The following is a 225,462-nucleotide window of genomic DNA, read 5'->3' as shown; positions in this document are numbered from 1 at the left end:
CCGTGACGCGGCGGGGGACGGCAGACTGATCGTGTGGTGACGACGTTGGCCATCGACTGTGGGGGCGGTGGGATCAAGGCCTCGGTCCTTGACGAGGCGGGCACGATGCGGGCCCGGCCGTTGCGGGTGCCGACGCCGTACCCCCTGCCGACCTCGCTCTTCGTGAAGACCCTCATCGACCTTGCCGCCCGGTTGCCGACGGCCGACCGGGTCACGGTGGGCATGCCGGGCATGATCAGGCACGGGGTGGTGGTGGCGACCCCGCACTACGTGACCCGGTCGGGCCCGCGGACGAAGGTCGACCCCGAGTTGGTCACCGACTGGAGCGGGTTCGACGCGCAGGCGGCGCTGGCCGAGGCGTTCGGCACGCCGGTGCTGGTGCTCAACGATGCCGAGGTGCACGGTGCGGGTGTGGTCGCCGGGGCCGGGCTGGAGCTGGTGATCACGCTCGGCACCGGCCTGGGCTGCGCGCTCTTCGACGGCGGGCAGCTCGCACCGCACCTGGAATTCTCCCAGGCACCCGTGCGTTGGGGGATGAGTTACGACACGTACATCGGTGAGCACGAGCGGCGCCGGTTGGGCGACGCGTTCTGGTCGAGGCGGGTCCGCACGGTGGTCGACGGGCTGCGGCCGGTCTTCCTCTGGGACCGGCTCTACCTCGGCGGGGGCAACTCCCGGCTGGTCCGGCCCGAGCAGCTGACCCGGATGGGTGACGACGTGGTCGTGGTGCCGAACACCGCCGGCATCCTCGGTGGTGTGCGGGCGTGGTCGCTGAGGCGGCCCTGAGAGAGGTGGAGGTGGCAAATGGATCTCCTGGAGGAATACCGCCGGGCGAACCTGTTCTTCGAAGCCGGCGACCCGAGCGGCGCGGCGCGGTTGCTCGAGCCGATCGTGGCGGTCGAGCCTGACAACGCGTCCGTCCGCCAGTTGCTGGCCCGCGCCTACTTCCAGTCGGCCCAACTCGGCCGCGCGGAGGAGCAGTTGCGGGCGCTCGTCGACAAGGACCCGAGCGACCACTACGCGCACCACGTGCTGGGCCGCACCCTCGAACGGCAGGGTCGCGACTCGGAGGCGCTGACCCACCTGCGGATCGCGGTGGCGATGCACGCCGACCACCGTGACTACGCGCAGGCGCTCCAGCGGGTCGAATCCAAGGTCAAGCCCCGGTGAAGCTCAAGCTCGACCTGCACGAGATCTACAACCGCGGGCACGACATCGATCGGGCGCTCCGCGGGATCATCGACGAGGCCGTGGCCAAGAAGGCCACCCTCGTCGAGATCATCCCCGGCAAGGGTTCGGGCGCGCTGAAGAAGAAGGTGCTGCGCTTCCTCGACCAGAAGGACGTCAAGCAGCTCTACCACCGGGTGGAGAAGGACTCGAAGAACTTCGGCCGGGTCTTCGTACACTTCAGGCATAAATAAGGTGAATTAGACAATTCCCCACATTTCATCCGCCAATCGGGCACGATCGCACCTGGGTGCGTCTCATGTCTGATTCGGGGGAGCGGGATGAGAGGACGATCGCTGGGTGCGGCCTTGGCCGCGGCGGCAATTGGTGGCGGGCTGGGTGTCGCCGTGCCGACGGTGGCCAGTGCCGAGATGTACGTCGACGTGCTGCCGACCAGCGTGCCCGCGACGGCCGCGGAGGTCGGCAAGCACGCCTGCGAGGCCAGGCTGGGCGGTGGCCCCTACCCGGATCGGGATGTGTGGCTCTTCCAACTGCCCGGCGACCGCGTCCGCACCGGTGACATCGTCGCCCTGAGCGCCACCTTCACGACGCCCGACGGGCAGGAGGTGTCGCGGAAGGCGCCGGGTGACGGCGCTGGGATCGCGGACACCCGGGCCTGGCTGGTGGTCGACAAGGGCGGCCGGCTGACGGCCGCGACAGCGGCCATCACGGGTACGGTCCGCAACCTCGCGATCGCACAGACCTGCCCCGCGGAGTCGTCGCCGCAGGCCAGCCCGACCGAACCGGCGGTGTTCGGCGAGGCCGTCGTCGCGCCGATGCTCGATCCGGTGGCGGGGCGGGCGACCCCGACGCCTACTCCCACTCCGACGCCGACCGTGACGCCGACTGCGCGGCCCACGCCGACGCCGACCGCTACTCCTACGCTCGGGCTCGCTGATCTGCCGCACGGATCGGTCGACCTGACCGAGCCCGACGCGGACCCTGTCCCGGCGCCGGCTCCGGTGGTGCCGCCGGCCGTGACCGACCCCGGCCAGGTCGACACCACCGGCTACTACTCCGACGGCGCCGGCGTGCCCGGCATCGTGCCCGACACGGCGTTCAGCGACGGCGGCGTCTACCCCAACGGCGGTGTCGTCCCCGGCAGCGAGTTCGGCGGATACGTCGACAACGGCGGGGTCATCGACAACGGCGGCATCCCGGCCGACCCGGGCGCCGTGCTCGGCGGCGACCCCGGTACGTCGTTCGGCGGCAACGGCTCGTTCTCCGGCGGCAGCGGATCGTTCTCCGACGGCGGCGGGTCGTTCAGCGACGGCGGCGGCTCGGTCGGCTCCTTCGGGGGTGACCAGGGCGGCGCGATGGGCGATGCCGGCGACCTCGTCAACGAGCCGACCGGCGACACCCCGTCGGGCAACCCGATCGCCGCGGCGACCGCGTCGACGACCGGCATCAACGTGAGCGGCGCCGGCTCGGCCACCTCGGCCGAGGTCGACAACCAGCCCAGCGACGTGGACGGTGGCAACCCGGCCACGACGCCGGCCGCGACCGGCAGCGCCGCACCCGCGGCGGTCACCCTGCGCTCCGACGACAACCGCCTGGTCGGCAACGCGAACGTCCTGCGCCTGGCCGGTGTCCTGCTCGTCTTCGTGCTCGCGGGGGTCGGCATGGCCTTGATCCGCCGGCGGCGCCGCGGCCGCCCGAGGTTGATCGGCCGCCACCGGGCCGCCTGACCTCCTTGCTCTGCACCCCTGTAGGCACCATCCGAACGCTCGGGTGGTGCCTACAAGGGTGCAGAGCAAAGTCTCAAAGCGTGTAGCTCTTCGCCACCAGGACCAGCTCCGAGCTGTGGCTGCCCATCACGCCGACGCCGGCCGGCCGGGGCTTGAAGCCGGGCAGACCTTCCAGCCCGTCGCTGCCGTCTTCGACGCGGAAGCGGACCGGGCCCGCGCCGGTCGGGCGGAGGGTCAGCGAGACCTCGAACCCGCCCGCCGGTGGCGCGTGGAAGATGAGGCCGAACGACCACGGCCCGGTGCGGTCGACCGGCACCTCGAAGCCGTCGACGCTTGCCTTGTCCACTGTGGCCGTCGCGCCGTCGACGTGCAGGGCCGCCAGGCGCACCTGGCGCTGTGGTGCGAGCTTCAAGCGCAGCGTGCGTACGCCGCCCGCCGTCGAGTCGGACACCACGGTCAGCGCGGCCGGCGGCAGCGTGGCCGCCTGCGCCGGCCCGGTCCGGATCGTCGAGTCGCCGATCTCCGGGAACTGCGCGCCCAGGTTCTCCTTGGATTTCAGATAGCCGGCCGTCCACGCTTGCGGCGATGACTCGTAGCTGACCCAGCGCGCCTGGCCGTTGTCGGCGTCGAGCGCGTACATCAAGTGGGTCGGGATCGGGTGTGTCGGGTCGAAGCGGTCGACCGCGAACGCCGAGCCGGCCAGGGCCAGCGTCGCCACCAGGGCCAGCACCGGCACGCCGAGCCCGATCCGCCTGTCCCGCCGGGCCACCGTGCCGCGTTGCCCGCCGGCCGGTGGCAGCAGCAGGTCGATGATCGGCAGCGCGGCCAGGCCGAGCAGGGTCGCGAACAGCGCGCCGACCCCGCCCATCGCCATGCCGAGCGCCGGGAAGAGCAGCACCACCGTGGGCACCAGGATGACCACGCCGACCGCGGCGCCGACCGTGAGCGGCACGGCCGTCCAGGTGCCGCGCAGCCGCAGCGCCACGATGCCGCCGATCGCGCTGGCCAACGCCGGCAGCGCGGCCAGGTAGGAGCCGCCGGGCGTGGCCGCCGCGAGCACCAGGCCGAGCACGGCCAGCCAGCCCAGGCCACCGACCGCCAGCGCGGCCGGGCCGATCCGGCGGCGGAGCAGGGCATACCAGGTGAGCAGGACGGTCGCGGCGAGCAGGATGACGGTGAGTCGCCACAGCAGGGGCCGGTAGGGGTCGAGCAGCGACGCGTACCCGGGGCGAATCGCGGTGACCAGGATCCAGAGGAGCTGTGCGGCCAGCGGTGCCGCGACGATCGGCACGAGGCCGAGGCCGAAGCCGCTCGCTACCTTGCCCCAGCTCGCCCGCCCCGAGCGGACCGTCAGCACCGCCAGCGCGATGACCGCGAGCAGCGCGAGGCCGGCCAGCGGCCAGGTGAGCCAGCCCGGATAGGTGACCAGCGTGCCGGGCACGGGGAAGTAGGTGGCGTCGCCGCTGGCCCGCAGGTCGGCCAAGTCGGTCGCGCCGAACGCCCGGACCAGGCCGAGCGCGTTCTCGCCGTGCTGCTGGAGGGTGCGCCGGTCGACGGAGGCCGGGGTGTCGAGCGGGGTGTGGTAGACCGCACCGCCGTCGATGTAGGCCGAGTTGAGGCCGACGAAGTTGTTGCCGAGGAACGCGGTGAAGTCGGTGTCGTTGGGGAGCAGCCGGTAGACCTCGACGGCGAACGAGGTGCCCACCGGGTGCGGCGCCGCGCTGCGGAAGAGGGAGACCAGCTTCGCGTTGTCGCGCGAGGTCTCGAACATGATGACCGGGCCGGTGCTGCCGCGCGCCTCGAGGTTGAGCGCGACGCCGCCGTCCTTGGCCAGCGGATGTGCCGACGCGAACGCGAGCGCGCCGCAGAGGCAGGCCTCCTCGGCGTCGGTCAGCACGAACACCACGTTGTTGCGCGGCTTGGCGCCCTGTGCCAGGGCGCGGGCCACCTCGAGCACCGACGACGTGCCCGCTCCGTCGTCGTTGCCGCCGGGCCCGACCTGGACCGAGTCGTAGTGTGCGACGAGGAACACGGTGCCGGTCGGGTCGGTGCCGGGCAGTTCCGCGACCACGTTGCGGACGTGTGCGACGGCTGCGGCCCCGGAACTGCCGCTCAAGTCGCCGGCCTCGCCCCCGACGGTGTCCTGCACCGAGGTCTTCAGTCCGAAACCCGACAGCGTAGTAACCAGGTAGTCACGCACCGTGTCGTTGGCCGCGCTTCCGGCCACGTGCGTGCGCGCTCCGACGGTCGCGATGTGGTCGGCGGCCCGGCCGGCGCTGAACTCGGTGGCCGGCGCGGATGCCGGCTTCGGGGCGGGTGGGCGGATGTCGAGCAACGAGATCGCGCCGATGGCGCCCAGGACCACGAGGGCCACGAGAGCCGTCCAGGCCCGGCGTCCGGGGCGGGCGAATGCCCGCTCGGCCGGGGCCTGAACCGGTGCGGTCGGCTCCTTGACTTCAGCGGACACCACGCCTCCTTCGCGCAAAGTGAGAACACCTTAGAACCAGGGCGTGAACGACGGGCGGGTCCGCCTGGCACGGTGGGTGCACGGTGCCATACGGTTGCCTACCGCGGGGTCAGTTGAGTGGGGGCAAGCTTCCATACGAGAGGCTGGTGACGTGAGCGAGCAGCGGTTGGCGGCGGTCGCGGTGCCGCCCCAGGGGGGCCGCCAGCGGTCCGCCGGGCAGCGCCTGCGCGTGCTGCTCATCGAAGACGACGACGCCGACGCCTTCCTGGTGAGCGAGTTGCTCGACGAGGCCGAGGCGGCGGTCGACCTGGTCAACGCGAAGAGCCTGGCCGAAGCGCGCCCGCTGATGGCCAGCGCCGACTGCGTGCTGCTCGACCTGGGCCTGCCCGACGCGCAGGGGCTCGACGGGCTCCGGCAGGTGCTGGCGCTGTCGGGCGGCGCCGCGGTCTGCGTGCTCACCGGCCGCCAAGACGAGCACCTCGGTGTCGTCGCGGTCGCCGAGGGCGCCCAGGACTACCTGGTCAAGGGACAGGTCGACGGGGTCCTGCTGACCCGCGCCCTGCGCTACGCCGTCGAGCGCAAGCGCGCCGACGAAGATTCCCTGCGGCTCCGCGAGGTCGAGTTGCGCCAGGCCGAGTCGGCCCGGCTGGAGCGTGGCCTGCTGCCCCGCCCGCTGATGGAGACCGAACGGATCCGGGTGCACCCGTTCTACCGCCCGGGCCGGCACGCGGCGCTGATCGGCGGCGACTTCTACGACGTGGTGCAGAGCACGCCCGACCGGGTCGACCTGATCGTCGGCGACGTCTGCGGCCACGGCGCCGACGAGGCCGCGCTCGGCGTGATGCTCCGGGTCGCCTGGCGCGCGCTGGTGCTGGCCGGGGTGCCCGACGACGCGGTGCTGCCCGCCCTGGAGCAGGTGTTGATCAGCGAGCGCCGGCTGCGCGAGACGTTCACCACCGTCGCCACGGCCCGGATCGACCTGGCGGCCAACCGCGCGACCGTGCGGCTCGCCGGCCATCCGTCCCCGTTGCTGCTGCGCGGCGGTCGGGTCGCACCCGTGCCCGCGCCCAACGGGCTCCTGCTCGGGGTGGCACCGCGCCCACCCCAGGCCTACGACCTCGAGTTCGACAGCGACGACTGGTCGCTGCTGATGTATACCGACGGCCTGATCGAGGGTCGGGTCGGCGGCGGCGACGAGCGGCTCGACGTGACCGGGCTGGTCGACCTGGTCGCCGCGGCCAAGGGAGTCGCGCTCGCCGACCTGCCCGGCTGGCTGGTCGGGCGGGCCGAAGACGCCAACGGCGGCGCGCTCGCCGATGATGTCGCAATGTTGCTGGTCAGCGCCGGGGGTGGCCGATGAGAACGTGGACCTTGCGCCGTCGGGTGGGTGTCCTCACCGCCGTGGTCGGCGTGCTGCTGGTGCTGATCGCGGTCGTCGCCGCCGCGGTCGCCGCGCAGAACCGCAACCATCTCGACACGCTGCTCGACAAGACCGGTCCGTTGCGCACCAGCACCGCCGCGCTGCAAACGGCGCTCGTCAACCAGGAAACCGGCATCCGGGGGTACGCGGTCAGCGGCGACCGGTCCGACCTCGGCCCCTACACCGCCGGCCTCGCCAACGAGCGCGAGCTGATCGCCGTGATGCGCCCGCTGCTCACCGATCATCCCGACATCGCGCACCAACTCGACCGGGTCGAGCAGCAGGCGGCCGCGTGGCGCTCCAGCGTCGCCGAGCCGGTCGTCGCCGCGCCCGACGTGACCACCGCCCGCACCTTCGTCACCGATGCGGCCCGCACGCGCTTCGACGAGATTCGGGCCTCCGTCGACGAGTTGCAGCAGCAGATGCTGAAACTGCGCGACGACGCCGCCGCCAAGGCTCGCAACACCGGCAACACGCTGGTCTTCCTGCTGATCGTCGCGGCTGCGGTGATCATCGTCGCCGGCGTCGCGCTGCTCCTGTCGCTCAACCGGGTGGTGATCGGCCCGGTGACCGATCTCGCCGACCAGGTGCGCGACGTGCGCGCGGGCGACTACTCGCGGAAGATCACCGGCACCGGTCCGCCGGAGCTGAGCCGGCTCGCCGCCGACATCGACTCGATGCGCCAGCAGATCGCCGACGACCTGGCGGAGGTCGGTGCCGCGCGGGAGCGGATCGAGTGGGTCAACGGCCAGCTACAGCGGCAGGCCGAGGAGCTGATCCGGTCCAACCGTGACCTGGAGCAGTTCGCCTACGTCGCGTCGCACGACCTCCAGGAGCCGCTGCGCAAGGTGGCCAGCTTCTGCCAGCTCCTCCAGCGCCGCTACGCCGGGCAGCTCGACGAGCGGGCCGACCAATACATCGCGTTCGCCGTCGACGGCGCGCAGCGGATGCAGCGGTTGATCAACGACCTGCTGGCGTTCTCCCGGATCGGCCGGGCCACCGCCGGCTTCACCGAGGTCGACCTCGACAAGGTGATGACCGTCGTGGGCAGCCAGACCGAGAGCGCCCGGGATTACGCCGGTGGCGAGTTGGTCTGGCACGACCTGCCGACCGTGCTCGGCGAAGACGCGCTGCTGACCAACCTGCTCACCAACCTGGTCAGCAACTCGTTCAAGTTCCGCCGGCCGGGCGTGCCGCCCCGGGTCGAGGTCTCCGCGCGCCGGATCGGCGACGAATGGGAGATCAGTTGCGCCGACAACGGCATCGGCGTGGAGCCCGAGTTCGCCGACAAGATCTTCGTGATCTTCCAGCGCTTGCACTCCAAGGACGCCTATCCCGGCACCGGGATCGGGCTGGCCATCGCCAAGAAGATCGTCGAATACCACGGCGGCCGGATCTGGGTCGACGCCGAGGTCGCCGAGGGCACCGTCATCCGGTTCACCCTCCCGGTGCTGGCCGTGGATCCCTCCGACGACGACGCGCCTGCGGAGCAGCCACCCGCGCAGGCCGAACCCACTCACGACTCGACCGACATGAAGGCTCAACTGGCATGAGAGAGGCGTTGGCATGACCGCACCAGCCGACGGCAAGAGCCCTATCGAGGTGCTCCTCGTCGAAGACGACCCGGGCGACGTGCTCATGACGCAGGAGGCGTTCGAGGAGCACAAGCTGCGCAACCGGCTGACGGTCGTCTCCGACGGCGCGGAGGCGCTGGCCTACCTGCGCCGCGAGGGGCGCTACGCGGACGCCGTGGCGCCCGACCTGATCCTGCTCGACCTCAACCTGCCCCGCCGCGACGGCCGCGAGGTGCTGGAGGAGATCAAGAAAGATCAGGAACTCTGCCAGATCCCGGTCGTGGTGCTGACCACCTCGGCCGCCGACGAAGACATCCTGCGCAGCTATCAACTCCACGCCAACGCCTATGTCACCAAGCCCGTTGACTTCGAGCAATTCATCTCGGTCGTACGCCAGATCGACGAGTTCTTCGTCAGCGTCGTCAAGCTCCCACCGCGAAACTAAGCTCCAAAGGACAGTGTGATCAACGCTCAGCTCAGCGGCCAGGTCGGCGCGCTCGTGCGGCACACCGCCGCGACCGTCGTCCTCCCGTCATATCAGCACCTGCAAGCCTCCGAGATCAGCGAGAAGGGCCCGGGCGAGGTGGTCACCGTCGCCGACCGCCGGTCCGAGGAGGTGCTCACCGCCGGCCTGCTCGACCTGCTACCCGGGTCCGTCGTGGTCGGCGAGGAAGCGGTTTCCGCCGATCCGGCGGTGCTCCGCCAGTTGGCCGGCGACGCGCCCGCGTGGATCGTCGACCCGATCGACGGCACCGCCAACTACGCCTCCGGCCGTTCACCGTTCTGCGTGATGGTCGCGCTGCTGGAGGCCGGCCGCCCGGTCGGCGCCTGGATCTACGACCCGATCGACGACCTGATGGGCCACGCTCTCGACGGCGGTGGCGCGTTCCTCAACGACGTGCGGGTCGAGCCGGCCACGCCGCTGCCGGTGGAGCAGATCCGGGGCATCGCGCCGGCCACCTACTACCCCGCCGATCTGCGGGCGAAGGTGACAAACGGGAAGAGCCGGTTGGGTGAGGTGACTGGTGGCCAGCACTGCGCCGGGCGCGAATACCTCGACCTGATCTCCCGCCGGCAGCAGTTCACGATGTTCTGGCGGACGTGGCCCTGGGACCACGCGCCGGGCGCGCTGTTGGTGCGCGAAGCGGGTGGTGTCGTCCGCCGGCTCGACGGCGCCGACTACGCGATCTCCCCGGACCCGGGCGAGGGATTGCTGGCCGCCGCCGACGAGCAGACCTGGCAGGCCGTGGCCGGTGCGTTGATCCCCTGATCGGCGCCGGCCGATTTTCGGGGAGCGCCGGACCGCTCCTGATCGGGTACTCTGTCCGGCGGCCAGCGGGGGATCGATTGTGACGGAAGGGAATCGCAGTGCCTCGGACGGTGACGCGGCGCCGGTGGGTATCCCTGCTCGCCCTGCTGCTCGCGACCGTGGTCGTCGGGGTCGGTGCGCCACAGACGGGCGCGATCGCCGCGCCCAACCCCGCGCCCAAGGAAAACGACGAGAAGAAACTGCGTGACAACCTCGAGGCCGCGGCCAAGGGGCAGATCGAGGCGCAGCGCAAGCTCGACGACGCCAAGCGGCGGGCCTTCCGGCTCAACAAAGAGGTGGCCGCGCTCGACACCCAGGTCGACGTGATGCGCACCCAGGTCGGCGCGATGGCCCTCGAGTCCTACCGCACGGGCCGGCTCACCCCGCTGTCCGCCCTGCTCAACAGCGCCTCGCCAGATGACTTCCTGCGCCGCGCCGGCAGCCTCGAGATGATGGCGCAGCGCGACGCGGGCGCGCTGCGCGGCTACCAGGAGGCGCACGAGGCCGCGCAGCAGGCCAAGGCCCAACTCGACGCCGAAGTGCAGGAGCAGAAGAAGCAGGTCGCGACGCTGGCCCAGCGCAAGGCCGACGCCGAGCGCGCGCTGCGCAGTGTCGGCGGCGGCACCACCAGCGCCGGCTACATCAACCCCAACTCACCGGCGGCCCAGCCGGCCAAGCGCAACTCCGACGGCTCCTGGCCGAGCGAGTCGTGCTCGGTCGACGACCCGACGCCGGCGAGCGGCTGCATCACTCCGCGCACCCTGCACGCGTTGCGCGAGGCGCAGGCCGACGGGTTCAAGCGCTACGTCTCCTGCCACCGCTCCGGCGGCGGCGGCGAGCACCCCAAGGGCCGGGCCTGCGACTTCTCGGCGGCGGCCGGCGGCTTCCAGAACAAGAGCGCGACCGGCGGCGACAAGACCTACGGCGACAACCTGGCCGCCTACTTCATCAAGAACGCCGACGCGCTCGGCGTGCTCTACGTCATCTGGTATCGAAGGATCTGGATGCCGGGCACGGGTTGGAAGTCCTACAACGGCGGCAGCGATCCGGCCGCCAACCACACCAACCACGTGCACCTATCCATGCTGTAACGGGCCGTCCCCGTACCCTGACAAAATGGATCAGAGCACCGCGGCCGCGGTCGAGACGTCTGAGCGCCGCCCGCTTCCCGGCGGGCTGGCCGCCTTCCTCGTGTTCTTCGCCAGCGGCGCGGTCCTCGTGCTGGAGACCGTCGCGTTGCGACTCGTCGGCCCCTACCTCGGCGTCACGCTCCAGGTGACCAGCTCGGTGATCGGGATAGCGCTGGCCGCGATCGCCTACGGCGCCTGGACCGGCGGCCGGCTCGCCGACAAGCACAACCCGCGCACGCTGCTGCCCGGGGCGCTGGTGCTGGCCGGCATCGCGACCGCGGTGACGCTGCCGGTGGTCCGCTACGCCGGCGAGGCACTGCGCGGCAACGCGGTCAGCGGCATCCTGCTGCTCACCGCGCTGGCGATCTTCATCCCCGCGTTCCTGCTCTCCGCCGTCACGCCGCTGGTGGTCAAGCTCCAGCTCAGCGACCTGCGCAACACCGGCCAGGTGGTCGGCAAGCTGTCCAGCGTGGGCACCCTCGGCGCGGTCACGGCCACGCTGGTCACCGGCTTCATCCTGGTCGCGGCGCTGCCCACGTCGGTCATCCTGATCGGGCTCGCCGTCGCCCTCGGCATCGCGGGCCTGGCCATCGGCGTCTACCTGCGCCGCACCGACAAGCTGCCGCTGGCCGGCACCAGCCGGGCCGGCGCGGTGCTCGCGGTCATCGGCCTGGCCGGCGCCGGGCTCTCCGCGGCCGCGCCGACGCCGTGCGACATCGAGACCGCCTACCACTGCGCCGCGGTCGTGCCGGACCCGGCGCGCGAGGGCGGCCGGACGCTGTTCCTCAACTCGGCCCGGCACTCCTTCGTCGACCTCGACGACCCGACCTATCTGGAGTTCGCCTACACGCGCTGGCTCGGTGCGGTCGCCGGCGCCGTCAAGCCGCCCGGCCAGCGGATCGACGCCGTGCACCTCGGCGGCGGCGGCTTCACGATGCCGCGCTATCTCACCGCGACCCGACCCGGAACCAGCAACGAGGTGTACGAGCTGGACGGCGCGCTGGTCAAGCTCGACGAACGCGAGCTCGGGGTGCGCCAGGGCGCCGACCTGACGACGAAGGTCGGCGACGCCCGGATGCTGCTCGCGAAGCGCGCGTCGGCCAGCACCGACCTGGTGATCGGCGACGCGTTCGGCCATCTCGTGGTGCCCTGGCACCTGGCCACCCGGGAGATGGCCGCCGACATCCGCCGGGTCGTCCGGCCGGACGGCATCTACGCGCAGAACGTCATCGACTATCCACCGCTGCGCTTCATCAAGGCCGAGGTCGCCACCGTCGCCGCCGAGTTCCCGCACGTCGCGCTGATCGCGCCGGCCCGGTCGCTGGCCGGCGAGCAGGGCTCCAACTTCGTCATCGTGGCGTCACCCGCGCCGCTGCCAATGGACCAGCTCGCGACCGGGATCAGCGCCGACGACGACGGCGGTCACGCCACGATCGTCACCGGCGCCGAACTGGCCGCGTTCGTCGGCGACGCCGAGCCGCTCACCGACGAATACGCCCCGGTCGACCAGCTCCTCGCCAACGGCGGCTGAGCCGGCTCACCGTCGCGGCTCGGCCAGGAACTCCACGGCGTGGTCGAGCTGGTCGGTGCTGTCGGTCAACCACAGGGCGTCGGTGCCGGCGGTGAGCCGCAGCCGGGCGTCGGGCAGGTGCTCCGCGAGATAGCGGGCATGCCCGACGTCGACGTTGACACAGTTGCGGCGGTGCAGCACGAGCGTCGGCGCGGTGACCGCGGCGAGCCGGTGGCGCAGGTCGGTGCGGGTGGCGACGGTGCGGATGGCGGTGGCCACCGTCGGCCCGGCGGCCCGCTGGCCGATGCGGTTCCACCAGCTGCGGAACGCCTCGTCGCCGGCGACGCTGGGTGCGGCCTGCGCGACGGTGTCGATGCGGCGCGCGGGATCGCCGGGCGCGACCGAGTCGCGGATGAGCCCCTCGGTCGTGGCCGGGTCCAGGCCGTAGGGGTAGTCCGCCGTGCGTAGGTAGGTCGGATAGCACTGGGTGAGGACGAGTGAGCGCACCCGCTGCGGATAGCGGGCGGCGAACTCCAGGGCGATCAGCCCGGTGTCGAAGTTGGCGAACAGGTCGGCCCGGTCGACGGCCAGCGCGTCCAGCACCTGCCGCAGATCGGCGACCCACTGGTCCAGCGGGGAGCGCCGCTCGTCGAGCGGGTCGGACAGCCCGATGCCGCGCCGGTCGAAGCAGCTGACGGCGGCGTGCCGTGCGAGGTGGGCGAGGGCGCTCCGGGCGTGCTGCTCGTCGAGCAGGCCGTCGATGGTGAGCATCGCGGGGTTCAGCACGACCAGGTCACGACCCGAAGAGGACAGCCGGGTGTACGCGGTCGCGCCGTCATCCCCCGTGGCATAGGCGATGGTGACCGCCGCCGCGGCGGTCGGGGCGGGCGGCGCCGGCGGCGCGGGTGGCGCTTGTGGCGCGAAGACCTCGGCCTGGGCGTCGCGCAGCGCGCTCGTGGGGTCGAGCCCGACCTCGACAAGTGCCGCCCGCGCGGCCGCCGCGGCCCGCAGCGCCTCGTTCTGGCGGCCGGCCCGGTGCAGCGCTCGGACGTAATGCACCCACAGTGGCTCGTCGAGCGGGTCTTCGGCGGTGAGCCGCTCCAGCTCGCTGATCGCCTGGGCCGGGTCGTGGCCGTCGACCAGGCAGGCCAGGTGTTCCTGCACCAGGAGCCGGCGTTCCCGGCGCCAGCCCTGTGCCAGCGCGGCGGCGGCGGTCGTGTCCGGCAGCTCCGGGTCGCCCCGCCACCGGGCGCGGGCCTCGGCGAGCACGGCGGCGGCACTGTCGGGGCGCCCGTCGGCCCGCAGCCGGCGGGCCCGGGCGCGGGCGTCGGCCACGAGACCGAGGTCGGTCTCCGCGAGATCGATCGCCAGCCGGTAGCCGTCGCGGCCGACGCGTTCGATGCCGGGGTCGGCGCCCGCCGCCCGCAGCGCGGCCCGGATCCGCGACAGGTGCGCGCGCAGCGTCTTGACGGCCGACGGTGGCGGGTCGTCCCACAGCAGCCGGGCGAGCTCGTCGAGAGTGGGCGCGGCCGGGGCAAACACGGTCAGCACGCTCAGCGCTTCGCGCGCCTTGCGCTCCAGGCGCACGGGGGGCGAAGCGTTGACGGTGGCCGTACCGAGCACCTGCACGATCACCGCCTCAGGGTAGGACCGCATCCGGACCACATCCACGACACATCCGTCCCAGGCCGGTCATTGCCTAACTTCGGCCACATGACAACGATCGAGATCCCGGCGCTGCGGACGTTCCGCCCGGGCGATCCCGGCTACGACGACCACCGGCTCGGCTGGAACCGCACCATCGACCTGCGGCCGGCGGTCGTGGCCGTCGCCGAACGGCCGTCCGACGTGCGGGCGGCCGTGCTGGCCGCCCGCACCCGCGACCTGCCCCTGGCCGTGCAGGCGACCGGCCACGGCACCGTGGCCGGCGCCGACGGCGCGCTGCTGCTCAAGACCTCGGCGATGGCCGACATCGAGATCGACCCGACCCGCGGTGTCGCCCGCGTCGGCCCCGGCGCGATCTGGACCGACGTCAACCGGGCCGCCGGGCGGTTTGGCCTAGCCGGGCTCGCCGGCCGGTGCGGGACGGTCGGGGTGACCGGCTACACGCTCGGCGGCGGCCAGTCCTGGCTGTCCCGGACGTTCGGCTTCGCCGCCGACAGCATGGTCAGCGCCGAGGTGGTCACCGCCGACGGCACCATGCTGACCGCCAGCGCGCGCGAGCATCCCGACCTGTTCTGGGCGCTGCGCGGGGGCGGCGGGAACTTCGGCGTCGTCACGTCGCTCGAGTTCGGGCTCTACCCGGCCGGCCGCGTCTACGCGGGCATGTCGTTCTACCCGCTGGAACGCGCTCGGGCCGTGCTCGACGCCTACCGGCAGTGGGCACCCGACGAGCCCTGGCAAATGAACACGGCCGTGCTGCTCCTGCGCCTGCCGCCGGCCCCGGTCGTGCCGGAGCATCTTCGCGGCCGGCGGGTGCTGGCCATCCGGGCGTTCCACCACGGCGACGACGGCCGGCCGGCGCTCGGGCCCCTGCTGGCCGCGGCGGGCCCGCCCCTGGTGGACGCGTTCGCGCCGCGCACCTTCGCCGACGCCGCCATCGCGACGAACGGCCCCGACGCGCCGCCGATGGCCAACCGGCAGGAGTTCGAGATGTTCCACGACCTGCCCGGCGACGCGCTCGACGCGATTGTCGAGGCCGGAGCGGACGACTCGCCACTGGCCTTTGTGGAGGTGCGGCACTGGGGCGGTGCGATGGCCCACCCGGCACCGGGCGCCGGCCCGGCCGGACACCGCGACGTGCCGTTCTCCGTGATGGCCGTCGGCCCGTACCCGAATGCGGATCGCTCGGTTGTCGACGCCCATCTCGACCGGCTGCGCGACCGGCTCGCGCCGCACGCGACGGGCGGAACGTTCCTCACCCTGCTGACCGATCCCACCCGCACCCGCAGCGCCTTCACCGACGCCAACTGGACCCGGCTCCGCGCGCTCAAGCGCGTCTGGGACCCGGACAACGTCTTCCACCTCAACCACAACATCCCGCCAGCGGACAGCAACGGAAAGGCATTGCGATGACCACCATTCTCGTCACCGGAGCGACCGGCAACGTCGGCGCGCACGTGGTTCGTGAGCTGCGTGCCCGCGCGGCGACCGTCCGGGCCCTGGTCCGCGACCCACGGGCGGCCGCGGCCAGACTGGGCGACGTCGACCTGGTCGTCGGCGACCTCGGAGACCCGGCCTCGCTGCGGCGGGCGTTGGCCGGCGTCGACCGGGTCTATCTGAGCGCCGCCGACGGGCCGCGCAAGGTGGCCCTCGAAACCGCGATGATCGACGCCGCCGCCGAAGCCGGCGTCGACCAAATCGTCAAGCTGTCGGCCATGCACGCCGATCCCGCGTCGCGGCTGCCCGCGTTCCGCTGGCACGGCGAAGTCGAGGCGCACCTGGAGCGCTCGGGCGTGCCCGCCGTGGTGCTGCGGCCGGCCTTCTTCATGACCAACCTGCTGATGGTGGCCGAAGGGGTGGCCCACGCGGGCACCCTCTACGCGCCGACCGCCGGACGCCCGGTCGCGATGGTCGACATCGCCGACGTCGCCGCCGTCGCGGCCGTGACGCTGACCACCGACGGGCACGCGAAGCGGACCTACGAGCTCACCGGGCCCGCCGCGGTGACGTTCTCCGAGGTGGCCGTCGCGCTCGCCGCGGCCACCGGCCGCTGGGTCGACTACATCGACCTGACCGAGGAGGCCGCCCGGCCCCGCTTCGAAGGCGCCGGCCTCCCCGACTGGCTCGCCGAGCACCTCGCCGGGGTCTTCGGCCTCATCCGCGACGGCGGGTTCGCACGGGTCACCGGCGACGTGGCGGCGATCACCGGTCACCCGGCGCGCGGCATCGGCGAGTTCGCCCGCGCCAACGCCGCGGCCTTCACACCGGCTGACCGATAGTGACCTTCTAGGTTCGATCCGCGGAGCAGCGGGCAACAGTTGGGTCATGGATGGGGTGGGTGGCCGCTATCGGCTGGTCGAGCGGCTCGGCGCGGGCGGGATGTCCGTGGTCTGGCGCGGCTACGACGAGGTGCTCGGCCGCCAGGTCGCGGTCAAGGTGCTCGCGTCGTCGCTCGCCGCCGACCCCGCCTTCCGCCAGCGGATCCGCACCGAGGCTCAGGCCGCCGCGCGGCTGAGCCACCCACACATCACCAACGTGTACGACTACGGCGAGTCCAGCGGTGTGCCCTATGTGGTGATGGAGTTGGTCGACGGCGTGCCGCTGGCCGCCGTCACGACGCCGATGCCGTGGCCCGACGCCGTCGCGATCTGCATCGAGATCGCCTCAGCGCTGGCCGCCGCTCACTCGCGCGGGGTCGTGCACCGCGACGTGACGCCCAGCAACGTGATGCTGACCGCGGTCGGCGCCAAGGTGCTCGACTTCGGCATCTCGGCCGTCATCGGCGAGCAGGAGGTCGGCCCGGACGGCTCGCTGCTCGGCACCCCGGCCTACATCGCGCCGGAGCGGCTCGACGGCGGTCAGGTCTCGGCGGCCGCCGACGTCTACGGCCTCGGTCTGCTGCTCTACCGCTGCCTTGCCGGCCGGCTGCCGTGGCCGGCCACGTCCCGCACGGAGTTGCTCCGGTCGCATCTGCACGCCGAGCCGGCCCCGCTGCCCGAGATCGAGGACCTGCCGCCCGCGGTGGCCGCGCTCTGCCTGAGCTGCCTGGCCAAGGCGCCCGACGAGCGGCCGACCAGCGCCGAGGTGGTCGAAGCGCTCGCCGCCGCGGGTGGTCACGTGCCGCGGCCGGTATCGCCGGCACCGGGTGCGGCCATGGTCACCGGCGGCACGACGATCCTGCCCCGCACGGAGGACCCCACCGCCGAGGCGGCCCGGGGGTTCGTGCCGGCCGCCGGCATCACGCCCGGAGCCCGGCCGTCGGTGCGCCAACTGCTGGCCGGCCGGCGCCGGCTGGTGCTGTCCGCCGCGGCGGCCGTGGTCGTGCTCGGCGCCGGCGGCATGCTGCTCGCCGCGACCCGCGAGGGCGCACCGAGCGCGGCCGCCGTCGAGACAGTCGCCGCACCCGCCACCCTCGGCCCCGAGCGGCCGGCATGCGAGGTCCGCTACGCGCTGCGGCGCGACTCGGGGCGGGCCTTCGACGCCGACGTGACGGTCGTCAACGCCGGCAAGACGCCGGTGACCGACTGGTCGCTGGCGTTCACCTTCCCGGGCGATCAGAAGCTGACCCGGGCCGCGTCGGCCAAGGTCGAGCAGAAGGGCAGCACGGTGGTGCTGCGCCCGACCGGCGGGTCGGCGGCCGTGCCGGCCGGTGGCTCGAAGGGGATGCGGCTGACCGGCAGCTACGCGCGGTCCAACGCCTTCCCGGTCGAGTTCCGGTTGGACGGTGCCTTCTGCACCCCGAAGCTGTCGACGGCGACCACCGCGACCACCGCGCCCACCAAGACCACGACGACGGTCCGGCAACAGGCCCAGCCACCACAACCGCCGGCCAAGCCGAAGAAGGACTCGAGCGGCAAGGGCCCCGGGCCCAAGAACGACAAACCGAAGAAGCCCGGCAAGGGTTAGGTCGTCGCCGCGAACTTCTGCACCTTGGCGGCGGGACCGGAGACGATCAGCGTGGCGTTCTCCGGGATGACGGTGTCGGGGTTCGCGAACGCGAACGGCTTGCCCGGCTCCTTCACCCCGACGACCGTGACGCCGTGTTTGGTGCGCAGGTGCAGGTCGGCCAGCGTCTGGCCGACCTTCGCGCTCGGCACGCGGGTCTTGGCGATCGCGAAGTCGTCGTCGAACTCGATGAAGTCGATCATGCGGCTGGTGATCAGGTGGGCGACCCGGTCGCCCATCGCCGACTCCGGGTAGATCACCTTCGTCGCGCCGACCGAGGACAGGATCTTGCCGTGCTTCGCCGAGATCGCCTTGGCCCAGATGTGCGGCACGCCGATCTCGACCAGCGCCAGCACGGTCAGCACGCTCTGCTCCATGTGGGTGCCGATGCCGACCACCGCGTGGGTGAAGTCGGCGACGCCCAGTTGGCGCAGGGCTTCCTCGTCGGTCGCGTCGGCCTCGGCCACATGGGTGAGCCGCTCCGACCACTCCTGCACCAGCTTGGGGTCACTGTCGATGCCGAGCACCTCGTGGCCGAGCTTCTGTAGGGTACCGGCGACCGCGCCGCCGAAGCGGCCGAGCCCGATCACCACGACGTTGTCGTCGTCTCCGATGTCAGCCAACGATGGGTCGCTCCTCCGCGTATCGGTAGAGCCGGCGCTGGGTGTTGAGGGCGATCGCCGACCCTACCGCGATTGTGCCCACCCGGCCGATGAACATCAGCACGACCAGGATGATCTGCCCGGAATTGGGCAGGGTCGGGGTGATCCCGGTGCTCAGCCCGACCGTGGCGAACGCCGAGGTCACCTCGAAGAGCGCCGCGTCGAAGGCGACGCCGTCGGTCGCCTCCAGCAGCCCGAACGTGCCGGCCGCGACCAGCCCCACGCCGAGCAGCGCGACGGTGATCGCCTGGCGCTGGGTGCTCTCCGCTATCCGCCGCTTGCCGATCACCACGTCGGGCTCGCCCCGCAGTTCGGCCAGGATCACGAAGGCGAGCAGGAAGAACGTGGTCAGCTTGATGCCGCCGGCGGTGCTGGCGCTGCCGCCGCCGATGAACATCAAGCCGGTCGACACCGCGAGCGTCTCGCTGTGGAAGGCACCCACGTCGACCGTGTTGAACCCGCCGGAGCGGGTCATCGCGTCCTGGAAGAAGGCGGCCAGCACCTTCTCGCCGACGCCGAGCGGGCCGAGCGTTCCGGGGTTGTTCCACTCCAGGCCGAGGATCGTGAGGAAGCCGAAGACCAGCAGCACGATGCCGCCGAAGACGGTCAGCCGGGTGTGCGTCGACCACTTCGACGGCTTGCCGATCTCGCGGAACAACTCGAACAGCACCGGGTAGCCGATGCCGCCGGCGATCACCCCGATGGTCAGCGGCACGCAGATCCACGCGTCGTCGACGAACCCGACCAGCGAGTTGCTGAACAGCGCGAAGCCGGCGTTGTTGAACGCCTGCACCGCGTGGAACACGCCGTACCAGGCGGCCTTGCCGAGCGGGAAGTCGTACCCCAGCCAGAACCGGCCGCCGACGATCACCGCGATGACGATCTCGAAGGCCGCCTGGGTCAGCGCGATCCGCCCCAACACCCAGCGCACGTCGCCGAGTTTCAGCGACGAGTCCTCGGCCTGGGCCATCAGCCGGCTGCGCAGCCCCAGCCGCTGTGAGACCAGCAGCGCGAGCAGCGTCGCCAGCGCCATGATGCCGAAACCGCCGATCTGGGTGAGCACGGTCAGCAGCACCTGGCCGAAGCCGGTCCAGTAGGTCGCCGTGTCGACCACCGACAGGCCGGTCACGCAGACCGCGGAGGTGGCCGTGAACAGGGCGGTGACGAACGGCGTGCCGCCCGGCTCGACGCGGGCCCCGGGCAGCATCATCAGCAGCGTCCCGACCACGACGGCGCCGAGAAACGCCAACGGCACAAGCCGGGCGGGGTGTTGCAGGGTGCGGCGCATCAGGCATTTCTTACCACGTTCACCGCCGTGTCAAGCCCCGGTCGCCCGAGATCGATTGACTGCGGCCCATGCGACGACGTACTGCTCTATCCCTCACCCTGGCCGGCGCCGGCATCGCGGCGACCGGCATCGCGCCCGCCGCCGCAGTGGCCAGCCAGCGCCAGGACCACGACGAGCCGCTGGTCATCGGCCACCGCGGCGCCAGCGGCTACCGGCCCGAACACACGCTCGAGTCCTACCGGCTGGCCATCCGGCTGGGCGCCGACTTCATCGAGCCCGACCTGGTGTCCACCAAGGACGGCAAGCTGGTGGCCCGGCACGAGAACGAGATCTCGGGCACCACCAACGTCGCCGACCACCCGGAGTTCGCGGCGCGCAAGACCACCAAGACCATCGACGGGATCGCCGTCACCGGCTGGTTCACCGAAGACTTCACCCTGGCCGAGCTCAAGACGCTGCGGGCAAAGGAGCGGCTGCCGCAGGTGCGGGTGGCCAACACCGCCTTCGACGGCCAGTTGCCGATCCCGACCCTCCAGGAGGTCATCGACCTGGCCCGGGCCGAGAGCAAGCGGCTCGGCCGGACGATCGGCATCTACCCGGAGACCAAGCACCCGACCTACTTCCAGTCGATCGGGCTCGCGCTGGAGGAGCCGCTGGTGCGCGTCCTGCGTGCCAACGACCTGACCCGGAAGAGCTCGCCGGTGATCGTCCAGTCGTTCGAGACGGCCAACCTGCGCAAGCTGGCCCGGATGACCGACGTGCGGCTGGCCCAGTTGATCGACGCCGCCGGCCGGCCCTACGACTTCGTCGTCGCCGGCGACCCGCGCACCTACCAGGACCTGGTCTCGCCGGCCAACCTGCGGTGGATCTCGGGCTACGCCGACGGCATCGGCGCCAACAAGAACCTGCTGGTGCCCCGGGACGCCACCGGCAAGCTGCTCGCGCCGACCGCGGTGATCCGCGACGCGCACCGCTACGGGCTGATCGTGCACGCCTGGACGTTCCGGGCGGAGAACCAGTTCCTCGCGGTCGACCATCGGATCGGCACCGACCCCAACGCGCGCGGCGACATCACGTCCGAGTACGAACTCTTCTTCTCGCTCGGCCTCGACGGCGTGTTCGCCGACCAGCCGGACACTGCCGTGGCCGCCCGCGCCGCGCTGCCCGCATCGACGCACCGCTAAGCGTCCCGCACATCTCATCGGCGTATATATAGGCGCACGCCACATGGTAGGGGTCACACTGTGACCCCTACCGTGTGTCGCCATGACGGTAAAGGCGATGCGGCGGGCGTTCGTCACCGCCGCGACAGTGATAGCGGTGGCGGTATCCGCCACGGGCTGCGGCAGCCCGCAGGAAACGGCAACCGGGGGTGGCGGCGCCAGCACGGCCCCGGTCAAGGTCGGCATCGTCCACTCCCAGACAGGGGCGCTGGCCTCCTACGGCAAGCAATACATCGACGGATTCAAGGCCGGGCTCGCGTACGCCACCAACGGCACCAACAAGGTGGGCGACCGGGCGATCGAGGTGACCGAGGTCGACGACGCCGGTGATCCGGCCAAGGCGGTCGCCGCGGTCAAGGACCTGATCGGCAAGGGCACGAAGATCATTGCCGGCTCGACAGCCTCCGGCGTCGCGCTGCAGGTCGCGCCCCTGGCCGCGCAGAACAAGGTGCTGTTCATCTCCGGCCCGGCCGCGACCGACGCGATCACCGGGGTCAACAAATACACGTTCCGCTCCGGACGGCAGTCCTACCAGGACGTGATGACGGCCAAGTCGTTCATCGGCGACGCGGCCGGCAAGAAGGTCGTGGTCTTCGGGCAGGACAGCGCGTTCGGCAAGAGCAACGAGGCCGCGGTCAAGGCGGTCATCGGGGGTGCCGGCGCGACCGTGACCAGCGTGCTCGCCCCGGCCAGCGCGACCGAGTTCACCCCGTTCGCCAGCCAGCTCAAGGCGGCGAAGCCGGACCTGCTGTTCGTGGCCTGGGCGGGCACCACCGCCCCGGCGATGTGGCAGACCCTCGACCAGCAGGGCATCCTGGCCAGCACCACGGTGGTCACCGGCCTCGACATCCGGGCCTCCTGGCCGACCTTCGGCGCGGCCGGGGCGAAGATCTCGTTCCTGTCGCACTACTTCGACGGCGCCAGCGACAACCCGGCCGCGCAGGCGGCCCGCAGCGCGGTCGGCGGCACGCTCGACCTGTTCAACCCCGATGGCTTCACGGCGGCACAGATGATCGTCCGTGCGGTCCAGGAGGGTGGCGACGACGTCGACAAGATGGTCAGCGCGCTCGAGGGCTACAGCTTCGACGGCGTCAAGGGCAAGCTGACTATCCGGGCCGAGGACCACGCCCTGCTCCAGCCGATGTATCAGGCCACCCTCACCGGCACCACGGCCAAGCTCGAGAAGGCGCTCACCCCCGAGGAGGTCGCCCCACCGGCGGCCGCGATGAAGGGCTGAGCGAGTTGGCCGTGCTCCGCACACAGGGGCTGACCTGGCGGGTGGGCGAGGTAGCGATCGTCGACGGTGTCGACATCGCCCTCGCCCCCGGCGAGTTCCTCGGCGTCATCGGGCCCAACGGCGCCGGCAAGACCTCGCTGTTCAACCTGGTCAGCGGGCTGCGTAAGCCGACCGCGGGCACGGTCTGGCTGGGCGATGACGACGTCACCGCCCTACCGCCCCACCGCCGCGCGCGGCGCGGTCTCGGGCGGACCTTCCAGTCGTCGTCGGTCTTCGGTTCGCTTCCGGTACGCGAGAACGTCCGGCTGGCCGTCCAGGCCCACCGTGGCGGCTCGATGGCCCTGTGGCGGCGGGCCGCGTCGTTCAAGGACGTTGCTTCGGCGGCCGACGGGGTGCTGGAGACCGTCGGCCTTGGCCACCGGGGCGACGTGTTGGCCGGCACCTTGGCGCACGGCGAGAAGCGCAAGCTGGAGATCGCCCTGCTGCTCGCCGGCGAGCCGACCGTGCTGCTGCTCGACGAGCCGATGGCCGGTGTCAGCGCCGAAGACGTGCCCGAGTTGGTCGCGGTCATCCGCGGCCTGACCCGGGGTGCCGACGCCACTGGCCGGTCGGTCCTCATGGTGGAGCACCACATGGACGTGATCCTGGAGCTGGCCGACCGCATCGCCGTGATGCACCACGGCGCGCTGCTCGCCTGCGACACCCCCGAGGCCGTGATGGCACACCGGGGCGTGCAGGAGGCCTACCTGGGTGAGGGGCTATGACCGAGCCGATCCTGCGCGTCGATGACCTCAGCGTCCGCATCGCCGGGCTGCACATCCTCCAGGGTGTCTCGTTCACCGTCGCGCCTTCGGGGGTGACCGCGCTGGTCGGCCGCAACGGCGTCGGCAAGACCACGACGTTGCGGGCGCTGGTCGGCCTGACACCACGCGGTGGTGAGGTCACCGGTTCGGCCCGGATCGGCGCCGTCGACGCGCTGCACACCCCGACGCACCGGCTGGTCCGCGGCGGGCTCGGCTACGTGCCCGAGGACCGCTGCGTGTTCGCCGGGCTCACCGTCGCGGAGAACCTGCGGCTGGCCGAACGCAAGGGCGCGGCACCGGCGTACGACCGCGTCTATGCGCTTTTTCCCGAGCTGTCGAAACGCGCCAAGCAGCGGGCCGGCACGCTCTCCGGCGGGCAGCAGCAGATGCTGGCGATCGGTCGGGTGCTGCTCGCGGACAACCGCCTCCTGCTGGTCGACGAGCCGACGAAGGGTCTGGCCCCGAAGGTGGTGACGGAGGTGGCGGAGGCGCTCGAAGCGGTCGCCGAGCACGTGCCGGTGTTGTTGGTGGAGCAGAACCTCGCCGTTGTACGCCGGTTGGCGCGGGACGCGGTCGTCCTGGCCGCCGGTCGCGTCGCCTGGACCGGCGCGGCCGACCGGTTGCTCGGCGAGCCGGACCTGACCCGTGCGCTGCTCGGCGTCGGCTCGGCGGGGGTGCCGGCCTGATGTCGACGTTCATCCTGTTGACGCTGACCGGGCTCGGCCTGGCCGCGCTCTACTTCCTGGTCGCCTCCGGGCTGTCGCTGGTCTTCGGCCTGGCCGACGTGCTCAACTTCGCGCACGGGCTGTTCCTGTCGGTCGGCGCGTACGCGACCTGGTGGGCCGCCGACCACCTGCCGGGTGCCGGCCCGACGGGCTTCGGCTTCGTGCTGGCCGCCGCGTTCGGCGTGGTCTGCGGCGCGGTCGTCGCGGCGCTGGTCGAACTCGTGCTGATCCGGCCGCTCTACAGCCGGACGATCGAGCAGGTGCTGGTCACGGTCGGCCTGTCGCTGGCCGGGGTGGCGCTGCTCCAGGCAACCTGGGGCGCCGACCCGCGGCCGTTCCCGCGCCCTGAGTGGACCCGCCGGGTGACCGCGATCGGCGACGCGCACATCCCGAACGCGTCGCTGCTGCTGGTGTTGGCGGCGGCCGCCGTACTCGCGTTGCTCCTGCTCTTCCTCCGGTTCACCCGGGTCGGCCTGGTGATCCGGGCGGGCGTGGAGAACCGCGAGATGGTGACCGCGCTGGGCATCGACGTGCGCAAGGCGTTCACGCTGGTTTTCGCGATCGGCGGCGCGGCGGCGGCGCTGGCCGGTGCGCTGGGCGGGGTCTACTTCGGATCCGTCTCACCGGCGCAGGGCGGCTCTCTGCTGATCTTCGCGTTCATCGTCGTCGTGATCGGCGGGATGGGCTCGGTGGTCGGCTCCGCGTACGCCGCGGTCGCGGTCGGTCTTCTCCAGCAGTTCGTCAACTACTACGGCACCGCCGGGCTCGGCGACATCTGCGTGGTCGCGCTGCTGGCGATCGTGCTGCTGGTCCGGCCGCAAGGCATCGCCGGAAGGGCGGTCACGGCATGACCCAGGCTGTCCCGGTGAGCGCCGAGGCGCCGCCCGCGGCGACGCCGCCGGAACTCGCGCCTGCTCGGCGGTTGCGTTGGCTTCTGGGCCTCGGACCGCTGCTCGCGCTGGTGGTGGCCGCCGTGCTGCCCTACTTCAGGCTGCCCCTGCCCGGCATCCTCGACGGCGTCTTCAACTCGCCCGGCAACCTCCAGTTGCTGGCCACCTGCCTGGTCTTCGGTGGCCTGGCCGCGAGCTACGACCTGCTCTTCGGCCGCACGGGCCTACTCTCGTTCGGGCACGCGCTCTATTTCGCGGCCGGCATCTACGGCACCGACGTGCTGGTCACCCGCGCCGGCTTGCCGCTGTGGCAGGCGGCGGTGTTCGCCCTGGTCGGCAGCACGACTCTGGCCGCTCTGCTCGGCGCGATCGCGCTGCGCACGGCCGGCATCGCGTTCGCGATGGTGACGCTGGCGTTCGCCCAGGTCGGCGCGATCCTGGTGGCCCGCGACTTCGGCGGCCTGACCGGCGGCGAGGAAGGCCTCCCAATCGGCGGCGCGGGCCTGCCCGACTTCTTGGTCGGCGTGGCCAACACGGTCAACCTCTACTGGCTGGCCCTGGCGTACGTCGCGGTGGTCGTCTTCGTGGTGGCCCGGGTGGCGGGTTCGCCGACGGGCCGGGTGCTCGCGGGCCTGCGCGACGACGAGCGCCGGGTGGGCGTACTGGGGCTGGACCCCTACCGCTACAAGCTGGTGGCGTTCACCCTCGCGGGTGGGCTGGCCGCTTTGGGCGGCATCGTCTACGTGCTGGTCGTCGGCGGCGCGTCGCCACACGTGACCAGCTCGGAGCTGACCCTGTCGCTGCTGGTGATGGTCGTGCTCGGCGGCCCCGGCACGCGCTGGGGCCCAGTCATCGGCGGCATCTTGTACATGTATCTGGACAACCGCCTGACCAACCTGGCCACCGACCTACCGGGCCCACTCTCCCAACCACTGTTCGTACTGGGCGCCATCTTCATCCTTGCGGTGTATTTCTTCCCGGGCGGCCTGGCCAGCCTGGCCACCCGCGTCGGCCCAATCCGCGCGGCCTTCACCCGACGGCAACCCCGAACGCGCAGCTGAGGCGGCGCCCGGTCAGGGGTGACCAGCAGGTCTGTGGTCTCCCGCACGCCTCAACAGGTCACCTCGGTGCGTGGCATGGGTCGCGTGGGCGGGTGGGCCGCGTGGGCGTGGGCGCCGTGGGCAGAGCATCCACAGTAGACGCCTAGCCAGCGGCAAAGAGCACCGTCGGGACGGCGCCGACCACGGCCGGCGTGCGATGCGTGCTGCCAGACGACATGCGACCGGCCATTCACGAGAGAGGAAAGGGTCGACAGCGTAGTCAAGGTCAACCGCCCAAGAAGGCCTGCGGCCGACTTGGCAGCGAGTCGGCGGGTCGGCGAGTTGGCGCCGAGGTGTGAGCGTGCCGAGTCTGGCCGCCCGAGTCGGTGATCGTTTGCGGCTGGCCGGCACCGGCAGGTCAGGTTTGCGTGATCGTCTGCAGCCCATCGACACCTGGTGCGGCGCGTCGTGCCGATCTGACACACATGATCATGCCGCAAGGCCAGAATCGTGCAGATCCGCCGCAAACGATCAAGACATTTCGTTGTCTAATCCGCGCCCGGCGCTGCCGCGCCTGCTGATCCAGCAGATCTAGGTAAATAGATGTAGCTATAGCTACATCTATTTACCCAGATCTCGCGCGGATTGGGTCGCTACGGCGTGTCGACGTAGCCACGCCGGCGAGCCCGCGACGCCGGGGCAGGGCGGAGCCGCTTGGGCCGGGCGGCCGCTTGGGTCTGGCGCTTGCGGTTGCTGGTGACGTTTGTGCCGGGCGACCGCTTGGGTGGGTAGTGCCGCTTCGGGCTAGCGGAGCCGCTTGCTGGACGACTGCTTGGGGTGGGTAATGCCGCTCCCGCTCGCGGAGCCGCTTGCCGGGCCGCCGCTTGGGGTGGGTAATGCCGCTCCCGCTGGCGGAGCCGCTTGCCGGGCGACTGCTTGGGGTGGGTAATGCCGCCTCGGGCTGGCGGAGCCCGCTTGGGCCGAGCGGCCCTTTGTGCGGGCCGCTTCGGTCGGGCGGCGGCCCCCCGCCGGCCGAAAGGGGCGTAGCCCCGGAACCCAACCGCGGACCTGGCAAGCGGAGCGGAGGCGGAGCGGTCCCCGGCGGGAGCGACGGTCGTGCCCCAGGCGGACCCGGGAGCCGATTCGAATTTGATCTTAAATCGGCCCGTCTCGCCGATGTTGGCGCCGGTCCTGGCGAGCGGAGCGGTCTCCGGCGGGAGCGACGGTCGTGCCCCACGCGGGCCCGGGATCCGATCTGGATTTTGATCTTAAATGTCTTAAAAAGGGTGAAAACGGCTCACAACCGGCATTCGTCCTCACGGGGGCGAAAGATGTCATTAGGCTCGGTTCCGGAATACCCGCCTGTTACGGGGGAAGGACGGGGGGCCCAGATGACAACTCGAATACCCGGAAACGCGGTTAGGAACGAGCAGCGAAAACGGTTGCCTACGCCGCGACCGGCGGCTACCGGGCCCGACCTCGTCGCCTATCGGGACGCGGTGGAGAACCTGCTCATCGAACTCGCCGGGCACAGCGACCCGGGCGACACGGTGAAAGCCGAGACCATCCTGATCGAAAGGCTCGTGGAGCCTAACTTCACCGCCGTGCTCTCGGTGACGCCCCGCGGGCTCACCGGAACGGTGGAATGGCTGCTCAAAGAGGTCCGCAACTACAAGCCCAGCACCCGCAGCTCCGCGATCGACCTGGCGGCCCAGGTGCGGATCTTCCTGCTCGCGCAGGTCGAGGCGATGTGGTGGGGGCAGACCACGCCGTTCGCCACCACGACCGACGTGCTCACGTCGCCGGATCTGGTCGACATCGAGAAGCTGCGGCGGGCCGGCCTGCTGCCGTTCCGCTACCGGCGGCAGCCCAAGACGTTCGCCACCCGGGCGGTGCGGGCGGTGGCCCGGCGGGTCGCGCCGGATCGCTGGCCGCGGACGGCGGGGCTGCGGTTCACCTACAGCCGGCCGGAGACGATCGCGCTGCTCGGGCAGGTCGCGGCCGACTTCCAGAAGCAGGCGCCTTATGGGACGCCGGCGCTCTGGGTGACCAGCATGACCCGCAGCGTGCGGCACCAGCAGCACCTGCGTGATCTCGGGTACGCCGCGATGTCGCCCAGCGCGCACTGTGTCGGCTGGGCGGTCGACGTGGAGATGGCCTGGTTCGAGCGGTTCTCCGCGCGTGCCGCGTTGGAGAAGGTGCTGCTCGACCGGCAGGCCGCCGGCGATGTCAACGTGATCGACGAGGGGCAGGCCTGGCACGTCTGCGTCAGCCCGGTCGCGGTCGCCGAACTGCGGCGCGAGTTCGCCACCCACTACGAAACCGGGAGAAGGTGACCCGAGACTTTGTGCGGTATCGCGCTCATCGTCGGCAACGATGCCGACCCCGCGCTCTTCCGGCGGATGCTCGAATCCCTGACGCCGCGCGGCGACATTCAGGAAGAGCTGCCGGATGATCTGCGAACGATCGGTGGGGGGCCGGCGACGGGGTTGCTCGCCGGCACCCAGCGGCTGCGGATCGTCGACCGCGACCGGGCGGTGCAGCCCTGGGTCTCGCCCGACGAGGCCTGGGTGCTCTGTTACAACGGCGAGGTCTTCAACTATCGCGAGCTGCGGGCCGAGCTGATCGCCGCCGGGCGGGAGTTGCGCAGCGAGAGCGACACCGAGGTCGTGCTCGAAGCGTTCCTCGAGTGGGGCGAGGCGGCGGTCGGCAAGCTGCGCGGCGAGTTCGCGTTCGCGATCGTCGAGCGGGCCACGGGGCGGGTCTTCATCGCCCGTGACCCGCTCGGCGTGAAGCCGCTCTACTGGTCGCGGCGCGGCGGGCGGATCCACATCGCGTCGGAAGTGAAGGCGTTGGTGCCGGTCGGTGCGCGGATCACCGAGGTGCCGCCCGGCCACCACGGCTGGGCGACGCCGGTCACCGGGCCGCGCCTGACGCCTTACGTCGACCTGCTTCGGCTCGGCGAAGACCAGGTGCCGATCGAGGACCCGGACGAGGCGGCGAAGCTGGTCCGCGCCGCGTTGCAGGACAGCATCCGGGTACGCGTCGACACCGACCTCACCGTCGGCGTGGTGCTCTCCGGTGGGCTGGACAGCTCGCTGACGCTGCTCCAGGTGCGCGAGATGCACCCGGACTGCGTCGCCTTCACCGTCGGCGCGCCGGGCAGCCCGGACCTCGACTACGCCAAGCGGCTCTGCCGCGACCTCGGTGTGCATCACGAGGTGGTCGAGCTCCGGCCGCGCGACGTGCGGATGGGTGAGATCCGGGAAGCGATCCGGATGGGCGAGCTTTCCGAGTACGGCGACATCATCAACGCCGTCGTCTCGGTGCCGCTGTTCCGCCGGGTGCACGAGACCGGCGTCAAGGTGGTGCTCACCGGCGACGGCTCCGACGAGCTGTTCGGCGGCTACCCGATGTATCACGAGGTCGGCCCGGCAGCGGCCCGCCGCCTCTTCTTACACAAGATCCGCAACCTCTGTCGTACGGAGTTGCAGCGCGTCGACCGCACCAGCATGGGACAGGGTGTCGAGGCCCGGGTGCCGTTCCTCGACCTGGCCCTCGTGGAACTCGCAATGCGGATGCCGTTGTCGCTGAAGATGCGCAGCGGCAAGGAGAAGTGGATCGTGCGGGAGGCGTTCGCCGACATCCTGCCCGACTACATCCGGCAACGGCCGAAGAACCCGATGTCCTACTCGTCGGGCCTGCACGAGCGGGCGCGGCTCTACAAGGCCCGTTACGCCCGGGTGCACCATTCCTTCGGGTACGGCCTGCTCGAACCGATCCGGCGAGACTTCGACCACGTCCTGATGAAATGCAACAACGATCTGGATGCCGCGATCCGCGAGTCGGCCGTGCGGCAGGACTACACGTTGATGGAGCATGCCCGCGACTTCGCGGGGGCGCTGCGCTGGTTCACCGGCGCGCGAGCGCCGTATTGATCTGAGCGGCCGCTCCCTCACCCCTGGTAGAACTGTGCGGGTGAGGGAGCGGGCTGAAGAGATCCTGCGCCGGCTCGCGGGCCACCACGCGAGGCTGCGCGAAGACCAATGGCGGGCGATTTCGGCCCTGGTCGAGGAGAAACGCCGGGTGCTGTGCGTCCAGCGCACCGGTTGGGGAAAGTCCGCCGTCTATTTTGTCGCGACCGCGCTGCTGCGCGCGCAGGGCTCGACCGGGCCCACCGTGATCGTCTCGCCGCTGCTCGCCCTCATGCGCAACCAGGTCGAGGCGGCCGAGCGGGCCGGCATCAAGGCCCGCACGATCAACTCGGCCAACCTCGACGACTGGGACGCGATCCACGCCGACATCGCCGCCGGCGACGTAGACGTGCTGCTGATCAGCCCGGAGCGGCTCAACAACCCCGACTTCCGCGACAACGTGCTGCCCAAGCTGGCGTCCACCACCGGGCTGCTGGTCGTCGACGAGGCGCACTGCGTCTCCGACTGGGGCCACGACTTCCGGCCCGACTACCGCCGGCTGCGCACCTTCCTCGCCGAGTTGCCGCCCGGCACCCCGGTGCTGGCGACCACCGCGACCGCCAACCAGCGGGTCACCGACGACGTGGCCGAGCAGTTGGGCGACGCGCTGGTGCTGCGCGGCACGCTGGAGCGCGACTCGCTGCGGCTCGGCGTGCTGTCGCTGGAGTCGCCCGCGGCCCGGCTCGCCTGGCTGGGCGAGCACCTCGACACGCTGCCCGGCTCCGGGATCGTCTACACGCTGACCGTCGCGGCCGCGACCGAGACCGCCGAGTTCCTCCGCCAGCGCGGCTATTCGGTGGCCAGCTATTCGGGCCAGGCCGACGACGCCGCGCGCCAGCAGGCCGAGCAGGACCTGCTCGACAACAAGCTCAAGGCGCTGGTCGCCACGTCGGCGCTGGGCATGGGCTTCGACAAGCCCGACCTCGGCTTCGTCGTGCACCTCGGCGCGCCACCCTCGCCGATCGCCTACTACCAGCAGGTCGGTCGGGCCGGCCGGGCCGTGAAGAACGCCGAGGTGCTGCTGCTGCCGGGGCGGGAAGACGCGGCGATCTGGCGCTACTTCGCCTCGCTGGCGTTCCCGCCCGAGCAGCAGGTGCGCGAGGTGCTGCACGCGCTCGACGCCGCCGGGCGTCCACTGTCGACGCAGGCTTTGGAGCCGATGGTCGACCTGCGCCGCACCCGCCTCGAGATGATGCTCAAGGTGCTCGACGTCGACGGCGCGGTCCGCCGGGTGCGCGGCGGCTGGGTGGCCACCGGCGAGCCGTGGGTCTACGACACCGCGCGGTTGCGTCGGGTCGCCGCGGCGCGGGAAAAAGAGCAGGACAGCATGCGGGAGTACGTCGCGACGACCGGCTGCCGGATGGAGTTCCTGCGCCGCAGCCTCGACGACCCCGGTGCCGAGCCGTGCGGGCGCTGTGACGGCTGCGCCGGCGCGTTCGTCACCGCCGAGGTGTCGGCGCCGGCGCTGGCCGCGGCCAACGCGTTCCTCGGCCGGGCCGGGGTCGACATCGCACCGAAGAAGCTCTGGCCGACGGGGCTCGACGAGGTGCGCGGCAAGATCTCGGCCGACGACCAGGCAGCGCCGGGCCGAGCCGTCGGGCGCCTCTCCGACCTCGGCTGGGGCGGCCGGCTGCGCGAGTTGGTCGGCACCGACGCACCCGACGGGCCGGTGCCCGACGACATCACCGGCGCCGTGGTCGAGGTGCTCAAGGACTGGTCGCGCGGTTCCGACCCGTGGGCGCAGCGCCCGGTCGCAGTGGTCGGCATCGCGTCCCGGCGCCGGCCCGCGCTGGTCGGCTCGCTGGCCGCCCGGATCGCCGAGATCGGCCGGCTGCGGATGCTCGGGCTGGTCGAGCCGGGGCCGCAGGCGCCGCCTTCCGGTGGTGGCGCCCGCGGCAACAGCGCGCAACGGGTCCGCGCCCTGCACGACGCGTTCGAGATCGGGCCGGAGCTGGCCGCGGCACTGTCCGCCGTGGACGGTCCGGTGCTGCTGGTCGACGACCTGGTCGACTCCGGCTGGACGATGACGCTGGTCAGTCGCGCGCTGCGTGCCGCCGGTGCGCCGGCCGTGCTCCCGTTCGCCCTGGCGGTCGCGGGCTAGCGGCTTTTGCCGGGTCGCCCGTACCCGTGGACGGGTTGGTAGTCGACCTGGTCGAAGCGGATCCGCTCGCCCTGCTGCGGTGCGTGGATGATCCGGCCACCGCCGACATACATCCCGACGTGCTGGATGTTGCCGTAATAGAAGACCAGGTCGCCGGGGCGCAGTTGGCCGCGGCCGATGTGGCTCACGGCGCCGTATTGTGCGCGCGCGTTGTGCGGGAGGCTGATCCCGGCGGCGGCCCAGGCGGCCGCGGTGAGCCCGGAGCAGTCATAGCCCTCGGGGCCGGACGAGCCCCAGATATAGGGCTTGCCGAGCTGCGCGTAGACGAACCGCACCGCGGTGCTCGATGCACCCGGCGGCAGCGGCGGCGGGTTGGCCAGGATCGGGCCCGGGTCGGTGATGCCGAGGTCGAAGCGCATCTCGTCGAGCCGGGCGATCTCGCTCTCGATCTGCCGCTTCTTGGCCAGCAGCTTGTTGCCCTGGACCTGCTCCTTGGCGGCGAGCGTGTTGAGCGTCTCCTGCGCGGCGGTGACGTCGCGGTTGGCCGCGGCGAGCGACTCGATCGCCCGGGTGCGTTGGGTGCCCAGCGCCTCCAGCAGGGCCAGCCGGCCGCCCAACTCCTGCGGCGAGCCGGCCTCCAGCAGCCCGATCACGTTCGCCGCCCGGCCGGCCCGGTAGGCGGCCGCGGCCATCGTGCCCACCTCGGTGCTGCGGGCCTGCGCGGTCTGCTCCAGAGGCGCGACCCGGGCGCGCACGCGCTCCGCCTCGGCCCGCCCGCGCTTGACCTCCAGACGCAGGTCGTTGTATTGCTCGACAACCCCTTCGAGTTGCTGGCTGGCGGTCTTCAGGCGCTTCTTGAGCTGCTCGGCGGTCGGGTCGGCGGCGGCGGGCGCGGCCAGCGGACCGAGCAGGGCCAGCAGGGCGGCGGCCGTGGTCAATGCGCGGCGTCCGCCTCGTGTGATGATCGGCACCTTCGGTTAACGAGTCGGCCCGGGCAGAAGCCACGATGCGGGCATATCGGGCTAGCCACGGATACGCCCGGGGGGTATATTCGGGCGCATGACCACGAACGACGAGACCTCCGCGTCCGGTCCCTACTGGTATGCCGCCGACAAGGGTGCCCTGCTGGGTCGCCTGAAGCGGATCGAGGGCCAGGTCCGCGGCGTTCATCGGATGGTCGAAGAGGACACCTACTGCATCGACGTTCTCACCCAGATCTCGGCGGCGACCAAGGCCCTCCAGGCCGTGGCCGTCGGCCTGCTCGAAGGGCACATCGCCCACTGCGTGATGGAGGCGGCCGAGAACGGCACCGACCCGTCCGCCAAAGTCAAAGAGGCGTCCGACGCGATCGCCCGGCTCGTCCGTTCCTGACCCCGCCCGGAGGCACCCAGATGTCCAGCACCGCCACCTACACCGTGTCCGGCATGACCTGCTCGCACTGCGTCGGCGCCGTGACCGGTGAGCTGACCGCCCTGCCGGGCGTCACCGACGTGCGGATCGACCTGGCGACCGGCTCCGTCGCGGTCACCAGCGACGCACCGCTGGCCATGACCGACGTGCGGGCCGCGGTCGACGAGGCCGGCTACGAGCTGGCCACCGTCGATGCCTGAGACGGCGTCGACCAAGACCCGCGGCGCCGCGGCGCCGCCGCCTGCCGACGGTCCGGACCGGTCCGGGCTGCGGGTCGGCCTGTTCGTCGCGGGGCTGGTCTTCGCCCTGGTCGGCGGGTTCGGCCTGGGCAAGCTGACCAGCGACGGCTCCTCGACCCCGGCCGACGGTGCGCAGGCGGCGGGCGGGATGACGATGGATCCGGCCAACCACACGCACGCACCCGGCACCGCGCCCCACGACCACAGCGCCACCGGCGGGATGACCGCGACGGCCGGCGCCGAGCTCGGCGGGCTGAGCCTGAGCGCGAGCGGCTACACGCTGGTGCCGGCCGGCACCGACTTCGCCGCGGGCAAGGCGGCACCCTTCCGGTTCACCGTGCAGGGCCCCGACCGGCAGCCGGTCAAGCAGTTCGCGGTCGTCCACGAGAAGCAGATGCACCTGGTGGTGGCCCGCCGTGACCTCTCCGGCTATCAGCACCTGCACCCGACGATGGCGTCCGACGGCACGTGGAGCATCCCGCTGACGTTGGGCGCCCCGGGCCTGTGGCGGGCGTTCGCCGACTTCACCGTGGTCGACGCGACCGGTGCGCAGATCGCCGCGACGCTCGGCACCGACCTGGTGGTGGCCGGCGACTACGCGCCGGTGGCGCTGCCGGCGGCGGCGCGCGAGGCGACCGCGGGCGAGTTCACCGTCACCTTCGAGGGCACCCCGACCGTCGGCGCGACCCAGCCGCTCCAGTTCCGGGTGTTCCGCAATGGCACCCCGGTCGCCGAGTTGGAGCCCTACCTCGGCTCCTACGGGCACCTGGTCGTGCTCCGCCAGGGCGACCTCGGCTATCTGCACGTGCACCCCGACGAGCAGCGGGTGCCGGGCACGGTCAAGTTCTGGATGGCCGCGCCGAGCCCCGGTGCCTATCGGGCGTTCTTCGACTTCCAGGTGGCCGGCAAGGTGCACACTGCCCAGTTCACCGTGCGGGTGTCTTAGGCGGTCTTGCGGATGGGCCTCGTGGCCAGGCGGCGCAACGCTTCGCGGATGTGCCGCTTCTCCGCCGTGGAAACCGTCGGATCGGTCAGCCGGTCGAGAATGACCTGGAGGTCCTTGTCGACCCGGCTGGGCCGGGCGGTCATGCCCGGGCTGCGGCCCGGCATGTTGAGCGCCCGGAACGCCGCCGACACCGGCACGTCGAGTGCGGAGCAGAAGTTTTGCACCTTGGCGAGCTCGGGATAGTCGTGCCAGTCGCCGGCCAACCAGCGGAATAGCGTCGATCGACCGACACCTGTCTCGGAAGCCAGGTCGTTGACCGTCCAACCGCGGGCGTTCTTGGCATCGTCGACGGCCCGCCGGACGAAGCGTGCGAACGCTGCCTGCGGCGAGTCATCTGTGGCCATCGGCCTGTCGCCCTCCCCGCGGTCGAGAATCGTCACCGGAAAGGGTAACCCGCACGGCTCAGATTGCAACGGGCCGTTCGGCCGATTAGTCCCACGGATGGGACTGTTCTAGAGTCACCGAAGACCGGACCTGGCCCCGTGCGTGGGACCCGCTCATGGCGTCCCGCCCCGCCTGGTCCGGCGCTGTGGCCGCGAGCTGGCTGTTCGTGGCGTCGGTGTGGTGTCCCGCCGGCGGGGGGTCGGCGAGACACCACACCGCGGGCGTCCCCCATTTCACCGTCTTACGAGGGTGTTTTCTGTCGTCTATGCTCACGCCGCGAGAGTGAGAACGACGGGATGCGACTATGGCCACACCAGAAGACCGCCCGGTTCCCTATCGACCCGGCGCGATAAGCCTGTTCTTCGTCGTGAAGGCCGGGATATTCGCGCTGGCCTTCTGGATCTGGCTGCTGGTGCTCGCCATCCAGGGTGGCCAGGTCAGCGGCTGGCATCTGTTCGCCGCGGCCGGCGCGATCACCACCACTCTGGTCGGGGTGGTCCTCGCCATTCGATTGGCGTTGCAGGCCAATGCGGCCGACCGCCATGCCGAAGTGAAAAAGATGCTCGTCGAGATCTCCTGGACCGCGTTCGCCGCGCAGGGTGCCGACGACTCCGACAACGTGCTGCACTTTCCGAGCGCGGTGCCCGACGATTCGGGCGGCTGGACGACCCGCGAGGGCGGCGACCGCCGGCGCTAGCCCTTCAGCAGCGCCGCCAGCCTCGGCTCCACCTGCCAGGTGGTGACCAGCTCGTCGTACTCCGTGCGGGGTGTCGGTGTGCCCGTCCGCCGGGCCCGCAGCAGCAGGTTGCGGGGCGTGTGGGCCGAGTCGATGAACTCCGTCACATCGACCCGGTAGCCCTCGCCGCGCAGCAGGGCAGCGCGCAGCGAGTCGGTCAACACATCCGCGAAGCGCTCACGCAGAATCCCCTGCGCGGTGATCAACTGGTACGGACCGGGCGCCGGCCGCTCCCGCAACTGCGCGGCGATGTCGTGGTGGCAGCAGGGCGCGGCCAGGATCCACTCGACACCCCAGCCCACCGCCCGATGCAGGGCTTCGTCGGTCGCGGTGTCGCAGGCGTGCAGGGCGAGCACCAGGTGCGGCGCCGGCTCGACAGCCGCGTCCAGGATCGTGCCGGCCGCGAACCGCAACCGGTCGGTGTAGCCCAACCGCTCGGCCAGCCCGGTGTTCCGGTCCCGCTGGTCCTCGCGCACGTCGACACCGACCATCTCGACGTCGAGCCCGCGGCCGCCGGCGTCGACCGGAGCGGTGAGATAGCGGAAGGCCGCGAAGGTCAAATAGGCGTTGCCGCAACCCAGGTCGACGACCCGCAACGGCGTCGATAGCCCCTCGGCGGGGAGCGTCGCGGCCAACGCCCGCAGGAACGCGTCGACCTGCCGCCGCTTGGCGGCGCTGCCGCCGATCACCTCGAACAGCGGGTCGCCGGGATCGAGCAGGTGCTCCCGGACCCGGTCGTGCTGTCGCGGGGCCGGGTCGCCATCATCGGTGCTGTCCTGCCGGTGCACCTGGGCGTCGCCCTTCTTGGTCACCCTCAGCTGCACGGTCGACCCGGCGCTCTCCACGTGCCAGTTGCCGAACGGCTCGGTGAGCAGCGCGTCGATCGCCGCCTCGGCTTCGGCGCCGGGCGCGACGTTGCGGGTGTGCGGGCGGGCGCCGTCGTTGGTGACGATCTGCAGCCGGCGGCCGGCCTTGAGCGCGACCGGCCGCAGTTCGGCCCGGACCACCGACGGCTCGGCGCCCCGCCGCCGCCCGGCAGCCACGGCCCGGGTGAGGCCAGGGTCGAGCAGCAGGTCACGTACCTCGGCAAGCGCAGCGGACAGATCTTCGGGCATTGCTCTATTGTCCCCGCTCCACGCGGCCCCCTTCGCGTGGCGCCCCTGGACCGTTAGGTTAGGTTCCCCTAAGCTCTGGACATGGTGCACGTCGCAGACACGGAGTTGGGCCTGGCCGCGCGCGTCCGGGCACTGACCCGGGCCGACCACGAGGCGGCGGAAACCACATCGTTCGTCACCGACCTGATGGCCGGGCGGCTCGACGTCGCGGCCTATGCCGGGCTGGCGAGCCAGCACTATTTCATCTACGAGGCGCTGGAGCGCGGCGGCGACGCGCTGCGCACCGACCCGGTGGCCGGCGACTTCGTCGCGTTCGGCCTGGAGCGGTTGCCGTCGATCGCGGCCGATTTGGAGCACCTGGTCGGCCCGTCATGGCGCGCGGAGATCACCCCGCTGCCGGCAACCCGCGACTACCTGGCCCGCCTTGCTGCTGCCACTGACCCGCCGTCGTTCGTCGCACACCACTACACCCGCTATCTGGGCGACCTGTCCGGCGGGCAATTGGTGCGAAAAGCCTTGCAACGGGAGTACGACCTGGGAGCCGATGGCACCCGTTTCTACGAGTTCCCCGGGGTGGCGGTCGGGGCGGTCAAACGCCGCTATCGCGAACTCCTCGACGCGGCACCGTGGTCAGCGACCGAGCAGGACCGCTTCATCGACGAGGTCCGGCAGGCGTTCGCCCTCAACCGCCGCGTCTTCGAGGCCCTGGCAACCCGGCGCCCGGCCGAGGCCGCCTAACCCGCCTAGCCCGCCTAGCCCGCCGCGATCGAAATACCCGCCACTACGAGATCTAGGTAAATGGATGTAGCTATAGCGACATCCATTTACCTAGATTCACCCCGGCGCCCGCCCGCACGGCGTGTCGAACGCGGCACGCCGGGTCAGCGAATCTCGCCTGCCCTTGCAGCCAAGCCTGCCCTGCGCAGACCGACCTGGGCATGGCCAGGCGGCCGAGGGGGTGTAGCGCCGCTTTGCTCTGCTGCCGGATACGCCCCACCTGCGCCGGGCCTTGCTCTGCTGCCGGATCCGCCCCACCCGGCGGCCGGCCTTGCTCTGCTCCCATATACGCAACACCGGTAGGGCGACTACCGGTGTTTTCCGACTTTGCTCTGCACCCCTGTAGGCAACATCTAACCGTTAGACGCGCACCCCACAGGGGTGCAGAGCAAGCGGTGATCGACACAAACAAGCGAGGCACGGCCAATTGGCCGTGCCTCGCTAGCGATCTGGTCGATCAGGCGTCGGTGCTGGCCGCCGCGGCCGCGCCGCCGCTGCCACGGGAACGACGCCGGCGGCGGCTGCGCGGCTTGGCCGGTGCCTCACCGTCGGGGTCGGCCACCGCGACTGTGGCCGACTCGGCGTCGGTCGTGTCGGTGGTGATCACTTCGCCGGCCCGGCGACGGCGGCGGGGGCGGCGTTCGGCTGTCGGCTCGGCGGTGTCGGCCACGCCGGGCGCGTCCGCGTCCGAGGTTGCCGGCTCCGCACCGTCGCGCGTATCCCCGCTGCGTCGGCGGGACCGGGTGCGGGCCGGGCGCTCGGCGCGCGTGGCCGGGCCGCGACGGCGGCCGCCGCCAAGGTCTTCTTCTTTTTCGGCCGACAGGCCGGCGCGGGTGCGTTCGGCGGACGGCAGCGTGCCGGTGATGTCGGTCGGGATGTCCAGGTCGGAGTAGAGCCACTCGGAGGTGTGGTAGGTCTCCGGCGGTTCCGGCATGTCCAGGCCGAGCGTCTTGTCGATGATCCGCCAGCGCGGCATGTCGTCCCAGTCGACGAACGTGACCGCGACGCCGGTGGCGCCCGCGCGGCCGGTGCGGCCGATGCGGTGGGTGTAGGTGTCCTGGTCTTCCGGGCAGTCGTAGTTGATCACGTGCGTGACGCCCGAGACGTCGAGGCCGCGGGCCGCTACGTCGGTGGCGACCAGGATGTCGATCTTTCCGGCGCGGAAGGCGCGCAGGGCCCGCTCGCGGGCGCCCTGGCCGAGGTCGCCGTGCACCGCGGCCACCGCGAAACCGCGGAAGTCGAGGTCTTCGGCGAGCCGGTCGGCGGCGCGCTTGGTGCGGGTGAAGATCATGGTCAGGCTGCGGTTCTGCGCCTGCAGGATGCGGGCGACGACCTCGACCTTGTTGAGCGAGTGGGTGCGGTAGACGAGTTGCTGCGTCTGCGGCGACGGCCCGGTCTCGGCGGTGTGCCCGGCGTGGATCGTGACCGGGTGGCGCAGGAAGCGCCGCGACAGCGTCACGATCGGGTCCGGCATGGTCGCCGAGAACAGCATCGTCTGCCGGTCTTCGGGGAGCATCGCGAGGATCTTCTCGACGTCGTCGAGGAAGCCCAGGTCGAGCATCCGGTCGGCCTCGTCGAGCACCAGCGCGTGCACCCGGTCGAGCCGGATCTGCTTCTGCTTGGCCAGGTCGAGGAGGCGGCCCGGGGTGCCGACGAGGATCTCCACGCCGGTGCGCAGCGCCTCGACCTGCGGCTCGTAGGCGACACCGCCATAGATCGGCAGGACCCTGATGCCACGGGTACGACCTGCGGCGGCGATGTCCTTGGCCACCTGGAGGCCGAGTTCGCGGGTGGGTACGACGACCAGTGCCTGCGGGACGCCGTCGGAGCCCTCGCCGGGCGCGAAGACGCGCTCGAGCAGCGGGACGCCGAAGCCGAGCGTCTTGCCGGTGCCCGTCGGCGCCTGGCCGATCAGGTCGGTGCCGCGCAGCGCGATCGGGATCGCGTATTCCTGGATCGCGAACGAGTTGGTGATGCCGGCGGCGGCGAGCGCCTCAACGGTCTCGGGGCGGGCGCCGAGCTGGGCGAAGGTGGGGGAGTCGGGTTTGACGGGTGCGTCCGGGACTAGTGCGTCTCCGGTGGGTTCGATCAAGTCACTCATGTGGTTTTCGGGGTGCCCTCTCGTGGTGCGCCCCGTCGTGTCGTAGGGCGCGATATTGGATATCGCGCGGGCCACACGCGACGTGAGTCGCGGGCCGCACACGCGTGCCGTGGGTCTCGGGTTGACTACGCCCCGCTGAGCGGGACCGCGCGACGCCCACGGCTAACGTGACCATGTTACCGGATTGGCAAGGCATCGGTGCCGAACGTGAGGCGGATGCGTCAGAAGGGGCCTGGCGTGTGGCGCACCTCTCGCCACCAGGGCCGCGGGAGTAGCCTGCGGTCGTGACTGGATCCGCTGCCGCACCGGCTTCCACCACCGCGGCCGAGGCCCTGGTCGACCTGCTCGGCATGGTGGCTTATGGCGAGCTGTCCGCTTTCGAGCGGATGGCGGCCGATGCCCGGCTAGCCCCTGACCTGCGCCGCCGTGCCGCGTTGAGCGAGATGGCCGCTATGGAGATCGCCAACTACGGCCGGGTGGCCGCCCGCCTGACCGACCTGGGCGCCGACCCGGAAGTGGCGATGACCCCCTACGTGGGCGTTTTGCAGGCCTACCACGACTCGACGGAGCCGAAAGACTGGCTGGAGGCGCTGACCAAGGCCTACGTCGGCGACGGGGTGGCCGACGACTTCTTCCACGAGATGGCCAAGCTGATCGACGAACCCGACCGCCAGCTGGTGCTCGACGTGATCCACGACAAGCGCTACGACGAGTTCGCGGTCGCCGAGATCCGCGCGGCCATCGAGGCCGACCCGAAGACCCGCAACCGGCTCTCGATGTGGGCCCGCCGCCTGGTCGGCGAGGTGCTCTCACAAGCGACCCGGGTGGCCGGCCAGCGCGCGGCCCTGACCACCCTGATCGTCACGAGCGGTGGCGATCAGGCGGCTGTGCAGGCCCTCTTCCGCCGCATGACGATCGCGCACAGCGCGCGCATGTCGGCGTTGGGCCTCAACAACTAGCTGGTCAGCGGGCGGTGAAGCCGACCGAGCGGGGTGACGACTCCGCGATCTCGACGTAGGCCAGCTTGCTGACCGGAATGATCAGCCGGCGGCCCTTCTCGTCGACCAGCGAGAGCGTGCCCTCGTTCGCGATCGCCTCGGTGACGCTCTTCTCCACCTCGGCGGACGACTGCGAGCTCTCGATGACCAGCTCGCGCGGCGCGTATTGCACGCCGATCTTGACCTCCACGAAAGCCCTCCTCGTCGCGGCGTGCGGTCGATACCGCCGCCGCTGGGAAGGCTATCCGATTCGTGGGGCGAACGACGAAGGCGGCTTGCGTGTCAGGCTGGTTCGCCCTCGGTCCAGGCGCCTTCCTGGGGGTCACCCTGGAGGGGGAAGCTCGCGATGCCCCGCCAGGAGAGCCCGGCCAGCAGGGCCTCGGCCTCGGCCTTGGGCACCTGGCGACCGCCCGCGAGCCAGAACTGGGCCGCGGTCTCGGCGGCGCCGACCAGGCCCGAGGCGAGCAGCTCGGCCCGCGACTTGCTCACGCCCGTGTCGGAGATGATCGTGTCGGTGATCGCCGCGATGCAGCCGCGCTCGACCCGCTCGACGCGCTCCCGGACGGCCGGCTCGTTGCGCAGGTCAGACTCGAAGACCAGCCGGAACGCCTCACTTTCGTGGTCGACGAAGTCAAAATAAGCCTCGACCGCACCGCGTACGCGTTCCTTGTTGTCGTTCGTCGCCTCCATCGCCGCCTGCACCTTCGCGACTATCGCGTCGCAGTGCTTGTCGAGGAGGGCCAGGTAGAGCTCGAGCTTGCCGGGAAAGTGCTGGTAGAGCACCGGCTTGGAGACACCGGCCCGCTCGGCGATGTCGTCCATCGCGGCGGCGTGGTAGCCCTGCGCGACGAACACCTCCTGGGCCGCCGCGAGCAGCTGCTTGCGGCGCGCAGACCGGGGCAGCCGGGTAGGCCGTCCGTCCGGCTGTCCATCGCCCGAAGCCGCCACCATCGTTACCTCCGAAAATCCCGCATCACATCGACCGTCGACTGCCGTCTGGCACCCATCCGAGCGCGGATCCGATCGGTGCCTATCGCATCGGTCGCCGAATTGGACCGCGATTGCAACTTATCGCGACCGTGCCCACACGGTAGCCTCAGCGAGGGCGACCGAGGAGTGCACGGTGGATGATTCAGGTCAACCCGGCGACGCACCGGGCGGTGGCGGCAACCCGCCTCCCGCCCGCGACGGCGACGCCTGGGCCGACCGCGACCGCGACTCCGGCTCGCAGTCCGCGTGGCACCGGTCGCGCTACGCCAAGCTGCTGACGCCCATCGTTCCCGCGTCGCGGCAGCCCCGGCAGCACGTCAACGGCTCCGCCGAGCTGCATTCGGCCAGCGCACCGCCCTACCCCTACGAAGGCGATCTAGAAGACGCCGGGCACCCGCCGATCCCGAGCCAGACCAGCGGCGACGAGCCCGCACCGTGGCCACACGCGGCAGCCGGCGGCTGGGGTCCACCGCCCACCGACGAGCCATTGCCCGAGCCGCCGTCACCATGGGCGCCGGGCTGGGGATCCAACCCATCATCGGGTACGCCCGAAGAGTCACCCGGCCCCTTCGCCGCCGCGTTCCCACCGGCACCGCCGCGCTTCAACGAGCCCGCACCACCGCCCCCGGTCCGCTTCCGCCCCCGCCACGACCCACCGACCGATTCCACTGGCGACGCCCGCCAGCCGGGGCCGCCTCCCGAAGGCTGGGCGCCCGGCGATGTCCGGCAGCCTGGGACGCCTCCTGAGGGTTGGGTGGGCGGTGATGTCCGGCAGCCTGCGGCGGCTCCCGACGGTTGGACGAGCGGTGACGCCCGCCAGCCCGGGGCGGCTCCCGAGGGGTGGGCGACCGGTGATGTCCGGCAGCCGGGGACGCCTCCTGAGGGTTGGGCGGGCGGTGATGTCCGCCAGCCTGGGGCGGCTCCCGAGGGTTGGGTGGGCGATGATGTCCGGCAGCCGGGGACGCCTCCTGAGGGTTGGGCGGGCGGTGATGTCCGCCAGCCTGGGGCGGCTCCCGAGGGTTGGGTGGGCGATGAAGTCCGGCAGCCGGGGACGCCTCCTGAAGGTTGGACCAGCGGTGATGTCCGCCAGCCTGGGGCGGCTCCCGACGGTTGGACTAGCGGTGATGTCCGCCAGCCCGCCGCCCCTCCCGAGGGGTGGGCGAGTGGTGAGGTGCGCCAGCCCGCGGCGGCTCCTGATGGTTGGACGAGCGGTGATGCCCGGCCGGCCGGAGGCTTCGCGTCCGGCGACGGGCGGCCGGTCGGTCAGCGCCCGGGCGATCCCGATCCGTCCAGCGGCGGTTTCCCGCCGATCGGCGCGGTCGCTGCCGGGGCACCCACCGAAACCGTGCCGCACGGCACGCCCACCGAGGCTGATCCCTACGCCGGGGCGCCGCCACGGCGGCCCGGCCCGGACTGGGCACCGGAGTGGCCCTGGTCCGCGGCGCCGCCGCCCGCACCGACCACCTCCTACCCGACCGGGCGGATCCAGGTGCCCGCACCTCGGCCGACGTCGCCCGAGCAACCGGCCGATCCGTCGTTGCCGCCCGGCGTAGGCCGGCCGGTCAGCGGTCCCGCCGCCGCTTCGCCACCCGCTGCCGGTCCGGTCAGCGGTGGCGGCGCAGGTCAGCCACCGGCCGTGCGACCGGTCAGCGGTCCGGGCGCGGCCACGCCGGCCGACGTGCGGCCGGTCAGCGCTCCTGGCGCTGCTCCACCCCTCGCGACTAGGCCGGTCAGTGGTTCTGGCACGGCAACGTCATCCGCCGTGCGTCCGGTGAGCGGTGCGGGGGATTCGGCTCCGTCTGGGCTTCGGCCAGTGAGTGGTGCGGGGGGTTCGTCCTCGCCTGGCTATGGGCCGGTCGGCGGTGCGGGGGATTCGGCTCCGTCTGGGCTTCGGCCAGTGAGTGGTGCGGGGGGTTCGTCCTCGCCTGGCTATGGGCCGGTCGGCGGTGCGGGGGATTCGGCTCCGTCTGGGCTTCGGCCGGTCAGTGGTGCGGGGGGTTCGACCTCCTCCGGCCATCGGCCCGTCGGCGGTGCCGGAGACCAGACTTCGCCCGGTCTTCGGCCAGTTAGTGGCCCGGGGGGTTCGACTTCGCCCGGCTATCGGCCCGTCGGCGGTCCGGGAGATTCGCTTCCGCCTGGGCTTCGGCCGGTTAGTGGCCCGGGGAATTCGGCTGCGCCTGGCTACGGGCCGGTAGACGGTGCGGGGGATTCGACTCCGTCCGGGCTTCGGCCGGTGAGCGGGGGTCCGGGGGATTCGACTGCGCCCGGCTACCGGCCAGTCGGCGGTCCGGGAGATCAGACTCCGCCTGGGCTTCGGCCGGTCAGCGGTCCCGGGGATCCGGGCTCGGCCGGTCTGCGGCCAATCGGTGGGTCTAATGCCGCGTCGCCGCCGGTTGCTGGCGATGAAGGCGCGCTACCCAACCGGCGGGCGTTCCAGACGGCCAATCAGCCGCCGACGCGCAACACGCTGCCTGGCTACATCCGCGGCGGTGCCGGGCCGTCCGGTGATGAGGGTCGGTTCCTGACCGGTAGCCATCCCACTCTCGCCGGCGGACACCCTGGCCTGCAGGCCGTGCCTTCGGAGCCCAGGTCGGAAGAGACCGACGACCGTGTCGAGCGCACCGCTTCGGGCAGCTTCCCGGTGATCGACCGGCGCTCCGCCGGTCTCACCCGCAGCTTTCCGCCCAACGCCCCGAGCGAACAGCCGGCCACCCCGAGCCGGTTGACCCGGGCCTTCCCGGGCGGCGACGACCCGGTCGCACCCGAGACCACGCCGCTGACCGGCGCGTTCCCGGGCGGCGGCGACCGCGTGCCGGCCGTGGAACCGCCGACCGGCGCCGACCGGCCGATAGACCTCCCGGGCCGCCGCGCCGCCATGGGGGCGCCGCCGGCCGCAGCCGGCCGCGCCGGCGAGCCGGCTCAGGACGAGTCGCCTTCCCGGCCGCCGCTTCGGTTGGACCGCCGCGACGACGACCCCGCGAGCGCCGGCGGCGACGAGCCGAGGGGCGGTCGCGCGCGATCCGGCCAGTCCGCTGGCCGTGAGGTCACGCCCGGGTTTGCGGCGGAGCCTGGGCCAAACGGCTACGGCCCGTCCAACGTAGACCCGGCAACTGGCGGATTTGCTCCGGAGGCCACGGGGTTCGCCGCCGAAGGAGCCGGCGGCGGCTTTGGAAGCGAGCCGCCGAGTCGGCCGCCCGGTGAGCCACGATCCGTAGTCGACGACATGCTCGACGAGTTGTCGGGGCTGCCGCAGCGGGTGCCGGCCGAGCCGGATGTGCCGACCGTTCCGGAACCGCCCTCGGACACGCCGGCCGACCCGCCGCAGCTCGCGCGGATCGCCACCCATCTGCGCCGGCCTGATTCGCCCGTTGTCGAGCAGGAGCGGCCGGACGGGTTCGATGTCGACGCCATCCTCGCCGCCGTGCGTGGGGTCGCGGGGGTGAAGGATGCTCGGCTGCGGACCACGCCGGCGGGGGCACACAGTCTTCGCCTCGATCTGTCCGACGGCGCCGACGCGGCCGACGTCAGCCGGCACGTGGCCCGCCTCCTACAGGAGCGGATGGGGCTCGCGGCCGCGCCGCAGAATCTGCCCGGGATGATGCCGGCCGAGTCGCCGCTCGGTGGTGACACCCCGCCGACCGGGTTCACCCGCAACGGTGGGTACGTCCCGCCGCCACCCGCACCGCCCGCCCGTCGACCGAGTGACGCGGCCGCCGCGAGATCCGCGTCGCGACCCGCTGACGCGACAACGGTGCGATCCGCGTCACGACCGACCGACCAGACAAGCGCGAGATCGACGGCACCAGCCGACGCGAGATCGGCAGCGCGCCCGGCTGACGCGACAACCGCGCGATCGGCGCCGCACCCGGCCGACGCCGACACCGCGAGGTCAGCGCCATCGCCGACCGACGCGAGATCGGCTTCGCAAGCGACCGACCCGGCCTCGGGCCGACCGGCGCAGCCGCCGGGCTTCGAGCCGTCGACCGACCCGAGCCAGCGGCCGGCCGGCTCCCCCCGCGGCCGAGCGCAGGTTGGCGGACAGTCCGGTGTGGATACCCGCGACCTGGCCGACCGGGCCGCCGCGGCCGCGTCCGCGCCGGTCTACGGGGCACCGCAGCAGACAGACCTGGGCTCCGCCGACGATCCTGAGCGCGGCCACGTCTACGGCGGTCAGCGCGAGGCCAGCCGCAGCCGCCGGGTCGCCTCCGACCCGCCTGGCCAGCCCGTGCCCGGCTCGTTCCCCGACCTGGGCAGCGCCGCCGGGATCATCGGCAGCATCGGAGGGCATCCGGTGCTGGCCGGCGCCACCGCCTACTCGGGTGGGCAGATCAGCACCACCGAGTCGGCGCCGTCGCGGCCGCTCAATCCGGGTGCCAATCCGGGGCCGCGGGTGGTGATCGACCATGTGCAGGTCAGCACGTTCGGGTTGGACGCCACCGTCGAGACCCGGCTGGCCGCTGGCAAGCGGCTCGCCAACGGGCTGGCTACCGGGCCCGCGGTCGACGGCTACGTGCTGCGGCTCTGCGCGGTCTCGGCCGCCGCGGCGATCGACGAGTTGCTGCGCACCGCACCGCGCGACGACGACCGTGGGCGTTGCTTTGTCGAGCACGCGGCGGTCGTACCCTTCGGGAATTGTGAGGTTGCGGTCGTCGTCGTGTTGCTTGTGTGCGGTGGGTGGGTTGAGCAGCTTGCCGGGTCTGCCCTCGTTTCAGGGGATCCGCGGCAAGCTGTCGTCCGTGCGACACTTGCGGCCGTAAATCGCCGTCTGGAAGCGCTGCTCTCCGACTGACTAGGGCGACAACGCCGGGCACAATCAATTTATGAAGCGCGCTCTGCTCGGCGCCGACGAGGCCTTCGGGCCCGACCGGGTGCCGCCACCGTGGCCGGGCCGGATGGCTGTCATCGACGGCGAGCAGATCTTCGTGCGTGACACCCCCGCGACCCGGCCCGACGCTGAGCCGGCGCTTTATGTGCACGGGCTAGGCGGATCCTCGCATAACTGGACAGACCTCTCCGGGCTGCTGGCCGACCGGCTCGACGGGCAGGCGATCGACCTGCCGGGCTTCGGGCGCAGCGACCCGACGAAGCAATACACGCTCAAGGCGTTCGCCGACCGCATGATCAGGTTCATCGAGGTCGGCGACCGCGGGCCGGTGCACCTGTTCGGCAACTCGCTGGGCGGTGCCGTCGCGGTGCGGGTCGCGGGGCTGCGGCCCGACCTGGTCCGCACGCTGACCCTGGTGTCGCCGGCCATGCCGTTCCTCGACCCGCGCCGCTCGCTGCAAGGTCCGGTGGTCCCGCTCCTCGCGCTGCCCCGTGCCGACCGGGTCGCGGCCTGGATGATGGGCCGGCTCGCCCCGGAGGAGATGGCCGAGCAGGTCATCGCCGCCTGCTTCAACGACGTGACCCGGGTCAGCGAGCAGCGCCGCCGGGAGGCGATCGAGGAGATCCGGGTCCGCTACACGGCGACCCACTACGCCGACGCCTACGTGCGCTCGCTGCGCGGCCTGGTGAGCAGCTTCCTGCGGGCCTACCTGCCCGGCGCGAATTCGATGTGGAAGATCGCCGCGCAGATCACCGCGCCGACGCTGGTCATCGGCGGGCGGCAGGACCGGTTGGTCGACATCCGGGTGGCGCCGCAGGTGGCCAAGGCGATCCCCGACAGCCGCCTGCTGATCCTCGACGGCGTTGGTCACGTCGCGCAGATGGAGGTGCCACGCATCGTGGCGCGCGGGGTCGTGGCCCTGCTAGACGAATACGAGCGGGAACGCACAAGAGTCTGACCAGGGTCGACGCGACCTGCCCGGCTGTGGCAGGGTGTGCGCAGCATGATCAACGCGAGGCAGTCCCCACCTCGTGGCCGATCCCGTCGGTCGCGTGGCCGACGAGGCCCCGCCCGCGTACTCACCGTCGCCGCCGTGTCGCTCCTGGTCGGAATCGGGTTGCTGGTCTTCGGCCTGCGCCCGGGCGATGCCCGGCAGCCGCGGAACGAGGTCGCCGCCGCGAGCGCGACGCCGGACGCGACCGAGACCGCCCCGCCAACGGTCGCGGCGACCAAGCCGCCCAAGCCGGTCTACCGCCTCGCCGGCACACCGCCGGAGCGGGGCGACAACACCTTCAAATACGGAAAAACGACCGGGAAGATCGCGGGTACGGGTGGCCCGCTGCGCCGTTATCGGATCGCGGTCGAGAACGGGTCCGGCGAGGACATCGAAAAGTTCGGTGACCAGGTCGACGCGGCACTGAGCGACCCGCGCAGCTGGATCGCGAGCGGCGACCTGCGCCTGCAACGGGTCGCCGAGGGCGAGTCCTACAGCTTCACCGTCTACCTCGCGACGATGCGCACCTCGCATGACATGTGCGCGCGCGGCGGCACCAACACCAACAACAACGGCGAGCCATACACATCCTGTCGTACGCCCGGCAAGGTCATCATCAACCTCGACCGGTGGGACATGTCGGTGCCGCACTTCATCAGCGCGAAGATCCCGCTGTCGGTCTACCGCACCTACGTCGCCAACCACGAGACCGGCCACGAACTCGGGCACTCGCATGTGCGGTGTCCGGGTGCCGGCAAGCCGGCGCCGGTGATGATGCAGCAGACGCTCTTCCTCAACGGCTGCAAGCCGAACCCATATCCGTACGTGAACGGAAAACTCAACACAGGTCCGCCACTTTGAGCAAATAAGGCCTCATTGTCAGGATTGCCTGGCATCGTGTCTGGTCATGGCCACGCCGATCCCAGGCACCCAGCTCCGCGACAACGAACCCGACGACAGGCCCGGCGGCAACAAGCCGAGCGCCGACCAGCCGGGCGCCGACCAGCCGGGCGCCGACCAGCCGGGCCCGAAGAAGCCGGGCGGCACCAAGCGCCCGCCCTCCTGGCGCCTCCCCGCCCTGGCCGTCGCCCTGATCGCGACCGGCGCCATCGTGGCCGTCGACCTGGTCAGCCAGCCCGCCGCCGACCAGCACCTGGCGACGCCGGCGACCAGCGCACCGGCCGCACGGCAACCGGCACCGGAGCCGCCGACCCCGGCACCGAGGCAGACCGCGCCGCACAAGGGCCAGGGCACCTTCAGCACCGACCGCGCCGGCGGCCTGCCGCTCGGCCGCGGCAAGCAGACCCAGCACTTCCACGTCGCCGTCGAGAAGGGCATCGGCCTCGACCTCGCGCCGTTCGCGGCCTCGGTCGACGCGATCCTCGGCGACCCGCGGAGCTGGATCGCCGACGGCCGCCTGCGCCTGCAACGGGTCGGCGCCGACGAGCCGGCCGACTTCACGATCTACCTGGCCAGCGCCGGCACGTCGGAAGCGATGTGCGCGGAGGGCGGGCTGGACACCGACGCCTTCACCTCGTGCCAGCTCGGCGGCGAAGTGATCATCAACGCCGATCGCTGGCTCGGTGCCGTGCCCTACTTCGAGGCACCACTGGCCGCCTACCAGGCGTACGCCATCAATCATGAAGTTGGTCATCAGCTCGGCCATCAGCACGAGGCCTGCCCGTCACCCGGCGCCGCCGCCCCGGTCATGCAGCAGCAGACCCTCGGCATGCAGGGCTGCCTGCCCAACGGTTGGCCCTACGTGAACGGTCGCCGGCAGACCGGCCCGCCTATTCCCTGATCCCGGATGGTGGGTGCGTGGCGCGTGTCATGGCAGGCGAGCGTGTCGCGAGCAACAATTGCTCGGCACCACCACATCGATCCGATCAGATTCCCGGGGAGACTCACCGTGTCATTGCCCCCGCTCGTCGAGCCCGCCGCCGAGCTCACCGTCGACGAGATCCGCCGCTACTCGCGTCACCTGATCATCCCCGACGTCGGGGTGACCGGGCAGAAGCGGCTCAAGAACGCCCGGGTGCTCTGTGTCGGCGCCGGCGGTCTCGGCTCGCCGGCGCTGATGTATCTGGCCGCGGCCGGGGTCGGCACGCTCGGCATCGTCGACTTCGACACCGTCGACGAGAGCAACCTCCAGCGGCAGATCATCCACGGCCAGTCCGACATCGGCCGGTCCAAGGCCGAGTCCGCCGCCGCGACGGTCAAGGAGATCAACCCCTACGTCAACGTGGTCATCCACAACACGGCGCTCGACCGCGACAACGTCAAGGAGATCTTCGCCGACTACGACCTGATCGTCGACGGCACCGACAACTTCGCCACCCGCTACATGGTCAACGACGCCGCCGTGCTGCTCGGCAAGCCCTACGTGTGGGGCTCGATCTACCGCTTCGACGGCCAGGCGTCGGTGTTCTGGGCCGAGCACGGCCCCTGCTACCGCTGCCTCTACCCCGAGCCGCCGCCGCCCGGCATGGTCCCGTCGTGCGCCGAGGGTGGCGTGCTCGGTGTGCTCTGCGGCTCGATCGGCGCGATCCAGGTGACCGAGGCGATCAAGCTGCTCACCGGCATCGGCGAGCCGCTGGTCGGTGGCCTGACGGTCTACGACGCCCTGGAGATGTCTTACCGCAAGATCAAGGTTCGGAAGGACCCGGACTGCGTGCTCTGCGGCGAGAACCCGACGCTGACCGACCTGATGGAAGATTACGACGACTTCTGCGGCGCGGTCTCCGTCGAGGCACAGGAGGCGACCGTCGACTCGACGATCACCGCGCGGGAGCTCAAGGAGTGGCAAGACGCCGGCAAGGACTTCTTCCTCGTCGACGTCCGTGAGCCCGCCGAGTTCGAGATCGTCCGGATCCCGGGCTCGACCCTGATCCCCAAGGGCGACATCCTCAACGGCGAGGCGCTCGCGCAGTTGCCGCAGGACCGCCAGATCGTGCTCCACTGCAAGTCGGGCGTCCGGTCCGCCGAGGCGCTGGCGGCGGTGAAGGCGGCCGGCTTCAAGGACGCCGTGCACCTACAGGGCGGCGTGCTCTCCTGGATCAAGCAGATCGACCCGAGCCTGCCGGCCTACTGACCGACAGCCAGAGCGAAATCCCGGCGCCGCGGTGCCGGGATTTCGCCTTTTCTGGGTTTCAAACCAGTCCGACGGGTCGTTGACCTTGGCCAACCGCTTGAAGCGGAATCGCATTTCCGGCGGTACCGTTTCGGCCGTGGTGGATCTGGACGCGGCTATCGGCTTCATCGTCGCCCATGGCGACGCGGTCGACCGTGCCCGCCTGTCCTGGCTGCGGGTCGGCGCACCGCCCCAACCGGCGATCCTCGACGACGCCGAGGTCGGCCAGGCGCCCGACGGCGGCTGGCCGGCGATCTGGGGCGGCGACGTGGCGTCGGTCGACGCGACCTGCTTCCGCCTAGCCGAGCTCGACGACCTCGGTGCGCTTGGCCGCCCGGCGGCCCGCCGCGCCCTCGACTGGCTCGCCACCTGCCAGCGCCCCGACGGGAGCTGGGAGGAAGACGAGTCGCTGAGCGGTTGGGCACCACCCTGGGCCACCCCCGGTGACCCGGAGGCCCGCCTCTACCTGACCGCCAACGCCGGGTTCTGGCTCACCGTCGCCGGCCACGACGCGCGCCCGGCGGGCCCGCTCGACCACCGGCCGGGCGGCGTCTACGCCGGTGTCGTGCACGGCGCGGCCCAGGCGCTGGTCGCGGCCGTCAACCCCGACGGGAGCTGGGCCTCGTTCCTGGCCACCAGCTGGCTCGGCGCCGCCGTGCTCTACCGCCAGGAGCTCTACTACGAGTCGGCCCGGATCCAGGTCATGCTGACCGACCGGGTTCGCGAGATGACCCCCTCCGACGTCACGGCGATGGCGTCGGCGCTGCGCCGGGTCGGCCTCTCGACCGACGACACGCTGCTCACCGCCGCCCGCCGCCGGCTGGCCGAGACACAGCGCAGCGACGGCGGGTGGGCCAGCGACGACGGCGAGGCGTTCAACGTGCACACCACGCTGGCAGCGTTCAGGGCGTTCAGGTAAGGCCCGGCACCCGGCCGTTGCGGAACAGGTCGACGAAGATCTGGTGGTCTTCGCGGGCGCGTACGCCATAGCTGTGCGCGAATTCGACCAGATGCGCGACGAACCCGCGCTCGTCCTTGTCGACCGCCGCCACGATCGCCTCCTCGGTGGAGAAGTCGACCAGGTCGTGGCTCGACTCGTCGTCGGCGACCGAGTGCATCCGGGCCACCGCCCGGCCCAGGTCGGCGACCACGCCGGCCAGCTCGTCGGGCTCGTTGACGTCGGACCAGTCGAGGTCGGCGGCGTAGGGCGAGACCTCGGCGACGAGCTGCCCGATGCCGTCGAGCTCGGTGTAGCCCAGCCACGAGTCGGCGTGCGCCTGCAACGCCCGCTGCGACTCGGCCGTCCGGTGGCCCTGGTGGCGGAAGTAGCCGCTGACCCGGCCGTCGGTGATGTGCCGGGCCACGGCCGGCACCTGGGCCTGCTTCATGTAGATGACGACGTCGTTCTCGAGCGCCTGGGTGTGCCCCTCGAGCAGCAGGTTGTAGGACGGCAGGCCGGCCGAGCCGATCCCGACGCCCTTGCGCAGCACCACGTCCTTGATCCGGGTGGCCACCGACCGCTGCGTCGGCAACGTGGCGAGGTAGCCGTCGAACGCCGCGCACACCGCCTCGCGCCGCGCGTCGTCGATCTCGAAGACGCCGTCGACGAGCGCGAACCGGCGCTCGTAGTTGTCGATCGTGGTCTGCTGGTCGAGCATCGCCACCCGGGTGCTCAGCCGGGCCTGCTGGAGCACGGTGCGCAGCACGCCGTCGGCGTTGGCCAGGGTGATCGAGCCGATCGCGTCGTCGCCGCCGGCCGCGATCGCCCGCAGCTCGGTCAGGTAGGCGTCGGCGAACCGGCCGACCAGCTCGCTGATCGCGTCGTCGGAGAGCGCCTTGGCGTAGCCGATCAGCGCGATGCTGGCCGCGAAGCGCTTGAGGTCCCAGGAGAACGGGCCGACGTAGGCCTCGTCGAAGTCGTTGACGTTGAAGACCAGCTCGCCCGAGCCGTTCATGTAGGTGCCGAAGTTTTCCGCGTGCAGGTCGCCGTGGATCCACACCCGGCTGGTGCGCTCGTCGAGGAAGCGGTCGTCGGCGAACTCGCCGATCAGGTCGGCGTAGAACACCGCGGCACTGCCCCGGTAGAACGCGAACGGCGAAGCCGCCATCTTGCGGAACTTGCGCCGGAAGGCGGCCGGGTCGAGGGCCATCAACTGGCCGAACTCGGTGGTCAACACGTCCACCAATTGGGTGGAACGCCGTTCGTTGGTCATGCGCCGAACGCTAGACCTCGCCCGCCACCCCGGTCATGTCAGGATTCCGTCAACTCGGCCGCGCGGGCGGCGAGCGCGGCCCGGAACGCCGGGTCGTAGGCCTGCGGCCGGACCCGCTCCTCGCGCAGGCCGTCGAAGTAGCGGCCGGTGACGCCGTCGAGCGCCGGATCCTCGACCAGCCGCAGCGTCGCGCGTAGCCCCTGCTCGAGGCTGTCCCGCGGGGCGAACTCCGCGACCTTCACCAGGGTGGTCGGCATCAGCGTCGCCGGGTGCAGGCAGTTGACCGTGATGCCGGTGCCGGCGAGTTGCTCGGCGAGGTCGAACGTGTCGCAGATCATCGCCAGCTTCGCCCGACGGTAGGCCCGAATTCCGTCGTACCCGTGCGCCATCATCAGATCGTCGAGGTCGATGTCGGCCTGGCCGACCGACGCGACGTTGACGATCCGGGCCCGCGCTGGCTTTCGCAGCAAGGGCAAGAGCAACCGGGAGAGGAGGTAGGGGGCCAGGTAGTTGACGGCCAGTCGCAACTCGATGCCATCGCTGGTCAGCTCGCGTGCCGCGCCCGGCGCGCCGAAGCCAACGCCGGCGTTGTTGACGAGCACGTCGAGCCCGTCGACGTGGTCTGCCACGGCGGCCGCCAAACCACGGACCGCGGTGCGGTCGGAGAGGTCGGCCCGCAACGGCACGCCACCGGTCTCGCGCGCGACGGCTTCGAGCCGTTCCGCGTGCCGGCCGTGCAGCAGCAGATCATGCCCCTGGGAAGACAACGCCAATGCCAGCGCGCGCCCAAGCCCATCGGACGCGCCGGTGATGAGGATCCGTGCCATTCAGTCGCGGTCCTCGCCGGAAGGGTGGTGATAGTCGACCGTGTCCGAAGCCAGCGGCACCGCGTCGTCGCCGAACGGTGCCGAGGCGCCGGCCCGGTTGCCGGTGAACTCGCGCACCGGCAGCGTCCCGTCGGGACCGAGCGGCGCGGCCAGTGGCAACGGCTGCGGGTGGGTCCAGTTGACGCCCTCGGGCAACACGACCTGCGTGCGGGCGCCGGCGGGCGGCGGCACGAGCGGGGCGGTCAGCGCCTCGCGCGCGGCCAGCGGATCAGGGCGCGGGGTGCCACCCGGGCCGGCGGGCTCTCCTGCGATCTTGTCCTGGAGGCGCAGGATGCCGTGCATCAGCGCCTCGGGCCGGGGTGGGCACCCGGGGACATACACGTCGACGGGGATGATCTGGTCGACGCCCTTGGTGACCGAGTAGGAGTCCCAGTAGGGGCCGCCGCAGTTGGAGCAGGCACCGAACGAGATGACGTATTTCGGCTCGGGCATCTGGTCGTAGAGCCGCTTGATCGCCGGCGCCATCTTGTCGGTCACCGTGCCGGAGACGACCATCAGGTCGGCCTGGCGCGGCCCGTGTGCGAACGGGATCACCCCGAGCCGCATGAAGTCGTGCCGGCCCATGCTGCTGGCGATGAACTCGATGGCGCAGCAGGCCAGGCCGAAGTTGAAGACCCAGAGCGAGTAGCGCCGGCCCCAGTTGAGCACGAACCGGATCGGCTCTCCGAGGACCGCGGGCAGTTCCACGATTCCCAGGTTAGGGCCTCTGCGGTGGATCAGGGTAGTGACCCGGCGAGGTCCAGACGGCGTCCGGGTGCGCGCGGAGGTCGGTCGGATACCGGTGTTGTATCTGGCTGGCCTCCGCGTGCGGCCGGACGCCGTCTGGGCCCGGCGGGGCGCTGCCATGATCCACCGCAGAGGCCCTAATCGAATGCCGGGCGTTGCAGCAGGCCCAGGAACTCGACGAGCAGCCGCTCACGCACGGCGACCGGCGCGGCGTCGAGCAGGGCGTTGACCACGGCCATCCGCTCGGGCAGGGGGCCGCCCTCGCCGCCCATGCCCAGCGCACCGGCCAGCGCCGCCACCACGTCGCCGGTCAGCTGCGCCGGGTCGAGGCCGGTCACCGTCGCGAGCACCTCGGCCGGTAGCTGGACCGGGCCGAGCGGGCGGGCCGCCGCGACGGCGTCGGCCAGCGCGGTCGCGAACTCGGCCACGTGCGGCGCGACGGCCGCGGTGACCGTGAGGTGGATGCTCGCTGGCAGGTCGCCGTAGTGCATCTGGGGCTGGGTGTGGAAGCCGCGCGCGGTGAGTTCGTCGGCCAGCACGAACAGGTCCGGGCCGCCGGGCTCGGCGGTCATGCAGACGACGGTCGAGGAAGCCGGTGCCATCAGGCGCAGCCCATCGACCGCCTCGACCGCGGCGGCCAGGCCCTGCACGGCCTCCCGGGTGGTCGCGGCCAGCCGCAGGTAACCGTCGTCGCCGATCCGGCGCAGGGTGGCGTAGGCCGCCGCGATCGGGCCGCCGGAGCGGGTCGACGAGACACCCGGGTTGATCATCGTGTAGCCCGGCCAGTCGCCGAACGCGAAATACTGCGGCGCGCGCAGCGCCGGGTCGCGGTGCAGCAGGATCGAAGTGCCTTTCGGCGCGTACGCGTATTTGTGCAGGTCGACCGAGATAGACGTGACGCCGGGCACGGAAAAGTCGAACGGCGGCAGGTCGGCCCCGAGCCGGCGCAGGTAGGGCAGCACCCAGCCGCCGAAGCAGGCGTCGACGTGGCAGCGCACCCCGGCCGCGGTGGCGACCTTGGCGATCTCTTCGACCGGATCGACGACACCATGGGCGTAGGAAGGTGCCGAACACGCCACCAGCACCGTGTCGGCGGTGATCGCGGCCGCGACATCGGCAGCCGAGGGCCGCAGCGTCACCGGGTCCACCGGCACCGCGTCGAGCCGTACGCCCAGGTAGTGCGCCGCCTTCGCGAACGCCGCGTGCCCGGTGACCGGCACGACGATGCGCGGCGCGACGATCGACGGGTGCGCGTCGCGGGCGGCCTTCACCGCGAGGATCAGCGACTCGGTGCCGCCGCTGGTGACGTTGCCCACCACGTCCGGTGCGCTGCTCCCGGGACCGCCACCGAGGAGCTTGGCGGCCGCACCGACCAGCGCGTTCTCCATCGCCAGCAGCGACGGGAACGCGGTCGGGTCGAGGCCGTTGACCGGCGCCGAGATCGCGTGAGCCGCGTTGGCCAGGTCGTCGAGCCCGGCCAGCCCGGGGTCGTAGACGTAGGCGAACAGCCGTCCGCCGTGGGTCGGCTGGTCGGCGCGGCGCAGCGCGCACAACTCGTCGAGGATCTCCTGCGCCGGCACACCCTGCTCCGGCAACGCGTCGGCCATGGTGGAAACGCTAGTTGACCGTGGCACCAACCGACGCACCGACCGTCGCACGCAACTTGGCCTCGGTCAGGTCGTAGCCGCGCATCAGCAGCACCGCCAGCCCGACCAGCACCCCGGGCAGCACCGTGAAGCCGAGCAACACGCCCAGCCGGGCGGTGCTGTCCTGCGGCGCGGCGTTGCCCGAGGTCGACGAGACGTAGCCGAAGATCTGGAGCACCAGCAGGTAGATGCCCGGGCCGAGCGCGAGGCCGAACGTCTCGCCCGCGGTCCACAGGCCGGTGAACACGCCGGCCTGCCGCTTGCCGGTGCGGGCGGTGTCGTAGGCGATGCAGTCCGGCAGCATCGCCAGGCCGAAGACCTGCTGCCCGGCATAGGCCATGCCGAGCACCCCGACGATCACGTAGACGGCCACCGCGGGCAGCACCGGCGCGAGCACCAGCAGGATGGCGCCGGCGGCGAACAGCAGGGACGCCCGCACGAACGCCCGCGCCTTGCCGACCCGGGCGCCGACCCGGGTCCAGATCGGCATCACCAGCAGGGCCGGGCCGACGAAGCAGGCGAACAGGACGGTCGGCCCGGTGTCGGGGGAGTAGAGCACGTGGTCGGCGAAATATTGCACGCCGGCCAGGATCATCGCGATCCCGGCCGCCTGGATCACGAAGCAGATCAGCAGCAGCCGGAAGGGCCGGTTGCGGGACGCCACCGCGAGTTGGGCCCGCAGCGACGGTTCGCTCTCCCGGACCGTGCCGGTCGGCGCGCCCGACGTGCCGACGAAGACCGCGATCGTGCCGACCACGATCAGCGCGGCCACGAACAGGCCCATCCAGCGATAGCCGGGGATCCCGTCGCCACCCATGTTGACCACCAGCGGGGCGATCGCGCCGGAGACCAGGATGGCCACCGCCAGCACCGCGACCCGCCAGGTCAACAGCCGGGTCCGCTCGCTGTAGGAGTCGGTCAGCTCAGCCGGCATCGCCACATAGGGCACCTGGAAGAAGGCGTACGCCGTCGCGGCCAGCAGGAAGGCCAACGCCACATAGCCACCGCGCCCGGAGCCGAACGGCGCCGCGAAGATCGCCGCGAACAGCACGGCCAGGACCAGACCACCCACCAGGAGGTACGGGCGGCGCGCGCCCCACCGGCCCCGGGTGCGGTCGGAGATCCGCCCGGCGACCGGGTTGACCAGCACGTCCCAGGCCTTCGGGGCCCACACCAACACGCCGGCCAACCAGGCCGCCACGCCCAGCGTGTCGGTCAGGTAGGGCGCCAGCAGCAACCCCGGCACGGTGCCGAACGCGCCGGTCACCAGCGAACCGAGCGCGTACCCGGCGTGCACCCGGCGCGGAAGCGGGGTACCCGAATGGGTGATCGCCGGTTGGGGTGGCTGCGCGTCCATGAGGCGGGATGTTAACCATCCACCGGCCCTCGCGGGGGATTTACTTTACGCTGCGGCGCGAGCGCGACGATTGGGACAGAAGGGGGTGGTGCCGGTGAAAGCCGGTGTAGCGGCCGGGCATCCGGCAACCACCGAGGTCGGCCTGCGGATCCTGGCCGCGGGCGGTTCCGCGGCCGACGCGGCGGTGGCCGCGGTGCTCGCGTGCTCGGCTTCGGAGAGCGTGCTGACCGGGATCGGCGGCGGCGGCTTCGCCACCTTCTACGACGCCGCCCACCGCACGGTCACCTGTCTCGACTTCTTCTGCTCGATCCCGGGGCTCGACGGCGACGTCAAGCCACAGCCGATGCTGCCGATAGAGGTGACCTTCGGTGGCGTGCCGATGCCCTACTCGATCGGCGGGCCCAGCGTCGGCATCCCCGGGGTGCCGGCCGGCTGCGGCGAGGTGCACCGCCGCTGGGGCCGGATGCCCTGGCACGAGGTCGTCGAGCCGGCGATCCTGCTGGCCCGGGCCGGTGTGGCGCTGCCCGAGGCGCAGGCCCGCACGCTGGTCAGCGTCGCGCCGGCGCTGACTCCGGGCGACGGCGGCGAGATCTACGCGCCGGGCGGCCGGTTGCTGCGCGGCGGCGAGACGCTGCACCACCCGGGCCTCGACAAGGCGCTCGACGGACTGGCCGACGAAGGTCCGTCGATCTTCTACACCGGCCGTTACGGCGACGCCCTGGTCGACGCGGTCCGCTCGACCGGCGGTGCGATCGGCCCCGCCGACCTGGCCGCCTACGAGGTGTTGGAGCTACCGGTCGCGCATGCCCGGCTGGCCGGCCGGCACGTCTACGCCCGCACCGACCTCAACGGCACCATCGCGACGATCAGCGCGCTGCCCGACCCGATCCAGGCGCTGCCCCGGCCGCGCCGGGCGGTGGCGGTGGCCGACGCGCTCCGCGAGTTCGGTCGTCCCCGGATCGGCGACACCACGAACGTGTCGGTGGTCGACGAGGAGGGCAACGCCTGCGTGATCACCACGACGCTCGGCATCGGCGCGGGCGTGTGGCTACCGGGGCTGGGCATCAACCTCAACTCGATGCTCGGCGAGGGCGAGCTGATCACCGAAGACATGGCGCCCGGCCAGCGGATGCAGTCGATGATGTGCCCGCTCGTGGTGATCGGCGACGACGGCGACCTGGTGCTGGCCGCCGGTTCGGCCGGTGCTTCGCGGATCCGCACCGCGCTGATCGACACGCTGCTCGGCGTGCTTGTCGACGGCCTCGACACCGAGACCGCCGTGGCCCGGCCCCGGTTCCACGTCGTCGACAACGCCGTACACGCGGAATTGGGTTATCCGGAGGACGAGTTGGCCGAGTTGGCCCGCGCCGGTTACACGATCGTGCAGTGGGAAGAGCTCAACCACTTCTTCGGCGGCGTCAGCGCGGTCGGCGTCGCCGGTGCCGGCGGTGACCCGCGCCGCGGCGGGACCGGTCAGCTGCTCTGATCGGGCCACCAGGCGGCTCGGGAGAGATCCACCCGGTCGCCCTTCATCGGCGTCGCCTCGCCGACCAGCCGGGCCAGCGCCTCACCCTCGTGGCCGGGCACGACGCGGCCGTTGGCGGCCACCACCCGGTGCCAGGGCGCGCTGCCGCCGTGTTTGGCCATGATCGACCCGACCAGCCGGGCCGAGGAGCGGCCCGACGCCTCGGAGAGATAGTCGGCGATCGCACCGTAGGACATCGCCCGCCCGGACGGGATGCGTTCGACCACCGCGAGCACTGCTTCCACGTACTCCTCCGGCTCCACGCAGGCCACACTATGGGATCTCGGCGTGGTCGCGCCTGGCCTACCGCGCAGAATGGACGCGTGCGTGAAGCAGTCACGGCGGCACGCCGCGTCGTCGTCAAGATCGGCTCGTCGTCGCTGACCACGGCCGACGGTGGGCTCGACGCACACCGGGTCGACGCCCTGGTCGACGTGCTGGCCGCGGCCGCCGGTGCGGGCCGCGAGGTGGTGCTGGTGTCGTCCGGCGCGATCGCCGCCGGCCTCGCCCCGCTCGGCATCCCGCGCCGGCCGCGCGACCTGGCCACCCAGCAGGCCGCCGCGTCGGTGGGCCAGGGCCTGCTGATCGGCCGCTACGCGGCAGGCTTCGCCCGGCACGGGCTGACCGTCGGCCAGGTGCTGCTGACCGCCGACGACGTGACCCGGCGGGCGCATTACCGCAACGCTTACCGCACCCTGCGCAAGCTGCTCGACTTCGGCGCCGTGCCGATCGTCAACGAAAACGACACGGTGGCCACCGACGAGATCCGGTTCGGCGACAACGACCGGTTGGCCGCCCTGGTGGCCGCCCTGATCGACGCCGAGTTGCTGGTGCTGCTCTCCGACGTCGACGCGCTCTACACCGGCGACCCGCGCAAGCCCGGCTCGCGCCGGATCGACGAGGTGCGCGGCGAAGACGACCTGACCGGTGTCACAGTCGGCGGCGCCGGGCGGGCCGGCATCGGCACCGGCGGCATGGTGACCAAGGTCGAGGCGGCCCGGATCGCGACCGGCTTCGGCATCCCGGTGGTGCTGACCGCCGCGCCGCACGCCGCCGCCGCGCTGTCCGGCGAGCCGGTCGGCACCTTCTTCCACGCCGGGCGGCAACGCCCGACGGCCCGACTCTTCTGGCTGGCCCATGCGACCTCGCCGCGCGGCCGGCTCCACCTCGACCCGGGCGCGGTGCAGGCGGTGGTCACCCGCCGCAAGTCGCTGCTGCCGGCCGGCATCACCGCGGTCGACGGGGTGTTCACCGCCGGCGATCCGGTCGACCTGGTCGACGTGTCGGGCGCGCCGGTCGCCCGCGGTCTGGTCAACTACGACGCGGTCGAGTTGCCGGCGCTGCTCGGCCGGTCGACCGGCGACCTGGCCGCCGAGCTGGGCCCCGGCTACGAGCGTGAGGTCGTGCACCGCGACGACCTCGTACTGTTGTGAAATGGAGGATCGGATGAGCGTCCGGGAGTTGGCGGAGCGGGCCCGGGTGGCGGCGGTCACCCTCGCGGCCACGCCGCGGGCGGTCAAGGACCGCGCCCTGCTCGGGATGGCCGACGCGCTGGTCGCCCGCGCGCCGGAGATCCTCGAAGCCAACGCCGCCGACCTGGCCGCCGGCCGCGAAGCCGGGCTCTCCGACGCGATCCTCGACCGGCTCGGGCTGACCCAGGCGCGGGTCGTCGCGATCGCCGGCGCGCTGCGCGAGATGGCCGCGCTGCCCGACCCGGTCGGCGAGGTGGTGCGCGGCTCGACGCTGCCCAACGGGCTCGAGCTGCGCCAGATCCGGGTGCCGTTCGGTGTGGTCGGCATGATCTACGAGGGCCGCCCCAACGTGACCGTCGACGCCGCCGGCATCTGCCTCAAGTCGGGCAACGCGGCCCTGCTGCGCGGCTCGTCGTCGGCCGCCAACTCCAACGCCGCCCTGGTGACCATCCTGCGCGAGGCGCTCGAGGTGGCCGGGCTGCCGGCCGACGCGGTGCAGTTGCTCGACTCGTCGACCCGCGACTCGGTCAAGGAGCTGATGCGCGCCCGCGGCCTGGTCGACGTGCTGATCCCGCGCGGCGGTGCGTCGTTGATCCGGGCCGTGGTCGAAGAGTCGACGGTGCCGGTGATCGAGACGGGGGTGGGCAACTGCCACGTCTACGTCGACGCGGCCGCCGACCTCGACAAGGCGGTGGCGATCGCGCTCAACTCCAAGACCCAGCGACTGTCCACCTGCAACACCGCCGAGTCGCTGCTGGTGCACGCCGACGTGGCCGACGCGTTCCTGCCCCGGATGTTGGCCGCGTTCGCGGAGGCCGGGGTGACCGTGCACGGCTCGCCCGAGGTGGCCGCACACTCCGCCGACGTGGTGCCGGCAACCGACGACGACTTCGCGACCGAATACCTCTCGGCCGACATCTCCGCCGCGGTGGTGCCGTCGCTGGCCGCCGCGGTCGACCACATCCGCCGCTACGGCACCCAGCACACGGAGGCGATCGTGACCGAGTCGCTGGGCGCGGCGCGCGAGTTCGTCGCCTCGGTCGACGCGGCCGCGGTGATGGTCAACGCGTCGACCCGGTTCACCGACGGCGGCGAGTTCGGCTTCGGCGCCGAGATCGGCATCTCGACGCAGAAGCTGCACGCCCGCGGCCCGATGGGCCTGCCCGAGCTGACCTCCACGAAATACGTGGTGACCGGCGACGGCCAACTACGCGGCTAGCTGGTGCTGAACTCCACGACGACCTTGATGTCGCCGTCGTGGATGGCGTACGCCTCGGCGTAGTCTTCGACCGGCACCCGGCGGGTGATCAGCCGGCTCAGCCACTTCTTGTTGGCGTCGGCCAGCGCGTCGGCGCCCGCCTTCCAGTGCCGGGCGTTGGCGTTGACCGAGCCGAAGACGACGTTGTTCTCCAGCACCAGCGCCCGGTTGAGCGCGCCGGCGTCGACCGGGATCTGGTGGCCGCCGGTGGACACGCCGGTCAGGCAGACCACGCCGCACGGGCCGACCACGTCCATCGCGCCGAACACCAGCGAGGCCGCGCCGGTGCACTCCAGCACCAGGTCGGGCGTGAAGCCGAGGTCGCTCAGCGGCCGGCTGTGGTAGGTCGCGCCAAGGTCGTGGGTGAGCTGCGGCTTGGGCCCGTCGGTGGCCAGGTCGAGCACGTGCACCTCGAGGCCGCGCTGCCGGCCCAGCAGGGCGGCCAGCAGGCCGATCGGGCCGGCACCGGTGACCAGCACGTTCGCCGGCTCCCAGGGGTCGCGCTCGGTGAACCGGTCGATCAGCTCCCAGGCCTTGGCGACCACGCTGGTCGGCTCCAGCAGCACACCCAGGATGCCGAGCGACCGGTCGAGCTTGACCGCGTGCCCGGGCTCGATCCGCCAGCGGTCGCGGGCGAACCCGTCGAGGCCCTTGATGCCGTGCTCGGTGTATTGGCCGTTGCGGCACATGTCCCACTCGCCGGCCGCGCAGTTGGGGCACGGCACCGGGTCGGGATGGCGGACGATGCCGGCGACCAGGTCGCCGAACTCCAGCGTCCCGGTCGGGTCCTCGATCACCCGGCCGAGCGACTCGTGCCCGATGACCAGCACCTCTTCGCCGGGCGGGGCCTCGCCGTAGTCGGCCGCGATGATCTCCCGGTCGGTGCCGCACACGCCGACCGCGACGGCCTCGACCAGCAGCGCGCCCTCGCGCTCGTCGGGCTCGCTGAAGTCCTGGCTCAGCCGCAGCGAGTCCTTCTTGCCGGGTGTCACGGTCAGTGCCCGCATAGGACCATCTTGCTGTCCCGCGCCCCCTTGCGCACGGAAACCCCACCCGCCTAACCTTTGCCTGAGTCAACGAATCAGTTGAGGTGGGCAATGACCGTCGAGCCGGTGGCGCGGGTCCGCGCCTTCAACCGCTTCTACACCCGCGTGATCGGTGTCCTCGGCGAAGGCCTGCTCGACACCAGCTACTCGCTCAGCGAGGCGCGGGTGCTCTTCGAGCTGGCCCAGGCCGACGCCGTCGAGGTGGTCGACCTGCGCCGCGGGCTCGGCCTCGACGCCGGCTACCTCAGCCGCGTGCTGACCCGGTTCGAGACCGACGGTTTGCTCGACCGCTCCCGCTCGGCCGCCGACGGCCGACGGCAGGTCGTGGCGCTCACCGAGGCCGGCCGGGCCGCCGCCCGCGACATCGACGCGCGGTCGCGCACCGAGGTCGGCACCCTGCTCGAGCCGCTCGAAGAGGGCCAGCGCCGGCGGCTGCTCGGCGCGATGGACGCGATCCAGGACGTGTTGGGGCCGGCGCCCCGGTCGAGCCTGGTGGTGCTCCGTCCGCCGGTCGCCGGCGACCTGGGTTGGATCGTCCGGCGGCACGGCGAGCTCTACGCCACCGCACACGGCTGGGACGCCGGGTTCGAGGCCTACGTCGCGAGAATTCTGGGCGCGTTCGGCGCCGGCCCCCGCGAGGCACTCTGGATCGCCGAGATCGACGGCGCCCCGGTCGGCTCGATCATGTGCGCGCGCGATGACGACGAGACCGCGCGGTTGCGGATCCTGCTGGTCGAGCCGGCCGTCCGGGGCATCGGGCTGGGCCGCCGGCTGGTCCACGAGTGCCTGCGGTTCGCGCGCCAGGCCGGCTACCGCCGGATCGTGCTGAGCACCTACGACGCGATGGCCGAGGCACGCCGGATCTACGAGCGGGTCGGCTTCCGCCTCGCCTCCGCGCGCCCGGTGCACGAGTTCGGTGCCGACCTGGTCGACGAGGTGTGGGCGATGGACCTCAACTGAGGCAGAGCTCGCCGTCTTCGCTGGCCACGATCGCGCCGCTGGGGAACGGCTCGACGACGTCGGCCGGCAGGGTCGACGGGATCGGCGGGTCGGCCCGGAGCACATACCAAGGGCCGACGCACGTCGGTGACTCGCGCAGGGTGGCGGTCGCCCGGGGCCGGCCGGCGGTCAGCGTCAGCCGGTCGGAGGCGAAGAGCTTCTGCGAGCCGTCGCGTTGCGTCTCATAGGTGACCCAGGAGATCGCGATCTCGTCGCCCGAGCAGACCGGCCCCGCGACGATCACCAGATCGGTGCCGTTTGCCGACGCCTTCACCGTCGAGGTGCAGGGCGGAGGCGGCACGGGCGTGGTGACCTGCTGGGTCGGCGGCGGGGCGCTGTGGGCGCGTTCGTCGACGCCGGTCTGCGTCGGGGTGGCGGTCGCGTGTGACTGGCCGGAAGCGGGTAGCGGCGGGCCCGGCAGCGGCAGCGCGCTCGGGGAGACCGTGGTGGTCACGGGCGGCGGATCGGCGACGTCGACGGCCGGCCGGTCGAGCGCCGGGAGTTGAGCCAGCCCGAGCACACCGGCGACCGCGACCGCGGCCGCCGCCGTGGCACCGAGCCGGCGCTGCCGGCGCCGCCGGACGGTCTCCCGCACCGACCCGACGCCGGGCGGCCGGAGCAGGTGGTCGACCGACCCGGTCAGCTCCGCGAACGCGTCCCGGACCCGGTCGTCGGTGGGCGGCAGGTCAAGCACTGCGCACCTCCTGGCTCGCCGTGACGTCGTCGTCGGTCAGCCGCAGCGCGAGCGCCGCGCGGCCGCGGTGCAGCCAGGACTTGACCGTGCCCTCGGCCGCGCCGGTCAGCTCGGCGATCTCGGCGATCGAGACATCGGCCAGGTAGAACAGCACCACCGCCTGGCGCTGCCGCTCGGGCAGGCTGGCCAGCGCCGCTCGCAGGGCCACCCGGTCGGGCCCGGGCCCGGGGGAGTGCTCCTCGCGGGCGCCTCTGGTCAGGTGGAGCAACCGCCGGGCCCGCCGCCAGCGGCTGGTCGCGAGGTTCCACGCCACCCGGCGCACCCAGGCGCCCGGATCATCCAGTGTGGACCACCGCGGCCAGGCCTTGCAGAACGCTTCCTGCACCACGTCCTGCGCCTCAGCCAGGTCGCCCGTGTGGGCGAACAGCTGATGCGTGAGTGGGCGGAACCACGCGGCATAGAACTCCGCGAAGTCGGGCTTGTCGGGCACGACACCCCCGTGGTCGACGGCACTCACAGATTAGCTGGTCGATGCCGCAGTGCTCATTGTGGTAATTCGGCCGACGCCGGGCCGCCGGTGGGTGAAACTGAGAGCCATGACGCGGTCGCGACAAATCAACGGCTCGCAATCCCGTCGACTGGTCCAGGACCCGTGCGACGACGAGAGCTGCCCCAGCTGCTACGGCGACCCCTCGCGGGCCGACACGCTGCGCCGATCCGGTCCGCTGCCGGATCGCAAGCACCGCCTCGACGAGCGCCCCGAGACCGACTAGCCGGGTTTCTTCGCCGCCGCGAAGAGGTCCGGGAACACCTTGGCCACCTTGGCTGTCAGATAGTCGCCATAGGTGCCGGTGAACGCCACCGGGTCCGCGCCGTCCCAGCGCGGCTCACCGGTCGCCGTCGTGCGCGCCCGGCCGGGCAGCGGCGGCACCTCCGCGCGAAAATCCGGATCGAAGAAGAAGGGGTACGAGAGCCGCTCGTTGCCGCTCACGTTGCGCACCCGGTGCAGGGTGGAGCGATACCACCCGCCGGTGAGCCGTTCGAGCATGTCGCCGATGTTGCAGACGAACGTGCCCGGTAGCGGCGGCGCGTCGACCCAGCCGCTCGGCGTACGCACCGAAAGGCCGCCGTTCTGGTCCTGGGCCAGGAGGGTCAGCAGGCCATAGTCGGTGTGCTCGCCGACGCCCCAGTCGTCGGCCTCGGGCGCCTGCGGCGGGTAGTGGAAGATCCGGAACAGCACCGTGGGCACCCGGGTGTAGCCGGCCGCGAAATAGTCGGCCGGCAGGTCAAGGCTCAGCGCGACGCCGCGCAAGACGTCCTGGGCCACCGCCGTCAGCGCGGCCAGATAGTCGAGTACCGCGGCCCGCAACTCGGGCACCTCCGGCGGAAACAGGTTGCGGCCGTGCAGCGGCAGGCCGGCGCGCGGATCGCCGTCGGTCAACTCCTCGCCGAAGTAGAGGCCTTCCTTGCGGTCCGGCCGGCCGGCGGTCAGCTCGCCGCCGAGCGGGAAGTAGCCCCGCCAGGCCGGCCCGGCGTGCCGCATCGCGATCGCCAGCTTCTCGCCGTCGGGCCGGGCGAAGAACGTCCGGGCCGCCGCGTCGAGCCGCTCGACCAGGCCGGCCGGCACACCGTGCCCGGCGACGTAGAAGAATCCGGTGTCCCGGCAGGCCGACTCGATCTCCCGGGCCACCGTCGCGGCGTCGCCGCCGGTCCGCAGCGGCTCGACATCGATCACCGGCAGCCTCGTCTGTGTCATGCCGAAAGCCTAGGATCTCGACATGACCCCGGAGGAGATCGGAACGCGGCTGGTCGAGCTGGTCGCCGGCGACGCCTCCGTCTCGGGCGGCAACGCACACTCCCGGGCGACGGTCGACGTGCCGCCCGGCGACTGGGCCGAGGCGATCCGGGCCGCCCGCGACGACGCGGAGCTCGCCTGCGACTTCTTCGACTGGCTCTCCGCCGTCGACGAGCTCGACGACGGCTTCGCGGTGGTCGCACACCTCTGGTCGACCGGTCACCGGCACGGCCTGCTGCTGCGCACCCGCGTGCCGCGCGCCGAGCCGGTGGTCGACACGATCGTGTCGATCTTCCCGGGCGCGGCCTGGCACGAGCGCGAGACCCACGAGATGTTCGGCATCGACTTCGCCGGCCACCCCGACCTCAAGCCGCTGCTGCTGCCACCCGAGTTCGAGGGCCACCCGCTGCGCAAAGAGTTCGTCCTGGCCTCCCGGGTCGCCAAGGCGTGGCCGGGCGCCAAGGAGCCGGGGGAGAGCGAGGCCGGCACCAGCAAGCGCGCGCCGATGCGGCCGCCGGGCGTGCCCGCGCCGGGCGAATGGGGGCCGGCCTGATGCCGCTCTGGCTGGAGGTCCTCATCCGCGTGGTCGGCGTCGTCGCCGCCTTCCTGATCCTCCCGCTGGTCGTCGGCCAGACCGAGCACAAGGTGATGGCACACATGCAGGGCCGGCTCGGCCCGATGTATGCCGGCGCCTTCCACGGCTGGGCCCAGCTCATCGCCGACGGCATCAAGTTCGTGCAGAAGGAAGACGTCACGCCGGCCGCGGCCGACCGGGCGGTGTTCCGGCTGGCACCGATGGTCGCCCTGGTGCCCTACCTGCTGGTGCTGCTCGTGGTGCCGCTCGGCCCGGGCGACCTGGTCGGGCAAAATCTCGACGTCGGCCTGTTCTTCGTCCTGGCCGTGCTCGGCGTCGGCGTGGTCGCCGTGCTCATGTCGGCCTGGGCCTCGGCCAACAAATACAGCCTGCTCGGTGGCCTGCGCGGCGCCGCACAGCTCCTCGGCTACGAGCTGCCGATGGTGCTCGCCGCGGCCAGCGTCGCGATGGCGGCCGGCACGCTGAGCCTGACCGGCATCGTCGAGGCGTGGCGGCCGTGGTGGCTGCTCTGGCAGCTCCCGGCGCTGCTGGTCTTCTTCGTCGCCGGCCTCGCCGAGATCCGCCGGCCGCCGTTCGACATGCCGATCGCCGACTCCGAGCTGGTGTTCGGCTACCTGACCGAATACACCGGCCTGCGGTTCGCGTTCTTCCTGCTCGCCGAATACGTCGGCATCGTGGTGATAGCGGCGCTGACCACCACGCTGTTCCTCGGCGGGTGGAAGGGGCCGCTCGACGGCCAGCTCGGCTGGCTGTGGACCCTCGTCAAGATCTTCGCGGTCGCCTTCGTGGTGATCTGGTTCCGGGTCGCCTACCCGCGCCTGCGCGAAGACCAGCTCCAGCGGCTGTGCTGGCTGGTCCTGGTGCCGGTGTCGCTGGGCCAGCTCGTGCTGACCGCCGCGGTGCGGGTGGCCCTGTGACCGCCGCCGACCGCGAGGCGCTGGTGCGCCGGCTGATCGCCGATGTCTGGAACGGCGCCCGCGAGGCCACCGCACACGAGGTGATCGCGCCCGACTGCCCGGGCCTGGGTGGAAGCGGCCCCGACGGGGTGCTCGCGTGGCACCAGGAGCGCCGGGTGTCCTTTCCGGACCTGCGCTACAAGGTTGTCGACCTGATCGTCGCCGGTGACCGGGCGGCGGTGCACTGGCGCGCCGCGGGCACCCAGATGGGCCAGTTCGGTCCGGTCGCGCCGACCGGCACGGTGGTCAGCTACTCCGGCGCGACGTTCTTACGCTTCGATGCCGAGGGGCGGATCGCCGACGTGTGGAGCGTCAACGAACTGTTCCAACTGCTCCAGCAACTTGGCGTGGAGATGTTGCCACCCGCCTGACAGGCGAAATCTTGGGGAAGGCCTGACAATAGCCAACCCTGCGGCGACCGTACGCTCGCAATGCGTGGTTAAATGCCCGCATCGACACGCGTCTGGGTGCGTCGGTGCCCAACCACAGTCTCCGGCGACCGCATTCCGGGCCGCCCGATCGCCCGTGGCTGCGGCCCGAGCCGATCTCCCTGGCGCCGGTGCCCGAGCCGCCCGACGCGGAGCCGACCGCCAACCCCGCGAGTGTCGCGCTGGCCCGGGTCTATGCCCTGTTCCCGGCCGCGATCCGGCTGAGCTGTGGTGTCGCCGTCGCGGTCGTGGCCCTCGCGGTGCGGACGCCGCCGGTGCAGGCCGTGCCGCTCGCGCTCGCCGTCGTCGCGCTGACCATCTGGTCCTACGTGTTCTACCGCCAGGCCGTCGACAACGGCATCCGGGCCTGGGTCGTGCTGGTCGACAGCGCGCTGACCATCGTCGCCTGCCTGGCGATGGGGGTGCTGGTCGCGCGCACCGTGATGCCCGGCGGCGTGAGCTGGGTCGCCGTGCTGGCCAGCACATCGATCATCACCGCGCCGTTCGCGCTGCGGATGGCGCACGGCATCCTGGTCGGCCTGACCATCGCGGCCGCCTACTGCGCCGGCGCGCTCATCGCGGGCCAGCAGGAGGAGGCGATCAGCCACTCGGCGGTGCTGGTCGTGCAGACCTTCCTGGCGATCGGGCTGGTCTACCTGACCCGGCGCAGCACCCGGGCGGCCGACGGCGTGTTCGCCGCCTACCAGCGCACCCACCGCGAGTCGGTGATCGCGCGCGCCGCCCGCGAGGCCGAGCGCAAGCAAAACCGCGACCTGCACGACACCGTGCTGTCCACGCTGACCATGGTCGGCCTGGGCGGTGTCGCGGCGCAGTCGCCGATGCTGCGCGCCCGGGCCTCTTCCGACCTGCGGACCCTCTTCGACCCGGTCCGCCGGCCGGTGCTCGACCCGGCCGCGAAGGTCTCCCTCGACGAGCGGCTCCGGTTGATCGTCGAGCGCTACGAGGGCTACCCCCTGACGGCCGCACTCGAGCCGTGCCTGGTGCCGTCGGCCGTGGCCGACGCGATCGCCGAGAGCGCCGACGCCGCGCTGTCCAATGTGGTGCGGCACGGCGAGGGCTCGGTCGCCTGGCTGCGCCTGCACCAGACCCGCGAGGCCGTCGTGGTCGAGGTGATCGACGTCGGTCCCGGCTTCGACATGGCCACGATCCCGTCCTACCGCTACGGCATCCGCGAGTCGATCATGGCCCGGATGGCGGCGGTGGATGCCACCGTCCGGATCGACACCGCGCCCGGCAACGGCACGCGCATCCACCTGGAGTGGGCCAATGTCGGCTGAACGCCTGCTGCGAGCCGGCACCGCCGTGGTGGCCACCGCCGACCGGGGTGGCCGGATCGCCGCCGTCGGCATCGCGTTCGGCTGGCACTTCGCGGTCAACGTGCCCGGCATCGCCAGCGGCTGGACCGACTACCGGGTGCCGTGGGCCTCGGCCGCCGGCTGGGTGCTGTTCACCGTCGTCGGCGTGCTCGCCACCGCGCGGCTGTTCTACGGCTTCGCCGTGCCGGTCATCCCGCTGCTGACCGTCCTGCTGATCGTCGACGTCCTGGTCATCGCGGTCACCCCCGACGGCCACATGTTCGACACCCCCAACTGGGCCTGGGGCACGATCGGCTGGTTCGCGCTGCTGCTGCTCTATGACCGGGGCATGGTCGCGCTGGTGACCGTGCTCGCGCTGAACGCCCTCTTCGGCCTGGTCGGAGTCGTCGCCGCCAGCACCGAGGCGCAGGGCGCGGCCGACCTGAGCCGTTTCGTCATGTATATCTACGGCACCGGCGTGCTGCCGATCGCGCTGATGGCGGCGATGGGCGTGCTGCGCGACACGGCCGAAAAGGCCGCGGCCACCGAGGCCGCCCGCGCGGCGCTGGAGTCCGAGCGGCTCGGCGCGGTGCACGCCCAGCGCGAGCGCCAGGACCGGCTCGGCATCGTCTCCGAGGCCGCCGGTGCGCTGCTGCACGATCTCGCCACCGGCCGCGCCGACCCCGCCGACCTCGACGTGCAGCGGGCCTGTGCGCTGGCCGCCGGCCGGCTGCGCCGGTTGATCGCCGAGTCCGACGACGTCCCCGACCCGCTGCTGCACGAGCTGCGCGCCTGCGTCGACGTGGCCGAGCGGCAGGGCGTCCCGGTCGACCTCATCGCGGTCGGTGAGCTGCCCACCCTCGACGTCGCCATCCGGCGCCGGCTGGCCGAGCCGCTCGCGGCGACGCTGGCAACGGCGCGGCACTGGGCGCGGGTGACGGTGGTAGCGCAGCCCGACGAGGTGGTGGTCAGCCTGACCACACCGGCGACGGCGGGACCGGCCTCGGAGTCCTACTCCTGGCCCATGGACGGCGTAGTGGACTACTGGTACGAGCGGGACGAGGAACTGGTATGGACGCAGACACGATGGCGGGCGGCATGACGTACGGGTCGGGGGCGGCACGGGTGTCGGTGGCGATCGTCGACGACCATCCCGTGGTGCTCGAGGGAGTGCGCTCGTGGCTGTCGGCCGACCCGCGGCTGGAGGTCGTCGCGACCGGCGACAACGTCGAGGCGGTGCGCTCCGCCGCCCGGGCCGACGTGATCCTGCTCGACCTGCGGCTGCACGGCCGGATGGCGGTCGACGAGGTGAGCGAGCTGAGCGCGGCCGGGCAGCGGGTGGTGGTCTACTCCGAGCACCACGAGCCCAACACGATCCTGGCCGTGCTCGACGCGGGCGCGGTGGCGTTCCTGGCCAAGCACGAGGGGCGCGACCACTGCGTCGAGACCGTGCTGGCCGCGGCGGCCGACCGGCCCTACGTGCCGCCGTCGCTGGCCGGCGCGATGGTCGGCGACCGGCGCAGCAGCCGGCCGGCACTGTCCGAGAAGGAGCGCGAGGCGCTGCTGCTGTGGTTCCAGTCGATGTCGAAGGCGTCGGTGGCCAAGCGGATGCAGATCAGCGAGCACACCGTGAAGCAATACGTCGACCGCGCGCGGATCAAATACGCCCGTGCGGGGCGGCCGGCGGCGACCAAATCGGCCCTGTTGGCGCGGGCGATCGAAGACGGGTTGATCCGGCCCGAGGAGATCGGGACTTACCGGTCATACGCGTCACCCGATCGGCCATTGCCCTAGCCGGCCGATCGACCGACCCCCGGTTGACTGTCATGACACAGCGTGGCGTTAGCGCCAACATGGTGACAGGTTCCTCAGCTTGGAGGCCCCGTCCCAATGAGCGCCGCACCCTTCTTCATTCAGCCATACAGGTTCGACGACCCGAACCCCGATGACACCGGCCCGACCCTCGACCGGCACCGCGCGATCGTCCTCGACCAGGGCGAAGAGGTGCTCTGGCGTGGCCGGGTCACCGTCGCCGGTTACCTGACCGGCCAGCCGGGCGGGCAGCCCGAGCGACGCTGGACCCTGCCCCGGTGCGCCGACGTCACGATCACCGATCGCCGGCTGGCGTACGTCTGCGACGACTGGGATCTGGCCCGGGTCGGTGGCCCGCGACACCGCTCGGTCTCGGTCATCGGCGCGCCCCGTCCCCGGCGCCGGCCCGCGCTCGGCGGCGGCACCCGGGTGGCCACCGGCCAGATCCTCTGGCAGTGGCCGTGGCGGCTGCACCTGCTCCCCGCGCCCGGTCCGCAGGGCGTGCTGATCGTGTGCGACTCGATGCGCTCCAACCGCCGGCCGGCGCTGATGCTCTCCGGTGGCGTCGCCGGCGACGGCCGCGAACTGGCGCTGACCGTCCGCCGGACGATCTCCCGCTTCCGGCTGACCAACCCCGACATCGTCGAGCTGTCGCCGCGCGACCGCGACGCGCTGCAACTGCGCGCCGGCACGGCCCTGTTGCTCGACGAGCTCACCGACCCGCAGCGCGGCGTCTCCCTTCCGGGCGGGCTGCCGGTCGAGTTCGTCAACCGCGACGACTATTACCACCCGGCCCCGGTCCAGCAATCGTGGGGCCTCGCTGGCGACGGCCCCGCTTAGGCCGTCGGTTATCTCCACCCTCCCCGGCGAACAGGGCGTCCCCTCAGGGGGCGCCCTGTTCGCGTCTTATCCACAGGTAGATCGATCCGCCCTCGCGCTCGCGGCCGGTTAGCGGCAGGATGTCAGGCATGGGAGTGCCGGGCGAAGGGCTGGCGAAAGGGCTGGCCGTCACGCTGAAGACGATGACCCGCCGTTCGCACACCCACCAATATCCAGACGTGGCCCCTGACCTGCCGCCGCGGTCGCGGGGCGTGATCGCGTTGCTGGCCGAAAACTGCACGGTGTGCATGCTCTGCGCGCGCGAGTGTCCCGACTGGTGCATCTACATCGACTCGCACAAGGAAGAGGTCGTCGTGCCCGGCGCGGCGCGCCCCCGCCAGCGCAACGTGCTCGACCGCTTCGACATCGACTTCTCGTTGTGCATGTATTGCGGGATCTGCATCGAGGCGTGCCCGTTCGACGCGCTCTTCTGGTCGCCCGAGTTCGAATACGCCGAATACGACATCCGCAACCTGCTCCACGACAAGGAGCATCTCGGCGAATGGATGGCGACCGTCCCGGCGCCGCCGGCCCACGACCCCAACGGCGAGCCGGCCAAGGAGGAGGCGACCGCGGCCAAGCGCGCCGACGGTGAACCGAGGGCGCCCCGGTGACCGGCGCCGACCTGCTGCTGCTGGCCCTCGGGGCGGTGGCGGTCGGCTCCGGCGTGCTCGTGGTGACCACCGACCAGCTCGTCCGGGCCGGCCTCTACCTGGTCGTCTGCCTGGGCGCGGTCGCCGGTCTCTACCTGATCCTCACGGCCGAGCTGGTCGCCTGGGTCCAGGTGCTGATCTACGTGGGCGCGGTCGTGGTGCTGCTCCTGTTCGCGGTGATGCTGACCCGCGCGCCGATCGGCCCCTCGCCCGACCTCAACCGGCGAGGCCTGCCCGCGGCGCTGATCGGTGGCGGCGCCGGCCTCGGCCTCGCGGCGCTGTTCGCCGACGCCTTCCGCTGGTCGGCGGTCGACCTGCCGGCACCCGGCACGGCGCAGAGCCTCGGCACCGAGCTGTTCGGCACCTGGGTGCTGCCTTTCGAGGTGCTCTCCGTGCTGCTGCTCGCGGCCCTGGTGGGCGCGATCATCGTCTCCCGCCCCGACATCGGGAGCCGGCCGTGAGACCGGTCATCCCCTACGTCACCGCGGCGCTGCTGTTCGGCGCCGGCGTCTACGGCGTGCTCCGCCGGCGCAACGCGGTGCTGGTGCTGATGGCGGTCGAGCTGATGCTCAACGCGGTCAACCTGATCCTGGTCACCGCCGACACCACGGTCCGCGCCACGCTGCCGCACGGCGGCCAGGTCTTCGCGCTGTTCGTCATCGTGCTCGCCGCAGCCGAGGTCGGCGTGGGCCTGGCCATCGTGCTCCAGCTCTACCGGCTGCGGGCCAGCGTGGCGGTCGACACCGTGCGGCTCGACGCGGCACCGGCCAGTGAGCTCGACGAGCCGCGGGTGCCGTCATGAGCCTCGACGTCCTCGGGCCGCTGCTGCCGCTCGTGCCGCTGGCCGCGGCCCTTTCGGGTTTCGTCCTTCCGCTGCGGTCCCGCACCGCGGCGGCGTCCCTCGGCATCGCGGGCGCGGCCGGTGCGCTGGTGGTCGCGATCGTGCTCGCCGTCCGGGTCGACGAGCCGTTCGAGACGGTCGCCGAGTGGGCCCAGTTCGGCGACCTGTCGGTCACCGCCGGCGTGCGGATCGACCAGGCCGCGACGCTGGTGGCCGTGGCGGTCGGCGTGGTCGCGCTGGCGGTCCAGGTCTACTCGACGGCCTACCTGCACGACGACGACCGCTACCCGCCCTACGCGGCCCAGATCAGCCTGTTCACGGCCGCGATGCTGCTCGTCGTGGTCTCCGGCGACCTGATCCTGCTGCTGGTCGGCTGGGAGGTCATGGGCATCTGCTCCTACCTGCTGATCGGCCACGACCGCACGCTGCCCGGCGCGCCCGCCGCCGCGGTCAAGGCGTTCCTGGTGACCCGGGTCGGCGACGTCGGCTTCCTGCTCGGCATCGTGCTGCTGGGCGTCAACTCGGGCAGCTTCTGGATCACCCAGGTGCTGGCCGGGCTGCCCGCCCTGCCGGCCGCCACCGTGACCGCGGCGGCCCTGCTGCTGCTCGGCGGCGTCGCCGGGAAGAGCGCGCAGTTCCCGCTGCACACCTGGTTGCCCGACGCGATGGCCGGCCCGACCCCGATCTCCGCGCTGATCCACGCGGCCACCATGGTCGCGGCCGGCATCTACGTGGTGACCCGGCTCTACCCGGTGTTCGTGCTCGGCGAGCCGTCGCTGGTCGTGCTCGGCGTGCTCGCGGCGATCACCGTCCTGCTCGGCGCGCTCGCCGCGACCGCGCAAGACGACATCAAGCGGGTGCTCGCCTGGTCGACCGTGTCCCAGATCGGCTACATGGCCGCCGCGCTGGCGGTCGGTGCCCCCGCGGTCGCGCTGTTCCACCTGCTCACCCACGCGGCCTTCAAGGCGCTGCTGTTCCTCGGCGCCGGCTCGGTGATCCACGGGGTGGGCAGCAACTCGATGTCAGAGATGGGCGGGCTGCGCCGGCGGATGCCGGCCACCTTCTGGTCGATGACGATCGGGCTCGGCGCGCTCATCGGGCTGCCGCCACTGGCCGGCTTCTGGAGCAAAGACGCCGTGCTGCACGCGGCCGCGACGGCCGACGCCGGCTGGCTGCCTTGGCTGGTCTACGGCGTCGGCGCTGCCGGCGTGCTGGTCACCGCCTGGTATGCGGGCCGCCTCTGGCTGCGCACCTTCTTCGGTGCCGCCCGCTCGCCGGGTGCCGAGACGGCACACGAGCCGCCCTGGCCGATGGCGGTGCCGGTGCTCGTCCTGGCCGTGCCGAGCGCGCTGCTCGGGTTGCTGGCGTTCGCCGACGGCTTCGGCGAGCGGCTGACGCCGTTCGCGGTCGACCTGCCCGAGGTCGAGTTGGCCCACCTCGGCGCCGAGACGGCTGTGCCGCTGATCGCGCTGCTGCTCGGGTTGGTGCTGGTCTGGGCGCTGTGGCGGCGCGACACCGCACTCGACCCGGCCCGCTTCCTTGGCCCGCTGCGGCCGGCCTTCGACAACGCGTTCTGGCTCGACACCGTGCAAAACCGTCTCGTCGTACGGCCAGTGGTGGCGCTGGCCCGCCGGGTCGCGCTCGCCGATCAGCGGGTGGTCGACGGCGCGGTCGAAAGCACCGGCCAGGGCGCCGCCGACGCGGGCGACCGGCTGGCGGCCTGGCACCGCGCCGGGCTCCCTCGGGCGGCCACGGCATTGCTGGCCGGCGTGCTGCTGCTCGGCCTGGCCGCGGCCCTCTACGGGAGCGCGACATGAGCCAGTCAGCCCTGGTCGCCGTGCTCGCCCTGCCGGCGCTGGGCGCCGTCTTCGCCGCGCTGCTGCCCGACCGGGCCGCGCAGCTGGCCGGCACCGCGTTCGCCGCGCTGGCCTTCGTCGCCAGCGTGCTGCTCGGCTTCGCGGCACACACCGGCGGCTGGTTCTCCTACCAGCCGGCCCCCTCAGGTGCGCCGCCGATCGTGCCATGGACCTCGGTCGACGTGTCCTGGGTGCCGGGGCTCGACCTGCGGCTGCACTTCGGGGTCGACGGAGTGTCCTACCCCCTCGTGGTGTTGACCACGCTGTTGACCCTGCTCTGCTGCCTCTACACGATCTGGCACGTGCCCGCGGGCGGCGGCCGTGGCGGCACCCTGGTCGCGCTGCTGCTGGTCGTCGAGGTCGGCATGCTCGGCACCTTCCTCGCGCTCGACCTGGTGCTCTTCTTCGTGTTCTTCGAGGTCGTGCTGCTGCCGATGTACGCGATCATCGCCGGCTGGGGCGGTGACGAGCGCCGGCACGCGGCGCGCAAGTTCGCTCTCTACACGCTCTTCGGCTCGGTGCTGCTGCTGGTCGGCGTGTTCACCGTGGTGGCCGCCGCCGGCACCGCCGACCTGGTCACGCTGACCTCGGGCGCGGCCACCCTGTCGCGCACCACCCAACTCGCGGCGTTCACCCTGTTCGCCATCGCGTTCGCGGTGAAGAGTCCACTCTGGCCGCTGCACACCTGGCTGCCCGACGCGCACACCCAGGCACCCACGGTCGGCAGCGTGCTGCTGGCCGGGGTGCTGCTGAAGATGGGCACCTACGGGCTGATCCGGGTCGCGGTCGGCGTGGCACCCGAGGGCGCCCGCTGGGCGGCACCGCTGCTCGGCGCGCTGGCGGTCGCGGCGATCATGGTCGGTTGCCTGGTCTGCCTCGCGCAGACCGAGCTCAAACGGCTGATCGCCTACTCGAGCGTCGGCCACATGGGCTTCGTGCTGCTCGGCGTCGCGACCCTGACGGCCACCGGCATCCAGGCCGCGCTGATCGGCAACGTCGCACACGGCATCATCACCGGCCTGCTGTTCTTCCTCGCCGGCGCGGTCAAGGACCGGTTCCACACCGGCGACCTGGCGGTGCTCGGTGGGCTGCGCGAGCGGTCGCCGTGGCTGTCCGGGCTGCTGGCCTTCGCCGCGATCGCCTCGCTGGGCCTGCCCGGCCTGGCCGGCTTCTGGGGTGAGGCGTTCGCGGTCGTCGCGGCGTTCGAGCGGGGTGGCGGCGGCTGGGTGACGCTGGGCGTCCTGGCCGCGATCGGCGGCGCGCTGACCGCGGCCTACTTCCTGCGCCTGCTCCGCCGGGTCACCCACGGCCCCGCGTCACCCGCGGTCGCCGCGGCGGCGGCGCCGGCTCTGCGGATCAGCGGCATGGAGCTGGTCGCCTGGTCGCCGCTGGTGATCCTGGCGCTGCTGGTCGGGCTGGTGCCGGCGCTGGTCCTCGGCCTTTCCAACGTTCCGGTGCAGTCGCTGGTCGAGGCGGTGATCCGGTGACCCAGTCGGTCGACCACGTGGCGTTGCTGTCGGCCTACCTGGCCGCCGGCACCGCGGTGCTGGTGCTGCTGGTCGACCTGTTCGTGGGGCGGCGCGGCGCCCCGGTCGCGACCGCCGTAGCGGGTGCGGTCGCGACCGGGGTGGTCGCGATCGTCGTCGGCGCCGGCCCGTCCCGCTCGACGTTCTGCGTGTCCGACGCCTGCTCCTATGTCGCCAACGGCCGGGCGGCCCTGATGGCGGCGGTGTTCGCGTTCCTGACGGCCGGCGTGGTCGCGCTCTCGGTGCCGCTGCTGCGGGCCGGTGTCGCGCCGGCCGGCGAATACTGCTTCCTGCTGGCGTGCTCGATGACCGGCGGTGTCGTGCTCGGCGCCGCCGGCGACCTGATCACGCTGATCGTCGCGCTGGAAACCCTGACCCTGCCGCTGTACGTACTGGTCGGCCTGCGCCGGCAGACGATGGAGAGCGCGGCCGCCGCGGTCACCTTCTTCGTGGTCAGCGTGGTGGCCACGGCGGTCTCTCTGCTCGGTGCCGCGCTGCTCTACGCGGTGACCGGCCGTCTGCACCTCACCCTGCTGGCGCCGGCGCTGACCGGCGACGTGTCGCTGGCCGGCAACGACCCCGTCCGCGCCCTCGACCTGCCACTGACCTCGGTCGGCATCGCCCTGCTGCTGCTCGGCCTGGCGTTCAAGGTGGCGGCCGTGCCGTTCCACGCCTGGGCACCACCGACCTACGACGGCGCGCCGCTGCCTGTGGCGGCCTACCTCTCGACGGCGTCGAAGCTGGGCGGCGTCGTCGCGATCCTGGCCGTGGTGACCGTCGCCCTGCCGCCGGGCGTCACCGGGCCGCTGCTGGCCACGCTCGCGGTGCTGACCATGACGGTCGGCAACCTGGTGGCCCTCCGGCAGATCCGGATGACCCGGTTGCTGGCCTGGTCGTCGGTCGCGCAGGCGGGCTACATCCTCGCGCCGCTGGGTGCTTTGGCGGTCGCCGACGGCCCCGACATTTCGACCGCCGTGACGGCTTCGGTGGCCTACGCGATCTTCTTCGTGGTCCTCGAGCTCGGCGCGTTCGCGGCCGTGGTCGCCCTGCGCGAGCCGTCGGCCGACGGCGGCCGGATCGACTCCTACTACGGCGCCGCGCGCCGGCACCGCTGGGTCGGCACGGTGTTGGCGTTGGCGCTGATCGGCCTGGCCGGCCTTCCGCCGGGCCTGGCCGGCCTGTTCGCGAAGGTCGCGGTGGTCCGCTCGCTGCTGACCGGCTCGTCCGGCTGGCTCGCGGTGGTGGTCGCCGTCAACGCGGTGATCGGCCTGGCCTACTACGTGCGGGTGGCCGCGATCCTCTACGCACCCGACCCGCTGGCCCGCCCGGCCCGCGCCGTCCCCTGGCCGGTGGCGGGGGTCCTGCTGGTGGCGACGGGCGTCGCGCTGGTGGTCGGCTTCGCGCCGCAGTTCGTCCTCGACTGGGCCGGCCGGTGAGGCGACGCGGGCATCCGTGGTTCGCCCGGGTCTACGAGCGCGCGAGCGTGGCGATGGACGAGGCGGGCGGCTTCGCACACCGGCGGGCGCTGGTCGCGGGCCTGGCCGGCCGGGTGATCGAGATCGGCGCCGGCAACGGCCGGATGTTCCTCCACTACCCGGCCTCGGTGACCGCGGTCGTCGCCGTCGAGCCCGAACCGCGGCTGCGGGCGTCGGCCCTGGCGGCGGCGCGCGACGCCCCGGTGCCGATCGAGGTGGTCGAGGGCGTCGCCGAGTCGCTGCCCGCGGCTGACGGCACCTTCGACGCGGCGGTCGCCTCGCTGGTGCTCTGCTCGGTCCCGCACCAGCCGACCGCGCTGGCCGAGGTGCATCGCGTGCTGCGGCCGGGCGGCGAACTCCGGTTCTTCGAGCATGTGCGGGGCGACGGGGCGCTCCGCCGGGTCCAGCGGGTCGCCGATGCCACCGTGTGGCCGCTGATCTGTGCCGGCTGTCACACCGGACGCGACACCCCGGCGGCGATCACCGCGGCCGGCTTCGAGATCACCGAGCTGAGCCGGTTCCGGTTCCCGCCGAGCGGGCCGACCATGCCGGCCGCGCCGCACGTGCTCGGCCGCGCTGCGCGCTGACGTACCCGAAAAATCGGGTTTTAGGGTTGGAATGTCGCGGGTGGCAGCCGGCTATCAGCGAATTCTCAGCGATCGCGGGCATCGTCGATGGGGAACAGGGTGTTGGACTCGACAGCGGGTTCACCCACCCGCGTTCTGAAGGAGGGACGCGTTGCACAGGCATTACAACGGCCTCAAGACGGCCGCACTACTTGGCCTGCTCACAGCGCTCATTCTCGGCATCGGCGTAGGCGTAGGTGGCGGCTCCGGCCTGATCATCGCCGCGATCATCTCGGTCGCCGTCAACGCCGGCAGCTACTTCTGGTCCGACAAGATCGCGCTGCGGTCGATGCGGGCCCGACCGGTCAGCGAGGCGGAGTTCCCCGCGCTCTACCAGATGGTGCGCGAACTCGCCGCCGACGCCCGGCAGCCGATGCCCCGGCTCTATGTGAGCCCGACCCAGCAGCCCAACGCGTTCGCCACGGGGCGCAACCCGGCGCACGCGGCGGTGGCCGTCACCACGGGCATCACCCAGATCCTCGACTACCGCGAGCTGCGGGCGGTGATCGGCCACGAGCTGTCACACGTCTACAACCGCGACATCCTGATCTCCAGCGTGGCCGCGGCGCTCGGCAGCATCATCACGTTCCTCGCCTACCTGGCGTGGTTCGTGCCGATCGGCGGCGGTGACGACGACGACGGTCCGAACCCGGCCGTGTTCTTCGCGATGCTGATCCTCGGCCCGCTGGCCGCGAGCATCATCCAGCTCGCGATCAGCCGCAACCGCGAGTTCCAGGCCGACGCCTCCGGTGCCGCGCTCAGCCACGACCCACTGGCCCTGGCCAGCGCGCTCCGCAAGATCGACCGGGGCGCCCGGCAGCTCCCGCTGCCGGCCGACAACCAGTTCACCACCACGGCGCACCTCATGATCGCCAACCCGCTCAGCGCCGCCGGCGTGGCGAAGCTGTTCTCCACCCACCCGCCGATGGCCGAGCGGATCCGCCGCCTGGAGGAGATGGCCAACCGCGAGGTCGGGCCGGTGCAGTTCCAGTAACCCGCGTCACCCCGTAAACAAGTAGGCCGGAAGACCAGTCGACCGTTAGGTTCGGCTGGTCTTCCGGTCGTTACAAGGGTGGTTCACGGTGGCAGCGCTCCGGCAATACCTGGTGGTCTGGAGGATCCCGGGCGCCCCGACGCTGTTCATCTTCGGCATCATCGGCCGCCTCGGCATCGGCATGACCCCGCTCGCGCTGCTGCTGGTCGTCGAAGACGTCACCGGCAGCTACTCACTGGCCGGCGTGGCCGGCGGCATCTACGCGGTCGCCGGCGCCGTGCTCAGCCCACTGGCCGGCCGGATCGCCGACCGGGTCGGCCCAACCCCGGTCCTGCTGGTCACCGCCGTCGCCCACCCCCTTGCCCTGCTGGCGCTGCTGCTCGCACACGGCCACGGCCTGGCAGTGATCTACGGCGCGACCGCGGTGGCCGGCGCGACCTACCCACCGATGAGCGCCGCGCTACGCGGCGCGTGGAACGACGTGACCGCGCCGTCGACCGGCCGTTACGCGTTGCGCAACATCGCCCTCGCCGCCGAGACCGCGCTGTTCGAACTCGTCTTCGTCGTGGGCCCGCTGCTCGTCGCGGGCTTCGTGCTGATCGCCGACGCGACCGCCGCCCTGGCCGGCGCGGGCGTCGTCACCCTCGTCGGCACGGTCGTGGTGGCGCTCGGCCGGGTGATGCGCGGTTGGCAGCCCCACCCGAAGTCAGCGCACGCCAAGGGCCTCGGGCCGTTGCGGATCGCGGGCTTCCCGTCGCTGCTGTTCTGCGTGTTCGGGCTGGGCACCGCGTTCGGCGCGACCGGCGTCACCGTGCCCGCGTTCGCGTCAGCGGAAGGGGTGGCCGACCCCGACAGTCTGGCGGGCGTGCTGCTGGCGGTCTGGGCGGTCGGCAGCGCGACCGGCGGTTTCTGGTTCGGCACGCGGCGGTTGCGCGACAACCTGACCCGCCAGTTCGCGATCCTGCTGGGCGTGCTCGCGGCGACGTTCGCGGTCTTCGCGTTGATGCCGACCGCGATCGCGCTGGGCATCGCATTGATCTTCGGCGGCGTGGTGATCGCGCCGGCGCTGACGCTGGAAAACACGATGGTGGGCCGGATCGCCCCGGGCGCGATGCTCAACGAGGCCTACACCTGGGTGGTCACCGTGTCGGTCGGCGCGTCCGCCTTCGGCGGCGCCGTCGCCGGCATGCTGGTCGACCGCGCCGGGGTCCCATGGGCGTTCGTGTTCGCGGGAGTCGCCGTTGCGGCGGCCGCCCTGGTCGCGGCACCGGCGGGTGGCCCGCTCGCCCGATCGGAGAGGGCGGCGGCCGTACGACTCGAAAGCGCCCTAACCCCAGACACGGTGTAGCGGGCGGCGGCGACCCGCGACTCCAGCCCCGGATGCGGTGTCGACCGTTGGGGCAACGGCGTCGATCCGCAGCGTCAGGCCGGGACACGGTGTCGGCCGGTGGGCGACGGCGTCGATCCGCAGCGCCGGGGGCCGGACACGGTGTAGACGGTGGGGTGGGTGCGACCTTGACGACCCGCAACGCCGCGCCCCGACACGGTGTTGACCGTTGGGCCGCCGGCGGCGACCTGCAGCGCCGGACTCAGACACGGTGTCGACCGTGGGGGGCCACGGCCGCGACGCGCTAGACCAGCCCCCACGCCACCGCCACCGCCCGGGCCTAGGGCCGGGGCCCTCTCGCGATATCGGCGGGCCGCACGTTGGTTCGGCCACTGCATTAGCAAGCGCACCCACTCCGCCTGCGCGGTCGAGTTGGGTGCGGCTTTTCGGGTCTAGCCGTGACCAGCCGCGGGCGTGGCAGGCACGGGCCCCCTGGGGCCCGGGCCGGTCCCCGGCGGGAGCAACGGTCGTGCCCCCGCCGGACCCGGGCAAATCTGGTCTATCGGTAGTTCGTGAATTGGAGGGCGAGGCCGAAGTCGCCGCCCTTGAGCAGCGTGATGACGGCCTGGAGGTCGTCTTTCTTCTTGCCGGTGACCCGGAGTTGGTCGCCCTGGATCTGCGCCTGGACGCCCTTCGGGCCCTCCTCGCGGATCTTCTTGCTGATCGCCTTCGCCTTGTCGGAGTCGATGCCCTGGACGATCTTGGCGTCGATCTTGAAGGTCTTGCCCGAGGCGTGCGGCTCGCCGGCGTCGAGCGACTTCAGCGAGATGTTGCGCTTGATCAGCTTCTCCTTGAACACGTCGAGCGCGGCTTTCACCCGCTCTTCGGTCTCGGCGCTGAGGTTGACGGCGCTTTCGCCGCCGGCCCAGGAGATCTCCGCCCCGGTGCCGCGGAAGTCGAAGCGCGTCGCAAGCTCCTTCTCCGTCTGCCGGACGGCGTTGTCGACCTCCTGCTGGTCGACCTTGCTGACGACATCGAAGGACGGGTTCGCTGCCATGATCATGCTCCTGCTCGGTGCGGTGTTCTGGCGATGTTCACGGCCTCCACGGCGGCGCGAACATGCCGACCGTACCCGGTTGCGTTCCGGGCCGGTGCTACCGCTATCCTTGCTTCCGCTGCCGCATCCAGTGCGGCGGCACGCCCTGGCGGGTTGCCCGAGCGGCCAATGGGAGCGGACTGTAAATCCGTCGCGAAAGCTTCAGAGGTTCGAATCCTCTACCCGCCACAGGTGCGAGAACAGCCCTTGACCAGCAGCAACGTGGTCAGGGGCTGTCTTCGTCTTGGTCAAGCGGAGTCCGGCCCGCACTGGCCGACTACAGCGGGCAGTGGGCGCATTGTGGGCCGCTCGGGTTGGCTATTCGCATTCGTGGTTTGGCTGCTTACCCGGGTCCTTTCGAGGACCGATGCCTCGTATTCGTTGGGGCGCCATCCGTCGCGCAGGCACACGCGGTCTGGCTGCCTGTGGTGTGCGCCGGGCGCCGGTGATCCGCTGGCCGTCCCAGAGTCGCCGAGGGTCCACGGGCGAGTAGCCCGGCCGGCGAAGGCCATCTACGGGGGCGTCGGGCCGGAGGCCCTGGCCCGACGGAGGCGGGCCGTCAGGCGTCATCCTGCGAACTGGCCGAGCGCACGAGTAGCGCATTGGGTGTTGCAAAATCCCACCATGCCGACCCAACGTTCAGAGCTCGTCTACCCGTTTGCGCCCCGCTCGACGGTGTCGCTCACGCCGGGCCAGTTCTGGGCCGTTCGACTTCGAGATGGCCGATTCGCGTGTGGCCGCGTGCTCCAGATCGCCGTGGAGCAAGACGAATACGTGCCGAACACCTCGCGGGTCTTCCTCGCCGGGCTGCTCGACTGGTCGGGCGACGAAAGACCCACCGGTGAGGCCATCGCAGGGGCTGGATTGTTGGACCAGGGAAAGGCGCACGTCAAGACCGTCACAGCTACCGGCGGCGCCATCCTGGGTCATCGACCGCTGGAAGACGACCAACTTCGCCCTTTCACCTGGGTGACCCATCGCGGCGGAGGCACGGTCCACCTCTACGAGGGTCTATCCCGTCTGCGGGCCGCCAGCGACGACGAGCGAGACTCGATGCCAGCGATGGCCACGTGGGGGCACACGTTCATCCAAGCGCTCGCTAACCGGAGGCTGGCGGATCACTGACCGCGTACTCGGTCGCTGATAAGGCCCCGACTAGGCGGTGCCGTGCCAGGCTGATAGGCATGAATGGTCCTATGCCCGGTCAGGTCAACCTTGTCGTGGGCGATCTGGCGGCGAGTCTCGCCTTCTACCGGTTGCTGGGGTGGGACGCCACGCCGACCGGGCCGCATGCCGAGTTCGCGTTTCCCAACGGGCTGAGCGTCGAGCTCGACGAGGTCGAGTCGGTTCGGCTCTGGAACAGCGGCTCGCCACCCGCCCAGGCCGGCAGCGCGGTGATCAGCCTCGGGGTCGCGAGTCGCGACGAGGTCGACACGCTCTGGCGGAAGATCGTCGAGGCCGGGTACGAGAGCCGCCAGGTGCCCTTCGACGCGTTCTGGGGGTCGCGCTACGCGATCGTCGCGGATCCTGACGGGCACCAGATCGGGCTGATGAGCCCGCACGACGACGCGCACCGGCACTGGCCACCGCGGGCGGCGCCCAACGCCTAGCCAACGGCTGCGGGGGAGGATGGTGGTGTGTGCGCCATCCGTAAGAACATGCATGTCCGCATCTTCTAGATCAAACTCAGCCGGGTGGGTGGTTACGCTGCCGCTACGGTCAATGCGGCCAACCGCACGGTGGCGCGGGCCCTGGGATTGGATCGTCGCAAATAGTCACGGTCACTAATCTGTAGTCGACTGGATCCGGGCTAATACCGCGGCGGCCGTCTCCGAGTGCACACTCGCGTTCGTGCAAATGCGCGTGCATTTGTCGATTACCGGCGGTCATCCGACGCCGACCGCACGCCCGGTGCGAACCCGCTGCCAGCACGAAGATCTCCTTTGAGCGTCAGGGGGATCGAGCGGCCACGATCCGGCCGGACCACCGTGCATCGTGCTCTCGGCCGCGTGCGGGCCGTTCGCGCCGGTCACAAGGCAGCGCGGCCATCGATGACCGGGCCGTGCGAGGTCGACCACGACCCGTGTCCGCGCGGCCCCGCGACCACCCTCCGGGGTCGTCCGATCATCCTCGGATAGCTGCACTTGCACGCCGAAACGGTCAGGTTCCAGTGGACAAATGCGACCGACCAAAGCGATGGTTAAGGTTGGACTCATACGATTGGTTGGGTTTGCATCTGCCGATGGTTCGGGCCCAGCGCGATGCTCTGTGCGACGCCATGCATGATGTGGCACCATCTCCTTACTCACCAAGCCACACCATGCGACAGGAGCAGTCAGATGCGCGCACGCTTGTTCGGCCGTTGGGTCGGTCGGGCTGCCGTCTTCGCCGTCCTCGGCCTCGGTGTCGTGGTCGTCGGTGGTGTCGCGTCCGCAACGGCCTATGTGTCCAACGTGGAAACCAACTCGCCCGGGACGGATTTGTCCGGCGTCGCTACTGAGGGCCTCATGGTCGCCCTCAGCTACGACTGGTCGTGACATAACCGGCGCCAGGCGCCCATCGTGAAGGTATCGACCCGTGGCCAACGCTCGTAGCAGCGCTCGGCGCTCACAGGATCTGGCCTGGTTGATCACCGGCCCGATGGGGCTTTTCGCGGTCTTAGTGGCACTGGGCGTCAGTCTCAACGACGACGCCGGCCCGTCCAGCCGGTGGCTGCTCGGCCTGGTCTTCTTCGCCGCGTTCCTGACCGTCGACCTGGCACCGCTGATCTTCCACCTGCGTCGGCAAGCCTTCAAGATCGTCCTAGCCGAGATCCCGCTGGTTCTCGCGCTTTACTGGTTGCCGCCGATACCGCTGATCCTGGCGCGTGTGGCGGCGATCCTCGCGTCGCAACTCTTCCGCCGCATTCCGCCGGTGAAGCTCTGGTTCAATATCGCCAGCAACGCGGCATCCACGGCGTTCGCCGCGTTGATCGTCTTCGCTTTCGGCCGCAGCGGTCCCGACATGCCGGCCGAAGCCGGCCCCTACGAGTGGGCCGTGCTCGCGATCGCGGTCGCCGGCTTCACGACGTTTTCGCTCGCCGCCGTGGTCGGCGTCATCACCATGGTCCAGGGGCGGATCTCCAGCCGCGACCTGTTGAAGATTGCGATACCGGGTCACGCGGTCGCCGGCATCAACATCACCATCGGCTTGATCACCCTGGTGGTCCTCCAGCAGGGGCCTTGGGCGGTGCTGCTGCTCATCGCCCTCGCCAGCTGTTTCGCGGTGGCCTACCGCTCCTACACCCAGTTCGTCCGCCAACACCGCACGTTGAGCGAGATCTACGACCTCACCAGGGCCATCGCCGACACGCCGCATGACGGCACGCTCACGGACGTCCTGCTGCACAAGGTGCGGGCACTTCTGCAGGTCGAATACGCCACCCTCTGGCTACCGGCGTTGCGCCGTTTTCCCGAGGTGCTGCTCAGTGCGCGGCTCGACGACTCCGGACTCGTCGACCTGACCGGTGTTCCGGAGTCGATCCGGCAGCGGGTCCGGGAGACCGGCGAGACGGTGGCGGTCGGCCCCAGGCTCGGTCACGACGAGTTGCGCGCCGAACTGGCCAGCACCGGTTCCAAGGACGCGATCGTCGTCGGTCTGCGCGCCGGGTCCGCCGTGATTGGCACCTTGGAGGTGGCCAACCGGGTGGCTGACGCCACGACCCTCGGTCCCGACGACGCGCGGCTGCTGGAGACCATCGCCGCCCACGCGGCGGTGGCGGTCGAGAACTCCCGGCTGGTGGAGCGGCTGCGGCACGACGCGCAGACCGATGGGTTGACCAGCCTGGCCAACCGCAGGCGGATCACGGCCGCGATCGACGAATCGGTGGGCGTACGCGCGCCCGGCGAGCAGGTCGCGGTGTTGCTCTTCGACGTCGACGGCCTGCGCCAGGTCAACGAGTCGCTTGGGCACGGTGCCGGCGACAAGGTGCTGGTCGAAGTCGCGCGCCGGCTGCGGGCCTCCGCGCCCAGCGGCGCCCTGGTCGGCCGCCCCGGCAGCGACGAGTTCGCGGTCACGCTGCGGGTCGAGAGCGCCGAAGCCGCACAGGCGCTGGCCACTCAACTGCGCGAGGAGATCCGCGACCAGATGGTCTTCGGAACACTCACGCTCGACGTCGAAACCGCAGTCGGCATCGTCGTGTATCCGGATCACGGCAGCGATGCCGCCACCCTGCTGCAGCGGGCCGACCTGGCCGTGACTGCGGCCAAGACCGTGCCCGGCAGCATCCAACTCTTCAGCGCGGGCATGGAGTCGCGTTCGGTGCACCGGCTGGCCCTCGCCGACGACCTTCGGCGCGCGATCGACAACGACGAGCTCGAGGTCTACTTCCAGCCGAAGGTGACGCTGACCGACCGCCGGCTGCTCGGGGTCGAGTGCCTGGCCCGCTGGGAGCACCCGGTGCACGGCGCCGTGCCGCCGGAAGACTTCGTCGCGGTCGCCGAGCACACCGGGCAGCTCGCCAAGCTGACCGAGGCGGTGCTCAAAGAGGGCCTGAAGCGCTGCCGAGACTGGGAGGCCACCGACCACCCGCTGTCGATCTCGGTCAACCTCGCCGCCCGCACGCTGATCGACGCCGACTTCCCGACCCGCGTGCAGGAGTTGCTCGGCGAATACGGCGTGGCCCCGCACCGGCTGACCTTCGAGATCAAGGAGGAGGGCGTCCTCGACGGCACCGACCGTCCGATGCCCACCCTGCGCCGGCTGCGCGACATCGGCGTCCGGTTGTCGGTCGACGACTTCGGCACCGGCTACTCGTCGCTGTCCTACCTGCGCCGGCTGCCGGTCCACGAGGTCAAGGTGGACCGATCCTTCGTGCAGGGCATGGCGACCGACCCGGCCGACCTGGCGATCGTCAACGCGGTCGTCACGCTCTCGCAGCAGTTCGGGCTGACCGTGGTCGCCGAGGGCGTGGAGAGCGAGCTGACCCTCGAGCTCCTGCAAGACATCGGCTGCGAGGTCGGGCAGGGCTTCCTGTTCAGCCGGCCGCTGCCCTACGAGCGCCTGGAGGCCTGGTTCTCGGCACAGACCGAGGCCGAATCGACCGCCGCGGGCGAGGTGCGGCGGCTACGCGCGGTGCCGTGAAACCCGCCCCACGACACCGGTATCCCGATTTCGTGGCCTGACAACAGCCGTGTACTCTTACCCCTGCGCGTCAGCGAGTTTGATCGTGCGCGCCCCCTTAGCTCAGTCGGCAGAGCGTCTCCATGGTAAGGAGAAGGTCTACGGTTCGATTCCGTAAGGGGGCTCTGTTCCACCCGCGGCGGTGTAGCTCAGATGGCAGAGCAAGCGGCTCATAATCGCTGTGTCGCCGGTTCAAGTCCGGCCACCGCTACTTGTGATCCGGGCGCCGCTCGCGCCCGTTTTGCTGGATGCCCGCGCCACCAGGTAACCTGGAGGGCCGGTAGGTTCGACACCCGTTACGAGGAAGGCACCCCGCCGTGGCCAAGGCGACCGACGTCCGTCCCAAGATCACTTTGGCGTGCACGGAGTGCAAGGAGCGCAACTACATCACGCGGAAGAACCGGCGCAACGACCCGGACCGCATCGAGCTGAAGAAGTTCTGCTCGCGCGATGGGCGCCACACCGTGCACCGCGAAACGCGCTGACGCTGACCTAAAGCTTTCCGGCCGGCCCGCCATTGGCGGAGCCGGCCGTTGCGCTGTCAACACCCCCGCCTACACCGCGCCGGGCCCGCCGCGTTCTACGATTCCTCCATGCCCCTGGACCCGTCGGCCGTCGGCCGCAGCTACCCGCCGACCCCGCCCTACCTGGTCGGCCGCGAGAAGATCCGCGAGTTCGCGAAGGCGATCGGTGCCACCGATCCGGCCCACCACGACCCTGAGGCGGCCCAGGCGCTCGGCTACGCCGACGTTATCGCGCCGCCCACGTTCCCGACCGTCGTGTCGTTCGCGTCCAACAACGCGGTCGTCGACGACCCGGATCTGGCGATCGACTACTCCCGCGTGGTGCACGGCGACCAGCGCTTCCAATACACGCGGCCGATCGTGGCCGGCGACGAGCTCGTCGGCCGCCAGGTGATCGCCGAGATCATCTCGCGCGGTGGCCACGATTTCATCACCACGCGCACCGACATCACCGACGCCGCCGGCGAGCCCGTCGCCGTCGCCTGGTCGAAGCTCGTCATCCGCGGGGAGGGCTGACCGATGGACCTGCCCACGAAGAAGTTCACCGTGACCCGGGCCGATCTGGTCCGCTATGCCGGCGCTTCCGGCGACTTCAACCCGATCCACTGGAGCGAGCGGTTCGCGACCAAGGTCGGCCTGCCCGGGGTGATCGCCCACGGCATGCTCACCATGGCTCTCGTCGGCCGCGCGGTCACCGACTGGGCCGGTGCGCCCGACGCCGTTCTCGACTATTCCGTCCGGTTCAGCCGGCCGGTGCCGGTGCCCGACGACGAGACCGGCACGGAGATCGAGGTCTCTGCCGAGGTCAAGAGCGTCACTGACGAGGGTCACACCGTGCTGGCCATCACGGCGGTCTGTGCGGGGGAGAAAGTGCTGTCCCAGGCGCGAGCTACAGTCCGAACCACCCGGTTGGGAAAGTAGGTCGGCTACCCGTACACTGGTCCGCCGTGGGGTCCGTGACTCCTACGACGCTGCTTGCGCTCGTAGGGTTGCACTCCGCAAAGGGGTGTAGCTCAATTGGCAGAGCAGCGGTCTCCAAAACCGCAGGCTGCAGGTTCAAGTCCTGTCACCCCTGCGCCTATGGCCTGACCGGCTCCGAGAATGGCACGGCCGAGCAGCGCCCACCGGCGATGCCCGGCCCCACGGAGCCGCGAAGGTCGGCGTGACCGAAGTTCCACGACCGCGACGGAGGGCGAAGTGGCCGAAAAAAATCGGCGCGACGACGAGTTCGCCGACGAACGCCTTGACGACGAGGCGTTCGACGACGCTGTCGACGACGACGCCACCGACGACGAAGACGAGCCGGTATCCCGGGGCGGCACCGCAACGCGCTCCCGCGTCGCCAAGACCGGTGAGAGCACGAGCAAGCGCACCGAAACCGGCCGCGTGGGGTTCTTTGGGCGGATCGCCCGGTTCTTCCGCGAGGTGGTCGCAGAGCTGCGTAAGGTCATCTGGCCGACCCGCAAGGAACTGCTGACCTACACCGCGGTCGTCGTCGTGTTCGTCGCGGTGATGCTGTCGATCGTGGCCGTCCTCGACTACGGGTTCGCCAAGGGCGTTCTCGCGGTCTTCGGCAACTGAGGCGACAAGCGGCATTGGCCGGCGGTCCCGGCCACAAACAGACGGAAGTGAATGAGCGTGCCTGAGTACGACGAGACCGGCGAGATCATCGACGAGCAGTCGTCGGTGGCCACGGCGGACACCGACGGTTCGATCGAGGCCGCGACCGGCGACACCGAGACCAGTGACAGCGAGACCGGCGAGGCCGGCGACGAGACCGCGCTGGTCGAGCCCGACGACGACTACGACCCGGTTGCCGAGCTGCGGCAGAAGCTGCGCTACGCGCCCGGCGACTGGTATGTCGTGCACTCCTACGCCGGCTACGAAAACAAGGTCAAGACCAACCTCGAGACCCGGATCACCAGCCTCGACATGGAGGAGTTCATCTTCCAGGTCGAAGTGCCGACCCGCGAAGAGGTCGAGGTCAAGAACGGCAAGCGCCTCCAGGTGCAGAACAAGGTCTTCCCGGGCTACATCCTGGTCCGGTTGGAGCTGACGCCGGAGTCCTACTCCTGCGTGCGCAACACGCCTGGGGTCACCGGCTTCGTCGGCGCCACCGACCGGGCCGACCGCCCCGCACCGCTGTCGCTCGACGAGGTGCTCAAGTGGTTGGCGCCGGCTGTCGAGACCGAGCAGACCAAGAAGGCCAAGGTCGAGATCAAGGTCCTCGACTTCGAGGTCGGCGACTCGGTCACGGTCACCGACGGCGCGTTCGCGTCGCTGCCGGCAACGATCAGCGAGATCAACGCTGACCAGCAGAAGCTCAAGGTGCTCGTCTCGATCTTCGGTCGGGAGACGCCGGTGGAGCTCAACTTCAACCAGGTCGCGAAGATCTAAAACCGCTGAGTTACGCTTGTACGTCGGCCCGCCGGGGCCGCGCTTGACCGTGCGCGTGCCGTGGCACATCCCCGGCCGAGAGTCCATCAAGCCCAGGAAGAGACATGCCTCCGAAGAAGAAGCTCGTCAAGACCTTCACGCTGCAGCTGCCGGCGGGTCAGGCGACCCCCGCGCCGCCGGTTGGCCCCGCGCTGGGTCAGCACGGCGTCAACATCATGGAGTTCTGCAAGCAATACAACAAGGAGACCGAAGCCCAGCGCGGCGACATCGTGCCGGCGGAGATCAGCGTCTACGAAGACCGCACCTTCACCTTCGTGCTGAAGACCCCGCCCGCCGCCCGCCTGCTGATCAAGGCCGCTGGCGTGGCCAAGGGCTCGGGCACCCCGCAGTCGGCGAAGGTCGGCTCGGTAACCCGCGACCAGCTCCGTGAGATCGCCGAGCGCAAGATGTCGGACCTCAACGCCAACGACATCGAGCAGGCCCAGCGGATCATCGCCGGCACCGCCCGGTCGATGGGCATCACGGTCCGCGACTGACTTAGTTCGTGGGAGGGCCGCCGGTGACGGGGCCCGCCAACTACCACAGGAGATAGACAGATATGGCACAGCGCAGCAAGAGCTACCGCAAGGCGGCTGAGCAGATCGACCGGGACAAGCTCTACACCCCGTCGGAGGCCGTCAAGCTCACCAAGGGCTCCACCACGGTCAAGTTCGACCCGACCGTCGAGGTCGCGATGCGCCTCGGCGTCGACCCCCGCAAGGCTGACCAGATGGTCCGCGGCACGGTCAACCTGCCGCACGGCACCGGCAAGACCGCCCGCGTGATCGTGTTCGCGGCCGGCGCCAAGGCCGACGAGGCCGTCGCCGCCGGCGCCGACGAGGTCGGCTCCGACGAACTGGTCGCCCGCATCCAAGAGGGCTGGCTCGACTTCGACGCGGCGATCGCCACGCCGGACCAGATGGCCAAGATCGGCCGGATCGCGCGGATCCTGGGCCCGCGCGGCCTCATGCCGAACCCGAAGACCGGCACGGTCACCATGGACGTGACCAAGGCCGTCTCCGACATCAAGGGCGGAAAGATCACCTTCCGCGTCGACAAGCACTCCAACCTGCACCTGATCATCGGCAAGGCCTCGTTCTCCGAGGAGCAGCTGGTCGACAACTACGCCGCGGTCCTCGACGAGGTCCTGCGCGCCAAGCCGTCGGCGGCCAAGGGCAAATACCTCCGCAAGGTCGTCTTCACGACCACCATGGGGCCGGGCGTTCCGGTCGACCCCAACATCGTGAAGAACTTCCGCGAGACTGAGGGCTGAGCTCTTTTCTCGAAAGCCCGTCACCCCTTCGGGGGTGGCGGGCTTTTTTGTTTTCCCGGGTCGTCGTGGGTGCGACCGTCGCTCCCGCCGGGGATCGCTCCGCCTTCGCTTCGCTTGCCTGGTCCGCGGTTGGTTCTTGGGGCCTTGCCCCTTGCCCCTTTCCGGGGCTTTGCCCCGGACCCACCGAGGCGCTGCGCCAACCCCACCGGGGAGCTGCGCCAACCCCACCGGGGAGCTGCGCCTGGACCGCCCGGGCTTGCCCCGCACCCCCGCCGGGGCGCGGCGCCGGCCCCATCGGGTGCGCTGCCAACCCCACAGGGGTGCTGCCCCGGACCGCCCGGGCTTTGCCCCGCACCCCCGACGGTGCGCTGCGACGGGACCCCGGGGCTTTGCCCCGGACCCCACCGGGGCGCTGCCCCGGCCCCGGCCGCTCGAAGAAGATGCCGGGAAGGGCGGATCTCCTCGTCGGGCTTCGCTTAGGGCACCAGGATCTCCGGATGGGGACAAGGTCGTTCGTCCGGTGGGGCGCTCCACCTTGTCCCCATCCGGAGATCCTGGTTTGTGGGCTACGCCCGACGAGGAGATCCGCCCCTAGGTTGCGGCTGCGGTGTGGTTTCTGTTTGACGGTGCTTGCGGTGTGCGGCGATTGCGCGGCTTCGCCGTCACGTTCTCCCAGCCACCATCACCCGCTCGTTATGCCGTCGCCTCCGCGCGGCGGGGCCTTGAGCGGTGCGGCCTCGAAAAACCGCGCCGGGTGGCGCCGCCGCCTCGGCGTGTCGGGGCCGCCACGCCGGTCGGACCGATCCGCGGGGAGATCTAGGAAAGAAATTGCTGCTATGGCGGGGTCAACTGGTGGTTGCAACACCGAGTAGTTGGGCCATCTTCTCACTCGGCTTGGCCCAGCCCAGGGTCATGCGGGGTCGGTCGTTGAGTTCGTCGGCGACGGCGTCCAGGCCGGTCTGGTCGATGGTGGTGAAGTCGAAGATCCCTTTCGGGAAGTACTGGCGGAGCAGGCCGTTGGTGTTCTCGTTGCTGCCGCGTTGCCAGGGGCTGTGTGGGTCGCAGAAGTAGACCGGGCAGCCCGTCGCGATGCTGAACCGGGCGTGTAGCGCCATTTCGCTGCCCTGGTCCCAGGTCAGCGACGCGCGCAGCCGCTCCGGGAGCCAGGCCATCGCGGTCGCCAGGCGGGCCACGACATGCTCGGAGACCTTCCCGTCGGGCAGGGCGACCAGGATCACGAACCGGGTATGCCGCTCCACCAGGGTCGCGATCGCCGAGCCACCCGACCCGCGGCGGCGGGTCCCCTCCAAAAGGTCACCCTCCCAATGCCCGGGCACCGCCCGATCCGCGACCTCCGCGGGGCGGGCCGCAATGTTCAACCCCAGCCAGGCCCGACTCGACCGCACCGCCCCACCCGCGACCGCCCGGGGTCGGCGGGCGGCTCGACCGGACCGCAGCGCGACCTGCCGGGACAGGTCCGCGCGTAGGTTCCCGCGGGCCTGCAGATAGATCGCCTGATAGATCGTCTCGTGCGACACCCACATCTCCGACCGGTCGGGATGATCGATCCGCAGCCGGGCGGCCAGCTGCCGCGGCGAGTACCGCCGCCGCAACCCCGCCACCACCACCGACCGCAGCTCAGCGTTGATGACCAGCTTGGCAGGCCGCCGCGGCCGGCGATGGCGCAGCCACGCCGCCCAATCCGCCGCCCGCGGCTTATACGGCTCCCCGTACCGCTCGAACCGGCCCACCTCACGCGACACCGTCGAAGGCTGCCTGCCAAGACGCCGGGCGATCGACCGAATCGACTCACCCCCGGCCCGACCCAACCCGATCTCTTCCCGCTCCGCCATAGACAACCGTGATGCCATACCCACCTCCACACACAACAACGAGGTGGTGTTGCAACCAGCAATTGACTACGCCTATAGCTACATTTGTTTACCTAGATCTGCTTGGCGGGGGAGCGGCGGCGCTGCGGGACGGAGCGGCGGCCGGCGTCAGGCGTCGAATGCGTGATCGTTTGTAGCGGATCTGCATGATTCCGACCCTGCGGCGTGATCATGTGTGCCGGAGCTGCACGACACGCCGCACCAGGTGTTGATGAGCTGCACATGATCATGCACAGCCGGCCGTTCGGTGCAGGCCCGCTGCAAACGATCATCGACCACCGGATCCGAGGTGCTTGCTCCTCGGCCTTGTAGGCCGCCCGAGGGTGGGCCGCAGCCCGTCGACCCGTCGAAACAGCGCGACCCACCACCCGGGTCACCGTCCATGAAGGCCTAAGCCTCGGCCCGACGTGTGAAGGCGGCCTCGACCGCCGCTGTGGCTTCGGCCTGCGTGACGCCCAGGCGGCGCATGGTCGCCGCGAACTCGGCCGCGTGTTGGCGGACGATCGCGTCGCGGCTCCCGCCGGGCTGAGGAGCAACGCGGGTGCCGCCGCCCCGCCGGGTCGTCAAATGCGCCGTGGCCTCCAACTCCTGGTAAGCCCTCGCCACCGTTCCAGTCGCCAGGCCAAGGTCTGCGGCCAGTTGGCGGACCGGAGGTAGGCGGGTGCCTTCCGGCAGTTCGCCGGTGCCGATCAGGTCGGCTATCTGGTCGCGGATCTGCACGTACGGCGGGACCGGCTGGGTTGGGTCGATGGTGATCAGCGGCGGTGTGCTCATCGGACGGTCGCGAGTGTCGGGTGTGGATCAGGGTTGACGGTGCCGGGTACGACCAGGCGCGCCGCGTAAGCGATGGTCGCCGCCAGGGCCAGCACGGTGAGCGTCAACAGCCACGGACGGGCCTCGGGCATCGCCGGCGACTCGCAGACCAGGGGCTGGCCGAGGATCGAATAGGTGAAATAGGCCGCGCCGGTCAATGGTGCCGCGACCACCAGGCCCAGGCCCGCGACCACTGAGCGGGCGGTGGTTTGCCGGTATGGCTCCTCGATCGGGCGGGTGACGAGCCGCCTGAGGGCCACGACCGCGGCCGCCGCCGCCAAGAAGACCGTGATGGCGATCGGGATGGCGTAATACCAGCCGGGCCATGGGCCGGACTGCGGCACGCCGCCCGTCAGGCAGCCGATGTGTTGGCCGTCGTTGGCGTAGGGCGCCGTCGTGGTGGCGGATGTGTGCGGCGTCGACGCCGCGCTGGTCGCCACCAGTAGGGCGGTGAGGGTGCCGGTCAGCAGGACCACGCCGCCCGTCGAAGCCACGGGCACGTAGTCGAGCAGCCGGCGGCGGGCCAGGCGGGCCGTGCGGATGCCCGTCCCGGGTGGGCGGGGCACCGTTCGGTCGGCCGCCAGCAGCCCGGCCGCCACAAAGAAAGCCAGCGCCGGCACCGCGAAGACCGCCCGGAGGCCCGGCTCGCGGCCGAGTGTCAGCAGAACCGCGGCCAGCAGGCCGCCGGCCACCCCGGCCAGGCGCAGAAGACTTGCCATCGATCCTCCTCGTTTGTGTCAGGAGATTGTGACAACTCGACGCGACTTGTATCAAGGCCTTGATGCAAGGGGTTTCGTTTCTCAGCTTCGCGTGGGAGAGTCACCGGCGTGCGTCTCGATGGCGTTTCCTACCGCTATGGGCGGGCTGGCCGGTGGATCCTGCGCGAAGTCTCCGTTGACCTGCCGCCTGGCGCCACGATCGTGGTGCTCGGCCGCAACGGGGCCGGCAAGTCCACCTTGCTCCAGCTCGCGGCCGGTGTGTTGAAGCCCAGCCGGGGCGTGGTCAGCGAGCGGCCACGGCCCGTCGGATGGGTGCCCGAGCGGTTTCCGGCCGACCAGCCGTTCACCGTCGACGGCTATCTCACCTCGATGGCCCGGCTGCACGGCGTCGGCGATCCGGCCGCCGCGGTCGACACCTGGGTCGAGCGGCTGGGCCTCACGCCCTATCGCGGCACCCGGCTGGCCGAGCTGTCCAAGGGCACCGCCCAGAAGGTCGGGCTCGCCCAGGCGCTGGCACCGGATCCGAAGCTGCTGGTGCTCGACGAGCCCTGGGAGGGCCTCGACGCCGCCGCGCGTGACCTGGTGCCCGGCATCGTCGCCGAGATCGTGGAGCGGGGCGGCATCGTTCTGGTCAGCGACCACCGCGGCGAGACCGGGCGGCTGCCCGGCGCCATCACCTGGACGGTCGCCGAGGGCACCGTGGCACAAGGCGCGGCCGCCGACGAGGAGGGCACCGCCATCATCGAGATAGCCGTCGCAGCCGGCGCCGCGGCACAGACGGCCGCCGCCCTCCGCGAGGCCGGCCATGACGTGGTCGGTGTGCGCGCCGCGGCACCGAAGGCGACGGTCTGAGATGGGCGCGTTGGTCCGGATGCGGCTCACCGGGTTCCTGCGCAGCGGCCGGGTGCTGCCCGGCCTGCTCGGCACCCTGGTCGTGGTCGCCATCATCTACGGCGGCGGCAAGTCCGAGGCCGCCGAGGCCTACGGGTTCTCCGCCGTCGCGCTCTTCCCGGTGATCGCCTGGCAGGCCAAACTGATCCTCGATACCGAGCCCGACGTGCAGCGCCGGCTGGCCGTGACCGCCGTGGGGTTGCGCCGGGAGGTGGTCGCCGGGCTGCTCGCCGCCGGCGTCGTCGGCCTCGCCACGGTGATCTTCGCGATGGGGCTGCCCTGGCTGATGGGCGGGATCGAAGGGCCCGTGGGCCGCGGGCTCACGCTCGGCTCCTGGGCGCATGCCGCGAGCCTGGTCGCGGCCGTCGGGCTGGGCGCGCTGGCCAGTCGGCCGGTCACAAGATCGACGTTGTACGGGATAGCCGTGCTGGTCACCGGCTCCGTCTTGGCGATCGTGCTCGGCCTCAACGGCTCCGTGGCACCCTGGCTCGCACCGCCGCTGATGGCCGCCGCGCGTACCCTGGCGGACCAGCCCGGCAGTGGGTCCGTTCTCGGCCTTTCCGTTCACGCCATAACTTGGTCGGCCGTGGTTACGGCTTTTTACGCCTTTCTGCGTCGTACCAGGAGCTGATTAGCGTTTTTGAGTTTTAGCCTCTAACCTTCAACACGAAGTTCCACCAGAGACCGCTGGTCATCGTGCCGTCAGGCGCGATCGAAGGCCCCGCAAATCGTGGGCGGCCCGCGCAGGCTGGACGGTTCGTGAGTCAGCGGCCCCAAGTCGCCTCCCGCCCCGTGCGCCCTGCGCCGGGGCGTTTTCGTTTGCCGGAGCCAACCAGCTTCGAGCATTTGGAAGGAGGGACATGGCGGACAAGCCGGTTCGGGCCGACAAGGCCACTGCCGTCGCCGAGCTCACCGAGCGGTTCCGTAGCTCGGGCGCCACCGTGCTGACCGAGTACCGCGGTCTGACGGTCTCGCAGCTGACTACGCTGCGGCGCTCACTGGGCAAGGACGCTACCTACTCGGTTGCCAAGAACACCTTGGCCAAGCGGGCGGCGTCGGAGGCAGGGATTGACGGCCTCGAGGCGTTGTTCACCGGTCCTACCGCGCTCACCTTCGTCTCCGGCGATGTCGTTGAAGCGGCGAAGGGTCTGCGCGAGTTCGCGAAGGCCAACCCGCTTCTGATCATCAAGGGCGGAGTTTTCGAGGGCAAGACGATCACGGCCGCTGAGGTCAACCGTCTCGCCGATCTCGAGTCCCGAGAGGTGCTGCTGGCCAAGCTGGCCGGTGGGATGAAGGCCAACCTGGCCAAGGCCGCGGCCCTGTTCCAGGCGCCGTTGTCGAAGACCGTTCGCACGGTCGCCGCTCTGCAGGACAAGCGCGAGCAGGAAGGCGCACCGGCCGCGGAAGCGGCCTGAGCGCACCACCGACCCACGATCTACCAGAAGAGGTAAGGAAACATGGCGAAGCTCAGCACCGACGAGCTGCTCGACGCGTTCAAGGAGATGACGCTGATCGAGCTCTCCGAGTTCGTGAAGCAGTTCGAGGACACCTTCGACGTCAAGGCCGCCGCCCCGGTTGCGGTCGCCGCGGGCCCGGCCGGCGGCGGCGCCGCTGCCGAAGAGGCCGTGGAGCAGGACGAGTTCGACGTCATCCTCGACGCCGACGGCGGCAAGAAGATCCAGGTCATCAAGGTCGTGCGTGAGCTGACCGGTCTGGGCCTCAAGGAGGCCAAGGACCTGGTCGAGGCCGCGCCGAAGGCCGTCCTGGAGAAGGCCAACAAGGAGACCGCGGAGAAGGCCAAGGCCAAGCTCGAGGCCGAGGGCGCCAAGGTCACCATGAAGTAGGTTCCACCCGCCTACGACGGGCGGTGGTCCAGACCTGGAGCGGCACGACGGCTTCCGGTCATGGGCCGCCGCCCGTCGGCGTAGGCTGGAATCGGATCAAGTTCAAAGACCTGGTCCGACCCGCGTCAGAACCCTTGACGCGGAGTGTGCTTACAGGCACGCTGCTATCAGCAAGACCTTCCGCGCTTGCAACAGCCACCGGTTGGGTATGGGACACCACACCCCATCGAGGTGCAGAAGACGCGTTCTGAGCGGCCAGGGAGGCGCGATAAGCGCCCCGAAGACACGCTCCGCGGCCTGCTGCGCTGTGGGCTGGACAGCGGTTAGCCGTTCGGCTACACTGCTAGTTTGCCGTGTCTTCCGTCTTTGACCCTGTCCGTAATGTCCATCTGGACGTTTGCGGGGAGGGCCCGTCGGACTGCACGAACAACGGCCGTTTAGCACCACCGGTCCTCGGAAGGACGCATCTTGGCAGCTTCCCGCCCTGCGAAGACCAGTCGCACGTCGAGCGCTTTCGCTCCCCGCCGAATTTCATTCGGCCGGATCACCGAACACCTCGAGGTCCCCAACCTCCTCGCCATCCAGACCGAGTCTTTTGACTGGCTGGTCGGCAACGAGTCTTGGCAGGGCCGGTCGGCTGATGATCCGCACGCCCGCTCGGGTCTTGCAGAGATTCTCGAAGAGATCAGTCCAATTGAGGACTTCTCTGGCACCATGTCCCTTTCCTTCTCCGCGCCCCGCTTCGACGAGGTCAAGGCCTCGATCGAAGAGTGCAAGGAGAAGGACCTGACCTACTGCGCCCCGCTCTTCGTGACCGCGGAGTTCACCAACAACACGACTGGTGAGATCAAGAGCCAGACCGTGTTCATGGGTGACTTCCCGATGATGACGCCCAAGGGCACCTTCATCATCAACGGCACCGAGCGCGTCGTGGTCAGCCAGCTCGTCCGGTCTCCGGGCGTCTACTTCGACAAGCAGCCGGACAAGACCTCCGACCGCGACCTCTCCAGTGTCAAGGTCATCCCGAGCCGGGGTGCCTGGCTGGAGTTCGACATCGACAAGCGCGACACCGTCGGTGTCCGCATCGACCGCAAGCGTCGCCAGGCGGTCACCGTTCTGCTCAAGGCGATCGGTTGGAGCGCGGAGCAGATCCGCGAGCGCTTCGGCTGGTCCGAGCTGATGATGACCACGCTCGAAAAGGACCACATCGCCGGTCAGGACGAGGCGCTGCTCGACATCTACCGCAAGCTCCGCCCTGGCGAGCCGCCGACGCGGGAGAACGCGCAGACCCTGCTCGACAACCTCTTCTTCAACCCGAAGAGGTACGACGTCGCCAAGGTCGGTCGATACAAGTTCAACAAGAAGCTCGAGGTCGACGTTCCGATCAACAAGGGGACGCTGACCGAGGACGACGTCGTCGCCACCGTGGAATACCTCTGCCGGCTGCACGCCGGTGAGGAAGGCTACGAGGCCGACGACATCGACCACTTCGGCAACCGGCGTCTGCGGACGGTTGGCGAGCTGATCCAGAACCAGGTTCGGGTCGGCCTGTCCCGCATGGAGCGCGTCGTCCGCGAGCGGATGACGACTCAAGACGTCGAGGCGATCACGCCGCAGACCCTGATCAACATCCGCCCCGTGGTGGCGGCGATCAAGGAGTTCTTCGGCACTTCGCAGCTCTCGCAGTTCATGGACCAGACCAACCCGCTGGCGGGTCTCACCCACCGGCGCCGGCTGAGCGCGCTCGGCCCGGGCGGTCTGTCCCGTGAGCGGGCGGGCTTCGAGGTTCGCGACGTGCACCCGTCCCACTACGGCCGGATGTGCCCGATCGAGACGCCGGAAGGCCCCAACATCGGCCTGATCGGTGCGCTCTCGACGTTCGGGCGGGTCAACCCGTTCGGCTTCATCGAGACGCCCTACCGCAAGGTCGACAACGGTGTGGTCACCGACCAGATCGACTACCTGACGGCTGACGAGGAAGACCGCTACGTCAAGGCGCAGGCCAACGCTGTTCTCAACAGCGACGGCACCTTCGCCGACGACCGCGTTCTGGTTCGCCGGAAGGGCGGTGAGGTCGACTTCGTCACCGGCACCGCCGTTGACTACATGGACGTCTCGCCGCGCCAGATGGTCTCGGTCGCGACCGCGATGATCCCGTTCCTCGAGCACGACGACGCCAACCGCGCGCTCATGGGCGCCAACATGCAGCGCCAGGCCGTGCCGCTGGTCAAGGCCGAGTCCCCGTTCGTCGGCACCGGCATGGAATACCGTGCCGCGGTCGACGCCGGCGACGTGGTCGTGGCCGAGGTCGGTGGCGTGGTCGAAGACCTGTGCGCCGACTACGTGACGGTGCACCAGGACGACGGCCACCGTCGCACCTACCTGCTGCACAAGTTCCGTCGGTCCAACTCCGGCTCCTGCGTCAACCAGAAGCCGGTCGTCTTCGAAGGCGACCGGGTCGAGGCTGGCCAGGTCGTCGCCGACGGTCCGTGCACCGACGAGGGCGAGATGGCGCTCGGGCGCAACCTGCTCGTGGCGTTCATGCCCTGGGAGGGTCACAACTACGAAGACGCGATCATCCTGTCCCAGAAGCTGGTGCAGCAGGACACCCTCACCTCGATCCACATCGAGGAGCACGAGGTTGACGCCCGCGACACCAAGCTGGGGCCGGAGGAGATCACCCGCGACATCCCGAACGTCAGCGAGGAAATGCTCGCTGACCTCGACGAGCGGGGAATCATCCGGATCGGCGCCGAAGTGGTCACCGGTGACATCCTGGTCGGCAAGGTCACGCCCAAGGGCGAGACCGAGCTGACCCCGGAGGAGCGACTGCTCCGCGCGATCTTCGGTGAGAAGGCGCGTGAGGTCCGGGACACCTCGCTGAAGGTGCCGCACGGCGAGACCGGCACGGTCATCGGCGTCCGCACGTTCTCCCGGGAAGACGGCGACGAGCTGCCTCCGGGTGTCAACGAGCTGGTCCGCGTCTACGTGGCACAGAAGCGCAAGATCCAGGACGGCGACAAGCTCGCCGGCCGCCACGGCAACAAGGGCGTCATCTCGAAGATCCTGCCGGTCGAGGACATGCCGTTCCTGGAGGACGGCACCCCGGTCGACATCGTGCTCAACCCGCTCGGCGTGCCGAGCCGGATGAACATCGGCCAGGTTCTGGAGACCCACCTCGGGTGGGTCGCCAAGACCGGCTGGAAGATCGACGGTGACGACGCCAAGTGGAAGACCGCGCTCAAGTCGATTGGTGCCGGCGAGTCCGTGCCGGACACCAACGTGGCTACGCCGGTCTTCGACGGTGCCAAGGAAGAAGAGATCACCGGCCTGCTCAGCAGCACCCTGCCCAACCGCGACGGGGTGCAGCTGGTCGGCGGTTCGGGCAAGGCGCAGCTGTTCGACGGTCGTTCCGGAGAGCCGCTGCCCGACCCGATCGCGGTCGGCTACATCTACATCCTCAAGCTGAACCACCTGGTCGACGACAAGATCCACGCTCGGTCGACCGGCCCCTACTCGATGATCACGCAGCAGCCGCTGGGTGGTAAGGCGCAGTTCGGTGGCCAGCGGTTCGGTGAAATGGAGTGCTGGGCGATGCAGGCCTACGGCGCGGCTTACGCGCTGCAGGAGCTGCTCACGATCAAGTCCGACGACGTCCTGGGCCGAGTCAAGGTCTACGAGGCGATCGTCAAGGGCGAGAACATCCCAGAACCGGGCATCCCGGAGTCGTTCAAGGTGCTGCTCAAGGAGCTCCAGTCGCTGTGCCTCAACGTAGAGGTGCTCTCCAGCGACGGTGTTGCCCTTGAGATGCGCGAGACCGACGACGAGGTGTTCCGCGCCGCGGAGGAACTCGGCATCGACCTGTCTCGGCGCGAGCCGAGCAGCGTCGAGGAAGTGTGAGTCGGAGCCGGGGCCGACAGGCCCCGGCTCCCCCCGCCCGGTAGATAAAGTGCAACGACAGACTCGAGGGACATAAATTGCTCGACGTCAACTTCTTCGACGAGCTGCGCATTGGCCTGGCGACGGCTGACGACATCCGTCAGTGGTCGCACGGTGAGGTCAAGAAGCCCGAGACGATCAACTACCGCACCCTGAAGCCGGAAAAGGACGGGCTCTTCTGCGAGAAGATCTTCGGTCCTCAGCGCGACTGGGAGTGCTACTGCGGTAAGTACAAGCGCGTCCGCTTCAAGGGCATCATCTGCGAGCGCTGCGGTGTCGAGGTAACCCGGTCCAAGGTCCGGCGTGAGCGGATGGGTCACATCGAGCTGGCCGCTTCCGTGACGCACATCTGGTACTTCAAGGGCGTGCCGAGCCGCCTCGGCTACCTGCTTGACCTCGCCCCGAAGGACCTCGAGAAGATCATTTACTTCGCGTCCTACGTTGTCACCAGCGTGGACGCCGAGGCCCGGCACCGCGACCTCTCCACGATCGAGAACGAGATCCTGGCCGAGAAGCGGCAGAGCGAGAACAGCCGCGACTCCGCGGTCGAGGGTCGCGCTGCCAAGCTCGAGGCCGACCTCGCCGAGCTCGAGGCCGAGGGCGCCAAGGCCGACGTGCGCCGCAAGGTCAAGGAAGGCGGAGAGCGCGAGATGCGCCAGATCCGCGACCGGGCGCAGCGCGAGATCGACCGTCTCGACGAGGTGCTCGACACCTTCCGCAAGCTCGACTCCAAGCAGCTGGTCACCGACGAGCTGCTCTACCGCGAGCTGCGCGACCGCTTCGGCGAATACTTCACCGGCGGTATGGGTGCCGAGGCGATCAAGTCGCTGCTGGAGAACATGGACCTCGACGCCGAGGCCAACCTGCTCCGCGAGATCATCCGGTCCGGCAAGGGTCAGCGCAAGATCCGTGCGCTCAAGCGGCTCAAGGTCGTCGCGGCGTTCCTCAACACCCGCAACTCGCCGCTCGGCATGGTCCTCGACTGCGTTCCGGTGATCCCGCCGGACCTGCGGCCGATGGTCCAGCTCGACGGTGGCCGGTTCGCGACCAGCGACCTCAACGACCTCTACCGCCGCGTGATCAACCGGAACAACCGGCTCAAGCGGCTGATCGACCTGGGCGCGCCCGAGATCATCGTCAACAACGAGAAGCGGATGCTGCAGGAGGCCGTCGACGCGCTGTTCGACAACGGCCGCCGCGGCCGGCCGGTCACCGGCCCGGGTAACCGCCCGCTGAAGTCGCTGTCCGACATGCTCAAGGGCAAGCAGGGCCGGTTCCGCCAGAACCTGCTCGGCAAGCGCGTCGACTACTCCGGCCGTTCGGTCATCGTCGTCGGCCCGCAGCTCAAGCTCCACCAGTGCGGCCTGCCCAAGCAGATGGCGCTCGAGCTGTTCAAGCCGTTCGTGATGAAGCGCCTGGTCGACCTCAACCACGCACAGAACATCAAGTCCGCCAAGCGGATGGTCGAGCGTCAGCGCCCGGTCGTGTGGGACGTGCTGGAAGAGGTCATCGGCGAGCACCCGGTGCTGCTCAACCGCGCACCGACGCTGCACCGCCTGGGCATCCAGGCCTTCGAGCCGCAGCTGGTCGAGGGCAAGGCGATCCAGATCCACCCGCTGGTCTGCACCGCGTTCAACGCAGACTTCGACGGTGACCAGATGGCGGTGCACGTGCCGCTGTCCGCCGAGGCGCAGGCCGAGGCGCGGATCCTGATGCTCTCGTCCAACAACATCCTCAAGCCGGCCGACGGCAAGCCGGTCACCATGCCTACCCAGGACATGGTCATCGGCCTCTACCACCTCACCCACTTCTCGCCAGAGGAGAAGGGTGCGGGTCGGGCGTTCAGCTCCGACGCCGAGGCGCGGATGGCGTTCGACAACGGCGAGCTGCACCTCCAGGCACCGATCAAGGTCCGTCTCAACAACGTGATCGAGGTCGACAACGGCGCCGGCCAGCCCAAGTGGGAGGCGCCCGAGGAGTGGGTGTCGGGTCAGCAGCTCACGGTTGACACCACCCTGGGCCGGATCCTGTTCAACGAGACGCTGCCCCCGGGCTACCGCTTCGTGAACTACGAGATCCGGCGGGGCCAGCTCTCGGCGATCGTCAACGACCTCGCCGAGCGGTTCCCGAAGGTGGCGCTGGCCGCGACCCTCGACGGGCTCAAGGAGGCCGGTTTCCACTGGGCCACCTGGTCCGGCGTGACCATCGGCATGGAAGACGTCATCCAGCCGCCGCGCAAGTGGGAGATCCTCGAGCGTTACGAGCGCGAGGCGGAGCGGATCGACAAGCAATACCAGCGTGGTCTGATGACCGCCGAGGAACGTCGCGGCGAGCTCATCGAGATCTGGACCAAGGCGACCAACGAGGTCGCCAAGGAGATGGAAGTCGCGCTGCCGCAGGAAAACCCGTTGTGGAAGATGATCAACTCGGGTGCTCGCGGTAACCTGCTCCAGCTCCGCCAGATCGCCGCGATCCGCGGCCTGGTGGCCAACCCGAAGGGCGAGATCATCCCGCGGCCGATCAAGGCCTCTTACCGGGAGGGTCTGTCCGTACTGGAATACTTCATTTCCACGCACGGTGCCCGTAAGGGTCTGGCTGACACCGCTCTGCGTACCGCTGACTCGGGTTACCTGACCCGTCGTCTGGTCGACGTCTCGCAGGACGTCATCATCCGCGAGGAAGACTGCGGCACCGACCGGGCGATCACCATGCAGGTGGGCACCAACGGCGCCGAAGGCAAGCTGATGGTCCACGAGCACGCCGAGACCGGTGTGCACGCCCGGACGCTGGCCGACGACATCAAGGGTGCCGACGGTTCGCTCGTCGTCGAGCGGGGCGCCGACCTCAACTCGATCCTGGTCGACAAGCTCGTGGCCGCCGGTGTCGACACCGTGCGGGTGCGCAGCGTGCTGACCTGCGAGTCGAAGCTGGGCGTCTGCGCGGCGTGCTACGGCCGCTCGCTGCCGACCGGCAAGACCGTCGACGTCGGCGAGGCGGTCGGCATCATCGCCGCCCAGTCGATCGGTGAGCCTGGCACGCAGCTGACGATGCGTACCTTCCACACCGGTGGCGTCGCGGGTGAGGACATCACCCAGGGTCTGCCCCGTGTCCAGGAGATCTTCGAGGCCCGTGTCCCCAAGGGCAAGGCGCCGATCGCGGAGTCTCCGGGTCGCATCCGGATCGAAGACGGCGAGCGCTCGCGGAAGATCATCATCGTGCCGGATGACGGCAGCGACGAGATCGTCCACGACAAGGTGTCGCGCCGGGTCAAGCTCCGGGCGGGCGACGGCGACCACGTCGAGGTCGGCGAGAAGCTCACCGAGGGCACCATCGACCCGCACGAGTTGCTGCGCATCCTCGGTCCGCGCGCGGTCCAGGTCCACCTGACCCACGAGGTCCAGGAGGTCTACCGCTCGCAGGGCGTGCTCATCCACGACAAGCACATCGAGATCATCATCCGCCAGATGCTCAAGCGGGTGACGGTCATCGACTCCGGCTCGACCGAGTTCCTGCCGGGCGTGCTGGTCGACCGGGCGCTGTTCGAGTCGGAGAACCGCCGGCTCGTCGGCGAGGGCGGCGAGCCCGCCGCCGGTCGTCCGGTCCTGATGGGCATCACCAAGGCCTCGCTGGCCACGGATTCCTGGTTGTCGGCGGCCTCCTTCCAGGAGACCACCCGAGTGCTGACGGACGCGGCGATCCACGCCCGCAGCGACTCGCTGATCGGCCTGAAGGAAAACGTGATCATCGGCAAGCTCATCCCGGCGGGTACCGGCATCAGCAAGTACCGCAACGTCCGGGTCGAGCCCACCGAGGAGGCGAAGGCCAAGGTCTACTCGATGACCGGCTACCCCGAGACCGACTACGGTTTCGGCCCGGCCGGCGGGCAGGCAGTGCCGCTCGACGACTTCGACTTCGGTTCCTACCGCTAGTCAGGTCTGACGCTCAGGGCGCTCTCCCCTTCGGGGGAGGGCGCCTTTTGCGTTGCCCGGGTCCGCGTCCGGTCCGGACCGTTGCTCCCGCCGGAGACCGGGCCGGGCCCGAGGGGCCCGTCCCTGCCACCTCCGCCGCTGGTCACGGCCAAACCCTGGAAGGCCATGCGGGATATAACCGAGCAGTGACGGGTCTACCCACGCTTGTTGTTGTCAGCGGACCGCCGGGGAGCGGCAAGACCACGCTGGCCCACGCGATCGGTCGCGCGGTCGGGTGTCCCGTTGTCTCCCGGGACGAGATCAAGGAGGGGATGGCGCACGCGACGCCCGGCTTCGTCGCCGCACCCAGCGACCCGCTGACGATGCGGACCCTGCCGGTCTTCTTCGACCTGCTGCGGCTGCTGCTCAGCGCCGGCGTGACGACGGTCGCCGAGGCCGCCTTTCAGGACCGGCTGTGGCGGCCGGGGCTGGAGCCGCTAAGGCCCCTGGCGCAGCTCCGGGTCATCCAATGTCACGTCGATCCCGCGGTCGCGGCCCGGCGGATGGGTGAGCGGCGGCGGCCGGCGCATGCCGACGGGCAGTGGAGCGTGCCCGGCTTCGAGCGGATCGCGCTGCCCGTGCCGGAGCTCGATGTGGACACGACCGACGGCTATCAGCCCGACCTCGGCGCGGTGGTCGACTTCGTCGACGGTCAGCAGAACTCGTCGAGCAGGCGGTAGAAGGTGATCTTCGCCGGGTCGGGGTCGGGGACACCGTAGGCGGCAAGAAGGTTCGGTGACCAGGCGGTGAAGCTTCGGGTGGCGATCGCCAGGTCGTTGTGGCGGTCGGCCACGCCCAGGCGGGAGACGTCGACCATGCCGGTGGGTGTGCCGTCGGCGGCGAAGAGGACGTTGGCCCGGGTCGGGTCGCCGTGGCCGACGACCAGGTCTTCCGGGGTTGCCGGGCGGGTCGCGTGCAACTCCCGCAGCAGGCGGTCACCGGACCAGCCGGCGTGGTTCGGGTCGAGGTCGGTCAGGTCGACCTCGGCGGTCTCGGCCTCGGGGATCGTCCGGGCCAGCGTGTGGTCGAACGGGCACTCCGACACCGGGAGGGCGTGCAACCTGCGGAGCAGTTCGCCGAGGCCGGCGGCCAGCCGGGGGCGCATCCAGTCCGGCCAACCGGGGTCGTCGCCGGCGCGGCCCGGAAGGGCCGTGGTGATGAGGCGCCCCGGCGAATGGTCGACGACCGACGGGCAGGGGAAGCCCTGGCCGCCGAGCCAGGTCAGGCGGTCGGCCTCCGCGGCGATCTCGGCCGGCGGGCCTTCCTTGCGGTAGTGGCCATCGCCGCGCCAGACGCGGGCGCCGGACTTGCCCGTCGACACGGGGAGCCAGTCGGTCACCCGATCATGATGCTGGTGGCCGTCCCGGGCGGATAGGGTCGGGTTCGTGCAACCGACGCAGGTGACGCGGCATCCGCTCGATCCGGATCCGATCCGGTCCACCAAGGCCGGCGCGGTCTTCGGGCTCGGGCTGGCCGGTGCCATCGCCGGGTTGCTCGTCGGTGGGATCGTGCCCGCCACCATCGCCCTGTTGCTGGCTCGGCAGGCGCGCCGGGAGGCCTTCGCCTCCGGCGGCTATCTGACCGGGAGCGACTGGATCCGCCGCGGCGAGCGGCTGGCCTGGACCGGCATCATGCTGTGCCTGGTCACCGTGGTCGTCGCGATCGTGATCGGGGTCCTGCACTGGACCGGTGGCGTCCAGGACTACGCGCCCGGCGTCGACTGACCGGCCGGCATGGCATGCTCGTTGGGTGGCGCAGCAGGGCGGACCGTCTTACCCGGTGAATCAACCGCGACCTCTTTCGGTGCCGCCGCCGCCGACTGACGCGCAGCAACGCACCCGCCGCGTCGATTCTGTTCCGGGCACCGTCTTCGGTGTCGTGCATCTCGAGGTGGCGCCGGCGACCTCGGGGCTGGCCATCGGAGCCCTGGTCGCGGGCATCGCCGCGATCGTCGTGGCCTTCGTGGTGCTCTGCTTCGGGCTGGTCGGTGCCGACGCCGGGTGGGGCGCCTGGGCCGCGGGAGCGTTCACGGTGCTGGCGGTGGCGGCGGGAACCGCGGGGGTGGCGCTCGGCGTGTTGGCCCGGCGGCAGATCCGGCGGGTAGGTCCGGCCGCCTCGATGCGGTTCCAGGGGCAGGGACTGGCGTCGGCCGGGTTCATCTGCGGCATCGCCGGGTTGGTCATCGCGGTGGTCGCGTTCGTGGCCGCGCTCGCCCTGCAACTTGCCGCGTAACCGGGCACGACGCCTGGCTCGGCAGTCTCCCGGAGCAGTCGCTACAATTGACTGCGGTAGGGCCTGATCGCGGGTGGCACAGGGGGTTTTGACCTGTGCGCTGACGATCGGTACTCTTTCCTTTCGTGCCCGGGCTCGCCCGGGCAATCCGTGCGTGCGCGCACCGTTCTGGCCAGGCAGCGACAAGCCGCCGAGTGCGCGAGCACGACAATGGCAGAAAACCCGGGCTCGCGTCAGCGCGCACGGGGACCGTGGAGAGGCCGACACGCCCGACCGCGGGTACCGGGAGCACGTGGCCCGGTGGGAGTTGTAAGAGAACCGTTCATTCGGGCGGTTATGGCGACGGCGCGGCTGCTAGGAAGCGGCCGAAGGGAGCGGAAAACCCGGTGCCCACGATTCAGCAGCTGGTCCGCAAGGGCCGGCAGGCAAAGACGACCAAAACCAAGACACCCGCGCTCAAGGGCAGCCCGCAGCGGCGGGGCGTCTGCACTCGCGTCTACACCACCACCCCGAAGAAGCCCAACTCGGCTCTTCGCAAGGTCGCTCGCGTCAAGCTGAGCAGCCAGATCGAAGTGACCGCCTACATCCCTGGCGTCGGCCACAACCTCCAGGAGCACTCGATCGTGCTCGTGCGTGGCGGCCGCGTGAAGGACCTTCCCGGCGTTCGTTACAAGATCGTGCGTGGCTCGCTCGACACCCAGGGTGTCCGCAACCGCAAGCAGGCCCGCAGCCGTTACGGCGCCAAGAAGGAGAAGAGCTGACATGCCGCGTAAGGGCCCCGCTCCGCGCCGTCCGCTGGTCGCGGACCCGGTTTACAACTCGCCGCTGGTCACCCAGCTGGTCAACAAGATCCTGATGCGCGGCAAGCGTCAGCTCGCCGAGCGCATCGTGTACGGCGCTCTCGAAGGCGCCCGTGAGAAGAGCGGCGGCACCGATCCCGTCGTCATCCTCAAGCGCGCGATGGACAACGTGAAGCCGGCCATCGAGGTGAAGAGCCGCCGCGTCGGTGGCGCCACCTACCAGGTGCCGATCGAGGTGCGCACCCCGCGCCAGACCACCCTTGGTCTGCGCTGGCTGGTGCAGTACTCGAAGGCCCGCCGGGAGAAGACCATGATCGAGCGGCTGATGAACGAGTTGCTCGACGCCAGCAACGGTCTCGGTGCCGCCGTGAAGCGGCGCGAGGACACGCACAAGATGGCGGAGTCCAACAAGGCCTTCGCTCACTACCGGTGGTAACACACCGCCGAACGACGACGACGAAGAGGGATTGAAGTGGCCGCCGCAGACGCGCTCGCCAAGACTCGCAACATTGGCATCATGGCGCACATCGACGCTGGTAAGACCACGACCACCGAGCGGATCCTGTTCTACACCGGCATCACCTACAAGATCGGTGAAGTCCACGAGGGCGCTGCCGTCATGGACTGGATGGAGCAGGAGCAGGAGCGGGGCATCACGATCACTTCCGCTGCCACGAAGTGCGAGTGGAAGGGCCACACGATCCAGATCATCGACACGCCCGGCCACGTCGACTTCACGGTCGAGGTCGAGCGGTCGCTGCGGGTCCTCGACGGCGCGGTTGCGGTTTACGACGGCGTCGCCGGTGTGGAGCCCCAGACCGAGAACGTCTGGCGCCAGGCCGACAAATACAACGTCCCGCGGATGTGCTTCGTCAACAAGCTCGACCGCACCGGTGCCGACTTCTTCCGCTGCGTGCAGATGATGATCGACCGGCTCAACGCGACCCCGCTGGTCCTCCAGATCCCGATCGGCAACGAGGCTGACTTCATCGGCGTCGTCGACCTGCTCGGGATGCGCGCCCTCACCTGGCGTGGCGAGACCCAGAAGGGCGACGACTACGCGATCGAGGAGATCCCGGCCGAGCTCGCCGACCAGGCCGCCGAGTGGCGCGAGAAGCTCATCGAGACTCTCGCCGACGTCGACGACGAGATCACCGAGAAATACCTCGAGGGTGTCGAGCTCACCGTCGACGACCTGAAGGCCGGCATCCGCCGTGCCACGATCGCGGGCAAGGGCAACCCGGTCCTGACCGGTTCGGCCTTCAAGAACAAGGGCGTCCAGCCCATGCTCGACGCGGTCGTCGACTTCCTTCCCTCGCCGCTGGACGTTCCGGCGATCGAGGGCGTGGCCACCGACGGTGAGACCCCGCTGCTGCGCAAGCCGTCGAACTCGGAGCCCTTCGCGGGCCTCGCGTTCAAGATCCAGACGGACAAGCACCTGGGCAAGCTCACCTACGTCCGGGTCTACTCCGGCACGCTCGACTCGGGTTCTCCGGTCATAAACTCGACCAAGGACCGCAAGGAGCGCATCGGCAAGATCTACCAGATGCACGCCAACAAGCGTGAGGAGCGGCCAACCGCGCAGGCGGGTGACATCATCGCCGTGCAGGGTCTCAAGCAGACCACCACCGGTGACACCCTCTGCGACCCGGCCAACCCGGTCATTCTGGAGTCGATGACGTTCCCGGAGCCGGTCATCTCGGTGGCGATCGAGCCGAAGACCAAGTCCGACCAGGAGAAGCTGGGCACCGCGATCCAGCGCCTCGCCGAGGAAGACCCGACCTTCCGGGTCCGCAACGACGAGGAGACCGGTCAGACGGTCATCTCCGGGATGGGCGAGCTTCACCTCGACATCCTGGTCGACCGGATGCGGCGTGAGTTCAACGTCGAGGCCAACGTCGGCAAGCCGCAGGTGGCCTACCGCGAGACCATCCGCCGCAAAGTGGAGAAGGTCGAATACACCCACAAGAAGCAGACGGGTGGCTCCGGCCAATACGCGCGGGTCATCGTCAGCCTCGAGCCGTTGCCGCTCGACAACGACGCACCGACCTACGAGTTCGCCAACGCCGTCAGCGGCGGCCGCATCCCGCGGGAGTTCATCCCGTCCGTGGACGCGGGCGCGCAGGACGCCATGCAATACGGCATCCTCGCCGGCTACCCGTTGGTGGGCCTCAAGCTGACCCTGCTCGACGGTCAATACCACGAGGTCGACTCGTCGGAAATGGCGTTCAAGATCGCCGGTTCGATGGTGCTGAAGGAGGCGGCCCGCAAGGCCGACCCGGCACTGCTCGAGCCGATGATGGCGGTCGAGGTCACCACGCCCGAGGAAAACATGGGCGACGTGATCGGCGACCTCAACTCCCGGCGGGGCATCATCCAGGCGATGGAGGAGCGCAGCGGCGCTCGCGTCGTCCGGGCCCTGGTGCCGCTGTCGGAGATGTTCGGCTACGTCGGTGACCTGCGGTCGAAGACCCAGGGCCGGGCTAGCTACAGCATGCAGTTCGACTCCTACGCCGAGGTTCCGCAGAACGTCGCGAAGGAGATCATCGCCAAGGCAACTGGCGAATAGCTGTGTGAGGGTGCTGGGGCTTCATCGTCCCAGCACCCACCAAGTGGACAGTGTCGTCGGTGCCATAGGGTGCCGAGGACGTACGGAACAAGAAGTCCTTGAGGAGGACACCAGTGGCGAAGGCGAAGTTCGAGCGGACTAAGCCGCACGTCAACATCGGCACCATTGGTCACATCGACCACGGGAAGACGACGCTGACCGCGGCCATCACCAAGGTCCTGCACGACAAGATGCCGGACCTGAACCCCTACACGCCGTTCGACGAGATCGACAAGGCGCCGGAGGAGAAGGCCCGCGGCATCACGATCTCGATCGCGCACGTCGAGTACCAGACCGAGGCGCGGCACTACGCACACGTCGACTGCCCCGGTCACGCCGACTACATCAAGAACATGATCACCGGTGCCGCGCAGATGGACGGCGCGATCCTGGTGGTCGCGGCGACCGACGGCCCGATGCCGCAGACCCGCGAGCACGTGCTGCTGGCTCGCCAGGTCGGCGTTCCCTACATCGTCGTGGCGCTCAACAAGAGCGACATGGTCGATGACGAGGAGCTGCTCGAGCTCGTCGAGCTCGAGGTCCGCGAGCTGCTGTCGGCGCAGGAATACCCGGGCGACGACCTGCCGGTCGTGCGTGTCTCGGCGCTCAAGGCCCTCGAGGGTGACCCCGAGTGGACCGACAAGCTCATGGAGCTGATGAACGCGGTCGACACCTCGATCCCGCAGCCCGAGCGCGAGATCGAGAAGCCGTTCCTCATGCCCGTCGAGGACGTCTTCACGATCACCGGTCGTGGCACCGTCGTCACCGGTCGGGTGGAGCGCGGTGTGCTCCTGCCGAACGAGGACGTCGAGCTCCTTGGCATCAAGGAGAAGGGCTTCAAGACCAAGGTCACCGCGATCGAGATGTTCCGCAAGACCCTTGAGGACGCTCGCGCCGGTGAGAACGTCGGCCTTCTGCTGCGCGGCACCAAGCGCGACGAGGTCGAGCGCGGCATGGTCGTGGTGAAGCCGGGCACGAACACCCCGCACACCGAGTTCGAGGCGACCGTCTACATCCTCTCCAAGGAGGAGGGTGGCCGGCACACCCCGTTCTTCCAGAACTACCGTCCGCAGTTCTACTTCCGCACCACGGACGTTACCGGCGTCGTCACGCTGCCCGAGGGCACCGAGATGGTCATGCCGGGCGACAACACCACGATGTCGGTCAAGCTCATCCAGCCCATCGCGATGGAGGAAAACCTCAAGTTCGCGATTCGCGAGGGTGGTCGCACGGTCGGCGCTGGTCGCGTCACGAAGATCATCAAGTAAACAGGTAACCCCGATTAGGTCTGCCGGGCTGGATCCGGCATACTAGTCAGGTTGCGTACGCGACGGTGGCTGCTGGCCCCTAGGCGGTCCGCTCTCTGCGCCATTTGGCGCCGAGAGGGGCGACAAATGGCTCAGCAGCCACCTCGCGCGTGGCGCCTCCTTCAGAGGCGTCCGACCCCGAAAGACACCGCCGCTTTGCGGCGGAGCCTGGTCACAGGGCACGACACGCCCGACCGCGGGGGTCGGAGGAGTGGGGTCAAACCCACGACAAGAGCGGCATCGAGAGAAGGAACAGAAGCCACCATGGCGGGACAGAAGATCCGCATCCGGCTCAAGGCCTACGACCACGAGGTCGTCGACTCGTCGGCGCGCAAGATCGTCGAGACGGTGACCCGCACCGGGGCGCAGGTCGCGGGCCCGGTGCCGCTGCCCACGGAGATCAACCGTTTCTGCGTCATCCGCTCGCCGCACAAATACAAGGACTCGCGCGAGCACTTCGAGATGCGCACGCACAAGCGGCTGATCGACATCATCGACCCGACGCCGAAGACGGTCGACTCGCTGATGCGCCTCGACCTGCCGGCCGGTGTCGACATCGAGATCAAGCTGTAGGGACTGCGAACTCATGGACAGGCAAGTGAAGGGCATCCTGGGCGCCAAGCTCGGCATGACCCAGGTCTGGGACAACAACCGTGTTGTTCCGGTCACCGTGGTCCAGGCCGGCCCCTGCGTCGTGACCCAGGTCCGCACCGGTGACAACGACGGCTACGCGGCCGTCCAGCTGGCCTACGGCGCGATCGACCCGCGCAAGGTCAACAAGCCGAAGTCCGGCCACTACGCGAAGGCGGGCGTCGCACCTCGGCGCCACATCGTCGAGCTGCGTACCAACGACGCCGGCGACTACGAGCTCGGCCAGGAGGTCACCGTCGAGGCGTTCGCGCCCGGCGCGTCGATCGACGTGACCGGCCGCACCAAGGGCAAGGGCTTCGCCGGCGTCATGAAGCGGCACGGCTTCCACGGCCTCAAGGCCAGCCACGGCGTCGAGCGCAAGCACCGCTCGCCCGGCTCCATCGGCGCCTGCGCGACCCCGGGTCGCGTGTTCAAGGGTGTCCGGATGGCCGGTCGCATGGGCGGTCGCCGCTACACGGTGCAGAACCTGACGATCCAGGCGGTCGACACCGAGAACAACCTGCTGCTCGTCAAGGGCGCCATTCCCGGCCCCAAGGGCGCGCTGATCCTGGTCCGCTCGGCGGCGAAGGTGCTGGCCACGAAGGGTGGTGCGTGATGACTGCGGTCGACGTGATCACCGTCGACGGTGGCAAGAGCGGCTCTGTGGAGCTGCCCGCTGACATCTTCGACGCGCAGGCCAACATTCCGCTGATGCACCAGGTCGTGGTGGCCCAGCTGGCCGCCGCGCGCCAGGGCACGCACAAGGCCAAGTCCCGCGGCGAGGTCCGGGGCGGCGGCAAGAAGCCCTACAAGCAGAAGGGCACCGGCCGCGCCCGGCAGGGCTCACTGCGGGCGCCGCAGTTCACCGGCGGTGGCGTTGTCCACGGTCCGGTTCCGCGTGACTACAGCCAGCGGACGCCCAAGAAGATGAAGGCCGCCGCGCTCCGCGGTGCCCTCTCCGACCGGGCCCGCAGCGGTCACGTCCACGTGGTCGAGGCGTTCGTCTCCGGCGAGGCGCCCTCCACGAAGGCAGCGCTCGGCACGCTCACCAAGGTGACGCAGGCCAAGCGGGTGCTCGTGGTGCTGACCGCGACCGACGAGATCAACTGGCTCTCGCTGCGCAACGAGCCGCGGGTGCACCTGATCGAGGCCGGCCAGCTCAACACGTACGACGTGCTGGTCGCCGACGACGTGGTCTTCACCAAGGACGCCCTGGACGAGTTCCTCGGTGTGCCGGCCGAAGCCGCGCAAGAGGAGAACTGATGCCGACCATCGCGGATCCGCGCGACATCATCGTCGCGCCGATCGTCTCGGAGAAGAGCTACAGCGAGCTGAACCGCAACTGGTACACGTTCCTCGTGGCCCCGGATGCGAACAAGACGCAGATCAAGATCGCGATTCAGCAGATCTTCAACGTCCGCGTCCTGACCGTCAACACGCTCAACCGTGAGGGCAAGCGCAAGCGCACCCGCACCGGCTGGGGCAAGCGCAAGGACACCAAGCGCGCGATGGTGAAGCTGGCTGAGGGCGACCGCATCGAGGCCTTCGGCGGCCCGGTCAGCTGAGGGGTGTAGACAACAATGGCTATCCGTAAGTACAAGCCGACGACGCCGGGCCGGCGTGGTTCCAGCGTTGCTGACTTCGCTGAGATCACCCGGTCGACGCCGGAGAAGTCGCTGCTGGCTCCGCTGCCGAAGAAGGGTGGGCGCAACGCCCACGGCCGGATCACCACCCGGCACCAGGGCGGCGGCCACAAGCGGCAATACCGCATCATCGACTTCAAGCGGGTCGACAAGGACGGCGTGCCGGCCAAGGTCGCGCACATCGAATACGACCCGAACCGCACCGCGCGCATCGCGCTGCTGCACTACGCCGACGGCGAGAAGCGATACATCATCGCGCCGAAGGACCTGAAGCAGGGCGACGCCGTCGAGTCCGGTCCGGGCGCCGACATCAAGCCCGGCAACAACCTGCCGCTGCGCAACATCCCCGTCGGCACCCAGGTGCACGGCGTGGAACTGCGCCCGGGCGGCGGTGCCAAGCTGGCCCGCTCGGCCGGTGTCGGCATCCAGTTGCTCGGCCGCGAAGGCCAGTACGCGACGCTCCGGATGCCCTCGGGCGAGATCCGGCGGGTCGACGTGCGGTGCCGCGCGACCGTGGGCGAGATCGGCAACGCCGACCAGTCGAACATCAACTGGGGCAAGGCCGGCCGGATGCGCTGGAAGGGCAAGCGCCCCTCCGTCCGTGGTGTCGCCATGAACCCGATCGACCACCCGCACGGTGGTGGTGAGGGCAAGACGTCCGGCGGTCGCCACCCGGTCAACCCGCAGGGTAAGCCTGAGGGCCGAACCCGCCGCAAGGGCCAGCCGAGCGACCGGCTGATCGTCCGCCGTCGTTACGCCAACCGGAAGCGGGGATAACCCGAGATGCCACGCAGCCTGAAGAAGGGCCCGTTCGTCGACGACCACCTGATCAAGAAGGTGGAGACGCAGAACGACAAGGGCTCGAAGAACGTCATCAAGACGTGGTCGCGCCGTTCGACGATCATCCCCGAGATGCTCGGGCACACGATCGCCGTGCACGACGGTCGCAAGCACGTCCCGGTGTTCGTCACCGAGGCCATGGTCGGGCACAAGCTCGGCGAGTTCGCGTTGACCCGCACGTTCAAGGGTCACGAGAAGGACGACCGGAAGAGCCGCCGCCGCTGACGCGGTGCAGATAGAGGATCAGAGGGGTTACAGCGATGCCAGTCAAGGGCGACGCTCCGGCGCTTCCGGGCGCACGGGCGGTTGCGCGCCACGTGCGCATCTCGCCGAACAAGGCGCGCCGGGTGGTCAACCTCGTCCGCGGTCTGCCCGCGAAGGAGGCGCTCACGGTGCTCCAGTTCGCGCCGCAGTCGGCGAGCGAGCAGGTCTACAAGGTGCTCGCCAGCGCGATCGCCAACGCGGAGAACAACGAGCGGCTGGACCCCGACGCGTTGCTCGTCAGCGAGGCGTTCGTCGACGAGGGTCCGACCATGAAGCGGTTCCGGCCGCGCGCACAGGGTCGGGCCTACCGGATCCGCAAGCGGACGTGCCACATCACAGTGGCCGTCGAGGCAGTGGCTCCGGCTCAGCGTTCGACGCGTAAGGCCGCGCCGGCGAAGGCCGCCAAGGCCGCACCCGCGACCGCGGTGCAGGAGACGGAAACGCCGACCGAGGCGACCGCCGCCGAGCCGACGCCAGCCAAGAAGGCGCCGGCGAAGAAGGCCGCCAAGAAGGCGACCGAAAGCAAGGCGACGGAGACCAAGGCGGACGAGACCGCCGAGGAGGGGACCGAGTAATGGGTCAGAAGGTTCACCCGCACGGGTTCCGGCTCGGCATCTCGACCGATTGGAAGTCGCGCTGGTTCGCGGACAAGCTCTACAAGGACTACATCGGCGAAGACGTCAAGATCCGCCGGATGATGTCCAAGGGTCTTGAGCGCGCCGGCATTTCCAAGGTCGACATCGAGCGCACCCGCGACCGGGTCCGGGTCGACATCCACACCGCCCGGCCGGGCATCGTCATCGGCCGTAAGGGTGCGGAGGCTGACCGGATCCGCGGCGAGCTCGAGAAGCTCACCGGCAAGCAGGTGCAGCTCAACATCCTCGAGGTGAAGAACCCCGAGTCCGACGCTCAGCTCGTCGCGCAGGGCGTGGCCGAGCAGCTGTCGAGCCGGGTCAGCTTCCGCCGGGCGATGCGCAAGGCCATGCAGTCGGCGATGAAGAACCCGATCGTCAAGGGCATCCGGGTGCAGGTCTCCGGCCGCCTCGGCGGCGCCGAGATGAGCCGCACCGAGTTCTACCGCGAGGGTCGCGTTCCGCTGCACACGCTGCGGGCCAACATCGAATACGGCTTCTTCGAGGCCCGCACGACGTTCGGCCGCATCGGCGTGAAGGTCTGGATCTACAAGGGCGACGCCGTTCCGGGTCGCGAGGCTCCGGCCGACGCCGGCGCGCCGCGTCCCCGTCGCGAGCGGGGCGACCGTCCCGAGCGTCCGCGTCGTGGCCGTTCCGGTTCGTCCGGCACGACCGCGGGCGGCACCGAGGCGGGCCGCGCGGCCCAGGCCGAGCTCGCCGGTGGTCCGCCGGCCGCGCCCGCCGCGGCGGCCCCGACCGAGAGTGCTGCTCCGGCAGCAACGCCGGCGCCGGACGCCGGCCAAGACAGCTCAGCGCAGGAGGGCTGATCCCGATGCTCATGCCACGTAAGCCCCCGAAGGGCTTCCGCAAGCCGCACCACCCGGACCGTCATGGTTCGTCCAAGGGCGGCAACCGGGTGGTCTTCGGCGAGTTCGGTATCCAGGCGATCGAGTCGGCCTACCTGACCAACCGGCAGATCGAGGCCGCCCGTATCGCGATGACCCGCCACATCAAGCGTGGTGGCAAGGTCTGGATCACGGTCTTCCCGGACCAGGCCCTGACCAAGAAGCCGGCCGAAACCCGCATGGGTTCCGGCAAGGGTTCGCCCGAGTGGTGGGTGGCCAACATCAAGCCGGGTCGCGTCCTGTTCGAGATGTCGTTCCCCAACGAGCAGATTGCGCGAGAGGCGATGCGTCGCGCGATCCACAAGCTTCCGATGAAGTGCCGCATCGTGACACGCGAAGTGGGTGAATCCTGATGGCAGCGGGCACCAAGGCCTCCGAGCTGCGAGAGCTCCCCGAAGAGGAGCTGATCTCGCTGCTGCGCGAGGCCAAGGCGGAGCTGTTCAACCTCCGCGTGCAGTCCGCGACGGGCCAGCTCGACAACAACCGTCGGCTGCAGGTCATCCGCAAGGAGATCGCCCGGATCTACACGATCATGCGTGAGCGTGAGCTGGGGCTCTCGGCCGCGCCAACTGAGGTGACTGCGTGATGACTGAGAACACCACCGCCGCTCCCGAGCGGGCCACCCGCAAGACCCGTGAGGGTCTCGTGGTGAGCGACAAGATGGACAAGACCGTCGTGGTCGAGGTCGAGGACCGGGTCAAGCACCCGCTCTACGGCAAGGTTCTGCGGCGTACGAGGAAGCTCAAGGTCCACGACGAGCAGAACGCCTGTGGCACCGGCGACCGGGTCCTGATCATGGAGACCCGTCCGCTGTCCGCCACCAAGCGCTGGCGCGTCGTGGAGATCCTCGAGCGCGCGAAGTAATAAGCCGACCGGTTCTTCCAAGCTCCGGCAGCGCCGGAGGACTGGCAGACAGAGGAGATAGACGTGATTCAGCAAGAGTCGCGACTGCGTGTCGCCGACAACACGGGTGCGCGGGAGATCCTGTGCATCCGGGTCCTCGGCGGCTCGGGTCGGCGCTACGCGGGCATTGGCGACGTGATCGTCGCCACCGTCAAGGACGCCATCCCCGGCGCCGGTGTGAAGAAGGGTGACGTCGTCAAGGCGGTCATCGTTCGCACCGCGAAGGAGAAGCGGCGTCCGGACGGTTCCTACATCCGCTTCGACGAGAACGCGGCCGTGATCATCAAAGATGGCGGTGACCCGCGTGGCACCCGTATCTTCGGTCCGGTTGGCCGGGAGCTCCGGGACAAGCGTTTCATGAAGATCATTTCGTTGGCACCGGAGGTGCTCTAGCCATGAAGGTGAAGAAGGGCGACACGGTCGTCGTCATCGCCGGCAAGGACAAGGGCGCCAAGGGCAAGGTCATCTCGGCCCTGCCGCGCCAGGACAAGGTCATTGTCGAGGGCGTCAACCGGGTCAAGAAGCACGAACGCATTCGCACGACCCAGCGCGGCGCCAAGACCGGCGGCATCGTCACGCAGGAGGCACCCATTCACGTCTCGAACGTGATGGTCGTGGACTCCGACGGCAAGCCGACCCGCGTCGGCTACCGCGTCGGCGACGACGGCATCAAGGTGCGCATCGCACGCAGCACCGGTAAGGAACTCTGATGACCACGACAGCCCCCACGCTGCCGCGCCTGAAGCAGCGCTACCGCGAAGAGGTTGTTGGGCAGCTGCGCGAGCAGTTCACCTACAGCAACCCGATGCAGACGCCGGGCCTCGTCAAGATCGTCGTCAACATGGGCGTCGGCGAGGCGGCCCGCGACGCGAAGCTGATCGACGGCGCGGTCCGCGACCTGGCCACGATCACCGGCCAGAAGCCGTTGGTCCGCCGGGCGACCAAGTCCATCGCGCAGTTCAAGCTGCGCGAGGGCATGCCGATCGGCGCCAAGGTGACGCTGCGCGGCGACCGGATGTGGGAGTTCCTCGACCGGCTGCTGTCGATCGCCCTCCCGCGTATCCGTGACTTCCGCGGCCTCGATGCCCGCAAGCTCGACGGCAACGGCAACTACACGTTCGGGCTGACCGAGCAGTCGGTGTTCCACGAGATCGACCAGGACCGGATCGACCGCGTACGGGGCATGGACATCACGGTGGTCACGACCGCGACGACTGACGCCGAGGGCCGGGCGCTGCTCAAGCTCCTGGGCTTCCCGTTCAAGGAGAACTGAGCACATGGCTAAGAAGGCGCTGATCATCAAGGCTGCCGCGAAGCCGAAGTTCGCGGTTCGTGCCTACACCCGTTGCCAGCGTTGCGGGCGTCCCAAGGCGGTCTACCGCAAGTTCGGTCTCTGCCGGGTCTGCATCCGGGAGATGGCTCACCGTGGTGAGCTCCCCGGTGTGTCGAAGGCCTCGTGGTAAGCCACCACCCGAAATACCGCTTCGCCGTAGGCCCCGCGCGGGGAACCACGGCGAGAAAGGTTGACGAGAACTCATGACGATGACCGACCCGATCGCAGACATGCTCACCCGTCTGCGCAACGCCAACCAGGCCTACCACGACCGGGTGACGATGCCCTACTCGAAGATCAAGGCGAACATCGCCGAGGTCCTCAAGAGCGAGGGCTACATCGCCACCTGGGCGGTCGAGGAGCCCGCCGAGGGCGTCGTCGGCAAGCGACTGGTGGTCGAGCTCAAATACGGCCAGAACCGCGAGCGGAGCCTGGCTGGGATCAAGCGCGTGTCCAAGCCCGGTCTGCGGGTTTACGCCAAGTCGGATGGGCTCCCGCGGGTGCTCGGCGGTTTGGGCGTGGCGATCATTTCGACGTCCCAGGGACTGCTGACCGACCGGCAGGCCCGCAAGCGGAGCGTGGGCGGGGAAGTCCTCGCCTTCGTCTGGTAACCGGGGAGTTTAAAGAAATGTCGCGAATTGGACGTAAGACGATCCCGGTCCCGACGGGCGTCGATATCACGATCAACGGCCAGACCGTTCAGGTGAAGGGCCCGAAGGGTCAGCTGAGCCACGTGCTGGCCGAGCCGATCACGATCGAGCGCGAAGAGAACGAGCTCGTGGTCAAGCGCCCCAACGACGAGCGCAAGGCCAAGGAGCTGCACGGCCTCTCGCGTACGCTGGTGGCGAACATGGTCGTCGGGGTGACCGACGGTTACCGCAAGACGCTCGAGATCGCCGGCACCGGCTACCGGGTGACCGCGAAGGGCAAGGATCTCGAGTTCGCGCTCGGCTTCTCGCACCCGGTCGTGGTTCCGGCGCCGGACGGCATCACCTTCACGGTTGAGCGCCCGACGCTGTTCCACATCGCCGGCATCGACAAGCAGCAGGTCGGTGAGGTGGCCGCCAACATCCGGAAGATCCGTCCGCCGGAGCCCTACAAGGGCAAGGGCGTCCGCTACCAGGGTGAGGTCGTCCGCCGCAAGGCTGGAAAGGCAGGTAAGAAGTGACCGCCACGCTACTCAAGCGCCGTCGCGGCGTTGCCGCGAAGCGGGCCATCGGCCGGGCGCGTCGGCACTTCCGGGTCCGCAAGAACCTGGTGGGTTCGGCCGAGCGTCCGCGCCTGGTCGTCACCCGGTCGCTGCGGCACATCAACGCCCAGATCGTCGACGACGCCAAGGGTCACACCCTGGCATCGGCGTCGACCATGGACGCCTCGATCCGAGGCACCGACGGCGACAAGAGCGCGATGGCCGGCAAGGTCGGCGCGCTCCTCGCCGAGCGGGCCAAGGCCGCCGGCGTGTCGAAGGTCGTCTTCGACCGCGGTGGCAGCAAATATGCGGGTCGCATCGCCGCGTTGGCCAAGGCCGCGCGCGAAGCCGGGCTCGAGTTCTGACCCCGTCACATCTGAGAAAGGAAGGCTGCTGATGCCAGGTCAACAGCGCCGTGGCGGCGGGTCCGGTGGCAACGAAGGTGGTCGCCGCGATAACCGCCGCGAGGGCGGCCGCGGAAACGCGCCCGTCGAGAAGACCCCGCACCTCGAGCGGGTCGTCGCGATCAACCGGGTTGCCAAGGTCGTCAAGGGCGGTCGGCGGTTCAGCTTCACCGCTCTGGTGATCGTCGGCGACGGCGACGGCACGGTCGGAGTCGGGTACGGCAAGGCCAAGGAGGTGCCCGCGGCGATCGCCAAGGGTGTCGAAGAGGCCAAGAAGCACTTCTTCAAGGTGCCCCGGATCGCACAGTCGATCCCGCACCCGGTGCAGGGCGAAGACGCCGCTGGTGTGGTGCTGCTCAAGCCGGCCTCGGCCGGTACGGGCGTCATCGCCGGCGGGCCGGTCCGCGCCGTGCTCGAGTGCGCGGGCATCCACGACGTGCTCTCGAAGAGCCTCGGCTCGTCGAACCCGATCAACATCGTCCACGCGACCGTGGCGGCCCTCAAGGCGCTCGAGTCGCCGGAGGCTGTTGCCGCCCGTCGTGGCCTGCCCGTCGAAGACGTGGCGCCGGCCGCGATGCTGGCGAGCCGGGCTGGGGTGAGTGTCTGATGGCACGGCTCAAGGTCACTCAGGTCCGGTCCCACATCGGGTCGAAGCACAACCAGCGGGAGTCCCTGCGGTCGCTCGGCCTGAAGCGGATCAACGACGTGGTGGTCAAGGAGGACCGCCCCGAGATTCGGGGCATGATCTTCACCGTCAACCACCTCGTGAAGGTCGAGGAGGTCGAATAATGACGATCAAGGTTCACCACCTGCGTCCCGCCCCGGGTGCCAAGACCGACAAGACCCGTGTGGGTCGCGGTGAAGGCTCCAAGGGCAAGACCGCCGGTCGCGGCACGAAGGGCTCCAAGGCCCGCAAGAACGTCCCGGCGTCGTTCGAGGGCGGGCAGATGCCCATCCACATGCGGCTGCCGAAGATGAAGGGCTTCCGCAACCAGAACAAGGTCGTCTTCCAGGTCGTCAACCTGGACAAGCTGGCCGAGCTGTTCCCGAACGGCGGCGAGATCGGCCCGGTCGAGCTCGTCGAGTCGGGCGCGGTTCGCAAGAACCAGCCGGTCAAGGTGCTCGGCACGGGCGATCTCGGTGGCGTATCTCTCCGCATCTCGGCGCACGCGTTCAGCGCGTCCGCCAAGGAGAAGATCGCAGCCGCTGGTGGCGCCACCACAGAGCTGTAACGTTGGCGAGGGCGCGGCTCCAACGGTCAGGCGACCGTCAGGAGCCGCGCCCTTCCAGCGTTGATCTGGAGCGATGCGCACGGATATCGTTCCGGATGGATGGGTCCGGCGTGCCGGTTCTCTTCCGAGCCAGATAAGTTAGAGTCCGTTCCCGACAGGGTGTCGAGTCACTACCGACAGCCACCTCGAACCGCCACGACCCCGGCGGTCCGCCCGCGCAGGAGGAAGACGTTGCTCTCCGCATTTATCAGTGCGTTCCGCACGCCTGACCTGCGCAAGAAACTGTTGTTCACGGTCGCGATCATCGCGGTCTACCGGTTGGGTGCCACTTTGCCCAGTCCGGGCGTTTCCTACGGAAACGTGCAGAAGTGCATGGACCTGATGCAGACGAACAACGCAGGCGGCGTGTTCAACCTGCTCAACCTGTTCTCCGGTGGCGCGTTGCTGTCGCTGTCGGTCTTCGCGCTGGGCATCATGCCCTACATCACAGCGTCGATCATCCTGCAGCTGCTGACCGTCGTGATCCCGCGACTGGAGCAGCTACGCAAGGAGGGTCAGGCCGGTCAGGCGAAGATCACGCAATACACGCGCTACCTGACCCTGGGTCTCGGCATCCTCCAGGCCTCGGCGTTCGTCGCGCTGGCCCGCTCCGGGCAGCTGTTCAACAACATGTGCGACCAGTTCCCGATCGTGCCGGACGGCACCGGGCTGCCGAGCTGGATCACCCTGGTGTCGCTCGTCATCACGATGACCGCCGGCACCGGCGTGGTCATGTGGCTGGGCGAGCTGATCACCGACCGCGGCGTCGGCAACGGCATGTCGGTCCTGATCTTCACCTCGATCATGGCCCGCCTCCCCAGCGAGGGCTGGCAGATCAAGATCGCGCAGGGCTGGTGGAAGTTCTTCCTGGTCATCGCCTTGGTGCTGCTCATCATCTTCTTCGTGGTCTTCATCGAACAGGCCCAGCGCCGAATTCCGGTGCAATATGCGAAGCGGATGATCGGGCGCCGGATGTACGGCGGCACGTCCACCTACATACCGCTCAAGGTCAACCAGGCCGGCGTCATCCCCGTGATCTTCGCGTCGTCCCTGCTCTACCTGCCTGCCCTGCTGTTGCAGTTCTACGACCGCAACAACCTCAACAACTGGCAGGCCTGGATCCAGAACAACCTGGTCACGCCGACCAGCTGGGTCTACATCACCCTTTACTTCTTGCTGATCATCTTCTTCACCTACTTCTACGTGTCGATCACGTTCAACCCGACCGAGGTTGCCGACAACATGAAGAAGTACGGTGGCTTCGTGCCCGGCATCCGGCCGGGCAAGCCGACCGCCGAATACCTCGACTTCATCCTGAGCCGGATCACCCTTCCCGGCGCTCTCTACCTTGGCATCATCTCGATCCTGCCGAGCTTCTTCTTCATCTGGCTCGACCGTCAGCAATACATGAACTTCCCGTTCGGCGGCACGGCGGTGCTGATCATGGTCGGCGTCGGGCTGGAGACGGTTAAGCAGATCGAGAGCCAGCTCATGCAGCGGAACTACGAAGGGTTCCTCCGCTAGTGCGAATTGTTCTCGTGGGTCCTCCGGGCGCGGGAAAGGGGACGCAGGCCGAGTTCATCGCCGCGCACCTGGCCGTGCCCAAGATCTCGACCGGGGACATCTTCCGCGCCAACGTTTCCCAGGGCACCCCGTTGGGCGTCGAGGCCCGGCGTTACATGGACGCCGGCAAGCTCGTGCCCGACGAGGTGACCATCAACATGGTGCGTGAGCGGCTCGCCGAGCCCGACGCCGGCGAGGGCTTCCTGCTCGACGGCTTCCCGCGCACCACGCCCCAGGCGGCCGCGCTCGACAAGTTGCTGGCCGACCTGGGCACCGCGCTCGACCTCGTGATGGAACTCGTGGTCGACGACGACGAGGTGATCCGGCGGCTGTCCGGCCGCCGGACCTGCCGCGGCTGCGGCAAGATCTGGCATGTCGAGTTCGACGCGACGTCCCGTGAGGGCATCTGCGACCGCTGCGGTTCGGAGCTGTTCCAGCGCGACGACGACAAGGCCGAGACGATCGCCAAGCGGCTGGTCGAATACTCCGAGAAGACCGCGCCGCTGGTCGACTACTACGGCGCGCAGGGCAAGCTGGTCGGCATCGACGCGACCGGGCCGGTGGAAGACGTCACGGTCCGGGCGATCGACGCACTCCGTTCCTACGGCGGCTGACGCCCGAGGGCGTTAGGTAGTCTCGATTGATGCGCCGACACCAGCTGAACGTTCAGCTGAAGACACCTGAGCAGATCGACCTGATGCGCCGGGCCGGCCTCGTCGTGGCCAACGCCCTGGCCGCGATGCGCGCCGCCGTTGCGCCGGGCGTCACCACCGCCGATCTTGACGCGATCGCCGAGGGCATCATCCGCGACGCCGGCGGCGTCCCGTCGTTCAAGGGCTACCACGGCTACCCGGGATCGATCTGCTCCTCGGTCAACGAGCAGATCGTGCACGCCATCCCCTCGCCTAAGCAGGTCCTCAAGGCCGGCGACCTCATCTCCATCGACTGCGGTGCCGTTCTCGACGGCTGGCACGGCGACGCGGCCATCACCGTCCCGGTCGGCGACGTCGACCCGAAGCTGGTGCGGATGGCCGAGGTGGCCGAAGACGCCATGTGGGCCGGCATCGCCACCGCCGCCCGGGGCACCATCTCCGGCCGCGGCCGGCTGACCGACATCGGCCACGCGGTCGAGACCGCGGTCCGCGCCGGCGGCCGCTACGGCGTCGTCGACGGCTACGGCGGCCACGGCATCGGCACCGAGATGCACCAGGACCCGCACGTGCTCAACCACGGCCGACCGGGCCGCGGCATCAAGCTCGTGCCCGGCCTCTGCCTGGCCATCGAGCCGATGATCACGATGGGCTCGCCGCGCACGGTCGAGCTCGACGACGGCTGGACCGTGATCACCCGCGACAACTCGGTCGCCGCACACGTCGAGCACTCGATCGCCCTGCTCGCCGACGGCGCCTGGGTGCTCACCGCCGCCGACGGCGGCCGGGCCCGGCTCGGCGACCTGCTCACCGCGCGCGCCACGGCGTCGACCTCGGCACCGTCCTGACCACGCCGGCGTCGGGCTTCCCGGTTGCCCGGGCCCGCAGCCGCGGCTTCACCCTCGGCGCACCGGCGCGCTTCCAGGTCCGCGGCGACGGGCAGCAGGTGCTGTTCACCCGCAGCGACTCCGGCGTCGACCCGATCTCCTGCCTCTGGGCCTACGACGTCGCCGGCGACGCCGAGCGGTTGCTGCTCGACCCGCGCGACCTCGGGCTCGACGAGAGCACGCTGCCGGAAGCCGAGATCCGGCGGCGCGAGCGGGCCCGCGAGGCCGGCGGCGGCGTCGCCGGGTATGCCTGCGACGGCGCCCAGTCCGTCGCGGCGCTGGCGCTCGGCGGCGAACTCGTGGTGGTCGAGCCCGCTTCCGGTGCGGTCCGGACGCTGCCGACCGGCGGCGGCGTGGTCGACCCGCGACCGGACCCGACCGGCGCGTTGGTCGGCTATGTCAGCGCCGGTGCCCTGCACGTCGTCGGCGCCGACGGCACGGGCCGGCGGACGCTCGCGGCACCCGAGGCGCCGGAGGTCCGCTACGGGCTGGCCGAGCATGTGGCCGGCGAGTCGATGCACCGCCTGCGCGGCTATTGGTGGGCGCCCGACGGCCAGCGGCTGGTGGCCGCCCGGGTCGACGAGAGCCGGGTGAAGGTGTGGTGGATCGCTGACCTGTCCGATCCGGCTGCGCCGCCGACCGCGCTGCGCTACCCGGAGGCGGGCACGACCAACGCCGATGTCGGGCTGGTCATCCTCGGTCTCGCCGGCAGCCGGGTCACGGTGGACTGGGACCGGACCGGCTTCGAATACCTCACCGGCGTGACCTGGGACCACCGCGGCCTGACCATCGCGGTGCAGAACCGGGCGCAGACCTGCGTACGCGTGCTCCGGGTCGACCCCGACAGCGGCGCCAGTGAGGTCGAACACGAGCAGCGGGACGCGGCCTGGGTGTCCCTGGTGCCGGGCACCCCGACCCGGACGGCCGGCGGCGCGCTGGTGTGGACCTCCGACGTCGACGAGACCCGGCACCTGCTGATCGGCGGCGAGCCGGTCACGCCGGCCGGGCTCCAGGTGCGCGAGGTGCTCGGCGTCGACGAAGACACGGTGCTGTTCAGCGCGTCGGCCGAGCCGACCGAGCAGCACGTATGGACCTGGTCCGCGCCGGCCGGGCTGGCCCGGTTGACCGGTGCGGGCGTCCACGATGGACAGCGCTCGGGTGGCACCACCGTTCTGGTCAGCCGCGGGCTCGACGACCCAGCGACGCGCATCGCGATCCACCGGGGCGACGCACCGGCGGCCACGATCCGCAGCCACGCCGAGCGCCCACCACTGACACCACGAGTCGACCTGTTCCAGGCCGGCGGGCTGTGGACCGCCGTGTTGCTGCCGACCGGCCACCGCCCCGGCGACGGCCCGCTGCCGGTGCTCCTCGACCCCTACGGCGGCCCGGCGGCCCAGCGCGTGCTCGCCGCGCAGTCGGCCTTCTTCACCTCGCAGTGGTTCGCCGACCAGGGTTTCGCGGTGGTGGTCATCGACGGCCGGGGCACGCCGGGCCGCGGGCCGCGCTGGGAACGCACCGTGCACCTCGACTTCGGTGCGGCGGCGCTGGAAGACCAGATCAGCGGGTTGGCGGCGGCAGCGCGGCGGCACCCGGACCTCGACCTGACCCGGGTGGCCATGCGGGGCTGGTCCTATGGCGGCTATCTCGCGGCGCGGGCGGTGCTGCAACGCCCCGACGTCTTCCACGCGGCGGTCGCCGGTGCGCCCGTCACCGACCAGTGGCTCTACGACACCCATTGGCAGGAGCGGTTCCTCGGGCACCCCGACGACAACGCCGACGTGTACGAGCGGGACTCGCTGCTGCGCTACGCGCCCGACCTGCGGCGCCCGCTGCTGTTGATGCACGGGCTCCAGGACGACAACGTCCACGTCGCACACACGCTCAAGCTCTCCGCGGCGCTGCTGGCCGCCGGCCGGCCGCACCAGGTGCTGCCCGTGCCGACCGGCAGCCACATGGTCGGCGGTGACGTCGCCGCCCACCTCCTGGTCGCCGAGCTCGACTTCCTGCGCGACGCGCTTCAGCCGCAGACGTAGGCGACGGCTCCGCTGGTCACCGGGAAGCTGCCGGCGGCGGCGATGTGGGCCGCCACGCGGCGTTCGAACTCGGTCAGCACCTCGGCGCGGCGGTCGTCGGGCACGGCAAACCCGCTCGCCGGGATGCTCTCGACATAGCCGCGCACCGCGGCCGCCGACGTGACCGTGGCGACCCAGCCCAGGTCGTGCTTCTCGACGTCGTCGAACACGGTCGGCAGCAGCTCGTCGGCGCGGTCGCTGCGGAACCGCTTGCCTTCCCAGACCATGGTGACCGGGCGGCCCAGCAGGTCGGTCGTGACCGCGGCGAGCAGCGCGTCGATCTCGTGCGTGTGTTGAAGGCTGTTGAGCACGATGGCGGCGCGCCCGCCGGGTGCCGTGATGCGCCGGATCTCCGCCAGGGCCAGCGGGATGTCCGGGACGTGGTAGAGCATGTGCGGCGCGAGGGTCAGCCGCCCGACGGCGGTGCGGACGGGAAGGAACTGGGCGTCCGCGACAGCCGTCGACGCGCCCGAGGCCGTCGCCGCGGCGGCGGCCATGCCCGGCGAGAGGTCCAGGCCCAGCATCGGGCCGCGATGGCCGCGCCGGCGCAGCTCGCCGAGGTAGTTGCCGTTTCCGCAGCCCACGTCCACGACCAGCGCTGTCTCCGGAACCGCGACCAGGTCGAGCACTCGGGCGGGTAGGGGACCGGCCGCACCGTACGCCCAGATGCTCTGCCTGGTCTTGAGATGCTGATCTGTTTCGTAATTCGCGGAGACATTCATGACCCCGCACGGTAGCTGGCCAACCGGTGGCATCCTCAGTTGTATGGACCGGCGTCAGATGCGGGCGGGCGACGCGGAGCGGCAGCAGGTGGCCGACCAACTCCGCGCAGCCCTCGAACTGGGCCGCCTCGACCTCACCGAATACGACGAACGGCTCAGCCGGACCTATGCGGCGAAGACGTTCGGCGACCTGGACGGGCTCCTCGACGACCTCCCGGACACCATGCCACCCACCGCTGGCGCGCAACTCATGGTTCCCATCCGCAACGACGCCCTCGTGCCGGGGCCGGACGGGCGGTTCCCCAACGCCACCGCGCGCTGGCTGTCGCACACCTGGGACAGCTACTTCGCCACGGTCACGATCGTCGTGGCCATCTGGGCGGTCATCTGCCTGATGACGGCGCAGTGGCTCTACTTCTGGCCGGCCTGGGTCGCCGGTCCCTGGGGCGCGGTCCTGCTGGTCTCGACGATCGGCGGGCTGGCCAGCGGTGAACCGCAGAAGTGGGCGGCCGACCGGGCCCGGCAAGAACAGCGGAAACGGAACAAAAGGGCTGCCGAAGACGCTGAAAACGAAGACGACTGACCGCTGGCGCACCCAGGTCGGCGCCGGTTTGGCGTCGATGCGTACCCCCGCGTAGTATGGTCTTTCGGCGCACAGCGTCCGCTCTGTCATGCCCGCCACGCGCTTCCGGCGGTCGACAGGGCCCGCGGCTGGCCTGGGTGATCCCTCGCTCGGGAGATTCTGTGCACCGACCCGGAACACCGACGTCAGGACAGCGGAGGATATGCCGAAAAAAGACGGGGCCATCGAGATCGAGGGTCGAGTCATCGAGCCATTGCCGAACGCCATGTTCAGGGTGGAGCTCGCCAACGGCCACAGGGTTCTGGCTCACATCAGTGGCAAGATGCGGCAGCACTACATCCGCATCCTGCCCGAGGACCGGGTCGTGGTGGAACTCTCGCCTTACGACCTGACCCGTGGGCGCATCGTCTACCGCTACAAGTAACACGTCCTGACTGACGGCTCCGGGGAGCGACACCAGTCCCCGTCCGTGACGACGGTCCGGCATGCCATGCGGCGCCGCCGGGCGTTGATGGGAAGTAAAGGCAAACCGTGAAGGTCAAGCCGAGCGTCAAGCGAATCTGCAACAAGTGCCGCGTTATCCGCCGGCACGGCCGGGTCATGGTCATCTGTGACGACCCGCGCCACAAGCAGCGCCAGGGCTAGGTCCCGGGCGGCATCGCCGTAATTTCACAAGCTCGTCCCAGCCGCGGGAGCAAGGCGAACTCGTGGCACACCCCTGGTCGGAGGCCAGGGCCCGCGTGGGCACGCGGGGCGGGATGGGCACAGACCTCCGCGAACACCCGAGGAGTACGCCCGCACATGGCACGTCTAGCCGGCGTCGACCTCCCGCGCGACAAGCGCATGGAGATCGCGCTCACCTACATTTACGGGGTCGGTCGGACCCGCGCCAAGGAAGCCCTTGGCGCTACCGGCGTTTCCCTGGACAAGCGTGCAAAGGACCTCTCGGACGAGGAGCTCGTGCAGCTCCGCGACTACATCGAGGCCAACTTCAAGGTAGAAGGCGACCTGCGCCGCGAGGTCGCCGCTGACATCCGCCGCAAGGTCGAGATCGGCTGCTACGAGGGCATCCGGCACCGCCGTGGCCTGCCCGTCCGCGGGCAGCGCACGCGCACCAACGCGCGCACCCGTAAGGGCCCGAAGCGGACCGTCGCCGGCAAGAAGAAGCCCGGCAAGAAGTAATTAGGAGCGCAGAAGACTTATGCCACCGAAGGCTCGTGCCGGGGCCGCTGTAAAGAAGGTCCGGCGCAAGGAACGCAAGAACGTCGCCCACGGGCAGGCGCACATCAAGAGCACGTTCAACAACACCATCGTGTCGATCACCGACCCGACTGGTGCGGTCATCTCCTGGGCCTCCGCGGGCCAGGTTGGGTTCAAGGGCTCCCGCAAGTCGACTCCGTTCGCCGCGCAGCTCGCCGCCGAGGCCGCCGCGCGCCGCGCGATGGAGCACGGCATGCGCAAGGTCGACGTCTTCGTCAAGGGTCCCGGTTCCGGCCGGGAGACCGCGATCCGTTCGCTGCAGGCCGTGGGCCTCGAGGTCGGCCAGATCGCCGACGTCACCCCCCAGCCGCACAACGGTTGCCGTCCTCCGAAGCGTCGTCGGGTCTGAGAGGTTAGAGAGAGATGGCTCGTTACACCGGTCCAGACTGCCGCCGCTGCCGGCGGGAGAAGATGAAGCTGTTCCTCAAGGGCAGCAAGTGCGACGGTCCGAAGTGCCCGTTCGAGTCCCGGCCTTTCCCGCCCGGACAGCACGGCCGCGGCCGCACCAAGGAGACCGAATACCTGCTCCAGCTTCGTGAGAAGCAGAAGGCCCGCCGCGTTTACGGCGTGCTGGAGAAGCAGTTCCGCGGTTACTACGAGGAAGCCGTCTCGAAGAAGGGCAAGACCGGTGAGGTCCTGCTCCAGATCCTCGAGTCGCGCCTCGACAACGTGGTCTACCGGGCCGGCCTCGCCAAGTCCCGTGACCACGCTCGTCAGCTCGTGAAGCACGGCCACTTCGTGGTCAACGGCAAGAAGGTGGACATCCCGTCCTACCGCGTCAAGGAACACGACATCGTGCAGGTGCGCGAGAAGTCGCAGGACATGACGCCCTTCATCATCGCGCAGGCCGAGGCGGGTTCGAAGACCGTCCCGGCGTGGCTCGAGGCCATCCCCACCCAGCACAAGGTGCTGGTGCACACCCTCCCGGCCCGCCAGGTGATCGACACCCAGGTCCAGGAGCAGCTGATCGTCGAGCTCTACTCCAAGTAGCAGCTCGCGGGGGTTCCCGCGCCGTTCCGCGGTGCGGGACCCCCCACATCAAGGCGACCGTCAAATAGTGGGCGGTCCCGAACGAAGGAAGAAACGAAGTGCTCATCACCCAGCGGCCGACCCTCTCCGAGGAGTCGATCAGCGAAACCCGTTCCCGGTTCACCATCGAGCCGCTCGAGCCCGGCTTCGGCTACACGCTCGGCAACTCGCTGCGCCGGACCCTGCTCAGCTCGATCCCGGGCGCGGCTGTCACCAGCATCAAGGTCGACGGCGTGCTGCACGAGTTCACCACCATCCCGGGCGTCAAGGAAGACGTCGTCGAGCTGGTCATGAACGTCAAGGAGCTGTGCGTCAGCTCCGAGCACGACGAGCCGGTCAGCATGTACCTGCGCAAGCAGGGCCCCGGCGACGTCACCGCGGGCGACATCCAGCCCCCGGCCGGCGTCTCGGTGCACAACGCCGACCTGAAGCTGGCGACGCTCAACAGCAAGGGCCGGCTCGACATGGAGCTGACCGTTGAGCGGGGCCGCGGCTACGTGACCGCGAACCAGAACAAGAGCGCGGGTGCCGAGATCGGCCGGATTCCGGTCGACTCGATCTACTCGCCGGTGCTGAAGGTCACCTACAAGGTCGAGGCGACCCGTGTCGAGCAGCGCACCGACTTCGACCGGCTGATCATCGACGTCGAGACCAAGGCGTCGATCGGCCCGCGCACCGCCCTGGCGTCCGCCGGCTCCACCCTGGTCGAGCTCTTCGGCCTGGCCCGCGAACTCGACGAGACCGCCGAGGGCATCGACATCGGCCCGTCGCCGCAGGACGCGCAGCTCGCTGCCGACCTGGCGCTGCCGATCGAGGAGCTGGACCTGACCGTCCGTTCCTACAACTGCCTCAAGCGCGAGGGCATCAACACCGTCGGTGAGCTCATCGGGCGCACGGAGGCCGACCTCCTCGATATAAGGAATTTCGGTCAGAAGTCGATCGACGAGGTCAAGATGAAGCTCGCCGGCATGGGTCTGGGCCTGAAGGACTCGGCGCCCAACTTCGACCCCGCGCACGTCGTGGACTCCTTCGGCGAGGTTGACTACGACACCGACGACTACCGCGAGACCGAGCAGCTCTGACACCCCGCTGCGACACCTGAGGAGCACCAACGATGCCCACGCCCACCAAGGGCCCCCGCCTCGGCGGTAGCCCGGCGCACGAACGGCTGCTGCTGGCCAACCTGGCCACCGCGCTGTTCCGTCACGGGAAGATCACCACGACGGAGACGAAGGCCAAGCGCCTGCGTCCGCTCGCCGAGCAGCTGATCACCAAGGCCAAGCGCGGTGACCTGCACGCCCGGCGCCGGGTGCTGACCGTCGTCCGGGACAAGGACGTGGTCTTCGCCCTGTTCGACGAGATCGCCCCGCGCTACGCCAGCCGCAACGGTGGCTACACGCGGATCATCAAGACCGTTCCCCGCAAGGGCGACAACGCTCCGATGGCGATCATCGAGCTGGTCGAAGAGCTGGTCGAGGCTCCGGCCGCGCCGGCGAAGAAGGCGGCCCGCAAGGCCGCCGCGCAGCGGGACAAGGTCGAGGCGCTCACCCGCGAGGACGAGCAGCCCCCGGCCGCCACGTCGACTTCGGCTCCGGTCACGACCGAAGCTAAGGACGACGACAACTAAGCAGCACCGCACGACGATGAAGGCGCCCTTCGCGGGGCGCCTTCTTCGTCTCATCAGGGGGTACGACGTGCGCGCGCGACTGGACATCGCCTACGACGGCACCGACTTCTCCGGCTGGGCGGTGCAACCTGGACGGCGTACCGTCGCCGGCTCGTTGGTTTCGGTCCTGGAACAGGTGCTCGGCGCCGACGTGGCGACCGGGTTGACCGTGGCCGGGCGCACCGACGCCGGAGTGCACGCCACCGGCCAGGTCGCGCACGTCGACCTGCCCGATCCGGTCTGGGCGGCGACCGGTCCGACGCTGTTGCGCCGGCTGGCCGGCCTGCTGCCCGGTGACGTGCGGGTGACCGCGCTGACCGAGGCGCCGGCCGAGTTCGACGCCCGCTTCTCGGCGCTGTTCCGCCGCTACGTCTACCGGGTCACTGACGCGCCCTGGGGTGCCAACCCGCTGCGCCGGCTGGACACGCTGGCCTGGCCCCGCACGCTCGACCTGGACCGCCTCAACGAGGCCGCTGTGGGCCTGCACGGCGAGCACGACTTCGCCGCGTTCTGCAAGCGCAAGGAGAACGCCACCACGGTGCGCGAGGTGACCCGGCTCGACTGGCGCCGGGACGCCTCCGGGGTGCTGGAGGCGACGGTGCAGGCCGACGCGTTCTGCCAGGCGATGGTGCGCAGCCTGGTCGGTGCGATGTTGGTCGCCGGCGACGGTCGCCGAGACACGTCGTGGCCGGCTGCGCAGCTCACCCGCCGGGAGCGCAGCAGTGCCGTGACGGTGGCGCCGGCGCACGGGCTGACGCTGGTCGCGGTCGGCTATCCGGAGTCGTCGGGTGCGCTGGCCGCGCGGGCCGCGGCGACCCGCCGCCTGCGGGCGCCGGCTAGCTAGCGGCGCGGCGGTCCAGCACGCGGGTGTGCAGATACTGCTCGATCAGGTCGGAGAGGATCTGGCGGGCGTCCGGGTCCTCCGGATAGATCTTGCCGCCGTCGCTGCGGGCGATCACCGCGTACGCCAGGAAATGGCCGCGGACGTGCCAGCCGAGTTGCGTCTTGTCCCGGGCGAGCGCGCCGGTGCCGGGGCCCGCGGGCAGGCCGCGCAGCCGACCGTTGCCCGCGTCGAGCACCGACCTGATGCCGCCGTGCACCGCCTGGGCGCCGGCCGCGTCGGCGAGGTTGAGCAGACCCGCGGTGACCACGTAGAAGCCGTCGGGGGAGCGCAGCGTCGCGCGCACCACCTGGCTGCACCCGGCCGCCTCGAGCAGCACCACGACGCCGCCGTCGGCCGCCACCGCGCACCGGTCCAGCGCCTGCACCCGGAGCACCCGGTAGGTGTGGCCCTCCGGCCCGGCGACCACCACCGGTCCGGGGAAGACCTCGGCCGCTGTCAGCGGGCGCGGGTCGTCGGCCCGCGAGGTCAGCTCGCGCAGCACGATCGCGGCCGCGGGTTGTTCGGCCGCCGCGACGCCTTGCTGGCCTCCGGCGGACACGAGGTAGGTGCCGTAGCCGGCGAGCGTGAGCACCGCGAACGCCGCCAGCGCCCAGGCCGGCCGCCAGCGCCGGGACGGTCGCCAGGTCGGTGACCACCAGGTCGCGAGCACCCGCCGCAGTAGCACGCCGGCCACGCTAGGCCCTGGCGATGGCGACAGACCGCGGATTCGTGGCCGGCCCGCCGAAAGGGTGGCGCCCGTTCGGGTGACCGCGCTGGCGGTGGGCGAGAATGCGGGGCGTGACCGGGGACCATTACTTCACCGCCGAGCCCGACGCGGCCACCGCCGGCGCCGAGCGCATCGTCGAGTTCGCCGCCGGGGGACACGAGTTCAGCCTTCGCGTCACGGGCGGGGTGTTCTCCGCCTACCGGCTCGACCCGGGCACCGGCGTGCTGCTGCGCAAGGCCGACCTGCCCGGCCCGGCATCGGCGGGCAACCTCCTCGACCTCGGCTGCGGCTACGGGCCGATCGCGAGCGTGCTGGCCACCGTGGCGCCGCGGGCGACGGTGTACGCGGTCGACGTGAACGCCCGGGCCCGCGCGCTGACGGCGGCCAACACCGCGGCGCTCGGCGTCCGGGTGAGCGCGCCCGACGAGGTCGACCAGGCCGTCCGGTTCGACGAGATCTGGTCCAACCCGCCGATCCGGATCGGCAAGAGCGAGTTGCACGCGCTGCTCGCGCTCTGGCTGCCCCGGTTGGCGCCGGACGGCGTGGCCTGGCTGGTCGCCGGCAAGCACCTCGGCGGCGACTCGTTGCACCGCTGGTTGGTCGACGAGGGTTGGCAGGTCGAACGGCGCGCCAGCCAGAAGGGCTTCCGGGTGCTGCGGGTCGCTCGGAATTGAGGCGACGGCGGCGGCATCCGTCGGGCACCATTCGTGCGTGGGTTACATCGATGTGGCGGGCGTGGCGCATGTCCTGCCGGACGGCCGTGAGCTGTTCGCCGACGTCTCGTTCCGGGTCGGCGAGGGCGCCAAGGTGGCGCTCGTCGGGCCCAACGGCGCCGGCAAGACCACTCTGCTGCGGATGATCGCCGGCGACCTGCCGGTGCGCACCGGGGTGGTCGCCCGGTCCGGTGGGCTCGGCGTCATGCGCCAGTTCATCGGCATGGTCGGTGACGAGACCACGCTCCAGGAGCTGGTGCTCTCGCTCGCCGCGCCGCCGCTGCGGGCCGCGGGTGAGCGGCTGACCACCGCCGAGGCGGCCATGCACACCGCGGAGATACGCGGCAAATACAGCACCGCGGCCGGCAAGGCTCAGGTGGCCTACGCCGACGCGCTCGCCGCCTGGGGCGAGGCCGGCGGCTATGACGCAGAGGTGCTGTTCGACACCGTCACGACGATCGTGCTGGGCAAGACGTGGGAAGCGAGCAAGCACCGGCCGGTGCGCACGCTCTCCGGCGGCCAGCAGAAACGGGTCGCGCTGGAGCTGCTGCTCCGCGGCGCCGACGAGGTGCTGCTGCTCGACGAGCCCGACAACTTCCTCGACGTGCCCGGCAAGCGCTGGCTGGAGTCGCGGCTGCGCGAGTCCGACAAGTCGGTGCTCTACGTCTCCCACGACCGCGAGCTGCTCGCACAGACCGCCGGCCGGGTGGTCGCGGTCGAGGGCGGCAGTGCCTGGATCCATCCGGGCGGCTTCGCGTCGTGGCACGAGGCCCGGGTGACCCGGCACGAGAAGCTCGAGGAAGACGGCCGGCGCTGGGAGGAAGAACATCAGAAGCTGCGCGAGCAGATGCTGATGTATAAGCAGAAGGCCGCTTACAACTCCGACATGGCATCGCGCTACCGGGCGGCGCAGACCCGGCTGCGCAAGTTCGAAGAGGCCGGCCCGCCGCCGACCCCGCCGCGCGACCAGGACATCCGGATGCGGCTGGCCGGCGGGCGCACCGGCAAGCGGGCGGTGATCTGCGAGGCGCTGGAGATGGACGGGCTGACCTTCCCGTTCGACCTGGAGCTCTGGTATGGCGACCGGCTCGCCGTGCTCGGCGCCAACGGCACCGGCAAGTCACACTTCCTGCGGCTGCTGGCCCGCGGCGGCACCGACCCCGACCCGGCCAATCTGCCGGTCGACGGCGGCGAGAAGCTGGCGGCGGTCGCGCACAGCGGCGTCGCCCGGCTCGGCGCCCGGGTCCGGCCCGGGCACTTCTCACAGACTCACGACCGGCCCGAGCTGATGGGGCGCACTCTGGTCGAGATCCTCTGGCGCGGCGACGAGCACCGCACCGGGATGGACCGGCACCAGGCGATGAAGGTGCTGGGCCGCTACGAGCTGGCCGGCCAGGGCGACCAGAAGTTCGGCACCCTCTCCGGCGGCCAGCAGGCCCGCTTCCTGGTGGTGCTGCTGGAGCTGTCCGGCTGCACGCTGCTGCTGCTCGACGAGCCGACCGACAACCTCGACCTGGCCTCGGCCGAGGCGCTGGAGCAGGGCCTGGCGGCCTTCGAGGGCACCGTCATCGCGGTCACCCACGACCGCTGGTTCACCAGGTCGTTCGACCGGTTCATCCGGTTCGCCGGCGATGGCGAGGTCACCGAGACCCCGGAGCCGGTCTGGGGCGATGAGTAAGAGTGGGTATCGTGCTCGTGTGTCAGCTCCCGCGTCGCCCCCGGCGCCGCCCCTAGCGCCGCCCCGGGCGAAGAAGCGCAAGTCGGTGCTGCGCCGGGTTGCCGAGATCGTCATCACGGTGGCGTTCGTCGGCTACGTGGCCTGGTCGGTGAGCAAGCGCTGGTCCGAGGTGCAGGGCGTGATCGGCGACCTGTCTGTATCGGCGATCGCGCTCTCCCTGGTCGGCTCCCTGGCCGCGGTCTGGTGCTCGTTCCTGGGCTGGCGGGTGCTGCTCGCCGACTTCGGCAGCCACGTGCCGCTCACCGGCGCGATGCGGATCTTCTTCGTCGGCCAGCTCGGCAAATACCTGCCCGGCAAGGTCTGGCCGGTGCTGACCCAGATGCGGCTCGGCAAGGCCTACCAGGTGCCCGGCCGGTCGTCGGCCGCCGCTGTGCTGATCACCATGTTCATCACGCTCGGCACCGGCCTACTGCTGACCGCGGTGGTGCTGCCGCTGCTCGGCGGCGAGGCCTGGCACAAATACTGGTGGACGCTGTTCACCGTGCCGATCGCCCTCGTGGTGCTGCTGCCACCGGTGCTCAACCGGCTGCTGGCGCTGGCCATGCGGCTGGCCCGCCGGGAGGCGATGCCCAAGCCGCTGTCGGCCAAGGGGATCGGCCTGGCGGTCTTCTGGGCGATCGCCACCTGGCTCTGCTACGGCGCACACCTGTGGGCGCTGCTGCTCGACTTCGGCGCCGGCGGCTCCGATCTGATCATCCGCTCGGTGGCCGCGTTCGCCGGTGCCTGGTCGATCGGCTTCCTGCTGGCGATCGCCCCGGCCGGCCTCGGCCCCCGCGAGACCGCGCTGGTAGTGCTCCTGGCCGGTTCGGTGAGCGAGCCGGTCGCGCTGGTCGCCGCGCTCGTCTCGCGGCTGCTGATGACCGTCGCCGACCTCGCCTGGCCGGCGATCGCACTGCTCACCGACCGCAAGCGTAAGCGGCCGATCGTCAACGCGCCCGACATCGACACGGTGCCCGACCCCACGCCGGCGGCATCGACCGCGGTCGCGAGCGAATAGCACCACCGCCGCTGCCCTGATCGTCCGGTTCGGCGCGGGTCCGTTACGCTACCGCGGTGCGTTGGCTCGCTTTCGGAACCTACGACGTGCACCGACACCCCCGGGTGGGCGTCCTGATCGAGGGCCTCCGGGCCGCCGGTGACGAAGTGGTCGAGGTTAACGTCCCGCTCGAGCTCGACACGGCGGGACGCGTCGCCATGCTGCGCCAACCCTGGCGGCTGCCCAAGCTGGCCTGGCTGCTGGCGCGCTGCTGGACCCTGCTCGCGGTGCGGTCCCGCCGGGCCGGCGCCGCGGACGCGGTCCTGGTCGGCTATCTCGGGCATTTCGACGTGCGCCTGGCCCGCCGGCTGTTCCGCAGCCGCACGCCGATCGTGCTCGACCACCTGGTCTCCGCGGCCGGCACCGCTCGCGACCGCAGCCTGACCGCGGGCGGCGGCGGGCTCAAGTCGAAGCTGATGCGCTGGATCGACCGGGGCGCGCTGCGCTCCGCCGATGTGGTCGTGGTCGACACCGACGAGCACCTGGCGGCGCTGCCCGCCGACGCCGCGCCGCGCGGGGTGGTCGCCCTGGTCGGCGCGGGCCAGCAGTGGTTCGCGGCCGGCGCCGCGCGGCCCGCCACCCGGCCCGACGGCCCGCTCAAGGTGGTCTTCGTCGGGCTGTTCACGCCGCTGCACGGCACCGAATATCTCGGCGCCGCGCTGGCCGACCTGGCCGCCGACGACCGCATCGAAGTGACGATGGTCGGCAAGGGCCAGGACTACGACGCCTGCCGCGCGGCCGCCGCCGCAAACCCCCGGGTCACCTGGGTCGACTGGGTCACCGCCGCCGAATTGCCCGCGCTGGTCGCCGCGCACGACGTCTCGCTCGGCATCTTCGGCACCACCGAGAAGGCCCAGAACGTGGTGCCGACCAAGGTCTTCCAGGGCGCCGCGGCCGCGTGCGCGATCGTCACCTCCGACACCGCGCCGCAGCGCCGCACCCTCGGCGACGACGCGCTGTTCGTACCCCCGGGTGATGCTCCTGCCCTGACCGCGACGCTGCGTGCGCTCGCCGACGACCCGGCGCTGCTCGCGGCCTACCAGCGTAAAGCCGCGGCGCGCGCGGCCGCGGAGTTCGCCGCCGCCACGGTTGTCGAGCCGATCCGCGCGAAAGTCGCCCGCACGTCCCCCATACCCCCCGCTATGCAGGAGACCCGATGACAACGCCGCAGACCCCGCCCCTCGCCCCCCGGGCCGCGCTGCGCTGGAACGTCGTGAGCCGGGTAGTTTCCGGCCTGCGCCCGACGACCATCCTCGAGCTCGGCTGCGGGCAGGGCGCGATGGGCACCCGGCTGGCGCGGATGGGCACCTACCTGGCGGCGGAGCCCGACGACAAGAGCTTCGAGACCGCGCAGGCCCGGATCACGCCGCTGGGCGGCACGGTCATCCACGGCGACCACAACAAGATCCCCGAGGGCTCGACGTACGACGTGGTGTGCGCCTTCGAGGTCCTCGAGCACATCGCCGACGACGCGGCCGCGCTGGCCGGCTGGCTGCCGCTGGTCAAGCCCGGCGGGCACCTGGTGCTGTCGGTCCCGTCGGAGCCGCACCGCTTCGGCCCGTGGGACGAGCTGGTCGGCCACTACCGCCGCTACGACGCTGCCGGGCTGACCGCCCGCTTGACCGAAGCCGGCGCGGTCGACATCAAGATGATCCACTACGGCTGGCCGCTGGGCTATCTGCTCGACTCGGTCCGCGACCGGCTGGCCGGCGGCAAGACCGCCGAGGGCGACACGGCCGAGGAGCGCACCTCGGGCTCGGGCCGCATCCTCCAGCCGAGCGGCGCCGCGGCTGGCGCCGCGATCAAGCTCGCTGTGTCACCCTTCATCGGCCTCCAGCGCATGCGCACTGGTAAGGGCCCAGGCCTGGTCGCCGTCGCGCAACGCCCGGCCTGACGTCCATCTCGGCGCGGTTGCCGCGCCGGCCTGGCCTCTTCGGGGTTGAGCGGTTGCCGGGACGGCCTGGCCTTCTCGGGGTTGGGCGGTTGCCGCGACCGCCTGGCCTTTTCGGGGTTGAGTGGTCGCCGGGACGGCTTGGTTTTCGGGGTTGGGCGGTTCCCGGGACGGCCTGGCTTCGGGGTTGAGCGGTTGCCGGGACGGCCTGGCTGTCGGGGTTGGGCGGTTGCCGGGACGTCTTGGTTTTCGGGGTTGGGCGGTTGCCGGGACTGCCTGGCCTTAGGGCTGAGGTGTCGCCGCAGCGGCCTGGCCCGGGTGCTCTGAGTGGCCGTCGCGGTGGCCTGGCCTTCGAGGCTGAGGTGTTGCCGCGATGCCTGGCCTTTGGGGCTGGGGTGTTGCCGCGATGCCTGGCCTTTGGGGCTGAGGTGTCGCCGCGATGGCCTGGCGCTGAGGGTTGAGCGGTTGCCGCGACGGGCCTGGCGCTCGCGGCTGAGCCGTCGCCGCAGCGGCCTGGCCTTCGTGTTCTGAGTGGTCGCCGCGACCGCCTGAGTCGGCGGTCTTTGGGCCCGGCCACGGCGGACCTGGCAGCGAAGCGGCCGCTGGCGGGAAGGACCTTGTGGCAGCCCTGCGGACTGCCACATCCTGCGCTTCGCAGGGGTCGCTTTGACGGCCCGCGGTCAGCACCGCCGCGCTCCGTCGCGCCTGCGCCGTGACACGCCGCAGGCGTCGCGCGACACGACGTGCACTCGCGTCCCCACCAGTGAATCTAGGTAATCGGTTGTCGTTATGGCGTAGTCAACTGCTGGTTGCAACACCACCTCGTTGTGTTGGTGGAGGTGGGTATGGCATCGCGGTTGTCTATGGCGGAGCGGGAGCAGATCGGGTTGGGTCGGGCGTGAGTCGATTCGCTCGATCGCTCGTCGGTTGGGTCGGGCGCCGTCGACGGTCTTGCGGGAGGCGGGCCGGTTCGAGCGGTATGGGCAGCGGTATCTGCCGTCGGTGGCCGATTATGCGGCGTGGTTGCGGCATCGGCGGCCGAAGCGGCCTGCGAAGCTGGTCGTCAACACCGAGCTGCGGGCCGCGGTGCTCGCAGGGTTGCGGCGGCGGTACTCGCCGCGGCAGTTGGCGGCCCGGCTGTGGGTCGACTATCCGAACCGGTCGGAGATGTGGGTGTCTCACGAGACGATCTATCAGGCGATCTATCTGCAGGCCCGCGGGAACCTGCGGGCGGAGCTGACCCGGCAGATGGCGTTGCGGTCGGGTCGGGCGGCTCGTCGGCCGCGTCCGGTTGCGGGTGGGGCGGTGCGGTCGAACCGGGCGTGGCTGGGGTTGAACATCTCCGCCCGTCCGGCGGAGGTTGCGGACCGGGCGGTGCCCGGCCATTGGGAGGGTGACCTGCTTGAGGGGACCCGCCGGCGCGGGTCGGGTGGGTCGGCGATCGCGACGTTGGTGGAGCGGCATACCCGGTTTGTGATCCTGGTCGGCCTGCCGGATGGGAAGGTCTCCGAGCATGTCGTGGCCCGGCTGACCGCGGCGATGGGCTGGCTCCCGGAACGGCTCCGGGCCTCGTTGACCTGGGACCAGGGCAGCGAAATGGCGTTACACGCCCGGTTCAGCGTCGCGACGGGTTGCCCGGTCTACTTCTGCGACCCGCACAGCCCCTGGCAGCGCGGTAGCAACGAGAACACCAATGGTCTGCTGCGGCAGTACTTCCCGAAAGGGATCTTCGACTTCACCACCATCGACCAGGCCGGTCTGGACGCTGTCGCTGACGAGCTCAACGACCGACCCCGGATGACCCTGGGGTGGGCCAAGCCGAGTGAGAAGATGGCCCAACTACTCGGTGTTGCAACCACTGGTTGACCCCGCCTATCGGAGCATCTATTTACCTAGATCTCGGCTGAACCCGCGCTCGGAGCCGGCGCGCGGGCCTCGGGTTGGGGTGGCCGGTGACCGGGCGCGGATCTGGCAGCGAAGCGGTCTCTGGCGGGAGCGACGGTCGTGCCCACCGCGGACCCGAGTCAAAACAAAGCTGCCGCCCCGACGTGGTCGAGGCGGCGGCTTCAGCTATTTCGGCTATGGGGTGATCTCGGCGGCCTTCAGGTCGGAGATCCGGATCAGGGCGTAATGGCCCTCCTCCGCCACCGCGCGGTCGCCGATCGTCTTCGGCAGCCAGGTGGGGACCTTGCGGAGGTCCATCAGGACCAGGTCGGTGGGGTTGGCCTCGTTGCTGGCGAGCACCGCGGGCGTGACACCCTTCGGCGCCATGTTCCAGTAATAGGCGAACCAGCGCGGGGTGGACAGGCCGCCGCCGGCTACCCAGGCGACCGTCTGGTTGGGGGCCGGGTCGTGCTCCGAGACGAGCGTGCCGGCGTCGGTCGGGGTCTCGACGTAGTTGTGGTCGATCCGGCCCAGCACGATGAAGCCCAGCCACGCGACCATGAGCAGGCCGGCCGCGCTCGCACCGGCCAGGGTTAGCTTGCCGGGCAGGAAGGCGATCACGCGGTCGATCAGCACGCCCATGCCGACCAGGCCGAGGATCATGACCGGGTAGTCCCAGTAGTCGTGGATGTAGGCGCCGTTGTTGAGGCCGACGGTCCAGAAGATGTTGAACAGCAGCGCGAACGCCATGTAGAGGCGGGTGCGTTTGTCCCACAGGCCGGCCAGGGTGCCGAGGCCGAGCAGCACCAGATACCAGATCGGCAGCAGGGCGTCGAGGTTGCGGCCCTGGCGGCGGACGAACTGTTCGGCGGTGAAGGTGCCGCCCTGCGTGCGGAACTCGGCCTGGTGGGTCAGGTCGGCGATGCCGCTGACGCCGACGATGAAGGTCAGGCTGATCAGCAGGCCGACGACCATCGCGCCGCCGACCCAGAGGACGACTCGGTCGATCTTGCGGCGGCCGAGGAGTAGCCATAGGCCCATCGCGCCGGCGAAGCCGATGCCGGGCCAGGAGACCATCGTGGCCAGCAGGGCCGCGATGCAGGCGATCACCAGCAGCCAGCGGGGCGGCTGGTAGTCCTTGCGGCGCAGCACCACGACGACCGCGGAGATCAGCAGGATCGGGCCCAGGTCGAACATGATCGGGCTGTAGACCCAGAAGAACGTCGTCGACGCCATCAGGCCGACCGCGAGCAGGGTGGCCGTCCAGCGCAGGCCGAAACCGCGCAGCAGGGCCGCGCCGGCCGGGACGACCAGCAGGGCGAGCAGGTAGGGCGCGATCCACACCTCTACGGGCTGGTCGCCGGGGAACGAGCCGAACAGCGCGGTCAGGATGTTGAGCAGCGGCGGGTGGTGCGCGTAGGCGGCGTTGCTGTAGGGCTCCCAGTCGGCGCTGAAGTCGGAGCCGACGATGCCCTTTTCGTGCAGGTTGGCCAGATGCAGCGCATAGCGGCTGATGATCCGGCCCATGTGGTTGTCGCCGAACGGCAGGTTGAGCCGCGGGATGAAGGAGACGGCCAGCACGAGGGTGATCGCGCCGACGCCTGTCCAGCCCCAGCGGTCTTCCTTGGAAGGCGTGGGACGGGGTGGCTGTTCTGCGGCCTGCGCCGGCGCGACGTCGGTGACGGTCATGGCGCTATTCCGCGCGGGACCGCACGATGAGGTCGGCCAGCAGCGCCACGGCCGCGATTATCAGCCCGGCCATCAGGAGCATGACGGTGTTGTTGGCGACCCGGACCGGGTGGGCGATGACGTCGTAGATGACCTTCACGATGCCGATGCCGATCAGCCACAGCGCCGGGGGCATCAGCACCTTGAGTGGGTTGAAGTACATCACCATGCGGACGACCTGGAGGATGTAGCGGTAGGCGTCGCGGACGAAGTGGAACTTCGACGAGCCGGCGCGCTTCGCGTAGTCGATCGAGACGTAACGCACGTCGTGCTGGTTGTGCAGGAACGCCATCGTGATCGTCGTCACACAGGAGAACCCGGGCGGGAGCAGCCGCAGGTAGGGCAGTGACACCTCGCGGCGGAACGCCCGCAGGCCCGAGTTGAGGTCGGGGATCTTCTGGCCGGCGAGCCGCTCGGCGATCTTGCGGATGACCCACTTGGCCGGCACCCGGAGCAGCTTGTGGGTGCCCTGCTCGCTGGTGCGCGCACCGACCACCTGGTCGATGTTCTGGTCTTTCTCCAGGAGCTGCACCAACTCGGGGATGCGCTCATTGGGATAGGTCATGTCGGCGTCGGTCCACACGACGATTTCGCCGCGCGCCTCCCGGGTGCCGATCCGGCGTGCCGTGCCCGAGCCGCCGTTGCGGTGGAACGGCATCACACGCAGATTCGGGAAGCGCAGCTCGGCGTCGCGCAGGACGGAGAGGGTGTTATCGGTCGAGCAGTCGTCGATGGCCAGCAGTTCATAGCTGTAGCCGCTGCGGTCCATGGCGGCGGAGATCCGCTCGATCTCCAGCAGCACGTGATCCTGCTCGTTGTAGCACGGCAGCACGACCGTCACGTCCAGCCGCTCCGGCGCCGCGACGTCGGCTGGCTCCGCTGCGGCGGACCGCTGCTGGAACCTGTTGGTTGCCGTCATTTCCGGTCCACGCTCCCATCGGGGGGCGACCGAAATAGGTGGCCGCCACAAGGTGTCAGACTCTAGCAATGCCCGCGCAAAGGATAGTGCCACGCGTTGCGGCGTGGGCTATCGGCCGACACCGTCGCCCGCGGTGCGGAAACGGGCGCACGGTGTGACATCCCCTTCTTTTCTGGAGTACGGCGTGAGCGCGATGATCTATCGCCGGCTCGGCAATTCGGGACTGGTCGTGTCCGTTGCCGGAGTCGGTTGCAACACCTTCGGCCGCGATATCGACGCGCACGGCGCGCACGATGTCGTCGATGCCGCGCTGGAGGTCGGGATCAATTTCTTCGACACCTCCGACACCTATGGCGGCCCCCGCCACGAGGCGTCCGAGCGGTTCCTCGGCGCGGCGCTCAAGGGCCGCCGCGACGACGTGGTGGTGGCGACCAAGTTCGGCATGTCGATGTCGGGGATCAACGGCCCGGACCGGGGTGCGCGCGGCGCCCGCCGCTACATCATGCGGGCGGTCGAGGGTTCGCTGCGCCGGCTGGAGACGGACTACATCGACCTCTACCAGATGCACGAGCCGGACCGGTCGACGCCGATCGAGGAGACCCTGTCGGCGCTCGACGATCTGGTGACCGCGGGGAAGGTGCGCTACATCGGCTGCTCCAACTTCGCCGCCTGGGAGGTCGCCGACGCGGCCTGGGTGTCGAAGACCCGCGGTTGGGCGCCGTTCATCAGCGCCCAGAACCACTACAGCCTGCTGCACCGAGGTGTGGAGGCCGAGCTCGTGCCCGCCTGCGAGAAGTTCGGGCTGGGCGTGCTGCCGTTCTTCCCGCTGGAGAGCGGCCTGCTGACCGGGAAATACCGGCGCGGCCAGGCGGCGCCCGCGGGCACCCGGCTGACCAAGGAGCGGTTCGCACGGCGGCTGGCGGAAGCGCCGTGGGATCGCATCGAGGCTTATCAGGAGTACGCGGACGAGCGCGGCCTGTCCATGCTCACTGTCGCCATCGGCGGCCTGGCGGCGGCGCCGGCCGTCGTCTCGGTGATCGCCGGTGCGACGACGCCCGACCAGATCCGGGCCAACGCGGCGGCCGCCGCCTGGCAGCCGTCGGCCGAGGATCTCGCGGCGCTGCGCGCCCTGGGGTGACCCCACTGTCGATCGTTAGTGCGATTTAGTCCGTCGTCCGGCCCGCCTCTCGTGCTACCCGTGTAGTACGAGAGGCGGGAGGAACCAATGACACCACTCGCGGTGCTCGCGATCGGCGGTTCGGACTCCAGCGGGGGATCCGGGTTGCAGGCCGACCTGAAGGTGTTCGCGGCGATGCGGCTCTATGGCGCGTTCGTGGCGACATCCGTGACCGCACAGAACACCCGAGGCGTCCAGGACGTCTTCGAACTACCCGGCAACGTGGTCTCGGCACAGCTCTCGGCTGTGCTCGACGACATGCCGATCGCGGCGGTGAAGGTCGGCATGCTGGCCACCGCCGAGGCCGCCGCGGCGGTGACCGCCAAGGCCCGGGCGGGCGTGTTGCCCAAGCTGGTCGTCGACCCGGTGCTCGAGTCGGCGGCCGGGCGGCGGCGCGGTGTGATCACCGCGTTGGAGCGGCTGCTGCCCTACGCGGCGGTCGCGACACCCAACCGCGAAGAGGCGTCAGCGCTGGTCGGCTGGCAGGTCTCGACACCGGCCGACATGGCCGGAGCGGCGGCCCAGATCGCCTCCAACGGCCCGACCTACGTCGTGGTGACCGGCGGCGACATGGTCGCGGGCGAAGAGGCGGTCGACGCGGTCTGGACCGACGCGGGGGCGCGCTTCCTGCGCTACCCACGGGTGCAGACCCGCAACAGCCGCGGCACCGGTTGCACCTTCTCGGCGGCGATCACGGCCCGCCTGGCCCAGGGCGACGACGTGCTCGAAGCCCTGGTCGCGGCGAAGGAATACGTGGCCCGCGGCCTGGTCGGCGCGCGCGACTGGAAGCTGGGCAACGGCAGCGGTCCGCTCAACCACTTCGGCTGGCCCAGCTTCGCGGCTTTCTCCGCCTAGGCCGAGCCGGCCGCGCTACTCGTCTTTCTGCCGGGTCGTCGAGCGCAGCGAGCGGCGCGGCGTTTCGTCGCGGCGGCGCTCGTTGACCGGCTCCGGTGCGCTGAGGCCGGTGACCCAGTCAACGTATTCCTCGTCGCGCTCGCGGATCGGCTTGTCGCCCTTGCCGCGCTTGCCGCGGGGTTGGTCGGCCGGAGCGTCGGGGGCCGGGTCGGTGCTCTCCGCGGTGTTGTTGCGGTTGCGGCGGAAGAGGCCGCGGGACGGGCTCGCCGTCTCGGCGCTGTCTGCTTCGTCGGCCTTGTCGTTGTCGTCGTTGGTCGGGGTGCTGCGGGCCGGGGCGTCGTCGATGTCCCAGCTGCCGTCGTCGCTGCCCAGGTCGACGCTGTGCAGGTGGCGCTGGGCTCGGCCCGCCTTCCGGCCGGTGCCGCGGTCGTCGTCGGCCGGGGCCGGCTGGTTTTGGCCGGCGGGGTCCCAGGAACCGCGGCCGGCGCTGGGTGTGCCGGTGTCCTGCCGGCCTGGGCCGTTGGTGTCCCAGGAGGTGCGGCTTCGGGCGGCCGTCGGACCCTGGTCCTGCTCGCTGGTGGCTGCCGGGTCCCACGAGGGGCGGCTTCGGCTGGCGCCGCGGCCGGTCGTGGCGGGGTCGGCCGGAGGCCGGTCGGTGTCGTCTGCGGTGTCCCAGGAGTTGCGGCTCCGGTTGGCGGCGCCGAGGCCGCTGGTCCCGAGGCCGGCTCCGCGGTCCCGAGCGCCGGAGTCCCGGGCGCCCAGGTCGTGGGCGCCGCTGTCGCGGGCCGCGAGGCTGTCCGTGTCGCGACCGCGGGCGCCGCTGTCGCGGCCGGCGAAGCCGTCCGCGCTGGAGCCCTGGCCTTGCCGGTCGCGGCCGCCGCTGTCGCGGCCGCCGCTGTCGCGGCCGCCGCTGTCGGGGGCGCTGCTGTCGCGGGACCCGAGGCCGTCCGCGTCGTGAGGCCGGCCAAAGGCGTCCCCGCGCCGACCCAGGTCGGAGCCGCTGTCGGTCGGGTCGCGGTCGGACCGGTCGTCGCCGCCGCCGAAGCGGCTGGTGACCAGGCCGCCGAAGCCGAAGCCGCGGGGGCCGCTCGGGGTTGGGTCGCCGGTGGTCGGCTGCTCGGACCCGGATCCGGGTCCGCCGGCGGATGGAACATCGACCCAGCCACTGTCGGCGGCCTCCGCCACCGGCGTCGGCTCGGACTTGTTCTTGCGGCGGAACAGGCCGCGCCGCTTCTGCTCCGGTGCCTTGGCCGGCGCGGCCTCGGCGGCCGGGGCCGCGTCTCGGGCCGGGACCGGTGGCGCGCTGGGTCCGGCCGCTGGATCGCTGCCCGGCGTCACCGGTGGCGGCGGCGTCCACGCCGGCGGCGCGAGCCGCCAGTCGGGCATCTCGCCGCCGGGTTGGCTGGCGCCTTGATCGGCGCGGCTGGCCCAACTCGTGCCGGCCGCCTGGCCAGCCTGCTCGGGCTCGCCGCGCCCCGGCTGGCGCGGGATCGCGCCCGGCGCCGGTGGCTGCGGCCGGATCGATGTCGGCCGCGAGTGGAGGTCGCCGTCGTCGCGCCGCTCGGACCCGCTCGCCGGCGAAGCCGGCACGACGGGCACGGACGACGCCGGGAACGTCGAGGTTCTGTCGGTGCGCCAGTCGCCTGGACCAGGGGTGCTCTGCCGCTCGAAGGGCCGGATCGGCGTCGGCTCCGGACCCGGCGGCGGCGAGACCACCTCGGGTTGGCGCGGCGGCGCCACCGGCGTGGGCGGGTTGAACAACGACGCCCGCGCCGGCGCGGACGGCGACTTTCCGTCACCCACCCGCGGCGCGGTCGACCGCTCCATGTCGCTCAGGTCACGCGCCCGCCTGGCGGCGGCGGACTCGCTGCTCGGCGCAGCAACGCCCTCGGACCGGGCGCCGGTGCCACCGCGCGGCTCGGCACCGGACCGGCCACGGCCGGCACCGGGCCCGCCGCCTCCGGCCGCGCCGAGCGGGTCACGCCCAGCACTCCCGGACATGCCGAGTGGATCACCCTCGCCACTGCCGAACCCGCCGCTCGCGGCGCCGGTGAGCCGGTCGCGTTCACCGCCGCGCGGCTCGCGCTCGCCGCCGCCGAAGCTCGCGAAGGAGGCATCGCCCTCGGCGCTGCCGAGCGGGTCGCGCTTGGCGCCGCCAAAGCTCGTGGACGACGCGTCGCGCTCGGCGCTGCCGAGCGGTTCGCTCCTGGCGCCGCCGAAGGAGGCATCGCCCTCGGCGCTGCCGAGCGGCTCGCGCTCGCCGCCACCGAAGCTCGTGAAGGACGCGTCGCCTTCGGCGCTGCCGAGTGGGTCGCGTTTGGCGCCGCCAAAGCTGGTGAACGAGGCGTCGCCTTCGGCGCTGCCGAGTGGGTCGCGTTTGGCGCCGCCAAAGCTGCCGAAGGACGCGTCGCCCTCGGCGCTGCCGAGTGGGTCGCGCTCGGCGTCGCCAAAGCTCGTGAAGGACGCGTCGCGCTCGGCGCTGCCGAGTGGGTCGCGCTTGGCGCCGCCAAAGCTGGTGAACGAGGCGTCGCGCTCGGCGCTGCCGAGTGGGTCGCGCTTGGTGCCGCCAAAGCTCGTGAAGGACGCGCCGCTCTCAGCGCTGCCGAGGGCGTCGCGCTTGGCGCCGCCGAAGGAGGCGTCACTCTCGGGGCTGCCGAGCGCGTCGCGGTCTGACCCGCGGGCCGGTCCGCTGCCGAAGCCGGTGAAGGAGGCGCCGCCGCCCAGGGGGTCGCGCTCGTCGATCCGGTCGCTGTCCGGATCGCTCGGCGACCCGGCCCGGCCGAAGCCGGTGAACGAGGCGTCGCCCGGTTCGCGCTGCTCGTGGCGCGGGTTTCCGAACAGGTCCTTGTCGGGCTCGCGCCCGAATGAGCCGGTCGCACTATCCGGCTTCTCGCTGCTCCAGGACTCGGACGCCGAGCCGCCGTAGCTGGGGAAGACCTCCGCCGTGTGGTCGCCGCCGTGTCGGGGGCCGGGACCGGCTGCCGGTGCGGCCGCGCCGCCGCCGGCGGTGAGTTGCCGGGCCACCGAGGCCAGCACCGAGCCCAGCCCGCCCGCCGCCACCGCGATCAGTGCGCCCCAGTAGGGCGCCGCCTGGTAGCGGTCGGCGTCGTTGCCCGGGCCGGCGATCAGGTAGGCCAGCGCCAGCAGGGCCGGACCCACCACACCGGACACCGCCACGGGGATCATCGGGAGGCCGCGCCAGCGGGCCAGGGCGCCGATGCCGGCGCCGACGGCCAGCGCTATCGCCGGCATCACGATCACGGCCAGCCGCTGCGCCAGACTGTCGCCGAGCCAGGTCGCGTCGAGCACGCCCAGGCGTACTTCTGGCAATGGGTCGTCGGGGCCCAACGACGGCGCCACCGAGAGGAGCGCGACCAGCCAGACCACCAGGGTGACCGCGCCGAGGTTGAGGCCGGCCACGCGCTGTGACAAGACGGCCAGGGCCGCGAACACGCCGACCAGGGCGCCCAACGCGGCCGACAGGCCGGCGATCGCGACCGGGTTGCCGTCGCCGGTCGTGGCCGCCCGGGCCGGGAGCATCGCCAAGGGTGCGACCGCCAGTGCGCCGACGCCGCCGGCGACCGCCACCGCCACCCGCTCGCCGATCGTGGCCGGCAGGCCGTCGCGGCGGGCCAGCCAGTTGCCCGCGAGGCCGCCGGCGACGGCGGCCAACATCGCGAACCACGCCACCCAGGCGAGGTGTGCGGTCCACTGCCCGGACAACTGCTCAAAGTCACGGGAGAACCGCACCACGCCCAGCCCGTAGGCGAAGCCGAGCTGGCCGGCACCGGCGAGCAGGCCGACGACAAGCGCCGCGAGCAACACCCTGCCCCAGGTCCGATAGGCCATGCGGGCACGGTACGGCGCCGCATCGCGGACCGCCACCCGCCAATCGGAGACTGTGGATAACTACTCAGTGTCAGAGGTTCTGGAGGATACGCAGGGCCCGCGAGACCCGGAACATGGTGTCGCTGTCGGCGACTTCGACCACCTCGGTGAACCACTTCTTCATCGGCGAGGACAGCCGGTCGGGCATGACCACATAGGAGCCCATCGGCACCGCCAGCGGTGAGTCGCGCAGCAGATCGGACTCGACCACTTCGGCCACGATCAGGATCGGCACGTCGGTGCTGTTGTAGAGGTCTGAGCTGATCACCAGGCCGAGGCGTTCACGGGCGCCGTTGATGCGCCAGATCTCGCCCCTACGCTGCACGCCCGTCGCCTCCGAACAGCGCGTCGTCGACCATCGCGACCTCGTGCTCGTCGGCCAGGGCGGCGGCCTCGAGATCGACGCCGGCCCGGCCGACCGCGGCGGCGTGTGCGGTGAACAGCTCGCGGACCGCCTTCTCGCGGGCGGCCTGGTCCATCCACGCGGACAGGGACAGCCCCTCGCGCTTGGCGAACCGGCGGGCCTCTTCGATGGTCTCGTCGGAAAACGAGAGAGTCACCTTGGCGGTCATACCAAAGACCATACCAAGAAGCATCCCAGGGGTACGGCTGAGCGTACGGTGCGCGGCTCTTAGCACTTTCGAAACAAACGGGACGCCCGACCGAAACGGGACACCTGCACGCTTCCGGACATGCACCAGCGGTCGGCTCGGACTCCTTGATGGGCCGCCCGGTGTCCGCCGAGCTGACCGGTTTCACCGTCGGCGTCACGGCCGACCGGAGCCGTGACGCGCTGGCCACCCTGCTGGAGGGGCATGGCGCCCGGGTCGTGCTCGCGCCGGCCCTGCGGATCGTCCCGCTGGCCGACGACACCGAGCTGCGCGCGGCGACCAGGGCCTGCCTCGACCGCCCGCCCGACATAGTGGTGGCCAACACCTCGATCGGCATGCGCGGCTGGCTGGAGGCCGCTGACGGCTGGGGCCTGGCCGAACCGTTGCGCGGCGTGCTGGCCGAGGCCTACCTGGTCACCCGCGATCCCCGGGTACGCGGCGGGCCGGAGCACGCCACGCCCGTCGAGGAGAGCTACGCAGAGGTGATCGACCACCTGCGCCACCGCGGCGTACGCGGACAGGTGGTGGCCATGCAGTTGCCCGGTGAGCGCCAGCCGGAGTGGACCGCGGCGCTGGAGGCGGCCGGCGCCACTGTCATCGAGATACCGGTCTATCGCTGGGCGCCACCGCTCGACCCGGCGCCACTGCACCGAATGGTCGACCTGGTCACCGGCCGGCTGGTCGACGCGGTCACGTTCACTTCCGCCCCAGCCGTCAACGCCCTGCTCCGCGCGGCCGGCCCGAGCAGCGAAGACGTCCTCGACGCGCTGCGCTCCGACGTGCTGGCCGCCTGTGTGGGCCCGGTCACCGCGGCACCGCTGCGCCGCCACGGCGTGCCGGTGGTCGCGCCGCGCCGGGCCCGGGTCGGCGCGCTGGTGAGGACGATCATCAAGGAGCTGCCACCCCGGGCGGTCAGCGTGCGCGCGGGCGGCCACGACCTGACCCTGCGTGGCCACGCCGCCGTGGTCGACGGGGTGCTCCGGCCGCTCGCGCCGGGGCCGATGGCGGTGCTCCGCGCGCTGGCCGCCGAGCCCGGCCGGGTCTTCCCCCGGGCCGCCCTGCTGCGCACCCTGCCGCGCGGCGCCGACGAGCACGCGGTCGAAATGGCGGTGGCCAGGCTGCGTGCCGGATTGGGCATCCCTAGAGTGGTGCAGACCGTGGTGAAACGCGGCTACCGCCTCGCGGTAGACTGACGCCGCGCTAGAGCACAACCTCGTTTTGACCCTGCCTGCTCGCAGCAGGTATCGTTGTCTGCTGTTGTGCGCGACGCGAACATTTCTGGCGTGCGACCCCAGACCGACGACGAGACAAGGTAAACCTGTGCGTACGTACAGCCCGAAGCCGGGTGAGATCGAGCGTCAGTGGCTCATCATCGACGCGTCTGACGTCGTGCTGGGCCGGTTGGCCACCCACGCGGCCACGTTGCTGCGCGGCAAGCACAAGCCCACTTTCGCCCCCCACGTTGACACCGGTGACTTCGTTGTGATCATCAACGCTGGCAAGGTCGCGCTGACGGGCAACAAGCGTGAGACCAAGGTGGCCTACCGGCACTCCGGCTACCCGGGCGGGCTCAAGCAGGTCGCCTACTCCGAGCTGCTGGAAAAGCGCCCCGAGCACGCGGTCGAGCTTGCCGTCAAGGGCATGCTCCCGCACAACAAGCTCAGCCGTCAGCTCATCAAGAAGCTGAAGGTCTACCCCGGCGCCGAGCACCCGCACGCCGCCCAGCAGCCGGTGCCTTTCGAGATCAAGCAGATCGCGCAGTGAGCGCGGACGAGGAAGCCACAGAGATGACCGACATCAGCGCGCCCACTCCGGTCGCCGTCGCCGAGGCCACCGCTCCGGCACCCGCGCCCGCTACCCGCGCACCGCGCGGCGACCGTCCGATCCAGACCGTCGGGCGGCGCAAGGAAGCCATCGTCCGGGTGCGCATCGTGCCGGGCACCGGCAAGATCACCTGCAACGGCCGCGAGCTCGAGGAATACTTCCCGAGCAAGGTGCACCAGCAGCTCATCCGTGAGCCGCTCGGCACCGTCGAGAAGGCCGAGGCGTTCGACGTCGTCGCCAACCTGCGTGGCGGCGGCATCACGGGTCAGGCCGGCGCGCTGCGCCTCGGCATCGCCCGTGCGCTGATCACCAACGAACCCGATGACCGCCCGGCGCTCAAGAAGGCCGGCTTCCTCACCCGTGACGCTCGCGTCAAGGAGAGCAAGAAATACGGTCTCAAGAAGGCCCGTAAGGCTCCGCAGTACTCCAAGCGTTGATTCACTGACCATACGGCCGGGATTGCCATCGCCACGGGCGGCGGCAGCCCGGCCGTTGGCATTCCCGCGATCAATCCACAGCGGAGGTTCAGATGGGCCGTCTCTTCGGCACCGATGGGGTACGTGGCAAGGCCAACGTCGACCTCACCCCCGAGCTCGCGCTCGCCGTGGCGGTCGCGGCCGCCCGTACCCTCGCCGAAGTCGATCGGTCCCACCCGCCGCTGGCCGTTGTCGGCCGTGATCCCCGGGCGTCCGGCGAGATGCTCGAAGCGGCCACCGTCGCGGGCCTGACCAGCGCCGGCGCCAACGTGTTGCGGGTCGGCGTGCTGCCCACCCCGGCGGTCGCCTACCTGGTCGGCGAGACCAAGGCCGACTTCGGCGTCATGCTCTCGGCCTCGCACAACCCGATGCCCGACAACGGCATCAAGATCTTCGCGGCCGGCGGGCACAAGCTGCCCGACGACATCGAGCACCGGATCGAAGCGGCGATCGAGGCCGGCACCGACGGCTGGACCCGGCCGACCGGCGCCGCCGTGGGCCGCGTGCACGACCTGCTCGACGGCGCCGACCACTACGTGCAGCACCTGGTCGGCTCCAACAGCCAGCCGCTTGCCGGGCTCAAGGTCGTCGTCGACTGCGCCAACGGCGCGGCCGCCGACATCGCACCGGTCGTCTACCGCGAGGCGGGCGCCGAGGTGATCGCGATCCACGCCGAGCCCGACGGCCTCAACATCAACGACGGGTGCGGCTCGACCCACCTCGACGCGGTCCGGGCCGCGGTCGTCGAGCACGGCGCCGACCTGGGCATCGCGCTCGACGGCGACGCCGACCGCTGCCTCGCGGTGACCGCCGACGGCACCGAGGTCGACGGCGACCAGATCATGGCCATCCTGGCGCTCGCCATGCGCGAGGCCGGCACGCTGACCAGCGACACGTTCGTCACCACCGTGATGAGCAATCTGGGCCTGAAGATCGCCATGAAGCAGGAAGGCGTCGGGCTGGTCGAGACCAAGGTCGGCGACCGCTACGTGCTCGACGAGCTGCGCGCCTCCGGCCTCGCGCTGGGCGGGGAGCAGAGCGGACACATCATCATGCCGGCGTACGCGACCACGGGTGACGGCGTGCTCGCCGGCCTGCACCTGCTGGCTCGCATCGCCGCGACCGGGAAGTCGCTGGCCGAGCTGGCCGCCGTGGTCACCAAGCTGCCGCAGGTGCTGATCAACGTGCCGGTCGGTGACCGCACCACCGCCGCGCAGCAGCCGGCCGTGCGCGACGCGGCGGCCGCGGCCGAGGCCGAGCTGGGCGACACCGGCCGGGTGCTGCTCCGCCCGTCGGGCACCGAGCAGCTGGTCCGGGTGATGGTCGAGGCGGCGACGGCCGAGACCGCACAGGAGGTCGCGGAGCGGCTGGCGGCGGTCGTTCGTACCGCATCACCGGTCTGAAGATCTCTTGACGTTTGATCAATGGGCCCTACTGTCTATTAGTTGACGATTCAACTTTTAGCGGAACGGACCCCTCATGAACGTCGTGTTATGGATCATCGCGATCCTGCTCGGCCTCGCCTTCATCGCTGCCGGTCTGATGAAGATCCTGCAGCCGAAGGAGAAGCTGATCGAGACCGGGCTGGGCTGGGTCGAGACCTTCGCGCCCGGGCACGTCAAGATCATCGGTGCGCTCGACCTCCTGGCCGGCGTTGGCCTGATCCTCCCGGCCGCCGTCGGCGTCGCCGAGGTCCTCGTGCCGCTCGCCGCCGTCGGCATCGTGCTCCTGATGATCGGCGCGGTGGTCGTGCACGGCCGCCGGCGGGAGACGCCGATGGTGATCGCCAACCTGGTCCTGCTGGTGCTGGCGGCCGTGGTGGCGTGGGGCCGCTTCGGCCCCTACTCCTTCTAGTTTTTTCTTAGGCGGGCGACCGCCTCGTTGAGGACCGCCGGCCGCTTGCAGAACGCGAACCGCACCAGGCGGCGGCCGGCGTCCTCATGGTCGTAGAACACCTGGGTCGGCACCGCCACCACGCCGGAGCGTTCGGGCAGCGCGCGGCAGAACTCGACGCCGTCGGTGCCGCCGAGCGGCGTGATGTCGGCGGTGACGAAGTAGGTGCCCTCCGGGATCAACACCCCGAACCCGGCGTCGCGCAGGCCCGCGACCAGCAGGTCACGCTGCGCCTCCAGGCCCGCGCGGAACTCGTCGAAATAGGAGTCGGGCAGGCCGAGCGCGATGGCGATGGCCGGCTGGAACGGCGAGCCGTTGACAAACGTCAGGAATTGCTTGACCCGCAGCGCCGCCGACACGAGGTCGCGCGGGCCGCTGGCCCAGCCGATCTTCCAGCCGGTGCAGGAGAAGGTCTTGCCGGCCGACGAGATCCGCAGCGTGCGCTCGCGCATGCCGGGCAACGTCGCGAGCGGCACGTGCGGTGTCGTGGCGTCGGTGAAGACCAGGTGCTCGTAGACCTCGTCGGTGACCGCGTAGACATCGTGGGCCTGGCACAGCTCCGCCACCAGGGCCAACTCCGCGCGGGTGAAGACCTTGCCGGTCGGGTTGTGCGGGGAGTTCAACAACACCATCCGGGTACGCGGCCCGAACGCGCCGCGCAACTCGTCGGGATCGACCGCGTAACGCCCGTCGGCGCCCGGCCGCAACGTCACCGGCCGGCGCACCGCACCGGCGAGCGCGATCGACGCCGCGTAGGAGTCGTAGTAGGGCTCGAAGCAGACCACCTCGTCGCCGGGCTCGCAGAGCGCCAGGATCGCCGCGGCCACCGCTTCGGTCGCGCCGGCGGTGACCAGCACCTCGCCGTCGGGGTCGTAGTCGAGGCCCCAGAACCGCTTCTGGTGCGCGCTGATCGCCGCCCGCAGCGCCGGAATGCCCGGCCCCGGCGGGTATTGGTTCTGTCCACCGTGGATCGCATCGACGGCGGCGTCGAGCATCTCCTTCGGACCGTCGGTGTCGGGGAAGCCCTGACCGAGGTTGACGGCGCCGGTCCGGACGGCGAGCGCCGACATCTCGGCGAAGATCGTGGTGCCGAACGGGCGCATCCGGGCGACCAGTGGATCGGTCACTGCTCCTCCTCGTGGGCGGTGACCAGGCGGTCGATGCCGTCGAAAATCATAGTGAGGCCGAACCGGACCTCCATGTCGAACTCCTGATCGCTCATCCCCTCATCGGGGTCGTCGAAGATGCCATGGTCGACGAGTTTGGCCAGCTCGGGCAGTTGGTCCTTGTCGACGACCAGGCGGAGCATCTCGCCGTACGCGGGATAGCCCAGCGCCGCGCCGGCCGCGCCCTGGTTGACCTCCTGCGCCATGCGTACCTGGCCGCGAACGAAGATCAGCAGCAGCATCATCACGCCGAGCCGGATCTCGGCGGGCAGGTGTGTCTTCCGCAAACAGGCCAGCCCCCGGTCGAGCCAACTGAGCTGGCCGGGGCCGACCGGCGGCGTCGGGCCGAGTGGCACGTGGAGGACCCAGGGGAACTGCTGATAGAGCTTGACCAGCGCGTACGTCCAACGCTCGAGATTTTCTCGCCAGCCCACCGTGTCGTCGGGTTCGGGTGGCGGCGCCTTGACCGCGCTGACGTCTGTCATGAGCTGGAGCAGCTCGTCTTTGGTGCGGACGTAGCGGTAGAGCGACATCGCCGACTTACCGAGCTTCTCCGCGACGCGGGTCATCGAGAGGGGGCCGAGCCCCTCGGCGGAGGCGATCTCGATGGCGGCGTCGACGATCTGCTCGATGCTGAGGTTGGGACGCGGGCCGCGCTTGGCGGGCTCGCGCTGTCCCCACAGCACGTCAACGCCGGGTGGTAGGTCGGGCATTGCTTCATCCTAAAACTGCGTATAGCCTAAACCAAATCGTGTAGGGCATAAACAGTTGGGGGGCGAGGCGTGGACGCGATCCGCGTTTCAGGAATCGAGAAGGCTTACGGCGGCCAGCGGGTGCTCACCGGTATCGACCTGGCCGTGCCGGCCGGCTCGGTGTTCGGGCTGCTGGGGCCCAATGGCGCGGGCAAGACGACGCTCGTGCGGATCCTCGCGACACTGGTCCGGCCCGACGCCGGGCGCGCCGAGGTCGCCGGGCACGACGTGCTGGCAGAGCCCTTCGAGGTCCGTCAGAAGATCAGTCTCACCGGGCAGTTCGCCGCGGTCGACGAGCTACAGACCGGGCTGGAGAACCTGACGATGGTCGGGCGGCTCCGCCGGCTGGGCCGCGCGGGCGCCAAGCGGCGGGCCACCGAGTTGCTGGACCGCTTCGACCTCGCCGACGCGGGTCGCAAGCTGGTCAAGACCTACTCCGGCGGCATGCGGCGCCGGCTCGACCTGGCGATGAGCCTGGTGACCAACCCGCCAGTGATCTTCCTGGACGAGCCGACCACCGGGCTCGACCCGCGCAGCCGGCAGCAGATGTGGTCGTTCGTCCGGGAGCTGCGCGACGCCGGCAGCACCATCTTCCTGACCACGCAATATCTGGAGGAGGCCGACCAGCTCGCCGATCAGATCATGCTGATCGACCACGGCATCGCGGTCGCCGAGGGCACCGCCGACGAGCTCAAGGTGCGGATCGGCGGCGAGCGGGTCGAGCTCGCGTTCGGGTCCGCGGCCGACCGCGTGCTGGCGGCGGCCGACCTGGACGCGGCGGTCGTGGCGTCGACCGATCTGTCGGTGACGGTCGCGACGACCGGCAGCGCGGCCGAGGTCCGCGAGCTGCTCGACCGGATGGAGAAGCTCGGCGCGACCGTCGACAAGGTCGCCATCCACCGTCCCACGCTCGACGACGTGTTCTTCGCCCTGACCGGAGGTAACCCGCGATGACCAGCGCCTACTGGGCCGTCGACAACTCGTTCGCGCTGATCGGGCGGAGCCTGCGCATATCGGCACGCAACATCGAGGCGTTGCTGATGGCGGTCATGCTGCCGATCATGCTGATGCTGATCTTCGTATTCGTCTTCGGCGGAGCGATCAACTCGGGTACGGAGTACGTCAACTACGTCGTACCCGGAATCATCATCCTGTGTGCCGGGTTCGGCGCGTCGACCACCGCGGTCAGCGTCACGCACGACATGGTCGGCGGCATCATCGACCGGATCCGCTCGATGCCGGTGGTCAGCTCGGCCGTCCTCACCGGACACGTGGTCGCCAGCGTGGCCCGCAACCTGGTCGCGATGGCGTTGGTCATTGGTGTCGGCCTGCTGGTCGGCTGGCGCCCGGCGGCCGGTTTCGCCGACTGGCTCGCGGCGATCGGCTTCCTGGCCCTGTTCATGCTGTCGATCTCGTGGCTGGCGGCCTGCCTGGGCCTGCTGGTGCGCAGCGTCGACGCGGCCGGCGGCGCGACCTTCGCGATCACCTTCCTGCCCTATGTGAGCAGCGCTTTTGTGCCGGTGGACACGCTGCCCACCTGGCTGCGCGGCGTAGCCGAACACCAGCCGATCACGCCGATCGTGGAGACCACCCGCGGCCTGTTGATGGGCACCCCGATCGGCTCGAGCTGGTGGATCGCACTGATCTGGTTCGGCGGCATCACCGTGGTGGCGTTCGGCTGGGCGGCGCTGCTGTTCCAGCGCCGCACCGCCTGACGTCTCTGTCTTCTAGTCGAAAATCGTGCCGATGCAGAAGGCGCCGATGATGCTGCCTTCGTTGGCGGCCGACTCCTTGCCGTCGACCGTGATCCGGCACCCGATCCCGTCGTTGTCGCCGCTGCTGCTGGTCGCGCTCAAGGTCAGCAGCAGCGAGCCCTCGGTGCTGGTGAACTCGTGCTTCCAGGGCAGCTTCTGGTTCTTGAGCTCGCGTGGCTCGCCCGCGAGATCGTCGACGTAGTTGATGTCAGCCCGCCCCGAGCCGGTGACCTCGTAGACGACGGCCTTCCCAGCGACCCCCGGCAGGCCCGGCAGGGCGGTCGAGGGGTCGTCGGGCGAGTCCGGCACGTCGAACGTCGGCGCCGGGTCGACCGGGTCGGGGAAACTCGGCACGTCGGGCTCGGTCACGACCGGGTTGTCGTCGCGGTTGGCGATCAGCAGCACACCGGCGGTGGCGGCGCCACCGCAGAAGAGCACCGCGAGAACGACGACGATCGCGATGATCCAGCCGTTGCCACGGCGGCGCTTGGCCGGCTGGTCATAGGCCGGGGCCGCGTTGTAGGGGCCGTAGGGCGGCGGCGCACCGCCGGCGTTCTGGGGTGGGTAGGGGTAGGACCCAGCCTGCATCGGCGGTGCCGAGTAGGGGTTGGCCGGCGGTGGCGCGTAGGGGTTGCTCGGCGCACCGGACGCGTAGGGGCTGGTCGGCTGGGCCGGGTCCGGGGGAGCGAACGGTGCGTCCGGCGCGGTGCCCGGCGGGCGCGCGTAGGGGTTGTAAGGGTCCGCGGGGCCGCCCTCGCCCGGTGGCAGCGCCGAGGTCTTCGGGTAGGCCCGGTCGCCGCCCGGCGGGGTGTCGATGGAGTAGCCGGGCGGGGCGCTCGCCGGGTAGCCGACCGGGCTGCCGGTCGGCGGCGGCGCGCTGGGGTAGACCGGGGCTGAGCCCGGGGTGAACGTCGGCGTGCCGCCGCGGCCCGGGGTCGCCGGGGACAGCGGGGTGGTCGGTGCCGATGCCGCCGGGGGCGCGGTTGGCGCCGAGGTGGGTGGCGGCAGCGGAGCGGTCTGCGCCGGGCCCGGGGTGACCGATGGGAGGGCCGCGGTCTGGTCCGGGCCGCTGTCGGCGGCCGGTGCGGTCACCGGCGGGGTCGCGGCCGGCCACAGCGGGGCGCCGGGTGCCGGCGCCGGGACGCTCGGCGGGGCGACGGTGAAGGGCTCGGTCGGCCCGCTGGCGGGCGGCGGGTAGCTGGCCGCGGGCGTCGAGCTCACCGGGGGCGGGTAGCTGGCGGGCGGCGCGGAGCTGACCGGGGGCGTCGAGCTGGCCGGCGGTGCCGAGCTAACTGGCGGCGCGTAGCTGGCCGGTGGCGCGGAGCTGACCGGCGGCGCGTAGCTGGCCGGCGGTGTCGAGCTGACTGGCGGCCCGTAGCTGGCCGGGGGTGCGGAGCTGGCCGGCGGCGTCGAGCTGACCGGGGGCGGGTAGCTGGCCGGTGGCGCGGAGCTGACCGGGGGCGTCGAGCTGGGCGGCGGCGTCGAACTGGCCGGCGGTGCCGAGCTGACTGGCGGCGCGGAGCTGACCGGGGGCACGTAGCTAGCCGGCGGGGCTGAGCTGACCACCGGGGCCGCGGGAATCGGTGGCGCTAGGTTGACCGGCGGGGCCGTGGGCGCCGGGGGTGCCGAGGTCACCGGTGGAGCCGACGGAGCGGGTGGCGCATAGCTGGCCGGCGGCGCGGCCGGGCTCAAGGGCTCGGTCGGGCTCGCCTCGGTGGCCGGCCGCGGCGGTGCCGCTTCCGTCGCCGGGAAGGGTGGCGGAGGCGGATAGGCCTGGGTCGGATCGGGCGTGCGCTCGCCGCCTCCCGAATCGTCGGGCTCGGGAGGGGTGGGTCGGCTCATCTGCGCTCCAAGCGAGGGGCGGCCGCGGGCGGCCACCCACGGCGCGGGACGCCGTCGAGCGTCCCCGAAACCGTTGCCGCGAGCAAGCAGAAACCCGTCAACCAGGCGATCTGGGCAGTCGCGGCGATACGGGCCGACAGTACCGGTTGGCGTCCACACCGGGCGGTGCCGCCCGGCGTCGCGGGAGGCGTTGGCGAGCACGGAGCGTACTCGATAGATCGCTCATGTCAGATGATTGATAGGCACACTTTCGAGCACGCGCCATGAGCGATTTTCGGCTAGAGTCTGGCTCATGTGTGGAATCGTGGGTTACGTGGGCGCCCGGCCGGCGCTCGGCATCGTGCTCGACGGGCTGCGGCGCCTGGAATACCGGGGCTACGACTCGGCTGGCGTGGCCGTCGTCGGCGCCGACTGCCTGCTGACCGAGAAGCGCGCCGGCAAGCTGGCCAACCTCGAGAAGGCCCTCGCCGAGCGGCCGATCGACACCGCCGAGGCCCACATCGGCACCGGGACCACCGCCATCGGCCACACCCGCTGGGCGACCCACGGCGGCCCGACGGACCGCAACGCCCACCCACACCTGTCGCGCAACGGTCGGGTCGCCGTCATCCATAACGGCATCATCGAGAATTTCGCGACGCTGCGGGCCGAGTTGGAGGCGACCGGCATCGAGTTCGCCAGCGACACCGACACCGAGTGCGCGGCGCATCTGATGGAAATCGCCCTGGCTGCCGTACACCTGGAAAATCCCGACCTCGATGGCCCGCAGGCGCTCGCGGAGGCGATGCGCCGCGTGTGCCGGCGGTTGGAAGGCGCCTTCACCCTGCTCGCGACCGACGCCGGCACGCCCGGCGCGGTGGCCGCCGCCCGTCGCAACTCACCGCTCGTGGTCGGTCGCGGCGCCGGCGAGAACTTCCTGGCCAGCGATGTCGCGGCGTTCATCGAGCACACCCGCGAGGCGATCGAGCTCGGCCAGGACCAGGTCGTGCTGATCACGCCCGAGGCCATCGAGATCTTCGACTTCAACGGCGCGCCGGCCACCGGCCGCGACTTCCACATCGACTGGGACGTCTCGGCGGCCGAAAAGGGCGGCTACGACTACTTCATGCTGAAGGAGATCGCCGAGCAGCCCCAGGCGATCGCGGAGACGCTGCTCGGCCGGCTGACCGAGCAGGGCGAGATCCGCCTCGACGAGGTCCGCCTGACCGACCAGGACCTCCGCGATGTCGACAAGATCTTCATCGTCGCGTGCGGCACGTCCTTCCACACGGGCATGGTCGCCAAATACGCGATCGAGCACTGGACCCGCATCCCGTGCGAGGTCGAGCTGGCCAGCGAGTTCCGCTACCGCGACCCGGTGCTCGACCGGTCCACTCTGGTCGTCACGATCTCCCAGTCGGGCGAGACCATGGACACCCTGATGGCGCTGCGCCACGCCAAAGACCAGAAGGCTCGCGTCCTGGCCATCTGCAACACCAACGGCTCGACGATCCCGCGCGAGTCCGACGCCGTCCTCTACACCCACGGCGGCCCCGAGATCGCGGTCGCGTCGACGAAGGCGTTCCTCACCCAGCTCGTCGCCTGCTATTTGATCGGCCTGCACCTGGCCCAGGTGCGCGGCATCAAATACGCCGACGAGGTGGGCGCCGTCGTGGCACAGCTCCAGGAGATGCCCGACAAGCTGCGCACGCTGCTCGACCGGATGGGCCCGGTGCGCGAGCTGGCCCGCGACCTGGCCAGCTCCAACACGGTGCTGTTCATCGGCCGTCACGTGGGTTACCCGGTCGCCCTGGAGGGCGCGCTCAAGCTCAAGGAACTGGCCTACATGCACGCGGAGGGCTTCGCGGCGGGTGAGCTCAAGCACGGCCCGATCGCGCTGATCGACCAGGGCACCCCGGTCGTCTGCGTGGTCCCGTCCCCGGCCGGCCGCGGGATGCTGCACGACAAGATCGTTTCGAACATCCAGGAGGTACGCGCCCGCGGCGCCCGCACCATCGTCATCGCCGAGGACGGCGACGAGGCGGTGCTGCCCTACGCCGACCACCTGATCTCGGTGCCCCGCACCCCGACGCTGCTGGCCCCGCTGGTGACGACGGTGCCGCTCCAGGTGCTGGCGTGCGAGATCGCGGCGGCCCGCGGCCACGACGTCGACCAGCCCCGCAACCTGGCGAAGTCGGTCACGGTCGAATAGCTCAGCCGATCAACGCGGCGGCGAGCCGGCGGTATTCGGACATCGGCGGGTTGGTGTCCGGTGCCGCCCGCACGACCTGGATCGCGAGGTGGTCGGCGCCGGCGGCGTGGAATTCCGCGACCCGTTCGCGGATGCGGTCTTCGTCGCCCCAGAGGTAGAGGCTGTCGATCAACCGATCACTCCCTCCGCCCTGGATGTCGTCGTCGGTGAAGCCGTAGCGCCGCATGTTGTTGGTGTAGTTGGGCATCAGCTCCAGGTAGGGCCGCACGTGTGCGCGGGCCGCGGCCCGGGCGACCTCGGGCTCGCGCTCGAGGACGACGTTGATCTCCGGCGCCAACAGCGGCCCGGGGCCGAGCGTCTCGCGCGCGCTGACGGTGTGCGCCAGCGGCGCCATGTAGGGGTGGGCGCCGGCCGCGCGCTCCGCGGAGAGGCGCAGCATCTTCGGCCCGAGGGCGGCCAGCACCCGCCGCTCGGGCTTGACCGACGGCTCCGCTGCATCCAGCGCGTCCAGGTAGTCGACCATCTTCGCGTAGGGCTTCTCGTATCCAGTGACCATGTGGCCGTGGCTGACGCCGAGCCCGAGCAGGAAGCGGTCGGCGTATTCGGCGTTGAGCCGCGCGGCCCCGGCCGCCACCTCGGCGGCGTCGTGCTCCCAGACGCTCAGGATGCCGGTCGCGACGATCATCCGGGTGGTCGCGTCGAGGACCGGCCGCGCGATCGCCACGCCTGGCCCGCCACCGATCCAGACCGCGCCGTAACCGAGCGACTCCAGCTCGGCCGCCGCGTCCCGCAGGACACCGGCGACCGCCGGATCCTCGTTGCGGAACTCCCGGCTCCAGATCCCGATCCGACCCACCGCCGCACGCGTCTCCATGGTCACGACGCTACCCCGTTGCGGTGCCGGCACTCTGTCGCGTCAATGCTTCATCGGACCTCCCCGAAGTGTTCCGGGCCGAGGGCGATCCGGGCCATGTCGTCGAGGGCATCGTTGCCCGAACGCCAGTAGCCGCTGTGGCCGCCGGCCGCGCCGGTGAAGACCTGGCCGCCGAAATCTGGGTGGGTGGGATTGCGGCCGAACCAGAGGTGCTCGTGTGCGTGGATCTGGAACGGGTGGTCGCGCATGTCGGCCAATGACGACTTCCAACTCGGCGCCAGGTAGGCGATCGGGTCGTTGGCCGCGGTGCTCGACCACACGTGCGCCGGTGGCAGGCCCAGCGTCGCGGCGTGGTCGGTGCCGACGCCGGGTGCGCCGACGAAGATCAGGTCGTCGGCGGCCAGGCCCTGCTCGCGGGCGGTCGTGCCCACCGTCAGCGCGCCGTAGCTGTGGCCGAGCACGACCTGCTGTGCGGGCGGGCCGTCGTGGGTGGCGCGCAGGCCCTCGGCGAAGCGGTGCAGGGCCGGGCCGGCCTCGTGCGCCCGGGACGCGAACATCGCCTCGTTGAGAAAGGACGGCGCGTCGTAGTCGAGCCAGAGCACCGTCGACGTGCGCTGGGTCGGGTCGAGCGCCGCCGCCCGCGCGGCCAGCGCCTCGGTGCGGCCGAGGTCATCGCGGACCGCGCCCAGGTCGGCCGTCATCCCCGGCACATAGGTCAGCACGTTGTCGGCCCGGTCGGGGTCGCCGACGGCGAGCACCACCCGGCCGTCGCCGTCGGGGACCAGGCTCAGCAGGTAGGCCCGCTCGCCCGACGGCGTGGACAGCCGGGCGTCGACCGCGTCGATGCCCGACATCAGGCCGACCAGCCGGATGCTGGCGGACACCGCGGCGTTGCGCGGCATCGCCGTGCGCACCGCGGCCGCCCGCTCCCGCACCAGTGCGGCCCGCTGCGCGGCGAGGAGCGAGCGGTTGGCCTGGTCGCGGGCCGCCACCGGAACGCCGTCGAGGCGGCCGACATAGGCCGGCTGGTGGACGATCAGCCAGCGCCGCTCGGCCTCCGAAAGGCCAGCCCACCAGCGCCGGACCACGACTGGCGGCGCGCCGACCGGCAGGCCCGAGCGGGGTGGCGAAGTTGGCCAGCCCTCGGCGGCCGCCGCACCGAGCCGGCCCAGGTGCTCGGCCGTGGCCCGGTCGGCGGCCGCCGCCGCGTCGAGCGCCGCGCCGATCGCGGCCCCGACCCGGCCGGCCGCGTGCAGGGCGGCGGCCCGGTCGATCCCCGTGACCGTGACGTCTGGCGCGGTGCGCCCGGCGCGGTCGATCTCCACGTGTGCCGGCGCCGCCGCGGCCACCGCTGCCGCGAGCATGGCCCGGGCCCGGGCCAGCGCGGATGCGAAGTCGGACAGCACCTGGTCGGTCTCGATGAACGCCAGCCGGGCCGCGTCGAGCGGGTCGCGCAGCGCCCGAACATGACCGCGGGCGGCCGAACCGGCGGAACCGCGCCACCCGTCGGCGACCCGCGACGCTACCGTGCCCAGCTCAGCGGCCCGCTGGCCGACGCCGACCGCCAACTGGTTCCAGGCCGCGCCGGCCGCCCGCCAGGCGGCTGGATCAGCCCGCCAGAGCTGCAAGTAGGTCACCACGAGAGCTCACCGGGCCAGCGGAGGTCGGCCACCGAAGGCAGGTCAGTCGACCAGCGCGGCTCCGATGACCCCGCCAAGCGAAGGTCGGTCACCGCATGCCGGTCACCCGGCCGGTTCGGGTGTGAGGGCGCCGCGAAGCGGAGGTCGGTCACCGCATGCCGGTCACCCGGCCGGTTCGGGTGTGAGGGCGCCGCGAAGCGGAGGTCGGTCACCGCATGCCGGTCACCCGGCCGGTTCGGGTGTGAGGGCGCCGCCAAGCGAAGGTCGGTCACCGCATGCCGGTCACCCGGCCGGTTCGGGTGCGAGGGCCCCGCCAAGCCGAGATCGGTGACCGAACGGCGGTCAGCCGAGCGGTCCGGGTGCGAGGGCGTCACCATGGCGGGTCACCCGACCCGGTGTAGGCGGACCGCGGCCCGTCGGTCGGCGTCTTCGTAGCCGGCGGCCGCCGAACGCAGCAGGTCACCCGAGTGGGCCACCCGCGCCGCCGCAGAGCCCAGCGTTGACGACACCGTCGACGCCAGGGCGGCCAGGGCCACCCCGGCCGACCAGTCCGGCGCGTCGACGCCCAGCCCGAACCCACCCGTCGCCAGCGCGCGGGCCACCAGCGACAACTCGGCCGCCCGGTCGCGCAACAGGTCGGGATCAACCCGCAGGTCACCGTCCATGTCAAACCTCCCAGCGAAGAGAGCACAGACGTTAGGGCGGGGCGAGCAGCGAAAACGGGCCTGTGGACAACGAAGACAAGGCAGGCGGCGCCGCTGTCCACATGCCTTGCCCACGGCGTACGCCGGGTGCTAATAGGCTGTGCTGATGATCGTCGCTGTCGGCATCGACGTGGTTCTCGTCGAACGCTTCACAAGCGCGCTCGCCCGCACCCCACTGCTCGGCGACCGCCTCTTCACCGAGGCCGAGCGTTTCACCGGCTCCGGCAACCCGCGGGCACCGGAATCACTCGCTGCCCGGTTCGCGGCCAAGGAGGCGGTGGCCAAGGCCCTCGGCGCCCCCGCCGGCCTGCACTGGCACGACTGCGAGATCGTCACCGACCCGGATGGCAGACCCTGGCTGACGGTGAGCGGCACGGTCGCCGCCGCCGCGACCGAGCGGGGGGTCAACCGTTGGCACCTTTCGCTTTCACACGACGGCGGCATCGCGTCCGCGATGGTGGTGGCAGAACAGTGAGACAAGCCTGGCGGGTCGCCGACGTCCGGTCGGCCGAAGAAGCGCTGATGGCCCACCTCCCGGCGGGCACCCTGATGCAACGCGCCGCCGCGGGACTGGCCCGCCGCTGTGCCCTGATGCTCGATCAACGGGTGTACGGCGCCGGCGTCACCCTCCTCGTCGGCCCCGGCAACAACGGCGGCGACGCGCTCTACGCCGGCGCGATGCTGGCCCGCCGCGGCGCCTCGGTCACGGCCGTGGTGCTCGACCCGGAACGCGTACACCAAGCTGGGTTGAAGGCTCTGCGAGCAGCCGGTGGCCGCGCCGCCGCGACTCCACCGGCCACTGTGGACCTGATTGTCGACGGGATCGTCGGCATCGGTGCCAAGGGTGGCCTGCGCAGCGGCGCCGCCACGGCGCTGCACCGCACGCTGGAAAGAAGGGGCCGGCGCGGGCAACGCCCCGTCGTGGTCGCGGTCGACGTGCCCAGCGGCGTCGACGTCGACACCGGCAACGTCGAGGGTGTGGCCGTGCGTGCCGACGTCACCGTCACCTTCGGCTGCCTCAAGCCCGCACACGTCGTCGGCCCGGCGGCGCCGCTGGCCGGCGAGCTCGAGTTGGTCGACATCGGCCTGCGCCCCTGGCTGCGGACCGATCCGGCCATCCTGGTGCCCGATCGCGCCGACATCGCGCGGGCATTGCCGAAGCACGGCCCGGGCGACGAGAAATACACCCGCGGCGTGGTCGGCATCGCGACCGGATCGGCGACCTACCCGGGCGCGGCGATCCTGTCCACCTGGGGCGCGCTGGCCGGGCCGGCGGGCCTGGTCCGTTACGCCGGCAGCGCTCGGGAGGCGGTGGTGCAGGCGCACCCCAGCGTGATCGCCACCGACCGGCTCGCCGACGCCGGCCGCGTGCAGGCCTGGGTGGTCGGCAGCGGCCTGGGCACCGACGACGCGGCCGCGACCGCCGTCCGGATGGTGCTCGCCACCAGCCTCCCGGTGGTCCTCGACGCCGACGCGCTCAACCTGCTGGTCGACGGCGCGATGGCCGACCTGATGCGGGGGCGCAGCGCGCCGATGGTGCTCACCCCGCACGACCGCGAGTTCGCCCGGCTGGCCGGCGAGGAGCCGGGCGCTGACCGGGTCGGTGCCGCGTTGCGACTGGCCGCGCACACCAACGCGGTCGTCCTGCTCAAGGGTGATCGCACGATCGTGGCGACACCCAACGGACTGACCTACGCGAACCCGACCGGCACCGCCGCGCTCGCCACCGGCGGCACCGGCGACGTGCTCGCCGGCCTGCTCGGCTCCCTGCTGGCCGGCGGCCTGCGCCCGGAAGTGGCCGCCATCACAGCCGCCTACCTGCACGGACTCGCGGGGCGGGAGGCGGCCCGGCACGGCCCGGTCACCGCGCCGGACGTGGCGGCCGCCCTCCGACCGGTCCAAGCCGCCCTGACCGGGTGAGCCGGAAAACGTCACTACCGCCCAGTAGTCTGGGCTCTATGTGGCAAGCCGAAGTCAGCGTCGACCTTGACGCCATCCGCGACAACGTGGCCCGGCTGCGTGCCGGCACCAGCGCCGCGGTGATGGCGGTCGTCAAGGGCGACGGCTATGGCCACGGCATGGTTCCCGCCGCCCGGGCCGCCCTGGCCGGCGGTGCGACCTGGCTCGGCGTCTGCACCCTCGACGAGGCGCTCGGCCTGCGCCGGGCCGGCATCACCGCGCCCGTGCTGGCCTGGCTGCTGTCGCCGGGGCTGCCGCTGCACGAAGGTGTCGCCAACGACATCGACCTCAGCGCGGCCAGCCTGGGTCAACTCGACGAGATGGTCGCTGCCGGCGAGCGGGCGCAGCGTCCCACCCGGGTCCACCTCAAGATCGACACGGGCCTGTCCCGGGGCGGCGCCACCGCTGACGACTGGCCAGCCCTGGTCGAGGCCGCCGCCAAGGCCCAGGCCGACGGCGCCATCGAGATCATCGGGGTGTGGAGCCACTTCGTCTATGCCGACGCTCCCGGCCACGAGACGATCGACCACCAGCTCGACCAGTTCCGCAACGCGCTGGCGGTGGCCGAGCGGCTCGGCGTCCGGCCACAGCTCCGCCACATCGCCAACTCGGCCGCCACGCTGACCCGCCCCGACGCCCACTTCGACCTGGTCCGCCCCGGCATCGCGGTCTACGGCCTGTCGCCGATCCCGGGCGTGCAGTTCGGGCTGCGTCCGGCGATGACCGCCCGGGCCCGGGTGATGCTGACCAAGCGGGTGCCGGCCGGCACCGGCGTCTCCTACGGCCACACCTACACGACGACGCGGGAGACCACGCTCGCCGTCGTGCCGCTCGGCTACGCCGACGGCGTCCCGCGGCACGCCTCCAACATCGGGCCGGTCTCGATCGACGGCGTCCGGCACACGATCGCCGGCCGGGTCTGCATGGATCAAATCGTGCTCGACGTCGGTGACCAGCCGGTGGCGCCCGGCGACGTGGCAACGCTGTTCGGCAACGGCGGTCCTAGCGCCGACGACTGGGCCGCGGCGATCGACACGATCAACTACGAGATCGTCACCCGATTCGGCAGCACTCGCGTTCCACGCGTCTACCACAGCGAGAGCGAGGCCGGTGAATGAGCACCCGACGCCGCGCGGGAATTCTCGGCGCGGTGGTCGGTCTCGCCGCAGCCGGGATCGCCACCGGGATCGCGGTCGAGCGCGCGGTCGTCCGCCGCTCGAAGCGCGGCGTGGCTGACCCCTACGTGGACGAGCCCTTCGACCGCCTGCCCTACGACGAGTTGGTGACCGTCACCACCGCTGACGGCACCGACATCCGCGTCGAGGTGGTCGAGCCGACGGCGGCCGTCACGGCCAAGCCGACGCTGGTCTTCGTCCACGGCTTCTGCCTCGACATGGGCACCTTCCACTTCCAGCGCAGCGCCCTGACCGCGCGCGGCGAGCACCGGATGGTCTTCTACGACCAGCCCGGCCACGGCCGCTCCGGCAAGCTCGAGACCGGCGAATACGAGCTGCCCGCGCTCGGCGAGACGCTGCACGCGGTGCTGCAGGAGACCGTCCCCGAGGGCCCGATGATCCTGATCGGCCACTCGATGGGCGGCATGACCATCATGGCGTTCGCCGAGCTCTACCCCGAGTTCTTCGACGACCGGGTCAAGGGCTGCGTGCTGATGGCCACCTCGGGTGGTCTGATCGACGAGACCCGGCTGGGGCTGCCCGCCGTGATCGGCCGGGTCGGCGGCCCGCTGCTCCCGCTCGTCAACAGCGCCACCCGGCTCACCGGCCCGACCATCGACCGGGCCCGCACCGCGGCCTCCGACCTGGCCTGGCTGCTCACCCGCCGCTACGGCTTCGGCGAGTCCCGGCCCAGCCCGTCGCTGGTGTCCTATGTGGAGAAGATGAACTCGCGCACCTCGGTCGACACGGTCGCCCGTTATCTGCGCACCCTCTACACGCACGCCCGCTACCCGGCCCTGGCCGCGCTCGAACGCACGCCCACGGTGATAATCGTCGGCGACAAAGACATGATCACGCCGGTCGCGCACTCCGAAGAGATCCTGCGGCACCTGCCCGACGCCGAGTTCGTGAAGGTCAACGACAGCGGCCACGTCGTCATGCTCGAACACGCCGACGAAGTCAACGCGACGCTCATCGCCTTTCTGGAGAAGACCTCAGCATGATCGAGCTGACCACTGTGGACGACACCCGGGCGTTCGGTGCCCGGCTGGCCGCGCTGCTGCGCCCCGGCGACCTGGTCGTGCTCACCGGCCCGCTGGGCGCTGGCAAGACCGCGCTGGTGCAGGGCATCGGCGCCGGGCTGCGGGTGCAGGGCGACGTCACCTCGCCGACCTTCGTGATCGCCCGGGTGCACCGGCCCGATCCGGCCCGCGGCGGCACGGTCGCGCTCGTGCACGCCGACGCCTACCGGATCGGTGCGGCCGCCGACCCGCTCGCCGAGATCGACGGGCTCGACCTCGACGCCTCGATGGACGACGCGGTCACCGTGGTCGAGTGGGGCGAAGGCATCGTGGAGCAACTGCGTGACGACCATCTGGGCGTACGCATCGACCGGCGCGACGACGACACCCGGGTGATCACCCTGGAGCCGGCCGGCGGCGACTGGGCCAGCCGGGTGGCCGCGCTGACCGAGGACGCCCGATGAACCTCACCGACCTGCTGCCGAGCGAGTGGCAGACCGCGCTGGCGCCACACCTCGACCCGGCCGCGACCGCCGACCTGAGCGCCTTCGTGGCGGCCGAATACGCCGCGACCACGGTCTTCCCGCCGTTACCCGACCTGTTCACCGCCTACCGGCTGTGCAAGCCGGCCGACACCCGGGTGGTGATCCTCGGCCAGGACCCCTACCACAAGGCCGGGCAGGCACACGGGCTCAGCTTCAGCGTCCAGGCCGGCGTCCGGGTCCCGCCATCGCTGCGCAACGTCTACAAGGAGTTGGCCGCCGACCTCGGCTCCGCCGCTCCCGACGGTGGTGACCTCCGTGGCTGGGCCACCCAGGGGGTGCTGCTGCTCAACGCGGTGCTCACGGTGCGCGAGGGAGCCGCGGGGTCACACGCCAACAAGGGTTGGGAGGCGTTCACCGACGCCACCATCCGGGCGCTCGAAGACGAGCCCGACCGGGTGGTCTTCCTGCTCTGGGGCAGCTACGCCCGCAAGAAGGCGGCCCTGGTCAGCAACCCCGCCCACGTGGTCATCGAGGCCGGCCACCCGAGCCCGCTCAACCCGCGCGGGTTCCTGGGCAGCCGCCCGTTCAGCGCCGCCAACAAGGCCCTCGCCGACGCCGGCCAGCCCACGATCGACTGGAGCCGTTCGGCGCCCGCCTGACCACCCGGATAAGGTGCATATCGTGCTTGCTCTCGTCGTCGACACCTCCACCCAGGCCGTCCTGGCCGCCGTGGTCGAGGTCACCGCGACCGGTTTCGCCGTGCGCTCCCAACACCGCACGGTCGACCAGCGCCCGCAGCACGGCGAGCGGATGGCTCCGCTGGTCGAGCTCGCGCTCTCGCAGGCCGGTGCCACCGTCCGCGACCTGGGCGCGATCGTGGCCGGCACCGGCCCCGGCCCGTTCACCGGCCTCCGAGTGGGTCTGGTCACGGCGGCCAGCATGGGCCAGACGCTGGGCATTCCGACCTACGGGGTGTGCTCCCTCGACGCGATCGGCGGCGCGCCCGGGCAGGTGACGCTGGTCGCGACCGACGCGCGCCGGCGCGAGGTCTACTGGGCGATCTACGACCAGGACGGCTCCCGGCGCGAAGGCCCACACGTCGACCAGCCGGCCCGCGTCGCCGAACTGGCCGCGGACGCGACCGTGGCGCTCGGCGACGGCGCCCTGCTCTACGCCGACCGGCTGGATCTCAAGGTGCTCGACGAGCCGCGCTACCCCACGGTCGAAGGGTTCGCCGCCCACGCCGCCGAGCGGATCCGCGCCGGTGCGCCGAGCGAGCAACTCATCCCGCTCTACCTCCGCCGGCCCGACGCCGTCGCGGCGGGAGGGCACAAGCCGGTGCTGCCGTGATCGTCACGCTCACCCGGCTGCGCTGGTGGCACATCGCCGCCCTGCTGCCGATCGAGGAAGACCTGTTCGGCGCCGAGAAGTGGTCGGCCGGCATGTTCTGGAACGAGCTGTCCAGCGGCCACTACTACCTGGTCGCCGAAGACGAGCAGGAGCGCATCCAGGGGTACGGCGGCCTGGCGGTCAACGGCGACGAGGCGTGGATCCAGAACATCGCGGTCCGGCGCGACGCGCAACGCCAGGGCATCGGTCGGATGATGCTGGAGGCGTTGCTCGCCGAGGCCGCCCGGCAGAAGGCACCCGCCGTGCTGCTGGAGGTGGCGATCGACAACGCACCGGCCCAGAAGCTCTACGCCACCTACGGTTTCGAGCCGATCGGCGTACGCCGTGGTTATTACCAACCAAGCAACACAGACGCACTGGTGATGAGACGTGACTGACGAACCCCTGGTCCTCGGCATCGAGACCTCTTGCGACGAGACGGGCGTTGGCATCGTCCGCGGCACCACGCTGCTCGCCGACGCGCTCGCGTCCAGTGTGGACCTGCATGCGCGGTTCGGTGGTGTGGTGCCCGAGGTGGCCAGCCGGGCACACCTGGAAGCGATGGTGCCGACGATGCAGCGGGCGCTCGACGAGGCCGGCGTGACGCTGGCCGACATCGACGCGATCGCGGTCACCGCCGGCCCCGGCCTGGCCGGCGCGCTGCTGGTCGGCGTGGCCGCCGCGAAGGGCTACGCGATGGCCGCCGAGAAGCCCGTCTACGGCGTCAACCACCTGGCCGCACACGTCGCCGTCGACACCCTGGAACACGGCCCGCTGCCGGCGCCGGCGATCGCGTTGCTGGTCTCCGGTGGTCACTCGTCGCTGCTGCTGGTCGACGACCTGGCCGGCGGGGTGACCCCGCTCGGTTCGACCATCGACGACGCGGCCGGCGAGGCGTTCGACAAGGTGGCCCGGCTGCTCGGCATGCCGTTCCCGGGCGGCCCGCCGATCGACCGGGCGGCCCGCTCCGGGCAGGTCACGATCCAGTTCCCGCGCGGCCTGACCGCGGCCAAGGACCAGGCCGCACACCGGTTCGACTTCTCGTTCTCCGGCCTTAAGACCGCCGTCGCCCGCTGGGTCGAGGCCCGCGAGCGGGCCGGCGAGCCGGTGCCGGTCGACGACGTGGCGGCGTCCTTTCAGGACGCGGTCTGCGACGTGCTGACCGCCAAGGCGATCGCCGCGTGCCGCCAGCACGGCGTCGACACGCTGGTGATCGGTGGCGGGGTGGCCGCCAACTCGCGGCTGCGGGCGATGGCCGAGGAGCGGGCGGCGAAGGTCGGCATCACCGTGCGGGTGCCGCGCCCGAAGCTCTGCACCGACAACGGCGCGATGGTCGCCGCGCTGGGCTCGCACCTGGTCGCGGCCGGCGTCCGCCCCAGCCGGCTGGATCTTCCGGCCGACTCTGCGATGCCGTTGACGCTCGTGAGTGTGTAATGTCCGGCCCCGTGATCGCTCGCATGTGGGAGGCCCGTGCCGAGCCCGGCCGCCTGCCCGACCTCGTCCACTGGGTCTGCGACACGGCCCTGCCGCGGATCGAGGTCAACCCGCTGCACATCGCGAGCGAGGTGTTCTCGTCGTCCGACGACCGCTGCGTCGTGATTTCCAGATGGCGCAGTGATCCGGAGCCGTTGCCGGCCGCGCCACCGCTGCTGGTGGCCAGGCCACCGCACGAATGGGACTTCACCCTCGTCGACCGTTAATCGGTGGCGCCGCACGGAGTTGATCATTTAGCTTCGTCCTGTTATGCGGCCCTTACCCGTCGGTGATCCCGGCGACCCCGACGTCAGGTCGGCCACCCGCTACCTCGTGTGGCTGGCGGCCCGCACCTGGCCGTCGATGCTGGCCGCGATCTCCTTCGCCATCATCTGGATGCTCAGCCAGGCGCTGATCCCCGCGACCGTCGGCCGGGCCATCGACGCCGGGCTCACCGACCGTGATGCCGACAGCCTGCTGCGCTGGGGCGCCGTGCTGTTCGGCCTCGGCCTGGTCACCGGGGTGACCGGCATCCTGCGCCACCGGATGGCCGCGTTCAACTGGCTCTCCGCCGCCTACCGCACGATCCAGCTCACCGTGCGGCAGGCCAACCGGGTCGGCGCCACGCTGCCCAAACGGCTGGCGACCGGCGAGGTGGTCAGCATCGGCACGTCCGACATCAACCACATCGGCGGCGCGCTCGACATCACCGCCCGCGGCACCGGCTCGCTGGTGGCGGTGGTCGCCGTCGGCGTCATCCTGCTGCGCACCTCGGTGCCGCTCGGGCTGATCGTCGTGGTCGGCGTGCCGGTGATGATGCTGATCGCCGCCAGCCTGATCAAGCCGCTGCAACGTCGCCAGCAGGTCTACCGCGACCAGGAGGGCAAGCTGACCACCCGGGCCGGCGACATCGTCGCCGGCCTGCGGGTGCTGCGCGGCGTCGGTGGCGAGTCGACCTTCGCCGGCCGCTACCGCACCGAGTCGCAGGAACTCCGGTCCGCCGGCGTCCGCGTCGCCCGCATCGAGTCCCTTCTCGCGGCTTCGGAGATCCTGCTGCCCGGCATGTTCTTGGTGCTGGTCACCTGGCTCGGCGCCCGGTTCGCGCTGCGCGGCGAGATCAGCGTCGGCGAGCTGGTCGCCCTCTACGGCTACGCCGCGTTCCTGGTCAGCCCGCTGCGCCAGCTCACCGAGGCGATCGATCGGCTGACCCGCGGGCACGTGGCGGCCCGCCGGGTGGTGCGGATGTTCACGCTCGAGCCGGAGTTCACCTCCCCGGCCGCTCCGGTGACCACCCCGGCCGGCCCGCTTGTCGACGCCGAGTCCGGGCTGACCGTCCGGCCCGGGCGGTTCACCGCCATCGCGGCCCGCGATCCGGTCGACGCGGCGGCGATCGCCGACCGGCTCGGCCGGTTCGCCGAGGGCACGGTGACCCTGTCCGGCGTCTCCCTGGCCGAGCTCGACCTGACTACGGTGCGCGAGCGGATCCTGGTGGCCGACAACGACGCCCGCCTGTTCTCCGGGCCGCTGCGGGCCGAGCTCGACCCGCGGGGCAGCGGCGACGGCGCGATCGCGGCGGCCCTCGACACGGCCAGCGCCGTCGATGTCGTCGACGCGCTCCCCGCCGGGCTCGACACCGCGGTCGCCGAGCGCGGCCGCGAGTTCTCCGGCGGCCAGCAGCAACGGCTGCGGCTGGCCCGGGCGCTGGTCGCCGACCCGGAGACGCTGGTGTTGGTCGAGCCGACCAGCGCGGTCGACGCGCACACCGAGGCCCGCATCGCCGCCCGGCTCGGCGCCGCCCGGGCCGGCCGCACCACGGTCGTCTGCACCACCAGCCCGCTGGTGCTCGACCGGGCCGACGAGGTGGCCTTCGTCGCCGACGGCCTGGTGGTCGCGGCCGGCACTCACCGCGACCTTCTGCGCCGCCACCCCGACTACCGCGCGACCGTAACCAGGGAGGAAGACCAATGAGTCAACAACTCCCCGTCGCCGACGCGGCCGAGGTGCGCAAATACGCCCGCCGGCTGATGCGCCGCCATCCCGGCAGCCTCGCGGTCGCGCTCGGCCTGCACGGCCTGGCCGCCGTCGCCGGCCTGGTCGCGCCCCGCCTGCTGGGCAAGCTGGTCGAAGGGCTGTCGACCGGCACCACGACCCGGGCGATCGACCGGATCGCGTTGGCCATCGCGGCCTTCGTGGTGACCCAGGCGGTGCTGACCAGGTTCGCCGCCTTCTGCTCGGCCCGCCTCGGCGAGCGGGTGCTGGCCGAGCTGCGCGAGGAGTTCGTCGACCGGATCCTGGCGATCCCACTGTCCACGGTGGAACGCGCCGGCACCGGCGACCTGCTCACCCGCACCTCGCGCGACGTCTCCGCGCTCTCGCACACGGTGCGCTTCGCGGTGCCGGAGACGCTGATCGCGATCGTCACCTGCGGGTTCGTGGTCGGCGCCATCGTGCTCACCGGCCCGCTGCTGGCGCTGCCCTGCCTGATCGTGGTGCCGCTGCTGTGGGCCGGCACCCGGTGGTATTTGCGTCGCGCCCCCGCCGGCTACCTGCGCGAGAACGCCGCATACTCCGACATCACCGACGGCATCAGCGAGACCGTCGAGGGCTCCCGCACCACCGAGGCGCTGCGCCTTCAGGACCGCCGCCGGGAGCGCACCGACGACGACATCCGCCGCTCCTACTCGGCCGAGCGCTACACACTGTGGCTCCGCACGGTCTGGTTCCCCGTCGTCGAGATCAGCTATGTGGTGCCGGTCGTGGCGACCCTGCTCATCGGCGGCTGGTTCTACCTCGAGGGCTGGGTGACGCTGGGCCAGGTGACCGCCGCGACGCTCTACGTGCAGGCGCTGACCGACCCGATCGACCGCCTGCTGTCCTGGCTCGACGAGCTTCAGGTCGGTGGCGCCTCGCTGGCCCGCCTGCTCGGGGTCGCCGGCCGTCCCGCGCCGGCCGACTCGGCCGCCGCGGCACCGCGCGGCGAGCGGCTGGTGGCCAGCGGGGTCCGCTACGCCTATGTGGAGGGTCGCGATGTCCTGCACGGCATCGACCTGACGATCGAGCCGGGGGAGCGGCTGGCGATGGTCGGCCCGTCGGGCGCCGGCAAGTCGACGCTGGGCAGGCTGCTGGCCGGCATCCACGCGCCCACCGCCGGCGCGGTCACCGTCGGCGGCGTCCCCTTGGCCGCGCTGCCGTTCGACCAGTTGCGCTCGCACGTCGCCCTGGTCACCCAGGAGCACCACGTGTTCATCGGCACGGTGCGCGACAACCTGGTGATGGCCCGGCCCGGCGCGACCGACGACGAGGTGCGCTCGGCCCTGTCGGCCGTCGACGCGCTCGACTGGGTCGACGCCCTGCCGTCCACCTTGGACACGGTGGTCGGCACCGGTGGCCACCCCATCCCGCCGGCGCAGGCGCAGCAGCTCGCGCTGGCCCGGCTGGTGCTGGCCGACCCGCACACGCTGGTGCTCGACGAGGCGACCTCGCTGATCGACCCGCGGGCCGCCCGCCACCTGGAGCGGTCACTGGCCGCAGTGCTTCAGGGACGCACCGTCATCGCCATCGCGCACCGGCTCTTCTCGGCGCACGACGCCGACCGGGTCGCGGTGGTCGAAGACGGGCGGATCACCGAACTCGGCTCGCACGCCGAGCTGGTCGCGGCCGGCGGTTCCTACGCGGCGCTGTGGCGTTCCTGGCACGGCGACGACGAGCCCGCGGCTGCCGAAGCCGGTTCCGACCCCAAACGGCGCGAAAGTCCTTATTCGACAGTGGCGTAACTTGGCGTCCTTAACGGGTAACGGCCATGTAGAGCGCGAGTAACAACAAGGTCACGGCGGCGATCCCGAACATTGCAAGGAGGTCTCGGCGGACCGCGCCCGGCTTCTCCGGCAGGGCCGGAAGATCGCTGGTCACCCGAGCTAGATCGGCCAAAGTATCGGCGTTGTAGACCACGCCAACACGGTCGGTGAACTCGTCAAGAGTCAAGCGACCGACCGCGGTATGGCTTTGTAACAACTCGACTACGCGCTGTCGGTCGGCGTCTGACGCACGAGTATCCAAAGTCAACCTATCCCCTCTCCGCGGGCGAAAGCGTACGCTCTGAGAGCGCTTTCTCGGCTCGCCCGAACGCATCGAAGCCGGTTCCAGTGCCGTGACCGGATCGTTACGGCAGCGTGTCGACCGCGCGAGGTTGGGCGCCAAATGCGCGAGTATTTTGTGTTTCGGATCGCTGGTTGGCGGAGGCCAATGGCGCCACCCTGGCCACGCGGTCCGCTCAACGGCCATGAAGGAGTCAAAGGTTATGCGTAACCGATTTCTGTCGGTCGCCGTCGCCACTATGGCGGTCGGCGCGCTGGCACTTGCGGGGTGTGGGTCAGACGACTCGGGCGGAGACAGTGGCGGGGGCACCGCTGCCGCCAAGAAGGTCGGCGTGATCCTCCCCGACGCCGCCACCTCGCCGCGCTGGGAGGCCAACGACCGACCGCTGCTCAAGGCCGCGTTTGACGGCGCGGGCATCACGGCCGACATTCAGAACGCCGATGGTGACAAGGCGAAGTTCGGCACCCTCTGTGATGGCATGATCACGTCGGGCGTCAACGTCCTCCTGATCGTCAACCTGGACCCCGACTCCGGCAGCGCCTGCCTGAAGAAGGCCCAGGCCGCTGGCATCAAGACCATCGACTACGACCGCCTGACCCCGGGTGGAGGCGCGTCCTACTACGTCTCCTTCGACAACGTGCAGGTCGGCAAGCTGATGGGCGAGGGCCTCACCAAGTGCCTGACCGACGCTGGCAAGACCAAGGCCAACATCGTTCAGATCAACGGTGACCCGACCGACAACAACGCCTCGCTGTTCAAGCAGGGCTACGTCGAGGCGCTGAAGCCGAAGGTGGACAGCGGCGACTACAAGATCGTCGGTGACCAGACCGGTAAGTGGGACGCCACCGTGGCGGGCACCGCGTTCGAGCAGCTCTACACCCAGAACGGCGGCAAGGTCGACGGCATCATCTCCGCCAACGACACCATGGCCCAGGGCATCATCGCCCGGCTCACCGCCAACGGCCTCCAGGGCAAGGTCCCGGTGACCGGCCAGGACGCGAGCAAGGAAGGCCTCCAGGCCATCCTCGCCGGCAACCAGTGCATGACCGTCTACAAGGCGATCAAGGTCGAGGCCGACACCGCCTCGAAGCTGGCCATCGCGCTGATCAACGGCCAGACCCCGGGCAGCGACCTGGTCAACGGCGCGGTCAAGGACACCGTCCTCAACAAGGACGTCCCCTCCGCGCTCGCGACCCCGAAGGCCATCTACAAGGACTCCGTCAAGGACGTCATCGCGGACGGCTTCTGGAAGGCCAGCGACATCTGCACCGGCCAGTACGCCGAGCTCTGCACCAAGGCAGGCGTTAGCTAAGTGACGCCAAGAGGCCCGGCAGGCGAGACCTGCCGGGCCTTCTGGGCGCTTACGGCCACGGTTACTGCCGGGCCGGGAAACAACTAGTGAGGTGACCATGACGGTGCCGGAGGGTGCTGCGGGGGCGGTGACGGCGACGGAGGACGCCGCGCCGCTGCTGTCGCTGCGCGGGATCAACAAGAGCTTCGGTGCGGTCCACGTCCTACAGGACGTGGATTTCGATGCATATGCGGGACAGGTGACCGCGCTCGTCGGCGACAACGGCGCGGGCAAAAGCACCCTGATCAAAGGGATCGCCGGCAGTCAGCCGTTCGATTCCGGGGAGTTCCTCTTCGAAGGCCGGTCGGTCTCGGTGACGAACCCCAAGCACGCCAACGAACTCGGCATCGAGGTCGTCTACCAGGATCTGGCGCTCTGCGACAACCTGGACATCGTCGACAACCTGTTCCTTGGCCGCGAGGTCACGAAGAACGGCATCCTCGACGAGGCGACCATGGAGCGCCGGGCCCAGGAGACGCTGGCCGGCCTGTCGGTCCGCACGGTCAAGTCGATCCGTCAGGTCGTCGCCAGCCTTTCCGGTGGCCAGCGCCAGACGGTCGCGATCGCCCGCGCGGTGATCTGGAACTCCAAGCTCGTGGTGCTCGACGAGCCGACCGCCGCACTCGGCGTCGCGCAGACCGAGCAGGTGCTGCGGCTGGTGCGCCAGTTGGCCGACAACGGGCTCGCGGTCGTGCTGATCAGCCACAACCTCAACGACGTGTTCCAGGTGGCCGACCGGATCTCGGTCCTCTACCTGGGCCGGCTGGCGGCACAGATGAAGACCAAAGACGTGAAGAGCAACCAGGTCGTCGAGATCATCACGACCGGTCGGTCGGATGCCATCGGTGGCATCACCAACGGCAACGGGGAGTTGAAATGAGCACCCCGACGAAGGTCGAGACGACCGAACAGCCCGTCGAGGAGACCACGCCGGCCAACCCGTTGGTCGCCGCGGTCGGCAACTGGTGGGCCCGGGTTCGCGGCGGTGACGCCGGTTCCCTGCCGGCGCTGCTCGGCATCATCGCGCTGGTGATCGTGTTCGCGTCGCTGCGCCCCACGACGTTCACCAACGCGTTCAACTTCGCCAACCTGATCCACCAGGCGGCGGCCGTCATCGTCATCGCGATGGGCCTGGTCTTCGTCCTGCTGCTCGGCGAGATCGACCTGTCCGCCGGTTATACGGCCGGCACGGCAGCGGCCGTGATGGGCGTCGTCGTGACCCGCTGGGGTTGGTCCTGGCCGCTCGGCCTGCTGGCCTGTCTGGTCACCGGCGCCGTCGTCGGCCTGGTGATCGGCCTGCTCGTGGCCAAGCTGGGCATCCCGTCGTTCGTCGTGACGCTGGCGGCGTTCCTCGCCCTACAGGGCGTGCTGCTCCAGTTGATCGGCGAGGGCGGCACGATCGCGATCCGCGACGACACGCTGCTGGCGATCAACAACAACGACATGCCGATCTGGCTGGGTTGGGTGCTGTTCGCGTTGGTGGTCGGCGGCTACGCGTTCATCGTGCTGCGCCGCGGTGCCAAGCGGCGGGCCGGCGGCCTGACCTACGAGGCGATCCAGGTGACCCTCGCCAAGATTGTCGCGTTGGCCGTGCTGCTCGGTCTGATGACCTACTGGCTGAGCGTCGAGCGCAGTCGCAACCCCCTGGTGACGTCGATCAAGGGCGTGCCGATCGTGGTGGCGATCCTGCTGATCCTGCTGGTCGGCCTGACCTTCCTGCTCACCCGCACGTCGTTCGGCCGCCACGTCTACGCGACCGGTGGCAACCCGGAGGCGGCCCGCCGCGCCGGCATCAACGTGGGCCTGGTCAAGCTGGCCTGCTTCATGATCGCCTCAACGTTGGCGGCGGTCGGCGGCATCATGCTCGCCAGCCGCGACAACTCCATCTCGCCGTCCACGGGCGGCGCGTCAACCCTGCTCTACGCGGTGGGTGCGGCCGTCATCGGTGGCACCAGCCTCTTCGGCGGTAAGGGCCGGATCGTCGACGCCATCCTCGGTGGCTTCGTGATCGCGATCATCATCAACGGCATGGGCCTGCTCAACCAGCCCTCGAGTGTCGTCTACATGGTGACCGGCCTGGTCCTGCTCGTCGCGGCGAGCGTCGACGCGATCTCGCGCCGGAAGGCCCGCGCCACGGGCCGCGTCTGATCACACGCGCAAGTCAAGGGCCCGGCGGCTTCGGCTGCCGGGCCCTGCCTGTTGACAAGGGGCCCTTCCTTCGTCAGGTGGCGATGCGGGCGACGGCGGCGTCGGTGAGGTGCACGAGGTCGGCCGGGGAGAGCTCCAGTTGCAGGCCGCGCTTGCCGGCCGAGACGAAGATGGTCTCGAACCCCAGGGCCGAGTCGTCGAGCACGACCGGCAGCCGGGTGCGCTGCCCGAGCGGGGAGATCCCGCCGGTGACATAGCCGGTCGCGCGTTCGGCCGCCGTCGGCTCGGCCATCGCGGCCCGCTTCGCACCCAGCGTCGCGGCGAGCGCCTTCAGGTCGAGCGAGCGGGCGACCGGGACGATGCCGACGCCGAGCTGGCCGTCGACGGTCGCGACCAGGGTCTTGAAGACCCGGGGCGGGTCGATGCCGAGCGCCGCCGCCACGGCCTCGCCGTAGGCGGGTGTCTTCGGGTCGACGTCGTAGGGATGTGTCGTGAACGGGACCTTCTCGCGGGTCAGCACCACCGTCGCGGGCGTTCCCTGGGCTCGCTTGGCCACCTCTAGAGGCTATCGGGCCACCGGTTGGGCCAGGACGGCTACCTGCGCACCGGCCACCCGGGTCAGCAACAGCGAGGTCGAGGCCCGGCCGGACAGCCGCAGGTCGCGCCGGAACTGCGCCGGGTCAAGCGCGGAGCCGCGCTTGAGGATCTCGACCGTGCCCACTCCACGGGTACGCAACTCCGCCCGCAACCGCTTGAGCGAGAACGGCAGCACGTCGGTGACCGCGAAACAGCGGCCGAAGGTGTTCGGCCGGGGCTCGTCGGCCCACACGTAGGCGATCGTCTGATCGCCCAGCCGCCCGTCGACCGTGGTGGCGAACTCGGCCACCAGCCCGGCCCGGACCACCGCGCCGTCGGGGTCGTAGAGATAGCCGCCGACCGGACCGACCGGTGCCAGGACCGTCCCCGACCCGGTCAGCTCGGCCGCGACGCCGGCTCGCAGCACGGTCGCCCGGCGCGGCACCGCCGCCAGCGCGCCGCACCACAGGGTGGCCTCGACCACGTCCCGGTCGACGCTGACCACCTCGGTTTCCGCGCCGTCGGGCGCCAGCGCGTGATCGAACCCGGGAGCGACCTTCACCGCCAGCCGTTCGCCGCGGGCCGCCAGTGCGGCCACGAAGTCCCACGACGGCGAATAGGCCGACGGGTCGAAGACCCGGCGGCCACCGGTCGACCGCCGGGCCGGATCGCAGAACACCGCGTCGAAGCCGCTGGTGTCGAATTCGGTCGCGTCGCCGCGTACGACCCGGAAGCGGTCGGCGACCCCGGCCGCTTCGGCGTTGGCGGCGGCGACCGCCGCGGTGGTCGCGTCGATCTCGACACCGACCACCTCGATCCCCTCCCGGGCGGCCGCGATCGCGTCGGCGCCGATGCCGCAGCCGAGGTCGGCCAGGGTGCGCACGCCGGCCGCGACCAGCCGGCGGGCCCGCCGCCCGGCCACCACCGCCCGGGTCGCCTGCTCCAGGCCGGCCCGGGTGAAGAACATGCCGGCGGCGTCGGTGCCGAACTTGCCGGCCGCCTGGCGGCGCAGGGTCGCCTGGGTGAGCGCGGCGGCGGCCAGCTCCGGCGGGACGCCGGCGGACCGCAGCGCGGCCGCCGCGGCGAGCGGGTCGCCGCCGGCCAGGTCGGTCGCCGCGGTGAGAGCGGCAACACCGGCGGGGGTACGCAGCGCGGCTAGGTCCACGGGACCCATTCTTCCGTGGGGGCTCGCTGGCACTCTCCTTGACGGAGTGCTAGTCGCGGCATAACCTGCGATTAGCACTCTCGGTCTGAGGGTGCCAACAACGCCAGGCAGGTCCGGCACCCGCGACGACGGTCCCGCCCTGGTGGCATGAGGCAAATTGGCGCCGGCCGGAAAGTCGGCCGGCTACGAACCTGATACCCCAGGAGGGTATGCCCGTGACTACCGCGACCAAGGTTGCGATCAAGCCTCTCGAGGACCGGATTCTCGTCCAGGCCAACGAGGCTGAGACGACCACGGCGTCGGGCATCGTGATCCCCGACACCGCCAAGGAGAAGCCGCAAGAGGGCACCGTCATCGCCGTCGGCCCCGGCCGGATCGACGACAACGGCAACCGCGTTCCGGTTGACGTCAAGGTCGGCGACACGGTGATCTACTCGAAGTACGGCGGCACCGAGGTCAAGTACGCCGGCGAGGAGTACCTGGTGCTCTCCGCCCGCGACGTCCTCGCGGTCATCGAGAAGTAACTGATCAAGCTGAAGTGCGCGATGCCCCGGACCGGATTCATCCCGGGCCGGGGCGTCGTGTCTTTGAAGGGACTTAAATGGCGAAGATCCTGAGCTTCTCGGACGACGCCCGGCACCTTCTCGAGCACGGCGTCAACGCCCTCGCGGACACGGTCAAGGTCACTCTCGGCCCCCGCGGGCGCAACGTCGTCCTCGACAAGAAGTTCGGCGCTCCGACGATCACCAACGATGGCGTGACCATCGCCAAGGAGATCGAGCTCACCAACCCCTACGAGAACCTGGGCGCCCAGCTCGTCAAGGAGGTGGCGACCAAGACCAACGACGTGGCTGGTGACGGCACCACCACGGCGACGGTCCTGGCCCAGGCGATGGTCCGCGAGGGCCTGCGCAACGTCGCCGCGGGCGCCAGCCCGAGCGACCTCAAGCGCGGCATCGACGCGGCCGCCAACGCCGTGTCCGAGGCGCTGCTCGGCAAGGCCGCCGATGTCGACACCAAGGGCTCCATCGCCAACGTCGCCACCATCTCGGCGCAGGACGCCACGATCGGCGAACTGATCTCCGAGGCGATGGAGAAGGTCGGCCGCGACGGTGTCATCACCGTCGAGGAAGGCTCGACGCTGGCGACCGAGCTCGAGATCACCGAGGGCCTCCAGTTCGACAAGGGCTACATCTCCCCGCACTTCGTGACTGACGCGGAGTCGCAGGAAGCCGTCCTCGACGAGCCCTACATCCTGATCACCACGCAGAAGATCTCGGCCGTCGAAGAGCTGCTCCCGCTGCTCGAGAAGGTCGTCCAGGCCGGCAAGCCGCTGCTGCTGATCGCCGAAGACGTCGAGGGCCAGGCCCTCGCGACGCTGGCGGTCAACGCGGTGCGCAAGACGCTGAAGATCGCCGCCGTCAAGGCGCCGGGCTTCGGCGACCGCCGCAAGCAGATGCTCCAGGACATCGCGATCCTCACCGGCGGCGAGGTGATCGCCCCCGAGCTCGGCTACAAGCTCGACCAGGTCGGCCTCGACCAGCTCGGTTCGGCCCGCCGGATCGTCATCGACAAGGACAACACCACGGTCGTCGACGGCGGCGGCAACGCCACCGAGGTCGCCGAGCGGGTGTCGCAGCTCCGCAAGGAGATCGAGGCGTCCGACTCCGACTGGGACAAGGAGAAGCTCGCCGAGCGGCTCGCGAAGCTGTCCGGCGGCATCGCGGTGATCAAGGCCGGCGGCGCCACCGAGGTGGAGCTCAAGGAGCGCAAGCACCGCATCGAAGACGCCATCGCCGCGACCAAGGCCGCGGTCGAAGAGGGCACCGTCCCCGGTGGCGGCGCCGCTCTGGTGCAGATCGCCACGGTGCTCGACGGCGACCTGGGCCTGACCGGTGACCAGAAGACCGGTGTCTCGATCGTCCGCAAGGCGCTCAACGAGCCGCTGCGCTGGATCGCCGAGAACGCCGGCCACGACGGCTACGTCGTGGTGGAGAAGGTGCGCGAGCTCGGCTGGGGCCACGGCCTCAACGCGGCTACCGACGCCTTCGTCGACCTGGCCAAGGCCGGCATCATCGACCCGGTGAAGGTGACCCGCAACGCGGTGCTCAACGCCGCGTCGATCGCCGGGCTGCTGCTCACCACCGAGAGCCTGGTGGTCGAGAAGCCGGAGAAGGCCGCGCCGGCCGAGGGCGGTGGCCACGGCCACGGCCACCAGCACGGCCCGGGCTTCTGAGCCTGATTTAGCAACAGACAAGATCCGCGCGACCCCGCAGGGTCGCGCGGATCTTGTCGTTTCATTACGTTCACAGCCCGCGGTTACCCGTTCGCGCCCGGCAGGGATCACACTTGCTGCCGTGACACGGAAGTCTTGGCGGTTCGGCGCGCTCGCGGGCGTCGCGGCCGCCGCAGTCGCCCTCGGTCTCGCCGAGCTCATCGCCGTCGTGACCGGGTCGCGCAGTGCGCCGCTGGTCGCCGTCGGCGGCGTGGTGGTCGACCACGTGCCGGAGAGTCTCAAGCAGTTCGCGATCACCATGTTCGGCGTGCACGACAAGACCGCCCTGCTGGTCGGCACCGCCGTGCTGCTCGCCCTCTTCGCCGCCGTGATCGGCGCGTTGTCGGTGCGCTGGCTCGCCGTCGGCTTCGCCGGCATCGGGCTGTTCGCCGCGGTCGGCGTCGCCGCCGCCCTGACCCGACCCAACGCCGGCCCTTCGGCGGCCCTGCCGGCTCTGCTCGGCGCGGCCGCTGCCGGCGCGACGCTCTGGCTGCTCGTCGTCGGCCCGCTCGCGCCCGCCGAGGTCACCGAACTGGTCGCGCCGTCGGTGCACGAGGAGGAAGAGGCGGTCGAGGGGCGACGCCGGTTCCTGAAGAGCAGCGGGCTGATCGTCCTGGGCGCGGTCGCGGTGGGCTTCGCCGGGCGCTGGCTGTCGACCCGGCGCAGCGTCTCCACGGCCCGCGCCGAGGTGCGGCTGCCCCCGCCCGCGACACCAGCGCCCGAGGTGCCGGCCGGCTCCGACCTGCGGCTGCCCGAGCTGTCGTCCTATGTGACCCCGAACGACGATTTCTACCGGATCGACACCGCGTTGGTGGTGCCCCAGGTCGACCCGGCGGAGTGGAAGCTGCGGATCCACGGCCGGGTGCGCAACGAGATCGAGCTGACCTACGCCGACCTGCTGGCCCGGCCGATGATCGAGCGTTACGTCACGCTGGCCTGCGTGTCCAACGAGGTCGGCGGCGACCTGATCGGCAACGCGCGCTGGCTCGGCGTACCCCTGAAACCGCTTCTTGACCAGGCCCAGCCGCTGGATGGCGCCGACCAGGTGGTTGGCCGCTCGGCCGACGGCTGGACCTGCGGCACGCCTACGGCGATCATGCGCGACGGCCGCGACGCGATGCTCGCCGTCGGCATGAACGGTGCTCCGCTGCCGATCGAACATGGCTTTCCCGTACGCGTGGTCGTGCCGGGTCTGTATGGCTATGTCTCGGCGACCAAGTGGGTGGTCGAGCTCGAGGTGACCAGCTTCGCCGATTACGACGCCTACTGGGTGCCGCGCGGCTGGTCGCAGCAGGGGCCGATCAAAACCGAGTCGCGGATCGACACCCCGCGCGGGCGCAACTCGCTGAAGGCCGGCCCGGTCACCGTCGCCGGCGTGGCTTGGGCACAGCACCGCGGCATTTCCAAGGTCGAGGTGCAGGTCGACAACGGCCCGTGGCAGGAGGCGATGCTGGCCCGGGCGGTCTCCGACGACACCTGGATCCAGTGGTCGTGGACCTGGGAGGCGACCAACGGCGATCACGTGCTGCGGGTGCGGGCCACCGACAAGACCGGGCAGACGCAGACCTCGCAGCCGGCCGACCCGGCGCCCGACGGCGCGAGCGGCTATCACAACGTGTCGGTCAGCGTCGGATGAACGGCGGTCCGGGGCCCCGTCGGGCCCCGGACCGGAAGATAGAGGTGTCAGCTCGCGCGGCGCTGTGCCGGCACTGGGAGGGGCCGGATCGCGGCCGGGACCGTTGACTTGTGTGGCCGGCCGAGTCGCGACTCGAGGCGCTCGACGTCGACTGTGGTGTGCCGGCGGTCGGCCAGGTCTTCCCAGCCGGTGGCCAGCAGGCGGAGCCGTTCGGATTCGCTGAAGCCGCCCCAGACGCCGTAGGGCTCGCGCACCGAGAGGGCGTGCGCGGCGCACTGTGCGCGCACCGGACAGGTGCCGCATACTGACTTGGCTTTCATCTCGCGCCGGTTGCGCGACGATCCGCGCTCCCCGTCGGGATGGAAGAACTGGGCACTGTCGCGGCCACGGCACGCGCCGAGCCGTTGCCAATCCCAACGCTCGTCGATGGGTCCGGGCAGCCTGCGTACGTTGGACATCGGCACCCCTCCTTTCTCGCGCGCCTCCGCGCCGTACTGGACTAGCGGTGTCACTACCCCAAGCGCTGTCCACTCACACGTGCCTGATCGATTGGTTGCACGCACCTACCACCTCGGCGTGGCGAACTGTCCGGAACTTTCCTGTTCTTTCAGCTGAAACGCCGTAATGATCTCAGTGCTCCGTGGTCCTCTTCTATGAGGAGAGGAGGACCACCGTGCGAACTGTCCTCGTTTGCGTTCGGACATCGCAGGCCGCTCAGAATGTCAATGCGGCCGCGGCCCGGCTCGGAGTAGCCGGCGCCGTGCGAACTGCGGTATCCGAGCCCGAGGTATTGCTCCGTCTAGCCGAGCGTCCCGCCGACGTGGTGCTCGCGGACACAGCTGTGACCAGACCGGACACTGTGGGATTCACCCAGCGGGTGTTGGGTCGGGCGCCGGGCGCGACGATCGTGCTCTTCGGGTCGGAAGACCCGCGGATCGCGGCCGCCGCGGTCAACGCCGGAGCCCGGGCCCTGATCCAGGGCGGCGACCAGGATCTGGTCAGCGTCGTGGCCAAGGCAGTGCTGCTGCTCTGCGTCGCCGGCCGGGTGCCGGCCGCCGTCGGCGGTCTCGCCGGCGCGGCTGCCAGCCGCAACGCGGGGCCGATGCGGATGCAGGCCGGTGTGGGGGCCGGACACCCCCAGATCGGGCTGGCCGAGTCGACGTCTGCCGTCGTCCCGGTGCAGCGCGGCGACGCCGGGCCTGGCATGGACATCCGGGACAACGCCGAAGAAGGGCGTTATTTCGGAGGCCAGGCCGATCCGGTCAACCGCTACGGGGGGCGTGAGGAGCCGGTTGCCCGGCGCGCCGCGCTCACCGAACGGGAACTGCAGGTGCTTCGCGGCATGGCCGACGGGAAGAGCAACGCCGAGATCGGGCGCGAGCTCTTCGTGTCGGAAGACACCGTGAAGACCCACGCCCGGCGTCTGTTCCGGAAACTGGGCGCGCGTGACCGCGCGCACGCGGTGGCCGCGGGCTTCCGCTCAGGCCTGGTGGCCTGAAACACGCACTGACCGGCCCACCCCTCTCCTTGCCGGTCAGGGTGTGACGATCATGATCCCGGGCTGTCCGGTTTGCCGGGCAGCTCGGGATCGTCGGCTTCATCCGCCAGGGTGTCGTGCACGCCGTCGGCGTAACCCTTGGCGTATTCCCAGGTCACATAGTGATCGGGATCAGGGTCATAGGCCGGCTCGTGCACCCGGGGCCGACCGGAGCTCAGCAGGTGACGCAGGTTGCCGCGGAGCAGGTCCCAGTCGAAATAGTGGGGTTCGTGGCAGTCTTCACACTCGATGACCAGCCCACGAATCCCGACCGGGCCCAGCAGGGCCTGGTAAACCTCGAGGTCGGCGAGGTCCTCGAGCACGTCCTGCCGCTCGACCTCGGTCAACGGGTCGAGGGTCGGGTCGTCGTCGCCCGCGTCGTCGGAGAGCCCCGCGGAGGGGTCGTCCTTGAACGGATCGATGGGCTCGTCGTTCACCCTCCCACCGTAGTCGTTTTCGGGCCTGTCGCGCCTGCCCAGAGCGGGGCCGCGCCGGCCGGTCCGCGCGCCCGCGCGGGTAGCATGACGTATCGCGCCGCTGAGGGGACTAACCATGGACAACAAGCCCGTCAACGACCTGCCGGTCGGCACCTTCGTAGACCCGGGAGCCGGCTCCGCGGCGACCGTGCCGCTCGGTCTCACGTTCGACGACGTGCTCCTCCAACCGGGTGAGAGCGACGTCGTGCCGAGCCAGGTCGAGACCGGCACCTTCCTCACCCGCAACGTGCGTCTCGGCATTCCGCTCATGTCCAGCGCCATGGACACGGTGACCGAGGCCCGGATGGCGATCGCGATGGCCCGCAACGGCGGCATCGGCGTGCTGCACCGCAACCTGTCGATGGAAGACCAGGCCCTTCAGGTCGACCTGGTCAAGCGCTCCGAGGCCGGCATGATCACCAACCCGGTCACCTGCAGCCCCGATGACACCGTGCGCGACGTCGACGCCCTCTGCGGTCGTTACCGCATTTCCGGTGTCCCGGTGGTCGACAACGGCGGTGCGCTGGTCGGCATAGTGACCAACCGCGATATGCGCTTCGTCACCAACGGCAACACCCCGGTGCACGAGATCATGACCCGGATGCCGCTGGTCACCGCAGGCGTCGGGGTGACCAAGGCCGAGGCCCTCGGGCTGCTGCGCCAGCACAAGATCGAGAAGCTGCCGCTGGTCGACGAGAGCGGCCGGCTGCGCGGCCTGATCACCGTCAAAGACTTCACCAAGAGCGAGCAGTTCCCCAACGCGACCAAAGACGACGCCGGCCGGCTCCGGGTCGCCGCGGCGGTCGGCGTGGGTGACGAGGCCTACAAGCGGGCCCGCCTGCTCATCGACGCCGGTGTCGACGTGCTGATGGTCGACAGCTCACACGGGCACAGCCGCAACGTGCTGGAGATGGTCGCCCGGCTCAAGCGCGAGACCCAGGTCGAGGTCGTCGGCGGCAACGTCGCCACCTACGCCGGCGCGAAGGCACACGTCGAGGCCGGCGCCGACGCGGTCAAGGTCGGCATCGGTCCGGGCGCGATCTGCACCACCCGGGTCGTCGCCGGGGTCGGCGTGCCGCAGATCACCGCGATCATGGAGGCCACCCGCGCGGCCGGCCCGGCCGGCGTCCCGGTCATCGCCGACGGCGGCATCCAGTTCTCCGGCGACATCGCCAAGGCGATCGTGGCCGGCGCCCACTCGGTGATGCTGGGCAGCCTGCTGGCCGGTTGCGAGGAGAGCCCCGGCGAGCTGATCTTCATCAACGGCAAGCAGTTCAAGTCCTACCGCGGGATGGGCTCGCTCGGTGCGATGCAGTCGCGCGGGCAGGGCCGGTCCTACTCCAAGGACCGCTACTTCCAGGACGACGTGCTCAGCGAGGACAAGCTGGTGCCCGAGGGCGTCGAGGGCCAGGTGCCCTACCGCGGCCCGCTGTCCCAGGTGGCCCACCAGCTCATCGGCGGCCTGCGCGCGGCGATGGGCTACGTCGGCGCTCCCGACATCACCGGGATGCACCAGCGCGGCCAGCTCATCCGGATCACCGCGGCGGGGCTCAAGGAGAGCCACCCGCACGACATCCAGATGACCGTCGAGGCACCCAACTACCACTCCCGATAGGAGCGCCCAAGTGCGTGACGTGGTCGAGATCGGCATGGGAAAGACCGCGTTGCGCGGCTATCACCTTGACGACATCGCGATCGTGCCGAGCCGCCGCACCCGCGATGTCGACGACGTGTCGACTCAGTGGCAGCTCGACGCCTACCCGTTCAAGATCCCCTGCGTCGGGCACCCGAGTGACGCCACGATGAGCCCGGCCTCGGCGGTGGCCCTGGGCCAGCTCGGCGGGCTCGGCGTGCTCAACGTCGAGGGCCTGTGGACCCGCTACGAGGACCCGCGCAAGATCCTCGACGAGCTCGCCTCCCTCGACGAGGACGCTCCGGCCACCCGCCGGCTGCAAGAGGTCTACGCCGAGCCGATCCGCCCCGAGCTGATCGCCGAGCGGGTCCGCGAGATCCGCGAGGGCGGCGTCACCGTCGCGGTCCGGGTCTCGCCGCAGCACACCCTCGCGCTGGCACCGGTGATCCTCGACGCGGGCGTCGACATCCTGGTCATCCAGGGCACGCTGGTCTCGGCCGAGCACGTCTCGACCACCGACGAGCCGCTCAACCTCAAAGAGTTCATCGCCGACCTCGACCTGCCGGTGATCGTCGGTGGCTGCACCGACTACAAGACCGCCCTGCACCTGATGCGCACCGGCGCCGCCGGCGTGATCGTCGGGGTGGGTGCCGACGAGTGGTCGACCACCGACACCGTGCTGGGCATCCGGGTGCCGATGGCCACCGCGATCGCCGACGCCGCCGCGGCCCGCCGCGACTACCTCGACGAGACCGGCGGCCGCTACGTGCACCTGATCGCCGACGGCGACGTGCAGACCTCCGGCGACATCGCCAAGGCGCTGGGCTGTGGTGCCGACGCGGTGATGTTGGGCGAGTCGCTGACCCAGGCCGCCGAGGCTCCGGCCAGCGGTGCCTGGTGGCACTCGGTGTCCAGCCACCCGAAGCTGCCTCGTGGCGCGTTCGGCGTGGCCGGCCCGCCGCTGGGCAGCCTGGAGCAGCTCCTCTACGGCCCGGCCGACGACCCCGACGGGCAGCTCAACCTGTTCGGCGGGCTCAAGCGGGCGATGGCCAAGTGCGGCTACCGCGACCTCAAGGAGTTCCAGAAGGTCGGCCTGGTCATCGACCGGTAGGCGCCATACTGAGGCCTATGTCCGATCCGGACGAGCTGGCTGACATACGCGAGCGGCGCGGTCGAAGTCTCGACCGCGCCATCTCGTTCAGTGACGCGGTGATGTCGATCGCGCTCACGCTGCTCGTCCTGCCGCTGGTCGACCTCGCCACCGACAGCCCGGACGAGCCGATCCGCACCCAGCTCGACCGGATCGCGCCGCAGTTCGGCGGCTTCGCCGTCTCGTTCCTGGTGATCTCGCAGTTCTGGGGTGCGCACCGGCGGCTGTGGGAACGCCTCGACGACTACGACGAGCGGCTGCTCTTCCTCAACGCGCTGTGGCTGCTGCTCGTGGTGTTCCTGCCATACCCGACCGCCCGGCTGTTCGCCGAGGACGCGTCGCACCCCGACGCGGCGATCTTCTACCTGCTCGTGCTGTTCGGCATCGGCCTGCTGATGCTGCTGGAAGCCTGGTATATCGCCCGGCATCCCTGGCTGCGCCGCCCCAGTGACACGCGGTCGCTGCGCGACCAGATCCTGCCCGCACTGGGCAGCACTGCGATCTTCGGGCTGGCCATCCTGCTGTCGCTGTTCAACCGCAACGCGGGCCTCTTCTCGCTGATCCTGCTCGGGGTCGTGCAGCGGTTCACCGCGCAGAAGGACCAACCCTTTCGCCAAACGCGTCCGCAGGCTCACCCGTGACTCCGGAAGATAGGCTCTCGTGATGATGATCAGGCGATCGGCGCTCGCTGTCCTGGCGGTCCTGACCATCGGCGGCGCGGCCGCCTGCACCAAGTCCAGCAACGCCGACGAGGGATTCGTCCCCGGCGCCGACGGCGTCGGCGACGCCTACTTCCCGACCTACGGCAACGGTGGCTACGACGTCGCCGGATATGCGCTGACACTGCGCTACGACCCGGCCACCGACAAGCTCGAAGGCACCGCCAAGATCACCGCGAAGGCGACCCAGAACCTGTCCCGGTTCAACCTGGACTATCGCGGCCCCGAGGTCTCGGCGGTCACCGTGGATGGTGCGGCCGCGCAGCAGCAACGCCAGGCCGACGAGCTGGTCGTCACGCCGAAATCAGGGCTGCACAAGGACAGCACGTTCACCACGGTGGTGACCTACGCCGGTGTGCCGCAGCCGATCACCAGCCCGGAACTCGGCACCGGTGGCTGGCTGTCGACGCCCAAGGGCGCGATCGCGCTCGGCCAGCCCGAGTCGGCGAGCAGTTGGTACCCGGTCAACGACCATCCGAGCGACAAGGCCACCTTCGCGCTGGAGATGACCGTGCCGGCCGGCATCTCGGTGCTGAGCAACGGGGTGCTCGGCGAGAAGACCGACCAGGCCGGCTGGACCACCTGGCGGTGGACCGAGTCGGAGCCGATGGCCAGCTATCTGTCCACCGTGGTGATCGGCGACTTCCGGGTCAGCACGGGCTCACACAACGGCAAGCCGCTGATCACCGCGGTCGACAACACGCTGGGCCGTGGCGGCAACGCCGACAAGGCGATGGCCCGCACCGGCGAGATCGCCGACTTCCTGGAAACCCAGTTCGGGCCATACCCCTTCGACGCGTACGGGGGAGTCGTGGTCGACGACAACCGGATCCGCTACGCGCTGGAGACCCAGTCCCGCCCGGTGTACGGCGACGCCTTCTTCGCGTCGTCGACCAGTGAGTGGGTGGTCGCGCACGAGTTGGCACACCAGTGGTTCGGCGACAGCGTGTCGATCGCACAGTGGAAGGACATCTGGCTCAACGAGGGCTTCGCGACCTACGCCGAGTGGCTGTGGACCGAGCACGAGGGCGGGCCGTCGGTGAATGCCTCCTTCGACCGGCAGTACGAGGGGATGAACTGGGCCGAACCGGCCTACGACCCGGGCCGGGCGGGGCTGTTCGGCAACGGCGTCTACACCCGCGGCGGCCTGACCGTGCACGCCCTGCGGCTCGAGGTCGGCGACGACGCGTTCTTCAAGATCCTAAAGGAGTGGACGACCCAGAAGCGCAACGCCTCCGCGACCACCGAAGACTTCATCGCGCTGGCCGAGCGGGTCGCCGGCAAGCCGCTGCGCGAGTTCCTGCTGGCCTGGCTGACCTCGAAGACCGCACCGCCCAAACCCGGCTCTTAGCGTTTGACCAGCAGCGTCGGGTGGGCCTTGAGGTAGGCGTCGGCCTTGCCCGCCCGGAGTTGAGTGATGAAGCCACGGCCGACCGAGGTGAGCTGCTCGCCCCGATAGCCGCTGCCCGAGCCGACGCCACTGCCGGGCAGCGAGACCAGCTTCAGGTTCTGTGGGGCCAACTGGTGCAGCGCGAACGCGTACTCGATGGGGGTGCGCTCGCCTGTGATCACGTCGACCGAGCCGCCCAGGGCCTTGAGCAGCCGGTTGAGTGCGGCCGCGTCGGTCGGCAACCCGGTGGACAACGCCTTGGTGAGGATCGCCTTGATCAGTTGCTGCTGGTGGCGCTGGCGGGCATAGTCGCCGCCCGCGGTGTAGCGCTGCCGCGCGTAGTCGATCGCCTGCCAGCCGACGAAGTGCCGCTTGCCAGGGTTGTAGGTCGCCTGCGGTCCGACGTAGTCGCCGCCCCGGAGGGTGCGCCCGTGCCCGTTGGGCTGGCGGTGCTTCGAGACCACCTTCTGGTCGACATACATGTCGACGCCGCCGAGCTCGTCGACGAGCTTCTGGAAGCCGCCGAAGTTGAGGATCGCGCCGGCCTGGAACTTCTTGATCCCGGTGTACCGGCTGACCGTCTGGCTGAGCAGCTGGAAACCCTGCGCCGCCGAGGGCTTGCCCTTGCCGCGCTTGCTGCCGTAGCTCATCGCGTGGGTCAGCTTGGTCCGCCCACCGCCGTAGCCCGACTTCGGGAACCGGGGGATGTCGACGACCAGGTCACGCGGCAGCGAAAACAGATAGCCGCTGTCGAGGCCGGCGTTGACGTGCAGGATCAGCACCGCGTCGGCGTGCGGCTCCCAGCTCGGGATGGAGACCCGGGTGTCGACGCCGACGAGCAGCAGGTCGAGCGGGCCGCGGATGTCGGCGCCGGGCTGGACCGTGGGGCTGGGCGTGGGTGCGGCCTCGGTCGGCGCGGCCTGGCTCGGCGGTGCGCTGGCCGCCACGGACGGCTTCGGTCCATCGCCGCTTGCGGTCACCGCGAACACCGCACCACCGATGAGCAGCACCGCGATCACCGCCGCCGCGACCCAGAGGACGGGCCTGCGCCCGCGGAGCCGCTGCCAGCGTGCGCTTCCCCAGCCAGTCACGCCGGAAATGATGACTGAAGTTCGCGATGGCGCAACAGCTACCCGCCGGTAATGATGAGGGCATGGGTTACGACGTGGTCGTCATCGGCTCCGGTTTCGGAGGCAGCGTCGCCGCGTTACGCCTGGTGGAGAAGGGCTATTCGGTGCTCGTGCTGGAAGCCGGCCGGCGGTTCACCGACGCGGAACTGCCGGCGACCTCCTGGCGGCTGCGCCGCTTCCTCTGGGCGCCCAAACTCGGCTGTTTCGGCATCCAGCGGATCAGCATGCTGCGCCCGGCCGGCCGCAGCGCGCCCGGCGACAAGGTGCTGGTGCTCTCCGGCGCCGGGGTCGGCGGCGGGTCGCTGGTCTACGCCAACACGCTCTACGAGCCGCTGCCCGACTTCTACGCCGACCCGCAGTGGCAGGGCATCGCCGACTGGCGGGCCGAGCTGGCGCCGCACTTCGACCAGGCCAAGCGGATGCTGGGGGTGGCGACCTATCCGAAGACCACCGCCGCCGACCGGGCGATGCACGCGGTGGCGACCCGGATGGGCGTCGCCGACACGTTCCACCCGACGCCGGTCGGCATTCACTTCGGCCGGCCGGGAGAGACGGTCGACGATCCCTACTTCGGCGGGGCCGGGCCGTCCCGCACCGGTTGCCTGCACTGCGGCGCCTGCATGACCGGTTGCCGGCACGGCGCGAAGAACAGCCTGGTCAAGAACTATCTGCACCTGGCCGAGGGGTTGGGTGCGACGGTTCGACCGCTGACCACGGTGACGGGGGTGCGGCCTGCTCCTGCCGGCGGTTATGTCGTCTCCACCAGGCGGACCGGTAGCTGGTTCGGGGGCCGGTCGACCGTGCACGCCGGCCAGGTGGTGTTCGCCGCCGGGGCGCTCGGGACGGTGGAGCTGTTGCATCGGATGCGCTCTGCCGGTTCCTTGCCGTCCTTGTCAGACCGGGTCGGGGCGTTGGTGCGGACCAACTCGGAGGCGATCCTCGGCGCGACGGTGCCCGGCCGGTCGGCGGTCGACTACTCCGAAGGTGCGGCGATCACCAGTTCTTTTCACCCCGATTCGCGTACGCACATCGAACCGGTCCGCTACGGGCGCGGCTCCAACTCGATGGGCCTGCTCCAGTCGGCGCTGGTCGACGGTGGCCCGCACCGGGTCCGGCGGCTGCTGGCGACGCTGGTCTCGTCGCCACTGACCTACCTGCGCGCGTTGTCGGTGCGCGACTGGTCTCGGCGCACGGTGATCGCGCTGGTGATGCAGTCGGTCGACAACTCGCTGACGCTCGGCTGGCGGCGCGGGCGGCTGGTCAGCATGCCCGGCCACGGCGCGCCCAACCCGACCTGGGTGCCGGCCGGCAACACGGCGGCCCGGCTGCTCGCCGAGGAGATCGGCGGGGTGCCCGGCGGCTCGCTGACCGAGGCGTTCGACATCCCACTCACCGCACACATCCTGGGCGGCGCGGCAATCGGCGCGGCGCCGGCCGCGGGGGTGGTCGACGGCTATCAGCGGGTGTACGGGCATCCCGGCCTGCACGTCGTCGACGGCGCGGCGGTGCCGGCGAATCTTGGCGTCAATCCGTCGCTGACCATCACCGCGCTGGCGGAGCGGGCGCTGTCGTTCTGGCCCAACAAGGGCGCCGCCGATCCGCGGCCGCCGCTGGGGTCCGCCTACGCACCCGTCTCCCGTGTCTGGCCGGCCCGCCCGGCTGTGCCGACGTCGGCACCCGGCGCCTTGCGGTAGGTCTCTCAGGGCGCACATGTTCTTTTACGTGCGTACATGAAAGAACATGTATTGCCCTTCTTGCTTGCGGTCCTGCGGTGGTGAGCAGTCCTGCGGTGGTGGGCGGTGCTGCGCTAGCGTGCCGGCCATGGCGGCGCGGGTGCTGGTGGTCGAAGACGATGCGCGGGTCGCCGCCGCGCTGCGGCGATCGCTGGAATACGCGGGTTATCCGGTTGTGCTGGCCGCCGACGGACCGTCCGGGCTGGCGGCGGCGATCCGCGACGCGCCCGACCTCGTGGTGCTCGACGTCAACCTGCCCGGGCTCGACGGCTTCGGCGTCTGCCGGGCGCTGCGGGCGTCCGGCGGCACCGCGTTGGTGCTGATGCTGACCGCCCGGGACGCGACCGCCGACCGGGTCGACGGGCTCGACGCCGGCGCCGACGACTACCTGGTCAAGCCGTTCGCGCCCGAGGAGTTGCTGGCCCGGGTGCGGGCGCTGCTCCGCCGGGCGCCGGCGTCCGGGCCGGCCGGCGTGCTGCGCTTCGCCGACCTGGTGGTCGACCCGGCGACCCGCGAGGTGCGCCGCGGCGCGCGGTCGATCGCGCTGACCGCCCTGGAGTTCGACCTGCTTGCGCACCTCGCGCGGCATCCGCGGCAGGTGTTCAGCCGGCCCCACCTGTTGACCGCGGTGTGGGGCGGCGAACCGGTGGCCAGCAACGTCGTCGACGTCTACATCGGATATCTGCGGGCCAAGCTGGAGGCCGGCGGCGAGCCGCGGCTGGTGCAGACCGTGCGGGGCGTGGGCTACGTGCTGCGAAGCGACGCCTGATGTCGATCCGGGCCCGGGTCACCCTGTTCGGCGTCGCGGTAGTCGCCGTGATCTACACGGTGGTCGCCGTGCTGATCTATCTTCTGCTCTCCTACGGTTTCGCCGAGGACCAGGATCAGCTGTTGGCCGAGCGGGCCAGCGCGGCGGTGTCCGGGCTCGCCGAGCTACCCGGCGACGCGCTCGTGGCCCGCCCGCCGTTGACTCCGGTCGACGCGGTGGCGACCGGCGAAGCGGTCGTGGTGGTGCTCGACGGCGCGGGAGCGGTGCTCTCTTCGACCGGCCACATCGGCGCGGGGCCGCCGGGTGTGCCGCCTACGTTGTTGGCGGCGGCGTCCCGGGCCGGGTTCGTCGTGGCCACCGTGCCGGTGTCCGGGGTCGACACCCGGGTCCGGGTCGTGCCCTGGTCGCGCCCGGATCTCGGGCGCGCCGGCTACGTCGTCGCGGCCCAGCCGATCCGGGCGATCCAGGTGCAGAGCCGCGGGATGATCGTCGTACTGGCGGCCGTGGGATTCCTCGGCCTGGTGGCGGCGTTCGCGGCGACCTGGTTCGCGGTCGGCCGGGCCCTGCGGCCACTGCGGGTGCTGGCTTCGCTGGCCGACTCGGTGGGCGGCTCGGAGGACCTGACCCGGCGGCTGCCGGCGGTACGGCAACGCGACGACCTGGGCCGGCTGACGACCAGCTTCAACACGATGATGGGCCGGCTCGAATCGGCGTACCGGCGGATGGAGTCGGCTCTTTCCGCGCAGCGCCGCTTCACGGCGGACGCGTCGCACGAGTTGCGCACGCCGTTGACCACGATTCGCGGCAACGTGGGCTTCCTGCGGACACACCCGGCGGCCCGCCCCGACGACCGCGAAGCGGCACTCGACGACCTGGTGGCCGAGAGCGCGCGCATGGCCCGCCTGCTCGACGACCTCCTGCTGCTGGCCCGCTCAGACGGCGGCGTGGCGCTGTCGACCTCTCCCGTGGATCTCCTCGAGGTGGCCACGTCGGTATGCCGTCAGGCGTCGGCGTCGTCCTCCGGCGCCTCCGTGGTGGTGGCCGGCGATCGGGATGCCCGGGTTTTGGAGGGCGGTGATCCTGCCGCTTCGGCGGTGGTGGCCGGTGATCGGGATGCCCGGGCTTTGGAAGGCGGTGATCCGGCCGCTTCGGCGGTGGTGGCCGGTGATCGGGATGCCCGGGCTTCGGAGGGCAGTGATCCGAGCGCTTCGGCGGTGGTGGCCGGTGATCGCGATCCCCGGGTTGTGGTGGGCAGTCAGCCGGCCGCCTCGGCGGTGGTGGGCAGTGAGCCGGCCGTCTCGGCGGTGGTGGTCGGTGATCCGGCCGCCCGGGTGGTGGTGGCCGGTGATCCGGACGCGCTGCGGCGGCTGGTGTGGATTCTGGTCGACAATGCGCTGCGGCACGGCGCGGGAGCGGTGACGGTCGAGGTGTCCCGATCGGACTCCGGCGCGCGGCTGACCGTGGCCGACGAGGGTCCGGGTGTGCCGGCCGATCTGACGGACGCCGTCTTCGAGCGCTTCTTCCGGGGCGACCCGGCGCGCGGGCCGGGCGGCGGCGTGGGCCTGGGCCTGGCGATCGCCCGATCGGTAGTGACCACGCACGGCGGCACAATCTCCGTCGCCGGGGCGGTGTTCACGGTGACGCTGCCCCTCTCATCGAACTCTTAATCCGCCCTCACCCCCACCTCACCGTCCCCCGCCACGCTATTCACATGCGTCGCTTCTGGCCCGTGCTCGTGCTGTTGGTGCTCGCCCCGTGGGTGGGCGAATACCTGCTGGGCAACGTCCCCGTCCAACGGTTTCCGCTGCTTCCGGTCCTGGTCCCGCTCTACGGTTGCGGCGCGCTGCTGGTCCGCGAGCTGGCGCGGCGCACCGGCCGGGGCTGGCCGACGATCTTCCTGCTGGCCACCGCTTATGGGGTGATCGAGGCGGGCCTGGTCGACCAGTCGCTGTTCAACGCGACGTTCGAAGGGCTCGACCAGCGCGGCGTGACACCGGTGCCGTGGCTGGGGTTGAGCGCCTACAACGCGGCCGCGTTCCTGGTCGGCCACACGGTGTGGAGCATCGGCGTGCCGATCGCCCTCGTCGAGCTGTGGTTCCCCGCCCGGCGCACCGACCCGTGGCTGGGCCGGCCCGGGCTATGCGTCACGTTCGTGTTCTATCTGCTCGGCTGCTGGCTGATCTTCAAGGACCTCCGCGACCAGGAAGGCTTCCTGGCGGCGCCGCACCAACTGGTGGTGGCCGCGGTGACCGCGATCGCGCTGATCATCGTGGGTTTCCTGTTGCCACGGCGGGATCCGGCCGCCGCGAGCTCCCCCCATCTGTCACCGCCGCGCACGCCTGGCTGGCTGCCCCGGCCCTGGCTGCTCGGTGTGGTGACGTTCGTTACGGCCGGCTCGCACGCGCTGGTGCCGGAGAGCTGGCTCGGGTTCTGGCTGGATGTCGCGATCGTCTCGGCCGCTGCGGCCGCGGTCGCCTGGCTGGCCCGCCGGCCGGGCTGGTCCGACCGGCACCTTGTGGGGCTGCTGGCGGGCGCGTTGCTCACCTATGCCTGGCTGGGCTTCGTGCTGACGCTGCTCTTCGCGCCGAGCGACGGGGTCCGCTATGCGGGCAACGCCGTGTTCGCGCTCACCGCCGTGGTGCTGCTGCTGATCACCCGCCGGGTCGTCGCCCGCCGCGCGGAGGCGCCGGCGGAGGTCGGGGAGGGGGTGAGCGCGGTGGGGGTCGGCCAACACGGTCGGTAAACTCCGGACGCATGACCATGCCTCGCCCGGTACTCGTCGTCGACTACGGCGCGCAATACGCACAGCTGATCGCGCGCCGGGTGCGGGAGGCGAAGGTCTACTCCGAGATCGTGCCGCACACGATGCCGGTCAAGGAGATGCTGGCCAAGGATCCGGTCGCGATCATCCTGTCCGGCGGGCCGTCCAGCGTCTACGAGGCGGGGGCCCCGCAGGTCGAGAGCGACCTGTTCGAGACCGGTGTCCCGGTGTTCGGCATCTGCTACGGCTTCCAGGCGATGGCCAAGGCGCTCGGCGGCACGGTCGCCCACACCGGGCGGCGTGAGTTCGGTGGCACCGAGCTGCGCGTGGCGCCCGAGGCGGGTGTGCTGCTGCGTGACCTCCCGGCGTCGCTGCCGGTGTGGATGAGCCACGGCGACAGCGTGACCGAGGCGCCGGCCGGCTTCACCGTCACCGCCGCCACGCCCGGCGCCGAGGTGGCCGCGTTCGAAGACCTGGCCGGGCGGCGGGCCGGCACCCAGTTCCACCCGGAGGTCGGGCACACCGCCCACGGGCAGGACATGCTCACCAGGTTCCTCTACGACATCGCCGGCATCGCGCCGAGCTGGACCTCCGACAACATCATCGACGACCAGGTCGCCGCGATCCGCGCGCAGGTCGGCGACAAGGAGGTCATCTGCGGCCTGTCCGGCGGCGTCGACTCGGCAGTGGCCGCGGCGCTCGTCCACAAGGCAGTTGGCGACCAGCTCACCTGCGTGTTCGTCGACCACGGCCTGCTCCGGGCCGGCGAGGCCGAGCAGGTCGAGGAAGACTACGTGGCGGCGACCGGGGTCAAGCTCAAGGTCGTCGACGCGGCCGACCGCTTCCTGACCGCGCTCGACGGCGTCACCGACCCCGAGCAGAAGCGCAAAATCATCGGCCGCGAGTTCATCCGCGTGTTCGAGCAGGCCGCCCGCGAGATCGCCGCAGAAGGCGACGTCGAGTTCCTGGTGCAGGGCACGCTCTACCCCGACGTGGTCGAGTCCGGCGGCGGCACCGGCACCGCCAACATCAAGTCACACCACAACGTCGGCGGCCTGCCCGAAGACCTCAAGTTCTCGCTGGTCGAGCCGCTCCGCACGCTCTTCAAAGACGAGGTCCGCGCGCTGGGCACGGCCCTGGGCCTGCCCGACCCGATGGTCTGGCGACACCCGTTCCCGGGCCCGGGCCTGGCGATCCGCATCATCGGCGCGGTCAGCCACGACCGGCTAGAGGTGCTCCGCGCGGCGGACCAGATCGCCCGCGAAGAACTGACCGCGGCGGGCCTCGACCGCGACGTCTGGCAGTTCCCGGTGGTCCTGCTGGCCGACGTCCGCAGCGTCGGGGTCCAGGGCGACGGCCGCACCTACGGCCACCCGGTGGTCCTGCGCCCGGTGTCCAGCGAAGACGCGATGACCGCCGACTGGTCAAGGCTGCCCTACGAGCTGCTGGCCCGAATCTCCACCCGCATCACCAACGAGGTCCCCGAAGTCAACCGCGTCGTCCTCGACATCACCAGCAAGCCCCCGGGCACCATCGAGTGGGAGTAACCGGCGGTCACCCCACTCACTCCCCGTCGTGGGTTGCGGCCCGAGGCTGAGTTCGGCGGCCACGCCGCTGAATGATTTCTGGTCGGAGCCCGTCGTCCGCTTGGCGCAAGCCGCGGCCTGCGGTCGGGCTCGCTCGCCGCCGGGAGTGACCACTGTGGCCGACGTCCTTGCGGCGCAGGTCGCCGCCCGCGACTCGACCTTTCACGCCAAGTCGTCGCTGCGGCGGGGGTCGTGGGCTGCGGTCAGGCTTTGGCTGGCCGCCGCCGGGAGAGGCCTCTGGTCTGGGCCGTCGTTCCCGTGGCGTGGGTTGTGGTCAGGCCTGGGCCACCGCCGGGAGCGGCCTCTGGTCTGGGCCGTCATTTCCGCGGCGTGGGTCGTGGGTTGCGGTCAGGCCTGGGCCGCCGCCGGGACCGGCCTCTGGTCTGGGCCGTCGTTTCCGTGGCGTGGGTTGTGGTCAGGCCCGGGCCGCCGCCGGGAGCGGCCTCTGCTCTGGGCCGTCATTTCCGCGGCGTGGGTCGTGGGTTGCGGTCAGGCCTGGGCCGCCGCCGGGACCGGCCTCTGGTCTAGGTCGTCGCTCCCGCAACGTCGGACTTGCGTTGCGGTTGGGTCGCCCGCCCGGGCGGCCCGTCTCAAGCCGAGGCCGTCACGGCCCGCGGCGCAGGTCGGTCGCGCCGCGGACGGTGACCTCGGCCCGAGCCCGTCACGCTCGAGGCGGCGTGGAGTCGCCCTCGCCACCGGCCGGCGGCTGGTCCGACGGGGTGTCGTAGGGCGAGTGGTCCGCCGGCGCCTGGTAGGGCGCGGGGTCCGGGTTGGACGGTGGCTGGTAGGTCGGCGGCTGGTAGTGGCTGTTGCCGTGCGTTGCGGCCTGCCAGCTTGCCGATGCGCCGCCACCCTGCCACGGCGGTACGGCCATCGGGGCCATCGGGCGGTCCTCCGGCATCAGGAACCACAGCACCGGGTAGGCGAACAGGGCCAGGCCGCCCGTCAGGACCACGGTGACCGCGAAGATCACGCGCATCAGTACTGGGTCGACGCCGAAGTAGCGGCCTAGGCCACCGCAGACGCCTGCGATGATCTTGTCGTCGGTGGTGCGGCGGAGTTGTTTGTACGGTGGGTTCGCGCTCGTCGTCATGCTTCTACAGTCCACCCGACAGGACGGTCCTACCTCGGGTACCGCCCGGACCCGTACCCTGAATCCTGACCCCTGCGGGTGATCAGCTGTCAGCAATCCGACTCCGCCCCCGGAGGTGTCGTGTGATTCGGGAAGAATCTCCCTCTGTGACCCCTGCGCTCGAACCCCTCCGCCGCATCGCGGCCTATGCCGTCTGCACCGACGGCAGTGGTCGCGTGCTGCTCGTCCGGGCCTCGACGCGCTCCGGCACCCCCGGTGCCTGGTCGCTACCCGGTGGCGCTGTCGACCATGGCGAAGACCCCAACCACACCGTTGTCCGGGAGAGCGCGGCCGAGACCGGGCTGTCGATCACCGTGACCGGCCTCCACGACGTCCTCGCCGACATGCGCGCCCTCCCGCACCGCGGTGTCACCATCCACACCGACCGCCTCATCTACGCCGCGTCGGTGCGGGGCGGCACCCTGCTCGACCGCGTCGGGCAACCGACTGACCTGGCCCGCTGGCACACCCTCGACGAGGCCAAGGGCCTGCCGCTGCGGCCGTTCACCGCCACCGCGCTCGGCCTTCCGCCCGGCTCGATCGACCTGCGGCCCGACGAGACTCCTGACTTTCCGTCGTTCTACGCCGCGCCGGGGCCCGACGGGCTGCACCGGGCCCAGCGCTTCGCCGCCTATGCGGTGGCCACCGACCCGGCCGGCCGCATGCTGATGACCCGGGTCGCACCCGGCTACCCGGGCGCCGGCTGCTGGCATCTCCCCGGCGGCGGCACCGACTTCGGCGAGCAGCCGGGCGAGGCCCTGCTGCGCGAGTTGGTCGAGGAAACCGGTCAGACCGGGCGATTGGTCGCACTGCTGGGCGTCGCCAGTCACCGTGACGCGGCCTCGCTCGGGCCCGAGGGCTACCCGATCGACTGGCACGGCGTCCGCGCCTTCTACCGCGTCGCCGTCGACGACCCCGCTGACCCTCGGGTCGGCGACGTCGGCGGATCGACCGACGAAGCCCGCTGGTTCCCGGCCGACGAGCTCCGCGCGCTGCCTCCCGCGAGCATCACCGAGGTCACCGCCGACGCTGTCCGCGCCGCCTTCCCTGAGCAGGGCGACTGACGAAGATCTAAGATCATTTGTTCATGGAGCAACGGCGACGGATCGGCGCGTACGGGCTGTGCCGTGACGGCGATCGGGTGTTGCTCGCCCGCTCGTCCGATAAGTCCGACTTCCCGGGCGTCTGGCAGATCCCCGGCGGCGGGCTCGAGCACGGCGAGTCGCCCGAGCACGCGCTCGTTCGCGAATACCGCGAGGAGACCGGCCTGGAGATCGCGATCCGCCGGCCATTGACCGCGCTGGCCTCCGTGCGCGAGCTCTGGGACATCGACCTGGCCTGGCATTTCGACCTGATCGTGTACGAGGTCGAGGTGCGCAGTGGCACCCTCCGCCGAGAAGTGGCCGGCACCAGTGACGACGTCGCCTGGGTGCCGGAGCGCGACCTGCCCGACCTGCGGCTGATGCCGTTCACCGCCGAGTTGCTCGGCCAGCCGGTGGTCCCGCTCGACTTCGCCGCGCCCCACCCGCTCGGCCGCCGCCAGCCGCCACCGCCCCGGAAGAAAGACCAGGGTCAGCGGTTCGCCTCCTACGGCCTGGTGACCTCGCCGCGCGGCGTACTCCTGACGCTGATCTCGCAAGGTTTTCCCGGTGCGGGCAAGTGGCACCTGCCGGGCGGCGGGACCGACTTCGGCGAGCAGCCGGCCGCCGGGCTGCTGCGCGAGCTCGCGGAGGAATCCGCGCAGGTCGGCGAGGTCGTCGAACTGCTCGCGGTGTCGGATCATCGCAACCCGCGGGCGCTCGGCCCGGAGGGCTATCCGATGGACTGGCACGCCGTGCGGGTGATCTATCGGGTCACCGTGACGGCGCCGACGGAGCCACGGGTGACCGAGGTGAGCGGATCGACAGCCGATGCGCGCTGGTTCACTCGCGACGAGGTGCGGGGGCTGACGCTCACCGATGTGGCGGCCGCGGCGATCCCGGCGTGGGCCCCCTGAGCTGCCCAGACGTCACAAATCACCAATGTTGTCGCCTAGACGGTATAATCGTTGGTTGGGCCAAGAGCTTGTATCGCCGGCTATGACACGTAAGTGAATTCTGTCGCGTTTGTGCTCGTTCACCCGATAAAGCGGTGTACGAGTCTCGCCAACCGGCACCATCTGTGCGATGGTGTAGACCGCAAGATCGGGCGGTCGCTCGACTGGCGGCGGAGCTCCGATCCGGACCTGGAGGAACCACGTGCCGAGAGCCCCTTGGCGTCGGCGTATTGCCACCGATAGTCCGCGCATAGCTTTCGACAGCCCGCGCCCTGGCGGTCGCCGGTGGTACGGCCTGCGTCGCGGCGGCACCACTCTCGCCCGGCAGGTCCTGCGGGTGCGGGTCGGTCGGCGCTCCCGGATGACCGTGGTGCACCCCGACAGCCACGCCGTCGACCCCCTGGTGATCCGCGAGATCCAGTCGATCGCGCCGGTCAGCCCGGCGATGGGCCCTAGTGAGGCCGCGCCCACGATCGGCATGTCGATCCCGCTGCTCCCCGGCGAGCGCACGTTGGCCCGCCGCGCCAAGTTTGCCGTGGTCAACGCCTGCACGCTGGCCAGCCTCAGCCTGGGCCTGCTGGCGATCTTCATGGCCATGCAGTCGGAGGTCCGCCTCGCCGCGATCTTGCTGGTCGCCTGCGTGATCTTCGATGGCCTCGACGGCATCCTGGCCCGCCGCCTCGGCGTGGCCAGCCCGTTCGGCGCCCAGATGGACTCGCTGGCCGACATGTGCTCGTTCGGCCTGGCCGCGCCGGTCGTCGTCTACGCCTCGCTGGCCGGCACCGTGTCGACCGCGGCCGCGGCGATAGCCTGCGCCCTGGTCGCCGGTTGCGCGGCCATCCGGCTGGCCCGCTTCAACGTCTCGCCGAAGGACGGCCGCTTCTTCTGCGGCGTCCCGACCACGATGGCCGCGGCCGTGCTCGCCCTGGCCGTCCTGATCGGCCTCCCGGTCTCGGGCGCCTTCGTCGTGGCCGGCGTCGCGATCCTGGCCTTCGCGATGGTGTCGAGCTTCCCCTACGCGAAGCTCGCCCGCCTGGTGAAGCTCCCACCGTGGCTCCTGGTGCTCCCAGTGGTCGGCGCCCTGCTCGACGTCCGCGTCACCTTCGTCGCGATCGTCGTGGCCTACCTGGCCAGCGGCCCGCTGCTCTGGCTCCGCCAGCGCCACACGGTCTGACGACACCGAACCCCGCCGGCAGCGGTTGAGCGCACCGGCGGGGCATGGCAGGCTCGTGGCCCATGATCGATGAGTTCGCGAAGGACTACCTGCACCACGACCTGCGCGAGCTTCGCAAGGCGCTGTTATGGAAACTCGACGGGCTCTCCGACTACGACATCCGGCGCCCGTTGACGCTGACCGGCACCAACCTGCTCGGCCTGGTCAAGCACCTGTCGCTCTGGCAGTCGAAGTATTTCGGTGAGGTCTTCGACCGGCCGTTTCCCGAGCCCCTCCCGAGGTGGGATGACCCTGCGGCGGACGGCCCCGACATGTGGGCGACCGAGCACGAGATGCGCGACGAGATCGTCGCTCGCTATCAGCGGGTGTGCGACCACGCGGACGTGACGATCACCGCGTTGCCGATCGACGCTCCGGGCCACGTGCCCTGGTGGCCGCGGCCCGACGTGAAGCTGTTCAACATCCTGGTGCACAGCCTCGCCGAGACCAGCCGGCATGCCGGGCACGCCGACATCCTGCGCGAGCAACTCGACGGCGTGACCGGCACGAGGGCCGAATACGCGAGTCAGGCCGACGCGGCGTTCTGGGCCGCCCGGCGCACGGAGATCGAGCGGGCTGCCAAGGCGGCCAAGCCCTAGCGGTCGGCGGCCGCGCGGGACTGCGCGTCGAGGCCGGCGACGAGCAGGGTGATGCCCAGTTCGAAGGCCCGCGGCTCGCGGTGGTCGACGGCCGGGTCTTCGCGGTCGAGGGAGTGTTCCTGGGCCACCGCACCGAGGCTGTCGGCCTGTATGCGCTGCTGGCGGTGGAACGCGTGGCCGACGATGAAGTGGACCATGGTCTCGGCCGCCAGTGACGTCGTCTGCTTGTCGAAGCCGCCCACCCCGATCGCGGCCGACAGCCGCCGTTGCAGGTCGCCGGCGCCCAGGCCGAGTGCGAGCGTGCTCGACACGACCTCGGCGCCGTCCTTGTAGGCCAGCAGCGCGTCGTGCAGGGCCGCCGCCTCCGTGCGTACGCCAATCTGCCAATCGCCCGAATCCGCGGCCAGTGGGCGCGCTCCGGCGATGATGCGGTCGGAGACCGCCGCCAGCAGCGACTGCTTGTTGGGGAAGTGCCAGTAGAGCGCGCTCGGCGCGACGCCCAGCGTGGCGGCCAGATGGCGCATCGTCAGGTCGGGTAGGCCCTGCTGGTCCAGAATGCGCAGCGCCGCGTCGATGACGTCGTCGCGGCTGTTGCGGGCGTACCCGGCGCTGTCCGATCTCGGCATCCCACCACTATAGTGAACGCCGTTCAGGAGAACGATGTTCAGGTGAACGGCGTTCGGGAGAGGAAGAGCTGTGCAGCAGCAGTTCGAGATGCGAGACCTCACGCGGATCGTGGTCTTTGCCGCCATCATCGCCGTGCTGGGGATTCCGGGTGCGATCACCGTGCCCGGCGGAGCGGTGCCGATCACGGCGCAGACCCTGGGCGTCATGCTCGCCGGCGCGGTGCTCGGCCCGTGGCGCGGCGCGAGCGCGGTCCTGATCTTCCTTCTGCTCGTTCTCGCGGGGCTGCCGCTGCTGTCCGGCGGTCGCGGCGGGGCCGGCGTGTTCGTCGGACCGTCGGCCGGCTTCCTGATCGGCTGGATCTTCGGGGCGCTCGTCGTCGGCGCGATCGTGCGGTTCGGGGCACGGCCCCCGGTCTGGTGGCGCACCGCGCTCGGGTGCTTCATCGGCGGGGCATTGATCGTGTACGTCATCGGCGTGCCGGTGCAGTCGCTGGTCACCCGGCTGCCGCTCAGCAAGACCATCGTGACCACCGCCGCCTTCCTGCCCGGTGACCTGCTCAAGGCCGTGGTCGCGACGATCATCACGATGGCGTTGTGGCGGGCCTACCCGCGCGCGTTCGGCAACCCGACCCGCCGGGTCGCCGCGTGACCGGGCTCGTCTGCGGTGACGCCGTCCTCACCGAAGCGGAGCTGCGCGACCGGATCGCCGCCGCCGGCAAGGCGGGTGTCGACCTGCCAGGCCGCGCCGTGCCGATCCGCGACAAGAACCGGGTCGACGCGTTGGTCACCGCGCTCGCCGTGCGCGCCGCAGGCGGCCTGCCGCTGATCGGCGACGACCGCTGGGACCCCGGCTATTGGGCCGGCCTGCGCGACCGGGTGAACGCGGCGGCGCCGGCACCCGGCATGGCGTGGGGGACCTTCACGAGCGGCAGCACCGGTACGCCGCGGGTGGTGGTGCGCACCGAAGAGTCCTGGGCGGCGTCGTTTCCGGGCGTCGAGCGGCTGACCGGGCTGACCGCCGACGACGTGGTCTACCTCCCGTCGCCGCTGGTGTCCTCGGTGACGATGTTCTCCGTCGCACATGCTCGCGCGCTCGGCGCCACCGTCGTGCTACCGCGCACGCACACCGTCTCGGCTCAAGACCTCGCCGACGCGACGGTGCTGCACGGCACGCCCTACGCGCTGCGCGACATCCTCGAGTCCGGCGCCGCACACCGGCTGCGGGTGGCTCTCATCGGCGGTGCGCGGCTCGACCCGCGGCTGCGCGAGCGGGCCGAGGCCGCCGGGATCGCGGTGGTCAGCTACTACGGCGCCGCCGAACTGTCCTTTGTGGCGGCCGACCCCGACGGGCAGGGCCTGCGGCCGTTCGACGGCGTCGAGGTGCGGGTCGACGACGGCGCGCTGTGGGTGCGCTCGGGCTACTTCGCGGGTGGCTACCTCGGCGCGGTCGACGGGCCGTTCCGCCGCACCGCCGACGGATGGGGCACGGTCGGCGACCTGGCCGAGGTCGACCCGCTGCGGTTGTTGGGGCGCAGCGACGGCGCGATCCTGACCGCGGCCGCGACCGTCGTGCCCGAAGACGTCGAGGCGGCGCTGCTCGGGATCGAGGGGATCGCCGACGCCGTGGTGTTCGCGTTGCCGCACGAGCGGGCCGGCGACCTCGTCGCCGCGGTGATCGAGCCCGCACCCGGGCGGCGGCCGCCGACGGCCGGTGAGTTGCGGGCCCGGGCGGGCACGCTGCTGACCGGCACCCACCGGCCGCGCCGCTGGTATTGGGTCGACCGGCTGCCGCGGACGGCCGCGGGCAAGCCGGCCCGGGAGCAGATCCGGCTGGACGCGATCGAGGGTCGGGTGGCCCGGGTTGTCTGAGTTTCCCGTCGTGGTGGCGGCCCGGCGTACCCCCATCACGGTCAAAGGCGGTGGGCTCGCCCACCGCACCGCCGCCGAGCTCGCCGCGCCGGTCATCCGGGCCTGTCTCGACGACGCCGGGTCGGCCGGGCCGGTCGGCGATGTCGTGCTGGGCAACACCATGGGACCGGGCGGCAACATCGCGCGGGTGGCGGCCCTGGCCGCGGGGCTCGGCGTCGAGGTGCCGGGGATGACCATCGACCGGCAGTGCGGCAGCGGCCTGGCGGCGATCATCACCGCCGCCGAGGCGGTCCGGGCGGGCGACGGCCGGCTGCGGATCGCCGGCGGAGTGGAGAGCTGCTCGACCGCGCCGACCCGGATCGCCGACGGCGTCGCCTACCGCCGGGCACCGTTCGCGCCGCCCGGGCATGCCGACCCCGACATGGTTCGCGCCGCGCAGGATCTGGCCGTGCTCGACGGGATCGGGCGGGAGCGGCAGGACGCGTACGCCGCGCGCAGTCACCGGCTCGCCGTCGCCACCCGCGAGCGCGGCGGATTCGCCGGCGAGATCGTGCCGGTGGCCGGTGTCACCGTCGATAGTGGACCGAGGGCGCGCGTTCCGGCGCTGCTCGACCGGTTTCCGCCGCTGTTCCCGGACGCCGGCGGCACGCTGACCGCCGGCAACTCCTGCCGCGACAGCGACGGCGCCGCAGCGGTCGCGATCGTCCCCGCCGGCGTGCCCGGCCTCGCGATCATCGCGACGGCCACGGTGGGCTGCGACCCGGCGCTACCCGGTCTCGGCCCGGTCGCCGCCGTCGAGACCCTGCTGAAGAATGCCGGCCGCGACCTGGCCGAGGTCGCCGCCATCGAACTCGTCGAGGCGTTCGCCGCACAAGCGCTGGCGTCGTTGACCCGCCTGGGCCTGGCCGCCGACGACGATGTCGACCCAAGGGTGTGCGCCGACGGCGGTGCGCTGGCGCTCGGTCACCCCTGGGGAGCGAGCGCGGCGGTGAGCGTGGTCCGGCTGTTCAGCCGGTTGGTCCGCGCCGGCGCCCCGGCCGGCACGCTCGGCCTGGCAACGGCGGCGGTCGGCGGCGGCCTCGGCGTCGCTGCCCTGTTCGAGGTCGTGCGATGAGCGACATCGTGCTCGACAACGTCACCGTCGAATACCCCGGCGGACGCACGGCGGTAAGCGAGTTGTCGGTGCGGCTGACCGAGCGGCGGATCGCGGTCATCGGCTCCAACGGCTCGGGCAAGTCGACGTTCGCGCGCACGCTCAACGGCCTGATCACGCCCACCATCGGTGCGGTACGCGTACACGGGCTGGACCCGGTCCGCCAGGCCAAGGAACTGCGCCGCCGGGTCGGGTTCGTGTTCAGCAACCCGGACACCCAGATCATCATGCCGACCGTCGCCGAGGACGCCGCGTTCTCGCTGCGCCGCCGCGGTCTGTCCCGGGCCGAGATCGCCGACCGGGTCGCCGCCGCGCTCGACCGGGTCGGCCTGACCGGCTACGCCGACTCGCCGGCCCACTCGCTCTCCGGCGGGGAGAAGCAACTCCTGGCACTGTGCGCGGTGCTGATCGGCGAGCCGAGCCTGGTGGTCGCCGACGAGCCGACCGCCTACCTCGACGGGGTCAACAGCCGGCGGATCGCGGGCTTCCTGCTCGACCAGATGCCGCAGCAACTGGTGCTGGTCACCCACGACCTTCGGCTCGCCGCCCGGTGCGACGTCGCGGTGCGGTTCGACGGTGGCCGCCTGGTCGACCAGGGCGAGCCGGGCCCGGTGATCGCCCGCTACGAACGCGACCAGGACCTGGCGTGATCTCGCTCTTCCGCCCCGGCGACAGCGCCCTGCACCGGTTGCCGGCCGGCCCGAAGCTGCTCGGCGTGATGGCGCTGGCGTTGGCGGTCTCGCTCGCGCCGGCCAACCCGTGGCTGCTGGCCGGGTCGGTGGTCGTGGTGGCCGGCGGCTACCTGCTCGCCGGGCTCGGCATGGCTGAGCCCGGCCGGCAGGTCTGGATCCTGCGCTGGCTGGTGCTGGTGATGCTGGTCAGCCAGGTGTTCTTCCTGCCCGGGCGCACGGTCGCGGCCAACATCGTGCGGGTGGTCGCGGTGATCCTGCTGGCCAACCTGGTCACCCTCACCACCCGCACCGAGGATCTGGTCGACGCCATCGAGCGGGCCTTGGCACCGTTGCGGCACCTGCGGGTCAACCCCGGCCGGGTCGCGCTGATGCTCTCGATGACCATCACCACGATCCCGGTCATCGCCGGGTACGCCGCACAGATCCGCGAGGCACAGCGCGCCCGTGGCGTACCCCTGGCACCGCTCGCCTTTGTCGTGCCTTTGCTGGTGATGGCCCTCAAGCACGCCGACGACCTGGCCGACGCGCTCACGGCGCGTGGCGTCGACTAACGCCAGCGCGCCACGACCGAGGCGCCGCCCAGCACCCGGTCGCCCGGGGCCACCAGGGCGTCGGCGGTGCCGGCCGGCAGGTAGATGTCGGTGCGGGAGCCGAAGCGGATGAGGCCGAAGCGCTCGCCCCGGGCCAGCAGGGCGCCGACCGGTGCCCGCTGCACGATCCGGCGGGCGATCAGGCCGGTGCGCTGCGCGACCACGACCGTGCCGCGCGGGGTGTCGAGCACCGTGTAGGCCGCCACGTTGTGCTCGGCCGCCGGCTTCATCGCCGCCGCGTAGCCGCCGTCGGTGACGAAGTAGTCGACCACTTTGCCGGCCACCGGTGCGCGGTTGACGTGCACGTCGAGCACGGAGAGGAACACCGCGATGCGGAGGAACTCGCCGTCGCCGAAGCGGTCGTCGGTCAGCCGCTCGACCGACAGGACCTTGCCGTCGGAGGCGGCCACCACGGCCGACGGGTCTTCCGGCACGTCGCGCTCGGGGTCGCGGAAGAACGCGGCCACCGGGAGCGCGGCGATCGCCGGCACCAGCCAGAGCTTCGACGCCGGGCGGGCCCGGCGAGCCAGCGCGGCCAGGCCGAACGCGATGCCGGCGGCGGCCACGCCATTGGAGTCGATGTGCATGCCGCGGGTCACCGGGACGCTCGACGGCCGGTAGGCCGGCGCGAGTCGCTCGGCCGCGGCGGCGTCGGCGGGGGAGAAGCGCAGCCGGTGCACCCGGACCGGCGGCCGGTTGGCCAGCACCAGGTCGGAGCCGACGCCGAAGAGCGCCGCCTGCCGGTCGAGTTCGGCGGCCGCGCCACCGGTCAGCCCGGGCAGGGCCGGCGCCGCGATGCTCAGCACACCGCCGTCGGCCAGGTATTTCGCCAGCCCGTCGATGGTAGCCCGGGCGTCTTCGGCCGAACCGCGGAGCGGCTCGGCGACGATCACGATCTGCGCCGCGTCGGACTCGCCGACCGACTCGGCCACCCGGACCCGGTCAGCGACCCACTGGCCCTGCTGGTGGACGTGGGCGCGCAGGGCGGCGGTGGTGGTGCCCACGCCGGGCGTCACCACCAGGCTGTCGCCGGGCAACAGCGTGTCGATCGCGGACTGGAGCACCGCCGACCCGGGCACGGCACCGACCACCAGGGCGGACTTCGGGCCGGCGTGGCGGGCCAGCTCGGCGGTGAGCGTGCGCGCGGCGCGCTCGCCGACGTTGTCGCGGCCCTTGTCGGCGGGGTGCGCGGGGGAGGCGGTCATATCGGGCTGGCTCCTCAGCGGTCGGGATCGTAAGGCCGGCGGCACGAGCGAACAGGCGGCTGGCCGGCGGAGGCGAAAACCTCCACCGGCCAGCATAGGTGGCGCGGGACGCTAGTCGCGGCTTTGACCACGCGGCGGAGCGGAGACCGGGTCGCCGAGGTCGGCGGTGGGCTCGCCGGCGGTCGCCGGCTCCAGGTTGACCGGCGACAGGGGTTGGGCCGGCGACAGGGGTTGGACCGGCGACACCGGATCGACGGCCGGCACCGCCGAGCGCTGCGCCGTGCCGGCGTTGCGGGTCGACCGGATCGCGCCGATCAGCCCCAGCAGCCCCAGCAGGATCAGGCCGAACGCGACCCACCAGCCGGGCGCCGGCACGTCGACGTTGACCACCTGGGCGAACACCCACCAGCCGAAGATCGCCAGGAAGATGATCGCGAAGGCCAGCGAGAGCAGGTCTGTGCGGTGCGGCTTCATCGGGACACCTCCACTTGACCGGTGTTGACGTGGATCGTCAGCCGCAGCGTGCCGCCGCCGACGCCGTCTTCGCCGTTGTCGGCGACCGTCATCGACTGGCCCAGCCCGCTGGTGGACCGGTCGAAGATCTGTGCGTCGCCCGCGTCGACGTTGACGTCGGCGATCACGTCGACGTTGTCGGGCACCCGCACGTCGAGCTGGCCCGCGTTGAGCGAGATGTCGACCTCCTTGCTCTGGCCGGCGAAGTCGAGGTTGGTCAGGTCGAGCCGGGCGTCGCCGAACGGCAGCCGGTAGGTGGGCCGCAGCTCCGCCATCGAGAGCGGCTCCCACACGGCGTCCTTGGTGATGCCGTGCTGGTCGTGGTCGTATTGGTATTCGGCGATCGAGGAGATGCCCAGCGCGGCCGCGGCGGCGACACCGAGCGCGATCAGCCAGCGGGCCCGGCCCAACCAGGTGCCGACCAGCAGGCCGAGCGCGATGGTGAGCAGCGCGGCGGCGAAATAGGTGGTCGGCCGCACCCGGATCACGTTGAGCAGGTCGAGCATCGCCACGACGCCCATCGCCACGAAGATCATCGAGAAGGTGGCGGCGCCGAGCGCGGAGCGCTCCTTCGGCGGCTTCGGTGGCTTGGCCGGCCGGGCCGGCGCGGGGGGTGGCGGTGGCGGCGGCCCACCGTAGGGCCCATAGGGCGCGAACGGCGGCTGGTAGCCCTGTTGCTGGCGGGGCGGGTAGGGGCCGGTGGCCGGCGGGAACTGCGCGGTCGGCGTCGGTGCCTCGTAGGCCCGGGTGGGCTCGTCGACCGCGACCGGTGGCGGCATCGGCGGAGCGGCAGGTGCCGCGACCGGGCCGGTCGGCTGCTCCGGCGCCGACCGCCAGGGCGCGGTGCCGGCCCACGGTGACACGGTCGACCAGCTGAAACCGCCGCCCGCCGCGGCGCCGGACGGCACCGGCTGCGGGCCGCGCTGGTTGCGGTTGAGCAGCAACGCGCCTCCAATCAGAATGGCCGCGCCGAGCAGGACGGCCCGGAACGCGTCGGTGACGAGGAAGCCGAACAGCACCGCGCACCCGACGCCGAGGATGATCGCGGTGACCGGCGACATGCTGGACCGGCCCTTGCCGAGCACCGACTCGATCGGCGACGCGCTGTCGCCCTCGGCCGGGATCAGCAGCCACGCGGTCACGTAGATCAGCACGCCGACCGCGAAGAACACGGTGAGCACGGCGAAGAGCACGCGCCACAGGATCGGGTCGGTGTTGGTGGCCCGCCCGATGCTGGCGCAGACCCCGGCGAGGTATCGGCCGTTGTACGGGCGCACCAGCCCGTACCGCGTGGTGAATCCGCCGGTTGCGGTCGTGGCGCCGGCACCCGGCGGCGGGGGCGGCGGTGGTCCGGGCGGCGGCGCGGCGGCCTCGTCCGCCGGGCGCTCGCCGGCCGTTGGCTCGGGGGTGTCGGTCATAACGTCGATACTGGCGGTGCGGGTGCCCGAGCGGCCTCAGGAACGGACCCTGACGCCACCCTGAGATATCGAGCGCCCAGGTTAAGGGGCCTCCCCGTGGTCACCGGGTGGCGATGCGTGTGACGATCGAAACCACCCGGAAGGAGCCCGTCATCACCGCACCGACTGCCCCGCGCCTCTACCGCGCCCGCGACCGCCGCATGGTCGCCGGCGTGGCCGCCGGTCTGGCCGACCATCTCGGCATCCCGGCCACCCGGGTACGCGTGGCGTTCGTGTTGCTGCTGGGGTTCAGCGGGCTGGGCCTGCTCCTCTACGCCGCCTTCTGGGCGGTGTTGCCGCAACGGGCGCGCACCTCCGAAGACGCCACCCGCCGCAGCTTCGCCCAGATCCTGCCGTTCCTGGTGATCGGTGTCGCGGTGCTGATCACCCAGGGCATCCTGTTCGACTCGGTGGGCGCCGCGGCCACCGGTGGCTGGCTGATCGCGCTCGTGGCGGTCGGCGCCGGCGTGATCTGGCACCAGTCCGACCCGGAGCGGCGCCGGCAGTGGAGCGAGACGCTGCCCCAGATGCCCTGGCTCGCGGCGGTGGTCGACGAGAGTGACCGCCGGGCCTTCCTGCTCCGCTTCATCGGCGGCGGCGTGCTGGTCGCGACCGGCATCATCGGCGTGGTCGCGGTCTACGCACCGTCCGGTGACATCGGCGCCGTCGTCAACGGCGTGATCTTCGCGCTGGTCGGCCTGTTCGGCGTCGCGGTGGTCGCCGGCCCGGCCCTGTGGCGCACGTTCAACCAGCTCCGCGCCGAGCGCGAGGGCCGGATCCGGGAGACCGAGCGCGCCGAGGTCGCCGCCATGGTGCACGACCAGGTGCTGCACACGCTCGCCCTGATCCAGCGCAACGCCGGCGACGTCAAGGTCGTGCAGCGGCTCGCCCGTGGCCAGGAGCGCTCGTTGCGCAACTGGCTCTACAAGCCCACCGCCTCGCCGACCGAGCGGTTCGCCGCGGCCCTGGAGCAGGCGGCGGCCGAGGTCGAAGACACCTTCGCGATCACCGTCGAGACCGTCGTGGTCGGCGACCGCGACACCGACGAGCGGGTCGGCGCGCTGGTCGCGGCCGCCCGGGAGGCCATGGTCAACGCCGCCCGGCACGCCAAGGTGCAGACCGTCTCCCTCTACGCCGAGGCCGAGCCCGACCAGTTGAGCGTCTTCGTCCGCGATCGCGGTGCGGGCTTCGACCCATCTACAGTGGAAGAGACCCGGCACGGGGTGCGCGGCTCGATCATCGGCCGCATGACCCGACACGGTGGCCGGGCGGAGATCCGCAGCGAGCCGGGCACCGGCACCGAGGTTCGATTGTTCCTCCCGATCTCCCGGGCCACGGCCGCGGCCGCCCCGGCCCGCCCGAGCTAAATGCCAGCAAGGACAGGTGAGCTGCGATGACCGACAACCCGACGCCGACCGAGGCACCCCAGGCGCTGCGGGTGTTCGTCGTCGACGACCACGCCATGTTCCGGGCCGGCGTCCGCGCCGAGCTCGCCGGGCGGGTCGACGTGATCGGCGAGGCCAGCTCGGTGGCCGAGGCGGTCAGCCGGATCGGCGCCCTGGAGCCCGACGTCGTCCTGCTCGACGTGCACATGCCCGACGGTGGCGGCCGCGCGGTGCTCGAGGTGGTCCGCCGGACCCACCCGCAGGTCCGCTTCCTGGCGCTGAGCGTCTCCGACGCCGCCGAAGACGTGATCGGCCTGATCCGCGCCGGCGCCCGCGGCTACGTCACCAAGACCATCTCCTCCGACGAGCTCGCCGCCGCGATCCGGCGGGTGGCCGAAGGCGACGCGGTCTTCAGCCCCCGCCTGGCCGGCTTCGTCCTCGACGCGTTCGCGAGCCGCTCCGACACGGCGGTCGCCGACCCGGAGCTCGACCAGCTCACCAACCGCGAGCGCGAGGTGCTCCGGCTGCTGGCCCGCGGCTACGCCTACAAGGAGATCGCGAAGGAGCTGTTCATCTCCATCAAGACGGTGGAGACGCATGTGTCCAACGTGTTGCGCAAGCTCCAGATGTCGAACCGCTACGAGCTCTCGCGTTGGGCGGCAGACCGCCGTCTAGTGTGAATGTTCGGATATAAACATATTTACTCGGATCCGCGGTGGTCCGGACCTTCGCTCCCGCCAGAGAGCGCTCGCTTTGCTTCGCTGCCAGGTCCGCGGTTGGTTTGGCCAAACTCTTGTGCGAGGCACCGAATTGTGTTGATCTAGGCAGCGTGCCCGCTGCCGTGTAGACCCGGTTCGCTCCGCAAACACCCGACGGGCACCCGATTTGGATCAACATCGCGACCCTGGGCCGCGGCGGCTGCCCCGCCGCGGGTAAGGCGCGTGGGAGTTCGGTAGGTGCGGGATGGCGTGCATACCATGTCGGCGGTCCGCAGGAGGACCGCCGCGGGCGGTGATCCCGCCGCGGCCCGCAACTGACCGTGGCGCGAGCACGCACAACCCGCCGTGTGCCCGCAAGTCTCCACGACAATCTTCCCCCGCCAGTGCAACCTAAAATCTCCGCCGACGCGTCTCGTCATCTGCACGGAGCGTGTCGGAACGATGGCGGTTGGCTGCTGCGCTCATCGATAGAACGGCGCAAAACGGTCCCAATCGATCGCTTAACGGCGATTCGATTTGGCCCGATTTGCGCTGCCTTCCGTCTGATGTGCACAGTCGGCTGACTGTTACACCTGACTGCTCGTTCGGAGACATCACTGTTATCTGAACGATGCATTCGACTATTCCGAAGTCGCTTCACGACAGCTAGTTTTTGCCGAACAGGCGGAGCGACCCTTCGTCCGATCTAGGAGGCCCCCGTCCATGAGTACGACCGACTCGGCGCCTGACGCCCCTGTAGCCGTTCCCGACGGCATGAGTGGCAACGTTGCGTTGGAGGTCAACTCCCCGGCCGATGTGCCCGCAGATCAACAGCCCAAAAAGGAGTTCGTCGGGCGGTCGCCCGGCCAGCTCGCCTGGTTGCGGCTGAAGCGCGATCGCACCGCCTCGGTCAGTGCCGTCACGCTTGTGGTGCTCGGCATCATCGCGTTGCTCTCGCCGGTGATCACCGCGGTTCGGGGAATCACGCCGACCGAGCAGTTCAACGACAAGCTCAACGACTTCAGCGCCATCCCGCTGGGCTACGCGGGCGGCATGAACGGCACGCACTGGCTCGGTCTCGAGCCGCAACTCGGCCGCGACATCCTCGCGCAGTTGGTCTACGGCATGCGCACGTCGTTGCTGATCGCATTCGCCTCCGCGATCGTGGCCTCCGCTATCGGTGTCGTGATCGGAATCGTCGCCGGTTACGCCCGCGGCTGGCTCGACACCGGGATCAACTGGTTCATCGACCTGACGCTGGCGTTCCCGTTCCTGATCTTCGCGCTCGCGATCATCCCGATTCTCGAAGACCGCTTCTACGGCGACCGCGACGCGATCCCGGCCAGTTTCCGGGTCATCCTGATCATCTCGACATTCGCGCTCTTCAGTTGGACCTACACGGCCCGGCTGGTCCGCGGTCAGGTGATCACGCTCCGCGAACGCGAGTTCGTCGAGGCGGCCCGCGCGGCCGGCGCCAGCACCTGGCACATCCTCTTCCGGCAGCTGCTGCCCAACATCTGGGCGCCCATCCTGGTCACGCTGTCGCTCAACGTGCCCGCCTTCATCACCACCGAAGCGGCGCTCGCGTTCCTCAACATCGGCGTGATCGAGCCGACGCCAGACCTCGGCCGCATGATCTTCAACTCGATCAAATACGTCGCGACCGATCCGTTCTACACCCTCTGGCCGGGCTTGACGATCTTCATCCTCGTGCTCGCGTTCAACCTGCTGGGTGACTCGCTGCGCGACGCCCTGGACCCCAAGTCCACGCGATAGCCGGGGAAGCCAAGACTTTCGCAACACGCACGTTTCGTTCGGTCGTCTCGGGAGCTTAGGTGGCCCCAGCCGGGCGGGAAGGGAGAAGATCGTGCGATTTAAAGGAGGAGCGCTGATCGTCGGCGCTCTTGCCGTGGCGCTCAGCGCCTCGGCTTGCAGTGAAACCACCCAGAATGACGGCAGCTCCAACGAGCCCGCCAAGACCCAGAGCGGTGCGATCTCATACGACGCCGCCGACAACACCGGCCCGGCCAAGGCGGTCGACGGTGCCACCAAGGGCGGCACCATCAACGTGTTCCAGGTGGGCGACTTCGAGCACCTGGACCCGGCCCGTAACTACGTCAACACGCAGCAGGTTACCGCCAACCTGATCTACCGGTCGCTCAACGGCTACCAGGAGAACGGCTCCGGCCAGATGAAACTGGTCGGCGACCTGGCGACCAACCCGGGCACCGACGTCAACAAGGACTGCAAGGTCTGGGAGTTCAAGCTCCGCGACGGCCTGAAGTACGAGGACGGCTCGGCGATCACCTCGAAGGACGTCGCCTACGGCATCGCCCGTAGCTTCGCCGACGAGCTCAACGAGGGTCCGCAATACATCCAGCAGTGGCTCTACCCGGGCGGCGCCACCTACAAGGGCCCCTACAACGGTGGTGCGCCGACTCCGCAGGGCGTCGAGACCCCGGATGACAAGACGATCAGGTTCACGTTCGCGGACCCCCACTGCGACATGCCGTACGCGGCCGCGCTGCCGACGTCCGCGCCGGTTCCGCAGGCCAAGGACACCCGCGCGCAGTACGACCTGCGTCCGTTCTCGTCCGGCCCCTACAAGGTGAAGTCCTACACCCGGGACAACACGCTCGAGCTCGAGCGCAACACCAACTGGGACCCCAACACCGACCCGATCCGCAACGCCTACCCGGACAACGTGAAGTTCACGTTCACCCTTGAGGCCGAGCAGATCGCTGAGCGGCTGGTCGCTGACGCGCCGGCCGACCAGACCGGTCTGACCTGGACCGACGTTCCCCCGGCCGTGCTTCCCCGCACGACCGACCCGGCCGTCGCGCCGCGCGTCGTCAAGGGCCCCACGCAATACGTCTGGTACGTGGGCATCAACAACCAGCGGATCACCGACAAGAAGGTCCGCGAGGCGCTCTACTACGGCCTGGACCGTGACGGCGCGCTCAAGGCGATCGGTGGCACCTCCGCCGGCTCGCCGGCCAGCACGCTGATGTCGCCGACCACCGCGGGCTTCGAGGCCTACGACGCCTACAACGCCCCGGCCACCGGTGACCCGGCGAAGGTCAAGGAGATCCTCGGCAGCACCACGCCGCCGGCGCTGGTTCTCGCGCACAGCAACACCCCGCTCCGCACCGCGCAGGCCGCCGCGATCAAGGAAGGCCTGGAGAAGTCCGGGTTCAAGGTCACCTTGAAGCCGATCGAGTCGACCAGCTACTACGACGAGATCGGTCGCAAGAACAACCCGTACGACCTCTACCTGCACGGTTGGGGTTCGGACTGGCCGACCGGCTCGACGATCATCCCGCCGCTCTACGACGGTCGTGAGCTCAGGCCTGAGGGCAACAACAACCTGTCGTACTTCAACGACCCGACCATCAGCGCCGAGATCGACCGGGTCAAGAAGCTGCCCGCGGCCGAGCAGGACGCGGCATGGATGGCTCTCGACAAGAAGCTCATGACGGACTTCGTGCCCGAGATCCCGGCCTACTACGACGCCACGTACGTGCTCCACGGCTCGAAGGTCGGCAACGCGTACCTCAGTGACGCGTTCGGCCTCCTGCAGCTCAACAAGATTTTCGTCAAGCAGTAGCTCAGTAACCTCGCAACGCCGTTAGGTGGGTGCGGGTGGTTCTCCTACAAGGAGGCCACCCGCACCCGGCGCGGCAGTCTCCATCGGATAGGTGCATCCCATGGCCCGGTTCATCACCCGTCGCGTGCTCGTCGGCGTCGTCACGCTCATCGCGATCAGCATCATCGTCTTCGGGCTGTTCTTCGCTGTGCCTTCGTCCCCGGCGAAGGTGATGTGTGGCAAGAACTGCGACCCGGCGCAGATCGCCGTGGTGGAGACCCGACTCGGCCTTCGTGAGCCGATCACAACGCAATACACCAAGTTCATGAGTGGCATCTTCGTCGGCCGCACCTACGCCAAGGGCACCGACTTCGAGCAGCGCTGCGATGCGCCCTGCCTCGGTTACTCGTTCCGCAACAACGAGCCGGTGACCGCCATCCTCGGCCGCACCGTGCCGGTCACGATCAGCATCGTCACCGGCGCCGCCATCGTCTGGCTGCTGATCGGCATCTCGTTGGGCATGATCTCCGCGCTGCGCAGAGGCACGGTCTTCGACAAGGTCGCCATCGGCATCTCGCTGACCGGCGCGTCGATGCAGGTCTACTTCTTCGGCCTGATCCTGCTCTACATCCTGGTCTACCTGACCGGCCTCTTACCATTCCCGTCCTATACGCCGTTGACGCAGAATCCGGGCCAGTGGGCGGTCGGCCTGCTGTTGCCCTGGCTGACGCTGGGCTTCCTCAACTCGGCGATCTACGCCCGGCTCTCGCGTGCCCAGATGCTGGAGACGCTCTCCGAAGACTACGTGCGCACCGCCCGCGCCAAGGGGCTGCCGCTGCGCCGGGTCTACACCAAGCACGCGCTGCGGGCCGCCATCACGCCCATCGTCACGATCGCCGGCCTCGACATCGGCGCGTCGCTGGGTGGCACGTTCATCACCGAAACGATCTTCGGTTTCCGCGGGCTGGGCAAGGAGACCGTCGACGCGGTCAACTTCCTCAACCTGCCGATCGTCGTCGCGACGGTCCTGCTGGCCGCAGTGTTCATCATCGTCGCGAACCTCATCGTCGACGTGCTCTACGCCGTGATCGACCCACGGGTCCGGCTGAGCTGAAGCGCGAGGGAGAACAACAGTGACCGCACCAACCTCGGCGCCACAGAGCTCGGCAACCGCCGACACGGGTGCCTACCTGCGGGTCAACGACCTGCGAGTGCACTTCCCCACCGAAGACGGCGTCGTCAAGGCCGTCGAAGGCGTGTCGTTCTCGGTCGAGCGCGGCAAGACGCTGGGCATCGTCGGCGAGTCCGGGTCGGGCAAGAGCGTCACGTCGCTGACCATCATGGGCCTGCACAACACCAAGCGGGCCCGGATCTCGGGAGAGATCCTGGTCGGTGGTCGCAACGTGGTCGGCATGTCCGAAGAGCAGACCCGCCGCCTGCGTGGCCGCGACATGTCGATGATCTTCCAGGACCCGCTGTCGGCGCTGCACCCCTATTTCAAGGTGGGTTCGCAGATCGCCGAGGCCTACCAGGTGCACCACCCGAAGGCCTCGAAGAGCGAAGCGCGCAAGCACGCCGTCGACATGCTCGGCCGGGTCGGCATCCCGCAGCCCGCGCGCCGCGCCGACCAATACCCGCACGAGTTCTCCGGCGGTATGCGGCAACGCGCGATGATCGCGATGGCCCTGGTCAACGACCCCGACCTGCTGATCGCCGACGAGCCGACCACCGCGCTCGACGTGACCGTGCAGGCGCAGATCCTCGACCTGCTCGAAGACCTCCAGAGTGAGTTCAACTCGGCGATCATCATGATCACCCACGACCTCGGCGTGGTCGCCCAGGTCGCCGACGACGTCCTCGTGATGTATGGCGGCCGCCAGGTCGAGTTCGGCAGCGTCGAGCAGGTCATGCGCCGCCCGCAGCACCCCTACACCTGGGGCCTGCTGGCCAGCGTCCCGTCGCTGCACGGCGACGCCGACGCCGAGCTGGTGCCGATCAAGGGCAACCCGCCCTCGCTGATCAACCTGCCGACCGGCTGCGCGTTCCACCCGCGCTGTCGCTACGCCGGCCGCAACGGCGACCGCTCGTTCACCGAGGTGCCCGAGCTGCACCAGGTCCAGGAGCGTGGCCACCTGGTCGCCTGTCATCTGTCCGAGGCCGACCGCAAGAGGTTCTACGCCGAAGACATCGCACCGTCCGCTGGAGTCGCGCAATGACCGAGACCCTGGTTCAGGAGCCCGGCGCCGCGCCGGTCGAGCCGTCCCGCCGCCGGGCCGAGCCGCTGCTGGTCGTCGACGACCTGACCAAGCACTTCCCGGTGCGGTCGGGGATGTTCGGCCGGTCCGCGCTGGTGCGTGCCGTCGACGGCGTCAGCTTCTCGGTCGACGCGGGCGAGACCCTCGGTCTCGTCGGCGAGTCCGGCTGCGGCAAGACCACGACGGGCCGGATGCTGGTCCGCCTGCTCGAGCCGACCAGCGGAAAGATCACCTTCGAGGGCAAGGACATCAGCCACGCGAAGGGCTCCGGGCTGCGTCAGCTCCGGCAGGACATGCAGATCATTTTCCAGGACCCCTACGCGTCGCTCAACCCGCGCCACACGGTCGGCCGGATCGTCGCGATGCCGCTCCAGGTCAACGGCATCAAGCCGCCGGGTGGCGTGAAGAAGCGCGTCCAGGAGCTGCTGGAGCTGGTCGGCCTCAACCCCGAGCACTACAACCGCTACCCGCACGAGTTCTCCGGCGGCCAGCGGCAGCGCATCGGTGTGGCGCGCGCGCTCGCGCTGCGCCCGAAGATCATCGTCGCCGACGAGCCGGTCTCCGCGCTCGACGTGTCGATCCAGGCCCAGGTCATCAACCTGCTGCGCGAGTTGCAGCGCGAGCTCGACCTGGCGTTCGTCTTCATCGCGCACGACCTGGCCGTGGTCCGCCACTTCTGCCAGCGGATCGCGGTGATGTACCTCGGCAAGATGGTCGAGGTCGGCGACCGCAACATGATCTACGAGCGCCCGGCGCACCCCTACACCCGCGCGCTGCTCTCGGCGGTGCCCGACGTGACGAAGATGGGCGCCTCCGGCCGGATCCGGCTGGAAGGCGACGTGCCGACGCCGCTCAACCCGCCGTCGGGCTGCCGCTTCCGCACGCGCTGCTGGAAGGCGCAGGAAATCTGCGCCACCCAGGAGCCGCCGCTGAGCATCAAGCCCAACGGATCGCTCGCCGCCTGCCACTTCCCGGAAGACGGCACCATCAAATAGCAGCCGGGTGGTGTTCGAGCGCCGCTATGAGCCAGTCGAAGACCGGCCCTAGCGGCGCCGCCACCGGCGTGTCGTTGATGATGTCGATCAGGTGCACATAGCGCTCGGTCCGTGGCTCGTTCGCGGTCCGCAGCCGGGTCAGCAGCTTGGCCCGGTAGGCGGCGGTGTCGGTGGTCTCGAACGTCTCCGCGTAGCTCGCCACGATCTCGTCGAGCACCGCGGCCGCGGCCGGCGAGGCGGGCTCGATGCCCGCCTCCATCGCCGACGTGACCCGATCGCGCACCTTCATCGTCAGCTGGTGGTGCAGGCCCATCCGGCCGCCGTCGGCGCGTTCGGCCGCCTGGTGCTCGGCCATCCGCCGGACGCTGGCGATGAAGTCGGGGTCGCGCACCAACTCGGCCAGCTCGATCCAGGCGTCGACCTGTTCGGTGGTCGGCTCGTCGGGCAGGTAGGGCCGCATCGACCGGAGTAGCGCGACGAAATCCTCGTTGGCGTCGAGGTCGCCGAACGTGCGGTCGATGAAATCGTTGATCAGCCGGTGTCGCTCGTCTTCGGACAGTTGGACGACGCGGTGCATGAGCTCCATCTCCTTCGGGTCTGAGCCCCGCCTCGCGACCGCGCGCAGCACCCCGCGGCGCAGCCGCAGGATGCGGATCTGCACGTCGAGCGCGTCGGCGTGCCGCGCGGCGGCCTGCGCCACCGAAAGCTCCTCGGCCAGCACCCCACGGATCGTGGCCAGGTCCAGGCCAAGTTCGCGCAGCGTGCGGATGAGGTCGAGGCGGGCGACCGCTTCGAGGTCGTAGCGGCGGTGGTTGGCGGTGCTGCGGTCGGTCGGCGGCAGCAGGCCCGCGTCGGAGTAGAACCGGATCGTGCGCACCGGCAGCCCGGTGCGGCGCGCCAGGTCACCGATCGAGTAGTGCTCCCGCATGCCGACAACTCTGCGACCTCCACCAGGTGGAGATGCAACCCCGTTGGCTACGGTGGCCGCATGGGGGAACAGGTAACCGCCGCGGCGCGGGCGTGGGTGCGGGCGATCGCACTGTGCGTGGAGGCGCTGCCCGGCGGCTTTCATCAAACCGGGCCGCGCGGCACCACCGAGATGATCACCGGCATTCCGGTGCCGACGCTCAACGGGGTGCTCGCCGTCACCGGCCCGGTCGACGTCGACGAGGTGTCGGCGTTCGCCGACTCGCCGCGGCTTTCCGAGTTGCCCTGGAGCGTCCAGGT

General features: G+C 70.8%; 221 protein-coding genes, 4 tRNA genes and 3 pseudogenes (1 of these 228 cut by a window edge). 178 read left to right on the top strand and 50 right to left on the bottom strand.

Translation table 11 applies throughout. From position 1 onward, the window contains the following. The first annotated feature begins 33 nt into the window (after positions 1-33). The 4 genes from DFJ67_RS07170 to DFJ67_RS07155 all read left to right on the top strand — a co-directional run bounded on the left by DFJ67_RS07170 (position 34) and on the right by DFJ67_RS07155 (position 2,915). On the top strand, positions 34-786 hold the full coding sequence (locus DFJ67_RS07170; RefSeq protein ID WP_116067160.1) for an ROK family protein: 753 nt from the start codon (positions 34-36) through the stop codon (positions 784-786). Between the two features lie 18 nt (positions 787-804). Further along, on the top strand, positions 805-1,170 hold the full coding sequence (locus tag DFJ67_RS07165; RefSeq protein WP_116067159.1) for a tetratricopeptide repeat protein: 366 nt from the start codon (positions 805-807) through the stop codon (positions 1,168-1,170). Next, positions 1,167-1,421, top strand: coding sequence for a Smr/MutS family protein (locus tag DFJ67_RS07160; protein ID WP_116067158.1), 255 nt, complete (start codon positions 1,167-1,169; stop codon positions 1,419-1,421). Before DFJ67_RS07165 ends, DFJ67_RS07160 begins: the two co-directional genes overlap by 4 nt. Before the next feature lie 87 nt (positions 1,422-1,508). Continuing rightward, positions 1,509-2,915 carry a hypothetical protein gene (locus DFJ67_RS07155; protein WP_147315437.1) on the top strand — a complete coding sequence of 469 codons (1,407 nt, stop codon included), beginning with the start codon at positions 1,509-1,511 and terminating at the stop codon, positions 2,913-2,915. A 73-nt stretch (positions 2,916-2,988) separates the two neighbouring features. Here the strand turns inward: DFJ67_RS07155 and DFJ67_RS07150 are convergent, their stop codons facing one another. Continuing rightward, the gene (locus DFJ67_RS07150) at positions 2,989-5,382 is read right to left on the bottom strand and encodes a M28 family peptidase (RefSeq protein WP_116075778.1); all 2,394 of its coding nucleotides are present in this window, start codon (positions 5,380-5,382) and stop codon (positions 2,989-2,991) included. Between the two features lie 166 nt (positions 5,383-5,548). Here DFJ67_RS07150 and DFJ67_RS07145 point away from each other — a divergent pair, with 166 nt between their 5' ends. The 6 genes from DFJ67_RS07145 to DFJ67_RS07120 all read left to right on the top strand — a co-directional run bounded on the left by DFJ67_RS07145 (position 5,549) and on the right by DFJ67_RS07120 (position 12,346). Next, positions 5,549-6,742 carry a PP2C family protein-serine/threonine phosphatase gene (locus DFJ67_RS07145; protein WP_116075774.1) on the top strand — a complete coding sequence of 398 codons (1,194 nt, stop codon included), beginning with the start codon at positions 5,549-5,551 and terminating at the stop codon, positions 6,740-6,742. Continuing rightward, positions 6,739-8,355, top strand: coding sequence for a sensor histidine kinase (locus tag DFJ67_RS07140; RefSeq protein ID WP_116067156.1), 1,617 nt, complete (start codon positions 6,739-6,741; stop codon positions 8,353-8,355). The genes DFJ67_RS07145 and DFJ67_RS07140 overlap by 4 nt, the downstream gene beginning before the upstream one ends. A 13-nt stretch (positions 8,356-8,368) precedes the next feature. Further along, positions 8,369-8,821, top strand: coding sequence for a response regulator (locus DFJ67_RS07135; protein WP_116067155.1), 453 nt, complete (start codon positions 8,369-8,371; stop codon positions 8,819-8,821). 18 nt (positions 8,822-8,839) lie between these two features. Next, positions 8,840-9,646 carry an inositol monophosphatase family protein gene (locus tag DFJ67_RS07130; RefSeq protein ID WP_116075772.1) on the top strand — a complete coding sequence of 269 codons (807 nt, stop codon included), beginning with the start codon at positions 8,840-8,842 and terminating at the stop codon, positions 9,644-9,646. 98 nt (positions 9,647-9,744) lie between these two features. Beyond that, positions 9,745-10,776: a coiled-coil domain-containing protein gene (locus tag DFJ67_RS07125; RefSeq protein ID WP_409362890.1), complete on the top strand. Its 1,032-nt coding sequence runs from the start codon at positions 9,745-9,747 to the stop codon at positions 10,774-10,776. 25 nt (positions 10,777-10,801) lie between these two features. Next, positions 10,802-12,346 carry a fused MFS/spermidine synthase gene (locus DFJ67_RS07120; RefSeq protein ID WP_116067153.1) on the top strand — a complete coding sequence of 515 codons (1,545 nt, stop codon included), beginning with the start codon at positions 10,802-10,804 and terminating at the stop codon, positions 12,344-12,346. A 6-nt stretch (positions 12,347-12,352) separates the two neighbouring features. On the opposite strand, the gene DFJ67_RS07115 is transcribed toward DFJ67_RS07120, so the two are convergent. Then, positions 12,353-13,996 carry a bifunctional AfsR/SARP family transcriptional regulator/alpha/beta hydrolase gene (locus DFJ67_RS07115; protein WP_147315436.1) on the bottom strand — a complete coding sequence of 548 codons (1,644 nt, stop codon included), beginning with the start codon at positions 13,994-13,996 and terminating at the stop codon, positions 12,353-12,355. 42 nt (positions 13,997-14,038) lie between these two features. Between DFJ67_RS07115 and DFJ67_RS07110 the strand changes: the two genes are divergently transcribed. From DFJ67_RS07110 to DFJ67_RS07100, 3 genes are read left to right on the top strand one after another with little or no spacing between them, the layout of a single operon-like run. Further along, positions 14,039-15,400: an FAD-binding oxidoreductase gene (locus DFJ67_RS07110; protein ID WP_116067151.1), complete on the top strand. Its 1,362-nt coding sequence runs from the start codon at positions 14,039-14,041 to the stop codon at positions 15,398-15,400. After that, positions 15,397-16,266: an SDR family oxidoreductase gene (locus tag DFJ67_RS07105; protein WP_116067150.1), complete on the top strand. Its 870-nt coding sequence runs from the start codon at positions 15,397-15,399 to the stop codon at positions 16,264-16,266. The genes DFJ67_RS07110 and DFJ67_RS07105 overlap by 4 nt, the downstream gene beginning before the upstream one ends. 46 nt (positions 16,267-16,312) lie before the next feature. Then, positions 16,313-17,893 carry a serine/threonine-protein kinase gene (locus DFJ67_RS07100; RefSeq protein ID WP_116067149.1) on the top strand — a complete coding sequence of 527 codons (1,581 nt, stop codon included), beginning with the start codon at positions 16,313-16,315 and terminating at the stop codon, positions 17,891-17,893. Here DFJ67_RS07100 and DFJ67_RS07095 read toward each other — a convergent pair. After that, entirely contained in the window at positions 17,890-18,555 is a 666-nt protein-coding gene (locus tag DFJ67_RS07095; RefSeq protein ID WP_116067148.1) for a potassium channel family protein, read from the bottom strand. The two genes, DFJ67_RS07100 and DFJ67_RS07095, sit on opposite strands and share 4 nt — an antisense overlap. Next, positions 18,548-19,882 carry a TrkH family potassium uptake protein gene (locus DFJ67_RS07090; RefSeq protein WP_116067147.1) on the bottom strand — a complete coding sequence of 445 codons (1,335 nt, stop codon included), beginning with the start codon at positions 19,880-19,882 and terminating at the stop codon, positions 18,548-18,550. The genes DFJ67_RS07095 and DFJ67_RS07090 overlap by 8 nt, the downstream gene beginning before the upstream one ends. A 68-nt stretch (positions 19,883-19,950) precedes the next feature. On the opposite strand from DFJ67_RS07090, the gene DFJ67_RS07085 reads away from it, so the two are divergent. From DFJ67_RS07085 to DFJ67_RS07045, 9 genes are all read left to right on the top strand, one after another. Continuing rightward, the gene (locus DFJ67_RS07085) at positions 19,951-21,066 is read left to right on the top strand and encodes a glycerophosphodiester phosphodiesterase (RefSeq protein ID WP_116067146.1); all 1,116 of its coding nucleotides are present in this window, start codon (positions 19,951-19,953) and stop codon (positions 21,064-21,066) included. A gap of 82 nt (positions 21,067-21,148) precedes the next feature. Then, positions 21,149-22,342 carry a substrate-binding domain-containing protein gene (locus DFJ67_RS07080; protein ID WP_116067145.1) on the top strand — a complete coding sequence of 398 codons (1,194 nt, stop codon included), beginning with the start codon at positions 21,149-21,151 and terminating at the stop codon, positions 22,340-22,342. 11 nt (positions 22,343-22,353) lie between these two features. Next, a complete protein-coding gene (locus tag DFJ67_RS07075) occupies positions 22,354-23,106 on the top strand; it encodes an ABC transporter ATP-binding protein (RefSeq protein WP_116075770.1) in 753 nt (250 codons plus the stop codon). Further along, positions 23,103-23,831, top strand: a complete 729-nt coding sequence (locus DFJ67_RS07070) for an ABC transporter ATP-binding protein (protein ID WP_116067144.1) — start codon at positions 23,103-23,105, stop codon at positions 23,829-23,831. The genes DFJ67_RS07075 and DFJ67_RS07070 overlap by 4 nt, the downstream gene beginning before the upstream one ends. After that, complete coding sequence (locus DFJ67_RS07065) at positions 23,831-24,721, top strand: branched-chain amino acid ABC transporter permease (RefSeq protein ID WP_116067143.1); 891 nt, start codon at positions 23,831-23,833, stop codon at positions 24,719-24,721. Before DFJ67_RS07070 ends, DFJ67_RS07065 begins: the two co-directional genes overlap by 1 nt. Next, entirely contained in the window at positions 24,718-25,821 is a 1,104-nt protein-coding gene (locus DFJ67_RS07060; protein ID WP_116067142.1) for a branched-chain amino acid ABC transporter permease, read from the top strand. Before DFJ67_RS07065 ends, DFJ67_RS07060 begins: the two co-directional genes overlap by 4 nt. A gap of 1,478 nt (positions 25,822-27,299) precedes the next feature. After that, the gene (locus DFJ67_RS07055; protein WP_116067141.1) at positions 27,300-28,136 is read left to right on the top strand and encodes a DUF5715 family protein; all 837 of its coding nucleotides are present in this window, start codon (positions 27,300-27,302) and stop codon (positions 28,134-28,136) included. Between the two features lie 9 nt (positions 28,137-28,145). After that, the gene (locus tag DFJ67_RS07050) at positions 28,146-29,738 is read left to right on the top strand and encodes an asparagine synthetase B family protein (protein ID WP_116067140.1); all 1,593 of its coding nucleotides are present in this window, start codon (positions 28,146-28,148) and stop codon (positions 29,736-29,738) included. A 34-nt stretch (positions 29,739-29,772) separates the two neighbouring features. After that, a complete protein-coding gene (locus DFJ67_RS07045) occupies positions 29,773-31,875 on the top strand; it encodes a RecQ family ATP-dependent DNA helicase (RefSeq protein WP_239097028.1) in 2,103 nt (700 codons plus the stop codon). On the opposite strand, the gene DFJ67_RS07040 is transcribed toward DFJ67_RS07045, so the two are convergent. Beyond that, positions 31,872-32,813 carry a C40 family peptidase gene (locus tag DFJ67_RS07040; protein WP_116067138.1) on the bottom strand — a complete coding sequence of 314 codons (942 nt, stop codon included), beginning with the start codon at positions 32,811-32,813 and terminating at the stop codon, positions 31,872-31,874. The genes DFJ67_RS07045 and DFJ67_RS07040 overlap by 4 nt on opposite strands. 121 nt (positions 32,814-32,934) lie before the next feature. Here DFJ67_RS07040 and DFJ67_RS07035 point away from each other — a divergent pair, with 121 nt between their 5' ends. The 3 genes from DFJ67_RS07035 to DFJ67_RS07025 are packed head-to-tail and all read left to right on the top strand — an operon-like array spanning position 32,935 to position 34,470. Then, positions 32,935-33,246: a metal-sensitive transcriptional regulator gene (locus DFJ67_RS07035; protein ID WP_116067137.1), complete on the top strand. Its 312-nt coding sequence runs from the start codon at positions 32,935-32,937 to the stop codon at positions 33,244-33,246. Between the two features lie 20 nt (positions 33,247-33,266). Next, the gene (locus tag DFJ67_RS07030) at positions 33,267-33,485 is read left to right on the top strand and encodes a heavy-metal-associated domain-containing protein (RefSeq protein WP_116067136.1); all 219 of its coding nucleotides are present in this window, start codon (positions 33,267-33,269) and stop codon (positions 33,483-33,485) included. Further along, positions 33,478-34,470, top strand: coding sequence for a DUF8832 domain-containing protein (locus DFJ67_RS07025; protein ID WP_116067135.1), 993 nt, complete (start codon positions 33,478-33,480; stop codon positions 34,468-34,470). Before DFJ67_RS07030 ends, DFJ67_RS07025 begins: the two co-directional genes overlap by 8 nt. Here the strand turns inward: DFJ67_RS07025 and DFJ67_RS07020 are convergent. Then, complete coding sequence (locus DFJ67_RS07020; RefSeq protein ID WP_116067134.1) at positions 34,467-34,874, bottom strand: helix-turn-helix domain-containing protein; 408 nt, start codon at positions 34,872-34,874, stop codon at positions 34,467-34,469. The two genes, DFJ67_RS07025 and DFJ67_RS07020, sit on opposite strands and share 4 nt — an antisense overlap. 344 nt (positions 34,875-35,218) lie before the next feature. On the opposite strand from DFJ67_RS07020, the gene DFJ67_RS07015 reads away from it, so the two are divergent. After that, a complete protein-coding gene (locus DFJ67_RS07015) occupies positions 35,219-35,611 on the top strand; it encodes a hypothetical protein (protein WP_116067133.1) in 393 nt (130 codons plus the stop codon). On the opposite strand, the gene DFJ67_RS07010 is transcribed toward DFJ67_RS07015, so the two are convergent. After that, positions 35,608-36,765, bottom strand: a complete 1,158-nt coding sequence (locus DFJ67_RS07010; protein WP_116067132.1) for a class I SAM-dependent methyltransferase — start codon at positions 36,763-36,765, stop codon at positions 35,608-35,610. The two genes, DFJ67_RS07015 and DFJ67_RS07010, sit on opposite strands and share 4 nt — an antisense overlap. Before the next feature lie 81 nt (positions 36,766-36,846). Between DFJ67_RS07010 and DFJ67_RS07005 the strand changes: the two genes are divergently transcribed. Further along, a complete protein-coding gene (locus tag DFJ67_RS07005) occupies positions 36,847-37,503 on the top strand; it encodes a biliverdin-producing heme oxygenase (RefSeq protein WP_116067131.1) in 657 nt (218 codons plus the stop codon). 496 nt (positions 37,504-37,999) lie between these two features. Here DFJ67_RS07005 and DFJ67_RS07000 read toward each other — a convergent pair whose 3' ends face one another. Next, positions 38,000-39,643, bottom strand: a complete 1,644-nt coding sequence (locus DFJ67_RS07000; protein ID WP_116067130.1) for a DEAD/DEAH box helicase — start codon at positions 39,641-39,643, stop codon at positions 38,000-38,002. Between the two features lie 284 nt (positions 39,644-39,927). Between DFJ67_RS07000 and DFJ67_RS06995 the strand changes: the two genes are divergently transcribed. Then, on the top strand, positions 39,928-40,602 hold the full coding sequence (locus DFJ67_RS06995; RefSeq protein ID WP_239097027.1) for a ferritin-like fold-containing protein: 675 nt from the start codon (positions 39,928-39,930) through the stop codon (positions 40,600-40,602). Positions 40,603-40,606: 4 nt separating this feature from the next. Here the strand turns inward: DFJ67_RS06995 and DFJ67_RS06990 are convergent, their stop codons facing one another. Next, positions 40,607-40,831, bottom strand: a complete 225-nt coding sequence (locus DFJ67_RS06990; RefSeq protein ID WP_116067129.1) for a DUF3107 domain-containing protein — start codon at positions 40,829-40,831, stop codon at positions 40,607-40,609. Between the two features lie 92 nt (positions 40,832-40,923). After that, entirely contained in the window at positions 40,924-41,592 is a 669-nt protein-coding gene (locus DFJ67_RS06985) for a TetR/AcrR family transcriptional regulator (protein ID WP_116067128.1), read from the bottom strand. A gap of 2,611 nt (positions 41,593-44,203) precedes the next feature. On the opposite strand from DFJ67_RS06985, the gene DFJ67_RS43700 reads away from it, so the two are divergent. From DFJ67_RS43700 to DFJ67_RS06950, 6 genes are all read left to right on the top strand, one after another. Next, positions 44,204-46,420, top strand: coding sequence for a hypothetical protein (locus tag DFJ67_RS43700; protein ID WP_239097026.1), 2,217 nt, complete (start codon positions 44,204-44,206; stop codon positions 46,418-46,420). A 31-nt stretch (positions 46,421-46,451) separates the two neighbouring features. Next, the gene (locus DFJ67_RS06970) at positions 46,452-47,414 is read left to right on the top strand and encodes an alpha/beta fold hydrolase (protein WP_116067127.1); all 963 of its coding nucleotides are present in this window, start codon (positions 46,452-46,454) and stop codon (positions 47,412-47,414) included. Between the two features lie 135 nt (positions 47,415-47,549). Continuing rightward, the gene (locus DFJ67_RS06965) at positions 47,550-48,311 is read left to right on the top strand and encodes a DUF3152 domain-containing protein (protein ID WP_116067126.1); all 762 of its coding nucleotides are present in this window, start codon (positions 47,550-47,552) and stop codon (positions 48,309-48,311) included. A gap of 46 nt (positions 48,312-48,357) precedes the next feature. Beyond that, on the top strand, positions 48,358-49,251 hold the full coding sequence (locus tag DFJ67_RS06960; protein ID WP_116067125.1) for a DUF3152 domain-containing protein: 894 nt from the start codon (positions 48,358-48,360) through the stop codon (positions 49,249-49,251). 75 nt (positions 49,252-49,326) lie between these two features. Beyond that, positions 49,327-50,541: an adenylyltransferase/sulfurtransferase MoeZ gene (moeZ, locus tag DFJ67_RS06955; protein WP_239097037.1), complete on the top strand. Its 1,215-nt coding sequence runs from the start codon at positions 49,327-49,329 to the stop codon at positions 50,539-50,541. 79 nt (positions 50,542-50,620) lie between these two features. Beyond that, positions 50,621-51,499: a prenyltransferase/squalene oxidase repeat-containing protein gene (locus tag DFJ67_RS06950; protein ID WP_409362889.1), complete on the top strand. Its 879-nt coding sequence runs from the start codon at positions 50,621-50,623 to the stop codon at positions 51,497-51,499. Here the strand turns inward: DFJ67_RS06950 and DFJ67_RS06945 are convergent. The 5 genes and pseudogenes from DFJ67_RS06945 to DFJ67_RS06925 all read right to left on the bottom strand — a co-directional run bounded on the left by DFJ67_RS06945 (position 51,492) and on the right by DFJ67_RS06925 (position 57,409). Continuing rightward, positions 51,492-52,793 carry a DUF2252 domain-containing protein gene (locus DFJ67_RS06945; RefSeq protein ID WP_116067123.1) on the bottom strand — a complete coding sequence of 434 codons (1,302 nt, stop codon included), beginning with the start codon at positions 52,791-52,793 and terminating at the stop codon, positions 51,492-51,494. The two genes, DFJ67_RS06950 and DFJ67_RS06945, sit on opposite strands and share 8 nt — an antisense overlap. A gap of 38 nt (positions 52,794-52,831) precedes the next feature. Beyond that, positions 52,832-53,620, bottom strand: a complete 789-nt coding sequence (locus tag DFJ67_RS06940; protein ID WP_116067122.1) for an SDR family NAD(P)-dependent oxidoreductase — start codon at positions 53,618-53,620, stop codon at positions 52,832-52,834. Positions 53,621-53,839: 219 nt separating this feature from the next. After that, positions 53,840-54,367, bottom strand: a pseudogene (locus DFJ67_RS06935) (NADH-quinone oxidoreductase subunit B); the annotation flags it as partial. Between the two features lie 176 nt (positions 54,368-54,543). Further along, entirely contained in the window at positions 54,544-56,013 is a 1,470-nt protein-coding gene (locus DFJ67_RS06930; protein WP_116067121.1) for a pyridoxal phosphate-dependent decarboxylase family protein, read from the bottom strand. 10 nt (positions 56,014-56,023) lie between these two features. Next, complete coding sequence (locus DFJ67_RS06925) at positions 56,024-57,409, bottom strand: MFS transporter (protein WP_116067120.1); 1,386 nt, start codon at positions 57,407-57,409, stop codon at positions 56,024-56,026. Between the two features lie 94 nt (positions 57,410-57,503). Between DFJ67_RS06925 and DFJ67_RS06920 the strand changes: the two genes are divergently transcribed. Next, entirely contained in the window at positions 57,504-58,895 is a 1,392-nt protein-coding gene (locus DFJ67_RS06920; protein ID WP_308442484.1) for a gamma-glutamyltransferase, read from the top strand. On the opposite strand, the gene DFJ67_RS06915 is transcribed toward DFJ67_RS06920, so the two are convergent. Continuing rightward, positions 58,883-59,197 (bottom strand): MGMT family protein, encoded by a 315-nt coding sequence (locus tag DFJ67_RS06915; protein WP_116067118.1) that lies wholly within the window; start codon positions 59,195-59,197, stop codon positions 58,883-58,885. The genes DFJ67_RS06920 and DFJ67_RS06915 overlap by 13 nt on opposite strands. Positions 59,198-59,209: 12 nt before the next feature. On the opposite strand from DFJ67_RS06915, the gene proB reads away from it, so the two are divergent. Both proB and DFJ67_RS06905 read left to right on the top strand, forming a co-directional pair. Continuing rightward, positions 59,210-60,367, top strand: a complete 1,158-nt coding sequence (gene proB / locus DFJ67_RS06910) for a glutamate 5-kinase (protein ID WP_116067117.1) — start codon at positions 59,210-59,212, stop codon at positions 60,365-60,367. A gap of 13 nt (positions 60,368-60,380) precedes the next feature. After that, the gene (locus tag DFJ67_RS06905; RefSeq protein ID WP_239097036.1) at positions 60,381-61,625 is read left to right on the top strand and encodes a glutamate-5-semialdehyde dehydrogenase; all 1,245 of its coding nucleotides are present in this window, start codon (positions 60,381-60,383) and stop codon (positions 61,623-61,625) included. Here the strand turns inward: DFJ67_RS06905 and DFJ67_RS06900 are convergent. Continuing rightward, the gene (locus tag DFJ67_RS06900; protein ID WP_116067115.1) at positions 61,622-62,671 is read right to left on the bottom strand and encodes a glucose 1-dehydrogenase; all 1,050 of its coding nucleotides are present in this window, start codon (positions 62,669-62,671) and stop codon (positions 61,622-61,624) included. The two genes, DFJ67_RS06905 and DFJ67_RS06900, sit on opposite strands and share 4 nt — an antisense overlap. Positions 62,672-62,761: 90 nt before the next feature. On the opposite strand from DFJ67_RS06900, the gene DFJ67_RS43695 reads away from it, so the two are divergent. Then, on the top strand, positions 62,762-63,670 hold the full coding sequence (locus tag DFJ67_RS43695; RefSeq protein WP_116067114.1) for a bifunctional helix-turn-helix transcriptional regulator/GNAT family N-acetyltransferase: 909 nt from the start codon (positions 62,762-62,764) through the stop codon (positions 63,668-63,670). Here DFJ67_RS43695 and DFJ67_RS06890 read toward each other — a convergent pair. Further along, the gene (locus DFJ67_RS06890; RefSeq protein WP_116067113.1) at positions 63,663-64,403 is read right to left on the bottom strand and encodes a hypothetical protein; all 741 of its coding nucleotides are present in this window, start codon (positions 64,401-64,403) and stop codon (positions 63,663-63,665) included. The two genes, DFJ67_RS43695 and DFJ67_RS06890, sit on opposite strands and share 8 nt — an antisense overlap. After that, positions 64,396-64,920 carry a SigE family RNA polymerase sigma factor gene (locus DFJ67_RS06885; protein ID WP_116067112.1) on the bottom strand — a complete coding sequence of 175 codons (525 nt, stop codon included), beginning with the start codon at positions 64,918-64,920 and terminating at the stop codon, positions 64,396-64,398. Before DFJ67_RS06885 ends, DFJ67_RS06890 begins: the two co-directional genes overlap by 8 nt. A gap of 79 nt (positions 64,921-64,999) precedes the next feature. Here DFJ67_RS06885 and DFJ67_RS42550 point away from each other — a divergent pair, with 79 nt between their 5' ends. After that, positions 65,000-65,176 (top strand): hypothetical protein, encoded by a 177-nt coding sequence (locus tag DFJ67_RS42550; protein WP_170215754.1) that lies wholly within the window; start codon positions 65,000-65,002, stop codon positions 65,174-65,176. Here DFJ67_RS42550 and DFJ67_RS06880 read toward each other — a convergent pair. After that, the gene (locus tag DFJ67_RS06880; RefSeq protein WP_116067111.1) at positions 65,173-66,159 is read right to left on the bottom strand and encodes an isopenicillin N synthase family dioxygenase; all 987 of its coding nucleotides are present in this window, start codon (positions 66,157-66,159) and stop codon (positions 65,173-65,175) included. The two genes, DFJ67_RS42550 and DFJ67_RS06880, sit on opposite strands and share 4 nt — an antisense overlap. Before the next feature lie 22 nt (positions 66,160-66,181). Between DFJ67_RS06880 and DFJ67_RS06875 the strand changes: the two genes are divergently transcribed. The 16 genes and pseudogenes from DFJ67_RS06875 (at position 66,182) to DFJ67_RS06800 (ending at position 81,503) form a co-directional block, all read left to right on the top strand. After that, positions 66,182-66,751, top strand: a complete 570-nt coding sequence (locus tag DFJ67_RS06875) for an NADH-quinone oxidoreductase subunit C (RefSeq protein WP_116067110.1) — start codon at positions 66,182-66,184, stop codon at positions 66,749-66,751. Next, positions 66,751-67,710, top strand: coding sequence for a complex I subunit 1/NuoH family protein (locus DFJ67_RS06870; protein ID WP_116075767.1), 960 nt, complete (start codon positions 66,751-66,753; stop codon positions 67,708-67,710). Before DFJ67_RS06875 ends, DFJ67_RS06870 begins: the two co-directional genes overlap by 1 nt. Beyond that, complete coding sequence (locus DFJ67_RS06865; protein WP_116067109.1) at positions 67,707-68,120, top strand: ester cyclase; 414 nt, start codon at positions 67,707-67,709, stop codon at positions 68,118-68,120. The genes DFJ67_RS06870 and DFJ67_RS06865 overlap by 4 nt, the downstream gene beginning before the upstream one ends. 104 nt (positions 68,121-68,224) lie before the next feature. Then, a complete protein-coding gene (locus tag DFJ67_RS06860) occupies positions 68,225-69,475 on the top strand; it encodes a sensor histidine kinase (RefSeq protein ID WP_239097025.1) in 1,251 nt (416 codons plus the stop codon). Beyond that, positions 69,465-70,595, top strand: a complete 1,131-nt coding sequence (locus tag DFJ67_RS06855) for a hypothetical protein (protein WP_116067108.1) — start codon at positions 69,465-69,467, stop codon at positions 70,593-70,595. Before DFJ67_RS06860 ends, DFJ67_RS06855 begins: the two co-directional genes overlap by 11 nt. After that, the gene (locus DFJ67_RS06850) at positions 70,565-71,287 is read left to right on the top strand and encodes a response regulator transcription factor (RefSeq protein ID WP_116067107.1); all 723 of its coding nucleotides are present in this window, start codon (positions 70,565-70,567) and stop codon (positions 71,285-71,287) included. The genes DFJ67_RS06855 and DFJ67_RS06850 overlap by 31 nt, the downstream gene beginning before the upstream one ends. Positions 71,288-71,383: 96 nt before the next feature. Next, entirely contained in the window at positions 71,384-72,145 is a 762-nt protein-coding gene (locus DFJ67_RS06845) for a hypothetical protein (RefSeq protein ID WP_116067106.1), read from the top strand. Positions 72,146-72,264: 119 nt separating this feature from the next. Then, positions 72,265-72,771 (top strand): annotated as a pseudogene (locus DFJ67_RS06840) (NuoI/complex I 23 kDa subunit family protein); the annotation flags it as partial. 23 nt (positions 72,772-72,794) lie between these two features. Then, entirely contained in the window at positions 72,795-73,298 is a 504-nt protein-coding gene (locus DFJ67_RS06835) for an NADH-quinone oxidoreductase subunit J family protein (RefSeq protein WP_116067105.1), read from the top strand. Continuing rightward, positions 73,295-73,639: an NADH-quinone oxidoreductase subunit NuoK gene (nuoK, locus tag DFJ67_RS06830; RefSeq protein WP_116067104.1), complete on the top strand. Its 345-nt coding sequence runs from the start codon at positions 73,295-73,297 to the stop codon at positions 73,637-73,639. The genes DFJ67_RS06835 and nuoK overlap by 4 nt, the downstream gene beginning before the upstream one ends. Continuing rightward, entirely contained in the window at positions 73,636-75,495 is a 1,860-nt protein-coding gene (locus tag DFJ67_RS06825; protein WP_116067103.1) for an NADH-quinone oxidoreductase subunit 5 family protein, read from the top strand. Before nuoK ends, DFJ67_RS06825 begins: the two co-directional genes overlap by 4 nt. Continuing rightward, positions 75,492-77,021, top strand: a complete 1,530-nt coding sequence (locus DFJ67_RS06820; RefSeq protein ID WP_116067102.1) for a complex I subunit 4 family protein — start codon at positions 75,492-75,494, stop codon at positions 77,019-77,021. The genes DFJ67_RS06825 and DFJ67_RS06820 overlap by 4 nt, the downstream gene beginning before the upstream one ends. Further along, a complete protein-coding gene (locus DFJ67_RS06815) occupies positions 77,018-78,496 on the top strand; it encodes an NADH-quinone oxidoreductase subunit N (RefSeq protein WP_116067101.1) in 1,479 nt (492 codons plus the stop codon). The genes DFJ67_RS06820 and DFJ67_RS06815 overlap by 4 nt, the downstream gene beginning before the upstream one ends. Further along, on the top strand, positions 78,493-79,122 hold the full coding sequence (locus DFJ67_RS06810) for a class I SAM-dependent methyltransferase (protein WP_239097024.1): 630 nt from the start codon (positions 78,493-78,495) through the stop codon (positions 79,120-79,122). The genes DFJ67_RS06815 and DFJ67_RS06810 overlap by 4 nt, the downstream gene beginning before the upstream one ends. A 151-nt stretch (positions 79,123-79,273) precedes the next feature. Then, entirely contained in the window at positions 79,274-80,155 is an 882-nt protein-coding gene (gene htpX / locus DFJ67_RS06805; RefSeq protein WP_116067100.1) for a zinc metalloprotease HtpX, read from the top strand. Between the two features lie 88 nt (positions 80,156-80,243). Beyond that, a complete protein-coding gene (locus DFJ67_RS06800) occupies positions 80,244-81,503 on the top strand; it encodes an MFS transporter (protein ID WP_116067099.1) in 1,260 nt (419 codons plus the stop codon). Between the two features lie 538 nt (positions 81,504-82,041). Here the strand turns inward: DFJ67_RS06800 and DFJ67_RS06795 are convergent. Beyond that, positions 82,042-82,539, bottom strand: a complete 498-nt coding sequence (locus DFJ67_RS06795; RefSeq protein ID WP_116075764.1) for a YajQ family cyclic di-GMP-binding protein — start codon at positions 82,537-82,539, stop codon at positions 82,042-82,044. Between the two features lie 147 nt (positions 82,540-82,686). Between DFJ67_RS06795 and DFJ67_RS06790 the strand changes: the two genes are divergently transcribed. The 15 genes from DFJ67_RS06790 to rplA all read left to right on the top strand — a co-directional run bounded on the left by DFJ67_RS06790 (position 82,687) and on the right by rplA (position 91,971). Next, a tRNA-Tyr gene (locus DFJ67_RS06790) sits at positions 82,687-82,767 on the top strand. A 435-nt stretch (positions 82,768-83,202) separates the two neighbouring features. Further along, a complete protein-coding gene (locus DFJ67_RS06785; RefSeq protein WP_147315434.1) occupies positions 83,203-83,703 on the top strand; it encodes an Imm26 family immunity protein in 501 nt (166 codons plus the stop codon). 59 nt (positions 83,704-83,762) lie between these two features. Next, positions 83,763-84,188, top strand: coding sequence for a VOC family protein (locus DFJ67_RS06780; RefSeq protein ID WP_116067097.1), 426 nt, complete (start codon positions 83,763-83,765; stop codon positions 84,186-84,188). 729 nt (positions 84,189-84,917) lie between these two features. Next, complete coding sequence (locus tag DFJ67_RS06775) at positions 84,918-85,115, top strand: hypothetical protein (RefSeq protein ID WP_116067096.1); 198 nt, start codon at positions 84,918-84,920, stop codon at positions 85,113-85,115. 103 nt (positions 85,116-85,218) lie between these two features. Then, the gene (locus DFJ67_RS06770; RefSeq protein WP_116067095.1) at positions 85,219-87,699 is read left to right on the top strand and encodes a putative bifunctional diguanylate cyclase/phosphodiesterase; all 2,481 of its coding nucleotides are present in this window, start codon (positions 85,219-85,221) and stop codon (positions 87,697-87,699) included. A gap of 91 nt (positions 87,700-87,790) precedes the next feature. Beyond that, positions 87,791-87,863, top strand: a tRNA-Thr gene (locus DFJ67_RS06765). A 13-nt stretch (positions 87,864-87,876) separates the two neighbouring features. Then, positions 87,877-87,949 (top strand) — tRNA-Met (locus DFJ67_RS06760). A gap of 106 nt (positions 87,950-88,055) precedes the next feature. Next, entirely contained in the window at positions 88,056-88,223 is a 168-nt protein-coding gene (gene rpmG / locus DFJ67_RS06755; protein ID WP_116067094.1) for a 50S ribosomal protein L33, read from the top strand. A 108-nt stretch (positions 88,224-88,331) separates the two neighbouring features. Continuing rightward, a complete protein-coding gene (locus DFJ67_RS06750) occupies positions 88,332-88,778 on the top strand; it encodes a MaoC family dehydratase N-terminal domain-containing protein (protein ID WP_116067093.1) in 447 nt (148 codons plus the stop codon). Positions 88,779-88,781: 3 nt separating this feature from the next. After that, the gene (locus DFJ67_RS06745) at positions 88,782-89,183 is read left to right on the top strand and encodes a MaoC family dehydratase (RefSeq protein ID WP_116067092.1); all 402 of its coding nucleotides are present in this window, start codon (positions 88,782-88,784) and stop codon (positions 89,181-89,183) included. Positions 89,184-89,264: 81 nt separating this feature from the next. Continuing rightward, positions 89,265-89,337 (top strand) — tRNA-Trp (locus DFJ67_RS06740). 122 nt (positions 89,338-89,459) lie between these two features. After that, positions 89,460-89,843: a preprotein translocase subunit SecE gene (gene secE, locus DFJ67_RS06735; RefSeq protein WP_116067091.1), complete on the top strand. Its 384-nt coding sequence runs from the start codon at positions 89,460-89,462 to the stop codon at positions 89,841-89,843. Positions 89,844-89,900: 57 nt separating this feature from the next. Continuing rightward, complete coding sequence (nusG, locus tag DFJ67_RS06730) at positions 89,901-90,659, top strand: transcription termination/antitermination protein NusG (RefSeq protein WP_116075763.1); 759 nt, start codon at positions 89,901-89,903, stop codon at positions 90,657-90,659. A 104-nt stretch (positions 90,660-90,763) separates the two neighbouring features. Continuing rightward, complete coding sequence (gene rplK / locus DFJ67_RS06725; RefSeq protein WP_116067090.1) at positions 90,764-91,195, top strand: 50S ribosomal protein L11; 432 nt, start codon at positions 90,764-90,766, stop codon at positions 91,193-91,195. A 62-nt stretch (positions 91,196-91,257) separates the two neighbouring features. Beyond that, entirely contained in the window at positions 91,258-91,971 is a 714-nt protein-coding gene (gene rplA, locus DFJ67_RS06720) for a 50S ribosomal protein L1 (RefSeq protein ID WP_116067089.1), read from the top strand. Between the two features lie 845 nt (positions 91,972-92,816). On the opposite strand, the gene DFJ67_RS06715 is transcribed toward rplA, so the two are convergent. The 3 genes from DFJ67_RS06715 to DFJ67_RS06705 all read right to left on the bottom strand — a co-directional run bounded on the left by DFJ67_RS06715 (position 92,817) and on the right by DFJ67_RS06705 (position 95,395). Continuing rightward, positions 92,817-93,842, bottom strand: coding sequence for an IS30 family transposase (locus DFJ67_RS06715; RefSeq protein ID WP_116067088.1), 1,026 nt, complete (start codon positions 93,840-93,842; stop codon positions 92,817-92,819). A 411-nt stretch (positions 93,843-94,253) separates the two neighbouring features. Continuing rightward, complete coding sequence (locus DFJ67_RS06710; protein ID WP_116067087.1) at positions 94,254-94,637, bottom strand: GntR family transcriptional regulator; 384 nt, start codon at positions 94,635-94,637, stop codon at positions 94,254-94,256. Continuing rightward, a complete protein-coding gene (locus DFJ67_RS06705) occupies positions 94,634-95,395 on the bottom strand; it encodes a hypothetical protein (protein WP_147315433.1) in 762 nt (253 codons plus the stop codon). The genes DFJ67_RS06710 and DFJ67_RS06705 overlap by 4 nt, the downstream gene beginning before the upstream one ends. Positions 95,396-95,503: 108 nt before the next feature. Between DFJ67_RS06705 and DFJ67_RS06700 the strand changes: the two genes are divergently transcribed. The 7 genes from DFJ67_RS06700 to DFJ67_RS06670 all read left to right on the top strand — a co-directional run bounded on the left by DFJ67_RS06700 (position 95,504) and on the right by DFJ67_RS06670 (position 106,717). Then, on the top strand, positions 95,504-96,247 hold the full coding sequence (locus tag DFJ67_RS06700; RefSeq protein ID WP_116067085.1) for an ATP-binding cassette domain-containing protein: 744 nt from the start codon (positions 95,504-95,506) through the stop codon (positions 96,245-96,247). A gap of 1 nt (position 96,248) precedes the next feature. Then, positions 96,249-96,917 carry a hypothetical protein gene (locus DFJ67_RS06695; protein ID WP_116067084.1) on the top strand — a complete coding sequence of 223 codons (669 nt, stop codon included), beginning with the start codon at positions 96,249-96,251 and terminating at the stop codon, positions 96,915-96,917. A gap of 229 nt (positions 96,918-97,146) precedes the next feature. Continuing rightward, the gene (rplJ, locus tag DFJ67_RS06690) at positions 97,147-97,701 is read left to right on the top strand and encodes a 50S ribosomal protein L10 (RefSeq protein WP_116067083.1); all 555 of its coding nucleotides are present in this window, start codon (positions 97,147-97,149) and stop codon (positions 97,699-97,701) included. A gap of 42 nt (positions 97,702-97,743) precedes the next feature. Then, positions 97,744-98,130, top strand: a complete 387-nt coding sequence (gene rplL, locus DFJ67_RS06685) for a 50S ribosomal protein L7/L12 (protein ID WP_116067082.1) — start codon at positions 97,744-97,746, stop codon at positions 98,128-98,130. 468 nt (positions 98,131-98,598) lie between these two features. Then, on the top strand, positions 98,599-102,030 hold the full coding sequence (gene rpoB / locus DFJ67_RS06680) for a DNA-directed RNA polymerase subunit beta (RefSeq protein ID WP_116067081.1): 3,432 nt from the start codon (positions 98,599-98,601) through the stop codon (positions 102,028-102,030). A 77-nt stretch (positions 102,031-102,107) separates the two neighbouring features. Continuing rightward, the gene (locus tag DFJ67_RS06675) at positions 102,108-105,998 is read left to right on the top strand and encodes a DNA-directed RNA polymerase subunit beta' (RefSeq protein WP_116067080.1); all 3,891 of its coding nucleotides are present in this window, start codon (positions 102,108-102,110) and stop codon (positions 105,996-105,998) included. 185 nt (positions 105,999-106,183) lie between these two features. Then, the gene (locus tag DFJ67_RS06670) at positions 106,184-106,717 is read left to right on the top strand and encodes a P-loop nucleotide/nucleoside kinase family protein (RefSeq protein ID WP_116067079.1); all 534 of its coding nucleotides are present in this window, start codon (positions 106,184-106,186) and stop codon (positions 106,715-106,717) included. On the opposite strand, the gene DFJ67_RS06665 is transcribed toward DFJ67_RS06670, so the two are convergent. Further along, positions 106,690-107,376, bottom strand: a complete 687-nt coding sequence (locus DFJ67_RS06665; protein WP_239097183.1) for an aminoglycoside 3'-phosphotransferase — start codon at positions 107,374-107,376, stop codon at positions 106,690-106,692. The genes DFJ67_RS06670 and DFJ67_RS06665 overlap by 28 nt on opposite strands. A 46-nt stretch (positions 107,377-107,422) precedes the next feature. Between DFJ67_RS06665 and DFJ67_RS06660 the strand changes: the two genes are divergently transcribed. The 31 genes and pseudogenes from DFJ67_RS06660 (at position 107,423) to DFJ67_RS06510 (ending at position 128,134) form a co-directional block, all read left to right on the top strand. Beyond that, on the top strand, positions 107,423-107,761 hold the full coding sequence (locus tag DFJ67_RS06660) for a YtxH domain-containing protein (RefSeq protein WP_116075761.1): 339 nt from the start codon (positions 107,423-107,425) through the stop codon (positions 107,759-107,761). A 154-nt stretch (positions 107,762-107,915) separates the two neighbouring features. Further along, positions 107,916-108,269 carry a hypothetical protein gene (locus tag DFJ67_RS06655; RefSeq protein ID WP_244940428.1) on the top strand — a complete coding sequence of 118 codons (354 nt, stop codon included), beginning with the start codon at positions 107,916-107,918 and terminating at the stop codon, positions 108,267-108,269. 386 nt (positions 108,270-108,655) lie between these two features. Continuing rightward, positions 108,656-109,030 carry a 30S ribosomal protein S12 gene (rpsL, locus tag DFJ67_RS06650; protein WP_007465318.1) on the top strand — a complete coding sequence of 125 codons (375 nt, stop codon included), beginning with the start codon at positions 108,656-108,658 and terminating at the stop codon, positions 109,028-109,030. Position 109,031: 1 nt separating this feature from the next. After that, a complete protein-coding gene (gene rpsG / locus DFJ67_RS06645) occupies positions 109,032-109,505 on the top strand; it encodes a 30S ribosomal protein S7 (protein WP_116067077.1) in 474 nt (157 codons plus the stop codon). Positions 109,506-109,541: 36 nt separating this feature from the next. Next, positions 109,542-111,638: an elongation factor G gene (fusA, locus tag DFJ67_RS06640; protein ID WP_116067076.1), complete on the top strand. Its 2,097-nt coding sequence runs from the start codon at positions 109,542-109,544 to the stop codon at positions 111,636-111,638. A 113-nt stretch (positions 111,639-111,751) separates the two neighbouring features. Beyond that, positions 111,752-112,945, top strand: coding sequence for an elongation factor Tu (gene tuf, locus DFJ67_RS06635; protein ID WP_116067075.1), 1,194 nt, complete (start codon positions 111,752-111,754; stop codon positions 112,943-112,945). A gap of 303 nt (positions 112,946-113,248) precedes the next feature. Continuing rightward, positions 113,249-113,557: a 30S ribosomal protein S10 gene (rpsJ, locus tag DFJ67_RS06630; RefSeq protein WP_007073037.1), complete on the top strand. Its 309-nt coding sequence runs from the start codon at positions 113,249-113,251 to the stop codon at positions 113,555-113,557. A gap of 13 nt (positions 113,558-113,570) precedes the next feature. Further along, the gene (gene rplC / locus DFJ67_RS06625) at positions 113,571-114,230 is read left to right on the top strand and encodes a 50S ribosomal protein L3 (RefSeq protein WP_116067074.1); all 660 of its coding nucleotides are present in this window, start codon (positions 113,571-113,573) and stop codon (positions 114,228-114,230) included. Next, entirely contained in the window at positions 114,230-114,877 is a 648-nt protein-coding gene (gene rplD, locus DFJ67_RS06620) for a 50S ribosomal protein L4 (protein ID WP_116067073.1), read from the top strand. The genes rplC and rplD overlap by 1 nt, the downstream gene beginning before the upstream one ends. Continuing rightward, positions 114,877-115,179, top strand: a complete 303-nt coding sequence (gene rplW, locus DFJ67_RS06615; protein WP_116067072.1) for a 50S ribosomal protein L23 — start codon at positions 114,877-114,879, stop codon at positions 115,177-115,179. The genes rplD and rplW overlap by 1 nt, the downstream gene beginning before the upstream one ends. 15 nt (positions 115,180-115,194) lie before the next feature. Beyond that, entirely contained in the window at positions 115,195-116,034 is an 840-nt protein-coding gene (gene rplB / locus DFJ67_RS06610) for a 50S ribosomal protein L2 (RefSeq protein WP_116067071.1), read from the top strand. Between the two features lie 6 nt (positions 116,035-116,040). Beyond that, on the top strand, positions 116,041-116,322 hold the full coding sequence (rpsS, locus tag DFJ67_RS06605) for a 30S ribosomal protein S19 (RefSeq protein WP_046567212.1): 282 nt from the start codon (positions 116,041-116,043) through the stop codon (positions 116,320-116,322). 35 nt (positions 116,323-116,357) lie between these two features. Further along, positions 116,358-116,813, top strand: a pseudogene (rplV, locus tag DFJ67_RS06600) (50S ribosomal protein L22); the annotation flags it as partial. Between the two features lie 122 nt (positions 116,814-116,935). Further along, a complete protein-coding gene (gene rpsC, locus DFJ67_RS06595) occupies positions 116,936-117,820 on the top strand; it encodes a 30S ribosomal protein S3 (RefSeq protein ID WP_116067069.1) in 885 nt (294 codons plus the stop codon). 5 nt (positions 117,821-117,825) lie between these two features. Next, entirely contained in the window at positions 117,826-118,251 is a 426-nt protein-coding gene (gene rplP / locus DFJ67_RS06590) for a 50S ribosomal protein L16 (RefSeq protein WP_116067068.1), read from the top strand. Then, positions 118,251-118,484, top strand: coding sequence for a 50S ribosomal protein L29 (gene rpmC / locus DFJ67_RS06585; protein WP_089244875.1), 234 nt, complete (start codon positions 118,251-118,253; stop codon positions 118,482-118,484). Before rplP ends, rpmC begins: the two co-directional genes overlap by 1 nt. Beyond that, positions 118,484-118,762 carry a 30S ribosomal protein S17 gene (rpsQ, locus tag DFJ67_RS06580; RefSeq protein ID WP_116067067.1) on the top strand — a complete coding sequence of 93 codons (279 nt, stop codon included), beginning with the start codon at positions 118,484-118,486 and terminating at the stop codon, positions 118,760-118,762. Before rpmC ends, rpsQ begins: the two co-directional genes overlap by 1 nt. A 63-nt stretch (positions 118,763-118,825) precedes the next feature. Continuing rightward, on the top strand, positions 118,826-119,194 hold the full coding sequence (gene rplN, locus DFJ67_RS06575) for a 50S ribosomal protein L14 (RefSeq protein WP_116067066.1): 369 nt from the start codon (positions 118,826-118,828) through the stop codon (positions 119,192-119,194). 2 nt (positions 119,195-119,196) lie between these two features. Beyond that, complete coding sequence (rplX, locus tag DFJ67_RS06570) at positions 119,197-119,511, top strand: 50S ribosomal protein L24 (protein ID WP_116067065.1); 315 nt, start codon at positions 119,197-119,199, stop codon at positions 119,509-119,511. Continuing rightward, positions 119,511-120,074: a 50S ribosomal protein L5 gene (rplE, locus tag DFJ67_RS06565; RefSeq protein WP_116067064.1), complete on the top strand. Its 564-nt coding sequence runs from the start codon at positions 119,511-119,513 to the stop codon at positions 120,072-120,074. Before rplX ends, rplE begins: the two co-directional genes overlap by 1 nt. A gap of 4 nt (positions 120,075-120,078) precedes the next feature. After that, positions 120,079-120,264 carry a type Z 30S ribosomal protein S14 gene (locus tag DFJ67_RS06560; RefSeq protein WP_090787931.1) on the top strand — a complete coding sequence of 62 codons (186 nt, stop codon included), beginning with the start codon at positions 120,079-120,081 and terminating at the stop codon, positions 120,262-120,264. Between the two features lie 73 nt (positions 120,265-120,337). Beyond that, positions 120,338-120,745, top strand: coding sequence for a 30S ribosomal protein S8 (rpsH, locus tag DFJ67_RS06555; RefSeq protein WP_116067063.1), 408 nt, complete (start codon positions 120,338-120,340; stop codon positions 120,743-120,745). A gap of 17 nt (positions 120,746-120,762) precedes the next feature. Next, positions 120,763-121,302 (top strand): 50S ribosomal protein L6, encoded by a 540-nt coding sequence (gene rplF, locus DFJ67_RS06550; RefSeq protein ID WP_116067062.1) that lies wholly within the window; start codon positions 120,763-120,765, stop codon positions 121,300-121,302. Next, positions 121,299-121,688 (top strand): 50S ribosomal protein L18, encoded by a 390-nt coding sequence (gene rplR, locus DFJ67_RS06545; protein ID WP_116067061.1) that lies wholly within the window; start codon positions 121,299-121,301, stop codon positions 121,686-121,688. Before rplF ends, rplR begins: the two co-directional genes overlap by 4 nt. Positions 121,689-121,719: 31 nt before the next feature. Beyond that, entirely contained in the window at positions 121,720-122,334 is a 615-nt protein-coding gene (gene rpsE / locus DFJ67_RS06540) for a 30S ribosomal protein S5 (protein WP_090787945.1), read from the top strand. Continuing rightward, the gene (gene rpmD / locus DFJ67_RS06535) at positions 122,334-122,516 is read left to right on the top strand and encodes a 50S ribosomal protein L30 (RefSeq protein WP_116067060.1); all 183 of its coding nucleotides are present in this window, start codon (positions 122,334-122,336) and stop codon (positions 122,514-122,516) included. Before rpsE ends, rpmD begins: the two co-directional genes overlap by 1 nt. After that, positions 122,516-122,959, top strand: a complete 444-nt coding sequence (rplO, locus tag DFJ67_RS06530; RefSeq protein ID WP_116067059.1) for a 50S ribosomal protein L15 — start codon at positions 122,516-122,518, stop codon at positions 122,957-122,959. Before rpmD ends, rplO begins: the two co-directional genes overlap by 1 nt. A 231-nt stretch (positions 122,960-123,190) precedes the next feature. Further along, positions 123,191-124,522, top strand: a complete 1,332-nt coding sequence (gene secY / locus DFJ67_RS06525) for a preprotein translocase subunit SecY (protein ID WP_116067058.1) — start codon at positions 123,191-123,193, stop codon at positions 124,520-124,522. Continuing rightward, on the top strand, positions 124,522-125,175 hold the full coding sequence (locus DFJ67_RS06520; protein WP_116067057.1) for an adenylate kinase: 654 nt from the start codon (positions 124,522-124,524) through the stop codon (positions 125,173-125,175). The genes secY and DFJ67_RS06520 overlap by 1 nt, the downstream gene beginning before the upstream one ends. Before the next feature lie 29 nt (positions 125,176-125,204). Continuing rightward, positions 125,205-126,059 carry a type I methionyl aminopeptidase gene (gene map / locus DFJ67_RS06515; RefSeq protein ID WP_116067056.1) on the top strand — a complete coding sequence of 285 codons (855 nt, stop codon included), beginning with the start codon at positions 125,205-125,207 and terminating at the stop codon, positions 126,057-126,059. Positions 126,060-126,157: 98 nt separating this feature from the next. After that, on the top strand, positions 126,158-128,134 hold the full coding sequence (locus tag DFJ67_RS06510; RefSeq protein WP_203783596.1) for a S9 family peptidase: 1,977 nt from the start codon (positions 126,158-126,160) through the stop codon (positions 128,132-128,134). Here the strand turns inward: DFJ67_RS06510 and DFJ67_RS06505 are convergent. Beyond that, positions 128,119-128,895, bottom strand: coding sequence for a class I SAM-dependent methyltransferase (locus DFJ67_RS06505; protein ID WP_170215753.1), 777 nt, complete (start codon positions 128,893-128,895; stop codon positions 128,119-128,121). The two genes, DFJ67_RS06510 and DFJ67_RS06505, sit on opposite strands and share 16 nt — an antisense overlap. A gap of 58 nt (positions 128,896-128,953) precedes the next feature. Here DFJ67_RS06505 and DFJ67_RS06500 point away from each other — a divergent pair, with 58 nt between their 5' ends. The 9 genes from DFJ67_RS06500 to truA all read left to right on the top strand — a co-directional run bounded on the left by DFJ67_RS06500 (position 128,954) and on the right by truA (position 134,277). Continuing rightward, positions 128,954-129,478: a DUF1707 SHOCT-like domain-containing protein gene (locus tag DFJ67_RS06500; RefSeq protein WP_116067054.1), complete on the top strand. Its 525-nt coding sequence runs from the start codon at positions 128,954-128,956 to the stop codon at positions 129,476-129,478. Between the two features lie 202 nt (positions 129,479-129,680). Then, on the top strand, positions 129,681-129,902 hold the full coding sequence (gene infA, locus DFJ67_RS06495; RefSeq protein ID WP_018347787.1) for a translation initiation factor IF-1: 222 nt from the start codon (positions 129,681-129,683) through the stop codon (positions 129,900-129,902). A gap of 107 nt (positions 129,903-130,009) precedes the next feature. Beyond that, positions 130,010-130,123, top strand: coding sequence for a 50S ribosomal protein L36 (gene rpmJ / locus DFJ67_RS06490; RefSeq protein ID WP_023358216.1), 114 nt, complete (start codon positions 130,010-130,012; stop codon positions 130,121-130,123). A gap of 156 nt (positions 130,124-130,279) precedes the next feature. Then, entirely contained in the window at positions 130,280-130,660 is a 381-nt protein-coding gene (gene rpsM, locus DFJ67_RS06485; RefSeq protein ID WP_090787968.1) for a 30S ribosomal protein S13, read from the top strand. Positions 130,661-130,679: 19 nt separating this feature from the next. Next, positions 130,680-131,087: a 30S ribosomal protein S11 gene (rpsK, locus tag DFJ67_RS06480; RefSeq protein ID WP_030329919.1), complete on the top strand. Its 408-nt coding sequence runs from the start codon at positions 130,680-130,682 to the stop codon at positions 131,085-131,087. Positions 131,088-131,101: 14 nt separating this feature from the next. Then, the gene (gene rpsD / locus DFJ67_RS06475) at positions 131,102-131,728 is read left to right on the top strand and encodes a 30S ribosomal protein S4 (RefSeq protein WP_116067053.1); all 627 of its coding nucleotides are present in this window, start codon (positions 131,102-131,104) and stop codon (positions 131,726-131,728) included. A 98-nt stretch (positions 131,729-131,826) separates the two neighbouring features. Continuing rightward, positions 131,827-132,849, top strand: a complete 1,023-nt coding sequence (locus DFJ67_RS06470; RefSeq protein ID WP_116067052.1) for a DNA-directed RNA polymerase subunit alpha — start codon at positions 131,827-131,829, stop codon at positions 132,847-132,849. Positions 132,850-132,881: 32 nt separating this feature from the next. After that, positions 132,882-133,394 (top strand): 50S ribosomal protein L17, encoded by a 513-nt coding sequence (gene rplQ, locus DFJ67_RS06465; RefSeq protein ID WP_116067051.1) that lies wholly within the window; start codon positions 132,882-132,884, stop codon positions 133,392-133,394. A 67-nt stretch (positions 133,395-133,461) separates the two neighbouring features. Next, positions 133,462-134,277: a tRNA pseudouridine(38-40) synthase TruA gene (truA, locus tag DFJ67_RS06460; RefSeq protein ID WP_239097180.1), complete on the top strand. Its 816-nt coding sequence runs from the start codon at positions 133,462-133,464 to the stop codon at positions 134,275-134,277. On the opposite strand, the gene DFJ67_RS06455 is transcribed toward truA, so the two are convergent. Further along, the gene (locus DFJ67_RS06455) at positions 134,270-135,001 is read right to left on the bottom strand and encodes a hypothetical protein (protein ID WP_147315432.1); all 732 of its coding nucleotides are present in this window, start codon (positions 134,999-135,001) and stop codon (positions 134,270-134,272) included. The genes truA and DFJ67_RS06455 overlap by 8 nt on opposite strands. 113 nt (positions 135,002-135,114) lie before the next feature. On the opposite strand from DFJ67_RS06455, the gene DFJ67_RS06450 reads away from it, so the two are divergent. The 6 genes from DFJ67_RS06450 (at position 135,115) to DFJ67_RS06425 (ending at position 142,287) form a co-directional block, all read left to right on the top strand. Further along, entirely contained in the window at positions 135,115-135,717 is a 603-nt protein-coding gene (locus DFJ67_RS06450; protein ID WP_116075759.1) for a class I SAM-dependent methyltransferase, read from the top strand. Between the two features lie 37 nt (positions 135,718-135,754). Further along, the gene (locus DFJ67_RS06445) at positions 135,755-137,434 is read left to right on the top strand and encodes an ABC-F family ATP-binding cassette domain-containing protein (RefSeq protein ID WP_116067048.1); all 1,680 of its coding nucleotides are present in this window, start codon (positions 135,755-135,757) and stop codon (positions 137,432-137,434) included. A 19-nt stretch (positions 137,435-137,453) separates the two neighbouring features. Then, positions 137,454-138,491, top strand: coding sequence for a lysylphosphatidylglycerol synthase transmembrane domain-containing protein (locus tag DFJ67_RS06440; RefSeq protein ID WP_170215752.1), 1,038 nt, complete (start codon positions 137,454-137,456; stop codon positions 138,489-138,491). Positions 138,492-138,547: 56 nt separating this feature from the next. Beyond that, positions 138,548-139,690 carry a glycosyltransferase gene (locus DFJ67_RS06435; protein WP_203783594.1) on the top strand — a complete coding sequence of 381 codons (1,143 nt, stop codon included), beginning with the start codon at positions 138,548-138,550 and terminating at the stop codon, positions 139,688-139,690. Beyond that, positions 139,687-140,424, top strand: a complete 738-nt coding sequence (locus DFJ67_RS06430) for a class I SAM-dependent methyltransferase (protein WP_116067046.1) — start codon at positions 139,687-139,689, stop codon at positions 140,422-140,424. The genes DFJ67_RS06435 and DFJ67_RS06430 overlap by 4 nt, the downstream gene beginning before the upstream one ends. 822 nt (positions 140,425-141,246) lie before the next feature. Further along, entirely contained in the window at positions 141,247-142,287 is a 1,041-nt protein-coding gene (locus tag DFJ67_RS06425) for an IS30 family transposase (protein ID WP_116067045.1), read from the top strand. A gap of 213 nt (positions 142,288-142,500) precedes the next feature. Here the strand turns inward: DFJ67_RS06425 and DFJ67_RS06420 are convergent, their stop codons facing one another. Next, positions 142,501-143,994, bottom strand: a complete 1,494-nt coding sequence (locus DFJ67_RS06420) for an ArnT family glycosyltransferase (RefSeq protein WP_116067044.1) — start codon at positions 143,992-143,994, stop codon at positions 142,501-142,503. A gap of 4 nt (positions 143,995-143,998) precedes the next feature. Continuing rightward, the gene (locus DFJ67_RS06415) at positions 143,999-144,952 is read right to left on the bottom strand and encodes a glycosyltransferase family 2 protein (RefSeq protein WP_116067043.1); all 954 of its coding nucleotides are present in this window, start codon (positions 144,950-144,952) and stop codon (positions 143,999-144,001) included. A gap of 193 nt (positions 144,953-145,145) precedes the next feature. On the opposite strand from DFJ67_RS06415, the gene DFJ67_RS06410 reads away from it, so the two are divergent. Continuing rightward, complete coding sequence (locus DFJ67_RS06410) at positions 145,146-146,090, top strand: aldo/keto reductase (RefSeq protein WP_116067042.1); 945 nt, start codon at positions 145,146-145,148, stop codon at positions 146,088-146,090. 87 nt (positions 146,091-146,177) lie between these two features. Continuing rightward, positions 146,178-146,984 carry a bifunctional hydroxymethylpyrimidine kinase/phosphomethylpyrimidine kinase gene (gene thiD / locus DFJ67_RS06405; protein WP_116067041.1) on the top strand — a complete coding sequence of 269 codons (807 nt, stop codon included), beginning with the start codon at positions 146,178-146,180 and terminating at the stop codon, positions 146,982-146,984. A 15-nt stretch (positions 146,985-146,999) separates the two neighbouring features. On the opposite strand, the gene DFJ67_RS06400 is transcribed toward thiD, so the two are convergent. The 3 genes from DFJ67_RS06400 to DFJ67_RS06390 form a co-directional block, all read right to left on the bottom strand. Next, the gene (locus tag DFJ67_RS06400) at positions 147,000-150,833 is read right to left on the bottom strand and encodes a hypothetical protein (RefSeq protein ID WP_116067040.1); all 3,834 of its coding nucleotides are present in this window, start codon (positions 150,831-150,833) and stop codon (positions 147,000-147,002) included. Positions 150,834-150,903: 70 nt separating this feature from the next. Further along, on the bottom strand, positions 150,904-151,197 hold the full coding sequence (locus DFJ67_RS06395; RefSeq protein WP_116067039.1) for a type II toxin-antitoxin system PemK/MazF family toxin: 294 nt from the start codon (positions 151,195-151,197) through the stop codon (positions 150,904-150,906). Continuing rightward, positions 151,187-151,444: a DUF6364 family protein gene (locus DFJ67_RS06390; protein ID WP_116067038.1), complete on the bottom strand. Its 258-nt coding sequence runs from the start codon at positions 151,442-151,444 to the stop codon at positions 151,187-151,189. The genes DFJ67_RS06395 and DFJ67_RS06390 overlap by 11 nt, the downstream gene beginning before the upstream one ends. Positions 151,445-151,593: 149 nt before the next feature. Here DFJ67_RS06390 and DFJ67_RS06385 point away from each other — a divergent pair, with 149 nt between their 5' ends. From DFJ67_RS06385 to DFJ67_RS06365, 5 genes are all read left to right on the top strand, one after another. After that, positions 151,594-152,676 carry a uroporphyrinogen-III synthase gene (locus DFJ67_RS06385; RefSeq protein ID WP_409362911.1) on the top strand — a complete coding sequence of 361 codons (1,083 nt, stop codon included), beginning with the start codon at positions 151,594-151,596 and terminating at the stop codon, positions 152,674-152,676. A 127-nt stretch (positions 152,677-152,803) separates the two neighbouring features. Next, positions 152,804-153,247, top strand: a complete 444-nt coding sequence (rplM, locus tag DFJ67_RS06380; protein WP_116067037.1) for a 50S ribosomal protein L13 — start codon at positions 152,804-152,806, stop codon at positions 153,245-153,247. Between the two features lie 23 nt (positions 153,248-153,270). Then, positions 153,271-153,744 (top strand): 30S ribosomal protein S9, encoded by a 474-nt coding sequence (gene rpsI, locus DFJ67_RS06375; protein ID WP_116075750.1) that lies wholly within the window; start codon positions 153,271-153,273, stop codon positions 153,742-153,744. A gap of 92 nt (positions 153,745-153,836) precedes the next feature. Beyond that, positions 153,837-155,186: a phosphoglucosamine mutase gene (gene glmM, locus DFJ67_RS06370; RefSeq protein ID WP_116067036.1), complete on the top strand. Its 1,350-nt coding sequence runs from the start codon at positions 153,837-153,839 to the stop codon at positions 155,184-155,186. A 76-nt stretch (positions 155,187-155,262) separates the two neighbouring features. Next, entirely contained in the window at positions 155,263-155,637 is a 375-nt protein-coding gene (locus DFJ67_RS06365; protein ID WP_116067035.1) for a DoxX family protein, read from the top strand. Here the strand turns inward: DFJ67_RS06365 and DFJ67_RS06360 are convergent. Beyond that, on the bottom strand, positions 155,634-156,803 hold the full coding sequence (locus tag DFJ67_RS06360; RefSeq protein ID WP_275407656.1) for a pyridoxal phosphate-dependent aminotransferase: 1,170 nt from the start codon (positions 156,801-156,803) through the stop codon (positions 155,634-155,636). The two genes, DFJ67_RS06365 and DFJ67_RS06360, sit on opposite strands and share 4 nt — an antisense overlap. Next, complete coding sequence (locus DFJ67_RS06355) at positions 156,800-157,555, bottom strand: TetR/AcrR family transcriptional regulator (RefSeq protein WP_116067034.1); 756 nt, start codon at positions 157,553-157,555, stop codon at positions 156,800-156,802. Before DFJ67_RS06355 ends, DFJ67_RS06360 begins: the two co-directional genes overlap by 4 nt. Positions 157,556-157,624: 69 nt before the next feature. Between DFJ67_RS06355 and DFJ67_RS06350 the strand changes: the two genes are divergently transcribed. Beyond that, positions 157,625-158,548 (top strand): ATP-binding cassette domain-containing protein, encoded by a 924-nt coding sequence (locus DFJ67_RS06350; RefSeq protein ID WP_116067033.1) that lies wholly within the window; start codon positions 157,625-157,627, stop codon positions 158,546-158,548. After that, a complete protein-coding gene (locus DFJ67_RS06345; protein ID WP_116067032.1) occupies positions 158,545-159,309 on the top strand; it encodes an ABC transporter permease in 765 nt (254 codons plus the stop codon). The genes DFJ67_RS06350 and DFJ67_RS06345 overlap by 4 nt, the downstream gene beginning before the upstream one ends. Positions 159,310-159,321: 12 nt before the next feature. Here DFJ67_RS06345 and DFJ67_RS06340 read toward each other — a convergent pair whose 3' ends face one another. Then, positions 159,322-161,190 (bottom strand): MmpS family transport accessory protein, encoded by a 1,869-nt coding sequence (locus DFJ67_RS06340; RefSeq protein ID WP_147315431.1) that lies wholly within the window; start codon positions 161,188-161,190, stop codon positions 159,322-159,324. A 292-nt stretch (positions 161,191-161,482) separates the two neighbouring features. Here DFJ67_RS06340 and glmS point away from each other — a divergent pair, with 292 nt between their 5' ends. Further along, entirely contained in the window at positions 161,483-163,381 is a 1,899-nt protein-coding gene (gene glmS / locus DFJ67_RS06335; protein ID WP_116067030.1) for a glutamine--fructose-6-phosphate transaminase (isomerizing), read from the top strand. A gap of 1 nt (position 163,382) precedes the next feature. On the opposite strand, the gene DFJ67_RS06330 is transcribed toward glmS, so the two are convergent. From DFJ67_RS06330 to DFJ67_RS06315, 3 genes are all read right to left on the bottom strand, one after another. Further along, complete coding sequence (locus DFJ67_RS06330; protein WP_116067029.1) at positions 163,383-164,255, bottom strand: TIGR03620 family F420-dependent LLM class oxidoreductase; 873 nt, start codon at positions 164,253-164,255, stop codon at positions 163,383-163,385. 50 nt (positions 164,256-164,305) lie between these two features. After that, positions 164,306-165,892 (bottom strand): alpha/beta hydrolase, encoded by a 1,587-nt coding sequence (locus DFJ67_RS06325; protein ID WP_239097178.1) that lies wholly within the window; start codon positions 165,890-165,892, stop codon positions 164,306-164,308. A gap of 386 nt (positions 165,893-166,278) precedes the next feature. Beyond that, positions 166,279-166,560: a hypothetical protein gene (locus DFJ67_RS06315; protein ID WP_116067026.1), complete on the bottom strand. Its 282-nt coding sequence runs from the start codon at positions 166,558-166,560 to the stop codon at positions 166,279-166,281. Between the two features lie 145 nt (positions 166,561-166,705). On the opposite strand from DFJ67_RS06315, the gene DFJ67_RS06310 reads away from it, so the two are divergent. The 12 genes from DFJ67_RS06310 to DFJ67_RS06255 are packed head-to-tail and all read left to right on the top strand — an operon-like array spanning position 166,706 to position 177,875. Then, the gene (locus tag DFJ67_RS06310) at positions 166,706-167,074 is read left to right on the top strand and encodes a holo-ACP synthase (RefSeq protein WP_116075743.1); all 369 of its coding nucleotides are present in this window, start codon (positions 166,706-166,708) and stop codon (positions 167,072-167,074) included. Continuing rightward, positions 167,071-168,519: an NAD(P)H-hydrate dehydratase gene (locus DFJ67_RS06305; protein ID WP_116067025.1), complete on the top strand. Its 1,449-nt coding sequence runs from the start codon at positions 167,071-167,073 to the stop codon at positions 168,517-168,519. Before DFJ67_RS06310 ends, DFJ67_RS06305 begins: the two co-directional genes overlap by 4 nt. Positions 168,520-168,557: 38 nt before the next feature. Continuing rightward, positions 168,558-169,676 (top strand): alanine racemase, encoded by a 1,119-nt coding sequence (alr, locus tag DFJ67_RS06300; protein WP_116067024.1) that lies wholly within the window; start codon positions 168,558-168,560, stop codon positions 169,674-169,676. Next, complete coding sequence (locus tag DFJ67_RS06295; protein ID WP_116067023.1) at positions 169,673-170,737, top strand: alpha/beta fold hydrolase; 1,065 nt, start codon at positions 169,673-169,675, stop codon at positions 170,735-170,737. Before alr ends, DFJ67_RS06295 begins: the two co-directional genes overlap by 4 nt. After that, positions 170,734-171,219 (top strand): tRNA (adenosine(37)-N6)-threonylcarbamoyltransferase complex ATPase subunit type 1 TsaE, encoded by a 486-nt coding sequence (gene tsaE / locus DFJ67_RS06290; RefSeq protein WP_116067022.1) that lies wholly within the window; start codon positions 170,734-170,736, stop codon positions 171,217-171,219. The genes DFJ67_RS06295 and tsaE overlap by 4 nt, the downstream gene beginning before the upstream one ends. Beyond that, positions 171,216-171,899, top strand: a complete 684-nt coding sequence (gene ung, locus DFJ67_RS06285) for a uracil-DNA glycosylase (RefSeq protein WP_116067021.1) — start codon at positions 171,216-171,218, stop codon at positions 171,897-171,899. The genes tsaE and ung overlap by 4 nt, the downstream gene beginning before the upstream one ends. Positions 171,900-171,921: 22 nt before the next feature. Beyond that, positions 171,922-172,590 carry a tRNA (adenosine(37)-N6)-threonylcarbamoyltransferase complex dimerization subunit type 1 TsaB gene (gene tsaB / locus DFJ67_RS06280; RefSeq protein ID WP_116067020.1) on the top strand — a complete coding sequence of 223 codons (669 nt, stop codon included), beginning with the start codon at positions 171,922-171,924 and terminating at the stop codon, positions 172,588-172,590. Beyond that, positions 172,587-173,027, top strand: coding sequence for a ribosomal protein S18-alanine N-acetyltransferase (gene rimI, locus DFJ67_RS06275; RefSeq protein WP_203783592.1), 441 nt, complete (start codon positions 172,587-172,589; stop codon positions 173,025-173,027). Before tsaB ends, rimI begins: the two co-directional genes overlap by 4 nt. Beyond that, entirely contained in the window at positions 173,020-174,063 is a 1,044-nt protein-coding gene (gene tsaD / locus DFJ67_RS06270; RefSeq protein WP_116067019.1) for a tRNA (adenosine(37)-N6)-threonylcarbamoyltransferase complex transferase subunit TsaD, read from the top strand. The genes rimI and tsaD overlap by 8 nt, the downstream gene beginning before the upstream one ends. Positions 174,064-174,074: 11 nt before the next feature. Then, on the top strand, positions 174,075-174,329 hold the full coding sequence (locus DFJ67_RS06265; protein WP_116075738.1) for a hypothetical protein: 255 nt from the start codon (positions 174,075-174,077) through the stop codon (positions 174,327-174,329). A 43-nt stretch (positions 174,330-174,372) separates the two neighbouring features. Beyond that, positions 174,373-176,070 carry an ABC transporter ATP-binding protein gene (locus DFJ67_RS06260; protein WP_116067018.1) on the top strand — a complete coding sequence of 566 codons (1,698 nt, stop codon included), beginning with the start codon at positions 174,373-174,375 and terminating at the stop codon, positions 176,068-176,070. Continuing rightward, complete coding sequence (locus DFJ67_RS06255; protein WP_116067017.1) at positions 176,067-177,875, top strand: ABC transporter ATP-binding protein; 1,809 nt, start codon at positions 176,067-176,069, stop codon at positions 177,873-177,875. The genes DFJ67_RS06260 and DFJ67_RS06255 overlap by 4 nt, the downstream gene beginning before the upstream one ends. Before the next feature lie 10 nt (positions 177,876-177,885). On the opposite strand, the gene DFJ67_RS06250 is transcribed toward DFJ67_RS06255, so the two are convergent. Beyond that, entirely contained in the window at positions 177,886-178,230 is a 345-nt protein-coding gene (locus DFJ67_RS06250) for a DUF1707 SHOCT-like domain-containing protein (RefSeq protein WP_116067016.1), read from the bottom strand. A gap of 169 nt (positions 178,231-178,399) precedes the next feature. Between DFJ67_RS06250 and DFJ67_RS06245 the strand changes: the two genes are divergently transcribed. From DFJ67_RS06245 to DFJ67_RS06235, 3 genes are all read left to right on the top strand, one after another. Further along, entirely contained in the window at positions 178,400-179,509 is a 1,110-nt protein-coding gene (locus DFJ67_RS06245) for a sugar ABC transporter substrate-binding protein (RefSeq protein WP_116067015.1), read from the top strand. Positions 179,510-179,636: 127 nt separating this feature from the next. Further along, complete coding sequence (locus DFJ67_RS06240) at positions 179,637-180,428, top strand: ATP-binding cassette domain-containing protein (RefSeq protein ID WP_239097177.1); 792 nt, start codon at positions 179,637-179,639, stop codon at positions 180,426-180,428. Further along, complete coding sequence (locus DFJ67_RS06235) at positions 180,425-181,696, top strand: sugar ABC transporter permease (RefSeq protein ID WP_116067013.1); 1,272 nt, start codon at positions 180,425-180,427, stop codon at positions 181,694-181,696. The genes DFJ67_RS06240 and DFJ67_RS06235 overlap by 4 nt, the downstream gene beginning before the upstream one ends. A gap of 73 nt (positions 181,697-181,769) precedes the next feature. Here DFJ67_RS06235 and ybaK read toward each other — a convergent pair whose 3' ends face one another. Further along, positions 181,770-182,252 carry a Cys-tRNA(Pro) deacylase gene (gene ybaK / locus DFJ67_RS06230; RefSeq protein ID WP_116067012.1) on the bottom strand — a complete coding sequence of 161 codons (483 nt, stop codon included), beginning with the start codon at positions 182,250-182,252 and terminating at the stop codon, positions 181,770-181,772. 9 nt (positions 182,253-182,261) lie between these two features. After that, entirely contained in the window at positions 182,262-183,446 is a 1,185-nt protein-coding gene (locus tag DFJ67_RS06225) for a THUMP-like domain-containing protein (RefSeq protein ID WP_116067011.1), read from the bottom strand. 200 nt (positions 183,447-183,646) lie between these two features. On the opposite strand from DFJ67_RS06225, the gene groES reads away from it, so the two are divergent. The 3 genes from groES (at position 183,647) to DFJ67_RS06210 (ending at position 187,348) form a co-directional block, all read left to right on the top strand. Next, positions 183,647-183,961, top strand: coding sequence for a co-chaperone GroES (gene groES / locus DFJ67_RS06220; protein ID WP_116067010.1), 315 nt, complete (start codon positions 183,647-183,649; stop codon positions 183,959-183,961). A gap of 77 nt (positions 183,962-184,038) precedes the next feature. Beyond that, positions 184,039-185,673 (top strand): chaperonin GroEL, encoded by a 1,635-nt coding sequence (gene groL / locus DFJ67_RS06215; protein WP_116067009.1) that lies wholly within the window; start codon positions 184,039-184,041, stop codon positions 185,671-185,673. A gap of 121 nt (positions 185,674-185,794) precedes the next feature. After that, positions 185,795-187,348: a molybdopterin-dependent oxidoreductase gene (locus DFJ67_RS06210; RefSeq protein WP_116067008.1), complete on the top strand. Its 1,554-nt coding sequence runs from the start codon at positions 185,795-185,797 to the stop codon at positions 187,346-187,348. A 47-nt stretch (positions 187,349-187,395) separates the two neighbouring features. Here DFJ67_RS06210 and DFJ67_RS06205 read toward each other — a convergent pair whose 3' ends face one another. Beyond that, positions 187,396-187,806 (bottom strand): WhiB family transcriptional regulator, encoded by a 411-nt coding sequence (locus DFJ67_RS06205; protein ID WP_116067007.1) that lies wholly within the window; start codon positions 187,804-187,806, stop codon positions 187,396-187,398. A gap of 215 nt (positions 187,807-188,021) precedes the next feature. Here DFJ67_RS06205 and DFJ67_RS06200 point away from each other — a divergent pair, with 215 nt between their 5' ends. Then, entirely contained in the window at positions 188,022-188,846 is an 825-nt protein-coding gene (locus tag DFJ67_RS06200; RefSeq protein ID WP_116075735.1) for a helix-turn-helix transcriptional regulator, read from the top strand. 50 nt (positions 188,847-188,896) lie between these two features. Here DFJ67_RS06200 and DFJ67_RS06195 read toward each other — a convergent pair whose 3' ends face one another. Then, on the bottom strand, positions 188,897-189,322 hold the full coding sequence (locus DFJ67_RS06195) for a DUF5319 domain-containing protein (RefSeq protein ID WP_116067006.1): 426 nt from the start codon (positions 189,320-189,322) through the stop codon (positions 188,897-188,899). Positions 189,323-189,437: 115 nt separating this feature from the next. Between DFJ67_RS06195 and guaB the strand changes: the two genes are divergently transcribed. Genes guaB through DFJ67_RS06175 form a run of 4 tightly spaced genes read left to right on the top strand, consistent with a single transcriptional unit; the run spans position 189,438 to position 194,214 of the window. Continuing rightward, complete coding sequence (gene guaB / locus DFJ67_RS06190) at positions 189,438-190,976, top strand: IMP dehydrogenase (protein WP_116067005.1); 1,539 nt, start codon at positions 189,438-189,440, stop codon at positions 190,974-190,976. A 10-nt stretch (positions 190,977-190,986) separates the two neighbouring features. After that, the gene (locus tag DFJ67_RS06185) at positions 190,987-192,105 is read left to right on the top strand and encodes a GuaB3 family IMP dehydrogenase-related protein (protein WP_116067004.1); all 1,119 of its coding nucleotides are present in this window, start codon (positions 190,987-190,989) and stop codon (positions 192,103-192,105) included. A gap of 17 nt (positions 192,106-192,122) precedes the next feature. Further along, on the top strand, positions 192,123-192,785 hold the full coding sequence (locus DFJ67_RS06180; protein ID WP_116067003.1) for a TMEM175 family protein: 663 nt from the start codon (positions 192,123-192,125) through the stop codon (positions 192,783-192,785). Between the two features lie 25 nt (positions 192,786-192,810). Beyond that, positions 192,811-194,214, top strand: coding sequence for a M1 family metallopeptidase (locus DFJ67_RS06175; protein WP_116075732.1), 1,404 nt, complete (start codon positions 192,811-192,813; stop codon positions 194,212-194,214). Here DFJ67_RS06175 and DFJ67_RS06170 read toward each other — a convergent pair. Next, positions 194,211-195,344 (bottom strand): LCP family protein, encoded by a 1,134-nt coding sequence (locus DFJ67_RS06170; protein ID WP_116067002.1) that lies wholly within the window; start codon positions 195,342-195,344, stop codon positions 194,211-194,213. The genes DFJ67_RS06175 and DFJ67_RS06170 overlap by 4 nt on opposite strands. Before the next feature lie 62 nt (positions 195,345-195,406). On the opposite strand from DFJ67_RS06170, the gene DFJ67_RS06165 reads away from it, so the two are divergent. The 5 genes from DFJ67_RS06165 (at position 195,407) to guaA (ending at position 202,193) form a co-directional block, all read left to right on the top strand. Further along, positions 195,407-197,077 (top strand): FAD-dependent oxidoreductase, encoded by a 1,671-nt coding sequence (locus tag DFJ67_RS06165; protein WP_116067001.1) that lies wholly within the window; start codon positions 195,407-195,409, stop codon positions 197,075-197,077. 127 nt (positions 197,078-197,204) lie between these two features. After that, complete coding sequence (locus DFJ67_RS06160; protein ID WP_116067000.1) at positions 197,205-197,885, top strand: response regulator transcription factor; 681 nt, start codon at positions 197,205-197,207, stop codon at positions 197,883-197,885. Further along, on the top strand, positions 197,885-199,552 hold the full coding sequence (locus DFJ67_RS06155; RefSeq protein ID WP_116066999.1) for a sensor histidine kinase: 1,668 nt from the start codon (positions 197,885-197,887) through the stop codon (positions 199,550-199,552). Before DFJ67_RS06160 ends, DFJ67_RS06155 begins: the two co-directional genes overlap by 1 nt. A gap of 44 nt (positions 199,553-199,596) precedes the next feature. Then, positions 199,597-200,628: an AF_0692 family protein gene (locus DFJ67_RS06150; protein WP_116066998.1), complete on the top strand. Its 1,032-nt coding sequence runs from the start codon at positions 199,597-199,599 to the stop codon at positions 200,626-200,628. Between the two features lie 11 nt (positions 200,629-200,639). Further along, positions 200,640-202,193, top strand: coding sequence for a glutamine-hydrolyzing GMP synthase (gene guaA, locus DFJ67_RS06145; protein ID WP_116066997.1), 1,554 nt, complete (start codon positions 200,640-200,642; stop codon positions 202,191-202,193). Positions 202,194-202,893: 700 nt separating this feature from the next. Here the strand turns inward: guaA and DFJ67_RS44535 are convergent. After that, positions 202,894-203,325 (bottom strand): PspC domain-containing protein, encoded by a 432-nt coding sequence (locus tag DFJ67_RS44535; protein WP_116066996.1) that lies wholly within the window; start codon positions 203,323-203,325, stop codon positions 202,894-202,896. A gap of 146 nt (positions 203,326-203,471) precedes the next feature. Between DFJ67_RS44535 and DFJ67_RS06135 the strand changes: the two genes are divergently transcribed. The 4 genes from DFJ67_RS06135 (at position 203,472) to DFJ67_RS06120 (ending at position 207,211) form a co-directional block, all read left to right on the top strand. Next, the gene (locus DFJ67_RS06135) at positions 203,472-204,428 is read left to right on the top strand and encodes an NUDIX domain-containing protein (protein WP_116066995.1); all 957 of its coding nucleotides are present in this window, start codon (positions 203,472-203,474) and stop codon (positions 204,426-204,428) included. A 23-nt stretch (positions 204,429-204,451) separates the two neighbouring features. Beyond that, a complete protein-coding gene (locus DFJ67_RS06130; RefSeq protein WP_116066994.1) occupies positions 204,452-205,360 on the top strand; it encodes an NUDIX hydrolase in 909 nt (302 codons plus the stop codon). 241 nt (positions 205,361-205,601) lie between these two features. Further along, on the top strand, positions 205,602-206,573 hold the full coding sequence (locus DFJ67_RS06125) for a CDP-alcohol phosphatidyltransferase family protein (RefSeq protein ID WP_409362910.1): 972 nt from the start codon (positions 205,602-205,604) through the stop codon (positions 206,571-206,573). 62 nt (positions 206,574-206,635) lie between these two features. Further along, positions 206,636-207,211, top strand: a complete 576-nt coding sequence (locus DFJ67_RS06120; RefSeq protein ID WP_116066993.1) for a DinB family protein — start codon at positions 206,636-206,638, stop codon at positions 207,209-207,211. Here the strand turns inward: DFJ67_RS06120 and DFJ67_RS06115 are convergent. Beyond that, positions 207,208-207,837 carry a TetR family transcriptional regulator gene (locus tag DFJ67_RS06115; protein ID WP_203783588.1) on the bottom strand — a complete coding sequence of 210 codons (630 nt, stop codon included), beginning with the start codon at positions 207,835-207,837 and terminating at the stop codon, positions 207,208-207,210. The two genes, DFJ67_RS06120 and DFJ67_RS06115, sit on opposite strands and share 4 nt — an antisense overlap. Positions 207,838-207,907: 70 nt before the next feature. On the opposite strand from DFJ67_RS06115, the gene DFJ67_RS06110 reads away from it, so the two are divergent. Genes DFJ67_RS06110 through DFJ67_RS06090 form a run of 5 tightly spaced genes read left to right on the top strand, consistent with a single transcriptional unit; the run spans position 207,908 to position 212,102 of the window. Continuing rightward, the gene (locus DFJ67_RS06110; protein WP_203783587.1) at positions 207,908-208,486 is read left to right on the top strand and encodes a biotin transporter BioY; all 579 of its coding nucleotides are present in this window, start codon (positions 207,908-207,910) and stop codon (positions 208,484-208,486) included. Then, on the top strand, positions 208,483-209,706 hold the full coding sequence (locus DFJ67_RS06105; RefSeq protein ID WP_203783586.1) for a class I adenylate-forming enzyme family protein: 1,224 nt from the start codon (positions 208,483-208,485) through the stop codon (positions 209,704-209,706). The genes DFJ67_RS06110 and DFJ67_RS06105 overlap by 4 nt, the downstream gene beginning before the upstream one ends. Then, on the top strand, positions 209,699-210,820 hold the full coding sequence (locus tag DFJ67_RS06100; RefSeq protein ID WP_116066992.1) for a thiolase family protein: 1,122 nt from the start codon (positions 209,699-209,701) through the stop codon (positions 210,818-210,820). The genes DFJ67_RS06105 and DFJ67_RS06100 overlap by 8 nt, the downstream gene beginning before the upstream one ends. After that, the gene (locus DFJ67_RS06095) at positions 210,817-211,509 is read left to right on the top strand and encodes an energy-coupling factor ABC transporter ATP-binding protein (protein WP_116066991.1); all 693 of its coding nucleotides are present in this window, start codon (positions 210,817-210,819) and stop codon (positions 211,507-211,509) included. Before DFJ67_RS06100 ends, DFJ67_RS06095 begins: the two co-directional genes overlap by 4 nt. Then, a complete protein-coding gene (locus DFJ67_RS06090) occupies positions 211,506-212,102 on the top strand; it encodes an energy-coupling factor transporter transmembrane component T family protein (RefSeq protein ID WP_116066990.1) in 597 nt (198 codons plus the stop codon). The genes DFJ67_RS06095 and DFJ67_RS06090 overlap by 4 nt, the downstream gene beginning before the upstream one ends. Here the strand turns inward: DFJ67_RS06090 and DFJ67_RS06085 are convergent. The 3 genes from DFJ67_RS06085 to DFJ67_RS06075 form a co-directional block, all read right to left on the bottom strand. Next, the gene (locus DFJ67_RS06085) at positions 212,099-213,346 is read right to left on the bottom strand and encodes a phosphatidylserine decarboxylase (protein WP_116066989.1); all 1,248 of its coding nucleotides are present in this window, start codon (positions 213,344-213,346) and stop codon (positions 212,099-212,101) included. The genes DFJ67_RS06090 and DFJ67_RS06085 overlap by 4 nt on opposite strands. A 111-nt stretch (positions 213,347-213,457) precedes the next feature. Then, positions 213,458-213,820: a hypothetical protein gene (locus DFJ67_RS06080; protein WP_116066988.1), complete on the bottom strand. Its 363-nt coding sequence runs from the start codon at positions 213,818-213,820 to the stop codon at positions 213,458-213,460. Further along, entirely contained in the window at positions 213,817-215,277 is a 1,461-nt protein-coding gene (locus tag DFJ67_RS06075; RefSeq protein ID WP_116066987.1) for a PspC domain-containing protein, read from the bottom strand. Before DFJ67_RS06075 ends, DFJ67_RS06080 begins: the two co-directional genes overlap by 4 nt. Before the next feature lie 125 nt (positions 215,278-215,402). Here DFJ67_RS06075 and DFJ67_RS06070 point away from each other — a divergent pair, with 125 nt between their 5' ends. The 7 genes from DFJ67_RS06070 (at position 215,403) to DFJ67_RS06040 (ending at position 224,235) form a co-directional block, all read left to right on the top strand. Beyond that, positions 215,403-216,683, top strand: coding sequence for a PspC domain-containing protein (locus DFJ67_RS06070; protein WP_409362912.1), 1,281 nt, complete (start codon positions 215,403-215,405; stop codon positions 216,681-216,683). Between the two features lie 26 nt (positions 216,684-216,709). Further along, positions 216,710-217,381, top strand: coding sequence for a response regulator (locus DFJ67_RS06065; protein WP_116066986.1), 672 nt, complete (start codon positions 216,710-216,712; stop codon positions 217,379-217,381). Positions 217,382-218,173: 792 nt separating this feature from the next. Continuing rightward, positions 218,174-219,175 carry an ABC transporter permease gene (locus tag DFJ67_RS06060; RefSeq protein ID WP_116066985.1) on the top strand — a complete coding sequence of 334 codons (1,002 nt, stop codon included), beginning with the start codon at positions 218,174-218,176 and terminating at the stop codon, positions 219,173-219,175. 91 nt (positions 219,176-219,266) lie between these two features. Then, positions 219,267-221,006, top strand: coding sequence for an ABC transporter substrate-binding protein (locus DFJ67_RS06055; protein WP_116066984.1), 1,740 nt, complete (start codon positions 219,267-219,269; stop codon positions 221,004-221,006). Between the two features lie 100 nt (positions 221,007-221,106). Continuing rightward, positions 221,107-222,099, top strand: coding sequence for an ABC transporter permease (locus DFJ67_RS06050; RefSeq protein WP_116066983.1), 993 nt, complete (start codon positions 221,107-221,109; stop codon positions 222,097-222,099). A 19-nt stretch (positions 222,100-222,118) separates the two neighbouring features. Beyond that, entirely contained in the window at positions 222,119-223,201 is a 1,083-nt protein-coding gene (locus DFJ67_RS06045; RefSeq protein ID WP_116066982.1) for an ABC transporter ATP-binding protein, read from the top strand. Next, on the top strand, positions 223,198-224,235 hold the full coding sequence (locus DFJ67_RS06040) for an ABC transporter ATP-binding protein (protein ID WP_116066981.1): 1,038 nt from the start codon (positions 223,198-223,200) through the stop codon (positions 224,233-224,235). The genes DFJ67_RS06045 and DFJ67_RS06040 overlap by 4 nt, the downstream gene beginning before the upstream one ends. Here DFJ67_RS06040 and DFJ67_RS06035 read toward each other — a convergent pair. Further along, complete coding sequence (locus tag DFJ67_RS06035) at positions 224,228-225,163, bottom strand: MerR family transcriptional regulator (protein ID WP_116066980.1); 936 nt, start codon at positions 225,161-225,163, stop codon at positions 224,228-224,230. The genes DFJ67_RS06040 and DFJ67_RS06035 overlap by 8 nt on opposite strands. Positions 225,164-225,223: 60 nt before the next feature. On the opposite strand from DFJ67_RS06035, the gene DFJ67_RS06030 reads away from it, so the two are divergent. Beyond that, a protein-coding gene (locus DFJ67_RS06030; protein WP_116066979.1) for a GNAT family N-acetyltransferase crosses the window boundary here: on the top strand, positions 225,224-225,462 show its beginning. It continues 583 nt past the right edge of the window; only the first 239 of its 822 coding nucleotides appear in the window; its start codon is at positions 225,224-225,226; its stop codon lies beyond the right edge, outside the window.

Source organism: Asanoa ferruginea (assembly GCF_003387075.1).
In the GTDB taxonomy this organism is placed as follows: Bacteria; Actinomycetota; Actinomycetes; order Mycobacteriales; family Micromonosporaceae; genus Asanoa; species Asanoa ferruginea.
Note: the sequence above shows the minus strand (reverse complement) of the source record. Positions and strands in the feature narration are given on the sequence as shown.

Excerpts from the sequence above, each read along its gene's own strand:
- DFJ67_RS06330 (WP_116067029.1), bottom strand. The coding sequence starts at position 164,255 with ATGGAGACGCGTGCGGCGGTGGGTCGGATCGGGATCTGGAGCCGGGAG.
- guaA (WP_116066997.1), top strand. The coding sequence starts at position 200,640 with ATGACCATGCCTCGCCCGGTACTCGTCGTCGACTACGGCGCGCAATAC.
- DFJ67_RS06900 (WP_116067115.1), bottom strand. The coding sequence starts at position 62,671 with ATGCGGGCACTGACCGTGACACCCGGCAAGAAGGACTCGCTGCGGCTG.
- DFJ67_RS06925 (WP_116067120.1), bottom strand. The coding sequence starts at position 57,409 with ATGGACGCGCAGCCACCCCAACCGGCGATCACCCATTCGGGTACCCCG.
- DFJ67_RS06235 (WP_116067013.1), top strand. The coding sequence starts at position 180,425 with ATGAGCACCCCGACGAAGGTCGAGACGACCGAACAGCCCGTCGAGGAG.
- proB (WP_116067117.1), top strand. The coding sequence starts at position 59,210 with ATGGGATCTCGGCGTGGTCGCGCCTGGCCTACCGCGCAGAATGGACGC.
- DFJ67_RS06745 (WP_116067092.1), top strand. The coding sequence starts at position 88,782 with ATGGACCTGCCCACGAAGAAGTTCACCGTGACCCGGGCCGATCTGGTC.
- DFJ67_RS06855 (WP_116067108.1), top strand. The coding sequence starts at position 69,465 with ATGTCGGCTGAACGCCTGCTGCGAGCCGGCACCGCCGTGGTGGCCACC.
- DFJ67_RS07035 (WP_116067137.1), top strand. The coding sequence starts at position 32,935 with ATGACCACGAACGACGAGACCTCCGCGTCCGGTCCCTACTGGTATGCC.
- alr (WP_116067024.1), top strand. The coding sequence starts at position 168,558 with ATGTGGCAAGCCGAAGTCAGCGTCGACCTTGACGCCATCCGCGACAAC.
- rpsC (WP_116067069.1), top strand. The coding sequence starts at position 116,936 with ATGGGTCAGAAGGTTCACCCGCACGGGTTCCGGCTCGGCATCTCGACC.
- rplO (WP_116067059.1), top strand. The coding sequence starts at position 122,516 with ATGACGATCAAGGTTCACCACCTGCGTCCCGCCCCGGGTGCCAAGACC.
- DFJ67_RS07165 (WP_116067159.1), top strand. The coding sequence starts at position 805 with ATGGATCTCCTGGAGGAATACCGCCGGGCGAACCTGTTCTTCGAAGCC.
- DFJ67_RS07070 (WP_116067144.1), top strand. The coding sequence starts at position 23,103 with ATGACCGAGCCGATCCTGCGCGTCGATGACCTCAGCGTCCGCATCGCC.
- DFJ67_RS06505 (WP_170215753.1), bottom strand. The coding sequence starts at position 128,895 with ATGAATGTCTCCGCGAATTACGAAACAGATCAGCATCTCAAGACCAGG.
- DFJ67_RS06960 (WP_116067125.1), top strand. The coding sequence starts at position 48,358 with ATGGCCACGCCGATCCCAGGCACCCAGCTCCGCGACAACGAACCCGAC.
- DFJ67_RS06250 (WP_116067016.1), bottom strand. The coding sequence starts at position 178,230 with ATGCGTTCGGGCGAGCCGAGAAAGCGCTCTCAGAGCGTACGCTTTCGC.
- DFJ67_RS06385 (WP_409362911.1), top strand. The coding sequence starts at position 151,594 with ATGGGCCGCCCGGTGTCCGCCGAGCTGACCGGTTTCACCGTCGGCGTC.
- DFJ67_RS06420 (WP_116067044.1), bottom strand. The coding sequence starts at position 143,994 with ATGACCGTCACCGACGTCGCGCCGGCGCAGGCCGCAGAACAGCCACCC.
- DFJ67_RS06905 (WP_239097036.1), top strand. The coding sequence starts at position 60,381 with ATGAGCGTCCGGGAGTTGGCGGAGCGGGCCCGGGTGGCGGCGGTCACC.
- rpsJ (WP_007073037.1), top strand. The coding sequence starts at position 113,249 with ATGGCGGGACAGAAGATCCGCATCCGGCTCAAGGCCTACGACCACGAG.
- DFJ67_RS07010 (WP_116067132.1), bottom strand. The coding sequence starts at position 36,765 with ATGCCCGAAGATCTGTCCGCTGCGCTTGCCGAGGTACGTGACCTGCTG.
- DFJ67_RS06985 (WP_116067128.1), bottom strand. The coding sequence starts at position 41,592 with ATGGTGGCGGCTTCGGGCGATGGACAGCCGGACGGACGGCCTACCCGG.
- rplP (WP_116067068.1), top strand. The coding sequence starts at position 117,826 with ATGCTCATGCCACGTAAGCCCCCGAAGGGCTTCCGCAAGCCGCACCAC.
- DFJ67_RS06410 (WP_116067042.1), top strand. The coding sequence starts at position 145,146 with ATGATCTATCGCCGGCTCGGCAATTCGGGACTGGTCGTGTCCGTTGCC.
- DFJ67_RS06095 (WP_116066991.1), top strand. The coding sequence starts at position 210,817 with ATGAGCGACATCGTGCTCGACAACGTCACCGTCGAATACCCCGGCGGA.
- DFJ67_RS06345 (WP_116067032.1), top strand. The coding sequence starts at position 158,545 with ATGACCAGCGCCTACTGGGCCGTCGACAACTCGTTCGCGCTGATCGGG.
- rpsG (WP_116067077.1), top strand. The coding sequence starts at position 109,032 with ATGCCGCGTAAGGGCCCCGCTCCGCGCCGTCCGCTGGTCGCGGACCCG.
- DFJ67_RS06870 (WP_116075767.1), top strand. The coding sequence starts at position 66,751 with ATGCCGCTCTGGCTGGAGGTCCTCATCCGCGTGGTCGGCGTCGTCGCC.
- DFJ67_RS07020 (WP_116067134.1), bottom strand. The coding sequence starts at position 34,874 with ATGGCCACAGATGACTCGCCGCAGGCAGCGTTCGCACGCTTCGTCCGG.
- DFJ67_RS06715 (WP_116067088.1), bottom strand. The coding sequence starts at position 93,842 with ATGGCATCACGGTTGTCTATGGCGGAGCGGGAAGAGATCGGGTTGGGT.
- rplJ (WP_116067083.1), top strand. The coding sequence starts at position 97,147 with ATGGCGGACAAGCCGGTTCGGGCCGACAAGGCCACTGCCGTCGCCGAG.
- DFJ67_RS07155 (WP_147315437.1), top strand. The coding sequence starts at position 1,509 with ATGAGAGGACGATCGCTGGGTGCGGCCTTGGCCGCGGCGGCAATTGGT.
- DFJ67_RS06295 (WP_116067023.1), top strand. The coding sequence starts at position 169,673 with ATGAGCACCCGACGCCGCGCGGGAATTCTCGGCGCGGTGGTCGGTCTC.
- DFJ67_RS07100 (WP_116067149.1), top strand. The coding sequence starts at position 16,313 with ATGGATGGGGTGGGTGGCCGCTATCGGCTGGTCGAGCGGCTCGGCGCG.
- DFJ67_RS06875 (WP_116067110.1), top strand. The coding sequence starts at position 66,182 with ATGACCCCGGAGGAGATCGGAACGCGGCTGGTCGAGCTGGTCGCCGGC.
- rpsI (WP_116075750.1), top strand. The coding sequence starts at position 153,271 with ATGACCGACATCAGCGCGCCCACTCCGGTCGCCGTCGCCGAGGCCACC.
- map (WP_116067056.1), top strand. The coding sequence starts at position 125,205 with ATGCGCCGACACCAGCTGAACGTTCAGCTGAAGACACCTGAGCAGATC.
- DFJ67_RS06795 (WP_116075764.1), bottom strand. The coding sequence starts at position 82,539 with ATGGCAGCGAACCCGTCCTTCGATGTCGTCAGCAAGGTCGACCAGCAG.
- DFJ67_RS06775 (WP_116067096.1), top strand. The coding sequence starts at position 84,918 with ATGCGCGCACGCTTGTTCGGCCGTTGGGTCGGTCGGGCTGCCGTCTTC.
- rplF (WP_116067062.1), top strand. The coding sequence starts at position 120,763 with ATGTCGCGAATTGGACGTAAGACGATCCCGGTCCCGACGGGCGTCGAT.
- DFJ67_RS06940 (WP_116067122.1), bottom strand. The coding sequence starts at position 53,620 with ATGGCACGGATCCTCATCACCGGCGCGTCCGATGGGCTTGGGCGCGCG.
- DFJ67_RS06770 (WP_116067095.1), top strand. The coding sequence starts at position 85,219 with ATGGGGCTTTTCGCGGTCTTAGTGGCACTGGGCGTCAGTCTCAACGAC.
- DFJ67_RS06255 (WP_116067017.1), top strand. The coding sequence starts at position 176,067 with ATGAGTCAACAACTCCCCGTCGCCGACGCGGCCGAGGTGCGCAAATAC.
- glmM (WP_116067036.1), top strand. The coding sequence starts at position 153,837 with ATGGGCCGTCTCTTCGGCACCGATGGGGTACGTGGCAAGGCCAACGTC.
- DFJ67_RS06355 (WP_116067034.1), bottom strand. The coding sequence starts at position 157,555 with ATGCCCGACCTACCACCCGGCGTTGACGTGCTGTGGGGACAGCGCGAG.
- DFJ67_RS06695 (WP_116067084.1), top strand. The coding sequence starts at position 96,249 with ATGGGCGCGTTGGTCCGGATGCGGCTCACCGGGTTCCTGCGCAGCGGC.
- DFJ67_RS06390 (WP_116067038.1), bottom strand. The coding sequence starts at position 151,444 with ATGACCGCCAAGGTGACTCTCTCGTTTTCCGACGAGACCATCGAAGAG.
- DFJ67_RS06785 (WP_147315434.1), top strand. The coding sequence starts at position 83,203 with ATGCCGACCCAACGTTCAGAGCTCGTCTACCCGTTTGCGCCCCGCTCG.
- DFJ67_RS06400 (WP_116067040.1), bottom strand. The coding sequence starts at position 150,833 with ATGGCCTATCGGACCTGGGGCAGGGTGTTGCTCGCGGCGCTTGTCGTC.
- DFJ67_RS07065 (WP_116067143.1), top strand. The coding sequence starts at position 23,831 with ATGTCGACGTTCATCCTGTTGACGCTGACCGGGCTCGGCCTGGCCGCG.
- DFJ67_RS06710 (WP_116067087.1), bottom strand. The coding sequence starts at position 94,637 with ATGAGCACACCGCCGCTGATCACCATCGACCCAACCCAGCCGGTCCCG.
- DFJ67_RS06845 (WP_116067106.1), top strand. The coding sequence starts at position 71,384 with ATGAGCGCCGCACCCTTCTTCATTCAGCCATACAGGTTCGACGACCCG.
- DFJ67_RS07140 (WP_116067156.1), top strand. The coding sequence starts at position 6,739 with ATGAGAACGTGGACCTTGCGCCGTCGGGTGGGTGTCCTCACCGCCGTG.
- DFJ67_RS06430 (WP_116067046.1), top strand. The coding sequence starts at position 139,687 with ATGACAACGCCGCAGACCCCGCCCCTCGCCCCCCGGGCCGCGCTGCGC.
- DFJ67_RS06415 (WP_116067043.1), bottom strand. The coding sequence starts at position 144,952 with ATGACGGCAACCAACAGGTTCCAGCAGCGGTCCGCCGCAGCGGAGCCA.
- DFJ67_RS06035 (WP_116066980.1), bottom strand. The coding sequence starts at position 225,163 with ATGCGGGAGCACTACTCGATCGGTGACCTGGCGCGCCGCACCGGGCTG.
- DFJ67_RS06050 (WP_116066983.1), top strand. The coding sequence starts at position 221,107 with ATGGCCCGGTTCATCACCCGTCGCGTGCTCGTCGGCGTCGTCACGCTC.
- DFJ67_RS06155 (WP_116066999.1), top strand. The coding sequence starts at position 197,885 with ATGTCGATCCGGGCCCGGGTCACCCTGTTCGGCGTCGCGGTAGTCGCC.
- rpsM (WP_090787968.1), top strand. The coding sequence starts at position 130,280 with ATGGCACGTCTAGCCGGCGTCGACCTCCCGCGCGACAAGCGCATGGAG.
- rpsS (WP_046567212.1), top strand. The coding sequence starts at position 116,041 with ATGCCACGCAGCCTGAAGAAGGGCCCGTTCGTCGACGACCACCTGATC.
- rplE (WP_116067064.1), top strand. The coding sequence starts at position 119,511 with ATGACCACGACAGCCCCCACGCTGCCGCGCCTGAAGCAGCGCTACCGC.
- DFJ67_RS07090 (WP_116067147.1), bottom strand. The coding sequence starts at position 19,882 with ATGCGCCGCACCCTGCAACACCCCGCCCGGCTTGTGCCGTTGGCGTTT.
- rpsD (WP_116067053.1), top strand. The coding sequence starts at position 131,102 with ATGGCTCGTTACACCGGTCCAGACTGCCGCCGCTGCCGGCGGGAGAAG.
- tsaE (WP_116067022.1), top strand. The coding sequence starts at position 170,734 with ATGATCGAGCTGACCACTGTGGACGACACCCGGGCGTTCGGTGCCCGG.
- DFJ67_RS06850 (WP_116067107.1), top strand. The coding sequence starts at position 70,565 with ATGGACGCAGACACGATGGCGGGCGGCATGACGTACGGGTCGGGGGCG.
- rplX (WP_116067065.1), top strand. The coding sequence starts at position 119,197 with ATGAAGGTGAAGAAGGGCGACACGGTCGTCGTCATCGCCGGCAAGGAC.
- DFJ67_RS07030 (WP_116067136.1), top strand. The coding sequence starts at position 33,267 with ATGTCCAGCACCGCCACCTACACCGTGTCCGGCATGACCTGCTCGCAC.
- rpmD (WP_116067060.1), top strand. The coding sequence starts at position 122,334 with ATGGCACGGCTCAAGGTCACTCAGGTCCGGTCCCACATCGGGTCGAAG.
- DFJ67_RS06340 (WP_147315431.1), bottom strand. The coding sequence starts at position 161,190 with ATGAGCCGACCCACCCCTCCCGAGCCCGACGATTCGGGAGGCGGCGAG.
- DFJ67_RS06080 (WP_116066988.1), bottom strand. The coding sequence starts at position 213,820 with ATGAAGCCGCACCGCACAGACCTGCTCTCGCTGGCCTTCGCGATCATC.
- rplK (WP_116067090.1), top strand. The coding sequence starts at position 90,764 with ATGCCTCCGAAGAAGAAGCTCGTCAAGACCTTCACGCTGCAGCTGCCG.
- DFJ67_RS06205 (WP_116067007.1), bottom strand. The coding sequence starts at position 187,806 with ATGTCCAACGTACGCAGGCTGCCCGGACCCATCGACGAGCGTTGGGAT.
- DFJ67_RS06115 (WP_203783588.1), bottom strand. The coding sequence starts at position 207,837 with ATGCCGAGATCGGACAGCGCCGGGTACGCCCGCAACAGCCGCGACGAC.
- DFJ67_RS06150 (WP_116066998.1), top strand. The coding sequence starts at position 199,597 with ATGCGTCGCTTCTGGCCCGTGCTCGTGCTGTTGGTGCTCGCCCCGTGG.
- DFJ67_RS06820 (WP_116067102.1), top strand. The coding sequence starts at position 75,492 with ATGAGCCAGTCAGCCCTGGTCGCCGTGCTCGCCCTGCCGGCGCTGGGC.
- rplC (WP_116067074.1), top strand. The coding sequence starts at position 113,571 with ATGGACAGGCAAGTGAAGGGCATCCTGGGCGCCAAGCTCGGCATGACC.
- DFJ67_RS07080 (WP_116067145.1), top strand. The coding sequence starts at position 21,149 with ATGACGGTAAAGGCGATGCGGCGGGCGTTCGTCACCGCCGCGACAGTG.
- DFJ67_RS06260 (WP_116067018.1), top strand. The coding sequence starts at position 174,373 with ATGCGGCCCTTACCCGTCGGTGATCCCGGCGACCCCGACGTCAGGTCG.
- rpsH (WP_116067063.1), top strand. The coding sequence starts at position 120,338 with ATGACGATGACCGACCCGATCGCAGACATGCTCACCCGTCTGCGCAAC.
- DFJ67_RS07015 (WP_116067133.1), top strand. The coding sequence starts at position 35,219 with ATGGCCACACCAGAAGACCGCCCGGTTCCCTATCGACCCGGCGCGATA.
- DFJ67_RS06880 (WP_116067111.1), bottom strand. The coding sequence starts at position 66,159 with ATGACACAGACGAGGCTGCCGGTGATCGATGTCGAGCCGCTGCGGACC.
- glmS (WP_116067030.1), top strand. The coding sequence starts at position 161,483 with ATGTGTGGAATCGTGGGTTACGTGGGCGCCCGGCCGGCGCTCGGCATC.
- DFJ67_RS07110 (WP_116067151.1), top strand. The coding sequence starts at position 14,039 with ATGACAACGATCGAGATCCCGGCGCTGCGGACGTTCCGCCCGGGCGAT.
- DFJ67_RS06130 (WP_116066994.1), top strand. The coding sequence starts at position 204,452 with ATGGAGCAACGGCGACGGATCGGCGCGTACGGGCTGTGCCGTGACGGC.
- rpsK (WP_030329919.1), top strand. The coding sequence starts at position 130,680 with ATGCCACCGAAGGCTCGTGCCGGGGCCGCTGTAAAGAAGGTCCGGCGC.
- rplD (WP_116067073.1), top strand. The coding sequence starts at position 114,230 with ATGACTGCGGTCGACGTGATCACCGTCGACGGTGGCAAGAGCGGCTCT.
- DFJ67_RS06225 (WP_116067011.1), bottom strand. The coding sequence starts at position 183,446 with ATGGGTCCCGTGGACCTAGCCGCGCTGCGTACCCCCGCCGGTGTTGCC.
- DFJ67_RS06500 (WP_116067054.1), top strand. The coding sequence starts at position 128,954 with ATGCGGGCGGGCGACGCGGAGCGGCAGCAGGTGGCCGACCAACTCCGC.
- DFJ67_RS06060 (WP_116066985.1), top strand. The coding sequence starts at position 218,174 with ATGAGTGGCAACGTTGCGTTGGAGGTCAACTCCCCGGCCGATGTGCCC.
- thiD (WP_116067041.1), top strand. The coding sequence starts at position 146,178 with ATGACACCACTCGCGGTGCTCGCGATCGGCGGTTCGGACTCCAGCGGG.
- rplB (WP_116067071.1), top strand. The coding sequence starts at position 115,195 with ATGGCTATCCGTAAGTACAAGCCGACGACGCCGGGCCGGCGTGGTTCC.
- rpsQ (WP_116067067.1), top strand. The coding sequence starts at position 118,484 with ATGACTGAGAACACCACCGCCGCTCCCGAGCGGGCCACCCGCAAGACC.
- DFJ67_RS06120 (WP_116066993.1), top strand. The coding sequence starts at position 206,636 with ATGATCGATGAGTTCGCGAAGGACTACCTGCACCACGACCTGCGCGAG.
- DFJ67_RS06085 (WP_116066989.1), bottom strand. The coding sequence starts at position 213,346 with ATGACCGCCTCCCCCGCGCACCCCGCCGACAAGGGCCGCGACAACGTC.
- DFJ67_RS06560 (WP_090787931.1), top strand. The coding sequence starts at position 120,079 with ATGGCTAAGAAGGCGCTGATCATCAAGGCTGCCGCGAAGCCGAAGTTC.
- DFJ67_RS43695 (WP_116067114.1), top strand. The coding sequence starts at position 62,762 with ATGACCGTCGAGCCGGTGGCGCGGGTCCGCGCCTTCAACCGCTTCTAC.
- DFJ67_RS06365 (WP_116067035.1), top strand. The coding sequence starts at position 155,263 with ATGAACGTCGTGTTATGGATCATCGCGATCCTGCTCGGCCTCGCCTTC.
- DFJ67_RS06175 (WP_116075732.1), top strand. The coding sequence starts at position 192,811 with ATGATCAGGCGATCGGCGCTCGCTGTCCTGGCGGTCCTGACCATCGGC.
- DFJ67_RS06750 (WP_116067093.1), top strand. The coding sequence starts at position 88,332 with ATGCCCCTGGACCCGTCGGCCGTCGGCCGCAGCTACCCGCCGACCCCG.
- DFJ67_RS07105 (WP_116067150.1), top strand. The coding sequence starts at position 15,397 with ATGACCACCATTCTCGTCACCGGAGCGACCGGCAACGTCGGCGCGCAC.
- DFJ67_RS07025 (WP_116067135.1), top strand. The coding sequence starts at position 33,478 with ATGCCTGAGACGGCGTCGACCAAGACCCGCGGCGCCGCGGCGCCGCCG.
- DFJ67_RS06705 (WP_147315433.1), bottom strand. The coding sequence starts at position 95,395 with ATGGCAAGTCTTCTGCGCCTGGCCGGGGTGGCCGGCGGCCTGCTGGCC.
- infA (WP_018347787.1), top strand. The coding sequence starts at position 129,681 with ATGCCGAAAAAAGACGGGGCCATCGAGATCGAGGGTCGAGTCATCGAG.
- DFJ67_RS06310 (WP_116075743.1), top strand. The coding sequence starts at position 166,706 with ATGATCGTCGCTGTCGGCATCGACGTGGTTCTCGTCGAACGCTTCACA.
- DFJ67_RS06245 (WP_116067015.1), top strand. The coding sequence starts at position 178,400 with ATGCGTAACCGATTTCTGTCGGTCGCCGTCGCCACTATGGCGGTCGGC.
- DFJ67_RS06945 (WP_116067123.1), bottom strand. The coding sequence starts at position 52,793 with ATGACCAACGAACGGCGTTCCACCCAATTGGTGGACGTGTTGACCACC.
- DFJ67_RS07005 (WP_116067131.1), top strand. The coding sequence starts at position 36,847 with ATGGTGCACGTCGCAGACACGGAGTTGGGCCTGGCCGCGCGCGTCCGG.
- groES (WP_116067010.1), top strand. The coding sequence starts at position 183,647 with ATGCCCGTGACTACCGCGACCAAGGTTGCGATCAAGCCTCTCGAGGAC.
- rpmC (WP_089244875.1), top strand. The coding sequence starts at position 118,251 with ATGGCAGCGGGCACCAAGGCCTCCGAGCTGCGAGAGCTCCCCGAAGAG.
- rpsE (WP_090787945.1), top strand. The coding sequence starts at position 121,720 with ATGCCAGGTCAACAGCGCCGTGGCGGCGGGTCCGGTGGCAACGAAGGT.
- rplL (WP_116067082.1), top strand. The coding sequence starts at position 97,744 with ATGGCGAAGCTCAGCACCGACGAGCTGCTCGACGCGTTCAAGGAGATG.
- DFJ67_RS06040 (WP_116066981.1), top strand. The coding sequence starts at position 223,198 with ATGACCGAGACCCTGGTTCAGGAGCCCGGCGCCGCGCCGGTCGAGCCG.
- DFJ67_RS06075 (WP_116066987.1), bottom strand. The coding sequence starts at position 215,277 with ATGACCGACACCCCCGAGCCAACGGCCGGCGAGCGCCCGGCGGACGAG.
- DFJ67_RS07085 (WP_116067146.1), top strand. The coding sequence starts at position 19,951 with ATGCGACGACGTACTGCTCTATCCCTCACCCTGGCCGGCGCCGGCATC.
- DFJ67_RS06165 (WP_116067001.1), top strand. The coding sequence starts at position 195,407 with ATGGGTTACGACGTGGTCGTCATCGGCTCCGGTTTCGGAGGCAGCGTC.
- ung (WP_116067021.1), top strand. The coding sequence starts at position 171,216 with ATGAACCTCACCGACCTGCTGCCGAGCGAGTGGCAGACCGCGCTGGCG.
- rplW (WP_116067072.1), top strand. The coding sequence starts at position 114,877 with ATGCCGACCATCGCGGATCCGCGCGACATCATCGTCGCGCCGATCGTC.
- DFJ67_RS06180 (WP_116067003.1), top strand. The coding sequence starts at position 192,123 with ATGTCCGATCCGGACGAGCTGGCTGACATACGCGAGCGGCGCGGTCGA.
- guaB (WP_116067005.1), top strand. The coding sequence starts at position 189,438 with ATGGACAACAAGCCCGTCAACGACCTGCCGGTCGGCACCTTCGTAGAC.
- DFJ67_RS06825 (WP_116067103.1), top strand. The coding sequence starts at position 73,636 with ATGAGCCTCGACGTCCTCGGGCCGCTGCTGCCGCTCGTGCCGCTGGCC.
- DFJ67_RS06160 (WP_116067000.1), top strand. The coding sequence starts at position 197,205 with ATGGCGGCGCGGGTGCTGGTGGTCGAAGACGATGCGCGGGTCGCCGCC.
- DFJ67_RS07135 (WP_116067155.1), top strand. The coding sequence starts at position 8,369 with ATGACCGCACCAGCCGACGGCAAGAGCCCTATCGAGGTGCTCCTCGTC.
- groL (WP_116067009.1), top strand. The coding sequence starts at position 184,039 with ATGGCGAAGATCCTGAGCTTCTCGGACGACGCCCGGCACCTTCTCGAG.
- DFJ67_RS44535 (WP_116066996.1), bottom strand. The coding sequence starts at position 203,325 with ATGACGACGAGCGCGAACCCACCGTACAAACAACTCCGCCGCACCACC.
- DFJ67_RS07060 (WP_116067142.1), top strand. The coding sequence starts at position 24,718 with ATGACCCAGGCTGTCCCGGTGAGCGCCGAGGCGCCGCCCGCGGCGACG.
- DFJ67_RS07120 (WP_116067153.1), top strand. The coding sequence starts at position 10,802 with ATGGATCAGAGCACCGCGGCCGCGGTCGAGACGTCTGAGCGCCGCCCG.
- DFJ67_RS06970 (WP_116067127.1), top strand. The coding sequence starts at position 46,452 with ATGAAGCGCGCTCTGCTCGGCGCCGACGAGGCCTTCGGGCCCGACCGG.
- DFJ67_RS42550 (WP_170215754.1), top strand. The coding sequence starts at position 65,000 with ATGACGCGGTCGCGACAAATCAACGGCTCGCAATCCCGTCGACTGGTC.
- DFJ67_RS06930 (WP_116067121.1), bottom strand. The coding sequence starts at position 56,013 with ATGGCCGACGCGTTGCCGGAGCAGGGTGTGCCGGCGCAGGAGATCCTC.
- DFJ67_RS06315 (WP_116067026.1), bottom strand. The coding sequence starts at position 166,560 with ATGGACGGTGACCTGCGGGTTGATCCCGACCTGTTGCGCGACCGGGCG.
- rplA (WP_116067089.1), top strand. The coding sequence starts at position 91,258 with ATGGCACAGCGCAGCAAGAGCTACCGCAAGGCGGCTGAGCAGATCGAC.
- DFJ67_RS06780 (WP_116067097.1), top strand. The coding sequence starts at position 83,763 with ATGAATGGTCCTATGCCCGGTCAGGTCAACCTTGTCGTGGGCGATCTG.
- rplQ (WP_116067051.1), top strand. The coding sequence starts at position 132,882 with ATGCCCACGCCCACCAAGGGCCCCCGCCTCGGCGGTAGCCCGGCGCAC.
- DFJ67_RS06065 (WP_116066986.1), top strand. The coding sequence starts at position 216,710 with ATGACCGACAACCCGACGCCGACCGAGGCACCCCAGGCGCTGCGGGTG.
- DFJ67_RS07000 (WP_116067130.1), bottom strand. The coding sequence starts at position 39,643 with ATGAGTGACTTGATCGAACCCACCGGAGACGCACTAGTCCCGGACGCA.